The following is a 228,242-nucleotide window of genomic DNA, read 5'->3' as shown; positions in this document are numbered from 1 at the left end:
GCCGTGGTCCATGACCTGGGCCGGTTCAAGCAGCAGGCTGACGTGATCATCGCAAACCGCCTGACCGACGAACTCCAGGATGTGAGCGCCAAGGTCTACACCCGCGATCTGTTCGGATCAAACTGAGTCGCCAGCGATGACCGACACTTCATACACATTCCCCGTGGTAACCGTCGGCGGCCTTCCCACTGCATCGGTATCACGGCAGGCGCTCGCAGACTGCATGGTCCGCGATTGCCTGCAGGCACGCAGCGAACCCGAGACCTGGACACCCCGCGTCGTGCTGTCCTCCAATGGGCAGGGCATTGCACTCGCCGGTCGGGACAGGTCGTTTGCCGCTGCGATGGCGCAGGCGGACATCATCCACGCCGATGGCATGCCCGTGGTTTTTGCCAGCCGCATGACCGCGCACCCATTGCCGGAGCGCATCGCGACGACCGATTTCTTCCATGACGCCGCTCGTGCAGCCGAAGCCCATGGGCTGAAGTTTTTCATCCTCGGCGCCAAGGATGGCCAGAACAAGGCAGCGGTGGCCGCGATCCAGAAGATGTATCCGAAAGCCGAGATCGTGGGCCGGCGTGATGGTTACTTCTCCGCTGAAGCGGATGACGAGGTCTGCGCAGAGATTCGTGCGAGCGGGGCGGACGTCCTGTGGGTCGCGCTTGGCAAGCCACGACAGGAGCACTGGGCGCTGCGTAACAAGCACAAGCTCAAGGGCGTCGGCTGGATCAAGACCTGCGGTGGCTTGTACGCATTCCTTGCAGGCGATGCACCACGCGCGCCGGAGTGGATGCAGAAGGCGGGCCTTGAGTGGCTGTTCCGGGCTGCAAAAGAGCCGAGGCGCCTTGCCTTCCGATACGTTGTGACCAATCCCTACTCCCTCTTCCGGTTGCTGACCGCAACCACCCGTGGAAGCTGAGCCCATGCCCCTTGCCGCTGCGCCCTTGCCCACCGAAGCTCCCGCGACGAAGATGACCCCGTTCAAGACCAACGTTCGCAAGCACCTCAGCCAGCAGCATGCGACGTTGCTCGCGTTCTGGACGGGGGATGGACAACGCCCCCAGGCATCCATCGAGAACCATTGCGACATGGTCTACTCGTTGTTCCTGCTGGGTGACCTGGACGATGTCAGCCCGTCGGCCGTGGACGCGTTCTGCGAGCTCGCTGCGAAGACCCGTCTGCCAGGATGGAAAACCACAGAGGTGCTCGAGGAAGGAATCTCGGTCCATAACTGTGCTTATCTGTTCGGCACCCTGAACCTGCTCGGCACGCGCTTCCCCGGGCTGTATGCCAAGGTTCTGGCGGGACGAACCTTCCATCTTCCCGAGCTTGCCGACCCGCAGACATTGCGTCCGGTGTTTTCAGCCAAATGGGCCCACCACAATTGGCGGGTAAGCCACTGGATCGGCGGCGTGCCTTCCATCCTGGTTTCTCTGGAAGCCAACGTCCCCCAGCTGCTGCCGCGTACCGGCCTGGCCGCGGGTTGTCGCGATGCCGTAGACGCCCTCATGGACCCGCGTACTGGCCTGCTCCGGGCCTACCGCAGCGACCTTCTGCAGAAACTGTTCCGCATCGCGTACGGCCTGCGTCACGCACCAGACCTGGGCGACATGGGCGGCGTCGCGCATGTTCTTTGGGTCGACCATGTAATGCGGCGCAGATACATGGCCGTGGAAGCCATCCGGGCCGAGGCATCCAGGCTGCTGCTGGGCAACAGTCCTTTCATGGAGAAGGTCCCCTACTGCTTGGACTTCGACATCATCCAGGCACTTCGCACTGCCGCCGAACAGTCGACACCCGCAACCGCGCTGGAGCGCGACCGCGCGCGTGCACTGATGCGCAGCATTGAAGCATTCTTTGAGAATCCCAGCGAAGGCTACACGCTCCACAAGATTCCGGGGGCCCTGGCAACGCATCATGAGTGTGCGCTGCTGGTCGAAACCTCAAACTCACCGGCCTCTGGCGGTGAGCCGCTTGATGTCATCAAGGCAGCGAACTGGCTCTAAGGTCGATCAAATTGGAGAGCAAAGCTGGTTCAGCGGCAGACCTCATGTCGCGTACGAAGGTTGCGGTCCTGTGGAACGCGGGCGGTCGAGCCGCGCGTGTCGCGCTGCAGATGCTTTTCATCCTTCTCATGGGCCGGGTGCTGGGCCCAACGGAATTCGGAATCGTCACGCTCGCACTGATTCCCTTCCAGATTGCCACTACGCTCGGAACACGGACATTCACGCAAGCGCTAATCCAGAATCAATCCTGGATGGATGGACTCCATCGTGAAACTGCCCGGGCAAGCGTTGTTTCAGGACTGGTCGTCTTCATCCTGATTGCTGCGTGTGGTCTCGCATTCGGGTACGCCAACCAATCGTGGGATTACTTCATCATCATCGCCGCAATGGGACTGAGCGCCCCGATTTCATCAATGGCGGTGGTTGCTCAGGCGCGCCTCAGCAAGGAGATGGAGTTCGCCAAGATCTCTTTGGCGGAGACCATCGCCAGCATCGCTGCCGTAGCGGCGGGACTGGCATATCTGTACATTTGGCGCGACGTGTACGCGGTCGCTGTTTATGCACTAACCCAACGGAGTGTTGAGACTCTCCTCATCTACATCACAGCACGGCACCGGGGCTTCCCAGCGCCGGCCGAGAAGGCCACCCTGCGAAGCACACCTGGCGACATCAAGCCGGTCGTGCGATTTACCGCGCCCCTTTTCGGAATGAACCTGCTGACGGCTGCGATCCAGTCGATCGACCAGATTTTCGTCGCACTCCTCATCGGCACGGAGGCGCTCGGTCTATACGGCATGGCAAGGCGGATTACAGAACAGCCAGCTCGCCTCATCGTACAGGCCCTTGAACGTGCACTGTTCCCCGCCGCCGTCCACTCGCTCGACAGTAGATCATCCGCGGGCCAGATCTATGAACGCGCCATCGTAACGATCTGCTTTGTCTCAGGTGCAGCGTTCTTCGTTCTTGCCGCAGTCGCCCCGACACTGGTCCCTCTTCTCTTGGGTGACCACTGGCGAACCGCCGTTCCGTTCGTCCAGGTATTCGCGATCCAATCGGCGGTGCTTCCGGTTGGAGCAGTTTTTCTATCTTTCATTACTGCAGCAGGCGCGACCGGCAAGCAGTTTGCATTCACGCTCAGTCGTTTCGCGACGCTTCTCATTTCTACGGTGTTCCTTGCATGGCTGCTCGACTGGAGTGCCATGGAGTTGGCCATTGCTACGACTGTTGCCAATCTTCTGCTTGTGTACCCCAACATGCTACTGGCGGAGAGAACGGCAGGAGTGAGTAGTCGCGCCGGCGGCATTTCCATTCTTCGAGGTCTTGCGCCAGGCGCCATTGCAGGCCTGGCCGCCTACAGTGTCAGCGGCCTTGATTTCACACCAGCTCTCCAAGTCGCTATCGCACTTACTGTCGCCCTAGCGGCACTTGTGCTGTCCGCCATGATAATTGTGAAACCGGCATATCGAAAGACCAGGAACAGAGATTGAGTCAATGACCTCCGAACACCCACTCGTAACCGTCGTGATCCCGGCTTACAACCGAGCGCATAGCATCGGGGCGGCAGTGCAGTCAGCGATCTCTCAGGATTACCCCAATTTGGAGGTCATTGTCATCGACGATGGTTCCACCGATGGTACTTCCGAAGTCGTCGCCGCTATCGCGAACCCGGCAGTGCGTTGCATCCGCCAAGCCAACTCAGGCGCAAATGTTGCTCGAAACCGTGGCATATCTGAAGCTCAGGGAGAGTACATCGCTCTGCTTGACTCCGATGACACATTCCTTCCAGGCCACATCAGCCGCTCGATCCGGCACCTCGAGAAAGACCCGGGGAGTGCGGTGTTCTCGCGAATCGTTGTTGATCGCGGCAGCGATCGGAAATTTCTGAAGCCGCCACGAGCACCTAAGGAGGGCGAACCCATTTCCGAGTACCTTTCATGCGCTGCCGGCTTCGTGCAGACAAGCACGGTAGTCGTCCGAACGGAGACCGCCCGGACGGCCAGATATCTTGAATGGCTGCCCTACGGTCAGGACGTCGACTTCGCCATCCGCGTGGAGCGTGCTGGCTACCGGTGGCATATGATCAACGATCCGGGCGCAGTCTGGAACGATGTGAAGAGTGGAAGCAGGATTTCGGCAAGGACAGATCCTGCGGTTCGGCTGCGCTGGGCGGAGGAGGCGCAGCAGCTTCTTACCAAGAAAGCGCTGAGGGGATTCAAGGGTTGGCGCGTGGCGAAGGCTTACGCCGAGCACGGCCAGACGCTGAAGGGGCTGACTCTCTGGTTAGAAGCGGCGGTGACGGGCACCTATGCACCCAAGCACGCCGCTATCGTGTTCCTCCAGGTTGCACTTGCCAACGGTTGGTATCGCAAAGTCGCGGATGTTGGTGTTGGACTTCGCTCATCGAAAAAATGAAGTAGACGCATGAAGATCCTGATATATCGCTCTCGGCTGCTCGCAGGCTCAGAGACATTCATCGCCGACCACTACGATGCCTTGGAAAGGTCAGGAATTGAGTGCTCGTTCGCCTGCGAGGAGGCTGTTGGCGATAGCATTGATCGATTCCGGCACGTAAAGAACCGCGATGCGCATGGCGGAAAGTTTGCGCGGCTGATGCAAAAGACACTCTTCAATCTGGCACCGAATTGGTCTCGGCTTGCAGCAGAAGTACGTGCACTTGCCCCTGACGTAATTCACGCGCACTTCGCTACCGATGCTGCGGAGATCCTCCCTATCGCAGAGAGGCTGGGAATTCCACTGATCGTCACTCTCCACGGATTTGACGTAACATCGAAGGCGAGCTACTTCGCAAAGAAGCTCCCCTTCAAATGGCCGTACGTGCTTCGTGCAGGCCGGCTGCGCCAAAGAGCTGCGGCATTCCTGCCGGTTTCGGACTTCCTGCGTGACACTGCAATCAGCAAAGGATATCCGACGGAACGGACACATACGCACTACCTCGGAACGGACCTGGATCGTGCACCAGCGGTCAGCTCAGAGCCGCGGAAGAACATCCTTTTTGTCGGTCGCTTGGTAGAGAAAAAGGGATGCCACTATCTCATCGCGGCATTCAGAAAGATGGTGGCCAATGGCTTTGAAGGAAAGCTTCTGATCATCGGCTCCGGCCCCCAGATGGAACCATTGATGCGCAGTTCTGAGGATCTCCAGGACCGCATTGAGTTCTTGGGAGCTCAGGATCGGGAGACCGTACTCAAGCACATGAGCTCAGCGAGCGCATTCTGCATGCCATCGATGCCAGCCAAAAGCGGGGACAATGAGGGACTGGGGATGGTATACCTCGAAGCTCAGCTTACTGGCTGCCCCGTTGTGGCATTCGATCAAGGGCCTGTCCGCGAGGCCGTCTGGGAGGGAGACTGGGATCTTCTAGCCGAACAGGGAGACATTCATTCACTGGCGGAGAAGCTTTACCTCGCTATTCGCGATGATAAAGCCTCTCATGATCTTCAAGTAATGAGGCGTGACGCGGTCATTCGAACGTTTGACCTTTCCACAAGAACCAGAGCTCTCGGACAAATTTACGCGAGCATCGGCACAGAAAAATGAAATTGAAGAACAGCCACTCACGACTATCCGCCCCAATCATTATTTTTACGATTGCCCTAGTCTACTTGTTTATCCAAGACATTCCATTTCAAGATCGTGGAACAAGAATAGACCTGGATGAGGGTGGCTCTGGGTCAATTATTCGGCAAATATTCTTCATTGCTGTTGCAGCATATTTTTTTCTGAAGGGCATTGTTTCGAGAAAGATCTCAAGACACTTCTTCCCTTGGTCGATTGTTGCACTTCTTCTGTGGTGGTCGATTACGGTCACATGGGCAACATCGCCAGAAATTTCCTTTAGGCGACTAGCCTTTAACGCGATAATTTTTATCTGGATCTATTCTGCAACAGCAGTTATCGGCCCGAAAAGATCTCTTCAAACCCTCAAAAATGTATCGTTCGCCCTAGTATTCGCAAGCCTGATTAGCGGCCTTTTGATACCTAATGCTATCCATCAAGCAGGAGAAATGGATTCCGGGCTTGTGGGTGCATGGAGAGGTGTGTTCTATCATAAAAATCAAGCAGGCCAAGTCGCCGCAATCGCATTAATACTCGGCGTCTTCTCCGCGTTTCCAGGCTTCAGCTTTAAATCGATTCGGCTACGTAAAATTTTCCTGCCATTGCTCGGCACCTTGGGCGGATTTGCATTACTCATACTATCAAACTCAAAGACATCGATTGGCATGCTTCTGCCGGCTCTGCTAATCGGGTACGTGTGCACTCATATTGCGATGTCTCGCTCACGACTACTGGGATACGCAGCCCTCATTCTGACAGGTACCGCGGCAGCATCTGCCGCTATTGCGATATTTTTCCCACAGATTTCATCAATCCTTACAACGCCTGAGTCCTTCACCGGTCGCGCGGGAATGTGGGCAATTCTAGTCACAATGATCATTGACCGACCAATTTCCGGCTTTGGTTTTGGGTCAGTTTTTCAAGCGGGCGCGGAATCGGCCATTTCCGGATATGCCAACTGGTCGTACCTAACCTTTGCTCACGGGCATAACGGCTATCTTGACCTAATCGTGGCAACCGGCTTTATTGGATTCGCACTGTTTTTGATTTCAATGTTCTTATCCCCGACACGCTGGACGCTGAGGCTGCAAGACAATGACTCGGACCTGCGAGGAGGAATGATCGGTCTTATCACCTTCATTGCTCTGCACAGCCTTCTCGAGACTACGTTCATGAATCCACAGCAACCTCTCTGTGTCGTACTGGTAATGATTGCCGCTTCGTCCTACCAAATGGCCTCTACAAGCAGGCATCAGCCTGTAGCGAGGCTAAGCCGCCGTCAGCCTGTAACGAGACCAAGCCTGTGACTAGAACACTGTACAGCCTCCAATATTTGAGGGCGACCGCCGCTGCACTTGTTGTGATACACCACGCACGGGAACAGTTTCCCGGAATAAAACAGCTATTCCAGAGTCCGTTCGGGTCCGCTGGCGTCGACGTGTTCTTCGTTATTAGTGGATTCATAATGATGTACGTTTCGCATGGTCGCAACAATGATCCACTACCCTTTTTCATCCACCGACTGGCTCGAGTCGCGCCACTCTATTGGGCATTTACCTTGCTCTTAGCAAGCCTACTCATTATTGCACCTTCCACGTTTAGATCGACCGAGTACAGTACATCAGCCCTGATTAACTCACTTGCATTCATTCCATATGAATGGGACGACGGCAGGGTCCGGCCACTACTCTCCATTGGCTGGACGCTTAACTATGAAATGTTCTTTTACGCACTTTTCTCGATTTCCCTGTTCTTTAAGGAATCAAAAAGTAGAATTGCCTTTATCTCAATCACACTATTGACCTTGATAGTCTCATCCGAGATTTTTTCATCAGGACTTGGAGAGAAATCAACCTATCTATCCCATTATGGATCGACGATTACTCTGGAATTTGTGGCCGGCATGGTTACGGCGAAGATGTTCTTAAACGGAACATTTGGCAATCGCACGCGGGGAGTGACGCTATTATCAGTTGGAATTGCCTTATTCATCCTCACAGCCATATGGATGCCTGAGGATGGTCGACTTCGATTCCTATACTTTGGTATTCCGGCTGTATTGGTCGTCCTCGGCTGCCTAGACATCGAGAGCTCATCGAAAAGAGAGAAAGGTAACAGGCTATTGTTGGCGCTGGGCGAATCCTCTTATTCTCTTTATGTCTCACACATTTTCACACTGGGCATTCTGCGCGCCTTGTTCGGCGCACTGGGTCTTAAAGTGAATGACTGGCCATCAGCTATAGGCTTCATCGCCATCGGCCTCATTGCATGCGAGCTCGTCGGATATCTTGTGTACGCACTGTTTGAGCGCCCGGTGTCCAAGGCATCCAAGAAGTTGGTTTCCAACGCCATTCTTCGGCAAGCCTAGCCTTTTACACTTAACTCCGAGGCAACCAATTGAACAGGCGAAATTTCCTCATCTCAAGTTCGCTACTGGTCCCTGCACTTTCTGCTCATGCGCTACCTTTACAGGTTGCAGGTGGCGACAGAAAATCTGGCCTGAATGATATTGCCAGGAGAAAGGGGTTGTTCTTCGGGTCTGCCGTCAACGTCAGCGAGCTGACCAATGACGCGCAAGCAAAGGCAATCATTGACGACTGTGGAATCATCACTGCTCAACGCGCGCAGAAATGGCCGATCATGTGGCAATACCAGGATCATGAGACGCCAGAGGAAGCCGATCTAGTTGCTCAATTTTCTTTCCAGCACGGCCTGCTACTTAGAGGGCACGCGCTCATCTATGATGCCTTCATGCCCGACTGGGTAAAAGCGCTTGATAAAACGGCGATGCGAAGGGCTTTTGATCGAAGGATCAGTTACGCAGCTAGCCGTTGGAAGGGTAAAGTCCATTCTTGGGACGTCGTAAATGAAGCCATTGAGCCGAACGACCATCTAGCCAATGGACTTAGAAACTCCCTGTTCATGAAGGCACTCGGCCCCTCTTACATTTCCGATGCATTCTTCAGAGCAAAGGAGTGCGATTCAAGTGCATTGCTTTGCTACAACGATTACAATCTAGATTCGACCGCAAGTTTTGCGGATAGACGTCGACGGACAGTATTGAAACTTCTGGAGTCATTGAAAAAGCGCGGCGCGCCCGTCGAGGCTCTCGGAGTTCAGTCACATCTCAAATCTCAGCTCAAGTACGATGATCGAATCTGGCGTGACTTCCTCAAGGAAGTAGCTGATATGGGTCTCAAGATCATAGTTTCAGAGCTTGACGTTAATGATCGATACTTTAGTGAGGACATTGCTAGGCGGGATGCTCAGGTTGCGAGCATGACTTCTCGATACCTCAACGTGACTCTGGATGAGCCTAAGGTCATAGGCATAGTCAGCTGGGGCCTTAATGATGGCCAATCCTGGATGGCAGCCCGTCAGCGAAAGGGCGATCCAGGATTCATTCGTGCTGACGGAGCAGTCCCGCGCCCCCACCCGCTGAGCTCTTCACTGGAGAAGAAGCCGATGTGGTATGCAATCGCTGACGCGCTCAGGGCGGCACCCGACCGGTCTTAAAGCTCAGAATGGTAGCCACGCCATGCCCGAAATGGTTACAATCACCGGCCCCTAGTGGGGAGGAAGTGACCGACGATGATTGCCATAGCGGTCAATTCAGTTTATTTCACCACAACGCGCCCGTAGCTCAGCCGGATAGAGTAGTGGCTTCCGAAGCCATTGGTCGGGGGTTCGAATCCCTCCGGGCGCGCCATCTTTCCCTGCCCTCATCAGCGCAGGAGCCCCAGCCCCACACGCACCATGGCCTGCAGCATCGGCCGTGCGACGCCGTGTCCGGCCGAAGCAGCACGCGTCGAGGGGCGCCTTCCCACCTCACTCGACGATGTCGGCGCGCCCCGGTTGCCCGAACACGGCATCGTGCCAGTAGCTCTGGCGTCGTCTGAACCAGCGTGCGAAGCGCCGCTCGTCAAACACCCGCAACTGCCGCATGTCCACCTGATAGCGATGGAACAGCGCCAGGAGCTCCGTCAGCGCCTCGTCATCCACCCGCTGGCGATCCACCAGGATATGGAGAATCCGCCCCTTCCCTGCAACGTCGACCACGCAGGGCAGCTGCTGCAGCCGCGCGAAGAAGCTCGCCTCATCCTGTCTGGAGTAGAACACCACTCTGTCGGACTGGAGTTCCACCACGTTCCTTCCTTCCACCATCGGGCCTCCTCTCCTGTCTTTCAGGGTGCTGCGGCAAACCCAAACCGCGCCCGCACCCCAGCGTCCTTCTCAACCAGATGCAGGGTGAACAACTGCGTCGCATCCCGCGACCAGCTCCCCTCCAGCCAGCGCCACGTAGCCGCATCCACCCGCGGCAGCTTCCGCTCCAGGTAGTAGACCCGGCTGCCATCACCCGAAAAGCACCCATCCAGCAGCTGCCAGCGCTCGCGATCCACCCCGGGCAGCGGCTTCCCGTCGCAGTAGACGTTGCTGTCATCAACGGCGTACAGCGGGTCCTCTGGCACCCCTTGCAGCTGGTCGCCACGCAGGCAGTGCTTCATCCGCCGGCCGCAGTACCAGCCGCCATGGTCATCGGCCCCGTAGCCGCCACCGAGATCGCGGAACGTCGTGCAATCCGCCCCGGCCAGCGCCTTCAGCGAGGTCTCGTACTCGAAGTAGACGGCATGGTTGTCCAGCCAGTAGGCGCCGCACTGCCGGAAGCTGTCGCGGTCGATGGAGGTCTGCCGGGTCCACGCGTGATAGACCGCGTGCGCATCGCGAGCGATGAAGAAGTGCGCCGGAATGAACTCGAAGCTCGCTGCATCGGCCTTGCGCAGCAGTCGGCCCTGGTGGAACACCCGGCCATCGTGGATGCGCCAGAATTCGATGCCGTAGGGGCCGACGAATCGCTGGTCAGGAAGTTCGCCGATCTTCTGCCATGGCATGGTCTGGGGCTCCGCCAGTGGTGGGGCCGCTAGTTCAATGCGGTCGGCAGGAAAAGCAGCCGAGCGTTGGCTCGGCTCTACAGGTGCCAATGCACCGATGCAGACGGCAACGCCGGGCATGCGCGGCGTTGCCGTTGATGTGCAGATCAGTACTTCCCGTCGAACGCAAAAATCGGCTTGCGCTGCTTCCACGCGCCAGCGGTGAAGTCCGGGAACTCCAGCGTCTGGAAACTATTGGCGATCGACTGCTCGCTCAGCGGCGTGATCGCACTCCAGGTCACCGCGTCGTAGATGTCGATCGGCATCGGCGCCTTGGCCTTCAGCGCTTCCACAAACGCGTGGATGACGAACCAGTCCATGCCACCGTGGCCAGCGCTGGCGGCGGTGTCGGCATTCTGCTTCCACAGCGGATGCTCGTATTCGTCCTGGTACTTCTTGAACTCTTCCCACTGGTGCGGCGGGCTGCGGCCTTCGATGTGGATCGAATGGTTCACGTCCATCCACAGGCCCTTGGTGCCCTGCACGCGGAAGCCCATCGAGTACGGGCGCGGCAACGACGTGTCGTGCTGCAGCAGGATGGTCTCGCCGTTCTCGCAGGCCAGCGTGGTGGTGACGATATCGCCGAGCTTGAACTTGACCTTGGTGCTGGGGTGGGTGGTGCCACCACTCTTGGCCACGGTGTATTCGTGCAGGCCGCGTGCCTTGGTCGCGAACGCGTTGATGTGAGTGAAGCGGTTGCCACGGTTGATGCCGGTGTACATCGCGCACGGGCCGATGCCGTGGCTGGGGTACAGCTCGCCGTTGCGCTCCACCGAATGCTCGGTGCGCCAGCGTGCTTCGCTCCAGCCCTTGGGGCCGAATTCCACGCCACTGTCATAGGGCTGGTTCGGGTCGCCGGAATTGAACTTCACGCCGCGCAGGTCATGCTGGTAACCGGCCTGCAGGTGCACCAGTTCGCCAAACAGGCCCTGGCGCACCATCTGCAGCGCGGCCATCACGTCGCGGCGGTAGCAGACATTCTCCAGCAGCATGTACGGGGTGCCGGTACTCAGCTGGGTCTTCAGCACGTCCCAGTGGTCCTGCAGGGTGATGCCGGCCACCACTTCGCAGCCCACGGCCACGCCGGCCTGCATCGCGGCAATCGCCATCGGCGCGTGGTATTCCCACGGCGTGGCGATGATCACGCCATCGATGCCCTTCTGTTCCAGCAGGCGCTTCCAGGCGTTGCTGTCACGGTCCTGGCCGTAGGTCTTCGGGGCCGGCTTGCCGGCCTTGGCCACCATGTCCATGGCGCGGCCGAGCATGATCGGCTCGATGTCGCACAGCGCGACCACCTCGACGTCGTCGCGACGCACCAGCTCCTTCAGCAGCACCAGCCCGCGCATGCCGGTACCGATCATGGCCAGGCGCACCTTGCGCCCGCGTGCCCATGCCGGGGTCTGCGGCAGCAGGCTGCTGGCGGCGACAGCGGCACTGGCCGCGATGAATTCCCTACGCTTCATGGCAAACATCTCTCCTCTTGGCAGCGAGCCGGCCGTAGCCGGCTCGCCGGGTCACGCAAACGGAATTACTTGAAACGGTAGCCGATGGTCACACTGTAACCACGGCCGAAGATGGTCGCGTAGTCACTGGAGTCACCCAGGAAGCTGTTCGGATCGTAGAACGGCAGGCGGTTGAACAGGTTCTTGACGGTGAAGCTCAGGTTCCAGGCATCATCCGGGCGCCAGGTGACGCTCATGTTGGCGGTCCACCACGACGGCGCACCGTCGCATTTGCTCTTCTGCAGGGCCAGGTAGCCGCCGGTGCAGGTCTCCTTGTTGTTGCTCACCTCATCAACCTGGTCGGTGGCCCACTTGGTGCCGCCCACGTAGTTGACGAACATGCTGGTGGTGACCTGCTTGTAGGTCCAGTCGGCATTGAGCGTGGCACGCAGGCGCGGGTTGTTGTAGTAGCCCACCACGTCGCCGTAGTACCAGCCGTTGGCTTCATCCATGTAGAAGCGGTTGCGGTTGGCGATGGTGGCAGCCAGGCCGATGTTCAGGTTGCCCCAGTCACCCAGCGAGAAGCGGCTGCGTGCATCGATGTCGAAGCCGTCGATCAGCGTCTTGCCACGGTTCTTGTACTGGCCCACCACGCTGGCCACGTTGCCGGCGGAGTAGCCCGGCAGCACCGACGGGCAGCTCACGCCACTGGCCGGGTCGGCACACATCGCCGCCAGCTGCGCCAGGTTGGCGCGGTCACTGTCGGTGATCGGCGAGCGCGACGAGGAGATGATGTCTTCCATGCGGCGGTAGTCCGGCGCGACGATTTCATTGTCGCGATAGATGAACCAGTAGTCGGCCGACACCGACAGCCAGGTCGCCGGCTCGTAGACGAAGCCGAGGGTGGCGATCTTGGCCTTCTCCGGCTTCAGGTTCTTGTTCGGCTGGGTCATGCGGGCCACGGTGCGGCTGCAATCGACGTTCAGCAGGTTCTTGCCCAGGTCGACATCGCCCGGACGCTGCGAGCGCAGCAGCAGGTTGGCGATGGCGTTGGTCTCGTTGCAGCGCAGCTCGTCGCGGTAGCCACCCAGCTGCGCGAACACGCCGCCGTTGCCGGATTCGGCCAGGCTCGGTGCACGGAAACCGGTCGAGTAGGTACCGCGCAGCATCAGCTGGTCGAACGCCTGGTACTTGAAGCCGATCTTCGGCGCGACGTTGGCGCTGAAGTTCGGGTACTTGTCCACGCGCACCGCCGCATCCAGTTCCAGCTTGTCGGTGATCGGTGCCACGGTCTCGGCAAACAGCGCGTAGGTGTTGCGCTTGCCGTCGAACCAGGAACCACCCTGCTGGGAGATCAGGCCGTTGGCTGCATCCGCGTTGCCCGGGGTGTAGAAGGTTTCGCGGCTGGCGTTGAAGCCGAACGCGGCGCGCATTTCACCGGCCGGCAGCTGGAACAGCGGGCCTTCGATCTTGCCGTCCAAGGTGTGCAGACGGGTCCACGACTGGATGTCGAAGGTCGGGAACGCTTCACGGATCAATGCGGCGTTGGCTTCGCTGATCTCACCGAACTTGTATGCCGGGTGGTCGGAGATGATCACGCGGCCGGTGGTCGGATCGACCGAGTACGGGCCGAACGCCTTCTCGAAGCCCTTGATGTTGACGTTGATCGTCTGGTACGTGGTGGAGTGGGTACCGGCGCTGGCAAACGCGGTCTCCCAGTTCCAGTCACCCCGGTTGCCACGCGCACCGGCCAGCACGCGGTAGCTCTTGTCGGTATTGCGCTGGCCGAAGTAGTTCGGGCCGGCATCCTGCAGCAGGTAGTTCAGGCCGACCACGCCGCCCATCATGGCCTTCATCTGCGGGCTGGCGTGGTTGTACTCGTTGTTCGGGCCCAGGAACGGGTACAGGAACTGGTTGACGGTGTTGCCGGTATTGCGCGAGAACCAGCTGGTCGGGTTGCCGGTGGTGGTGCCGTAGGTGCGCGGCGTACCGCCGTTGGCGCGCAGGTCGATGTCGGTGTAGGTCGCCTCGGCGAAGATCTCGGTGCTGTCACCCACCAGGAAAGTGCCGTTGAGGTAGGCGGTATTGCGCTCGGACTTGGCGCCGGCATCGATCTCGTTGTTCATCCAGGTTTCCCAGACGCAACGCGGACCGGCCGCTTCACTGGTCAGCACGTTCTTGCAGCCCGGCGCGGCTTCCTGCACGCGGCGGCCGGTGACCGGATCGAAGGCGAAGTAAGTGCCCGGATTGAATTCACCCGGCTTGCTGCCCACGCCCAGGCGCAGGTTGTTGAGGTAGTTCGGATTGTTGACGTAGTACTGGTCGGGCCGCTTATCGTAGAAATCGCTCAGCGGAATCGCGTCGCGGCGGTACATGTTGACCGCACCGTAGATGTTGAAGCGGTTCTCGGTCAGGTCACCGAAGCCGGCGGTGATGCTGGCCTGGCGCTCGCCGTAGGAGTCGATGCGCGAGGAGGTGTCGTTGGTGAAGCTGACCTCGGCGCCCTGGAAGTTGCGCTTGGTGATCACGTTGATCACGCCGGCCACCGCGTCGGTGCCGTACACCGCCGAAGCGCCGTCGGTCAGCACTTCCATGCGTTCGATGGCCGCAGCCGGGATCGCGTCGATGTTGACGAACTGGGTCTGGAAGCCGGCCGGTGCACCGTAGTACGACAGGCGACGACCATTCAGCAGCACCAGCGTTCCCTGGGCACCGAGGCCGCGCAGGTTGGCCTGCGAGGCACCGTCGGAACCGGTGAACAACGAACGCGCATCCTGCTGCGCCGGACGTGCGGCAGGCAGGTTGTCGAGCACCTGCAACAGCGTGCGCGCACCCATGTTCTGGATGTCCTGCTTGCTGATCACCTGCACCGGCGACGCGGTTTCAACGTCGGTGCGGCGGATGTTGGAGCCAGTGACCTCGATGCGGGCCAGGTCGGTGGCCTTGTCCTTGCTCTCCTGGGCGAAGGCAGGAACGGCGACCGACAGCAGCACGCCGGCAATGGCCAGCGACAGCGGAGCGATCGAACGACAGGGGGGGCGGTGGTGGCGGGCGGGCAACATCGGGGTTCTCTCCTGGCAGGGGTGCGGCGCGAATGGTGAGCGCGTGGGCGTTCGGCGGGCAAAACGCTCCCGGGCCACGGCCATGAGGGCCGTAGTCGGAATGGGCGGGGGGAGGAGCGGTGTTACGAGGGGGTCATGGGGCGACGATGCTGGCGGAGTCGCCCTCCTGGCCGATCAGCACGGCGTTGGCCCAGTTGGCACAGACCTGGGCGGGTTGGCTGCCCTGCGCACCCAGCGTGCGCAGGCTCAGGCTGGAAAGGCCACGGATGTCCAGCTCCGGCTTGACCACGCCGGGTGCCTTCACCAGGCCGCTGTCGTACAGCAGGCGGTTGTCACCCCAGACCTGGAACTGCAGGCCACCGGCGTTGCGGCAGGCGTCGTCGATGCCGAGGTCGGCACGCAGCAGGTGCCAGCCGCCCTGCAGGCGCAGGTCGATGCGGCTGTTGGCGCCGACGCCCAGGCCACGGCGGAACTGCAGGCCGTTCATGCGCATGCCGGCATCGCCACGGAACGACTGGTCGGCGCGCACCTGGCTGGCCAGCGCGGCCGGCACCGGCAGCTCGGAGAGATAGCGCTGCCGGGCCGGTCGCTCCGGTTCCTGGTGTTCGAGAATGTGGAAGGTGGACAGTGCGATCGGGCCGACGTCGCGCGGCTGGAGCGCATCAAAGGCGCGGGCACTGCCCTGTGCGGCGGTGACCATCGGGTCGGTGCTGCTGGCACCGTCGCCTTCGGGGTTCTGCACGCTCAGCACGCGGAAGCGCAGCAGGCGGCCGGCGTGGGCCGGGAAGTCGATGCGCTGCACGCCTTCCTTCAGCTGCAGGCGGCCACGGGCGATCGGCTCGCCCCACTCGCCATTGCTGTCGCCCAGGTAGACCTCGTAGTCGCGTACCTGGCCGTGCTTCCAGTTCTTGTCGTTGCGTGGCGCGATGTCGATGCCATCGATCATCTTCCGCTCGCCGAAGCCCACCACCCATTCGTGGGCACCGGTGCGCACGGCCTGGTTGCGCACACTGCGGAACCAGGTAGCCGGATCGTCGTCGAAGGCATTTTCCAGCGCATGGCCAGGCTCTTCGGCCGGGCGGTTGACCACCAGCAGGCTGTCGGCCGGCAGTTCGCGGCCGAGTACGGGTGCTGCCGGATAGGTATCGTCGGCGACCGCCGCAGCCACCGCGAAGTCCAGCTGTAGTTGCAGCGGCTGGCGGATGTCCTGGCTGGCGGTGCGCACATGCAGCGTGCCGCGTCGTTCGGCGGCATCGAAGTACCAGCCTTCAGCAGCAGCGTTGAACGCAGCGGCATCAGCCAGCGCCGGCAGCGCGCGGCCAGCGGCCTGCACCGCACGCGGCGCCTGTCGGCTGAGCACGCGCAGGCCGTAGCGGCGCTGCGGCAGCTGGCCGTTGTACTGGCCCTGCACCGGATCGATCTGTACCTGCACCGGGCCACTGCCCTGCGCCGGCGCCTGCACGCGGATCACCTGCGTGCTCGACTCGCCCTGCTGGTAGCGGCGCGTGTTGCCATCGTCTTCGTACAGCGTGTACTGCGACTCGCCCTGCGGATAGAGGTCGAACGTCACTTCATCCAGCGGCTTCTCGCCGTCGAACAGCATCGACGGGTACATCGGCAGGATCGCACCGGCACGCACGAATACCGGCAGCGTGGCCAGATCCACCTGGCGGTCGAGCTGGCGGCCGTCGGCGCCAGCCTGCACGCGGCGGCCATCCCAGTAGTCGATCCAGCCGCCGGCCGGCAGGTGAATGTCGCGGCGCCAGCCACGGCTGGCGGCCTGGCTGCGGTACACCGGCGCCACCAGCAGATCGCGGCCGAGCAGGAACTGGTACTTGTAGGTTTCATCCTGCGCATGCGGATCGCGCGGGTTGTCCCACATCAGGCCACGCACCGGCGGCGCGCCGGTCTGCGCGGCCTCGTGCACCAGGCCGTACATGTACGGGGTCAGGCGCATCTTCAACTTCAGGTAATCGCGGTTGATGCTGCGGTAGGGCTCGTCGTACCACCACGGATGCTTGCGTGCGTTCGACGACCAGCCGCTCATGCCCATCAGTACCGGCGTGAACGCCTTCCACTGCAGGTCGCGGGTGAAGGTCTCGGCGCTGCCGCCGAAGATCGCATCCACGTCGCCGCTGGCGTAGGCCATGCCGGACAGGCCCGACCCGACCAGGGTCGGCACGTGCCAGCGGATGTAATCCCAGCTGCTGCTCTGGTCGCCGGTCCACGCGACGGCGTAGCGCTGGATGCCGGCCCAGCCCATCACCGTCCACAGGAACGGGCGCGAATCGGAATTGTCGAGGATGCCGTTGAACGCCTGGCGGTTGGCGTCCATCGCGAACTGGTAGCCCTTGCCGGTCCAGGCCACGTCCAGCTTCTGCACGCGGCTGCCGGCCTTGCCCACTTCCCAGGCGATCTTGTCGACGCCGTTCTCGGTCCACAGTCCGGTGCGGAAGCCGTAGCCGGCCAGCCCCTTCACGGTTTCCGGCAACTGCTTGTAACCGCAGCCGTAGCCGTCGTTGGGCAGGATCCAGCCACCGGGCATGTCGTGGGCGCGGTACTGCTTGGCCACGCTGTCGATCACATCGGGGGTGGTGCCGGTCGGGCCGTCGCTCCAGCCTTCGGGCACGGTGCCGGGCTTCTTGCTGTTGTCGCCATCGTTGTAGCAATCGGCGTCGCCGTAGGACAGCGCCCAGCGCGCGACCATGTTCGGGCGGCCGGTCAGCTGGGTGTAGCGCTCGATCAGTTTCGGCAGGTCGGCGCCGACGAAGTAATAGGCATCGAAGCGGTCTTCGCGATGCAGCAGCGTGGCCTGGTCGCTCTGGCGCAGATCGTAGCTGCCATCGCTCCAGGTATTGCGCAGCATGCCCCAGCCACGGCTGCTCAGCAGCATCGGTGCTGGGCTGGGGCGGTCGCCCTCTTCCCAACCGCCGGAATAGGACACCTCCAGCTCGCGGCCCTTGAACTGGTAGCGGCCGTTCTGCTGGCCGCCACCGAAATAGCCTTCATCGGCCTGCGAGGACAGCACCTGCACGCTCTGCGCAGCATCCAGGTCCAGCGGCTGCAGTTCCTGCCACAGCGCGGTGGGCTGGCCGTTGTCCAGCCGTTCCAGGCGCATGCGCAGCGGCTGCCGCTGTACATGCAGCACCAGTGCATCAGTGCGCACGCGGATTTCCTGCGCGTCTTCTTCCAGCTGCGCCTGCACGTTCGCCTTGGGCTGCGGCAGCACGATCGGTGCAGCCTTGTCGCCGGCACCGGTCAGCGTGCCGTTGCGGCCAGCCTGCACGCGGATGATGTCGGTGGCCGGCAGTTCGATGCGGATGCGCGCGCCCTTGTCGGTCTGCAGGTCCCAGCCCTGCACGCCGTCGCGGCTGGCGCTGGCGGCAACCGAACGCAGGTTGCCGACCGACTCGGCCTGGGCCGGCATGGACGCCAACATCAATGCCGGCAACAGAGCCAGCATCAGCGGCGAGCGACGAACGCAGATTTCCACACGGACTCCCAACCCGTTCACCGGGCGTTTCGAAAGCGGTTGGGCCGACTCTAGGGCAGCGATTCGAAAGATGTCAACAAATTGAAAGGAAAAAGGAAGATATATTCCGTTGAAACGAAAGTTGTTGCGTCGCAATACTTTGTGTAATCGATTGCAGCTACCTGTTAAGCATTGTGCGATACGGCATTCGCCCCGTTCTTTCGTTTTCCCGAGCGCCCGGCAGCGGGAAAAGTCATCGCGTCATTTTCTTTCTTTTTACTTTCGATGTTTGACATTTCGAAAGAAAACGCAGATGGTGCGCTGGCCCAACTGGAACCTCCGAATGGACGTCACCCTGCTTTCCGATGTGTCCGCCTGGCAGCGCCTTGGCGGAGCCGATACCGCTACCGAAATCGCCCAGCAGCCAGCGCTGTGGGAAGCCCTCGCCCAGGATCTGTCGCGTGCCCGCGACCGCCTGCAGGCCTTCCTCGGCGGCAGCCTCAACGATCCCAACCAGCGCGTGCTGTTCACCGGCGCCGGCAGCTCCGGCTTCATCGCCGAGATGGTGGCCGATGCGATCAACGCGCAGTGGCCGGCCGAGGTGCGCGTGGTGCACACCACCAGCCTGCTGACCCATCCGGCGCTGTACCTGCAGCGCGACCGCCCGACCCTGCTGGTCTCGTTCGGCCGCAGCGGCTCCAGCCCGGAGAGCGTGGCGGCGGTGGACCGCGTGCGCAGCGACGTGGATGACGCGCGCTTCCTCGACATCACCTGCAACGCCGATGGCGAACTGGCCCGTCGTGGCGCCGGCCGTGCCGATACCTGCACGCTGCTGATGCCGTCGGCCAGCTGCGACCGCGCCTTCGCCATGACCAGCAGCCTGACCTGCATGCTGCTGGCCGCACTGACCGTGTTCGATCGTTCGCCGTGGGATGCGCGCGTGGCGCGCCTGAAGCAGATCGCCGCGCTGGCCCGCGAAGGCCAGGCGCAGTGGGATGCACCGGTGGCGGTGCTGGCGCAGCGCCCGTTCAACCGCATCATCTACCTCGGCAGCGGCCCGCTGGAAGCGCTGGCGCGCGAGTGCGCGCTGAAGGTGCTGGAGCTGACCGCCGGCCGCGTGCTGGCGCTGGCCAACACACCGCTGGGCTTCCGCCATGGCCCGAAGTCGACGCTGGACGGCAACACCCTGGTGGTGGTGCTGCGCAGCGTGCAGCCGCTGGCGCGCCGCTACGAACAGGACCTGCTGGAAGAACTGCGCCGCGATGGCGTGGCCGGCCAGGTACTGGCGATCGGCCCGCATTCGGACATCGGCGCCGATGACGAATACACCCTCACCGTGCCGGCACTGGACGATCCGTGGCTGGCACCGGTGTGGCTGGGCTTCGCGCAGTTGTTCGCGCTGCAGCGCTCGGCCGCGCTGGGCCTGACCCCGGACAACCCGTTCCCGGACGGCACCGTCAACCGCGTCGTCAAGGGCGTCACCATCCACCATGGCTGAGCTGATCGCCCACGCCTGCTACGGCATCGACATCGGCGGCACCAAGATCGAGCTGGTGGCGTGCGATGCGGCGATGCAGGTCACCTGGCGCCGCCGCGTGGCCACCCCACAGGGTGACTACGACGGCTTCCTGGAGGCGGTGGTGGCGCTGGTGGCCGAGGCCGATGCGGCGCTGGGCCGCGGTGATGCCGCCATCGGCATCGCCCTGCCCGGCGTGCGCGACCGCCGCAGCGGCCGCCAGCTCAGCGCGAACGTGCCGGCACTGACCGGCCACAGCGTGGCGGCGGATCTGCAGGCACGCCTGCTACGCCCGCTGCACTTCGGCAACGACCTGCAGTGCTTTGCCCTGTCTGAAGCGCACGGCGGCGCGGCTGACGGCTACCCCAGCATGTTCGGCGCCATTCTCGGCACCGGTGCCGGCGGCGGCTTCTGCCTGCACGGCCGGCTGCTGTCCGGCTTCAACGGCCTGGCCGGCGAATGGGGCCACTGGAGCGTGCCCGGCCACCTGCTGCAGCGCCATGGCCTGCCACTCATCGACTGCGCCTGCGGCCTGCAGGGCTGCGTGGAGCGCTACGTGTCCGGCAGCGGGCTGGCAATGATCGAGCGCCACCTCGGTGGCAGTGCCGCGGACGCCAGCGCCGTGATCGCCCTGGCCGAAGCCGGCGATGCACGTGCGCGCCAGGCGCTGGACATCCACCGCGATCTGCTTGGCCACAGCCTGGCCGCGCTGGTGCTGGCGCTGGACCCGCACGTGATCGTGCTCGGCGGTGGCCTCTCGCAGTACGCGCCGCTGTACCAGCAGCTGCCGGCGGCCATCGCCGCACATCTGTTCAACGGCGTGCAGGTTCCGCCGATCGTGCCGCCGCGCTTCGGTGATGCCGGTGGCGCACGTGGTGCCGCCCTGCTCGCCTGCCAACCCTCGTTTTCCTGATTGACCGGAGCCTGACCATGTCCCCGTTGCAGACCCTGCTTGCCTCCCACCGCGCCGGTGCCAACGTCGGCCTGTACAGCGTCTGCTGCAGCAACGAGCAGGTGCTGCGTGCGGCCATGCACGTGGCGCTGGCGCACGGCACCGTGCTGCTGATCGAGGCCACCTCCAACCAGGTCGACCAGTTCGGCGGCTACACCGGGATGACTCCGCCGCAGTACCGCGATTACGTCAGCACGCTGGCCGATGAAGAAGGTTTCCCGCGCGAGCGGCTGATCCTGGGTGGCGACCACCTCGGCCCGAATGCCTGGCAGAAGCGCCCGGCTGCCGAAGCGATGACCCACGCGCGCGTGCAGATCGAAGCCTACGTCGCCGCCGGTTTCCACAAGATCCACCTCGATTGCAGCATGTCCTGCGCCGATGACCCGGTGCCGCTGCCCGACGCCATCGTCGCCGCGCGCTCGGCCGAGCTGGCCGAGATCGCCGAACGCACCGCCGCCGATCATGGCCTGCCGCCGCCGGTCTACGTGATCGGTACCGAAGTGCCGATTCCCGGTGGCGAAGCCTCGCTGGCCGAAGGCCTGCAGGTGACCACGCCCGCTGCTGCCGCGCAGACCCTGGCGATTCATCAGCAGGCGTTCGATACGCCGCAGCTGCGCGATGCGTGGCAGCGCGTGATCGCCATGGTGGTGCAACCGGGCGTGGACTTCGACCACAGCAGTGTGCACGAGTACGACCCGGCCGCCGCCAGCACGCTGGCCGACTTCCTCGAACAGCAGCCGCGCATCGTGTTCGAAGCGCATTCCACCGATTACCAGCGCGAAAGCGGGCTGCACGCGCTGGTGCGCGACCACTTCGCCATCCTCAAGGTCGGCCCGGCGGCGACCTTCGCCTACCGCGAAGCGCTGTTCGCGCTGGCCGCGATCGAGGCTGAACTGTTGCCGGCCGCACTGTGCTCGCGCCTGCCGCAGGTGTTGGAAGAAGTGATGGTTGCGCAGCCGAAGTACTGGCAGTCCTACTACCAGGGCGATGAGGCAGCGCTGCGCCTGCTGCGCAGCTATTCCTTCAGCGACCGCTGCCGCTACTACTGGGGCGAGCCCGCGCTGGTGCAGGCGGTGCAGACCCTGTTCGCCAACCTGGAACAGCACGCGCCGCCGCTGGTACTGCTCAGCCAGTACCTGCCGGAGCAGTACCGCGCCGTGCGCGAGGGCACCCTGGCCAATACGCCTACCGCGCTGGCACGGCATCGCGTCGGCCTGTGCCTGGGCGAGTACGCCCGTGCGAGCAGCGCCAACCAGGCCGGAACCCGCACGCATCACGCAGACGCGGCTGCCGCCGTTGCTGCGAACGGCTAATCTCTACCTTTCCCCGCGACACCGAGAATGGCCATGCGCAACACCCGCTCCCGCCGGCAACAGATCCTGCAGCTGCTGATCGAGCACGGCTCGGTGCAGGTGGCCGATCTGGTCGAGCGCTTCGGCGTGTCGGCGGTGACCATCCGTGCCGACCTGACCCACTTCGAATCGCAAGGCCTGGCCAACCGTACCCACGGTGGCGCCACGCTGGTACGCACGCCGCCGCAGGAACAGGACATCCACGAAAAGGACGCACTGAACCTGCCGCTGAAGGAATCGATCGGCGCGTGTGCCGCGCGCCTGGTGCGGCCCGGTGACAACATCATCATCGACTCCGGCTCGACCACGATGACCCTGGCCCGCCACCTGCGTAGCCAGCGCGACGTGACGGTGATGACCAATGGGTTGAACATCGCCTGGGAACTGGCCAACGCGCCCGGCATCAACGTGCTGCTGACCGGTGGACTGCTGCGCCAGCAGTCGTTGTCGCTGCAGGGCAGCCAGGCCGAAGCCAGCCTCAACTCCTACAGCTTCGACACCCTGTTCCTGGGCGTGGACGGCCTGGACCTGCAGTTCGGCCTGACCACCCACGATGAAGCCGAAGCCCGCCTCAACCACCGCATGGTCGAGCGCGCGCGCCGCATCGTGGTACTGACCGACGCCTCCAAGTTCGGCCGCGTCAGCCTGCACCGCATCGCCCTGCTGGATCAGATCCACACCATCATCACCGATGCCGGCATCGACGACGCCTCCCGCGAGGGCCTGCAGCGGCTGGGCATCGAAGTGATCATCGCCGAGCCTGCCGCATGACCGACACCCGCTCCCTGCATGGCCGCATCCTCACGCCGCTGGGTTGGCGGCGTGGCCACGTCCACTTCGATTCGCACATCCGCCAGCTGCAGGTGGACGACCACAGCGGCGCTGACGACCTGCAGCTGCCGGTGATCCTGCCCGGCTTCATCGACCTGCACGTGCATGGTGCGGCCGGCGTCGACCTGATGCAGGGCGGCGACGTGGCCCGCACCATTGCCCGCACCCACTTGCGCTTCGGTACCACCACACTGCTGGCGACCACCATGACCGCCGGCCTGGATGAGATCGAGCACGCGCTGCACGGCGTGGCCGCAACCATCGCAGCGCCCGATGCCGATGCCGCCTGCATTGCCGGCGTACATCTGGAAGGGCCGTTCATCAGCCCGCAGCGGCTGGGCGCGCAACCCAACCGCACCATCGAGGCGACGCTGGCGCTGGTGCAGCAACTGCATGCACTTGCACCGATCCGGGTGATGACACTGGCGCCGGAAATCGGCGAGCACACCGCGCTGATTCCCGCGCTTTCGGCAATGGGCATCCGTGTGCAGCTTGGCCACAGCGCCGGCACGTACGAAGAGGGTGTTGCTGCCCTGCAGGCGGGTGCCTCCGGCTTCACTCACCTGTTCAATGGCATGTCCGGTGTCGATCACTATCGCCCGGGCATCGCCGCGGCTGCCCTGGCGCATGCACAGTACGCCGAGATCATTCCCGACCTGCAGCACATCCACCCCGGCGTGATCCGCCTGGCCACACGGGCGATTCCGCGCCTGTACGCGGTGACCGACGCCACGGCGGCCACCGGCATGCCCGATGGTGAGTACGCGCTGGGCGAACAGCGCGTGCACAAGTGTGGAGGCTGCGTGCGCCTGGCAACCGGTTCGCTGGCGGGTAGCGCACTGACCATGGACCAGGCGCTGCGCAACCTTGTGCGTGTGGGATTGGAACTGGCCGATGCCTCGCAGCGCGTGTCCACCTTCCCCGCCGATTACCTGGGCTTGAGCGATCGCGGCCGCATCGCGCCCGACGCCCGTGCCGACCTGGTGGTGCTGGACGCCGAACTGCGCCTGCAGCGGGTGGTCATTGGCGGGCGGGTGGTCGATCTGAACTGACGCACGCCATGCGGCCCGGACGCCGCGCAGGCTCCCTGTAGAGCCGAGCCATGCTCGGCTCACCGCGCGAAGCGCGGCATGGGGGACCTCGATATCGGAACGGAAAGCAGCCGAGCATGGCTCGGCTCTACAGAAAGCACTCTGCGACGAACCGCCGCCGGGCGTGGCCCGGCGCTACCACAGGAACTGCCGATGACCGCAAGCACCGCCCCGCGCTGGCCCGTACGTTACCTGCTCTTCATCGGCGGCCTCGGTGGCCTGTTGTACGGCATCGACATCGGCATCATCGCCGGTGCCCTGCCCTATCTTGAAGCGACCGCCAGCCACGCCTGGCAGCTCAGCAGCCAGCAGCTCGGCTTCGTGGTGGCAGCGGTGCTGCTGGGCAGCGTGTTGTCCTCGCTGTTCGCCGGCATGATCGCCGACCTGATTGGCCGCCGCGGCGCGATGCTGCTGGCCGGCCTGCTGTTCACCGCCTCGATTCCGATCATGGCACTGGCCTCCGGCTACACGCCGCTGCTGCTGGGACGCCTGCTGCAGGGCATCAGTGGCGGTCTGATCGGCGTCGTGATTCCGCTGTACCTGGCCGAAGTGCTCAGCCCCGAACGGCGCGGGCGCGGCGCGGCCATGTTCCAGCTGCTGCTGACCGTTGGCCTGGTGCTGGCAGCCCTGATCGGCCTGTACCACGCCCATGCCGTGGATGCCGCCGCCGAGGCCGTGCGCTCGCTGCCGGTCGCGCAGCAGGCGCAGGAACTGTTCACGGTGAAGGACCACGCCTGGCGCACCATCTTCTGGACCTGCCTGGCGCCCGGCCTGCTGTTCTGCGCCGGTATCTTCTGGCTGTCCGAATCACCACGCTGGCTGGTGCGCCGCGGCCGCATCGATGAAGCCCGCCGCAGCCTTCAGCGCGTCCTCCCCGCCGCAGACGTCGAGCCCACGCTGGCCCAGATCCAGGCGCCGGAATCGAGCAGCAGCGACGGCAAGCGCGACCCGCTGCTCAGCCGCCGCTACGTGGTGCCGTTCGTGCTCGCGTGCGTGGTGCTGGCCTGCACCCAGGCCACCGGCATCAACTCGGTGCTGGCCTACGCGGTCAACATCCTCAACCAGGCCGGCCTGTCCGGTTCGGTGGCCAACGGTGCCGACGTGGCGATCAAGCTGCTCAACGCGGTGATGACCGTGGTCGCGCTGCTGCTGGTCGACCGCAAGGGCCGCAAGTTCCTGCTGATGCTGGGCAGCGGTGGCATCTGCGTGGCCCTGCTGGCGGCGGCCACGCTGTTCTTCCAGGCCGAGCGCGGACGCGCCGATGTGCAGCCTCAGCTGCAGGCGGCGGTCAGCGGCGACGGCCTGCAGCTGGTGCTGGATGACGCGCAGTGGCAACGCCTGAGCAATGGCATCGACAGCCAGGGCCGACCGATGCAGCTGACCGTGTCGTACGCCTATGGTGATTTCACCAATGTGCGCGCCCTGCGCAGCGACAACCTGATTGATCGCGAACTGCGCATCGAGCGCACCGGCACCGTGCAGCCGGACAGCGTGATCGGTGCGTTCTTCCGCAAACTCCACCTGAATCCATTTGCCGACCCGGCCAGTGCCAGCCAGGCGCCATTGCGCATCGAGCAGGCCCGCATTGGCCCGGTGCCGCCACCGGCACACGGCTGGGCGGTGGCCACCTGCATCCTGGTGTTCGTCGCGTTCTTCGCGGTGGGCCCCGGCGTCTGCGTGTGGCTGGCACTGTCGGAGCTGATGCCGAACCGCATCCGCTCCAACGGCATGAGCATCGCGCTGCTGATCAACCAGTTCGTGTCGACCACCATCGCCGCCCTCTTCCTGCCCACGGTGGGGCACTACGGCTACGCCAGCATGTTCGTGTTCTGGGCGGCGTGCACCTTCGTGTTCTTCCTGGTGGCCGCATTCTGGCTGCCGGAGACCAAGGGCAAGTCACTGGAGGAGATCGAGGCACGGTTCGCCCGGTAGCAGTCGACCTTGGTCGACCTCCGCGCGCAACGCGTTGGTGTTGGCGCGCCCGTCACTGACCGGTGATGTGCTTCGCCAACGCCTGCGCCTCGGCGATGCTCGGCAACCCGCTCAGCATCATCGATTCACCGAACGGGCCTTTCACCGTCGCCACCATCAGCACGCGGCCGTCCACGCTGAGCGCCGCGCGCTGGCCCACCAGTGCTTCCGTACCATCGTGGATGCGCTGGTGCGCTTCGTGTCGAAACCGGATCTGCAGGCCCGGCTGCTTGGCCTCGTCCAGCACGTAGCGCACATCGGCGATGTCGGCGCTGCCAGCGATCGGCGGCTCGCGCAGGGCGAGCGTTTCGCCCTGCCACTGCGCCTGCCTGCCCTTGCCGTCCGCATCGACCGCGCTCAGGCGTACATCCACACCCGCGCGCGGCGCATGATCCTTGCCTGCCAGCGCACCGGGCGTGGCACCCGGCATGCATCCGGCCAGCACCAGCGCTGCGCCCAGCAGGAACGGAAACGCGCCCCTCACTTCAGCTTCCGCAGCTTGAAGGCCACCAGTACCTGCAGCAGCCCATACAGCAAGCTGCCGATACCGATCCACAGCGTGGTCACCGCCACGCCCGCATAGGGATTTGCGGCAAACAGCAGGCCCAGCACCACCGCCAGCACGCCACTGAGGATCAGCAGCCACTCGCCCTGGATCTGCTTGCGCACGCGGATCGCGAACACGATGCGATAGATGCCGGCCACCAGCAGCCACGCGGCCAGGAACAGCACCAGCACGCTGGCGGTGGCCAGCGGGTTGATCACCGCAAGGATGCCGAAGCCCAGCGAAGCGATGGCATACAGCGCCAACCAGCCACGCGAGGCACCACTGCCGCCGCTGACCAGTGCGAACAGGCTGATGACGCCTTCAACGATGGCCATCACGCCCAGTGTCCACGCCAGTGCCATCGCTGCGGACAGCGGCCAGCCAATGGCAACGATGCCAAAACCCAGTGCGACGAGCCCGTACAGCAGCAGGATCCACCAGCTGCGCCCAACCGCCGACAACAAGGGAGACAAGGGGGAATTCATGACCACTCCTTCGATCCGGAACCGGCCTCATCCTAGCCCCTGTGGATGAAGAGGGCGATCACGGCGCCCGCGCACAGACCCACACGCGCACCTCCCCAGCGCCGACCAGGCGCAGCGTCTCGGCGACCTCCATCACCGTGCTGCCGGTGGTCATCACGTCATCGACCATGGTCAGCCGCGTGGGCACCGGACCACGGACAGCAAACGCATCGAACAGATTTTCCCGGCGTTGTTCGGCCGTGCGCTCGGACTGCGGTGCGGTATGCCGCCGCCGGTACAGCCCCTGCCAGACCGGCATCGGCAGCAGGCGACACAGCTCTGCGGCCTGGTTGTAGCCGCGCTGGCGCAGGCGTCGCCTGTGCAGCGGCACCGGCACCAGCGGCGGACACCACCACGGCGGCGGCGCGCGCTGCATCAGCTGCGCCAGCAGGCGCCCCGCCGCCAGATCCTGATGGAACTTGTAGCGGACCAGCAACTGGTCGACCGGCGGCAGGTACAGCAGGCTCGCATGCGTGGCGGCCTGTGGCGGTACCTCCTCGCGGCAGGTGCCGCAGACGATCAATGCGGTGTCCGGCAACGGCAGCGCGCAGCGCAGGCAGGCCCGGCCGGCCCAGGGCAGTCCGGCCAGGCAGGCATCGCAGAGATCGAGTCCATCGTGGCCCGGGTCACCGCAGACCAGGCAACGGAGCGGTAGCAGCACACGAAGTGCGGCCTGCACGTGGCGGCCCACGTCGAAGAAGGCAGACATGCGCTTCAGCATGTCGCCGCCGTCAGCGCGTTGCCATCGGGGGGGCCCTCAACGACCCGTAGGCATTTTCATCTCCCACCTTTTGCCCCGATCACCTCACCGCGTCGGCGCAGGCTTCGCATCCACCCGGGTGCGATACATCATGTACGGCGTCTGCCGGCGATCAACGCCGCCATTGAATCCGGCCTGCCGATGCAGCTGGTTGGCAGTGAAGTACAGGTAGCCATCCGGCCCCATCGACAAGGTATCCGGCCACAGGATGCGCGGATCGTGCACCACGGTCGTCCAGCGCCCCTGCGCATCGCGGGCATGAATGGCGTTGTGCTCGTAGTCGCTGGCGTACAGCCGCCCGTTGGCGTCCATCTCCATGCCATCGGAGGCGCCCTTCTCGCCCAGGTCAACGACCGCAGCAGCCAGCGCCGCCTCGCTCACCTTCGGATCGCGCAACAGTGCGGTGGGCACGCTGTACAGATGGCGGCTGGACAGTGGCGTGTAGAACAGCGTACTTCCATCCGGCGAAAGCGCGATGCCATCGGCGGCAACGGTGAACGGTGCCGACGAACCGTCGGCCTTGCGCAACCGCATCTGCCGGCCCTCCACGATCGGCACGAACGCGGGATCGGCCGAGGTGGATACATGACCGATCAGACGCTTGGATGCCGCCCCCGTAGCGAGGTCGATGACGATGATGCCGCCAATGCCGCTCAGTGACGAGTCGGTCACGTAGGCCACGCCCTCGCGGCCGACACGGAAATCGAAGCGCACATCGTTGACGTAGGTACGCGCGTCGATGACGTTTGCCGGGAACACCAGGGTCTTGGCCACGGTATTGGTGGCCAGATCGATTGCCACCAGCTTGGCGCCACCGGCCTGCGGGGCAGAGAACCCGGGCGCGGCGGTGTCCAGCACCCACAACCGGCCCCGGCCATCGGCCACCACACTCTGCACGCTGATGAAGTGGGCCGCCGGATCGGGACCGTCCTTGCGGTTGATGCGCGCATCCGGATAGGGCACGGCGCGGCCATCACGCCACTCGGCCACGCTGTAGGGCACCTCATCGCCCCAGCGCGGGAAGTTGACGAAGATCCGCCCGGTCTCGGACACCGCCACGCTGGTGGGCATCGCACCTTCGAAACGCGCCACCGGCTCGATGACACCGATGCTGCGTTCGCTGGGAAGCACAGGCGTGCCTGCCAGCGCCAGCGCGGGGGAACTGGCCAGGGCCAGGACGGCAGCCGCCAGGCTGCGGATACGGCAGTTGATCATGGTTGCTCTCGATGCAGGTCCGGGTGCAGCCCCGGCGTGGGTGCATCTTCAGCGGCGCACCTGACATCGGGTAGACGGTGCAACGGGGAATCAGCTTCACTGCAGGAGTGAAGATACGAAATGATTGATCCTGATTATCCGAGCAATGGAACGTGCCTATCGGCAGATCGTGCAGACCGCTGTCGCCCCACAGTTGTGGCGCGCGCCCTACAGGAGCAGAGCAGCCCGTTTTGCCGTCCGCCAAGCCAACAGTGCGGCGACCAGCAGGACGCCGGCGCTGGCCATGAAGTTGATGGCATAGCCGAGACTGTCGAACAACAGTCCCCCCAGGGTGGAGCCCAGCGCGATCGAGCACTGCACTACCGCGACCATCAATCCGCCACCGGCCTCGGCATTGCCGGTGAAGGTCCGCGCGACCCAGCTCCACCAGCCCACCGGCGCCGCGGTGGCGAGGAAGCCCCAGATGGCAAGCAGCGTCACCACCGGCCATGCGCATGCGCCCAGTGGCACCAGCGCTACAGCCACAGCTGCCATCAGTACGGGGATTGCGATCAGGGTCCTGTACAGACCACGCGCGAGAAAGACACCAATGACGAGCGTCCCGACAACGCCGCTCGCGCCAATGGCAAGCAGCATCAACGGCAATGCGGTGCTGCCAGCATGGGTCACGGCTTCCAGGAACGGCCGGATATAAGTGAACAGTGCGAACTGCCCCATGAAGAATGCGCCGCAGGCCCCCATGCCGAGGAGCACGACGCGGTGCTTGAGCAAGCCCAGCACACTGTCGGTCGCGGCGACGGGCGATGCCGGCATGCGGGGCAGGCTCAGCCATTGCCACACCAGTGCGACGGCCGCTATGGGCAACAGGCACAGGAAGGCACCCCGCCAACCGATCACACCGCCCAGCCAGCTCCCCAGCGGCGCGGCAATCACCGTTGCCAATGCGTTGCCCCCGTTGAAGATCGCCAGTGCGCGTGGCACCTGTGCCGCAGGTACCAGTCGCATGGCGGTGGCGGCGGACATCGACCAGAAGCCACCGATGACGATGCCGATCAGCGCGCGGCCCGCCATGTACATCGCATAGCCGTTGGCCCATGCCACCACCGCGCCGGAGACCGCCATCAGCGAGGTCAACGAAAGCAGTAGTGTCCTGCGGTCCACGCGAGCCGCCACGCGGCTGATCGACAGGCTGGTCAGCACCGCGAACACACCTGAGATGGCGATGCCGTAGCCGGCCATGCCTTCGCTTACGCGCAGATCGGCGGCCATGAGCGTGAGCAGGCTGACTGGCATGAACTCCGAAGCGATGAGAGCGAACACGCATAGCGTCATCGCCAGCACACCGCCCCAATGCGCACGCGCAGGAGTGCTTTCCGCCGTTGCGTTGGATGCGATCGCAGCACTCATCTCAGCGTTCTTCCAGGTTCTGCCTGAAGAAGCTGCCCAGCTTCGCAAACGGAATCAGATCGGTGCGGTCGTACAGATCCACGTGGCCGGCTCCCGGCACGATATACAACTCCTTGGGTTGACCCGCCAGTCGGTAGGCGTCTTCGCTGAATTCCCGGGAGTGCGCTTCGCTGCCGGCGATGAACAACATGGGACGTGGCGAGATCGTTTCGATGTCGTTGAACGGATAGAAATTCATGAAGCGTACTTCGCTGGTCAGCATGCGGTTCTGGGTCTGTTCCAGCGTGTAGCCCCTGGGAAGGGCGGCGCCGCGCGTGGTGCGATAGAAATCCCAGAATTCACGGGTGACCGGGTCTGCATCGGGCGGTAGCGTGGCCGGCAGATAATCGAGGAATATGCCCTTGCCACTATCGAACTCGGTGTAGCGCTGCTCGGCGGCTTTTTCGAGCAGTGCCTTGCGCTGGTCTGCGCTCTGCGAATGCTTCAGGCCATTGCGTGTAACCGCGCCCATGTCGTACATGCTGACGGTGGCGATGGCCTTCAGCCGTGGGTCCAGCTTGGCGGCGGCGATGGAAAAGCTGCCGCTGCCGCAGATACCGAGCACGCCGATGCGCTCCCGGTCGATGAACTCGCGCGTCCCCAGGTAGTCGACCGAAGCGCTGAAGGCTTCCACATAGATCTCCGGGGCCACCAGATTGCGCGGCTCACCCTGGCTTTCGCCCCAGAACGGCAGGTCGATCGCCAGCGTCACAAAGCCCTGCTCGGCCAGCTTCTGCGCGTACAGCTGCGCGCTCTGCTCTTTCACCGCGCCCATTGGGTGGCCGACGATGATCGCCGGGGCGTGCTCATTCCCGCGCCGGGTTTTCGGGCGGTACAACGTACCCACTATGCTCATCTGGTACTGGTTGCGGAACGTCACACGCTCGCCGGATACATCGACGCTTCTGTAGAAGTTGTCCGCGCCCGCCGGCGTTACCGCAACAGGAACATCGGCGGCCATCACGGTCAACGGGGCGAATGCACTGGTGATCAACGCCAGCAGCAGGGGGGGGCGCTTCATGGTCGTGGCCTTGGAGGAGGATGCAGGGCGCCACGATAGGCGGGCGGGCATGCCGTGATAATCCACCTGCCGATTGATGGATTACTGAACTGTGCTCACAAGTCCGTGCTAGGGTTCGGCCATGCCTCCGAACGATGCAGCGCCATGGCCTTCGTGAAATCCAATGATCTCCAGGCTTTCCTGGTTGTCGCGCAGGAACAGAGCTTTACCAAGGCAGCTGCGCGCCTCGGCGTCACTCCTTCGGCGTTGAGCCATTCGATGCGCCTGCTGGAAGAGCGACTGGGCATCCGCCTGTTGGCCCGCACCACCCGCAATGTGTCGCCCACCCAGGCCGGTGAGCGTTTGATGCACTCCATCGGCCCTCACTTCGCGGCCATCGGCGCCAGCATCGAGGCACTGGGCGAACTGCGCGACACCCCGACCGGAACACTGCGGATTTCCTGTACCGACGATTCGATCGAGATGATCATCCGCCCGCGTCTCGCTGGCTTCCTGGCCGCGTACCCGGACATCACGCTGGAGTTCTACGTGGACTACGGGTTCACCAACGTGGTCGAGCAGCGTTTCGACGCCGGCATCCGCCTGGGTGAGGCGCTGAGCAAGGACATGATCGCAGTTCGTGTCGGTCCGGACTGGAGGCTGGTCGTAGTGGCCTCACCTGCATACTTCGACGCGCACCCGAAGCCGAAGAAGCCGGCCGACATCACCCGCCACCGCTGCATCAACATCCGCCACCGTCCCAACGGATCGATCTACGCCTGGGAATTCGAGGACAAGGGCAAGGAGTTCAGCGTGCGCGGGGAGGGACCGCTGGTGTTCAACAGCATGACTCACGTCATCAACGCCGCGCTTGACGGTCTGGGGCTGGCCTATGTTCCCGAACCACTGGTCACCGAGCATCTGGCGGCTGGGCGCTTGGTGGCCGTGCTGGACAAATGGTGCGTGCCCTTCGCCGGTTACCACCTGTACTACCCGAACCGACGCCAGCCATCGCCCGCGTTCTCGGCACTGGTGGCCTGGCTGCGGCAGCGCACATGAGCCTGCCTCAGGTCCGCGCTCCAGGATCGGTGCCCCCCGCGACGTCTGGCGCACGGGGCACCATCAACAACTCCGCCAACCCACGGTAGATCGGCACCCGGCAGACCAGCCCGGACACGCCACGCGCGATCAGCACCGTGGCCAGGATCGGCAGCAGCAGATCACCACTGTCGGTCAGCTCCAGCGAGATCACCGCGGAGGTCAGTGGCGCCTGAGTGACGCCGGTGAGGTACGCACACATGCCCAGCAGCACGAACGCGCGCGGGTCCACGCCCGGCATCAGCACCGCCAGGTTGTGGCCCAGTCCCGCGCCGACCGCCAGCGCCGGCGAGAACAGGCCGCCGGGAATACCGGCCACGTACGATGCGAGGTTGGCCAGCAGCTTCATCAACCCGAACTCGTGGCCGACCATCGCCTGCCCCTGCACCAGGCTGCGCGCCTGCTCGTAGCCGGTGCCGAACGCGCCTTCACCGAAGACCAGGGCGAGCAGTACCACCACCAGGCCGCAGCCTGCGGCCAACAGAACCGGATGCCGCTGCCGCAGTTGCCCGAGCCAGCGCGGGCGGCCCGCCGCACTGGCCAGCACCGCACGCGCGAACAGGCCTCCCAGCAGGCCCGCCACCACGCCGCACAGCAGGATTGCCAGCCAGCCCTGGCCGAGCGGCAGGCGTGCGCTCACATGGCCGAAGTAGGTGTAGTTGCCCAACAGGCCCAGCGACACCACGCCACCGACGATCACCGCGGTCAGCAGGGTGCCTGAGAAGCGATGCTCGAAACGACCGCTGAGCTCCTCGATGGCGAAGACGATGCCGGCCAGCGGCGTGTTGAACGCCGCCGCGATACCCGCCGCACCACCGGCCAGCAGGAAGTGCGAGAGCTCGCGGGGATCCTTGAAGCCGAACCAGCGGCCGAACAGGTACATCAGGCTGGCGCCCACATGCACCGTGGGACCTTCGCGCCCGACCGACGCGCCACCAAGCAGCGACAACGACGTCAGCAACAGCTTGCCCGCCGAGACTGCTGGCGAAAGATTGGATCTGCGGAACGAGTCGTCCGGCTTGTCCAGTGCGGCGATGACCTGCGGAATGCCGCTGCCACGGGTGGGCTTCAGCACGCCGGAGGTCAACCAGGCCAGCAGCGCGAAGATGCCGGGCGTGAGCAGCAGGGCCCACCACGGCGAGAGCGAGGTGATGCGCTGGAACAGATGGAAGGCCGCGTCGCTGGCCTTGGCGAACAGGATGGCCACCAGCGCCACGGCCACAGCGCCACCCCAGAGCGCGGCACGGCGGCGCCAGGCTTCGCTGAGAACCAGCGCGGTGATGCGGCCGCGGAGGCGATGGAGATCGGTCATGGGAAAGAGTCTGCGCGCCAGCGCTTCCGTTGGGCAGCGGCCACTTTGGCCGCAGCCCTTGCAGGATGCGGTGAAATGCGGCGTTTCCGCCAGGCTTGATGGGAGCGGCCAACCGTAAACCACAATAACAACATTGAGGTTGACAGCGTTCATCAACCCACCCACACTGCCGCCCTCGCTCCACTCGTACCCAAGGTCCCGCCATGGCTGCTGCCATCCGCCACGACTGGCAACACGACGAACTGCAGGCGCTGTTCGATCTGCCGTTCCCCGAGCTGCTGTTCCGCGCCGCAGCGGTCCATCGCGAGCACTTCGACCCGTCGCAGGTGCAGGTGTCCACGCTGCTGTCGGTGAAGACCGGCGGCTGCCCGGAAGACTGCGCGTACTGCCCGCAGGCGCAGCGCTACAGCACCGGGGTGAACGCGCAGAAGCTGATGGAGACCGACGCGGTGCTGGCCAAGGCACGCCAGGCCAAGGCCGCCGGTGCATCGCGCTTCTGCATGGGTGCCGCATGGCGTTCGCCGAAGGATCGAGACATTCCGAAGGTCGCGGCGATGATCGCCGGGGTGAAGGCACTGGGTCTGGAGACCTGCGCCACGCTGGGCATGCTCAGCGGCGAGCAGGCGCGTGCGCTGAAGGACGCCGGCCTGGACTACTACAACCACAACCTCGACACCGCGCCGGACTACTACGATTCGATCATCCACACGCGCCAGTACCAGGACCGCCTGGATACGCTGGAACACGTGCGCGATGCCGGCCTGAAGACCTGCTGCGGCGGCATCGTCGGCATGGGCGAGACGCGCGCGCAGCGCGTCGGCCTGCTGCTGGCGCTGGCCACGCTGCCGGCGCATCCGGATTCGGTGCCGATCAACAAGCTGGTGCAGGTGGCGGGTACGCCGCTGCATGGCAGCGCCGAACTGGACCCATTCGAGTTCGTGCGCATGATCGCGGTGGCCCGCATCGCCATGCCGCGCTCGATGGTGCGGCTGTCGGCCGGGCGCGAGGCGATGAGTGACGAACTGCAGGCGCTGTGTTTCCTGGCCGGCGCCAACTCCATCTTCTACGGCGACAAGCTGCTGACCACCGGCAACCCGGAAAGCGAGCGCGACCTGGCCCTGTTCGCTCGGCTGGGGTTGCAGCCGATGGCGGTGCAGGTGGATGCCGAAGGCCACGACCACGGCGGTACCGTGCACGCCGATATCAGTGCCGATACGCCCGGCTGTGGCTGCGCTCACGCGGCCTGAGACGGGCCGCAAGCAGGCGCCGCGGCAACGCGCTACCCTAGCCGCCCCGTCGACGCATTCAGCCACCATGGCCCGCCCCGACCTGACCGCCCGCCTCCACGCCCAGCGCGCTCTGCGCGATGCCCAAGGCCGTCGCCGCCCGCGACGCACGGTCACCCGTCGTGATGGCGTGCGCCTGGAAGTGGACGGCCAGTGGCTGACCGGCTTCTGCAGCAACGACTACCTGGGCCTGGCCCAGCAGTTCAGCGTGGTCAACGCGCTTCAGGATGCCGCCGCACGCGAAGGCGCTGGCGCCGGTGCCTCGCACCTGGTCTGCGGCCATCATGCCTTGCATGAGGCGCTGGAACGCGAGGTGGCCGAGTGGCTTGGCTATCCACGTGCGCTGCTGTTCGGCAGTGGCTTCGCCGCCAATCTGGCGGTGCAGCAGGCACTGCTGAGCGAAGAGAACGACGTGTGCGTGCAGGACAAGCTCAACCACGCCAGCCTGCTCGATGCGACCCGGTTGGCCGGTGCACGTCTGCGCCGCTATCCGCACCTGGATCCGGAAGGCGCAATGCGTCAGCTCAAGCACGCGCCCGATGGCGCGGCCATGCTGGCCACCGATGGTGTCTTCAGCATGGATGGCGACATCGCACCGCTGCGTGCATTGTCGCTTGTGGCACGCCTGCAGCAGGCGCTGTTCTATGTGGATGATGCGCACGGTGTCGGCGTGGTCGGTGATGGCCGTGGTGCCGTGGCCGCCGCCGGGCTGGGCGTGGACGACGTACCGCTGCAGCTGGTCACACTGGGCAAGGCACTGGGCGGTTCCGGTGCGCTGGTGCTGGGCCGCGACGACCTGATCGAGCATCTGGCCGAAACCGCGCGCCCGTACATCTACACCACCGCCGTGCCACCGGCGATGGCCGCTGCTGCGCTTGAAGCAGTGCGCCTGGCGCGCCGCGACCACTGGCGTCGCACAAAGCTGACCGACCTGATCGCGCTGTTCCGCACTGAAGCGCGTCGCCATGGCCTGGACCTGATGGCTTCGGAAACACCGATCCAGCCGCTGCTGTTCGGCGATGACCGCACCGCCGTGGCGATGTCCACGGCGCTGGAACAGGCCGGCTGGCTGGTCGGTGCAATCCGCCCGCCGACGGTGCCGGAAGGCAAGGCACGCCTGCGCGTGACACTGTCCGCGCTGCATACGCCGGAACAGGTGCGTGGCCTGGTGGAGGCCATCGCCAGCGCGCGCGATCGCGTGACCCTGGCCGTGCGTGAAGCCGCGCCACCGCCGCTGCCCGCTTTTGCCTGAGTTCCGTGTCGTTGCCCATGCATATTGACGTCACCGGCCGTGGGCCGGACCTGGTACTGATCCACGGCTGGGCCCTGCAGGGCGGTGTATTCGCGCCGCTGGTGCAGCGCCTGGCAGACCAGTTCACCCTGCACCTGGTCGACCTGCCCGGCCATGGCCACAGCCGCGACGACACCACGCCGCTGCGCCTGCCGTTCGTGGTCAGTGCCATTGCCGCGGCCACACCGCCGGCGGTGTGGTGCGGCTGGTCGCTGGGTGGCCTGTTCGCATTGCACGCGGCGGCTACGCTGCCGAAGGTCCGCGGCCTCGCGATGATCGCCGCCACGCCGCGCTTCGTGCGTGGCGAGGATTGGCCGCACGCGGTCGAACCGGCAGTATTCGAGCAGTTCGGGCGTGAGCTGGCGACCGACTTCGGCGGCACGCTGGAACGCTTCCTCGCGCTGGACGTGATGGGCTCGGCGCATGCCCGCGAGGAACCGCGCACCCTGCGCCAGCGCCTGGTCGAGCGCGGTGCGCCCACCGAACGCGCCCTGCTGGAAGGCCTGCGCCTGCTGGAGAGCACCGACCTGCGCGGGGCACTGCCGACGCTGGGCAAGCCCAGCCTGTGGATCGCCGGCCAGCGCGACCGCCTGGTGTCACCGGTCGCCATGGAGGCCGCTGCGGCGCTGGCCCCGGGTGCGCAGGCGCTGACCATCGCCCACGGCGGCCATGCGCCCTTCCTCGGCCATGCCGACGAAGTGGCTGCCGCCCTGCAACACTTCGTTGCCGGCCTGTCACCGGCCGATGGCGGACAATGAGCCCCCTCCGAATTCCGCAGGATTGACGCATGGATCTGGGTATCAACGGCCGCTGGGCACTGGTCTGCGGCGCAAGCAAGGGGCTGGGCCTGGGCTGCGCGCGTGCGCTCATACGCGAGGGCGTGAACGTGGTGATCGTGGCGCGTGGCGAGGCTGCACTGAAGGTCGCCGCCGACGAACTGCGTGCACTGCCCGGTGCCGGTGAGGTGCGCGCCGTCGCCGCCGACGTCACCACCGAGGCCGGCCGCACTGCGGCGCTGGCCGCCTGCCCGCAGGTGGACATCCTGGTCAACAATGCCGGTGGTCCGCCGCCCGGTGATTTCCGCAATTTCGAACGCGACGACTGGATTGCCGCGCTGGACGCCAACATGCTGGCGCCGATCGCGCTGATCCGCGCCACCGTCGACGCGATGATCGAGCGCGGCTTCGGCCGCATCGTCAACATCACCTCGTCGGCGGTGAAAGCCCCGATCGACATCCTGGCGTTGTCCAACGGCGCGCGCAGTGGCCTGACCGGTTTCGTCGCCGGCCTGGCCCGCCGCACGGTGGCCCACAACGTCACCATCAACAACCTGCTGCCCGGCCAGTTCGACACCGACCGCCTGCGCGCCAACTTCGCCCACAGTGCGGGCAAGGACGGCGATGCCGGCGAAGTCGCCGAACGCCGCCGCCAGCAGATTCCCGCCGGCCGCTTCGGCACGCCTGACGAATTCGGCGCCGCCTGCGCCTTCCTGTGCAGTGCACAGGCCAGTTACCTCACCGGACAGAACCTGCTGATCGACGGCGGCGCCTACCCCGGTACGTTCTAAGAGACTTTCGCAATGCCGTCCCACTTCGATGCCCGCCATGTCCGCCGCGCGTTCGCGCGTGCCGCCAGCAGCTATGACGCCGCCGCCGCCCTGCAGCGCGAGGTGCAGTCGCGGCTGATCGAATCGCTGGACTACCTGGAGGCACGCAAGCCCGAGGTGGTGCTGGACATCGGTGCCGGCACCGGCCACGCCAGCGCGTTGATGAAGAAGCGCTGGCCGAAGGCGCAGGTGATCGCGCTGGACGTGGCGCTGCCGATGCTGGACCAGGCCAAGCGCCAGGCCGGCTGGTGGAAGCCGTTCCAGCGCCTGTGCGGCGACGCCGCCGCATTGCCGTTGGCGGACAACAGCGTGGATGTGATCTTCAGCAACCTGTGCCTGCAGTGGGTGGACGACCTGCCGGCGGTGTTCGCAGGCTTCCGTCGCGTGCTCAAGCCCGGTGGCCTGCTGCTGTGTTCCACCTTCGGCCCGGAAACCCTGATCGAACTCAACGAAGCCTTCGCGGCCGCCGATGACCGCCCGCACGTGAGCCGCTTCGCGCAGATCGCCCAGTTCGGCGATGCGTTGATGATGGCGGGCTTCCGCGACCCGGTGCTGGACCGCGATCTGTTCACCCTGACCTACGACGACCTGCCCTCGTTGATGCGCGAACTGCGCGCGATGGGCGCGACCAACGCGCGGGTGGACCGCCGCCACACACTGACCGGGCGTAGCCGTTTCGCGGCGGCGGCAGCGGCGTATGAACCGATGCGGGGCGCCGACGGCAAGCTGCCCAGCAGCTGGGAAGTGATCTATGCCCATGCCTGGGCACCGGACCCCGGCGCACCAATCCGCGAAGGCGGGCATGACGTGGCCTCGGTGCCGGTGTCGGCGATTCCGATCCGGCGCAAGCAGACCTGATCGAGCGACCGCAGGTCATGCGCCAACCACGGTCGGCGACTACCGATTCATGCACGGAACCCGCTCCGGTAGGTGCCGACCTTGGTCGGCACAGTGCCGGCGGCATCGCGATCTGACAGATTGTGCCGACCAAGGTCGGCACCCACCCAATGCAGGCTTCCGCCTCAGGTATTGGCCGGCGAACTCAGCGGCGGGCGCACCAGGTCGCGGTGGAAGAAGTAGATCTCCTGCACCAGGAAACGCCAGCTGGTGTGGAAGCTGCGGAAGCGCGTGCTGGGCGTGGACGAGGCCAGCGCATCGATGCCCAGTGCCTTGCTCAGTCGCAGCGCGCGCGCCATGTGCAGCGGGTCGCTGACGATGATCACCCGGTGCAGGTCGCGCTGGTCCATCAGTCGCTTGGCTTCGACCAGGTTCTGCACGGTGTTGCGCGAAGCGGTCTCGATCAGGATCGCATCGTCCGGCACGCCATGCTTGAGCGCGTAGCGGCGCGCCACCTGCGATTCGGAGAAGCGCGCACCGGTGCCGCCATAGCCGCCGGTGAAGATCAGCAGCGGCGCGTACTGGGCCTCGTACAGGTCCAGTCCATGCCGGATACGTTCTTCGAACACCGGCGATGGCTTGGCGTCATAGGCGGCCGCACCCAGCACGATGATGGCATCGGCCTTGGCGGCCTGGTCGCGCTCGCCGACCCAGACGATCCAGGCAGTCACACCCAGCAGCCAGATCACCAGCAGGACAAACAGCCGCCACAGCCAGCCCAGCAGGCCGGTGCGAGGCCGATGGCGGTCGCGGCTCATGGCGCCCCCCAGCGCAACGCGGGCAGGTCGACGTTGCCGCCGGACAGCACCAGGCCCACGCGCAGGCCGGCAAAACGTTGCGGCTGTGCCAGCACCGCGGCCAGTACGGTGGCCGAGGATGGCTCGACCACCTGCTTGAGCACCTCCCACAGCAGGCGCATTGCGGCCATGGTCGCAGTGTCATCGACCACGATCACCTCGGCACCGGCCGCGCGCAGCAGTTCGAAATTCGGCGCGCCGATCAGGGTACGCAGTCCATCGCAGATCGTGTCCGGGGTGAACGCGCCCTGGCGCACGCCAGCGGCCAGCGAGCGCGCGGTGTCATCGGCACCGGCCGGCTCGGCCAGCACCAGCCGCGTGTGCGGACTGGCGTGCTGCAGGGCCAGCGCGGTACCGCTGGCCAGGCCACCGCCGCCCACCGGCACCACCAGCACATCGAACGGACCGTCGCTGTGCAGCAGTTCCAAGGCCGCCGTGCCCTGCCCGGCCATCACCGCCGGGTCCGCATACGGATGGACCAGGGTCGCGCCGGTATCGGCCTGCACCCTGGCGCAGGTGGCCTCACGGTCGGCGATGGTCGGCGGGCAGCGCCAGAGCGTGGCGCCGTGGCGGGCGATGTTGGCCAGCTTGGCCGCCACCGCCCCTTCCGGCACCACCACATGGCAGGGAATGCCACGGGTGCGCGCGGCCAGGGCCAGCGCGGCACCGTGGTTGCCGGAGGAATGGGTCACCACACCGGCACTGGCGCGATCGGCATCGAGCGACCACACCGCATTGCAGGCACCACGGAACTTGAATGCGCCACCGCGCTGCAGGTGCTCGGCCTTGAACGCCAGCTGCGCGCCGGCCAGCGCATCGAGCGTGCGCGAGCGCAGCACCGGCGTCACGCTGGCGTGCGGGGCGATCCTCGCCGCAGCAAGCAGGACGTCATCGGCGCGGGGCAACAGTGAATCGCTCATGACGCAAGATTAACGTATGGCTTCGCGCTGGCGACCGGGACACAGGTCATGCCAGCATGCAGCCCTACGCCTCCATTCATCCTGGCCGGCGGAATTAAGGGCCGATTCAATGCTGGCGCCCGAAGCTGACTGCACACCCGTCCTCTGGGGGGACCCACCATGAAAATGCGCCTGATGCTTGCCGGTGGCCTGCTGCTGGCCCTGACCGGCTGCACCACCTACGACTATGTCGGCGGCGGCCGCAGCGGCAGCTACTACCACGGTGCGCCGTCGGTGGAGTACCGCTACCCAGCCGGCTATCCCTACAACTACGGCCCCTACTACGGTGGCTATGGCGGCTACTACGGCGGCTACGGCAATCCGTATTACTCGCGCCCGATCTACCGCCCGCCGCACAACCATCGCCCGCCGCCGCGCCCGGGCAATGGTGGCGAGCACCGTCCGCCGCCGTCGCGACCGTCGTACAACGGTGGTTCGCCGTGGCGGAACATGGACTCGATGCGCCGTCCGCCGCAGTCGAACGCGCAGCCGTCGGCGCCCCCGCCGCAGGCCCGTCCGGCACCGGCACCGAGTGCGCCGAGGATGAACGGTTCCCCCTGGCGCAACATGGATCGTGCGACGCAGCGCACAGTTGAGCGCTGAACCGTCTTGCATTTCACACGGTCTAAGCCGCAATCTACGCGGACAGTGACGGCCCGCGTCACAAAGTGACAAAAACGACACGGGCCGCCGCAAAAAGCTCTACGTCGATATCCGACAGGAACATCTGGATCCCCCCTGTTCCGGCCCTGTCGGATGTCGGCACCTCTGAAGGCAGACGGCCCCGCAATGCGGGGCCGTCTGTTTTGTCGGGTCGCCGACCGGCGAAGGCCCCAGCTTCAGTAGATCCATGCCATGCGTGGATGGCGCCTTCCCGACAGCCCAAAAAAACAGGGCCGGACAGTCCCCCGACTGCCGGCCCTCTGCTCCCCCACCGTGCGCCTGTACCGGCCCCTGTTCCAATTCCGGTCACGGGCGCCTACGGCGCCAGCCACGGTGGGTGCTATTGGGTTATCTGCAAAAATCCTGCCAACTTTAGGGCTGATTTCGACGCCGGCCAGTGGACGCCGACGCCCCGGCCCCGAATGGCGCTAAAATCGCCACCCCGGCGCCGCCCCAGCCGCGCCCGCCCCCAGCTGAACAACCCCCATGAACCCGTCCTTCCATCGTTACGACGTCATCGTCATCGGCGGTGGCCACGCCGGCACCGAAGCCGCGCTGGCCGCGGCCCGCACCGGCGTGCGCACCCTGCTGCTGACCCACAACATCGAAACGGTGGGCGCGATGAGCTGCAACCCGGCCATCGGCGGCATCGGCAAGGGCCACCTGGTCAAGGAAATCGATGCCCTCGGCGGTGCGATGGCGCATGCCGCCGACCGCGCCGGCATCCAGTGGCGCACGCTCAATGCCTCCAAGGGCCCGGCCGTGCGCGCCACCCGCTGCCAGGCCGACCGCAACCTGTACCGCATGGCGATCCGCGCCATCGTTGAAGGCCAGGCCAACCTGACCGTGTTCCAGGCCGCCGTCGATGACCTGGTCATCGAAGGCGACGCCGTGCGCGGGGTCATCACCCAGACCGGCCTGCGCTTCGACGCGGAAGCCGTGGTGCTGACCGCCGGCACCTTCCTGGCCGGCAAGATCCATGTCGGCCCGACCCAGTATGCCGCCGGCCGCATGGGCGACCCGCCGGCCACCACGCTGGCCGCGCGCCTGCGCGAGCGCCCGTTCCAGGTCGACCGCCTGAAGACCGGCACGCCGCCGCGCATCGATGGCCGCTCGCTGGACTACAGCGTGATGGACGAGCAGCCGGGCGACACGCCGCGCCCGGTGATGTCCTTCCTCGGCTCGGTGGACGAGCATCCGCAGCAGGTCAGCTGCTGGATCACCCACACCACCGAACAGACCCACCAGATCATCCGCGACGCGCTGCACCGCTCGCCGCTGTACAGCGGCCAGATCGAGGGCATCGGCCCGCGCTACTGCCCGTCCATCGAAGACAAGGTGGTGCGCTTCGCCGAGAAGGCCAGCCACCAGATCTTCGTCGAGCCGGAAGGCCTGGGCATCGTCGAGATCTATCCCAACGGTATTTCCACCTCGCTGCCGTTCGACGTGCAGCTGGAGATGGTGCGCAGCATCCGCGGTTTCGCCAACGCGCACATCACCCGCCCCGGTTATGCCATCGAATACGACTTCTTCGATCCGCGCGGGCTGAAGGCCTCGCTGGAAACCAAGCTGGTCAACGGCCTGTTCTTCGCCGGCCAGATCAACGGCACCACCGGCTATGAAGAAGCCGCCGCGCAGGGCCTGCTGGCCGGCCTCAACGCTGCACGCCAGGTGCGCGGGCTGGACGGTTGGTGCCCGCGTCGCGACGAGGCGTACCTGGGCGTGCTGGTGGATGACCTGATCACCCACGGCACCAACGAGCCGTACCGCATGTTCACCAGCCGCGCCGAGTACCGCCTGCAGTTGCGCGAGGACAATGCCGACCAGCGCCTGACCCCGGCCGGCCGCGAAATGGGCCTGGTGGATGACCGCCGCTGGAACGCGTTCGAGACCAAGCAGGCCGCCGTCGCCGCCGAGCGCGCACGCCTGGGTGCACTGTGGGCAACCCCGGCCAATGCGCTGGGCCGCGAAGTGCAGGACACGCTGGGCGTGGCGGTCAGCCGCGAAACCAACGTGCTGGACCTGATCAAGCGCCCGGAGCTGGACTACGCGCAGCTGATGCAGGTGCCGTCGCTGGGCCCGGCGGTAGCCGACGCCAAAGTGGCCGAACAGGTGGGGATCGGCGTGAAGTACGCCGGCTACCTGGACCGCCAGCGCGAGGAAATCGAGCGCCAGCAGCGGCACGAAGCCACGCCGATCGCTGAAGCCTTCGATTACGCGACGGTGCGCGGGCTGTCGGCCGAAGCCCTGCAGAAACTGGAGCGCGTACGCCCGCAGACCATCGGCCAGGCGCAGCGTATTCCGGGCATGACGCCGGCAGCGATCTCACTGCTGCTGGTGCATCTGGAGCGCGCACGCCGGGGCCGCGTGGCGTAACGCGGGACCGTCCGCTTCTGGTGGGTGCCGACCTTGGTCGGCACATGAATCTGCCCTGGTGGGTGCCGACCTTGGTCGGCACGGAAGCATGGAGTGTCGCGATCTGATGATTCGTGCCGACCAAGGTCGGCACCTACCAGAGCAGATCGCGTTACCGTGCGTCGGCGCCGCCGCCCAGCACCTTGAACAAGGTCACCCGGTTGCCCGCTTCCTGCTGCTGCAGCGCGATCAGGTCCTGCTGCGCGGCATACAGGCTGCGCTGTGCATCCAGCGACTGCAGGTAGCCATCCAGCCCGGTGCGGTAACGCGCGTCGGCCAGCGTGTAGCTGCGCTGGCTGGCGGCCACCAGCGCGCGCTGCGCGTCCATCTGTGCGGTCAGGTGGTCACGCGTGGCCAGCGCATCGGCCACTTCACTGAAGGCCTGCTGGATCGCCTTCTCGTACTGCGCGATGCCGATGTCCTTGCCGATCTTCGAGGCATCCAGCGACGCCTTCAGTGCGCCGGCATGGAAGATCGGAGTAGTGATACTGGGCGCGAACGACCAGCCACGGGTACCAGCCGAGAACAGCGTCGACAACGCGGTGGAGCTGTGGCCGTAGTTGGCAGTCAATGTCAGCGTCGGGAAGAACGCGGCGCGCGCGGCGCCTATATCGGCATTGGCCGCCTGCAGCGCGTGTTCGGCGGACAACACGTCCGGGCGCTGCAGCAGCACGCTTGAGGGCAGGTCGGCCGGCAACGGCGCCAGTGCCACGCTGCCCTCCAGCGCCTGCGCGGTCGGCAGCAGGGCCGGATCCAGCGGCGCCCCCACCAACAGCTGCAATGCATCGCGATCCTGCGCCTGCTGCGTCTGCAGCTTGGCCAGCGCGCCGCGCGCGGCTTCCACGCTGGTCTGCACCTGCGACAGGTCCAGCCCCGAGGCCAGCCCCTGCGCATGGCGGGCCTCGGTGCGCTGCAGGGTCTGCTGCTGGCTGTCCAGGGTCTGTTGCGTGAATGCCAGCGACTGCCCATCGGCCGCCAGCGCCAGCCACGCCGTCGCCACTTCGGCGACCAGGCTGGTGCGCGCCGCACGCTGGTTCTCGGCACTGGCCAACCAGTTCTGCAGGGCCTCGTTCTTCAGGCTGCGGATGCGCCCGAACAGGTCCAGCTCCCAGCTGCTGATGCCGACCTGCACCGCGTCGGATTCGGTCACCTGGGTGGCACCGGTTTCACTGTTCGCATCGCTGACCCGCGAACGGGTGACGCTGCCGCTGGCATCCACCGGCGGCAGCAGCGCCGCACGCTGGATGCGGTACTGCGCGCGTTCCTTCTCCACCTGCAGCACCGCTACGCGCAGGTCGCGGTTGTTCTGCAGCGCCAGCGCGATCACCTGCTGCAGGCGCGGTTCGAGGAACACCTCACGCCATGCCGGCATCGCCAGCGCAGGATCAGCCTCGCCAGTGGCGGCATTGCCGAACTGCACCGGCACCGGCGCCTCGGGGCGCTGGTAACGCGGCGCCATGCTCACGCAGCCACCGAGCACAGCGGTCATCGTCGCGGCCGCCAGGACGCGCAGCAGCATCGGCTTCATGGACTTGCCTCCTGGGCAGTGGCGTGAGTCGCTGCGCGCCCCGGGAACAGGCGGCGCACCAGCAGGTAGAACAACGGCACGAAGAACATGCCCAGCACCATCGAGGCAACCGTGCCGCCGGCCACGCCGGTACCCAGCGAACGGCGCGCGGCCGAACCGGCGCCGGTGGCGAACACCAGCGGCAGCACGCCCATCAGGAAGGCCAGCGAGGTCATCACGATCGGCCGCAACCGCAGGTAGACCGCCTGCAGGATCGCCTCGCGGGTGCTCTTGCCCTGCTGTTCGAGGATGCGCGCGAACTCGACGATCAGGATGCCGTTCTTGGCCGCCAGGCCAATCGTGGTCAACAGGCCGACCTGGAAGTACACGTCGTTGTTGAGGCCGCGCTGGTTCATCATCAGCACCGCACCGAACACGCCTACCGGCACCGCCAGCATCACCGCGAACGGCACCGCCCAGCTTTCATACAGCGCGGCCAGGCACAGGAACACGAACAGCAGCGAGATGGCGTACAGCATCGGCGCCTGGTTGCCCGACAGCTGTTCCTGGTAGGCCATGTCCGACCACGCGTGGCTGAAGCCTTCCGGCAGCGTATCGGCCAGGCGCGCGATCTCGGCCATCGCCTCGCCGGAGCTGACGCCTGGCGCCGGCTGGCCGGTGATCTCCATCGCCGAGATGCCGTTGTAGCGCTGCAGCGCGGCCGGTGCGCTGGACCAGTGCGCGCTGACCAGCGATGACAGCGGCACCATCTGCCCAGCCTGGTTGCGCACGCTCCAGCGCTCGATGTCCTGCGGCTGCATGCGCGCTTCGGCCGTGCCTTGGATGAACACCTTCTTGATGCGGCCCTTGTAGATGAAGTTGTTGACGAAGTCGCCGCCCAGCGCCGCGTTCAAGGTGTCATTGATGTCCTGCGGATTCACGCCCATCGCCTGCGCCTTGGCGTCGTCCACCTTCACCGCATACACCGGTGCATCTTCCAGGCTGGCATAGCGCACGTTGACCAGCTTCGGATCCTTGGCAGCTTCCTTCAGCAGGGTGTTGCGCGCGGCCACGGCGGCGGCATGGCCGGCACCGCCTTCGTCCTGCAGTTCCAGGGTGAATCCGCCCGCATCACCCAGGCCGAGGATGGCCGGCGGCGAGGTGATGAACACCTGCGCATCGGGCACGCTGGCCATGGCCTTGGTCAACCGCGCGGCGATGGTATCGGCGTCATCCTTGCGGTCATCCCAGTCCTTCAGGCGGATGAAGGCCTGGCCGACGTTCTGGCCACTGCCGGTCACGCTGAAACCGGCGGTGGCCTGGATCGACAGCACGCTGTCGTCTTTTACTGCGGCGGCACTGAGGCGATCCATCACAGCACGGGTCTGTTCCAGCGTGGCGCCGGCCGGCAGCTTCACCAGCGCGTTGAGCATGCCCTGGTCCTCGTCGGGCAGGAACGCGCCGGGCAGGTGCCACAGCAGCAGGCCGGTGACCACGCTCAGCACCAGGTAGAACACTACGCCGAGCGTGCGCCGACCGAGGAAGCCATCCACCCGACGACGCAGGCCGTTGGAGGTGCGCTCGAAACGGTGGTTGAACCAGATGAAGAACTTGCCCAGCAGGCTCGGTTCGCCGCCGTGGCCGCCGTGCGGATGGCCGCCCTTGGGAATCTGGTGCAGGATGCTGCCGCACAGCGCCGGGGTGATGGTCATCGCCACCAGCACCGACAGGATCATCGCTGCCGCAATCGTCACCGAGAACTGGCGGTAGATCACGCCGGTGACACCGCTGAAGAACGCCATCGGCAGGAACACTGCGGTCAGCACCAGCACGATACCGACCAGCGCGCCGGTGATCTGGCCCATCGCCTTCAGCGTCGCCGGCTTCGGCGCCAGCCCTTCGAAGGTCATCACCCGTTCCACGTTCTCCACCACCACGATGGCATCGTCCACCAGCAGGCCGATGGCCAATACCAGCGCGAACATGGTCAGCGTGTTGATCGAACAACCGAACGCGGCCAGCACGCCGAACGTGCCCAGCAGCACCACCGGCACCGCGATGGTCGGGATCAGGGTGGCGCGCCAGTTCTGCAGGAACAGGTACATCACCAGCACCACCAGGATGATCGCCTCGATCAGGGTGATCACCACTTCCTTCAGCGAGATGGTCACGAACGGCGTGGTGGTGAACGCCACGTGGGCGGTGTAGCCATGCGGCCAGTACTTCTGCAGCTGTTGAAGCCGTGCATCGATGGCCTTTGACACGGCGATGGCGTTGGCACCGGCATTGAGTTCGATACCCAGCGACGCAGACGGCTTGCCGTTGAAGGTGCTGATGCTGTCGTAGCTCTCCGGCCCCAGGCCGATCTTCGCCACGTCGCCCAGGTGCACCACGCTGCCGTTGGCGTCGGCCTTCAGCACCACCTGCGCGAACTGTTCGGGCGTGTGCAGGCGGCTGCGCGCGGTCACCGTGGCGTCGAGCTGCTGGCCCTTCAGCGCCGGCTGGCCGCCGAGTTCACCGGCCGAGACGTCGGTGTTCTGCGCCTGCAGCGCGGTCTCGATGTCCGACGGCATCAGCGCGTACTGGCGCATCTTCTCCGGGTCCAGCCAGATGCGCATGGCGTACTCCTGGCCGATCGGCTGGATGTTGCCGACACCGCTGACGCGGCTGATCTGGTCATCGATGCGCGCTTCCATGAAGTTGGCGACATCGAAGTTGTCCATGCTGCCGTCTTCGCTGGTGAACGACAGCACCTCGAAGATCGAACCACTGGACTTGGTGATGGTCAGGCCGTTCTGCTGCACCGCCTGCGGCAGCGTGGCCATGGCCGCCTGCAGCTGGTTCTGCACCTGCACCTGCGCGGTGTCCGGATTGGTGCCGGTGGCGAACACCAGGTTGACCTGCGCCGAGCCGTCGGAGGCACTGGTCGAGGTCATGTACATCAGGTGATCGAGGCTCTGCTGCGACTGCTCGATGACCTGGGTGACCGCATTTTCCACGGTCTGCGACGAGGCACCGGTGTAGGTGGCACGGATGGTGATGGTGGGCGGGGCGATCTGCGGGTAGCGGTCCACCGGCAGGATCAGGATCGCAAGCAGGCCGAGCAGGCTGACCGCAATGGCGATCACCCAGGCGAAGATCGGCCGGTCGATGAAGAAACGAACCATGCGCGGCAGGCCTCAGTGCGACTTTTCGTCGGTGTTGCCGTTCGGGTCGATCGCCGGCATCGCCGCCAGCTGCGCCGTGGTGGCCGCCACCGCCTTCACCTGCTGGCCCAGTGATACCGCACTGCCGTTGCTGACGATCACCCGTTCGCCGGTCTTGAGACCATCGGTGATCTGCCACTGGTTGCCGACCACCTGGCCGGTGCTGACCCGGCGCTCGACCACATGATCCTTGGCGTCGAGCAGGCGCAGCAGCGGCTCGCCGCGTTCGTTGCGCGTCACCGCCTTCTGCGGCACCAGCAGCGCGCGCGCGTCGGTGGCCATCGGCAGCACCGCCTTCAGGTACATGCCGGGCAGCAACAGGCCGTCCGGGTTCGGAATGACCGCGCGCAGCACCACATTGCCGGTACCCGGATCGACCGCGCTGCCGATGAACTCCAGCGTGCCTTCGTGCGCATAGGTGCTGCCGTCCTCCAGCAGCACCTTCACCTGTGCCTTGCCATCGATGGCCTTCACCAGGCCGGCATCGAGCTGCTTGCGCAGCGCCAGCATCTGCGTGCTGGACTGGGTGACATCCAGGTACACCGGGTCCAGCCGCTGGATGGTGGTCAGCGCGGCGTCCTGCCCGGCCGCGACCAGCGCACCAGCGGTCACGCTGGAGGTGCCGATGCGACCGTCGATGGGCGCGGTCACCCGGGTGTAGTCGAGATTGATGCGGGCGGCCTGCAATGCAGCGCGCGCGGCAATCACGTTGGCCTGCGCCTGCTTCAGCGCCGAGGTGGCGTCGTCGGCATCCTGCTTGCTGGCCGCATCCATGCTCACCAGCGCGCGGGTGCGCTCGGCCTTCGGCTGTGCCGACAACACGGTGGCCTCGGCCTGCGCCAGCTGCCCGCGGGCGGTATCGAAGGCCGCCTGGTATGGCGCCGGATCGACCTGGTACAGCAGCTGCCCCGCCTTGACCTGCTGGCCTTCGGTGAACAACCGCTGGCGGATCAGGCCGCCGATCTGCGGCCGTACCTCGGAGATCTCGAACGGCACGGCGCGGCCGGGCAGCGTCTGCTGTAGTGCCAGCGGCTGCGCGCTGGCCGTGATGACGCCCACTTCGGGCATGGCCGGTGCTTCAGTCCTGCCCGCCGAACAGGCCGCCAGGGCCAACAGCAGGGGCAGCAGCAGGGGACGCGGGGAACAGGACAGCGGGCACAGGAGTGACATGGGGGGCGTGGGGGCCTTGCGTTGACCCGTGCACGCTGCCGTGGAACTGTGCAGAGAATATGGAGATTGTGCGACCGGCTCAGCTGGCGCTTGCTTTCGGCGCCGCATGCGCCGCTAATGGCCTCCGCGATGGCGAAGATTCGACTCAAATTCGGCCTGACCGCGAAGACCTTCCTCGCGATCTTCACCGCCTGCCTGCTGGTGCTGGCAGTGAACGGTATTGCCAGCCGCGTGGCCTTCCAGACCGGCTTCCTGGACTACCTCAACGACCAGGGCGACCTGCGCATGCAGCGGCTGATGCCCCACCTGCAACGCGAGTACCGCGAGCACGGTGGCTGGGGACATCTGCATGGTGATGGCGACCGCTGGGCGCGGTTGCTGCGCCCGGATCTGGCCCATCGGCACGAAGGACCGGTGCCGCCGCTGTCCGACCAGACCGGCGTGCCGTCGCGTCTGGGCCTGTTCGATGCGCAGCACCACTTCGTGGCCGGCAACCCCGACGCCACCAGCGATGACGAGCCGCATGCGGTGCAGGTGGACGGGCAGACCGTAGGTTGGCTGGGCATGGTGCCGTTCCAGACCGTCATCGCCACCAACGACCTGAATTTCTACAACACCCAGGTGCGCGCCTGGTGGGTGATCGGCATCGCCCTACTGCTGGTGACGGTACTGCTGGCCTGGCTGGTATCGCAGGCGCTGCGCCAGCGCCTGGCCAAGCTGGCCGCGGCCACGCACCGGCTGGCGGCCGGTGACTACGCTACCCGCATCGAGCGCACCAGCGACGATGAGCTGGACGCACTGGTCAACGACTTCAACCGGATGGCGCAGGCGCTGGACGATACCGAGCGCAACCGCCGCGCCTTCATCGCCGACATCTCGCACGAGCTGCGTACGCCGCTGGCGGTGGTGCGCGCCGAACTGGAGGCGATCGAAGATGGCATCCGTCCGCTGGATCGCGCCAACCTGGTGGGCCTGCAGGGCGAGATCCGCCAGCTGGGCAAGCTGATCGACGACCTGCACGACCTGTCGATGACCCAGTCCGGTGGCCTGGCTTACCGCTTCGCACCGCTGGACCTGGTGGCGCTGCTGCGCAGCGAGCTCAACGGCATGCGCGTGCGCTTCGCCAATGCAGGCCTGGCGCTGGAAGAAGACCTGCCGGCCACACCGTTGCAGGTGTCCGGTGACGAACGACGCCTGCAGCAGGTGCTGGCCAACCTGCTGGAAAACGCGCTGCGCTACACCCACGCCGGGGGCCGCGTGCACGTGCAGGCCGCGCGCGTGCCCGCCGGCGTGCAGCTGATCGTGGAAGACACCGCGCCGGGCGTGCCGGCCGACAAATGCGGACTGCTGTTCGAACGCTTCTACCGGGTGGAAAGTTCGCGCAACCGCGCCAGCGGCGGCAGTGGCCTGGGCCTGGCCATCAGCCACAACATCATCCTCGCCCACCACGGCCACATCCACGCCGAGCCCTCGCCACTGGGCGGGCTGCGCGTGGTCATCACCCTGCCGGAGCGTGCATGAGCATGTCGCCCGCTACGTCCGCGAAGATCCTGATCGTCGAGGACGAGCCACGCCTGGCCTCGGTGCTGCGCGACTACCTGGCCGCCGCCGGCATGGCCAGTGAGTGGGTGGATGACGGTGGCCAGGTGATCGACGCGTTCGCGCGCTACCAGCCCGATCTGGTGCTGCTGGACCTGATGCTGCCGCAGCGCGACGGCGTGGACCTGTGCCGCGAACTGCGCGCCAGCAGCAATGTGCCGGTCATCATGGTCACCGCGCGGGTGGAAGAGATCGATCGCCTGCTGGGCCTGGAGATCGGCGCCGACGACTACATCTGCAAGCCGTTCAGCCCGCGCGAAGTGGTCGCGCGGGTAATGGCGGTGCTGCGCCGCTATCGCCCGGACCCGGGTGCACGCGCCAACAGCGGGCTGCACATCGACGAACCCACCGCGCGTGCCACCTGGAACGGCAAGGGCCTGGACCTGACCCCGGTGGAATACCGCCTGCTGCGCACGCTGCTGGCCACGCCGGGGCGGATCTGGGCACGCGATGAACTGCTCGACCGCTTGTACCTGGACCATCGCGTGGTGGTCGACCGCACCGTCGACAGCCATGTGCGCAACCTGCGCCGCAAGCTGGCCGACGCCGGCATGGAAGGCGAGCCGATCCGTTCGGTGTATGGCATGGGCTACAGCTACGAACCCTGAGCTCCCTGTAGAGCCGAGCCCATGCTCGGCTGTGCTGGGAGCCGAGCATGGGCTCGGCTCTACAACGCACCACGCAGGTATCATCGTCGCGAACGCCCTGATTTCCGGAGACTTCGATGAACCCGCTGCGCCCCTTCCGCGACAAGATGCCCGTCCTCGGCGAGCGCGTGTACATCGACCCGGCCTGCACCGTCATCGGTGACGTGGAGCTGGCCGACGACGTGTCGGTGTGGCCGGGCACGGTCATCCGCGGCGATGTCAACTACGTGCGCATCGGTGCGCGCACCAACGTGCAGGACGGCACCATCATCCATGTCAGCCACCACAGCCCGTACAACAAGGCCGGCTACCCGACCCTGATCGGCGAAGGCGTGACCGTCGGCCACGGCTGCATCATCCACGCCTGCACGATCGGCGATTACAGCCTGATCGGCATGGGCGCCTGCATCCTCGACGGCGCCCGCGTGGAGCGCCATGGCTTCGTCGGCGCCGGTGCGGTGGTCGGCCCGGGCAAGGTGGTGGGCGAAGGCGAGCTGTGGGTCGGCAACCCCGCCCGGCCGGCACGCACGCTGAGTGACAAGGAGATCGAGGCGCTGCATTACTCGGCCGACCACTACGTGCGGCTGAAGGACGAATACCGGGGCTGAGCCCCGACGCTGCCATGCGGCTCTGCTAAAGTCTGGGCCCGACCAGGACCTGTCGAGACCCCCATGCCTGTGGCTGCCTGCCGGAGAGGACTCCGGCGCCCACAACGAAGGCCATCGCGCTGATGGCCGCACCGATGCTCGATACCTACCGCGAGGTGGTGACGCCAGAGGGTGTGCCGCTGCAGTTGCCTGCCGCCGGCCCGGTACCGCGGGCGATGGCCTGGCTGGTCGATCTCGGCGTGCGCATCGCGGCACTGGTGCTGGTGTCCATTCCGCTGGCGCTGCTGGACAAGTTCGGCTCCGGCCTCTACCTGGTGCTGATGTTCCTGGTCTACTGGGCCTACCCGATCGTCTGCGAAGCAGTGTGGGGACGCACCCTGGGCAAGCGTGCGCTGGGGCTGCGCGTGCTGTCCCGCGATGGCGCGCCGGTAGGCTGGATGGCGGCGATCACCCGCAACCTGCTGCGCACGGTGGACATGCTGCCCTTCGGCTATGCGCTGGGCCTGATCAGCAGCCTGTTCGATCCGCATGGCCGCCGCCTGGGCGACCTGGTGGCCGGCACCGTGGTGGTGCATGCACCCGCGCTGTATCTGCCACCGCCGCCGACCATCGACAGCGTGCTGGCCCCGCCGCAGCCCCTGCGACCAGAGGAACAGGCCGCGCTGATGGCCTTCGCCGAGCGCGCGCCACGCTTGTCGGCGGCGCGCCAGCAGGAGCTGGCCGGTATTGCCGAGCCACTGACCGGCACCCACGGCCAGGTCGGCGTTCTGCGCCTGTATGCGATGGCCAACTGGCTGCTGGGGCGGCGATGAAACAGGAGCAGTTCGTCGCCCGCTACCAGCAGGAATGGCAGGACCTGGAGCAGTGGCTGCTGCTGCGTGCCGGCGCCTCACGCCGCACGCGCCGCAAGGCCAGCGGCCTGGCACTGGACGACACTACCTTCCCGCAGCGCTACCGGCGGCTGTGCCAGCAGCTGGCGCTGGCCCGCGAGCGCGGCTACAGCCCGCAGCTGGTGCAGCGCCTGCAGCAGCTGATGCAGCAGGGCCACAGCGTGCTGTACCGCACGCCGCCGACACGTTGGCGGGGTGCCCTGGAGTTCCTGGTGGCCGACTTCCCGCTGCTGGTGCGCAGCCAGGCGCGCAGCATGTGGGTAGCGCTGGCGATGTTCGCGCTGCCGGCGGTGGCCTGCTTCGTGCTGGTGCAGGTCTATCCGGACCTGATCCACATGCTGATGGACAACCGCCAGATCGCAGAGATGGAGCGCATGTACGATCCCGCCGCCGAGCGCCTGGGGCGTGACAGCGGCACCGACTGGATGATGTTCGGCCACTACATCATGAACAACATCAGCATCGCCCTGCGCACCTTCGCCAGCGGACTGCTGGCCGGGCTGGGCACGCTGCTGGTGCTGCTGTTCAACGGCGTGATCATCGGTTCAGTGGCAGGCCACCTGCAGCACATCGGCCATGGCGACCCGTTCTGGCGCTTCGTGGTCGGCCACGGCGCCTTCGAGCTGACTGCGATCGTGATCGCTGGCGGTGCCGGCCTGCAGCTGGGCATGAAGCTGCTGGCGCCGGGCCGGCGCAGCCGCCTGGATGCACTGGTCGACGGCGGCCGCATCGGCGCGCGGCTGTGCCTCGGCGTCGCCTTCATGCTGTTGGTGGCCGCCTTCATCGAAGCCTTCTGGTCATCGATCGCCGAAGTACCTGCATGGGGCAAGTTCAGCGTGGCCGGTGTGTTGTGGGCCGGCGTGCTGCTGTGGCTGTGGCGCGGCGGACGTGGAGCTGGCCATGCGCATTGACCACCTGGACGTGGCGCTGCGTGCCCGCAGTGGCTGGGAAGCGATGGAGCTGGGCACCGCGCTGTCCCGCCGTCACGCGCGCGCGCTGTGGGGCAGCTGGCTGCTGGCCAGTGCACCGCTGTTCGTGATCTTCAACGCGCTGGGCTGGTGGCTGGATGCCTTCGGCTGGGCCTGGCTGGCGATGTGGTGGTGCAAACCGCTGTTCGAACGTGCGCCGCTGTATGTGCTGTCGCGCGGCATCTTCGGTGAACCAGTCGGCACGCTGGCCGCGCTGCGTGCGCAACGTCACTGGGGCAACAGCGGCTTCTGGGGCTACCTGGGTTGGCGTCGTTTCAGCGTGCTGCGCAGCCTGTGCCTGCCGGTGAACCTGCTGGAAGGCAACACACCGGGCCAGCGCGGCCCACGTCGTCGTGCAGTGGCAGCCGGCGCAGCGGGCGCGGCACTGGTACTGACCGTGACCTGCATGGCGTTCGAAGCCGTGCTGGTGTCCGGCGCGATCGGTGCGGTGTTCATGTTCATGCCACTGGAGCTGATGTCCGAATCATGGCGCGCCGCATGGGACATGATCGGCCAGGACACACCCGCATGGGCACGGCTGGGCTTCAACCTGGCGTGCTGGCTGGCCTCGGTGCTGATCGGCCCGTTCTTCGTCGGTGCGGGCTTTGGCCTGTACTTGAACCGGCGCACGCAGATGGAAGCCTGGGATGTGGAGATCGCCCTGCGCCGCCTGCGCGAGCGGCTGCTGCCGGCGGCATCGACGCTGGCCCTGCTGCTGTGCCTGGCACTGCCGCTGGTCTCCGCACCGGTGCATGCGCAGGACACAGACGCCGAGCCCGAACGCGCCATGGGCAAGCCCAACGACCGTGGCATCGACGCCGAGGAAGGCGACGAAGCACCGACCATCGACCCGGCCAACACCCCGGCAATGATCTTCGGCGGTACGCCGGTGGATACCGCCGGCTTCCGTCAGGCAGTGAACCGCGCCTATGAAGACCCGCTGCAGCGCCCGACCCGCCAGGTCACCCGCTGGAAGCCGATCGAACAGGCCGCGGAAGAGAAGAAGGAAGACAAGCAGCTGCGGAGTGACACCAACAGCAACGGTGAACGCAAAGCGCGCAAGGACGGCATCGCCTGGCTGGCGCGGCTGGCCGAATGGGGCCTGTGGGGGCTGCTCGGCGTCCTGCTGCTGGTGCTGCTGCTGACCGCACGGCTGTGGCTGCCGTGGCTGCGGGGCAGTGGCCGACGCAAGGCCGAGGCCGCACCGCCGGTGGTGGAGGAACAGGTGGAGTTGCCGGTGGTGCTGCCGCCGGACGTGGCCACCCAGGCCGGCCTGCTCTGGGACCAGGGCCGGCCGCGGCAGGCGCTGGCCCTTCTGTACCGCGCCAGCGTGCGCACGGTGGGCGAGCGCAGCGGTATCGCGCTTCCACCCGGTGCCACCGAAGCGCAATGCCTGCGCGCGTCGCGGCGCATGCCCGAGGCCAGCGACCGTGACCTGTTCGCGCGCATCGTGCGCATGTGGCAGTACGCCGCCTACGGTGGCCGCCTGCCCAGCCGCGCCGATTTCGATGCATTGGCCGATACGCTGCGCCAGCAGTACCGGTGGCAGGCATGAGCCCGCGCCTGTTCTGGTCGCTGCTGCTCGGTGCATTGGTGCTGTTCGGTGTACCGCTGACGATCCTTTACCTGCGCACGCATGAGCGGGTGACCGAGACCGTGCAGCTGCCGCCGCAGGGCGAAGCTGGCTACAACCCGCTGTACGTGCTCGGCCAGGCCCTGCGCGCCGACGGCATTGACGTGCACTCGCGGCCACGGCTGGAACTGCGGCAAATGACGCTGGGGCCGCACGACACGGTGGTGCTGCTGCAGGACAGCAGCGAACTGCCGCCGCCCGTCGCCAGCGCGCTGCTGGACTGGGTCGATGGGGGCGGCCACCTGCTGGTGCGGACGCCGCCACCGGCCGAGGACGATGCCGGCAGCACGCAGGGGCCCCTGCTGGATCAGCTGGGCGTGGACAGCCTGTTCCAGCGCAGCGACTGCCAGCCGTTCCATGTCGACGACGATCCTGGTCACGTTGAGTTCTGTGGAGGCCGCCGCTTCACCCTGGGTTTTGCCGCCAGTGCACAGGCCGAACGTCGCTGGGGCACGGATCGCGACCTGGTGTTTGCGCGCCTGCGCCATGGCCAGGGCAAGGTGAGCGTGCTGGCCGACATGGAGTTCATGCGCAGCGAGGTGGACTCACCGGCAGCGCGCCTGGCATCGGCAGGGGGCAAGGCCAGCGACGGCCTGCACGACGCGTCGCACCGCGACCTGACCCGCTATCTGCTCGATCCGAACTACGGCAAGGGTGCGGTCTGGCTGATCTACGCCAGCCGCCCGCCGTCGCTGTGGTCGCGCATGTTCTACCAGGGCTGGCCACTGTGGGCGCCACTGCTGCTGGCCCTGCTGGGCTGGTTGTGGGGCCGCTCGCAGCGCTTCGGCAGCCTGCTGCCGTCACCGGTACTGGAACGCCGTTCGCTGCTGGAACACGTGCGTGCCAGTGGTGAACTGCTGCTGCGTTTCGGCCACGGTACGCGCCTGTACGAGGCCGTACTCGCCCTGTTCCTGCACCGCCTGCGCCTGCGCGCACCGGTTGCGGCCGCACTGGATGGTGCGCCACGCGATCAGGCCATCGCCGAGCTGCTGAAGTGGCCTCAAGGCCGCGTTGCCAGCGCGCTCACGCCCCCTCCGCCGCACGATTCCTCCGCCCTGCGCGAGCGCATCCGCTTGCTGCTCCAGATGAGATCCCTGCTATGACCGAAGTCCCCGAGCTGCCGGCGGCCGCCAACGCCCGCCTGATCGAACGCGTCGATGCCATCCGCACCGCCGTCGGACACGCCTTCATCGGCCAGGCCGATGTGCTGGACCAGATTCTGGTGGCCCTGCTGGCCGGCGGCCACGTGCTGATCGAAGGCGTGCCCGGGCTGGGCAAGACGCTGCTGGTGCGCGCGCTGGCCCAGGCCCTGGAGCTGGACTACGGTCGCGTGCAGTTCACCCCCGACCTGATGCCCAGCGATGTCAGCGGCCACGCGGTGTACGACCCGAAGAGCGAGAGCTTCAAGATCCGCCGCGGCCCGGTGTTCACCAATCTGCTGCTGGCCGATGAGATCAACCGTGCACCGGCCAAGACCCAGTCGGCGCTGCTGGAAGTGATGCAGGAAGGCCAAGTGACCATCGAGGGCAAGGCCTTCACCCTGGCACCGCCTTTCATGGCGCTGGCCACGCAGAACCCGCTGGAGCAGGAAGGCACCTACCCGCTGCCGGAAGCACAGCTGGACCGTTTCCTGCTGAAGGTGCTGATCGATTACCCGCAGCTGGAGGACGAGAAGCGCATGGTGACCGCGATCACCAGTGGTCGTGCCGCCAGCGATTTCGACCTGAGCCAGGTGCCGCGCGTGCTCGGTGCCGGTGAGCTGCTGGAGCTGCAGCGCGCCACCGCGGCGATCACCGTCGATGACGAAGTGATCGACTACGCGGTACGCATCGTTGCCGCCACCCGGCAGTGGCCGGGCATCGCGGTCGGTGCCGGTCCGCGCGGCAGCATCGCGCTGGTGCGTGCCTCGCGCGCGCAGGCGGTGCTGGCCGGCCGCGACTTCGTCACGCCGGACGACGTGCGCGACATTGCGCGCCCGGCGCTGCGCCACCGCATCGCGCTGGCCCCGGAACTGCAGATCGAAGGCCAGGACGCCGACGACGTGCTGGGCGCGCTGCTGGCCAAGGTGGAAGCACCGCGCCGATGAGGCCGGCCCCGCTGCTGCTGGCGCTGCTGCTGGCCTGGGCCGCCTTGGGTGGCCTGGTGCTGGGCGGGTTGCTGCCGCGCTGGAGCTGGGCGCTGGCGGCACTGGCGATTGCCGTGCCGGCGTTGATGGATCTGTGGCGGCAGTCGCGGCGTCCGTCGCCGCAGGTGCAACGCGAACTGCCCGAAGCGCTGGCACTGGGCGTGCGCCGCGAGGCCGCGCTGCGGCTGCAGGCAGACACGTCGATGACGGTGCAGGTGTTCGACCTGGTGCCGGGCGGCTGGCCGCTGGAATCGCTGCCGCAGCGCGTGCGCCTGCAGGCCGGCAGCGCCTCCACCCTGCACTATCACCTGCACCCGCTGCAGCGTGGGCACTTCCGCTTTGAAGGCGTGCACCTACGCATGCGCTCGCCGTGGCGCCTGTGGTGGCAGCAACGCACGCTGCCTCCCGCGCTGGACGTGCGGGTCTATCCGAACTTCGTGCCGCTCACCCGCTTCGCATTGTTCAGTGCCGACCAGGCCTCGCGGCTGGTCGGTGCGCACGTGAAGCGCCGCCGCGGTGAAGGCACCGACTTCCACCAGATGCGCGAGTACCGCATCGGCGACAGCCTGCGCCAGCTCGACTGGAAGGCCACCGCGCGTGCACGCAAGCTGATCTCGCGCGAGTACCAGGACGAGAAGAACCAGCAGCTGCTGCTGATGCTCGACAGTGGCCGGCGCATGCTGGCCAGCGAAGGCGGGCTCTCGCATTTCGACCACGCCTTGAACGCTTCGCTGGTGGTGGCGTACCTGGCGCTGCGCCAGGGTGACGCCGCCGGCCTGTTCGCTGCCGGTGGTGAACGCCGCTGGGTGGCACCGCAGCGTGGCATGGGCACGGTCGAGCACCTGCTGCGTGCCAGCTACGACCTGCAGCCGCGCGCGGTGGCCACCGACTACCTGGCTGCGGCCACCGAGGTATCGCTGCGCCAGCGCCGGCGCGCGCTGGTGATGCTGGTCAGCAACGTGCGCGACGAGGACATCGAAGACCTGCTGGCGGCAGTGCGCCTGCTGCAGCGGCGCCACCTGGTATGCGTGGCCAGCCTGCGCGAGCGCGAGCTGGACGGCGTGCTGGACAGCGAAGTGCAGACACTGGAAGACGCCACCCAGGCCGGTGCCGCCGCACTCTACCTGCAGCAGCGCGCGAAGGCGCACGAGGCACTGCGCAGCGAGAAGGTGATGGTGCTGGACGTGACCGCCGATGCCCTGCCCGCAGCGCTGGTGGAGCGCTACCTGGCAGTGAAGCGCGAAGGATTGCTCTGATACCAACGATCGCGCTGGTGGGTGCCAACCTTGGTTGGCACGAAACCCACAGCGCCGGCCAGCGGCCGGCACTACCCCTGCAGCAATCGCCGCTGCAACCGCTCCACCGCATGCTGCAGCAACACCCGGTTGCGGGCCAGCTTCATCCACTGCGGCAGGCGCGAGAACATGGATCGGTGATGGCCGCGGCTTTCCCGCAACGTCGCGCTCGCATACTCGTGCAGTGCCTGCAGATGTTCAGTGTTATAGGCCCAGAGCAGGCCCGCGCGGGTCGGTTCGACCAGGCGCAGCGGCAATCCGAAGTGCGGATCGGCAGGCTCGGCGTCACGCAACGGACGCACCACGACCGAAACATCGGTACTGCGATCACATTGCGCACATCGAGCAGCGAAGGACGCCGGTGCAGGCACGCCAGCGGGAACCCGGCGGCGCACATGCAGCCACTGATGCCCACAGAATCCACAAGGTTGGCGGCCCAGGATGTAGACCGCACCGACCCAGTCACCACTGTCCAGCGCTGAACTGCAGCCTGTGCAGCGGAATCGCGCCGTCCACCGGTAGGGTTTCCAGCTGGCGATCACCCAACCGGGGGTGTCGCAGCGATGGCAACGCACAGCGACGCGGTCCGCGAAGGCCTGCAGGCTGCGCCCGTCATCGAAATGCCGGCCCGGCACGGGCGTGGGACGCCCATGCCGGCCAGGCCAACGCCGCACCGTCATCAGACGTAGATCCGCGTCGGCGCCTCATCAACGATTGCGTGCGGCACGAAGCGCGCACTGTCGCGGGTGATCGCGCTGTCGTCCTCGCGGATACCGATGCCGCAGGCGTGGTCACCGATCACCCAGCTGCCGATCAGCGGGTAGCCGCCTTCGAAGCGGGTCAGCGGATGCGCGCGCTGGATGATCGCCGGGCCGTCGTAGGGACCGTCGCTGCGCTGGGTGCTGCCATCGGCCAGGTGCATCTCGATGTTCGCGCCTTCGCGCGAGAACAGCGGCTTGCGCACCCAGCCCGAGGCCAGTGCACTGCCGTCATCGAAATGCGCTTCCAGCAGATTCGGATGGCCCACGTTGCGTTGCCACAACAGCGGCAGGATGCCCTTGTTGCTCAATACTGCCTTCCAGGCCGGTTCCAGCAGCTGCACGCCCGAACCGGGCAGCGCGCGACCGAATTCCTCGGCCATCAGGTCTTCCAGCGGGTACAGCTTGAACAGCGTGCCGATCACCGAATCGTCCAGCGCGGTGAAGCGGCCGTCCTCGGACAGACCGATGTCCTCGACGGCGATGGCCTGGCCATGCAGGCCGGCCTGCGAAGCGCAGTCGCGCAGGTACTCGACCGTGCCACGGTCTTCCTCCGAACTGCCCACCGCGCTGAAGTACAGCGGCGGCGGCAGCTGTGAAGCCAGTTCGCCGAAACGCTCGACCAGCGCCTCGTGGATCGCATTGAACTGGTCGGCGTGCTGCGGCAGGCGACCGGCGTTGCGCTGGTCTTCCAGCCACTGCCACTGGAAGAAGCTGGCCTCGAACAGCGAGGTCGGCGTGTCGTAGTTCAGTTCGTACAGCTTGGCCGGGCCGGTACCGTCGTAGGCCAGGTCCAGGCGCCCGTACAGGTGTGGCTGGCGCTGGCGCCAGCTGTCGGCGATCCAGTCGCGGTAGTGCGACGGAATCGCCAGCTGGTCCATCAACCGTTCACTGGCGATGACATCGCCCACCAGGTCCAGCGCCATCTGGTGCAGCTCGGCGCTGGGGTCTTCGATGTCCTGTTCGATCTGGCGCAGGGTGAAGGCGTAGTACGCGCTTTCATCCCAGTACGGCTGGCCGTCGATGGTGTGGAAGCGGAAACCCGCCTCTTCCGCGCGTACCCGCCACTGGGCACGCTCGGCAATCCGGATGCGCTGCATGGGTCGATCAGCCGCCGTAGCTGCCGCTGGTGCTGCGGCGTGCGCTGGTGTTGCCGAAGCCACCACGGCTGGCAGTGACCGCACGGTTCGGCTCGCTGGTGACCGGCGCCAGGCCAGCCTTGCCGGCACCGATGCCGCTGGCGGTGTTGAGGCCACCGGTGCCGCCCGGTGCCGGGCGCGCCCAGCCAGCGTTCTTGTCCTGGTAAGCCGGTGCCGACGCCGGCGCCTGCGGGGCGAGGCCGCCGCGGTTGCTCAGCATCTGCGACATGAAGAAGCCCATCATCATCGGGCCGATGAACGAGGTACCCGCCGAAGTGTGCTGCTGCACGCACTGCTCCGGCTTGTAGTCCTTCTCGCAGGCTTCCTTGCTGGCGTACTTCGGCGCCGCATCGGCGGCCTGCTTCTGCGCTTCGGCGAAGGCATTGCGGCACGACGACGGATCGCCGGTGGCCTCGGTGCAGGCTTCCACCGAGGTGTACAGGCCTTCCTGCACCTTCACCTCCGGCTCCTTCTGGCAGGCGGTGAACAGCAGCGGCGCGGCGCTCATCAGCAGCAGCGCGGTGGTGCGGGAACGTTTCATGGCCTCATGCCCTGTCGACGGATCAATGCCCCAATGATGCCAAATCCGGGCCAGCAACCGGAATCGGCAAAGTGGGAAAGATGAACGGCCTTTCATTTTCGTCGTTCCCCATCGTCCACGCATGGCGTGGATCCATCGTGTCGACCAAGGTCGACACCTACCAAGAGCAACGCAGAGCGCCGGCCCCGACAGATCGCGGGAAACTGTCGAAGGCGGGGTGGGTCCGCTGGCGGGGGTGTCCGCGGCATGGATGCCGCGGCCAAGCCCCCAAGGAAGGGTTTACGGCGTCCCCCGCCAGCGGACCCACCCCGCCTCCCGCAGGAAGCCCGCTGTTGCTTCGGCTGTTGCTTCGGCTGTTGCTTCGGCGGGTGCTTCGGCGGGTGCCGGGCGCAGCCCGGCCGGACCACCTCCGGTGGTTGCAGCAGCAACCGAAAAAATTGGCCATGATCGGCTGACTCCCACGTCGTACGGCCCGCCCGTTCCGCCAGCCATGCCCGAATACCGTTCCCGCACCTCCACCGCCGGCCGCAACATGGCCGGCGCCCGCGCCCTGTGGCGTGCCACCGGCATGAAGGACGGCGACTTCCACAAGCCGATCATCGCCATCGCCAACTCCTTCACCCAGTTCGTGCCCGGCCACGTGCACCTGAAGGACCTCGGCCAGCTGGTCGCGCGCGAGATCGAACAGGTCGGCGGCGTCGCCAAGGAATTCAACACCATCGCCGTGGACGACGGCATCGCGATGGGTCACGACGGCATGCTGTATTCGCTGCCCAGCCGCGAGATCATCGCCGACGCCGTGGAGTACATGGTCAACGCGCATTGCGCCGACGCACTGGTGTGCATCAGCAACTGCGACAAGATCACCCCCGGCATGCTGATGGCCGCGCTGCGCCTGAACATCCCGGTGGTGTTCGTGTCCGGCGGGCCGATGGAAGCGGGCAAGACCAAGCTGTCCGAGCACAAGCTGGACCTGGTCGATGCGATGGTGGTGGCCGCCGATGACAGCGCCTCCGACGAGAAGGTCGCGGCGTTCGAGCGCAGCGCCTGCCCCACCTGTGGTTCGTGCTCGGGCATGTTCACCGCCAACTCGATGAACTGCCTGACCGAAGCGCTGGGCCTGTCGCTGCCCGGCAACGGCACCACGCTGGCCACCCACGCCGACCGCGAGGCGCTGTTCCGCCGTGCCGGCCGCCTGATCGTCGAACTCTGCCATCGCTGGTATGGCGGCGAAGACCCGAGCGCGCTGCCGCGCGGCATCGCCACCCAGGCCGCGTTCGCCAATGCAATGACCCTGGATATCGCCATGGGCGGTTCCACCAACACCATCCTGCACCTGCTGGCCGCCGCGCAGGAAGCGGAGGTCGACTTCGACCTGACCCATATCGACGCGCTGTCGCGGCGCGTACCGCAGCTGTGCAAGGTGGCGCCGAATACGCCGAAGTACCACATCGAGGACGTGCATCGCGCCGGCGGCGTGTTCGGCATCCTGGGTGAGCTGGACCGCGCCGGCCTGCTCGAAACCACGGTGCCGACCGTACACAGCGCCAGCCTGGCCGAAGCGCTGGAACGCTGGGACGTGGTGCGCAGTGACAACGACACTCTGCACACCTTCTTCAAGGCAGGCCCGGCCGGCATTCCCACCCAGGAGGCCTTCAGCCAGGCCACGCGCTGGCCGACGCTGGACATCGACCGCGCTGAAGGCTGCATCCGCTCGCTGCAGCACGCGTACTCACTGGAAGGCGGCCTCGCCGTGCTGCGCGGCAACCTGGCCGTGGATGGCTGCGTGGTGAAGACCGCCGGCGTGGACGAGTCGATCCACGTGTTCGAAGGCCCTGCGCGCGTCTATGAAAGCCAGGACGCGGCCGTCGCCGGCATCCTCGCGGACGAAGTGCAACCCGGCGAGGTGGTGGTGATCCGCTACGAAGGCCCGAAGGGTGGCCCGGGCATGCAGGAAATGCTGTACCCGACCAGCTATCTGAAGTCGAAGGGGCTGGGCAAACAGTGCGCGCTGCTCACGGATGGCCGCTTCTCCGGCGGCACCTCGGGCCTGTCGATCGGCCACGTCTCGCCGGAAGCGGCCAGCGGCGGCGCGATCGGCCTGGTGGAAGATGGCGACCGCATCCGCATCGACATTCCGGCCCGCCGCATTGATCTGCTGCTGGATGAGGCCACCCTGGCGCAACGCCGCGCCGACGCCGATGCCCGCGGCTGGAAGCCGCGTGCGGCGCGCCCGCGCAAGGTCACCAGCGCCCTGAAGGCCTACGCCCTGCTTGCCACCAGCGCAGACAAGGGCGCCGTGCGCAACGCCGCGCTTCTGGGCGATTGACCGCCATACGGTAGTGCCGGCCGCTGGCCGGCATCTGTACTGCGACGCCCCACATCAATGAGGTTGCCGGCCAGCGGCCGGCGCTCCCCATCCTGATCCGTTATGGTGGTCCAGGAAGTCACCAACACGGAGGTTGAGATGATGTTGCTTTCCTTTGCGCTGGCCGCTGCCATGGGTGCAGCAGCCGAACCGCCAAAAGCACCCGACTGCAGCTACGACCGTGCAGCGATGCTGGCGATGGAACCTGGCCGGTTCGATCAGGACCTGGCAGGTGGCTGGCGCCCGTTGGCCGACCGTGGCTGTACCCGCGAAGCGGCCGACCTGCTGTCCGCCTACGGCGCACTGCCCAAGGCAGAAGGCAATGTCATCATCACGTGGCACGAGGGCCAGCTGCGCGCGGAGCTGGGGCAGACCGCGCAGGCGATTGCGCTGATGGAACGCAGCCACAAGCCAGTAAACGGGAGCGACCCGGGTTACTGGAATGCCTACGTGGACGGCATGGTCGCGTTCCTGCGCCAGGACCGCAGCGCCCTGGAGAAGGCTCGTGCGAGGCTGGTCGCGATACCGACGCCCACCGCGATGGCGGAGAACATCAAGGACGGCCGCTACCACTTCACCACCGAGGGCGGGCAGCAGGTGCAGATGCCGTGGCCGCCGAACCTGGACGTGCTTGATGGACTGCTGCGCTGCTTCGGCAAACCCTACGTGAAGGCCTATGGGCCAGGCTGCCGGAAGCCGGAAGGCCGTTGAGGCCCTCCGCCGGGCATGGCCCGGCGCTACCAGCACCCGTCAACCAATCACGCGCTTGAACGGCGGCAGGGCGTCGATGATGCGCTTGCCGTAGCGGCGGGTCAGCAGCCGCGAATCAAGAATGACCACGCGGCCGGTGTCGGTGGAGGTGCGGATCAGGCGGCCGGCGAACTGGGTCAACGTGCGCAGCGCATGCGGAATGGCGATCAGGTTGAACGCATTGAGCCCGCGCCCTTCAAACCATTCGCTGAGCGTGGCGGTCTGCGGATCGGTCGGCACCGCGAACGGCACCTGGGTGATCACCACCGTGGTGCAGGCTTCACCGGGCAGGTCGAGGCCTTCGCCGAACGAATTCAGCCCGAACAGCACCGAGCCCTCACCCGCCGCGACACGGCGCAGGTGCTCGTCGATCAGGCGGGTCTTGGACATCTCGCCCTGCACCAGCACCTGCTTGCGGCGCGCGGCCGACATCAGGCCAGCCACCTTCTCCATCTTCCAGCGCGAGGTGAACAGCACCATCGAGCCCTTGGCCCAATCCAGCTCGGTGTCGAGGTAGCGTGCCACTTCGCGCGGATGGCCTTCGCGGTCATCCGGCGTGACCGGGAACTTCGGCACGATCAGCTCGGCCTGGTTGGGCAGGTCGAACGGCGACGACAGCGAAACCATCTCGGCCTCTTCGGGAATGCCGTTGTCGATCGCCAGCGATTGGAAATCGCCACCGCCGGTCAGCGTCGCCGAGGTCATCACCACCGAATCCACTTCATCCCACAGCAGCTTGCGCAGCACGTGCGCGGCCGACACCGGCGAGCCGTGCAGCACCAGGTCGCCGTCGCGGGTGGCGGTGACCCAGCGCGCCATCGGCGGCGCGCCGTCCTTGTCCTCGCGGCGCCAGGCCTGCCACAGGTTGTACTGCTGCTCGATCATTTCCAGCGCCATGCCCAGGTTGCGCTGCAGGCGCTCGCGCGCGGCATCGTCCGGCTTGCCCTTGGCGACCTGCGCGGTGGCGGCATGCGCCCAGTTGTAGAGGCTGCGGGTATCGTCAGCCAGCGCCTCGATCGGCTCGCGCCAGGCCTCGGGCAGTCGCCCATTGGCCGCGCGCCACATCGGCTCTTCGTCCGCCGGCGCCGGCATCCACACGCGCTCGATATGATCGCGGAACGCGCGCAACTGCTTGGCCACGTTGCTGGCCACTTCGATCGCTTCGTTCGGCAGCAGGTTGCCGAGGCGCTCCTTGTCGACCGCGCGGTAGGCACCGGCGATCAGGATCTGCAGGCGGCCGGTGCGCTTGGCCATTTCATCCAGCGCCAGGCTGGCCGCGCCCTGGTCGATCGCCACGTTGCCGATGTGATGGCCTTCGTCCAGCACCAGCAGCATGTCCGACGGCGGTGCGATCAACGGCTGGCCGTTGTCGCTGTCGCCGATCGACAGTGCCGACAGCAGCAGCGCGTGGTTGGTAACGACGATCTGCGCATCACGCACGGTGTTGCGCGAACGCAGCACCGCACACTGCGCCGAATAGGCACAGCGGCGCCCGGCGCAGCCCGAGGCCGGCGTGGTGATGCGGCTGCGCAGGCCGGGGCTGATGGTCTCCGGTGCGTTGTCGATGTCGCCATCCCAGCTGCCGCTGGTGAAGGCGTCGGTCAGGCGCTTGGCGATGTCCATTTCGATCGGCGCCAGCGGCCGATCGAACAGCGGCGCGTCATCCTCGAACATGCCGCCCTGCGAGCCCTCGCCCTGCGCCTCGGCGGCATTGCGCGTGCACAGGTAGCGGGTGCGGCCCTTGGCCAGCGCCACGGTCGCTTCCAGGCCGGTGGCTTTGAGAAAATTCGGGATATCGCGCTCGACCAGCTGCGACTGCAGCGCCACGGTGCCGGTGCTGATCACCAGCTTCTTCTTGGTGGCCAGCGCGATCGGTACGCCTGCGGTGAGGTAGCCCAGGCTCTTGCCGACACCGGTGGGCGCCTCGACCACGCCGACGCCACCGCTTTTCGACAGCGCGCGCGACACCACGCCGATCATCTGGCTCTGCGAGCGGCGGGTGGAGAAGCCGGGGGTATTGGCCTGTAGCGTGGTGTACGCCTTGCGGATCGCGTCCTTCAAGGCGTCATCAAGCGTGCGCGGAGCGGCGACGGTTTCGGTCACGCCGGGAAGTACCGTGGCTGGATCAGGCCGGTCATTGTCGCATGGCCGGCCACGTTCACCGCCGCTGGCACCCTGAACGGGCCAGCGACGACGCCTGGCGGCGGTCACGGTCCGGTGGCCGGACCGCTCAGGGGCCAGATACGCCGGGCATGGCCCGGCGCGACCGGTCAGGCCGCCGGGATCGTACGGCTACGCAGCAGGCGCACCAGTGCCCACACCAGCAGCACCACGCCGATGGCCTCGACCATCGCCAACGCGAAATGCAGCACGCCGAGGATGGCACCCATGCCCGAGATGGCGCTGAAGTTGCCACTGCTGACCAGCCACATGGGCAGGATGCCCGCCGCCAGGCCACCCAGGCTGGACAGCAGCAACAGCCCCAGGCCGACCAGGGCGCCGGTGCGGGTGGCATCGCGCGGTGCGCCGATCACCCAGACCAGGCCGATGCACAGCGCGATCAGTACCGGCAGGCGCACGCCGACCATGCTCAGCACGGTCACCATCAACGTTGTGCTGTCCATCGATCAGTCCTCGCCGGCCAGCACGGCCGAGCCCTGGCGCAGCGACTGGTAGACCTCGTCGGTCTGCGGGCGCACGCCATGCCACTGCAGGAAGCTCTCGGCTGCCTGTTCGACCAGCATGCCCAGGCCATCCACGGTATTGCGGCAGTTCGCCGCACGCGCCCAGGCCAGGAAGGCGATGGCGGCCTCGCCGTAGTTCAGGTCGACGGCGGTGGTCATCGAATTGACCAGCGCCAGCGGCAGCTTGAACTCGACGTCGCGGTCGCGGCCGGCCGAGGTGGCATTGACGATCAGTTCGAAGTCGCCCAGATCACGCAGGTCTTCCCAGTAGCGGCTGATCGCGCGGCCCGGTTCGCCCATCGCGTCGATCAGTTCATCGGCGCGTTCCGGCGTGCGGTTGACCACCACCAGCTCGGTGATGCCGGCATCGAGGAAGGCCGGGGCGACGCTGCGCGCGGAGCCACCGGCACCGATCAGCAGCATGCGGCGGCCACGCAGGTCCAGGCCATGACGGTCGGTCAGGTCACGCACCAGGCCGATGCCATCGGTGGTGTCGCCATGCCAGCGGTCGCCCTTGCGCAGCAGCGTGTTCACCGAGCCGGCGCGGCGCGCACGTGCGGTCAGGGTGGAGCACACCGAGAACGCAGCCTCCTTGTGCGGCGAGGTGACGTTGGCGCCGACACCGCCTTCGGCGGCGAAGGCTTCCAGGCCGGCCAGGAACGCATCCGGCGCCAGGTCGATCGCGCGGTAATCCACCGCGATGCCTTCCTGGCGACCGAACGTCGCGTGGATCTGCGGCGACTTCGAGTGGGCAACGGGGTGTCCGAAGACGGCGTAACGGTCGGTCATGGAATCCTCAAGCTGGCTAGACTGATGCTCTTTCGTGCACGGACCCGGATGATGCGCATCACCCCGCCCCTGCTGGTGCTTGCCGCCAGTCTACTCTCTGCCCCCGTGGCGAGGGCGTTGAACGAGTACGGCATCGAAGGCATGGGCGTGGTCTCCACCCGTGCCGACGAGGGCCGCGCCACGATCAGCGCCGATGGCCAGCGCATCGTGTTCGCACGCCGCGGCGAGGCGGGCTGGGGCCTGTGGCAGGCGCGCGTGGTCGAGGGCCGCTGGCAGCAGGCGCAGGCGCTGCCGGTGGGCGTGGCCGGCGAGGCCCGCGATCCCTACTTCAGCCGTGATGGCCGCTGGCTGCTGTTCGCGGCCGGCCGCGAGGGCGCGCTGGCGCTGTACCGGGCCACGGTGGAAGCCGACGGCCAGCTCGGGAAGGCGCAGCCCTTGGCGGGCGATGGCGGGCGCCGGGAAGAGCGCGGGCCGGCCCTGAGCGCGGATGGCCAGCGGCTGTTGTTTGCTCGCCAGCAGGGCGGTGGCACCGGCTGGGACCTGTTCGTCGCGACGTTGGATGCGCAGGGCCTGCGTGGTCCGGCCACCGCACTGACCGCATTGAACAGCGCCGCCGACGAGACCGACGGTGACTGGCTGGGCCATGACGGCGCCGTGGTGTTCAGTCGTGGCAGCGGCGCGACCGCGCAGGTGTGGAGCAGCGGCTGTGCGTGGGCCGGCGCGGCGCTGCAGCCATTGGGGTTGTCATTCAACCAGGCCGGCGGCTGGACCGGCGCGCCGGTGATCGACAACGCCAAGCCGGGCGAGATGATGGTTGCCAGCAGTGCGGCGAAGGCACCACGTGCCGGTGGCGTGGATGTGTACCGGTTGGCGGTGCCGAAGGTGGCGGCGGTTGCGGGGTGCGTGCCTGCCGCCCGGTAGATGCCAACCTTGGTTGGCATGCGGGAAAGTGCCAACCAAGGTTGGCACTTTCCCGTCAGCGCGCCAACACCTTCGCGCGCTGCTGCTCGTACTCGACTTCGCTCAACTGGCCGTTGTCCTTGCGCTGGTTCAGCGCGGCCAGCTCGGCCTGCACGCTCTCCGGCAGGGCCTGCTCACGGGCCACGTGGCGGGCGGCGGAGAGCTGCTCCGGCGGGCGTTTGCCGGCCCGCCAGGCGGCGATGAAGACACCGACGATGATGGCGCCGAACACCAGCGTACCGATGCCCCAGATCAGCCATTGCATCCATCCCAGTTCGGGTCCCATCGCGCAGTCCTCCGTCTATCGTGGCGCTATTGTCAGCGCTCGCGCAGCCATCGCGCCACCTGCGGCGCGAAATAGGTCAGCACGCCGTCGGCACCGGCCCGCTTGAAGCCCAGCAGCGACTCCAGCACGCAGGCGCGCTCGTCCAGCCAGCCGTTGGCGAAGGCGGCCTTCATCATCGCGTACTCGCCACTCACCTGATAGGCGAAGGTCGGCACGCCGAACGTCTCCTTCACCCGGCGCACCAGGTCCAGGTACGGCATGCCCGGCTTGACCATCACCATGTCGGCACCCTCTTCCAGGTCCAGCGCGATCTCGCGCAGGGCCTCGTCGCCGTTGGCCGGGTCCATCTGGTAGGTCTTCTTGTCGGCCTTGCCGAGGCTGGCCGCGCTGCCCACTGCATCACGGAACGGACCGTAGAACGCCGAGGCGTACTTGGCCGAGTACGCCATGATGCGCACGTTGATGTGGTTGCCGGCATCCAGCGCACGGCGGATCGCGCCGATGCGGCCGTCCATCATGTCCGACGGCGAGACGATGTCCACACCGGCCTCGGCATGCGACACCGACTGCTTGACCAGCGCTTCAACCGTGATGTCGTTCAGCACATAGCCCTTGTCATCGATGATGCCGTCCTGGCCGTGGGTGGTGTATGGGTCCAGCGCCACGTCGGTCATCACCCCCAGCTCCGGGAAGCGCGACTTCAGCGCGCGGATCGCACGCTGCGCCAGGCCGTCCTCGGCCCACGCCGCCGATGCATCCAGCGACTTCAGCGACGGGTCGATCACCGGGAACAGGTCGATCACCGGAATGCCCAGCTCCAGCGCTTCTTCGGCCACCTTCAGCAGTTCTTCGATCGACAGCCGCTCCACGCCCGGCATCGACGGCACCGCGGTGCGGCCGGCCAGTTCGTGCACGAACACCGGGTAGATCAGGTCGTCGGTGGTCAGCGTGTTCTCGCGCATCAGGCGGCGCGAGAACTCGTCATGGCGCATGCGGCGCGGGCGGTAAAGCGGGTGGGACATGGCAGGCTCCGAGGAGTGGCTATTGCAACAGGTAACCCTGCGGCAGCAGGGGTTCGGGCAATGGGCGTTCGCCGAGCGCGTCGAGCTGGTCGATCTCGATGGTGCGCACCAGCGCGTCCAGCGGCAGGTCGTTCGGCTCCAGGCCGAACGGGTCTTCCATTTCTTCGCCCAGCTGGTCCAGGCCGAAGAAGGCATAGGCCAGCACCGCCGACAGCACCGGCGTGCCCCAGCCCAGCGAACTGGCCAGGCCGAACGGCAGCAGCACGCAGAACATCCACGCGCAGCGGTGCAGCAGCAGGGTGTAGGCGAACGGCAGCGGGGTGGTGAGGATGCGCTCGCAGCCGGCCTGGATCGACGACATCGCGTGCAGGCGCTCTTCCAGCTGGGTGTAGAGGATCGGGTCGAGGTCACCGGCGCGCAGGGCCTGGGCCAGCTCGGCCGCGATCATCGACAGCAGCGCGTCGGGCACGTTCTCACGCTGCCCGAGTTGTTCGCGCTGGCGCTTGTCCAGCCACGGCAGGGCCATCAGCGCCACGATGCGCCCGCGCAGGCGACCGGCCAATGCATGGGCGAAGGCGGTGGTGAGGTAGGCGATGCGGCGGCGACGGCCGGTGTCATCGGCCAGCAGCAGGTTCACCTGGCGGGCCAGCGAGCGCGATTCGTAGACCAGCTGGCCCCACAGCTTGCGGCCTTCCCACCAGCGCTCGTAGCAGGCGCTGTTGCGGAAGCTGAGGAAGATCGACAGCACCAGGCCAAGCAGGGTGAACGGCGTGACCGACACGCGTTCGATGCCGGTGGGCGGCGCCAGCTCGGCCACCGCGGCCACGGCGATGGACAGGATCAGGATGGCCAGCACCTTGGGCGCGATCGCTTTGACGATCGAACCGCGCAGGATGTACAGCAGTTGCCAGCCGTGGGGACGGGGTCGGATGATCATGGGGCAGCCGCGCCGGGCGCGGATTCACAGGCACGCGTGGGGCTCGCGCAGCCATTCATTGTACGCCCCTGCCCGGCCACCGGCCGTGCGCCTGCGACGCCCTGTCGCACCCGGGCGCGGGCTCAGATCACGCCGCCACCCAGGCCGAGGCGGAGGATGCCCACCACCACCACGATGCCGTTCAGGACCAGGCCGGCCCAGGCCCGGCCACGCTTGCTCGGGTGGGTGAACAGGATGCCCAGCGCTGCGATGACCGCGCCCACCGCAGCGAACGGGATCAGGAACCAGTTGCCCCAGCCGAGCAGTGGAATCAGCGCCAGGATCATCCACAACAGCGCCAGTACGCCCCACAACAGACTGATCACACCCATGCCGCTCTCCCGCAGTTGGTTCCTGCCCCAACCATAGACGTTCCCGCTGCCGCCGCCTACTGCCATTGGCGGGGCTGTCACCCGCACCGTGCTAGCGTGCTGCCGTGCGTGCCCTGGCCCGGGTGTTGGCGCCGATTCAGAGTGGCCCGCCGATGATCGCAACCAGTCCTACAGGGGTCGTGCCATGAACATCCGTTGGGCCGCGTTGGCGGCCATCCTGCTGGTCGCCGCTGGCTGTGCCAGCACCTCCAAGGTGATGCTGGGCCGCGCCCGCGCACCGATCGATCCGGCGCTGGTGCAGATCTACTCGACGCCACCGGCCGGTTCCCAGGAAATCGCCCAGCTGGAATCGGCGTCCGCCGTCGGCTTCGGCACCCAGGGCCAGACCGATGCCGCTGTGGCACGCCTGAAGCGTGAGGCCGCCGCGCTCGGCGCCAATGGCGTGGTGCTGATGGGCGTGGGCAGCAGCGGCTCGCCGGTGGGCATGTCGGTGGGCGCCGGCACGTTCGGTTCGCACGTCGGTGGCGGCGTCGGCATCGGTATTCCGACGACGCAGAAGCGCGCCGCCGGCGTCGCCATCTGGGTGCCGAATCCGGCACCGCCAGCGCGGTTGCCGACACAGGTGATCACCCCGCAGCGGTGACGCGGCAGCGTCACCGCGGGCAGTGCCGGCCAGCGGCCGGCACTACCCGTAATGCTCAGCGCTTGTACTTCGGCACGAACACCTTGTTCACCGCATCGGCGAGCTGGTCCGGCGGCAGCAGGCCCTGGTCGAGCAGGAAGTTGTTGAACGCCAGGCGGTCAAACTTCGCGCCCAGTGCCAGCTCGGTCTGCATGCGCAGCTCCAGGATGCGGGTGTAGCCGTAGAAGTAGCTGCCGGCCTGGCCCGGCATGCGCACCATGTAGCGGTCCAGCTCCTGGGTGGCCATCGCCTTGGACAGGCCGACCTGCTCCATCAGCACGCGCTCGCCGTTGGCGCGATCGGTCAGGCCGAGGTTGAGCATCGGGTCCAGCATCGCGCGCGCGGCACGCAGCAGGCGGAACTGCAGGGCGATCATCTGACCGTCCAGCGGTTCGTAGGGCACCATCTCGGCCTCGGCATACAGTGCCCAGCCTTCCACGTTCACCGAATTGAACGCGAACATGGTGCGTGCCAGCGACACGCCACGCTCGACCATCGCGGTGAACTGCAGCTCGTGACCGGGGCGGCCTTCATGCGCGCTCAGCGTCCATGCCGCCGCACCGAAGTTGAAGTCGTCGTACTGCGCGCCCGGGCCCGCTGCCGGGTTGCCCAGCGGCAGCACGAAGGTGCCCTGCTGCCCGGTGTTGTTGACCAGCGGTGCCGGCAGGAAGTGCGGCGCCGGGCTGGCCGCGCTCTCGGCGGCCGAACCCAGGCGCATCTGCATGGCACGCTTGGGTACGTCGACGATGGCGTGTTCACGGATCAGCGGGTCGATCGCATCGATCACCTTGCGATAGTGGCCTTCCAGATGGTCGTCGGCGATCTTGTCGGCCTTCAGTGCGCGGATCACCGCCACCGGGTCGCTCGGGTCGGCCACCTTCAGGCCCTTGTCCTTCGCCACCAGCGGCGCCAGCTGCTGCATCGCCGAGCGGGTTTCCATGAATTCCAGCTGCGCGCGCTGCATCAGCAGCTTCGGGTCGATATCGATACCGACCTGCTTGAGCTGGTAGGCGTACAACGGTGCCGGCAGGCGCGCGTCGGTACGCGCCTTCGGCAGCACCTCCTTGCGGGTCCAGGCGGCGTAGTCCTTCATCTGCCCGGCCAGCGCCTTCATCGCTTCATCGGCGCCGGCAATCTGGTACTTCTTCAGCAGCGACTCGATGCCGGTGATGTAGGTCTCGACGTTGTCCAGCGACTGCTGCACTTCGATCTTGGTCGGCTGCAGCAGGCTGCTGTCCTTCAGGCGTTCTTCGTAGCGCTGGCGGGCCAGCGTGGTGAACGCGGTGCCGCCCGGCTGCAGGCCGGCATAGGCCTTGAGGCGGTCAAGCGCCTTGGCCCGGCGCTCGGCCGGCACCTGATCGGACAGCAGCAGGTTGAGGCCGCTGAACACGGTCTGCGGCGCATCACTCCACGGCAGCAGGTATTTCTCGTTGAGCTCGCTGCCTTCGATGTTCTGGCTGGCGGCGTGGATCATGATCTCCAGGTCCTGGCGGACGTTGGGATCCTTCTCGGTGGCCAGCGTTGCCTTGAGTTCATCGCGGGCTTTGGCCATCGCGGCGCGATAGCGCTTGCCGTTGTCCGGGCCAAGGTCTGCGACCTTGTCGTCGTAGCCGGGAACGCCGAAGAAGCCGGTTTCCTCCGGCTGGAACGGGCCTTGTGCATCAAGCAGGATCTGCGCCAGTGCATTGCTGCGGGCAACCCAGGCCGGGCTGGCCGGAGGAGTGGCCTTGGCAGCCGGCGCGGCCAGGGCCGGCGGTGCGGACAGCAACGGGGCGGCGGTCAGGGCCAGGGCAACGGCCAATGCAATCGGCTTCATGGTGCACTCCAGGACAGGGTTGCCCGCACCCTACGCGCTCACGGCGATGGCGACAATCGGCTGGAGGTCATGGGGGAAGGGGGGCGCAGGATGCATGTGCTTCGTCGGTGATCCGACCATCTGCAGAATTCACAGCCTCTCCAACGGGGTAACAGCCTGCCTGGCACCCCGATCTTCCGTCTTATGGCCAAGGATAGACGTCGGCAATCATCTGGCGGGTTTCGTTCAAGACCCTGACATTGTGGTGGGTCTTTTCCGTGCCGGCAGGCAATCCGTTGTGACTGAGGTCAGGCGAAGACCACAGATTCACTCGGTGACATGGCACGCCAGAGCACTCGTAGGACATCACAGTCCTCCAGCGATCAGGCACATTCTCCGGCGCCTGATAGCCATGCCCGTAAGCAAATCGCGGCGGACTGATCGATGCATTTGCAGGCTCATGATCGGCGCCGAACAGGTGTCCAATTTCGTGGGCGAGGCTGCTGGTACTGGCCCCCAAGGCAGTTCCGCTCTACAACCGCGAAGGCCGTTTCCTTCGTGGCCAGCAGCCGTTGCGCCTGTCCGCAGGACGACAGTGACGACCCTGTGTCGATAATCATCAGCACGATGTCCGCCTTGGCAACATCGCGGACCTGATGCATGAAGCCCAGTGCACCCTTTCTTCCGGCCATGAGATCATCCAGCGTCTGGGTCACACCGGTTTCCGCGTACCGGTGCCTCTCGTGGAAGCCTGCGCAGATCCTTGCGGATCAGCACGCTGCCTTGGAGTTCGTACCGGAAGCTGCCGATGTTGAAGATGGCCTGCAATCGCCCGTCAGAAGCCTCGGAAACACGCACCGTCCCTTCCACATCTGTACACGGCGAGGAGGACGATGCGGTTGTGCCAGCCCAACGGAGCCGGCTGGGCATGGTTCCGGATGATGTTCCGCCATTCTGGACGGCCAGAACGTGGACCGGATCCGGCGCGTCACCTGCAGGGTAGCCTACGCGTTCCAGCCGTACTGTCACGTCGAAAAGATCGACTTCGATCGAATCGCCGGAAAGGGCATCTGGATGAACGTCAACGCGACGCACCCAGTCGACGATGCTGCCCTCGTACTGCCTGCGCAGCTCTGGTCCAGGATCCCACCCCCCAGCAGGTATCTGGACGAACCGGGTACCGGTCTTCGCAACTGACGGAAAGATGCCGAGCAGAACCAGCACCAGACAGAAAAGCGCACGTTTCATGATCCACCCGCAATGTCGCCGCCACATGGCACGATGAAAGCTACGTGTTGACTTCACTTCAGCAGGAGGCTCCCATCACATAGACTATGGGCGGCGTGGGATTTGGGCTGCACACGACAAATTTTCGCCACGATTCTCCAGATTATGGTGCGCTGCCCTTCCCTGAGTTTCCGTCCGGATACCTCAGCGATCTCCAGCCAGATGGCAATCCCGACACCTATCCGTTCGCACGCATCTGCTCTTCCTGTGCCGCATCAGACTGCGCTTCACAGTCGCCGATTCTTCACTGCGCCTCACGGCGGTGGCGACAATCGGTAGGAAGTCGTGGCGGAATTGATAGGCGACCGGGCCCAGAGGAGACCTGCCAGTCGACCCACGCGCGCAACGCGGGGCCTTCAGGCGCCTTGTGAAGAGCAATCGGCCAATAGGCGGCATTACCAGCCGCCTTTACCCGGCCGCGCGACCTGAGGTCACAACGCCTCGGTCAGCGGGCATTCGCCGCGATCACGGCAGGCCTGCAACTCGCACTCTCCCGCAGCCTCGTCGTCATCCAGCGCGGTCAGATCGAAGGTCTGCTTGTCTTCGGCCAGTACATACATCACCGGGTAATCCCAGACTTCATCGCGACGGCTGCCCTGCACGAACAACCGCCCGTGCGCATGCGGTCCTTCCAGCGCAACGGTCAGGCCGACATCGCGCTGGCCGTTGATCGCGGTCTGCATGCTGCCCAGCGGCATCGATTCGATATGCAGCGGCTCGCCGAAGGCTTCCACCAGTTCGATGCTGCAGCCCGCGCGACGCAGCGCTTCGCGCATCGGCGGGCTCTCGCGTGCCGCCTCGCTCCAGCGCAGCACGCTCCAGGTCACCACGCCACCTGCGCCGCCCAGCACCAGCACCACCGTCAGCGGCATTGCCCAGCGCCAATGGCGGCACCACCAACCGGCGGACGTCTGTCGATGGGCGGGAATCGGTGGTGGCAGGGTCATCGGCGGGCTCCTTCCCGGCTGCGGATCAGGGCTTCAGGCAACGTCCCAGGAAGGCTTCGGCCACGCGGTAGCGATGCAGGGCATCGGCGCCGGACAGGCCATGCTTGGCACCCGGGTAGGTCATCAGCTCGAACGGCTGTGCACGCTTCTGCAACGCGCTCATCAGGCTGGTCGAATTGGTGAACAGCACGTTGTCGTCAGCCATGCCGTGGATCAGCAGCAGCGGCGAGCGCAGGCCGTCGATATGGGTCAGCACGCGCGCTTCGCGGTAACCCGCTTCATTGCGCGCCGGCAGATCCATGTAGCGTTCGGTGTAATGGCTGTCATACAGGCCCCAGTCGGTCACCGGCGCACCGGCCACGCCACAGGCGTACTGGTTCGAGGCCTTGGCCAGCAGCATCAGGGTCATGTAGCCACCGTTGGACCAGCCCTGCACGCCGATGCGCGCCGGGTCCACCCACGGTTGCTGCTTCAGCCAGGTCACGCCGCGCAGCTGGTCGGTCACTTCCACCGTGCCCTGCTTGCCATACAGCGCACCACCGAAGTCACGGCCACGTCGCGGGGTGCCACGGTTGTCCAGCGAGAACACCACGTAGCCCTGCTGGGCCAGATACTGGTTGAACAGGTGGTCGCCACGGCCGGGCCAGCTGTCGGTGACGGTCTGGCTGGCCGGGCCGCCGTAGACGTACACCGCCACCGGGTAGCGCTTGGACGGATCGAAGCCGGCCGGCTTGATCAGGCTGTAGTTCAGCGGGGTCTTGCCATCGGCAGCCGTCAACGTGCCGAACTCGACCGGGCGCTGCGCATCGCGGTAGCGCGCATACGGGTGCTTGGGATCGGCCAGGTCGTTCTCCACCAGCGTAGCGATCTTCTCGCCGTTGGCGCGGAACAGTTCAATCTGCGGCGGCGTAGTGCTGTTGGACCAGCTGTCAACGTAGACGCTGGCATTGCGGGCGAACGTGGCGCTGTGCATGCCCGGTGCCTTCGACAGGCGCTGCGGCTCGCCGCCCTGCAGCGACACCGCGTAGATCTGGCTTTCGCGCGAGGTCTCGATGCCGGCACGGAAGTAGGCCTTGCCGGCCTTTTCATCGACCGCCAGCAGTTCGTCCACCGGCCAGTTGCCGTGGGTCAGCGCGGTGGCCTTGCCCTTGCCGTCGATGCGGTACAGGTGCTGGAAACCACTGCGCTCGGACGACCACAGCACGCTGCCGTCGTCGAGGAAGCGCAGGCTGTTGTGCAGCGGCACCCAGGTCGGGCTGGTCTCGTGGGCGAGCACGCGCTGGCGGTTGGAATCGAGCGCCACTTCCACCAGGTCCAGCTGCCTCTGGTCACGCGACTGGCGCTGGAAGCTCAGGTGCCGCGCATCGCGCCAATCGACGCGGGCCAGGTAGATGTCCTGCTCCTTGCCCAGGTCGACCCAGCGCGGCTGCGCGTCGGCGGCCGGTGCGATCACGCCCAGCTGCACGCGCACGTTGGCATCGCCGGCGGCCGGATAACGCTGCTCGATCACGTCGGTGCGGTCGGCGTAGACCTCGTAGCGCTTCTGCACCGGCACCGGTGCCTCGTCGATGCGGGCAAAGGCAATGGCCGAATCATCCGGCGCCCACCAGTAACCCGTGTGGCGGTCCATCTCCTCATCGGCGACGAACTCGGCCACGCCGTTGCCGATGGTGGTGCTGCCATCACGGGTCAGCTGCAGCTGCTTGCCACTGGCCAGGTCGATCACCCACAGGTTGCGGCCGCGGATGAAGCTGACGAAGCCGCCCTCGGGCGACAGCTTGGCGTCGGTGGCGAAGCCTTCACCGTGGGTCAGCTGGCGTACCGCGGCCTGGCCCTGCTGCTTGAGGTCGTACAGGTACAGCTCGCCGCCCAACGGGAACAGCAGGCGCTGCGCGTCCGGCGACCACTGGTAATCGACGATGCCGGTCATCGCGGCGATGCGCTGGCGTTCGCGGCGTGCCTTTTCCTCATCGCTGAGGGTTTCGGTGCCGGGCAGCACCACCTTGGAATCGACCAGCAGCCGGGTCTGGCCGCTGCTGATGTCGTAGGTCCACAGGTCCAGCTGGTTGCGGTCGCTGTCCTTGCCGCGCAGGAAACTGACCTGCGAACCGTCCGGCGCCACCTTCGGCTTCATCAGGGTCGGGCCGGACAACGGCAACGGGCCGGTGATGGCTTCCAGGGTCAGCTTTTCAGCGTGGGCGGCGGTTGTGGTGGCGAGCATGAGGGCGAGCGAAGCGAACAGGTGGCGCATGGAGGATCCCGGCAAACGGCAGGTCCACCCCGGCTCGGAGCACGGGGCGGTCGTTCCCCATCCTAACCAAGCCCGTGCAGGAAGGCAGCATGACCTTTTGCCCATAAGGAATGCTGACGAGTGCCGACCAACGGCCGGCACCCACCGTCCTGGGTCAACGCTGGCCGAACAGGTGCTTGCGCTCTTCGTCGCTGAGCGGCTTGCCGGCGTTGGGGTTCACCTGCTGGCGCAGGGCATAGGCGCGCTGGGTGGCCGGGCGTGCGGCGATGGCGTCGTGCCAGCGCTTGAGGTTCGGGAACGCGGCGAAATCCACCGGCAGCTTGTCGTAGGCGCCGATCCACGGATAGCTGGCCATGTCGGCGATGCTGTACGCGTCGCCGGCAAGGAAGGCGTGCTGGGCCAGGCGCTTGTCCATCACCCCGTGCAGTCGGCGCACCTCGTTGTCGTAGCGCTCGATGGCATACGGGATCTTGTCCGGCGCATACACGTTGAAGTGGCCCATCTGGCCGCTCATCGGGCCCAGGCCGGCCATCTGCCAGAACAGCCATTCCAGGGTGGTGACGCGGCCGCGCGGGTCGCTGGGCAGGAACTGGCCGGTCTTTTCGGCCAGGTACAGCAGGATCGCGCCGGACTCGAACACGCTCAGCGGGGCGCCGCCATCGGCCGGGGCGTGGTCGACAATCGCCGGCATCTTGTTGTTCGGCGAGATCGCGAGGAATTCCGGCTTGAACTGGTCGCCCGAGCCGATGTTGACCGGGTGGATGCGGTACTCCAGGCCGGCTTCTTCCAGCAGCAGGGTCACTTTGTGGCCGTTCGGGGTGGGCCAGTAATACAGGTCGATCATGGCGGCGGCTCGGGGTGCGGAAAGGAACCTGAAGTCTAGTGCGTGAGTTGGGTTGGCACCGTCATGGCGGGCCGGTAACCTCGCGGCTCCCCCGAAACGCACTGTCCTGCATGAGCCACAGTCCTCGCCCCCTGTCCCCGTTGTCCTCGCTGATCTTCGCCTCGCGCTGGCTGCAGCTGCCGCTGTACCTGGGCCTGATCCTTGCCCAGTGCGTCTACGTGTTCCTGTTCGGCAAGGAACTCTGGCACCTGCTATCCCACTCGGTCTCGATGGGCGAACAGCAGATCATGCTGATCGTGCTGGGCCTGATCGACGTGGTGATGATCTCCAACCTGCTGGTGATGGTGATCGTCGGCGGCTACGAGACCTTCGTCTCGCGCCTGCGCCTGGAAGGCCACCCGGACCAGCCGGAATGGCTGAGCCACGTCAACGCCAGCGTGCTGAAAGTGAAGCTGGCGATGGCGATCATCGGCATCTCCTCGATCCACCTGCTGAAGACCTTCATCGCCACCAGCGCGCTGAAGGGACTGCCGCTGTGCAAACCGGAACAATGGGCCGCTGCAGTGTCGTCGGCTTCGACCAGCTTCTACAACGCTGGCGTCGATACCTGCACGACCATGACCCAGGAAGGCGTGCTGTGGCAGACCATCATCCACTGCGTGTTCATCCTGTCGGCGATCGGCATCGCCTGGACCGACAAGCTGATGTCCAACAGCCACAGCAAGTCCCACGACAAGTCGCACGACCACTGAGGTCGTTGCCAGCAGCGGCATGACGCCGTTGCCCGTCCCGGCCACCACCCCTTGTACGCGGCGGTGGCCGGGATGCTAGATTGCACCCTCGCCGTTGCCGGCGGTGGCGTCGGGAAACGTCACCCTGCCGCGCCCGGACCCCAGGTCCCGGCCATGCGTATCAATGATTTACGTCACGTCGTCTTCTAGAGGGGAGCAGGATGTCGCACGTCTCAACGATCACCGCCGCGCGCCGGTGGCTGCCGGTTGCCCTGGCACTGGCACTGGCCGCCTGCTCGGGCAAGGAAGAATCCGCAGCGCCTGCTGCCGCCACGGCGCCTGCCGCTGCTGCACCCGCCGCACCGGTGGTCGCTGCCAAGGTGCAGTCGATGGGTACCGAGCAGCTGCGTGAGTCGGCCAGCCAGGCGTTGCGCGAGAACCGCATGTATGCACCGGCCGGCGACAACGCCATCGAGTACTACCTCGCCCTGCGTGACAAGACGCCGGACGACGCCTCGGTGAAGAGCGCGCTGACCGATCTGCTGCCCTACACCCTGATCGCCGCCGAGCAGCACCTGGGCCGCGAGGACTACACCGAGGCGCAGCGCCTGGTGGCACTGATCGAGAAGGTGGATGCCTCCGCCCCCGCACTTCCGCGCCTGAAGGAAGGCCTGGCCAAGGGCGTGGAAAACGCCGCCAAGCGCACCGAGACCGAAGCCGAGAAGGCAAAGAAGGACGCCGAGGACCGCAGCAAGCAGCAGATCGAACAGCAGCGCCTGGCCGAACAGCGCACCAAGGAAGCCGACGCGGCCAAGCAGATCGCCGCGCAGCAGGATGCCGCACGCCGCGACAACGAGCGCCAGGAGGCCGAGCGCCAGGCCGCGGCCCGTCGCGATGCCGAACAGAAGCAGCAGCAGGCCGCCGCCCAGCAGGCCAGCGCCGCGCGCCAGGCAGCCGCCGCCGCAGCTCCCACCCTGCGCCCGGTCAGTACGCCAGCGCCGCGCTATCCGGCCGAAGCCCTGCGTTCGGGAACGTCGGGGGAAGTACTGGTGGAGATCACCGTGGGCACCGACGGCTCAGTGGTCAGCGCCCGCGTGCTGCGCGCAACGTCCGGACGGACCTTCGACCGCGAAGCCCTGAACGCGGTCAAGCGCTGGCGCTTCGAGCCGGTCAACGCGCCGGTCACCACCCGCCGCACCCTGGTGTTCGCGCCGGGCGGCTGACCGCAGAAAAGGGGACGGACGGGATCAAGTCGTTTCTGCCGCCTCCATGACGCCAAGGCCCGGTCCGTCCGGGCCTTGTCCGTTTCAGGCCGCGCCATCAATCAGGTGCTGCAGGGCAGGATCGCGCGCGACCAGCACCTGGAACAGACCCAGCGCATGCAGGCCAGGCAGCAACGCACGCAGGTCAGCTTCGGCAGTGGCGCGGAAGGCGGGATCGCTGGACGGATCCTGCCAGTCACGAACGCTGGCCAGGAAAGCACCTACGCTGCCCTTGCGCACGGTGACGCCGTTCACCTGCACGTCGTTCTGATGGTCGGGAAGAATGTCCTGTGGCTGCATGGGGAAGCGCTCCGTTGAAGTAGGCTCCAGTGTCGGGACGCGGACGCGACGTTTCTGCCGTATAACTGCCAATTGATATGGCAGATCAGACAACCACCGGATTACTCGACCCCACGTTGGCCGATACCGCCGACGGACCGGTGGTGCTGGCGGCCGGGCTGCACCAACGCGGTATGCGTCGCACAGCGCGCCACCGGCATGCCCGTGGGCAGCTGCTGGGTGCACACCAAGGGCTGCTGCGGATCGCCGCCGACGACCTGCACTGGCTGCTGCCCGCAGGTCACGTCGCCTGGATACCGCCCTTGCTGCCCCACGCGCTGCTGAGCGCAGACGGGTTCGATGGCTGGAGCCTGTACTTCAACGCCGAGGCCTGCCTGGGCCTGCCCGCCACACCGCGCATTTTCCAGCCCAATGCACTGCTGCGGGCGGCGACAACACGTGCGCTGCGATGGCCCCACCAGCCACTGGATGCTGCGCAGGCACGACTGGCCGGTGTGATCGCCGATGAGATCGCCGCCAGCACGCCTCTGCCGCTTGCCCTGCCACAACCGCGTGACCGGCGACTGCAGAAGATCGCCGCCGCACTGGCGCGCGCACCCGAAGACGGCCGCAGCATTGAGGACTGGGCCGCCAGCAGCGGCCTGTCCGGCCGCAGCCTTGCCCGCCGTTGGCAGGCCGAAACAGGTATGACCTTGAGCCAGTGGCGGCAGCGCCTGCGCGTGCTGCTGTCGCTGCCACGCCTGCTGGCGGGCGAACCGGTGATCGGTGTTGCGCTGTCGATGGGCTACGACACGCCCAGTGCGTTCATCGCCGTGTTCAAGCGCGAGATGGGCGTGACGCCTGCTCGGTACGGGGAGGACTGACGTATCCAGCACTCCCTCTATCCTTCCTTGCGACCTAAGCTGCTTGCTGATTTCAGGAGCGCAACAGATGAAGTACGACGACGCCAGCTGGCATTCCGGGGGTGACTTCCCTTCGGATCTTCCTGCAGAGGCCGGTGCCACTCACATCGGTATGTACCTGGCATGGCTGCTGCTACAGGGCATGGCAAGCGAAGAGCTCGCCGAGGACGCAGAAGAAGACCTGCAGGCGCTGCTGGAACGCAGAACGACGCCAGGCCTGTTCCTGCTGGAGTGCAGCGACGGCAAATTCGTCGACGATCTGATCAGTGATGAAGCCAACACGTTCACCGCTGCGTACTACGACCTCGAGAATGGCCAGTACCTGGACGACTATGAGGGACAGCTGGGCGCCAATGTCCCGGATCTGTACCACGTCGCCGATACCTGGGAGAACTTCGATCGACTGGCACCGGTGATTGCCCAGCGTTTCGCCATTTGGCAGGCAACGCAGTCCTGAAATCAACGAGGCCCGGAATGACCGGGCCTCGTTTCAGATCCGCCGGGCATGGCCCGGCGCTACCACCCGCACTTAGCCGGAGATCGCCAGACGCTCATTGTGGTAACGCCGCACCGCGGCGAACCACAGCAGTGCGGCCAGGCCGAGGCTGGCGCCCAGGTAGATGGCCCAGACCGCCGGCGTGATCGTCTCGTGGCGGATCACCTTCAGCAGCATCTGGTTCTGCGACAGGAACGGCACGGCGTACTGCCACAGCTCGCTCTTCAGCGGGTAGGCCACCAGCGCGTAGCCGGGCATCATCGGCAGCAGCATCAGCCAGGTCATGTGGCTCTGCGCCTCCTTCATGCTCTTGGCCGCGGCCGACAGGAAGGTCAACAGCGAGGTGCCGATCATCAGCATCGGCAACATCACCAGCAGCATCTGCAGCATCGAACCGACATTCATGTTGAACTGGCGGCCGATGTTACCGGGCGCGATCTGTGCGCTCACCTTGAACGCGACCAGGGTCAGCAGCAGCGACACGAACCCGACCACGCAGGCGGCGGCGATCTTGCCGCTGACGATCGCGCTGCGCGAACCCGGCGTGGCCAGCAGCGGCTCCAGCGACTGCCGCTCGCGCTCACCAGCGGTAGCGTCCATCACCAGGTAGGCGCCACCGATGAACGAGGTGAGCGTGAGCAGCACCGGCAGCAGCATCGACAGGATCATGCCGCGCTTGGCTTCGGCACTGGCCAGGTCCTGGCGCGCCACGTCCAGCGGCCGCGCGACCTGTGCGTCGATGCCACGCGCCATCAGGCGCAGCGCACCGACCTGGCCATTGTAGGTCGCCAGTGCCGCCTCCAGCCGCGCGCTGGGCACTTCTGCGGCGCGACGGGTACTGTCCTTGATCACCTCCACCAGCGCCGGCTTGCCATCGGCCCAGTCCTTGCCGAAGTCATCGCTGATGCGCAGTGCCACGTCGATCTGCTGGCTGCGGATGGCCTCGGCCAGGTCCTTCGGTGCCGGTGCGGTGTTCAGTCCCTGCGCGGCAAGGAAACGCACCAGATTAGGGGCGTTGTCCGCACCGATGGTCGGAATCTGCAGCGGTTGTTCAATCTGGGTGCGTACCCGGCTCTCGGCCAGCTTGCCCATGCCCAGCAGCAGCACCGGGTACAGCAGCGGCCCGAACAGCAGGGTCAGCAGCAGCGTGCGGCGATCACGGGAAAGATCGCGCAGTTCCTTGCGCATCACCGTCATCAGGGTCGACATCATGCTCATGCGTGCAGGCCCTCTTCGCTGCCGATCAGTTTCACGAACGCATCTTCCAGGTTGGATTCGCCGGCCTGCGCGCGCAGTTCATCGGCGCTGCCGGCAGCCATCACCGTGCCCTTGGCAATGATCACGATGTGATCGCACAGCGCGGCCACCTCCTGCATGATGTGGCTGGACAGGATCACGCAGCGGCCCTCTTCGCGCAGACCCAGCAGGAAGCGGCGCAGTGCGCGCGTGGTCATCACGTCCAGGCCATTGGTCGGCTCATCGAGAATGACGTTGCGTGGGTCGTGCACCAGCGCGCGGGCAATCGCGGTCTTGGTGCGCTGGCCCTGCGAGAAGCCATCGGTCTGGCGGTCGAGGATGTCACCCATGTCCAGCGCGTGCGACAGCACCTCGATGCGCTCGCGGATGCGCTCGGCCGAGAGACCATGCAGTTCGCCGAAGTAGGCGATGTTCTCGCGCGCGGTCAGGCGCTTGTAGACACCGCGCGCGTCGGGCAGCACGCCAAGGTGGCGGCGTACGTCCACCGGATTGCGCGCAGCATCGACACCATCGACGCTGATGCTGCCCTGGTCGGGGGTCATCAGCGTGTACAGCATGCGCATGGTGGTGGTCTTGCCGGCACCATTGGGGCCGAGCAGGCCGGTGATGCGGCCATCCTCGGCGCGGAAGCCGACGTTGGAGACCGCCTGGATGCGGCCCGTGCGGGTGTCGAAAGCCTTGTGCAGGTTGTCGGCGACGATCATGGTTCCCATCCGTTGAACGAGGTGAACGCCGGCACGTAGCTCAGCGTGTCCAGGCAGCCGGCATCCAGCGCCTTGGCATCGGTCTTGTCGATGAACTGGCCGAGCAGGCGCGGCATGCAGCCGGCGGTCAGCGTGCCGTGGCCCTGGCCACGGGCGACCAGCGCACGGCCATTGGGCAGGCCCTTGAGCACCTGCTCGGCATAGCGCGGCGGCGTCACCGGGTCCAGCTCACCGGACAGCAGCAGCGCCGGTACGTCACTGCGCAGCGGCACGGCATTGGCTGCCGGTGCCGGCCGGTGCGGCCATACCGGGCAGGCGGCGAAGAAGGCACTGGCCACGTCGTTGCCGAACAGGCGCTCGGGATCCTCGGCCGGTGCGTGGTAGCGCGGCGCATCTTCGCTGCAGATCACCGACCACTGCATGCCACGATTGATCTGGAAATCCATGCTGCGGTTCGCACCGCGTGCCAGCGACGCCAGCGGTGCGTAGCGGCCGTGCGCGGCTTCATCAAGAACCAGCGGCAGCAGCGAGGAATACTGCGGCACATAGGAGAAGGCGAACGCCAGCCCGATCACGCTGTCCGGACTCAGTACATCCTGCCGGGTCTGGTTGGTGCCGGGGTCGCGATACTCCACCGAGACCGGCGCACGGCGCAGGGTCTCGACCACGCTGCGCAGCTGCGCGCGGGTGTCGGTCGGGAAGCGCTTGCTGCAGGCGGCATCCTTGCGGCACTGCGCCGACTGCAGGGCGATCGCATCCTCAAACGTCGTGGCGAAATCGCCGCCCACCACCAGTTCATTCGGCACCACGCCATCGATGACGATGCTGCGCGTGTGCTGTGGATAGGCACCGGCATAGCGCTGGGCCACGCGGGTACCGTAGGAGCCACCGACCAGGTTGATGCGCTCGACGCCCAGCGCCTGACGCACCGCATCCAGATCAGCAATCGCCTCGGTGGTGGTGTAGAAGCGCGCATCGGCGCGCCCCTGCAGCGAAGCGGCGCAGCGCTCGGCGTAGTCGCGCAGCGACGCTTCAGTGGGTGCGGCATCCTCGTCCATGGCCAGTTCCTTGCCATCCGCGTCACGGCAGTTGAGCGGGTTGGAGCCGCCGGTACCGCGCTGGTCGACGAGGAAGATGTCGCGCTGCTTGCGCACCTGGCGCAGCGCGGTATCGACAATGACGGCCACCTCGCTGGCGGCCTGGCCAGGACCACCGGCCAGGAAGAACACCGGATCGGGCTGGCTGCTGCCGCCATCGCCCGATTCCAGCCAGGCGATGCGCAGGCCGATGCGTCGGCCATCAGGCCGGGCCCGGTCCTCCGGCACCTGCAGGGTGGCGCACTGCGCTTCCACGTTGGCGCTGGCGCCTTCGGTGGACAGCGTGCAGGGCTGGAAATCGATGCTGCCGAAGCGGCGGCTGGGTGCATCGCTGGCGCCTTCGGCGCCAGGTGACGGTGACTGGCTGCAACCGGCAAGCATCAGGCTGGCCAACGCTGCGGCCAGCGCGAGGTGGTGTCTTTGCATCGTGCTCGTTTCCCCTGGAGGACGTTCCTGGCAACCACGACGGGCTGCCGCGGAAGATGTGACTCAACTTACACGGGCACGGCGTCGTCGGCGATGGGCAGACGCGAAATCTCCGCCGGCGTGGCGCAGGCCAGGCGATCGCGGCCCGCGGCCTTGGCCCGGTACAGCGCCGCGTCTGCCGCTGCCAGCAGCGTGGACAGGTCGCCGTGGCCGTCGTCCATGGCCAGGCCGATGCTGGCGGTGACCGTCACCGGCCCGGTGGTCAGCCGCGCCGGCGTCTGCTGCAGAGCGGTACGGAACGCCGCAGCCCACGCCATCGCGTCGTCCTGCGTGCTACCGGCCAGCACCAGCACGAACTCCTCGCCCCCGTAGCGGCCCAGCAGCGTGTCGTGGCCCTGCAAACCGTGCTGCAGCAGCGCAGCGAAGTGGCGCAGTACCTGGTCTCCGGCCAGATGGCCCCAGCGGTCGTTGATCTGCTTGAAGTGATCGACGTCGACCAGCAACAGGGCCAGTGGCCGGCCCTGCCGACGCAGCCGCTGCAACTGTGCCTGGCCATCGGCCAGCACCGCGCTGCGGTTGAGCAGCCCGGTCAGCCCATCGGTGCGCGCCGCACGCCGCAGATCGACCAGCATGCGCTCGACCAGCAGCAGCACCATCGCAAAGCACCGCGCCAGTTCCAGCATCACCCCGGCAAGGTAGGTGACGAACATCGGTGTACCGGTGCGCATGATGTCCTCGCCGGCATCGGGTGCCACCGGCAGGAACAGGCGCACCGCGTACAGGGCCGCCTCGGCCAGGAACACCGCCGCCGCCAGGCGGCAGCTGGTGCGCTGTAGCACGGGGGCATGCCGCAGCAGCAACCACGCGATCCAGCCATCGACCAGCAGCGTGAACACACTGAACACCTGCAGGCGCACCCGCAGGTCCGGCCACAGCACCAGGAAGGCGAAGATGCAGGCCATGAAGGCGGCCGCCATCAACAATGGACGCCACAGCGGCAGCGGCTGTTCCAGATGCAGCGCCACGCCGCGCAGCATCAGCACCGCGCAGCCGGCCATCGCCGCATTTCCGGCCAGTATGGCCGGCGCCAATGGCAGGTAGGGTCGCAGCGCCAGCAGGGTCACACCCAGGGTAAGCAGCCACAGGCTGGCGGTCCACAGGCGCAGCACCGGCTGCCCGCGCAGCACCACCAGCAGCAATGAGAACCCCACGGCAATGCCGATGCAGAGCAGGAAGCCAAGCACGGTAATGGTCGGGAAATCCAGGGACATGCGGCGCTCATCGGCCGGGGCGGCGCGCGCATCTTAGCGCCTTGTGGTGCCATCCCCCCGGCGCTTCCCGCCCCGATGCCGATGCGGGGTCTGAAAACGGCGAGCACGGCGGCCGGCGCATGCGCAGAATCCGCGGAAATCCAAGGAGACGCTCATGCATGCGTGGTACCTCGGTGGCATCGACCACCGCCCGTTCCTGCACCTGTTCGAGAAGAGCGACACCGCGCTGGCTGCGCTGGGCATCCAGCGTCGCTGGGCCGGTGAAACAGGAGGACACCCCTGCCGGATCAGCCTGAGCGATCCACCCGGTGGCAGCGAGCTGCTGCTGTTGTCCCATGTGCACCTGCCCCTGCACTCGCCCTATCACGCCTCGGGCCCGATCTTCGTGCAGCGTGGCGTGACCCGCTGCGTGCTGCCGCCGGGTGAAGTACCGCCGTATGTACAACGCAGGATGATCTCGTTGCGCGCCTATGACCAGGCTGCATGGATGCTGGCCGCAGAGATCAGCGCGGGCACGGACGTCTCCGCTCGGCTGGACGCGCTGTTTGCCGATCCTGCCGTGGCCTTCGTGCAGCTGCACAACGCGGCCCACGGCTGCTTCTCATGCCAGGCGGATCGCGTGGGTATGACGCCGACGTAGCACGATCTCCACGACGTGATCGTTGCCACGCCGAAGACGTGATCGCCAGCGCATCCGTTCAGTCCCGCGTGAAGCCTGCGGGAAGGGCTTCACACCCACAGTCACGGATCGGCATTTCCATGGTTCCGCACCCTGCGCTGCGACTCGATACTCGCCGTGGTGCCGCCGAAAGTCCGCCGTGCAGCGCAGCTCCTGCGGTCACCGCTCTCATTCGACGACCACAAGGAAGCGCCATGTCATTCCGATCCACACCGCTGTTGCTGGCCACTTCACTGGCCGCCGCTGGACTGCTGCTGACCGGCGATACATTTGCCCATGGCACCATGACCACGCCGATCAGCCGCGTCTATGCCTGCTTCCAGGGCAATCCCGAGAACCCGACCAACCCGGCCTGTGCCGCGGCCAAGGCCATCGGCGGCTCACAGGCGTTCTACGACTGGAACGGCATCAACCAGGCCAACGCCAACGGCAACCACCAGGCCGTGGTGCCCGACGGCAAGCTGTGCAGCGGCAACAATCCCACCTTCCGCGGCCTGGACGTGAACCGCAGCGACTGGCAGACCACGCCCATCCACGCCGATGCCAATGGCAAGTTCACCTTCGTGTTCAAGGCGACCGCGCCACATGCCACGCGTGACTGGCGCTTCTACGTCACCCGCGAAGGCTGGCAGCCGGGCAGCCCGCTGGGCTGGGCCGATCTGCAGGAGTTCTGCACCCTGGGCAATACGCCGCTCTCCGCCGATGGCACCTACAAGCTGCAGTGCACGCTGCCGCAGCGCACCGGCCAGCATGTGATCTACAACACCTGGCAGCGCTCGGATTCGACCGAAGCGTTCTACACCTGCATGGACGTGCGCTTTGAAGGCGGTGGTGGTACGACACCGGCACCGCAATGGCAGGATGCTGGCCCGGTCACCGCACGCGGCGAGCTGCCGGTGGGAACGACGCTCGCACTGCGCGTATTCAACGCCAACGGCAACGATGTCGAACGTGTGGAAACGACCTTGGGCAGCGGCCAGACGTCTGCCACGCAATGGCCATTGATTCTGGCGCGCAAGGTCAATGGCAGTGCACAGCATGCGCGTGTGGGCGTGCTTGCCAATGGCGTGATCACGCCGTCGGCGTCGGCCACCGACAATCGCGTGTACCTGAAGGACGGCAACCGCTTCCAGCTCGATACCAGGGTGCCGGACCCGGGTACGCCGTCGCCGGGCGGTGATTTCGACCACGTGTACCCGGCGGGCATCGGCAGCTATGTACCGGGCCAGACGGTGGTGAAGAGCAGCGACGGCAAGCTGTATGCCTGCCGTCCGTTCCCGGAAGGCGCGTGGTGCAACGTCAACGCCGAGGCGTACCGGCCGGGCGTGGGTGCGGCTTGGCGCGATGCGTGGATCGCGTACTGACGCAGGCGACCGGGGGCGGCGTGATGCCGCCTCCGGTTCAGGGAATGCCGGCCAGCGGCCGGCACGCCCCGCCTACTTGCTGCTGACGTACTTCTCGCGGCGGATCTGCGGGTTGCCCAGGCCGGCGGCCTTCAGCAGCTCGGCGCAGGCATCGACCATGTCCGGGTTGCCGCACAGGTAGGCGATGTCGGTGGCCGGGTCCGGCGTGAAGGCGGCCAACGCCTGCTGCACGTAGCCATGCTGCACGTCCTGGTGAGCATCGGCCGGCAGTTCCCGCGACAGGCACGGAACATAACGGAAGTTCGGGTGCTTTTCGGCGAAGCTGTAGAAGTCTTCGCTGTACAGCAGCTCACCCGGGCTGCGCGCGCCCTGCAGCAGCACGATCTGCACGCCCCGTTCGGCCATCGCCGTTTCCAGCAGCGGCAGCATCGAGCGATACGGGGTAACGCCGGTACCGGTCGCGATCAGCAGGTAGCGGGCGTTGTGGTCGCCGGGGTTCAGGCAGAACCGGCCATAGGGACCGGACGCACTGATCTGGCCGCCCTGCTCCAGCGCCTCGAACAGGGCCGTGGCGGCGCCACCGGGCACGAAACTGACCGCGATATCCACCGCCTCGCCCGGGCCCAGCGCGTGGTCGTGGATGGTCGCCAGCGAGTAGCTGCGCTTGGTTTCGGTGCCGTCGGCGTAGCTGAAATGGACCTGGATGAACTGGCCGGGCTGGAAATCCAGCGGCTGTCCATCGTCACGCACGAACTGGTAGTGGCCGACGGTCGGGGCCAGCATGCGGCAGCCGACCAGCTTGAGGGGGAATTGAACAGGCACGACTTTTCGGGACAGTGTGTAGCCGGGGCAAGCCCTCGGGGTCTTCTATAATAGCCCCTCCCCGCCCCTCTCCAGCGCCAGCCCATGGGCGCGAAGGCTTCGAGCTTGGCATCCCAGAACGATATGGCGCCCGCCCTGCGCGTGCGCGACCTGCGCAAGACCTACGACAATGGCACCCAGGCCCTGAAGGGGGTTTCCCTGGAAGTGGCCCCGGGCGATTTCTTCGCCCTGCTCGGCCCCAACGGCGCCGGCAAGTCGACCCTGATCGGCATCATCAGCTCCCTGGTCAACCTCAGCGAGGGCCAGGTGGAAGTGTTCGGCAGCGACCTGGTGCGCAACCGCAGCGCCACCATGCGCCTGATCGGGCTGGTGCCGCAGGAAATCAACTTCAACCTGTTCGAGAAGCCCTTCGACATCCTGGTGAACTACGCCGGCTTCTACGGCGTGCCGCGCGAGGAAGCGGAACAGCGCGCCGAAGAGGAGCTGAAGCGCGCGCACCTGTGGGAAAAGGCCCAGGTGATGAGCCGCACGCTGTCCGGCGGCATGAAGCGCCGGCTGATGATCGCCCGCGCGATGATGACCCGCCCGCGCCTGCTGATCCTGGACGAACCGACCGCCGGCGTGGACATCGAGATCCGCCGCGACATGTGGCGCGTGCTGAAGGAGATCAATGCCGCCGGCACCACGATCATCCTCACCACGCACTACCTGGAAGAGGCCGAGTACCTGTGCCGGCACCTGGCGATCATCAACCACGGCCAGATCGTCGAGCAGGGCCCGATGCGCGCCCTGCTGGCCAAGCTGGACGTGGAAGGCTTCCTGCTGGACATCGACGGTGAGCTGCCGGCGCAGCTGCCGGTGATCGAAGGCGCGACGCTGACCGCGCCGGACCCGCACACGCTGGACATCGACATGCCACGCGCAATGGACCTCAACCGCGTGTTCGCCACGCTCAACGAGGCCGGCATCCGCGTGCGTTCGATGCGTACCAAGAGCAACCGCCTGGAGGAGCTGTTCGTGCGCCTCACCGGCAACCTGGAGAAGCCTGCATGAGCACCACCGAGCTGACCGACGGCCAGCGCAACCGCGTCGCACTGATGACCATCGTGCGCCGCGAAGTCGCCCGCATCATGCGCATCTGGGGCCAGACCCTGGTGCCGCCGGCGATCACCATGACCCTGTACTTCCTGATCTTCGGCAACCTGATCGGGTCGCGCGTGGGTGACATGGGTGGCTACACCTACATGCAGTTCATCGTGCCGGGCCTGGTGATGATGAGCGTGATCCAGAACAGCTACGGCAACATCAGCTCCTCGTTCTTCGGCGCCAAGTTCGGTCGTCACGTGGAAGAACTGCTGGTCAGCCCGATGCCGAACTGGGTGATCCTGTGGGGCTACGTGGCCGGCGCGGTGCTGCGCGGCCTGATGGTGGGCGTGATCGTGCTGATCATCGCGATGTTCTTCACCCCGGTGCGCATCCCGCACCCGCTGGTGATGCTGACCACGGTGATCCTGGGCGCGACGATCTTCTCGCTGGCCGGCTTCATCAACGCGGTGTATGCGAAGAAATTCGACGACGTGGCGATCGTGCCGACCTTCATCCTGACCCCGCTGACCTACCTGGGTGGCGTGTTCTATTCGGTGAAGCTGCTGCCGGGCTGGGCCGAAGCAGCCACGCATGCGAACCCGATCTTCTACATGGTCAATGCGTTCCGCTATGGCCTGCTGGGCAGCAGCGATGTGCCGCTGCCGGTGGCCTACGGCCTGATGATCGGTTTCGTGGTGGTGCTGACGGCGCTGGCGCTGTGGCTGCTGCGCCGTGGCGTGGGCATGCGCAGCTGAGTTTTGCGTGCAGGGCCTGCGGCCCTGCACCCGCCGAATCAACGTCAACTTCTACGGCAACATCAAAAGCTGGCATTCCGTGGGTTGGCGGGGTGGGTCCGGTTGCGGGGGACGCCGTAAACCCATCCCTGGGGGCTTGGCCGCGGCATCCATGCCGCGGACACCCCCGCAATCGGACCCACCCCGCCTTGGACAGATTGCCGCTGCTGTGGGTAGGTGTCGACCTTGGTCGACACGATGGATCCACGCCATGCGTGGATGAAGCGTTCCAAGCCGATGCTCGGCGCTTTTCGTCTGGGATTGCGGCTAGGCTGTGGCGATGAAGATCACTTCCATTCCGTTGGACAAGGCCGTGTCGGACGGCCCCATCGATGCCTTCAGCCATGTGGTGCTGGGCGATTCGCCCACCCTGGATGAGGTACTGGATTGCCTGGCGTCGCTGCACGTGGCCAATCCCCGCCATCGCTATCTGTGCACGCTCGACGATGTCGGTCAGTGCCGTTACACCAGCATGCACGCGTCCGACGACGCGCGCATCGCACTGTACGAGGACGAAGACCCGGCGACCCCCGAAGATGCGTTGGCGGCACGCGAGCGGTTGCTGGCGCATGTCATCGCGCAGCTGGAGCACTCCTTCCATCGGCTGGAATGGACCACCCTGCCGGGTACCTTGCTGTGCAATGACGCAGACATCGAGACGCTGGTCACGGCCAATGCCGCACCCGACCTCATCGTCGACGAAGCGGTCTGCGTACAGCAGGTGCCGGTGGACCGCGATGACCTGCTGATCGCCGCCCTGCCCAACGGCTACTTCAGCGCGGACTGGGACATCTTCCAGAACCACGCCCTGATACGGCACCTGCAGGAGCGCTACGACTACCGCCTGTTCGGACTCGGCGCATCGTGGCTCGGCTTCCAGCGTAACCGGGCGCCACCGCCAGCAGAGGCAAACGCGTTGGTCGCTGACCTGCAGCGTGTCTACGCTGCCGGAACACACGAAACCTGGTCACAACTGGCTGCAACGCTGGCCACCCGAACCACGCTTCTATTGGGATACACCGAAGACTTCAGCCAACAGCTGTCCTGAGCAGAGCCGCCGAGCGTGGGTCATGCGGGCCGTCCTGACCGGTATCCTTCGGACCGTCGGATGCGACGTTGGCAGAGGCGCGTACTTCTTCCACCACGAGGGGCACCGCCGTTGGCCGCAATCTCCGGCACAATCGGACTCATGATTCCCCCAGAACACGGTGAACCTGCAATGCGCATCCTGATCCTTGGCGCCGGCGGTACCGGCGGTTACTTCGGTGGTCGCCTGGCTCAGGCCGGCGTGGACGTGACCTTCCTCGTACGCCCCGCGCGCGCCGCACAGCTGGACCGCGATGGCCTGGTCATCCGCAGCCCACTCGGCGATGCCAGCTTCCCGGTGCAGCACGTCACCGCCGATGCGCTGCCCGCATTGGCCGCGCGAAAGCCGTTCGATCTGGTCATCCTCAGCTGCAAGGCCTACGACCTGGACAGCTCGATCGACGCCATTGCTCCGGCCGTGGGCGCGAACACCACCGTGCTGCCGATCCTCAACGGCCTGCACCACTACAACGCGCTGGACCTGCGCTTCGGCCGCGACGCCGTGCTCGGCGGCCTGTGCTTCATCAGCGCCACCAAGGCCCCGGACGGCGCCGTGCTGCATCTGGGCAAGCCGGCCAAGCTCACCTTCGGCGAGCGCGATGGCGGCGCGATCTCCGCACGCGTGCGCGCCTTCGCCGCTGCCTGCGCACAGGCCAACCTCGACCACCTGGCCAGCGAGCGCATCGGCCAGGAGCAATGGATCAAGTACACCTTCCTGACCGCGCTGGCCGCAGCCACCTGCCTGCTGCGTGCGGACATCGGCACCATTGTCGCCACCGATGATGGCCAGGCCATCGTGCGCGGCCTGTATGACGAATGCCTGGCCGTGGCCGAAGCCGCTGGTGAACCGATTCCCGACGCCGCGCAGGACACCGCGCGCGGCACCTTGACCCAGGCCGGATCTGCGCTGAAGGCGTCGATGCTGCGCGATCTGGAAGCCGGTCAGCAGGTGGAAGCCGAGCAGATCGTCGGCGACATGCTGGCGCGTGCGCGCAAGGCCGACCAGGAAGGCCTGTTGCTGCAGGTCGCCTACAGCAGCCTGCAGGCCTACCAGGCCCAGCGCGTCGCGTGAGCCTCCCGTTGCAGGCCAGTGCGCTGCCTACGCGGGTGCTGATCCTTGGCATGGGCTGGAGTGGGTGCGTGCTGGCTGCGCAGCTGCAGGCGCGGGGCGTGCAGGTTGCGGGGACGGTGCGCGACCCCTCGTCGGCACCGGACGATGGCCGGCTGCGGCATCAGCTGCGCGCCGACGCGCCACCGTCGTCAGCCCTGCTCGAGGAGATCGCACACGCCGAGGCCGTGCTGTGCAGCGTGCCGCCAGATGCCGAGGGCGACCCGGCACTGCGCCTGCTGCTGCCGGCACTGCAGGCCAGCCCGGCACTGCGCTGGGTGGGCTACCTGTCGTCCACGTCGGTGTATGCCGACCGGGCCGGCGGTTGGGTTGACGAGCGCAGCGCAGCCGATGCCACTGAAGCAGCCGGCGTGCAGCGCCTGCGTGCCGAAGTGCAATGGCGTGCACTTGCAGAAGAACGTGGCATCGCCTCGGCGGTGTTCCGCCTGCCTGGCCTGTACGGGCCCGGACGCAACGCAGTGCTGCAGTTGGCCGAGGGCCGTGCCCGCCATGTGATTCGGCCGGGCTTGGTGTTCAATCGCCTGCACGTAGAGGATCTTGCGGCAGTGATCATCGCGGCGATGAAGCGACCGACACACCAGGGCCTGTACCTGCCCAGCGACGACGAACCGGCACCACCACAGGATGTGCTGGCCTTCGCCGCGCAGCTGGGCGGGTTTGCGATGCCGCCGGCCGTGGCCTGGGACGATCCAGCGCTGAGCCCGACGCTGCAGCGCTTCTACCAGAGCAACAAGCGCATCGACAGCCGTGGCACGCGTGCGGCGCTGGGGTGGGCACCACGGTTTCCGACGTATCGGGAAGGACTGCAGGCGCTGGCCGCTTCGCTCGCCGGGCATGGCCCGGCGCTACCGGACAGCGCTTTGTAGAGCCGAGCCCATGCTCGGCTGCTCTTTGCGTCTTTCGCGCTGCGCGCGATAAGCCGAGCATGGGCTCGGCTCTACGGATCAACCCGCGTCGGGCAGCCGGAAGAAAGTGCGCGTGGCCGCCGTGGCATTGGCCGCCGTCACCGCCACGTCCTCGCCACGGTCGCGCGCCAGCTCTTCCACGATGTGCGAGAGGAACATCGGCTCGTTGCGGCGATCCTTCGGCATCGGCTTCAGCGTGCGCGGCAGCAGGTACGGTGCATCGGTCTCGATCATCAGGCGGTTGGCCGGGATGTTCTTCACCAGTTCGCGCAGGTGCGCGCCGCGGCGCTCGTCACACAGCCAGCCGGTGATGCCGATGTACCAGTCCTGGTCCAGGTAATCGAACAGCTCATCGCGTTCGCCGGTGAAGCAATGCACCACCGCCGGGCCGATGCGGCCCTCGAAGTTCTTCATCTGTGCCATGAAATCGGCATGCGCGTCGCGCTGGTGCAGGAACAGCGGCTTTCCATTCTCAGCGGCCAGCTGCAGCTGGCGCTCGAAGGCACGGTGCTGGGCCGGGCGCGGCGAGAAGTCACGGAAGTAGTCCAGCCCGCACTCACCCACCGCCACCACTTCCGGGTGGGCGTGCAGCGCGCGCATCTCGGCATCGCATTCGTCGGTGTATTCCACCGCATGATGCGGGTGCACGCCGGCGGTGGCATACAGGAAGCCCGGATGCTGCTGCGCCAGCTGCAGGGCCAGCGGTGAGTGCTCGCGGCTAGCACCGGTGATGACCATCTGCACCACGCCGGCCTGGCGCGCGCGGTCCAGCACGGCGTCACGGTCGCGGTCGAAGGAATCGTGGGTCAGGTTGGCGCCGATATCGATCAGGTGCATGGTCATCGCGGGGGAAAAGTGCCCGCGCATTGTACCTGCGCCCGCCGTGGCCCCTTATCCTTTGCACATGAACGCCCCGCTCTTCCCGATTTCCCCGCTGCTGCCACAGATCCAGCAGCACCTGGCCGCGCAGCCGCGGCTGGTGCTGGAAGCCCCACCTGGCGCCGGCAAGACCACCCAGGTGCCGCTGGCGCTGCTGGATGCGCCGTGGCTGCAGGGCCGGAAGATCATCCTGCTGGAGCCGCGCCGGGTGGCCGCACGCAGCGCCGCGCTGTTCATGGCGCGGCAGCTCGGTGAAGAGGTCGGCGGTACGGTCGGCTACCGCATCCGCTTCGAGAACAAGATCTCGGCGCGCACACGCATTGAAGTCGTCACCGAAGGCATCCTGACCCGCATGCTGCAGGACGACCCGATGCTGGAAGAAGTCGGCGCGATCCTGTTCGACGAGTTCCACGAGCGCCATCTCAGTGGCGATCTGGGCCTGGCGCTGGCACTGGACGTTCAGGCCCAGCTGCGCGATGACCTGCGTCTGGTGGTGATGTCGGCAACACTGGATGGCGAGCGCCTGGCACGCTTCCTCGACGCGCCGCGGCTGAGCAGCGAGGGCCGCAGCTACCCGGTCGCGATCAGCCATTTCCCGGCGCGCCGCGATGAGGCGCTGGAACTGCAGGTGCGCCGCTCGGTGCAGCAGGCCTTGGCCGAACACCCCGGTGACCTGCTGGTGTTCCTGCCCGGCCAGCGCGAAATCGCGCGCGTGCAGGCCGGGCTGCAGGAATCGCTGGACGGCAACGTCGAAGTGCTGGCCCTGCACGGTGAACTGCCGGTGGAGCAGCAGGCGCGCGTGCTGCAGGTGGCCAGCGATGGTCGCCGCCGCGTGGTGCTGGCCACCAATGTCGCCGAATCCTCGGTGACCCTGCCCGGCGTGCGCGTGGTGATCGACAGCGGCCAGGCGCGCGAGCCGCGCTACGACCCCAACAGCGGCTTCACCCGGCTGGACGTGGTGGCCATCGCGCAGGCGTCGGCCGACCAGCGCGCGGGCCGCGCCGGTCGCGTGGCCGAGGGCGTGGCCTGGCGGCTGTGGCCGCAGTCGCAGCGGCTGGAGCCGCAGCGCCGCGCCGAGATCGACCAGGTGGAACTGGCCGGACTGGCGCTGGAACTGGCGGCCTGGGGCAGCAGCGACCTGCGCTTCCTAGACCCGCCACCGGCCGGCCCGATGGGCGCGGCACGCGAACTGCTGCAGCGATTGGGCGCGCTGTCCAGCAGTGGCGCGATCACCGCACTTGGCCGGCGCGTGCTGGCGTTGGGCACGCATCCGCGGATGGCGGCGATGTTGCTGGCGGCGTCCGATGCACGTGCGCAGGCGCTCGCCGCTGATCTGGCCGCCCTGCTGGAGGCGCGCGACCCATTGCGCCAGGGCGGTGACGCGCTGGCGGCACGCTGGCGCGCACTGGCCGCGTTCCGCAATGGCCGCGCACCGGGTGACGCCAACCGCAGCGGTCTGGCCGCCATCGATGCGGCCGCCAAGCAGTGGCGACGTCGCCTGCGCTGTGATGCCGCGCCGCCCGCCAGCATCGAGGCCCACGAACTGGGTGACCTGCTCGCACATGCCTTCCCCGACCGGATCGGTTTCCAGCATCCCAGCGATCCATTGCGCTACCTGCTGGCCAATGGTCGCAGCGCGCGCCTGCACGAACTGAGCGACCTGCGTGGCGAACCGTGGCTGGTGGCCAGCGAGCTTCGCTTCGAGGCACGCGATGCGCTGCTGCTGCGTGCCGCACCGGTGGACGAAGGCCAGCTGCGCAAGGCGTGGCCGGAGCGCTTCGTCACCGAAGATGTGGTCCGCTGGGACAGCGAGCGCCGCGCCCTGGTGGCCCTGCGCGAGACCCGTTTCGACCGCATCGTACTGGACAGCCGCTCGGCCGGCCGGGTCGATCCGCAGCACGCCGCGCAGGCGCTGACCGACGCGGTGGCCGAGCTCGGCCTGCAGGCGCTGCCATGGACCGAAGGCCTGCGCCAGTGGCAGGCACGGGTGGAATCACTGCGGCGCTGGATGCCGGAGTTGGATCTGCCCGACTGCAGCGACGCGGCCCTGCTGGCCAACCGTGCGCAGTGGCTGCAGCCCGCGTTCGCCGGCAAGAGCCGTCTGGATGCGCTGGACGAGTCCAGCTTCGGCGAGGCGCTGAAGTCGCCGCTGGAGTGGTCACAGCGGCAGCTGGTCGAACGCCATGCACCGACCCGCATCACCGTGCCGTCCGGACTGGAGCGGCCGATCACCTACGAGTTGGACAGCGAAAGTGGCGAGCCGTTGCCACCGGTGCTGGCGGTGAAGCTGCAGGAACTGTTCGGCCTGGCTGATACGCCGCGCATCGCCGATGGGCGCGTGCCGCTGACCCTGCACCTGCTGTCGCCCGGTGGCCGGCCGCTGCAGGTCACCCAGGACCTGCGCAACTTCTGGGAAAACACCTACGCCGAAGTGAAAAAGGAGATGAAGGGCCGCTACCCGCGCCATCCGTGGCCGGATGACCCGTGGACGGCCACGGCCACGCACCGGGCCAAGCCACGCGGGACCTGACCGGCCCTGCCGGCACGACCGGTTGCGGACCCTGCCTGATCCTGAATGGCTGCGGTAAAGTCACGCCACGTGCGGCCTCGACTGACATACCGTTTACGGGCAACACGCGACACTGGACTTCGACCCGAGGCAAAGGACCCCCGCATGAGCAAGCTGACCGTAATCACCGACCGCGCTCTGGAGCGCGCCCTGGAGCTGGCCCACACCGCCGGCGATGGCCTGAAGAGCGCCGGTGGCAGCCTGCGCAATGCGGACTGGATCAAGACCGGCGCCGCCATCGGCGCAGTGAAGACCGGCGGCAAGGCCGCGACCAAGTTCGTGCGCCGCAATCCGGCAGTAGCCGTGGCCGCAGCTGCGGTCGGTGTGGGCCTGCTCGGCTATGCGCTGTACCGCAAGCAGCAGAAGAAGAAGGCCGCCAATGGCCACGTGGTGAATGGGCAGGCGCAGCGCATCAATGCGCGTGACCGCCGCAACGACACCGTGGTGGATGAGCACAGCGATATCGGCAGCGACGCCTGAGATCGTCGGCCGCTGCCAGGGCCGGGGTCCTTCCGCAGGAAGGGCTCCGGCCTTTTCATTTCAACCGATCTGCCGCCACTGGCCCGGCTGCAGGTCGTCCAGCCGGTAGGGTCCCATCGACACGCGGACCAGCCGCAGCGTCGGCAGGTTCACCGCCGCGGTCATCCGCCGCACCTGGCGGTTGCGGCCCTCGCGGATCGTGATCGCCAGCCAGGCATCGGGCACGGTCTTGCGGAAGCGTACCGGCGGATCCCGCGTCCACAGCGACGGCGCCGGATCGAGGCGCTCGATCTTCGCCGGCAGGGTCGGCCCGTCGTTCAGCTCAACGCCGTCGCGCAGCCGCTGCAGCTGCTCGTCGCTGGGGGTGCCTTCCACCTGCACCCAGTAGGTCTTGTCGGCCTTGTGTCTGGGGTCGGTCAGCTTGTGCGCCAGCGTACCGTTGTCGGTCAGCAGCAGCAGGCCCTCGCTGTCATGGTCGAGCCGGCCGGCGGCGTACACACGCGGCGGCAGGCCAAACCCGGCCAGGGTCGGCCGCGGCGGCACGCTGCGGTCGGTGAACTGGCAGAGCACGTTGAAGGGCTTGTTGAAGGCAATCAGCATTGCGGGCACGGCGGGTGGCAGATGGCGCATTGTCCCACGCCGCGCTGCTCGCTCGCCGGGCACCGCTTTGGCCGAGGCTACGGCGGGCTCAGCCGAAGACCTTCCACTCCAGCAGGAACGAGCCCAGCACCAGTGCGATGCCGCACGCCGCGATGACATTGGCCCGGCGCCGCAGGCGGACCGGTGGCGGATTCATGGCACGCGCGCGTTCCTCCAGCAGCGCACCGGCGAACAGCACGGCAAACCCCACCGTCGCCACCAGGTCGTAGGCATGGCCACCGTAGAACACGAAATCAATCAGCCGCGCCAGCACCAGCACGGCCACGGCGATGTAGAACACTTTCTTCAACAGTCCACTCCATGGATGGTAGCGCCGGGCCATGCCCGGCGGATGCACATTGCGTCGATTGCCACGCCGCTGCGCTCGCCGGGCGTGGCCCGGCCCTGCCGATTTACGGCTTGATGAAGCGCAGGGTCATGCGATCGCTCTCGCCGATCGCCTGGTACTTCGCATCGTCGGCCTTGTCGTGCTGGTTGGTCGGCGGCAGCGTCCACACGCCGTTCGGGTGGTCCTTGGTGTCGCGCGGGTTGGCGTTGACCTCGCTGCGCGCATCCAGCTTGAAACCAGCCGCCTCGGCCATCGCGATCACCTGCTGCTGGCCGACATAGCCGGTGTCATCGTCGTCGGCTACATCGGCCTTGGCGCGATGCTCGACCACGCCCAGCACGCCGCCCGGCTTGAGCACGTTGAAGAAGCCCTGGAACATGCCCTGCGCCTGGCCGGCCTTGCGCCAGTTGTGCACGTTGCGGAAGGTCAGCACCACGTCGGCTGAATTGGCCGGGCCGAACACCGGCTTGGCCGGATCGTAGGCGACCACGGCAGTCTTGCCGAACTGCGCCGGTGCGCCGGCGTACTTCTTTTCCAGGCTGTCGCGGCTGCGCTGCTGGTAGTCACGGCCGCGGCCTTCGGGCACGGCCATCGGGTCGACCACGGCGGCGACGTAATGACCCCTGTCATGCAGCAGCGGCGCCAGGATCTCCGAGTACCAGCCGTTGCCGGGGGTGATCTCGATGACGGTCTTTTCCGGAGCCACCCTGAAGAACGACAGCGTCTGCGCCGGATGACGGAAGCCATCGCGCTTGACGTTGTTGGCATCGCGGGTGGGCGCCTTCACCGCCGCGTCGATGGCCGGCGAGACCTCGATCTTTGCCGGCGCGACCGTGGCCGGTGCGGCGAACGCGGGAACAGCAGCAAGCAGGGCCGAAGCAAGCAGCAGTCGGCAACCACGCAGGGACGAAGCAGGCATCATCGGGACGACTCCAGCGGAAGATGCGGCGAGACTAGCAGTCACAGCGTCCCAGGTGTTCACAAAACGTTAGCTGCGTGCGCGCCGCGGAACACTGTTTTGTGGTCGTCGCCGCAGCACGGTCACACATCGCGTTCTATTCTGGAGCACTTCCCCCAAGGAGTCCGTGCCCATGACGGCAACCCGCGAACTGGGCCGTTCCGGCCTGCATGTACGTCCGCTCGCCTTCGGTGGCAACGTGTTCGGCTGGAGCGCCGATGAAAAGGCCAGCTTCGCCCTGCTCGATGCCTTCGTCGACGCCGGTTTCAATCTGGTCGACACCGCCGATGTGTACTCGGCCTGGGTGCCCGGCAATGCCGGCGGCGAATCGGAGACGCTGATCGGCAAATGGTTCGCGCGCAGCGGCAAGCGCGACAAGGTGGTGCTGGCGACCAAGGTGGCCAAGTGGGCCGAACGCCCCGGCCTGACCCCGGACAACATCAATGCGGCGGTCGAGGATTCGTTGCGCCGCCTGCAGACCGACGTGATCGACCTGTACCAGGCGCACGAGGACGATGAGTCGACGCCACTGGAGGCGACGCTTGCGGCATTCGGCCGCCTGATCGAGGCCGGCAAGGTGCGTGCGATCGGCGCCTCCAACTACAGCGCCACGCGCCTGGCCGACGCGCTGAAGGTCTCCACCGACTACAAGCTGCCGCGTTACGAAACCCTGCAGCCGGAGTACAACCTGTATGACCGCGCCGGCTACGAAAAGGAACTGGAACCGCTGGTGCAGCGCGAACAGATCGGCGTGATCGGCTACTACGCGCTGGCCAGTGGCTTCCTCAGCGGCAAGTACCGCACGCCGGCCGATGCAGCCAAGAGCCCGGCGCGTGGAGAGACCGTGGTGAAGCGCTATCTGAACCCGCGTGGCCTGCGCATCCTGCAGGCGCTGGATGACGTGGCCAGCAAGCACGGCGCCAGCGCTGCGCAGATCGCGCTGGCGTGGCAGATCGCGCGGCCGTCGATCACTGCGCCGATCGTCAGCGCCACCACCGTCGAACAGCTGCACGATCTGCTGGCAGCGGCCAACCTGTCGTTGAGCGTGCAGGACGTCGCGCAGCTGGATGCCGCCAGCGCGGAAGCCTGAGTTGTAGTGCCGGCCGCTGGCCGGCATTGCACAACAGCGAAGAAAATAATTGAACAAAATAGTTGCGCGCGACTAAATCGTGGTTTATCGTGCGCACCTCGTTTCAACGACCACTGGAAAACTCCCTTGAACGCGCATTCCGTCGCCACCGCCAAACTACTGCCATGCCTGCGCATGGACGTGCTGGCGCGCGCGTTCGGCAAGGAAGACCAGCTGACAACGGCCTGATACCCGCCCTGCGGAGATCGGCCACCCCGATCTCCGAGGCCTGACGACGCCCTCGGAACGCAAGTCCCGGGGGCGTTTTCGTTTGCGTCGGCACAAGGACCCGCGATGCCAGAACTGCACCCCGCGCGGCAACCCGCCGCTCACTGACCCAGGTTTTTCCTGCCCCACCGGGGGAGTTTCTCCGCGTGCATGGCAACGCCTGGACATTATCTGCATCGCACCCAAACATTATCGTTCGCCGATAATGTCGGTGGCCTGCACCCTCGACTACCAACGGTCCCGTTTCCACCACGGGCTGGTGCGCGCGGCGTTGCCGTGGCGTATGCCGGAGGTCGCGGACATGCCATCGCCTGGATCGCCTGCTGGAGGCAGGCACCGGTTCGCCGGTACGCGGTTCGATTCCGCGCGGTCCCCAACTGGATAGCTCAGCTTGGTCAGAGCAACGGATCCGTAATCCGTCTGTCGTGGGTTCGATTCCCACTCCAACCACATGACCTGTCACGTCATGACTTGAAGCAACACCCGGGGCGCAAGCCCCAGCGGCCATCGTCGCCGTCCATCGTCATTGCCTTCGGGCAGGAACGTGGAAGGCAACGGACCGCACGCCGGGCCTCGGCCTGTCACCACTACCTGCCCCACTCTGCTCCGGTGCTGTCTGCCGGCAGCGATGGCCGCAAGGGTGATGACGCACCGAAGGCTCCGCGCGCGGACCGTCCGCCGATGGCCGCCCTCTTCCGCCGCCTGCACGTGGTGTGCAGGCGGCCTCGCCACGACCTGATCGACCCGGGCCATGGTGATTCATCCGCATCGGGTCGAACCACCAGAGCCATACAAGGAGAGACTCCCATGTTCTGGACCATCAAGGTCGTGATCGGCGACGGCGAGCGCGGCCTGGTGTATCGCAACCGTCGTTTCCAGCAGATCCTGCTGCCGGGCGTGCACCGCCTGTCGCCGTTCGGCGGCCGGCCGCACGTGGACATCCACAACGCATCGAAGGGCGCGGCCTACACCGGCAGCGACCAGGACAGCCTGATCGAAGCGCTGGGCGCACAGCTGGATACGCACTTCGTACTGGCCAACGTCGGCGCCGGCGAGGTCGGCCTGTTGCTGCGCAACGGCCGCATCGACGAGGTCCTGCCGCCGGGCAGCCGCCGTCTGTACTGGCGCGGTTCGGTCGACACCCAGGTCCGCGTGAAGGCGCTGGGTGACGAGCCGCGCATCCCGCTGGACGTGCAGCAGCGCCTGGGGCAGTTGGGCGTGCTGCCGCGTGTCGCGGTGATCAGCACCGTGCCGAGCGAGTCGGTCGGCCTGCTGTTCATCGATGGCACGCTGCGGCAGACGCTGGATGCCGGTCTGCACGCGTTCTGGAACTTCAACGGCAACGTGTCGGTGGAGCGTGTGGAACTGCGTGCACGTTCACTGGACGTGTCCGGCCAGGAGCTGCTCAGCCGCGACAAGGTGACCCTGCGGGTGAACCTGGCCGCGACCGTGCAGGTGGTCGACCCGGTGCGTGCACACCGCACGCTCAGCAATGCCGATGAGTTCATCTATCGGCAGCTGCAGTTCGGCCTGCGCCAGGCGATCGCCGCACGCAGCCTGGACGAGCTGCTCGGTGACAAGGCGGCGCTGGACGGCGAGATCGCTGCCCATGTGCAGGCGGCGATCGAGGGCCATGGCGTGCGGCTGCTCGGCGTGGGCATCAAGGACGTGATCCTGCCGGGCGAGATGAAGGAGATCCTCAACGGCGTGGTGCTGGCCGAGAAGCAGGCCCAGGCCAGCGTGATCCGCCGCCGCGAGGAGGCCAACGCCACGCGTTCGCAGCTCAACACCGCAAAGCTGATCGAGGACAACCCGGTGCTGATGCGCTTGAAGGAGCTGGAGGCGCTGGAGAAGGTCACCGAGAAGATCGACAAGCTCACCGTGTTCGGCGGCCTGGATGGCGTGCTGAAGCAGCTGGTGACGATCAGGTAGGGGGTCGCGGCGGCGCAGGGACGCGCCGCCGGCCCATCAAGGACATTCAACAAGACAATGGACACGCAACAGAACTATCAATGGCTGCACGCCGAGGGCACCACGCCGATCAAGGGCTGGGTCAACGGTGTACCGCTGGAGGCACAGGCCCACGAGCAGCTGCGCAACATCGCCGCGATCCCGTTCGTCGGGCCGTGGGTGGCGGTGATGCCGGACGTGCACCTGGGCAAGGGCGCGACCGTGGGCTCGGTGATTCCGACCCGTGGCGCGATCATTCCGGCCGCGGTCGGCGTCGACATCGGCTGCGGCATGGCGGCGGTGCGTACCACGCTGCGCGCCAACGACCTGCCCGATGACCTGCGGCAACTGCGCAACAGCATCGAGCGCAGCATCCCGGTCGGCAACGGGCGCGGCGGCGAGCATCACCGCATGCCCGACAGCATCCACACCCGGTTGGTGCAGTCCGGGCTGGCCGACGGCCTGGAGAAGATCAAGGACAAGCACCGCAGGATCCGCACCGATAAGCTGGACCGCCAGCTGGGTACGCTGGGCGGCGGCAACCACTTCATCGAACTGTGCCTGGACGAGACGGATACGGTGTGGGTGATGCTGCACAGCGGCTCGCGCGGCACCGGCAACCTGATCGGCACCTACTTCATCGAGAAGGCGCGCGAGGAGCTGGCACGGCGCGTGCTGGGCTTCCACCTGCCGGACAAGGACCTGGCGTTCTTCATGGAAGGCGAGCCGCTGTTCGATGACTACGTTGAAGCGGTGTCGTGGGCGCAGGACTACGCGCGGCAGAACCGCGAGGCGATGATGTCGCGCGTGCTGGCCGAGATGCGCCACCGCTTGCCGAAGTTCCAGCTGGCGGCGATGGCGGTGAACTGCCACCACAACTACGTGCAGAAGGAAACGCATCACGGCCAGGAGCTGCTGGTGACACGCAAGGGCGCCGTCAGCGCGCGCGAGGGCGAACTGGGCATCATTCCCGGCAGCATGGGCACGCGCAGCTACATCGTGCGCGGCAAGGGCAGCGCGGACAGCTTCCACAGCTGCAGCCACGGTGCCGGCCGGGCGATGAGCCGTGGCACGGCGCGCCAGCAGATCACGCTGGCCCAGCACCGCGAGGCCACCGCACACGTTGAGTGCCGCAAGGACAGCGGCGTGCTGGACGAGTCACCGGCGGCGTACAAGTCGATCGATGATGTCATGGCCGCCCAGCTGGACCTGGTGGACGTGGTGCACACACTGCGGCAGGTGCTGTGCGTGAAAGGGTAATGGAACGGTGCCGGCCAAGGCCGGCACCCACCGGAACACGTTCAGCGCGCCACGCTGTCTTCAGTCACCAGCGCGTGGTGCACGCCGATGCCCGCACGCACGCCCTCGGCAGCAGCCAGGGTGATGTTGCCAACTGTGGTTGCATCGCCGGCGGCGTACACGTTCGGCAGCGAGGTCTGCTTCATCGCATCGACCTCGATCAGCACGCCCAGCGGGCTTTCCACCAGGGTGCAGCCCAGCTGCTGCACCAGCGGCGTCGCCATCGTCTGCGTGGCCGGCACGAACAGCGCGCGTTGCGCGATGCGGCGGCCATCAGCCAACTCCACTTCCAGCCAGGTCGGCTGGTCGCCCTGCACGCCCACCACCGGCGCGGTCTCGATCTGCACGCCGCGCTGCTGCATGGCGGCCCGCTCCTCCTCGGTGATCGGCAGGCCCTGGCTGAAGAAGGTGACATTTCCCCAATCGGCGAACAGCGGCGCCTTGCTGGCGGACATCGGGTGCCCACCAAGCAGACCGATTGCGCCACCACCCACTTCATAGCCATGGCAGTACGGGCAATGCAGCACGGTGCTGCCCCAGCGCTCGGCCAGGCCCGGCAACGCCGGCAACTGGTCGGCAATACCGCTGGCCAGCAGCAGCTTGCGCGCGGCCAGGACCTGGCCATCGGCGGTACGCACTTCCACGCCTTCGGCGCGGGCGGTGGCCTGCACGGCTTCGGCATGCACCCAACGCACTGTGGGGTAGTCCAGCAGCTGCTGTCGCGCGGTCTTCAGCAGCTCGGCGCCACTGGTGCCATCCATCCCCAGCACGCCATGCGAATGGCTGGCGAAGCGGTTGCGCGGCAATCCGGCGTCGATGACCGTGACCGGGCGGCGGGCGCGGGCGAGGATCAGGCCGGCGGCAATGCCGGCATAGCTGCCGCCAACGATGAGCACATCAGGATTCATGATGACCTTCCAGGGAACGGTGATGGGCGAGATGGCGGGCGAAGTCGGCGCCGAGCTGGTCCAGCGTGGTCGCCTGCAGCCGCTGTTCGAGAAGGCGCTGTGCTTCGCGCGCCCCTTCAAGCAGGGCGCTGTTGACCAGCTGCTGGATAGGGCAGCCGCCGCCGGAATCGCGGGCGCCGACCTGCACCAGCGGTGGTGCGCCCACGGCCAGATAGATGTCATGCAGGGTGATCGTTGCGGGATCGCGTGCCAGCAGGCTGCCACCGCCGTGGCCACGGGTGCTGCGCACCAGGCCGGCCTTGTGCAGCTGTGCCAGCAGGCGACGGATCACCACCGGATGCGTCGGCAGGCACGACGCCAGCTGCTCGGACGTACGCGGGGCAGCGTGGCCCACCAGATGTGCCATCACGTGCAAGGCGTCGGAAAGCGGGCTTGCTGATTTCATGTAACAACAATAGTTACATTTAAACCATCTGTCGAGAGTCCGTATTCGTTCCATATGGACACATTTGTCCTATGAAACATCTCCTTCACATCGCTAAACGGAACGCGAATGTGATCGTTGTCGCACTTCAGACGTGCAGGGCACGGGTCGATACCGCATTGCCCCTTCCCGAGAGTCCCTTCCATGAAAGCGTCTGTCCGTGCTCCGCGCCTGCAGTCCAAGCTGCTCGGCGCGGTTTCTGTTGGTCTGGCCGTGGTCCTGCTGTGCGCACTGGCGGGCCTGGCCTCCGCTTGGTTGAAGCTGTCCACCGAAGTTCCACCCGAAGTCGCGCACAGCCGCGATGCAGAACGCCTGCAACGCGAGTTCCGCGGCCAGGTGCAGGAATGGAAGAACGTATTGCTGCGCGGCCGCGACGATGCGCTGCGCCAGCGCCATCTGGATGCCTTCGACAGCGAGGGCCGCCTGGTCGAGCAGCTGGCCAAGGGCCTGCTGGCCAGCCCGGACGCGCGCACGCGTGAACTGGCGCAGGCCTTCATCGGCCTGCACGCGCAGCTGCAGAAGGACTATCACGCCGCCCTGCAGGCATTTGCGGAGGCCGGCTACGATCCCGCTGCCGGCGACAACCTCGTGCACGGCAAGGATCGCCCGGTGGCGAGCGCACTGGATACGTTGAGCGCGCACGCCACACAGGTGGCAGAAGCGGCGGTGGCCGCGCGTTCCCAGCAGGCGCGGCAGACGTTGTTGGTGTGCGCGGCGTTGACCGTGCTGGCCGCCGTGCTGTTGCTGATGGGCCTGGCGTGGTGGCTGCGGCGTGCCGTGGTGCAGCCGGTACTGGCGGTGGAAGCCGCTGCACGTGCAGTGGCTGCCGGCGACCTGCAACACGTGGTGCAGGTGCGCAGCCGCGACGAGATCGGCCGCCTCGCGCAGGCCATGCAGGCGGTGCAGTCCACGCTGCGCGGCGTGCTGGATGCACAGGCCACGATGGCGCAGGCGCATGAGGCCGGCACCATCAGCCACCGCATGGACGCCAGCGCCTTCCCCGGCGCGTTCGGCACCATGGTGGCCGACAGCAACACGCTGGTGGATGCGCACATCCAGGTGAAGATGCGCGCGATCGCGATCATGGGGCGTTACGCCGTCGGCGACCTCAGCCAGGACATGGAACGCCTGCCCGGCGAAAAGGCCGTGATCACCAACGCGTTGGATACCGCCAAGGCCAATCTCGGCATGATCAACGGCGAGATCCGCCGCCTGGCCGAAGCCGCCGCCGCCGGCGACTTCAGCCAGCGTGGCGACAGCGCGCGCTTCGAGCATGACTTCCGCGTGATGGTCGACGGCCTGAACCGCCTGATGCAGGCCACCGAGCTGAACCTGGGCGAGGTTTCCAGCATGCTGCGCGCGATTGCCGACGGCCGCCTCGGCGCGCGCATGCACGGTGATTTCCAGGGCGTGTTCGCGCGCATCGCCGGTGACGCCAACACCACCGCCGCGCAGCTGGCGACCATCGTCACCGACATCAAGCACGCCTCCGGCAACATCCACACCGCCGCCGCGGAGATCGCCGCCGGCAACAATGACCTGTCGCGCCGCACCGAGCAGCAGGCGGCCAACCTGGAGGAGACGGCGGCATCGATGGAGGAGCTGACCTCCACCGTGCGCCAGAACGCCGAACATGCGCGCCAGGCCAACCAGCTCGCGATCGGCGCGCACGCGGTCGCCTCGCAGGGCGGCAGCGTGGTCGGCCAGGTGGTGGCGACGATGGGCGCGATCGAAACCTCGTCACGGCAGATCGCCGAGATCATCAGCGTGATCGATGGCATCGCCTTCCAGACCAACATCCTGGCATTGAACGCTGCGGTGGAAGCCGCGCGTGCCGGCGAGCAGGGCCGTGGCTTCGCGGTGGTTGCCAGCGAGGTCCGCACGCTGGCGCAGCGTTCGGCGGCGGCGGCGAAGGAGATCAAGTCGCTGATCGAAGCCTCGGTGGAACAGGTGGGGCACGGTGCACAGCGCGTGCGTGAGGCCGGTGACACCATGGCCGAGATCGTGGCCTCGGTGCAGCGCGTGACCGACATCATGGCCGAGATTTCCGCCGCCTCGCAGGAACAGAGCGCGGGCATCGAGCAGGTCAGCCAGACCGTGATCCAGATGGACGGCACCACCCAGCAGAACGCTGCGCTGGTGGAGGAAGCCAGCGCCGCGGCACGCAGCCTGGAACAGCAGGCGAACCGGTTGATCGAGGCGGTGGATGTGTTCGATCTGTCGACCACGGCGGATGCGAAGGGCGGGTTGGCGCGCGCAGCCTGATTGGTCCGGTTGCCGGCCAGCGTCAGATGGGTAGCGCCCGACCGTTGGTCGGGCGATGGCAGGTGCAGTGCGGACCAACGGTCCGCACCCACCCGAATCCGATCAGCGCAGGTAACCGCTCTGCGCCATTGCTTCACCCAGGTAATCCAGGAACGAGCTGATCCGCGCCGACACCGCCGTGTTGCGGTAGTACACCGCGTGGATCGGCTGGTACACATCCAGCGTCTGCGCCGCCAGCACCGGCACCAGGGTGCCAGCAGCGCGGTCGCTATCGGTGACGAAGTCGGACAGGCAGGTGATGCCGACACCTTCCACCGCCAGACGGCGCAGTGTCTCGCCACTGGACACGGCGATGTCCGGCCGCACCAGCAGCAGCCCATCCGACTCTCCGGGCAACGGCCAGCGGTTGAGTGACTCCGGCTCGTTGAAGCTGAGCAGTGTGTGCTGGCCCAGTGCGGCGACGCTGGCCGGTTCGCCGTGTGCAGCCAGGTAGGCCGGGCTTGCCACCAGCCGCAGCTGGCACCGCCCCAGCGGCCGCGCATGCAACGTGGAGTCGGCCAGTGGCCCGATCCGGATCGCCAGATCGGTGCGCCGCTCCAGCAGGTCGATGTAGCGGTCGGAGCTGTTCAACTCCAGCTGCACTTCCGGGTAGCGCGCACGATAGCCGCTCACCAGCGGCGCGATCACGTGCAGCACGAACGGCATCGCCGCATCCACGCGCAGGCGCCCTGCCGGGCGCTCGCGGCGTACCGCCATCTGTTCCTCGGCCGATTCCACCGCATCGATGATCGCCCGTGCATGGCGCAGGAACGCCTCGCCCTCGGCAGTCAGGTGCAGGCGGCGGGTGGTGCGGGTCAGCAGGGTGATCCCCAGCTTGTCCTCCAGCCGCCCCAGCGCACGGCTCACGCCCGAGGGCGTCTGCCCCAGCTGCTCGGCAGCGGCACTGATCGACCCGCTGTCGATCACCGCGAGGAAGGCCTGCATTTCATCGAGAGTGGTCTTCATCCCGCCATTATTGACTGAGCGGCAATAGTGATTGGCGTGAAGACTGGTTTTTCGGCAAAGGTGCACCGCGCACACTGCGCGCCTTCCTTCCCTCCGGAGCCGGCCATGATTCGTGGCATTCCCCTCGCCCTGCTGGCGTTGACCCTCGGTGCCTTCGCCATCGGCACCACCGAGTTCGTCATCGTCGGCCTGATTCCCACCATTGCCGCCGATCTGCAGGTCAGCCTGCCCTCCGCAGGCCTGCTGGTCTCGCTGTATGCCCTCGGGGTGGCCATCGGTGCGCCGGTGCTGACCGCGCTCACCGGCCGCGTGCCGCGCAAGTCGCTGCTGGTAGCCCTGATGGTGCTGTTCACCCTCGGCAACGTCATCGCCTTCCTGGCGCCGGGCTATACCTCGCTGATCATCGCCCGCATCCTCACCGGCCTGGCCCACGGCGTGTTCTTCTCGATCGGTTCGATCATCGCCACTGCGGTGGTGCCGAAGGAGAAGGCCGCCAGTGCCATCGCCATCATGTTCACCGGCCTGACCGTGGCGCTGGTGACCGGTGTGCCGCTGGGCACCTTCATCGGCCAGCACCTGGGCTGGCGCGCCACCTTCCTGGCCGTGGCCGGGCTCGGCGTGATCGCACTGCTGGGCGCGCTGCTGTTCGTGCCGCGCAGCGTGCCGCAGAGCGCCCCGTCCAGCTTCCGCCAGCAGATGGCGGTGCTGGCCCAGCCGCGCCTGCTGCTCGTCTATGCGATGACCACGCTGGGTTATGGCGGCACCTTCCTGGCCTTCACCTACCTGGCGCCGATCCTGCAGGACGTCACCGGTTTCTCGGCCAATGCGGTCAGCCTGGTGCTGCTGGTGTACGGCGTGTCAGTGGCGATCGGCAACCTGTGGGGCGGGCGCATGGCGGACCGCATGGGCCCGGTGCCCGCGCTGAAGCGCATCTTCGCGCTGCTGGCCATCGTGCTGTTCGCGCTCACCTTCACCGCCTGGAACGCCTGGCTGATGCTGCTGACCGTGCTGGCGCTGGGCGCCGTGGCCTTCGGCAACGTGCCCGGCCTGCAGGTCTATGTGGTCAAGCAGGCGCAGCGCTATGCACCGCAGGCCACCGACGTGGCCTCGGGCCTGAACATCGCCGCCTTCAACATCGGCATCGCACTGGGCGCTTCGCTGGGTGGCCTGGTGGTGGAGCACGTCGGCCTGATGCACACGCCGTGGCTCGGCGCGCTGGTGGTACTGGGCGCCTATGCGCTGACCGTGCTCAGCGGGCGCCTGGACCGTCGTGATGGCATCGATGATCGTGCCGACGGCATCGCCGTGGCCGCGCATTGAGACAGGTCATGCCGTGCCGGCACCCTGCCGGTACGGTGGTGCAATGCACCGTTGCCGGCACGTATGCGGCCACTGGCCTACCCTTTGCCGGATATTCGCATCCCTCCCCTCTGCTGGAGCTCCCCATGACTGTCCCCGCCTTCGGTCTCGGCACCTTCCGCCTCAAAGACCAGACCGTGATCGACTCCGTGCGCAACGCGCTGGATGTCGGCTACCGCGCCATCGATACCGCACAGATCTACGGCAATGAAGCCGAGGTCGGCCAGGCCATTGCCGACTCCGGTGTGCCGCGCGATGAGATCTACCTGACCACCAAGGTCTGGATCACCGAGTTCAAGCGCGAAGCGCTGCTGGCCAGCCTGCGCACCAGCCTGGAGAAGCTGCGCACCGACCATGTCGACCTGGCACTGATCCACTGGCCGTCGCCGAACGACAAGGTCGACGTGCCGATGGAGGAGTACCTGACCGCACTGGCCGAGGCCAAGGCACAGGGCCTGACGAAGGCGATCGGCATCTCCAACTTCACCATCGCACAGACCCGCAAGGCGATCGAGATCCTCGGCGCCGATGCGATCACCACCAACCAGATCGAGATCCATCCGTACCTGCAGAACCGCCTGCTGGTGACGTTCCTGCAGGACAACGGCATCCACATTACCGCCTACATGAGCCTGGCCTATGGCGAGGTGATCAAGGACCCGGTGATCCAGGCCATTGCCGGCCGTCACCAGGCCACGCCCGCGCAGATCGCACTGGCCTGGGCACTGCAGCAGGGTTACTCGGTCATTCCGTCTTCGACCAAGCGCGGGAACCTGTCGGGCAACCTGGAAGCGGCCGCGATCCGCCTCACCGACGAAGACATGGCGCAGATCGCCAAGCTGGATCGTGGGCACCGCCTGGCCAACCCGGAAGGCATTGCGCCGGCCTGGGATTGAGGCCCCGTTGTTGTAGAGCCGAGCCCACGCTCGGCTGCCGTCTCCCTGGAGCTGAGCATGGCTCGGCTCTACAGACTGGATCCCCGGGGCGCCACCTCGTGCAGCATCCGCAGCACCTCGTGCACATCCAACGGTTTGCACAGGAAGCCGGCGGCGCCCATTGAACGCGCCCTCTCGATGACCTGCAGACGCGTGTCCGCGCTCATCACCAGGATGGGCGGACCGTCCGTTCTGGAGCCGACCGCTTCAAGCACGTCCCAACCGCTGCAACCCGGCATATGAAGGTCCAGCAGCACCACGTCCGGCGCAAGCGACGCCACCGCAGCCTGCGCATCGCGCCCGTCGTGCCGGCAACTCAGTCGATGACCTGCACATTCCATCAGCCGCTCGACCACCTGCCGGTTGGTTTCCACATCCTCGAACAGCAGGCAATGCAGGGATCGTACCGACGCCGCATGTGCCTTGAACACCGCCTCAAGCGAAGGTGATGCTGCCTCGCCGATCACGGCAGGAGCGGTGAAGCACCACTGGAACGAGGCGCCACCCAACGTGCTGCGGCCCACCTCGATCGTCGCGCCCATGGCATCGGAAATCAGTCGCACGATGTAGAGCCCAAGCCCAACCCCCTGCTCGCAACGGGCATCACCCTCGCTCACCTGGACGAAGGGGGAGAAGATCGCCTCCTGGTCGCTCTCGTCGATACCGCACCCGGAGTCGGAAACGGTCACCCGCACCTGCCATTGCTCACCGATGCGGGAGGCGTCAATGGACACGCGGGTCTCGCCCCCCACCGGGCTGAACTTGATCCCGTTGCAGACAAGATTGCTGATCACCTGTTCGACCCGGCCTGCGTCAACCAGCATCCACACTGCGGGATCGCAGTCCTCCACCGTCAGCAGTACACCTTTCTCCGCAGCAGCCGGTGCGCAGCTTTCCTGCATCGCATCGAGCGCGGACGCCAATGAACAGGGTTGAGGACGAAGCCGCAGCGTTCCACCCTCGATGCTGGCCACATCGAGGACATCATCAATGCGATGCCGCAGCGCTCTTGCCTGCCGGGCCACCATCGCAAACGAACTGCGCTGCGCCGGCGTCGCGGCGTCCATGTCCAGCAACTGGATGCCATTGATGATGGCGTTCAACGGCGTCCTCAGCTCATGGCTCATCGTTCCGATGAACCGCCCCTGGGCCTCGCGCGACGCGACGGCACGGAGCGCAATATCGCGCATGGCCGCAACCATGGAGGCAACCACGGCCGGCAGCAGGATCGTCAGCGCCAGGGCATAGGCCAGGTAGGCAGGTCGCGAGATCCAATAGCCCTCCGGCGCGGCCCACAGCAGGCCCAGCGCCGTTGCGGCGATGGTCGGTGCGATCGCCCTCCGCCCGTAGGCAGCCGTCGCGGCGATCACCAGGAAGGGCAGCGTTGCATTGAGCGTCATCAGAAGAATGAAGGCTGCATCGACCTGCACCGTCACCATCACCAGGCTGAGGAGCAGGCCCACCGCGTCGCGCCATGCCACACCGCGATCCTTATGGAGGTTCACCCATGCGGCCCATGCCACGGACGCAACAAGCAGCGCAATCGACGCAGGCAGCACCTTCGCCGCCTCGTTGGCCAGCACGGGTTGTGGTCCATCCATCCAGAGCCAGCACCACAGCACGGTCAGTGCCTGCAATACCACTCTGGACAGGCTGGCACGCGGCTCCTGCAGCCAGGACAGCAACAGCGCAAGTCGTTTCATTTCCAGTGAGCGGGCCGCCTGAAGCAGTGCGTCGGGGCCAGGATCGAGCAGAGCAGAGGGTGCATGGGGCATGGCCGGACTCCTTCACCTGTGAGAAACGATGGAACGTTGCAGAAGGCGCTGCGCCGCTACCGCCAAGGCTTGGGAGCGGCGTCGTATGTGGTCTGCCGCCGCGCCCGATCGAAGGCACTCACCCAGGTCGTCGCACGCGCTGGCGATCAGCCTGCTGCCCAGCGCCGACGTGATGCTCTTGAGCGCGTGCAGGCGCGCCAGTTCTGCATCCAGATCGCTGCTGGGCGTACTCGCAGACTCCACCCTCCACCGTGCTATCGCTTCGTCCAACGCAGCAACAAAGGACGGCAGCTCGCATGGTGACACCGCGGCAATCACCTTCAGCATTGAATGCTCGCCAAGCTCAGGGCGATCGGCGCCTGCCGCCTGCGTTCCCGCCATGCCACGTCGATCGATTGCGTGCATCTGTCTCCGCCATATGTCGCATGCGACCTGTTCGTGCATGTCGCTCCCGGCCAAATACGATTTCGTGCAGGGCCATTCGCGACAACGCATCTTCCCGATTCGCTACTGCATCCGCTCATGAATGAGAGCGAACAAACCCGGAAACCGCTCGGAAAACACGTATCCCAGCCCTAATCCAAGCAATACGCCGCCGAGAATGACGCCCGCTCTTGCGGAGGGTGACAGTCGCTTCAGATCCATGGCATCCAGCATCCACACAACGAAGGCCCCGCGCCATCGGAATTCATTCAAACTTTCCTGAGGTGCACTGTGCTGGCGTTTACCCTTCTTCTTCTGCTGGCATGTGCTGCACTGATCGCCACACGCCGATTCCGCACCGCGGCACTCCTGTCGGTGCTGCCCCTGATGGCCTTGTCCAGCGCAACGGGCCCGATAACGCAATGGATGCTCGACCGGGCCCAGGCCAGCGCTGCATTCACGACACCTGCAGATCGGCCGAAGACAACGATCGTGCTGCTGGGCGGTGGCATCGAGCACCATGCCGAGGGCTCCAGCCCGGGTCTGGTGGGGTACAGCCGATTGCTGGTTACGGCGCAGCGCTATCTGCTCTGCCAGCAGAAGCACGAGACCTGCAGGGTGATCGTGAGCGGAGGTGCCTCACGAAACCGTAAGACCAGCGAGGCCAACGTCTACGCGCGCGAGCTGGCCCGTCTGGGTGTGCCGATGGATCGCATCGAGCAGGAGGATGCCAGCGCCAACACCTGGGAGAACGCCCGGAACAGCAGCGCGATGCTCCGCCACGATCCATCGCGCGTGGTAATCGTGACCTCGGGTCTTCACCTCAGGCGAAGCCTGCTCTATTTCCAGCATTTCGGCGTGATTGCCGAAGGCCTGCCCAGCGACCGGCTACGCGCTACGCCCGGATGGCTCCCCTCGGCCTTCAACCTGCTGCTGGCTGAGGTGATGTTGCACGAACGTATCGGCGTGCTTCGTTACCACGCCTACAACAGACTGGGGTGGAACGAACCACCGATGCCACCGATCCCCTTCAATCCACAGACAGCCACCCACGCATCGCCGCACTGACCTCGTCCGGCTTTTCCATCGGGGCCAGGTGCCCGCAATCGGGCACCACCACCAGCTGCGAGTGCGGCACCAGGTCGTGCATTTCCTCGCTCACTGCCAGCGGCGTGATGCGGTCGTTGGCCCCGCAGACGATCAACAGCGGATCTTGGTAACCCGCCAGCACGTCATGGCCATCGCGACGTTCCAGCGCACTCTGGCGCAGGAAAACTTCCGCCCCGAGGCGCGCTGTCATGTCGCGCACACGCTGCACCAGCACGTAGTCGTCCAGCCGCGAGGCGTCGATGTAGCTACGCATCAGCACATCGCCGAAACCATGGAACTTGCCGGGCAGTCGTACGCTGGCGCGCTGGCTGCGGCGCTGTTCGGCACGTTCCGGTGAATCGGCGTGGATCGAGGTATCGATCAGCGCCAGCTGCAGCACGCGTTCCGGCGCGATACGCAGGATCTGCTGGGCCACGAAGCCACCCAGCGAGAAACCGGCCAGGGCGAAGCTCTCCGGTGCCTGTGCCAGCACATCCTCGGCCACTGCCTGCAGGGTCTCACCACGGGTCTGGTCACCTACGGTGCAATCGGCAATGTCGGCCAGGTCGGCCAACTGCGCGCGCCACAGCTCGGCATCGTTGAGCAGGCCGGGCAGCAGCAACAGGGGGATACGGTCGGTCATGGGGATATTGTCGCGCCGGCGGGGTGACGGCACCATGCCGCAACGGGTGATTGCACTGTAGAGTCGAGCAAGCTCGACTCTACGACACGGACGCGACCATGGCAGACCCCTACAACAGCAGCCCCACGTCCCCGCCCGCGCTGCGTTTCGACGATGCGCTGGTCACCACCGCCTTCGAGCTGCCCGGCCATCGCGTGGTGCGCAACCTCGGCGTGGTACGCGGCATCACCGTGCGCTCGCGCTCGATCGTCGGCAATTTCCTCGGCGGCATCCAGACCCTGTTCGGCGGCAACATCACCATCTACACCGAACTGTGCGAACAGGCCCGCGAGGAAACCTACCGCGACATGGTCAAGCACGCGCGGCAGCTGGGCGCCAACGCGATCATCGGCATGCGCTACGACGCCACCGATGTGATGACCGGGCTGACCGAGGTGCTGTGCTATGGCACGGCAGTGGTGGTGGAGCCGGTGCTTTGATACTGTAGAGCCGAGTCCATGCTCGGCTCAGGCGCGCCCGTGCGATGCAAGGCAGCCGAGCGTGGGCTCGGCTCTACAACGGGGTTTCGGGCACCTCAACCTGCTGCACCGGCAGGGTCACCATCATCACCGTCGGGTCGTCCGGGTCGAGTTTCGTCTTGAACCCCAGGCTCTGGCACATCGCCAGCATGGTGCTGTTCTCGCGCAGCACCTGGCCTTCCACCATGTCCAGGCCCAGCCACTTGGCGTACTCGATCATGATCGCCATCAGCCGCCAGCCGATGCCGTGGCCCTTCAGGTCCGAGCGGATCAGGATGCCGTACTCGCCGCGGTGGTAATCGGCATCGGCGTGCAGGCGTACCGCACCGAGCATTTCGCCACTGCGCGGTTCGATCGCCACCAGCGCGATCGAGCGTGCGTAATCGAGCTGGGTCAGGCGCGCGATGAATTCGTGGCTGAAGTGCTTCACCGACTGGAAGAAACGCAGCCGCAGGTCCTCGTCGCTGACACGGGCGAAGAACGCACGGAACAGCGCGTCGTCTTCCGGACGCACCGGACGCACGAAGGCGCGGCCGCCATCGGACAGTTCGATGGTGCGCTCCCACTCCTTCGGGTACGGGAACACCGAGAAGCGCGGATGACCGCGGCCCTTGTGCAGAATGCGCGACGGCGCCACCGCCACGCGTGCGTCGAGGGCAAGAATGCCCTTGCTGTCGACCAGCAGCGGGTTGATGTCCAGCGTACGCACTTCGGGAATGTCCGCGGCCAGCTGTGCCAGCTTGACCAGCGCCAGCGCCAGTGCGCGCTCGTCGGCGGCGGGCACATCGCCATAGGCCTTGAGGATGCGCGAGGCACGGGTCTGGCCAATCAGCTCGTGGGCCAGGCGTAGATCCAGCGGAGGCAGCGCCAGCGCCTTGTCGTTGATCACTTCGACCGCGGTGCCGCCGCGGCCGACCACGATCACCGGGCCGAACGTCGCGTCATCGGCAATACCGACAATGATCTCGCGTGCCTTCGGGCGGACGATGGTCGGCTGTACCAGCAGGCCATCGATGCGGGCATCCGGCCGCAGCTGGCGTGCGCGCGACAGGATCGCGTTGGCCGCGCTCTGCACCGCCGGCAACGTGGACAGGTTCAGGCGCACGCCGTCCACTTCCGACTTGTGCGGGATGTCCGGTGACAGGATCTTCAGTGCGACCGTGGCACCGCGCTCGAGCAGCGGCTGCGCCAGGTCCATCGCCTCGTGCGCATCGCGCGCATGCATCACCGGTGCGGACGGAATGCCGTAGGCCTTGAGCAGTTCATGGGTGGCCAGCGGGTCCAGCCACTGCTGGCCGTTGGCCAGCGCGGCATCGACCAGCGCGCGTGCGGCCGCTGCATCGACACTGAAGTCCTGCGGCAGGCTGGGTGGCGTTTCCATCAGGGCGTTCTGCGCTTCACGGTAACGCACCAGATGCTGGAAGCCGCGTACTGCCTCCGCCTCGGTCGGATAGGTCGGCACCCGCGCCGCGTTGAGCGTGGCGGTGGCCTGGTCATCGTTGCCCAGCCACACCGCGAACACCGGCTTGTCGCGATGATGGCGCGGACGCAGGCCGAGCGTGCGGGTGAGCGCCTGCGCAGCGTCTGCGGACGAGGTGAATGCGGTGGGCACGTTGACCACCATCACCGCGTCGTTCTCGTTGTCGGCCAGCAGCGCTTCGATGGCCGCGGCATAGCGGTCACCATCGGCGTCGACCACGATGTCGACCGGATTGCTGCGCGACCAGCCCTGCGGCAGCACGGCGTCCAGCTTTTCGACCGTGGTGTCGGACAGGTTGGCCAGGGTGCCACGCAATGCGATCAGCTGGTCCACGGCGAGGCGACCGACGCCGCCGCCGTTGCTGAGAATCGCCAGGCGACGGCCCGGGAAGGTGCCCAACCGCCCCAGGGATTCGGCAGCAGTGAACAGTTCGTCCAGCGCGCCCACGCGCAGCAGGCCGGCACGGTTGAACGCGGCGCCGTACACGTCGTCGGCGCGGGCCAGTGCCTGCACATGGGTATCGCGGCTGCCCGACTGCACGCGCTCGGCGCGGCCGGACTTCACCACCACCACCGGCTTGGCGCGGGCGGCGGCACGCGCAGCCGACATGAACTTGCGCGCGTCCTTGATCTGCTCGACATAGAGCAGGATGGCGCGGGTGCGGTAGTCGGTGGCGAAGTAGTCGAGCAGGTCGCCGAAGTCGACGTCCATCGTGTCGCCCAGCGAGACCACCGCGGAGAAGCCGACCGAGCGCGCTACGCCCCACTCCACCAGCGCGGCGGCGATGGCCGAGGATTCGGAGATCAACGCAAGATCACCGGCCTGCGGGAAGTGCGCGGCGATGCTGGCGTTGAGTCGCGCGTGCGGCGCGATCACGCCCAGGCAGTGCGGCCCGAGGATGCGCAGGCCATGCTTGCGCGCCACCGCCTCTACCTGTGCGGACAACGAACCCGGGCCTTCGCCCAGGTGCGCGGTGAGGATGATCGCCGCCTGCACGCCGCGCTCGGCGGCGGTACGCACCACCTGCGGCACGATCGCCGCCGGTGCGGTGATGACCACCAGGTCCGGTACCCAGTCCAGATCCTTCAAGCGCTTGACCGTGCGGATGCCATCGATCTCGGCATGCCGCGGGTTGATCCACGCCACCTTGCCGGGGAAGCCGGTGCCGCGCAGATTGCGCATCACCGCGCGGCCGGCCGAACGCTCACGCGGGCTGCCGCCGATCACCGCGACCGACTGCGGACGGAACACAGACTGCAGGTGGTAGGTGCTCATGCGCCTACGGTAACCAAATTCCAGAGCGATGGGGTCAGATCCCCTTCCTCGGGAAAGGGATCTGACCCCCGAGTGACCGTGGCGCGTGCCCACCAAGGTGGGCACCTACCAGAGCAGTTACAGCAGAGTGCCGTGCAGGATCATCGCGGCGATGCTGAAGTAGATCACCAGCCCGGTCACGTCCACCAGGGTGGCGACGAACGGGGCAGAGGCGCTGGCGGGGTCGAAGCCGAGGCGCTTGAGGATGAAGGGCAGCATCGAGCCGGACAGCGAACCGAAGGTGACGATGCCCACCAGAGCGGCACCGATGGTGATCGCCAGCAGGATCCAGTGCTCGCCGTAGTCATGCAGGCCGCCCAGCTGCCAGATCACGATGCGCACGATCGCCAGGCAGCCGAGGATGGCACCCAGCACCATGCCGGTCGGGATCTCGCGGATGGCCACCTTCCACCAGTCGCGCAGGCGCAGTTCACGCAGCGCCAGGCTGCGGATCAGCAGCGAGGTGGCCTGCGAACCGGAATTGCCGCCCGAACTCATGATCAGTGGGATGAACAGGGTCAGCACCACCGCGCGCGCCAGTTCGTCCTCGTAGTGCTGCATCGCGCTGGCGGTCAGCATCTCGCCCAGAAACAGCACGCTCAGCCATCCGGCGCGCTTGCGCAGCATCTCGAAGAAGCCGATCTGCATGTACGGCTTGTCCAGCGCTTCCATGCCACCGAACTTGTGCGCGTCTTCGGTGGATTCCTCGATCAGTGCATCGAGCACGTCGTCCACGGTGACGATGCCGAGCATCTGCAGCTGCGCATCGACCACCGGAATCGCCAGCAGGTCGTGGCGGCGGATCAGCCGCGCCACTTCTTCCTGGTCCATCAGCGCATCCACCGTCACCGGCGGATTGACCTGGGCCACGTCCAGGATCGACTCCTCCGGCAGGCCGGTGATCAGCCGGCGCATGGTCACCACCTGCTGCAGCTGCTGGCTGGCCGGGTCGAGCACGTAGATGGCGTACACGGTCTCGCGGGTGCGCTCGACCTGGCGGATGTGCTGCAGGGTCTGCGCCACGGTCCAGCTGGCGGGTACCGCCACGTACTCGGTGGTCATCAGCGCGCCGGCGGTGTTGGGCGGGTAGCTGAGCAGCTTCTGGATGGCCTGGCGGGCGTCGGTGCCCAGCAGCGGGATCAGCCGCGCGCGTTCTTCCTCGTCCAGCTCGTGGACGATGTCGGTGGCACGGTCATCGGCCATCAGCCCAAGCAGGGCGGCGGCGCGGGCCGGCGGCAGCGCGGCCACCAGTTCGCCGCTGCGGTGCAGTTCCGGTGCCTCCAGCATCTTCACCGCACGCGGCAACGGCAGCGCGGCCAGCGTTTCCGCAGCGCGCACGAGTTCCAGCGTGTTGAGGAATTCCACCGCATCGGCGGTGTTGTAGTTCGCCAATGGCGCGGCCAGTGCGGCGGCATCGGCCACCGGGCGCAGCAATTGCTTCTGGTTCATCGGGTTTGCCTTGTGGGGGTGCGACCTCGCGCAACGCCAACGCAGGCAAACCGTCCCGATGTCAGGCGGTGGCCATCGCTGGCGTCGAACGAGGTCGACTTCTACTGTCGCTGGACATGGGTTGGGGACTCCGGGATGCGTGTGCGGGCGGACGCGCCGCCAGCGGCGGGCAGTCTGGACCCGTGGGCCATGCAGGTCAACCCGGCCGCTGTGCGCAGGGCGCCTGCCCGGCAGGTTGTTCTCGTGCATACACAGGCCGGCGCGCATAATGACGCGGTGGTACTCGCCACCCCTTCCCCCACCCGAATGGACGCACAGCGGGCTCCGCCGATGACCAGGTATTCCCATGCATAGCGGTGGTCTGGAACTGGCCCTGGTGCTGCTGCTGGCGGCGGTCATCGCCGTGCCGGTGTTCAAGAAATTCGGCTTCGGCGCGGTGCTGGGCTACCTGGCCGCCGGTGTGGTGCTGGGCCCGGACGGGCTTGGCTTCGTGCAGGACGCGGACCGCATCCTCGGTGCCGCCGAGATCGGCGTGGTGATGCTGCTGTTCGTGATCGGCCTGGAGCTGTCGCCGGCACGCCTGAAGGTGATGCGGCGCTCGGTGTTCGGCGCCGGCGCGGCACAGGTGGCGCTGTCCGGGCTGGTGCTGGGCGGCCTGCTGCTGCTTGACCATTTCCAATGGAAAAGCGCGCTGGTGGTGGGCGTGGCGCTGGCGTTGTCATCCACCGCGGTGGGCCTGCAGCTGCTGTCCGAGCACAAGGCGATCAACAGCGACCATGGCCGGCTCGGGTTCGCCATCCTGCTGTTCCAGGACCTGATCGCGATTCCGCTGCTGGCGGCCATCCCGCTGCTGGGCGGGGTGAAGAACGAGACCCTTCGCTGGGAAGACGCTGCCGTGGCTCTCGGGGCGCTGGCCGTGGTGATCCTGTGCGGGCGACCGGTGCTGCGCAAGGTGTTCAGCATCATCGCGCGCACCCGCAGCCCGGAAGTATTCACCGCCACTGCACTGCTGGTGGTGCTGGGGACCGCCTGGTTCATGCAGGAAGCCGGCCTCAGCCCCAGCCTGGGCGCGTTCCTGGCCGGCGTGCTGCTGTCCGATTCGGAGTTCCGGCACGAGTTGGAAGCGCAGATCGAGCCGTTCAAGGGGCTGCTGCTGGGCCTGTTCTTCATCGCGGTGGGGATGGGCATCGATCTGGACCGCATCGCGGCCGAGCCGTGGCTGATCGCTGCCGGCGTGGCGATCCTGCTGGTGGTCAAGTTCAGCCTGCTCTACGTGATCGGGCGTATCGCCAAACTCAGTTCGCGACAGTCGCTGCTGCTGGGCAGCGTGCTGTGGCTGGGCGGCGAGTTCGCCTTCGTGGTGTTCAACGAAGCGCAGCGCGCACACCTGCTGGGCAACGCCAACCATGACCGGCTGGTGGCCATCGTCGGCCTGTCGATGGCGATCACGCCACTGCTGATGATTGCGCTGCTCAAGCTGCTCGGCCAGGAGAAGGCCGCACCGCGTCAGGCCGCCGAGGCCGACAAGGTGGCGCCGGACAATCGGCCCAAGGTGCTGATCGCTGGCATGGGCCGTTTCGGCCAGGTGATCGCGCGCCTGCTGACCGCGCAGAAGGTGCCGTTCGTGGCGCTGGAAGCGAACCCGGACACAGTGGCCGACCTGCGCCGCTTCGGCAACCAGCTGTACTACGGCGACCCGACCCGGCCGGAGATGCTGCGTGCGGCGGGCGGCGAACACATCGATGTGTTCGTGATCACCGTGGACGACCCGGAGACCAACCTGCGCGCGGTGCGTATGGTGCGCCGGCTGTACCCGGACGCGACGGTGCTGGCGCGTGCACGCAACCGCCAGCATGCGTGGCGCCTGATGGACATGTCGGCCGAGCCGTTCCGCGAAGTGTTCGGCACCAGCCTGGAGATGAGCGGCCGCGTGCTGACCGCGCTGGGCGTGGCACCGGACGTTGCCGAACGCCATGTGCAGCGCTTCCGCGAGCACGACGAACAGCTGCTGCGCGACCAGTATCTGGTGTACGACGACGAGGCGGCGGTGATCCAGACCTCGCGCGATGCACGCAACGACCTGATGCATCTGTTCGAGGCCGACGCGGAAAGCGACGGCAAGTAGGCGTGCCGACCAACGGTCGGCACCCACCACAGATTGCGGTTGCCGGCCAGCGGCCGGCACGACCCTTTTCCAGGAATCAGCCGTTGTCGCGCAGGAACCGCGCCATCGACGAAACGCCCGGCACGCGCGGTTCGAACTCACCGGCCACGTCTATGAAGCCACGCATCACCGCGATCTCGCGCGGGCTGCGGTTGAGGCTGTCGCGCACTTCCGGATCGGCACCGGCACGCAGCAGGCGCTGCACCAGCAGCGGCAGGCCATGCAGCGCGGCCAGGTGCAGCGGGCCGAAACCGCGCGGATCGCGCACGTCCAGGCTGACGTCCTCATCCAGCAGGCGCTCCACCGCCGCCATCACCACCTGCTCGTCGCAGGCGGTACCCGGCTCGGCACGCGCGCCCAGCAACAGCAGCAGCGGCGTCACCGAACCGGCAGCGGCCTGGTCCGGTTCGGCACCGGCCAGCAGCAGGGTGTCGAGCAGGGCCAGCAGGCGCGAGCGGTCGCGGGCACTGAAACCGTACAGCGCGGCGCAGTGCAGCGGGCCCAGCTGTTGCGCATCACCGGCATGCACGTCGGCACCGGCAGTGAGCAGGCGCGCGACGATGTCCGGCAGGCCCAGCGCCGAGGCCAGCATCAGCACGGTCACGCCGCCCGGCAGGCGGTGTTCCAGCTTGGCGCCGGCGTCGAGCAGGGCCGAGACGATATCCACCTGGCGCATGCTGACCGCCGCCGACAGCGGCGTGGCACCACTGGCCGCAGCGTGCTGCGGATCGGCGCCACGCGCCAGCAGCAGGTCGGTCACCGCCAGATGGCCACCACCGGCGGCGCGCAGCAGCGCGGTGCAACCCTGCGCATCGACCGCGTCGACGGCGAAGCCCAGATCGATCAGGCGGCGCACCGCATCCACGTCACCAGCCATCGCGGCGGCCGGCAGATCGGCCTCGCGCAGGGTGCGGCGCGGCAACGGCCATACCCGCCAGTCCAGCCAGTCGGCCAGATCGCGGCGACCAATCGACAGCGCCACGCCCAGCGGCGTCTGGCCGTCGGCGGCACGGGCTTCCGGCGAGGCACCGTGCTGCACCAGCAGCTTCAGCGCGCCTTCGCGGGCCAATGCGGTGGCCAGATGCAATGCGGTCATGCCATGGCTGTCGCGCGCTTCGCGATCGACACCGGCCTTGAGCAGGGCCTGCTGCAGGCGCAGCCAGCCCAGGCGCACCGCCAGCGACAGCGGCGGATCACCGGCCGGCGAGGCGGCGAACGGATCGGCGCCACGTTCCAGCAGTTCCAGTGCCAGCTGTTCCAGGCCACGGGCGGCCTGGTCGTGCTGCGCACACGCGGCGAGGAAGCGTGCCAGGCCACCGCGTCCGGCCGGCGACAGGCCACGCTGCAGCATGACCTGCAGCGCCGGCACCGCGTCGATGCCGCGCGACAACAGCGCGAACATCGGCGTGTCGGAACAGGCGTCACGCACGTAGGGATCGGCACCGTGGGCCAGCAGCCAATCGACCGCACGCGGCTCCAGCGCCAGTTCCGGATCGAGCAGCAGGCCACCCAGTTCTTCCGGCTGGCACAGCTTGGCCAGCGCGGCCATGCCTTCGGTGTTGCCGAAGCCCAGCGCTTCACGCAGCAGGGTCAACGGCGGACGGTCCGGCAGCAGGCCACTGGCACTGGCGGCTTCGCCGCGCTCGGCCAGGCCATCACTGACCGCGGCCGGCAACGGATAGGACGGGTCCAGCAGGGCCACGATCGCCCAGCGGCCGGCTTCGGCAGCGTAGTCCACCGCACGGCGACCGAGCGGATCGGCGGTATCGGCGGCGATGCCCAGTTCGACCAGGCGCTTGATCAGCAGCGGTGAGACATCCTCGGCCATCGCCGCCAGCTGCACCGCGTTGCGGCCTTCGCCGTCCACCGCGACCAGGTCCGGCTTGTGCGGCAGCAGATGCTCGACCACGGCGGCACGACCGGCACGGGCCGCTTCCAGCCATGGCGTACGGCCCAGCGCATCGCGCGCTTCCAGATTGGCACCGGCGCCGAGCAGCACGCCGATGATCTCCACGTGGCCGGCCAGCGCCGCCTCATGCAATGCACTGCGGCGCTGGCGATCGCGGGCGTCGGCGCGCGCCTTGTGCTTGAGCAGCAGCTGCACCCCGGCCGGATCGTCATCTTCGGTGGCAGCGGCGGCCAGCAGCACCGGCGTGCCCTCGGCCGGTTCGCTGCGCGCACCGCGTTCGAGCAGGAAGCGGGCCAGGCGCCAGTTGCCGACCTGGCAGGCCACCGCCAGCGGCGACCAGCCCTCGTTGTTCAACGCATCGACTTCGGCGGCGGCATCGCGCAGCAGCGCGGCCACGCCCGGGTCGGAACTGCGCGCGGCATGGTGCAGCGGGGTGTTGCCATCGCTGTCGATGGCACGCGAGTCGGCGCCATTGGCGAGCAGGGTCATCACCGCTTCGGGGCGGCCGTGCCAGCTGTCGCGGGTGGCGGCCAGCAGCGGGGTCATGCCCCGGTGCGGCGCATTCACATCGACGCCGCGGGCGATCAGTTCGCGCAGCAGGCGCAGGTCCGGCAGCACCGCCGCCAGCACCGCCAGGCTGCGCTGGTCGCGCCAGTTCGGGTCCGGCAGCGCATACGGATCGGCACCGGCCTGCAGCAGCTGCAGGCCCCGGTCGATGCGGCCATGGCGGGCGGCTTCATACAGTGCCGGGGTCAGTTCCTGCGGTGCCATCGCCTCCAGCGGCGCGGTTTCGGCCGCGGTGGCGAACATCGGTTCGTGCTCGTTGCTGGCGGTGGCCAACGGGCTCGCGCGCAGCGACACCAGCGGTGCCGGCGCGACCCGCTGCAGCAGCAGGTGCAGCACTGGAGACAACAGCATCACCGCCAGTGCGGCAGGCCAGCGTGCGCTTTCCGGCAGCAGGCCCGGCCAGGCCGGCAGCACCACCAGCGCGGCCAGCGCGATCACCAGCGCGGCCACGCCGAGGCCACGCCAGGCGGTCAGGTCGCGCCCGGCCAGCGCCTGCCAGTGCTGGGCCAGGCTGCCATCGAGGCGTTCGACATCGTTCCACAGCGGCCAGGTGCGCCAGGCCGCCAGCAGGCCGGCACTGACCAGCACGCTCAGGCCCAGCACCGCCGCAAGGCTGCCGCTGTCACGCAGTGCGGCCAGCGGCCAGGCCAGCAGCAGCGCCAGCAACAACGGCGCTGCCGTCCACAACGCCAGCAGCGCCGGCAGGTCCTGGCGCGCGACCACCTTCAGCGGCAGCAGCGCGCGGCTGCGCCGCCACCACGAGACACCCAGCGCGAACGCAGGCTGCGCCAGGGCGGCAAGGATGGCACCCGGAACGCCGCCCACGGCGGCGCCCAGCGCCAGTACGGCACCCACGGCGAAGGCGATCGACAGGGCGCGCGGACGGGACGTGTCAGTCATAGTGGCGCGGCATCAGGCTGGCCACCGACGGCGGCACCTGCAGGTAGAACCCGCGCTCGCTCATTTCGCTGCGGACCTTTTCCGGATCGGCCTGGGCCAGGCGGCGCTGGGCATCCAGGGCCACGTCCAGGACGAAGGCGAGCGTCCCCAGCGAGGTGAGCAGCGGCGCAGGCAGCGCGCTGAAATCATCGCGACGGGGAACGTAGACGTAGGTGTCCGGCTTGAGTTGGCTTTTATAGACGTAGGCGTGCATGTCCGCGGGACGATAACCCGGGAAGAGCCATGATTGTGTCGGAAAGCCGACACCGGGGAAAGCCGTCAGCCGACGATGACGGCGTGATCGACGGCGTTTCCCCGGCGGGGTTCAGCAATGTGGCGGCGGCGTTCAGCCACGGCCGCCACCACGCAGGCGCTTACTTGACCTTGGCGTAGGTACCCTTCAGCGCGACGCCGGCGAGGATCGCACCGGCGTAGCATTCGTAGTTGGTGCTGCTCTTGAACTCGTTCTTCTTGTAGTAGCTGACGATGTCGACCACGGCGTTGGCGCCGCGCGACTTGGCGCCGTCCTGCAGCGCGCGCAGCGCCGACAGTGCGACCCAGCGGCAGGCCTCGGCATCGCTCTTGTTGGCGGCGTTGGTCTTCTTGTTGGTCACGTCTTCGCCCAGGCGCTGCTGCACGCTGACCGGCTGGCCGGCCAGGTAGAAGCGGACGCTGCCGTCGATGCCGGCGTCCTTGGCAGCCTGCGAACTGACCAGTTCCTGCAGGGACTGCTCCACGCGGGTATCGCGGGCAGAAGCGGTGGAGGCCAGGGCCAGCAGTGCGGTGGCCGTGGCGATCATCAGGGTGCGGCGCATCGGAACATCTCCTTGTCGAGGGTGCGGGTAGGTTGCGGGAACAACGGCGGTGGGGCGGTGGATCACTCGCGCCAGCGGCGGAACACCAGCGAGGTGTTGATGCCGCCGAAGGCGAAGTTGTTGCTCATCACGTACTCGGCCTGCAGTTCGCGGCCTTGGCCGGTGATGAAGTCGAGCTGGCCACAGCGCGGGTCGACCTCGGCCAGGTTCAGGGTCGGCGCGAACCAGCCAGCACGCATCATCTCGATGCTCATCCAGGCCTCGAACGCACCACAGGCGCCGAGCATGTGGCCGACATAGCTCTTCAGCGAGCTGATCGGCATGCGGCTGCCGAACACCTGCGCGGTGGCCTGGGTCTCGGCGATGTCGCCGTGATCGGTGGCGGTGCCGTGGGCGTTGACGTAGTCGATCTGCGCCGGCTCCAGGCCCGCATCCTCCAGCGCCAGGCGCATGGCCTGGGCCATGGTGTCGGCGCTGGGCTGGGTGACGTGCTGGCCGTCGCTGTTGGTGCCGTAGCCGACCACCTCGGCAAGAATGGTGGCACCGCGCGCCTGCGCGTGCTCCAGGTCTTCCAGGATCAGCGTACAGGCACCCTCGCCCAGCACCAGGCCATCACGGCCAGCATCGAACGGGCGCGGCGTGGTCTGCGGCGCATCGTTGCGCACGCTGGTGGCGAACAGGGTGTCGAATACCGCCGCAGCGGTGGCATCGAGCTGCTCGGCACCGCCGGCCACCATCACCGTCTGCTTGCCGCTGCGGATCGCTTCATAGGCCGCGCCCACGCCCTGGCTGCCCGAGGTGCAGGCGCTGGAGGTGGTGTAGACGCGCCCGGACAAACCGAAGAACACGCCGATGTTGACCGGCGCGGTGTGGCTCATCATCTTCAGGTAGGTGGTGGCACTGATGCCTTCGGTGGTGAATTCGTTGAGCATGCGCCCGAATTCGCCGGTGGCCTCATGGCTGCCCGAGGACGAGCCGTAGGCCACGCCGGTACGGCCGCTGCGCAGTACCGGATGCTCGTGCAGGCCGGCTTCGCGCAGCGCCACCTCGGTGGCGCGCACCGACATGACCGCGACCTTGCCCATCGAGCGGGTGGTCTTGCGGTTGTAGTTCGGCGGCAGCTCGAAGTCCTGCGCCGGCGCGGCCAGCTTGGTGTTCAGGCCGGCATAGACATCCCATTCGGGCATCGTGCGCACGGCATTGCGGCAGCTGCGCAGATGCGCTTCGATGGTGGGCCAGTCGTGGCCAAGCGGACTGATGGCCGCAGCACCGGTAACCACCACGCGACGATCGGCGGCCATCAGAGCATGCCCCCGTTCACCGAGATCACCTGGCGGGTGATGTAGCCGGCCGGCTCGGACAGCAGGAACGCCACCGTCGCCGCCACTTCGTCGGGGCGGCCGACACGGCCAGCGGGAATCAGCTTGAGCGCGTGTTCGATCACTTCATCGTTGAGCATTTCGGTCTCGATCAGGCCCGGAGCCACGCAGTTGACGGTGATCTGGCGGCTGGCCAGTTCGAGCGCCAGGGCCTTGGTGGCACCGATGATGCCGGCCTTGGCGGCACTGTAGTTGACCTGGCCGCGGTTGCCGGCCAGTCCGGACACCGACGACAGGGTGACGATGCGGCCGGGCTTGCGCCGCCGCACCATCGGCATGATCAGCGGATGCAGCACGTTGTAGAAGCCATCCAGGTTGGTGTGGATGACCTGGTCCCAATCCTCGGCCGACAGTGCCGGGAAAGCACCATCACGGGCGATGCCGGCGTTGCAGACCACGCCGTAGTACGCGCCATGCGCCTCGACATCGGCCTCCAGCGCGGCGCGTGCGGCCTCGCGGTCAGCCACGTCGAACGCCAGCACGCGGGCCTGCTGGCCCAGTGCATGGATCTCGGCCACCACGGCCTGTGCCTCTTCCAGGCGGCTGCGGCAATGCACCACCACGTCGAAGCCATCACGCGCGATGCGCAGCGCGATGGCCCGGCCGATGCCCCGGCTGGCGCCGGTCACCAGCACGCTTCGATTCCCTGTCATGCCTGTCCACTCTCCAGATAGGCCATCGCGTCGGCCGGTTCGAACACCGACACGTTGGCTGTCGCCCATTCGTCCTCACCTGCCAGGATGCGGCAGGCGAACATCCCCAATCCATTGTCACCCAACAGCTCGCAGCGCGCCTGTACGCGCAGCCGCGAACCGGCGGGGAAGCTGCTGCGCGCGCTGCTGTAGCGGCGGCTGCCGAGCAGGAAGCCCAGCTGCGGCGGCTTGCCGGCCGCCCGCGCGCGGCAGCCGGCCCAGGCCGCGATGGCCTGCGCCATGTATTCGATGCCGACCCACGCCGGCACTTCGCCGTTCTCCACGAACAGGCCGGCCTCGGGCACCACCAGTTCGGCCTCGAGGGTGTCCTGGTCCCAATGCGTGATGCGCTGCAGCAGGCACATGTCCTGGCGGTGCGGCACCACCTCTTCGATTGCATACAGCGTGTTCATCGACGCTCCAGTGCCAGCACGGCGTTGCTGCCGCCGAAAGCGAACGAATTGCTCAGCACCCGTCGCGGCGGCTGCGCCAGGCGGGTGGCCGGTGCGACCAGCGGCAACACCGGCAGCGCTGGGTCGGCCACGCCGTCCCACCAGTGCGGCGGCAGCTGCTGCTGCGGGTTCTCGGCCAGCAGGATCCAGCACAGCGCGGCCTCGATCGCGCCCGAGGCACCCAGCGTGTGCCCGGTCAGCGGCTTGGTCGAACTGGCTGGCACGCTGTTGCCCAGCACCTGCGAGACCGCCAGGCTTTCCATCGCATCGTTGTGGCCGGTGGCGGTGCCATGCAGGTTCACGTAATCCACTTCGTCGGCGCCCCAGCCTGCGCGCAGCAGTGCCTGCTGCAGCGCGTCGATGGCACCCAGCCCCTGCGGGTCGGGAGCGGACATGTGGTGCGCGTCGGCCGATTCGCCCCACCCCGCCAGGCACACCGGGCCGGGCTCGCGGGTGAGCAGGAACAGCGCGGCGCCTTCGCCGATGTTGATGCCGGCGCGGTGCTGCGAGAACGGGTTGCAGCGTGCCGCCGACACCGATTCCAGCGCGCTGAAGCCAGCCACGGTGAAGCGGCACAGCGAATCGGCGCCACCGGCGATCACCGCATCGACGATGCCGGCGCGCAGCATGCGCGCGGCTGACATCAGTGCCTTGGCACTGGACGAACACGCCGTGGACAGGGTCCACGCCGGTCCCTGTGCGCCGCTGCGCTGGCGGACGAACTGCGCAGCGGTGCCCATTTCCTGCTGGGCGTAATCGAAGCCCTGCGGCCACTGGCCCTGTTCGGCGTGGCTGCGCAGGGCCTGCTCGGATTCACCGATGCCCGAGGTGCTGGTGCCCAGCACCACCGCCACGCGCTCGGCACCATGGCGGGCAATCGCCGCGGCCACCGCCGGTGCGATCTGCGCCAGCGCCACGTCCAGCAGGGCGTTGTTGCGCCCGCGCAGGGCCACCGGCAGGTCTTCCAGCGCCGGCAGCGGCGTGCGGACCTCTCCCAGCGCCAGGGTGCGCCCCGGCAGCAGGCTGTCGTTGTCGCTGAGCCCGCCCGGCACATCGGCGAACATCGCCGACGCGACCGCAGTGCGGCCATCGCCGAGCGCGCAGACCACGCCCAGGTCGTTCAGGTAGATCGGTGCACTCATCGGTCCTGTCCGGCCATATCGATCGATTCGATGCGCAGCGCATAGCCTTCGGCACGGTTGTCCAGCTGCACGCTGCCATCGTCCAGGCGCTGCAGCAGCAGCCACACCGTGCCATCGCGCGACAGGCTGCGCTGCTGGCCGTCGTCGCTGACCTGCCAGTCGGCCGGCAGCGCGGCGGCGATGGCCGCGGTCGGCCACAGCGCGAACTGCAGGTCATCCAGCACACGCTCGGCACGTACCTGCGGCGGCAGCCACGGCGCACGCTGCTGGGTCAGCTGCTGGCCGTCCCACTGCAGGCGCACGCCGGTCTGGCCCATCGCCTGCACCGCCAGCTGCACCTGCTGCGCGTCGGCCTCCAGCAGCGCGTCGAGGTCGCGCTCATGGCTGCCGAAGCGGAAATGCAGCTGCTGCTGCAGGGCCAGCGGCGCCGGCAGGCTGGCCGGCGACAGGCGCAGCGGCGGCAGTTCCACCTGTGGCTTGGGCATGCGCCCGGCACAGGCGGCCAGCAGCAGGCACAGCAGCAGGGCCGCAGTACGGAAGATCAGGCGCTGCACAGTTCCTCCAGCACGCGCATGCGACGGCCGCTTTCGTCGGCCACATACGGGTTGTTGGTGTCCCAGGCGTAGCCGGCCAGGATGGAGCTGATCATGTCGCGCACTTCGGGCTGCTGCTGCGGGTGGTAGATGATCTTCTGGAAGCCGCCTTCGTACCAGCTTTCGACGAAGCGGCGGAAGGTCTTCACGCCGGCGCGCAGCGGGATCGAGAATTCAGCTTCCCAGTCGACGGTTTCACCGGCATAGCGGCGCGCCAGGCATTCGCTGGCCAGCTGCGCGGACTTGAAGGCAATGGTCACACCGGACGAGAACACCGGGTCGAGGAACTCGCCGGCGTTGCCCAGCAGGGCATAGCCGGGCCCCCACAGCGAACGGACGTTGGCCGAGTAGCCGGTGATGCGGCGCACCGGCAGCACCGCCCATTCGGCGTTGGCCAGCAGGCGGGTCAGGTTGGGGTCCTCGCCGACGATGGCCTGCAGCTTCTGCAGGTCGTCACCCTCGTAGCGCTCGAAGAACGACGGCTCGGCGACCACGCCCAGCGAGCAGCAGCCGTTGGAGAACGGGATCGTCCAGTACCAGACGTCGACGTGCTCGGGGTGGGTGGTGATCAGGATCTTGTTGCGATCGAAGTCCGCTTCGGCCGGAATGTTGTCGCGCACGTGGCAGAAGATCGCGCCGCGCACCGGGAAGTTGGATGGCGATTCCAGCTGCAGCAGGCGCGGCAGCAGGCGTGCGAAGCCGGAGGCATCGAGGATGAAGTCGGCTTCGATGCGGTATTCGCTGCCATCCGGGCGGCGCACGTTCACCGTGGGCTGTTCACCGGGTTCGACCGACAGCACTTCATCACCAAAACGCAGCGTGGTGCCCATGCGCTCGGCACCGCGTGCCAGCACGTTGTCGAAGTCGGCGCGCTGCACCTGGTAGGTGGTGCCCCAGCCTGGCGAGAACTTCTTCCGGAAGTCGAAGGCGGTACGCGCTTCGCCGTGCACGAAAGCGGCGCCGTTCTTGTACTGGAAGCCGGCCTCGACCACATCCTGCAGCAGCCCGGCGGCTTCAATGTATTCCATGCTCTGGGGCAGCAGGCTTTCGCCGATGGAGAAGCGCGGGAACTGCTGACGCTCCAGCATCAGCACCTGGCGGCCCTGCTGGCGCAGCATCGCCGCAGCCACGGAGCCGGCCGGGCCGGCACCGATGATCAGGATCTCAGTACGTTCGACAGCATCCACAGCAGTATTCATCGGTGCGTCCTTGTTGCTCGATCAGGTGGAAAGAAGGAAGTCGGAAGACACGTTCAGGCTGGCGGCAGCTCATGCGGCGGCGGCCGGAACAACGGCGAGATCAACCAGACCAGGCCGATGCCGAACAGCAGGGTCAGGCCGAACGCGCGCAGCGCCGGGGTCTGCGACAGGCCCAGCAGACCGAACGACAGCCAGGTACTGGCCGCACCCACGCACACCGCCAGCCAGGCGCTGGCATCGCCACGGTGCTCGATCAGGAAGATGCCGTAGTCGATGCCCATGCCCAGCAGCAGCATCAACGCCAGCACGTTGAACAGCTGCAGCGGCTGGCCGAACAGGCCCAGCAGGCCCAGGGTCAGCGCGCCGGCGATCAGGGTCGGGGCGAACACGCGCCAGGCCTGGCGGCGGTAGCGCAGCCACAGCGCACCGAACACCAGTGCAATGCCGACCAGCAGCAGCCCACCCATCAGCTTGCGATAGTGGCCGAGCAGCTGCGAGAAATCGGCGGTGCGGTCGACCCAGCGCACGCCCGGCAGGCCCTCGGCCGCGCCACGCAGGGTCGTCAGTGCATCGGCGCGTGACAGGTCATCGACCATCACCACGCTGATCATCTGCCCACCCACCGCACCCACCCAAAGATGGCGGAACGGCTGCGACGCCGGCGAAGCGAGGAAGGCCTCGGCGGTAAGCGGTGCAGCCGCGAACTGCGGTCGCTGCAGCGGTTCACCCACGGCCTCGGACACGGCCGACAGCACGCCGGGTTCCACCTTCGCGGTAAGCGCGGCATCGGCTTGCTGGCGCGCCGGCGACGGCAGCCAATCGCTGATCGCGCGATAGCCACCAATGCGCTTGTCGTTGGCCAGTACACGCAGGCGCTCGGTCAATGCTTCCTCGCGCTGCAGCAGCTGCGCGGCATCCGCGCCCTGCACCAGGTAGAACTGCGCCGGGCTGGGCATGCCCAGCAGCTGGCTCAGGCGGATCTGCTGCGCCATCAACGCTGGCGGTGATGACTGCAGGCTGCGCAGGTCGTCGTTGCTCTGCAGGCGTGCGATGCCGATTGCAGACAGTGCCAGCGTGATCACCACGAACATCGTCACCGCGCGACGGCCATGCAGGCGCGGGAAGCGCTCCAGCGTGTTGCCCAGCCACTGCGAGAAGCGGGTCTGGCGGATCTCGCCACCATCCAGCCACGGGAACCAGAAGATCACCGTGAGGAACGCAGCGGCCAGGCCCACCACCGAGAACAGCGCCATCTGGCGCAGGCCGGGGAACGGCGCCAGGCCCAACGCGAGGTAGGCCAGCGCACTGGTCAGCAGGGCCAGCCACAGGCCCGGCAGCAGATGCCGCAGCAGCTTCCAGCGGCGATCGGCCGGTTCAGCCTGGCGCGAGGCGAACCAGTGAATGCCGTAATCCTCGGCCACACCCACCAGCGACGCACCAAATACCAGGGTCAGCACGTGTACCTTGCCGAACACCAGCACGGTCACCGCCAGCGCCACACCACAACCGATCAGCAGCGAGGCGGCGACCAGCAGGATCGGCCGCAGCGAGCGGAATGCCAGCCACACCAGCAGCAGCACCGCCGCCAGCGAACCCCAACCGATGGTGTTGATTTCCTGATTGGCCTGCACCGCGGCGGCCTCGGCATGCAGCGGCACGCCGGCATGCAGGATTTCCAGCTCCGGCGCTGCGGTCTTGGCCGCCTTTCCGGCCCGCTCCAGCAGGCCATCAAGATGGCGCTCGCCATCGAGCTGGAACGCCGAACCCGGCGTATCGAACTGCAGCGCCGCCCAATGCTTGCCTTCTGCTTCCAGCAGGCCATCATCGCCCAACCGCAGGCCCGAACCCTGCGCCTGCTGCTGCCACCACTGCGGCCACAGCGACAGCGGGTCCTGTCGCCAGCCGGTCAGGCGCGGCGCGCCCATCGGGCCGTACAGTGCAGCCAGCGCCTGCTCGGCCAACGCGCCCGGTTCACTGCCCTGCAGCTGCTCGCGCTGGGCCGGGGTCAGCAGGCGGTCGCGGTACGGCGCGTAGAACGCGCGCGCCTCATCGAACCAGCCTTCGATCGAACCACTGGGCACCAACAAGGCGTGGTCGGCGTCCTTGGCCATGGCCGCCGCAAAGGCCGCCTGCGCGCGCTTGGCGGCCGCGCTGTCCTTGCTGCCGAGCAGCACCACGACCTGCCGCGAACTGCCATCGGCGATGCGCCGGGTGACGTCGCTCAACAGGCGGTCATGCGCATCCTGCGGCAGCAACGCGAGGATGTCGGTGTCGATCCGCGATTGCTGGCTCCACAAATGCCACTGCTGTGCGCCCAGCGCCAGCAGCAGCACCAGCCAGGCGATGCCCAGCCAGTGCCACCAGCGCCGCAGGCGGTCCGGTGCGTTGGATGCCACGGCCTCACTCAAAACGGCGGGCCTCGTCGGCGTTGAGCGTGGCCGGCGTCTCGCTCAACGCGCTGAACTGGATCTGCGTGCGGTCCTTGTTGGCCTCGACGATCTCGACCTGGCGCACGTAGCGATCGCCCTGCAGGGTCAGCGATTCGAAAGCCTTGGCCAGCATCGCCGACTTCGGCGTCAGGCGCAGCCGCCAGCCCTGTCCTTCACGGCTGGCCGCCACGTTGAACTGGCTGGACAGCGCCTGCACGTCGCCACTCATCAGCGCGAACATGATGGCGTTGACCGAACGCATCGCTGGCTGCTGCCGCGCATCGAGCTCAACGCGGGTGCTGCCATCGCGCTGGCGGCTGAGGATGCGGTCGGCGGTGACCACCACCTCGGAGGGGAACGGCTTGAGCGTGGTCCAGATCACGCCGTGCTGGCGTGCGACCACGAACCGGCCCTGCGAACGCAGCGGGTTCTTGAAGCCGCTGACCTGCTTTTCCTGGCTGAACTGGCCACGCAGCACCTCCGGCCGCGCCACCGCCTGGGTAATCGCATCGACAGCGGGGTCGGCAGCCTGCACCCGCGGTGCGGCCACCAGCAGCAGCGTGCACAGCAGCACGCTCGAAAGACGGGCAAGCATGGTCACGGCGCAGGCACTCCCAGGCGTTCCCACAGTACCGGCGGGCACTGGTACAGCATTTCCCTGCTGGTCGCGTCCACCGCGACCTGGATGGTCATCGCGCGGGTCAGCACCTGGCCGCTTTCCGCATCGAGGATCTCGTACTCGATCTTCAGCCGGTTCTCCCATTCCACGATGCGCGCGATCACGCGCAGGGCCTGGTTGAACAGCAGCGGGCGCACATATTTCACCCGTGCATCGACCACCGGCCACAGGTAGCCCGATTCGAGCATCTGCGGGTAGTCGTAGTCGTAGCGCCCGAGCAACGCGCAGCGCGCGATCTCGAAGTACTTGAAGTAGTTTCCATGCCAGACCACGTTCATCGGGTCGCAGTCATGGAAGGCGGGGGTCAACGCAATCTCGCCAACCCGTTCAATGGCCTCATTCACCGGCATACAGCTCCCAACGTTGCGCGCGGATCTCCACCAGCAGTTCCCGCAGTTCGCGATCCAGCGCGCGGTCTTCTTCAACCAGGGCGATGCGCTGCCCCAGGTCGGCGTACATGTCGGCCAGACTGCCATGCAGCTGCGCGTTCAGGCCAACCCGTTCGCGCAGCGCCAGGCCCTGGCGGGCGGCGATCAGCATCGCCGCCACCACCTGTTCGGTCAGTTCGATCACCCGCAGGCAGTCGCGCGCGGCGATGGTGCCCATGCTGACCTTGTCCTGGTTGTGGCATTCGGTGGAACGCGAGAACACGCTGGCCGGCATGGTCTGCTTCAGCGCTTCGGCGGTCCACGCCGAAACGCTGATCTGCAGCGCCTTCAGGCCATGGTTGATGGCCGCGCGCGGGCCGGTGGCCGCCGACAGGTTGGCCGGCAGGCCATGGTTGTAGCGGGCATCGACCACCAGTGCCAGCTGCCGGTCGAGCAGATCGGCAACATTGGCCACGGTGTTCTTCAGGGTGTCCATCGCCAGCGCGATGTGGCCGCCGTAGAAGTGGCCGCCATGCAGGATGCGCTCGCCGTCGGCGTCGATCAGCGGGTTGTCGTTGGCACTGTTCAGTTCGGTTTCGATCAGCTGGCGCAGGAACGGCAGGCTGTCTTCCAGCACGCCGATCACATGCGGCGCGCAGCGCAGCGAATAGCGGTCCTGCAGGCGCTGCTCATTGCGCGGCGGGCGCTCGCTGTGCAGGTCGCTGCGCAAGCGCGCGGCGATGCGGCCCTGGCCCGGGTGCGGCTTGGCCGCGAACAGGGTCTCGTCGAAGTGGTGCGCGTTGCCGTCGCTGGCCAGCACGTTGAACGCGGTCAGGCGCGTGGCCATGCGGGCCAGGTAATCGGCGCGCTGCCAGGCCAGGCAGGCCAGGCCGGTCATCACCGCGGTGCCGTTCATGATCGCCAGGCCTTCCTTCGGCCGCAGCTTCAGCGGGGTCATGCCGATCTTCGCCAGCACCTCGGCCGCCGGCTGCACGCGGCCGTCGAACAGTACCTCGCGCTCGCCGCACAGCACCGCCGCCACGTAGGACAGCGGGGTCAGGTCGCCACTGGCACCGACCGAGCCTTCGGCCGGAATCATCGGCAGCACGTCGTGCTGCAGCAGCGTGGCCAGGCCTTCCAGCAGCGGCACGCTGACACCGGACATGCCGCGCACCAGCGACGCCAGGCGCGCAGCCAACACCGCACGGGTCTCGACCGGGTCCAGGTAACGACCCAGGCCACAACCATGGTAGGTGTAGAGGTGGTGCGGCAGCTCGGCCACCAGCGCCGGCGGGATGTTCACCGTGCACGAGTCGCCATAGCCGGTGGTCACACCGTAGATCACGCCGTCCTCGCGCAGCAGGCGGTCGAGGAAGTCGGCACCACGCTGGATGTGCGCACGGAATGCCGGCGCGTCGCTCAGTGCGGCCTCGCACTGGCGCTGGGCCAGGGCAACCACGTCTTCGATGGTCAACGGTGCATCGCCAAAGCGGCACACGGGTACGGCGTCAGTCGTCATGCGGAGCCTGATCCCAGAAGGGGAAGAAATTGAACCAGTCCAACGGGGACTGGATGAGCTGGAGTTCCAGCCAGCGCGCGAAGCGCTGTGCCTGTTCGGCCAGCGCGGCGTCGCGCGAGCCACGCGGCAGCACGATGCGTTCGGCGAACTGTTCAAACGCCACGCGATAGCCCTCGCCCTGGTGCAGGCAGGCCATGGTGTAGACCGGGCAGCCCAGCGCGGCGGCGAGCACGTAGGCGCCGATCGGGAACGGCGCCCGGTGGCCGAGAAAATCGGCGGTGACGCTGCGACCGCCCTGCACCGGCGTGCGGTCGCCGACGATGGCGACAAAGCCACCGGCGGCCACGCGCTCGGCCAGCATCACCGCCGTGGCCGGGCCCATCTCGGTGACCTGCACCAGTTCCACCGCCGCCAGCGGGTCCAAGCGCTGCAGCAGGCGGTTGAAGCGCTGCGCATGCGCGGTGTGCACCAGCACGGTGATGCGGAACCCCGGCACCTGTTCGGCCAGCACCTGGCACAGTTCCAGGCAGCCGATGTGCGCGGTAAGGATCAGCCCACCTTCGCGGCGCGCGATCTTCTCCAGCACCAGGTCACGATGCAGGTGGATGCGTTCGGCCGGATAGCGCCCGCCCAGGCCGAGGATCTTGTCCAGCATCGTGTCGGCGAAGGCGAAGAAATGGCGCAGGCTGTCACGCCGCGTTGGCGTGCGGCCGAGCACGCCGCTGTGCGCCTGCAGCCGCTGCAGGTACTGCATCGAGGCCTGGCGCCCTACACGGTTGCCCAGCCAGTGGCAGGCCACCACTGGCCACACGCACAGGCGGAACGGCCAGCGCCCGAACCAGCGGTGCACCCAGCACAGGAACAGCACGCCGGCCACCGACGTTGATTCGCCGATGTCGGCCCAGTGCGGGGCACCCTGCGCGGTCGCCATCTCAGTGCTGCCCCCGCAGGCGGCGCCACAGCAGGCGTGGTGCGCGCCAGAGCATGCCGAAGAACAGGCGGGTATGCATGCGGCTGATGCGCACGTTGTCGCGCCACACATCGAAGTGCGACACGCCATCGGCGGGATAGGTCACGCGCGTGGCCAGGTGCTCGACCGGCAGCTGCCGCCAGTACAGGCGCACCATCACCTCGGTATCGAAATCCATGCGGCGGCCGATGGTCTCTTCATCGATCAGGCGCAGCACCGCCGGCAGCGGATACACGCGGAAGCCGCACATGGTGTCGCGCAGGTGCAGCGAAAGCGTGTTGATCCAGACCCAGATGTGGGTCGCGTAGCGCCCGTACAGGCGCGCCTTCGGAACACTGGCGTCGTAGGCCGGAATGCCGCAGATCACCGCCTCGGGATGGGCGCGCGCCGCTTCGAAGAAGCGTGGCAGGTCAGCGGTGTCGTGCTGGCCATCGGCATCGATCTGCAGCACGTGGCTGTAGCCACGCGCACCGGCTTCGGCGAAACCGGCCAGCATTGCCCCGCCCTTGCCCTGGTTGATGTCCAGGCGCAGCAGGTCGACGCCCTGGCGCTGTGCCAGCGAGCGCAGTGCATTCGCGCACGCCTCATGCGAGCCATCATCGACCAGCAGGCACGGCAGGCCGGCGGCCTGCACGCCGTCGACCACCGCCGCGATGGCGTGCTCGTGGTCGTAGACGGGGATCACCACCAGTGGCGCGAACGCGGCACTGGCAACGGCCGGATCAGTCCGCATCGGCGAAGACCACCTTGCCGCTGGCATGCACACCGTGGCTGGAGGTGTAGCGGAAGGCCAGCACGTTGCGTGCGGCATCCCAGTCCAGCTGCAGGGTCAGCTCATCGCCCGGGCGGGCCACATGCTGGAACTTCACCGCATCCATGCGCAGGAACGCTGCCGGCATCGCGAACATCTGGCGGCCAAAACGCACTGCCCAGTCCAGCTGCGCCACGCCGGGCAGGATCGCCGCCTGCGGGAAGTGGCCCTGGAACGGCCGCAGCGCCGGGTCGAGGGTCATGCGCAGGGTGGCGCTGGCGGCGTCGCGGCGGTCCCAGACCGGCACCGGCATCAGTGGCTGGAACAGCGCTGCCAGCGCCGCCTGGGTGACCTTGCCCTGTGCGTTGATCGGCAGCGTCGGCACCAGCCGCCAGCGGCGCGGCCGGGTGACCGCGTCATGTGCCTGTGCCAGGCGCGCGCCCAGGCGCTGGCCCAGCGCGCGGCGCGCGGCGTCACCGCCCTCCAGCAGCGCCAGGTCGGCCGGCACCACCACGGCCGCCAGCTGCTCGCGCTGGCCGGGCAGGACCAGCACGCGCACGTCGTCCACTTCGGCGTCTTCGCGCAGCGCGCGTTCGAGCGCATCCAGCGAAACGCGGCGCTCTTCGATCTTGACGATGCGGTCGGCACGGCCCAGCAGGCGGAAGCGGCCGTCGGCCAAGGCTTCCACGCGGTCCTGGGTGCGCCACCAGTCGAGGGTTTCCAGATGCGCCGAGGCGACGGCCAGGCAGCCATCCTCGATGCGCCACTGCACGCCCGGCAGCGGCTGCCACGGCGGCAGGTCGGCGTCCCAGCGGCGCCAGGCGATACCACCGGTCTCGCTGCTGCCATAGACCTCGGTCGGCGCCACGCCCAGCCACTGCCGCACCTGCCGCGCCGCGTCTTCCGGCAGCGGGCCACCGGAGGAGAACACTGCACGCAGGCGGCCATGCAGGCTGGCCCAGTCGAGTTGCTCGGGCAGGCGCTTGAGGTGAGCCGGGGTCGCCACCAGCACCGTGTCGGCACCGGCCAGCGCGCCCACCAGGTCTTCATGGAAGAACCGGCGTGGATGGATCAGGCGGCCGGCGGCCAGTGGCCACAGCACGCGGAACAGCAGGCCGTAGATGTGCTGGTGGGACACCGTGCCATGTACCTGCACGCCTTCCAGCTGCGCGCCGAACGCGGCCTGCAGCGCATCCACCTCGCGCGCCAGCTGGTCCATGCGCTTGCTGATCGCGCTCGGCTGGCCGGTGCTGCCGGAGGTGAACACGCACAGTTCGCAGGCGCGCTCGTCCAGCGCCTGCAGTTCGTCGTCCAGCGCGGCGTCCAGCGCCGCCAGCGGGCGGTAATCGGCGGACACGTCGCCTGCGAAACCGCTCACCTGCGGCTGCAGCGCCTGCAGCGTGGCCGGCAGGTTGTCGGCGGCCAGGAACACCCGCTTGCCGGCATGCCAGGCGCCGAACAGCGCCGCAGCAAAGGCCACGGCATCGTCGAAATACAGGGCCCAGTCACGGCCTTCGGCGGCCGCAAAAGCCGCGCGCCAGGCCAGCACGCGCTGGCGGAAGCGAGCGTGGTCGATCACCTCGCCATCGCAGACGCCAACATTGCGCTGCGGGCGCGCCTCCAGCAGCAGCCGGTCCAGGGCAATCCACTCAGCCATGCGCGTGCGCCGCCTTCACCCGCCGCCGCACCAGCCACTCACCTGCGAACAACACGCCCATCATCACGTACGCCAACAATCCGTTGTAGAGCATCCAGACCCGGTCCGACGCGTACAGCGCGGTCAGCAGGGCCAGGCTGCCGTTGAGAACGAAGAAGCCACACCACACCTGGGTGACGCGGCGGGTATAGGCCACTGCGAACGCTGGCAGGTCCGGTTCCTGCAGCCGTGCCAGGCGTTCCACCAGCGGCGGGCCGAAACGCAGGCTGGTGCCAAACACCGCCAGCATCACTGCATTGACCAGCGCGGGGTACAGCTTCAGCGGCAGGGCCTGGTTGAGTACCGTGGCCAGCACCGCCAGCAGGCCGGTGCCCGCGGCCGCGGCCCACCACAGCGGCTGGCGCGTACTCAGCGCGCGCAGCAGGGCCAGGGTGAACAGCAGCAGCGACAGCCAGCGTGGCTCGAAACGGCCCATCGCCAGGTACACCAGTACCGGGTAGGCCAGCGAGATCGCAGCCACCACGACCGTGCGTGCGCGTGCCATGGTGGAGCCGTCGGCGCTGCGGTCAGGCTGCTGCCTGGTCCGGCAGCAGCCTGTGCACCACATCAACGATGTCCTGCACGGTACGCACGGCCTTGAACGCTTCCGGCTGCAGATTGCGGCCGAGCAGCGGCTTGAGCTGCACGATCAGGTCCACCGCATCGATGCTGTCGATGTCCAGGTCGTCGTACAGGCGGGCCTCGGGCGTGATCCGGGCGGTTTCGATCTCGAAGCTGTCGGTCAGGATGCTGACGATGCGTTCGAACAGTTCATTCTTGGTCATGGCAGGTCCTGGCACCGTTACGACTGGCGGGCGGCGACGAACTCGCCGAGCGCGCGCACGCTGGAGAAATGGCGACGGGTTTCTTCCGAATCGGCCGAGAGGCTCACACCGTACTTCTTCTGCAGCGCCAGGCCCAGCTCCAGCGCGTCGATCGAATCCAGGCCAAGGCCCTCGACGAACAGCGGCGCGGTCGGATCGATGTCCTCCGGCGTGATGTCCTCCAGCGAAAGGGAGGAAATGATCAATTCCTTGATCTCGTGCTCAAGTGCTTGCACGGTTCGGATCTCCAGACAGGTCGAAATAACGAGAAAGGTGCTCGGTGACGCGACGGGCTGCCAAGGCATCCCCCCTTGGCGAGTCGTCTTCGGCCAGAAATGGCGCGATCGGGATATCTTCGCCGATCTGCAGCCGAACGTGAAAGCGACGTGAGGGGACACGATACCACTTCTGCCCCTTGGTCAGCGTTGGCGGGCTGCAGGTGATCCGCACCGGGGTGATGTCCAGGCGGCCGCGCACGGCGATGTTGGCCGCGCCCCGCTGCAGCCGCGGCGGCTGTCCGGGCACGCTGCGGGTGCCCTCCGGGAAGATGACCAGGGTGCCTCCAGCGCGCACTGCGGCCACACAGTCATCGACCAGGCCGGCACCATCGTCATTGGCGATGTAGCCGGCGGCCCGTACCGGACCGCGCATGAACGGGTTGCAGGCCACGGCCCGCTTGACCACGCAGTCGGCGTTGGGAAGCAGCGAGATCAGGCAGACCACGTCGATCAGGGTCGGGTGGTTGGCCAGCACCAGCAGGCCGTCGCGCTGCAGGCGCTCACCGCCCTCGATCTCGTAGGTCATCACCCCCAGCCCGCGCATCAGCCGCAGGTGGCTGGCGAACGCGACCTGGACCACGCGCCGGGCGCGGCGGCGGCGCGCCACCGGGTCACGCATCAGCAGCAGTACCGGCATCACCAGAACGCCGAGCAGCAGCCCGCCCAGGCCAAACGCGACGAAGCTGAGGCCGGTGCCAAACACACGCCAGGCATGGTCGAGGCGGCGCAGCAGCTCAGCCACGGCGGCTCCAGCACCAGCGCTGGCCGTGGGCCACGTGTTCCAGTGCCGGCGCGCCGGACAACAGGAACCGGTGCAGGTCCAGCGCATGCGGCAGCAGGCCGGGCGCAGTGCTGGCCTGGCCGTCGGCCGGCTGCCACTGCAGCGACAGCGTCGGCCGGCCCTCTGCCGGAGCGGTCAAACGCCAGCACCACGCAAAGAACGGATCGGGTTCGTCGGCGAACGTCGCGTAAATTTCAGGAAGTGGCGACTCGTAGACCACTACCCGTACCTCGCGGGCGCCATCGGCCAGCAGGCCGACGGCCTCCAGGCACGCCGTCTCCACCGTGGCCTGGCCCGCCGCCAGCGCCAGGTAGTTGCCGCGGTGACCGCGGGCGATCGAATACAGCGCGGCGATCGCGTTGTGCACGGACAGGCCGAATCCGGTCGGCGACAACGGCTGGTCGCCGACCAGCGCGCCCAGCAGGTCCATCGAACGGGCCACGTCGCCGTGGCGGCTGGCGAACACCAGCGGGACGTCACTGTCGGCGCCCTGCCCGTCCTCGCACCAGCACGCGGCCTGGATCGCCATACGACCCAGCCGCTCGATGCGACGGCGCTGCATCGCCGGCACTTCGGCCAGCGCCGGCGTGTCCCCGCCATGCGGCAGGTACGGCGTATCGGCCCAGCCCAGCCACTGGCTGCGCTCACTCAGGCCGGGCGCCCAGGCGGCCCAGTCGACGATGGAAAATTCGATCATTTGGCGATGGTGCTTCAACGGGAGAACGATAGGCACGAGCCATTACGGCGACGCGCGGCGGCCCCCCGTTCCTGCAGCCGTGCGTCCGTCCAGGACGTCGCCGGCTGCCCCCCTGGCCGCCGGAAAGGAGCGCACGCTAGCACGTCCCGCGCGGGGTGTGCAGGTTTCACATTCCCCAACACGGGGCCCGGCAAGCGCAGGCCCCGTCTTCAATCGATCAGTGGTAACCGGTGTCGGCGTGCACCTTGCCGCGGAATACCCGGTACGACCATGCCGTGTAGCCGAGGATGACCGGCAGCAGAATGACCAGCCCGACCAGGGTGAAGCCCAGCGAGGAGGCCGGCGCGGCGGCCTGCCACAGCGTCATCGACGGCGGCAGAAGGTAGGGCCACATGCCCAGCACCAGGCCGAGGAAGCCGAGCACGAACAGGGCCAGGCTGAGCAGGAACGGCGGCAGGTCACGGCGCGGGTGGGTGGCACTGCGCCACAGCGCGGCAGCCACCGCCAGGGTCAGCAAAGGCACCGGCGACAGCCACCAGAAGTTGCCGTCGCTGAACCAGCGATCCATCAACCGCGAATCGAGGAACGGCAGCCAGCTGCTGACCAGGCCCATCGCCGCGATCACCGCCACCACCAGCGGCCGGGTCATCTGCCGCGCCAGCGCCTGCACGCGCCCTTCGGTCTTCAGGATCAGCCAGGTGCTGCCCAGCAGCGCGTAGCCGGCGACCAGCGCAGCGCCGGTCAGCATCGCGAACGGGCTGAACCAGGCGAACGGCCCGCCCTGATAGACACCGTCCACCAGCGGGATGCCCTGCACCAGGGTGCCGAGGATCACGCCCTGGGCGAAGGTCGCCAGCAGCGAACCGAGGCCGAACGCCACGCTCCACAGCCGGCGCGAACGATGCGCCTTGAAGCGGAACTCGAACGCCACGCCGCGGAACACCAGCGCCACCACCAGCAGCAGCACCGGCAGGTACAGCGCCGACAGCAGCACCGCATACGCCTTCGGGAACGCCGCCAGCAGGCCGGCGCCACCGAGCACCAGCCAGGTCTCGTTGCCGTCCCAGATCGGCGCGGCAGTGTTCATCATCAGGTCCAACTGTTCCTCGTCTTCGGCGAACGGGGCGAGGATGCCGATGCCGAGCACGAAGCCGTCCAGCACCACGTACATCAGCACGCCGAAGCCGATCACCGCGAACCATGCCACCGGCAGCCAGGTCATCAGGTCCATGTCAGCGTTCCTCCAGCGGTTCGTCGGCGGCCGACAGCGGGCGTGCCGGGGTATGGCTGCCGTGGTCCAGCGACGGCCCCTCGGCGTACGGCTGCGGCCCATGGCGCAGGATCTTCACCAGGTACCAGATGCCCCAGCCAAACACGAAGGCATAGCCAACAACGTAGACGCCCAGCGACAGCGCGGTCATCCACGCGCTCTGCGGGCCCACTGCATCAGCGGTGCGCAGCACGCCATACACCACCCACGGCTGGCGCCCCATCTCGGTAACGAACCAACCCGACAGCAGCGCGATGAAGCCACTGGGCAGCATCCAGTTCCAGCCGCGCAGCAGCCACGGCGAATCCAGCAGCTTCTTCCGCCACAACTGGAAGGCCGACACCCAGGCCAGCAACAGCATCAGCGTGCCCAGCCCGACCATGATGCGGAAGGCGAAGAACACCGGCGTCACCGGAGGCCGCTCGCTGGCGGGTACCGAGGTGAGAGGATCGAAGGTGCCGTCCAGGCTGTGGGTGAGGATCACGCTGCCCAGCTTCGGGATGGTCACTTCGAAATCGTTGCGCTCTTCCTTCTCGTTCGGCAGCGCGAAGACCACCAGCGGCACGCCCTCGCCTTCCTTGGTTTCATGCCAGTGCGCTTCCATCGCCGCGATCTTCATCGGCTGATGCTTGAGCGTGTTCAGGCCATGCATGTCGCCGACGAAGATCTGCACCGGCACGGTCAGTGCTGCGAACCCCACCGCCGCGATCAGCATGCGTCGGCCCGCTTCCACGTGCGTTCCCTTTCGCAGGTACCACGCACCCACGCCACCGATCACGAAACAGGTGGTGATGAACGAGCCCAGCGCCATGTGCGCCAGGCGATAGGGGAACGAGGGGTTGAACACCACTTGCCACCAATCGACTGGATGCACGATGCCGTTGACCATCTCGTAGCCGGCCGGTGTATGCAGCCAGCTGTTGGACGACAGGATCCAGAACGTGGAGAACAGCGTGCCCAGCGCGACCATGCAGGTGGACAGGAAATGCAGGCGCGGCGAGACCCGGCCCCAGCCGAACATCATCACGCCGAGGAAGCTGGCTTCCAGGAAGAACGCGGTCAGCACCTCGTAGGTCAGCAGCGGGCCGATGACCGTGCCAGCTACCTCGCTCAGCCGCGGCCAGTTGGTACCGAACTGGAAGGCCATGACGATGCCGCTGACCACGCCCATGCCGAACGACACCGCGAAGATCTTCTGCCAGAAGAAATACAGCTCGCGCCACACGGGCAACTTCGTGCGCAGCCAGCGCCATTCGATGAAGGCCAGCCAGCTGGCCGTACCGATGGTGAAGGCGGGGAACAGCACGTGGAAACTGATGACGAATCCGAACTGGATCCGGGACAACAACAACGCGTCCAAGGGACGCCTCCTGCCAGCTGCCGGTGGGATACCGCACCACTTTAGGGGGATATTGTTAAAGCGGGATGCGACCGGGTGACGCGCTGCTTCACTTTGTCGCAGGTGGAGCTGGGCTCACGGGCGAACGAATCAGAACGGCTTCAACAACGCCAATGGCTCCTCCCGCACCGTTCGCCATGCACGGGGCAGCAGGGCAGCAAGACTCGCCACCATCACCAACATGAACGCCATCAACCCTGTCAGCCACGACGATATCGAGCTTCGGTCCTCGGGCGACCAGAACAGGTACAGCGAACACGCGCCCAGCACGGCGCCAGAAATGGTGAAAATGCTGACTTCGAAGATGATCTCCGTGAAGATCACCGATGCGCGCGCACCCAACGTTCGACGGATACCGATGGAGCGCCGCCTACGCTCCAGCCATGCGCCTACCACGCCGGACACGCCGGCCATCAGCACACCCAGGACCACCGCTGCCATGAAAGCGAGCATGGCCGTCGTGAAGCGGTCTGCACGAAGGTAGGCATCGCGATATCCGGCCAACGTGTCAACGCCTGTCGGATTCACGACGCGATAGGGCTGCCGCAGCGCCTCAACGGTGCGGTCAAGCAACACGCGATCCACCTCCGCGTGGGATCCGATCAGGTAATAGCGGCTCGCACCGGTTGGAAAACCGGGAAACAGCGCCCACTGCGAGTCCCGATCGTTTCCACTTGGCGCAGGCCCGACGATGGACGAGAACACACCCACGATCACCCTGCTGCTTCCCGGCCCGAAGTACAGCTGACGACCCACGGCGCTCTCCGAGCCAAACAGATGGACGGCCAATGCCTCGCTGATCAGCACGACCGGCGCGCCGTCGGTCGCCTCATGGTCTGCCGGCAAACGCCCCTTCACCACCTGTGCCCCCAGCATCGTCAACAGGCCTGGGCTGGCGGTTATCACGGGAATGCGATCACAGCCTGCCACGTCGCTGCTGCCAGCCGCCATGGCGTGTGCCATGGCTGCATCACTGGTGCATGCACCGTAATGATGAGCCCTGCCTCCGAACGGAACCGAATCGCTGGCGACCGCCTGCCGGACGCCAGGGAGCTGGATGGCGGAGAGGTCCGATCGCACCAACGAAGGCGCCACCCTCTCTTCGATATCGGAGACCCGGATGACACCGATCGCCTGTGCTCCCTCGATGCCCCGCGTGTTCAATCGTGAGAAACCATCTGCGGCAGACTGCAGGGCAAAGGCGCAGGCCAGGCTGGCCAGTGCGGCCTGTACAAACAGCAGCGACGCGCGGCCCAGGTGGTTGCGGACTTCCTGCATTGAATCCAGCATTTCACGCCGCTCCCTTTGCAAACAACCGCGACAGCGATCCGCTCCGGCAGACTTCCAGCGCGGGGATGAACGCGCACAACAGCGCTGTCGCGAACCCAACCCCGGCTGCCATCAGTACGGACGCGGGGTCCAGCGTAGTGATGGCCGACGGAAGCACCTCCCCTGTCGCCACCAGCCGCATGCCCACCGCATACGCAATGGCCGCCAATGCAGCACTGGCCAATCCCGACGATGCGCATTCCCACATGAGCTGGGCAAAAACATCCCCCCGCCGGGCACCCAGCGCGCGACGTATCGCAAGCTCGCGACGGCGCGCGCCCAGGCTGAATCCCAGCAGCGCGGCTGCATTGACGATGCAGACCACCAGCAGAAGCAGTGCCAGATGAAGCTGGGTCCGGGTGCGCTCAGGGACCAGGCCCTGTCGGTCCAGCCACGCCATCAGCGGCCAGAGCCCGACCTGATCGCTATCCGGGTCAACCTGCAGATCCCGGGCTTGCGCGTACGCGTTCAGCATCGCGCGGTATCCAGACACGTCATCCACTGTCGGTAGCCATGCCCACAGTTGCAGCCAGGACGCCTGCGGGCCAGCAAGTTCCACTCCCTCCCCACCGCCCCAGACCGCCACGCCGTCGACCACGGTCAATCCGTCCGCAATGGCAGTTTCAACCGGTAGATAGATCTGATCGGGTTCCACGAAAGGACGACGGGTCACGTCTCCCTGGAACATCGGCACCGGATGCCAGTCCTCCGCCACGCCGACAACCGTGTATGTGCGCCCGCTCAGCTCCAGCGGATGACCGATGCATCCGGCCGGGCACTCGACCGCTGCGAGTGCCCGTGACAGCACAGCGATCCGACTTCCAGCCTGCCCTTCCTCCGCCGTCCACGATCGCCCTTGCACCAGAGTGATCCCGAGCACGCCGAACACTCCTGACGTTGCGTATCTGGCACGCAGCCGGGCGCTTGATTGCCCGGGTTTCAGCAGGGTCACGGCACCACCGGCCATGGCCGCCTGATTCCAGGCATACCCTTGGTCCAGCAGGGCTTTGGCATCAGGCCAGGTCAACCCCTGCCCAGGATCAGGTGCCGCCGCGTGCTGTGCTCCCGGGCGCACGTCCAGGTGTGGACGGAAGAGCGACCCGCTGCGTCCCGGGACCGGATCGGAGGATGCCTGCAGCACAATGGACAGCATCACCATGGCGGTTCCCACTCCCGCACCGAGCATGAGAGCGACGGCAATGTGCGTCCGTAGGCGTTGCCGAAAGCGCTTAAGCGACAGAGAAACGTAATAGAAGATCACACACCCTCCATGGAGTTGACCCTGTGCCTAGACAGACGCGATCGGCATCCCACGCAGAAGCAGATCCCTGCTTCTCACTGGATCGCCAAGGGTGGCCAGATACGGGCTGAATGCACGGGCAGCACAGACTTGTCGATCTTCGACATGACGCATCTCCGTTGAAGTTGATGGAACGCGAACAGGTCCAAGCCTCCCCGGCTATGACCTGCGTCAGCGATTGCCGACGACCGAGAGTTCCCCAGGACGCACATGAACCTCAATAGCGGAATGGAACTCTGCAACTATCCTCAAGATGGTTGAGAGCTCAGAATCATTGTCGGCAACATCAGCCTACGATTGGCGGCGCGATCACGACTCGTCATGGCGCTAATCACCACATATTGATGAAGCTCGCGAGTTTCACGAGTCCTCATTCCAGGTCATTGGGCCTGCAGACCACGCAGAATGCGTCTAACGCATCACCACGTCCTGTCAGCGCCAGAAGTACCAGACAGCCCCTGCCACCAACGCCCCCAGCAACACCACCTGCACCACCACATAGCCCACGCCACTGTCGCGCGACTCAGCGGCGATGCGCTTCTGCAGCGCCTCGCTCACATCCGGTGTCTGTTCCTGCTGCGCCTGCTCACGCAACGCCTGCGCCAGCGCGCGCTCTTCCGCATCGCGAGGGTCGGTCGGTGGATTCACAGCAGTTCTCCGGCGGTGGCATGCCGCGTCAGTTCCTGCTTCAGGACCTGGCGCGCACGGTGAAGGTGGCTCTTGATGGTACCGCGTGCCAGTCCAGTCACCTGCTCGATCTCGGCCAGATCGAAATCCTCCAGGTAATGCAGGCCGACGATCAGCCGCTGCGGTGCACTCAGCCGTTCCAGCGCCGCGCCAAGATGGCGACCAGCCTGCAGCGCCTCGCTCAGTTCAGCCGGCCCCGGCCCTTCATCGCCAATACCCAGTTCCTCGGGTACTTCCACCGCCACCATCCATTGCGCCTCCAGCCGTCGCCGGCGCAGGTGTTGCAATGCCGTGGTGTAAGCCACCCGTGAAACCCAGGTGCGCAGCGAGGATTCAAAGCGGAACCGGTGCAGCTGGCGGAACACGGCCAGGAAGGTTTCCTGCAGCAGGTCGGCCACCTGATCACGGTCGCCCACCATGCGCCCGATCACATGCGCGCAGGTGCGCTGGTGGGTCTCCACCAGCTTCGCGAAGGCCGCCTGCGAGCCGTCGATGATGGCCCGCACCAAGGCTTGGTCCGCATCCAGCGGTTCGATGGGTGCCGCCGTCGCCGCCGTATCGTGGCGGCGATGGCCCCGCAGTGCCGACAATGCTTCGCCGAGCAGGCTCATCTATGGAGCGCCCCCTGTGCCCATGGCATGGGCCGGCTCAGCCCTTGCGTGCGGCAGGACGGGTGAAGTGCCAGGCCAGCAGCTGGCCGAGGCCGGCACTGCCGACCATCGCGGCGGCGGCGCCGAAGGTCAGTTCGCGTGCACCGATCGCCTCCAGCAGGCCCATTGCCACGGCCAGGCTGACCAGGCTGATGCCCCAGCGCAGCGCGCCCTGGCGGCGGCGTTCTTCTTCCAGTACCGCCAGCGAGCGGATCACTTCCTCCGGCACGTGCGGAGCCACCAGCTTGCTGCGGGCGCGGGCATCGGCAATGGCATGGATCGCGTAGGCGATGCAGATGAAGAGGGTGATCGGGATCAGTTCCTGCATGGTCGGGCTCCTGTTCGGTGGATGATGCGGGTTCAGGAGAATGGATGCGCGACCACGGCAACCGGTTGCACCACTTTGCCAATCCCGCTGCCATGACCTGTGGCCCCTGCCCCGGGCCGGGGCGGCTGGTACCCTTGGCCGGTTTCCTCTTCTGGTGCCGTCCGCCCATGTCCCGAGTGCTGCCCCTGTCCCTCCTGCTGTCGGCCGTGCTGGCCGCACCGGCTGCGCATGCCGCGCATGCCGCGCCGACGCCGATCACCATCGAACAGGCCATGGCCGACCCGGACTGGATCGGTCCGCCGGTCGAGAAGGCCTGGTGGTCGTGGAACAGCCAGCAGGTGGAATACCAGCTCAAGCGTAGCGGCAGCCCGGTGCGCGATACCTTCCGCCAGCCGCTGGCCGGTGGCGTGGCCGCGCAGGTCGCCGATGACCAGCGCGGCACCCTGGACGTGGCCGAGCCGGTCTACGACCGCAGCCGCAGCCGCAGCGCCTTCGTGCGCAATGGCGACGTGTTCGTGCGCGACCTGCGCAGCGGCGCGCTGACCCAGCTGACCCGCAGTAACGAGCGCGCGGGCAACGTGAACTTCGCCGCCGACAACGGCGTGATCTGGCGCGTCGGCCAGAACTGGTTCCACTGGACCGCCGCCAGCGGCGTGCAGCAGGTGGCCAGCCTGAAGGCCGAGAAGGATCCGCGCACGGCACCGAAGGCCGACGTGCTGCGCGACCAGCAGCTGCGCACGCTGGAAACCCTGCGCCGCGACCGTGACCAGCGCGAAGCACTGAAGGACCAGGACCAGCGCTGGCGCCAGGCCGACCCGACCCGCGCGCCGGGCCCGGTGTACCTGGGCGCCGACGTGGAGATCGCCGACAGCGTGCTGTCGCCGGACCTGACCCACCTGATCGTGGTGACCAAGCCGAAGGACTTCGATGACGGCCGTGGCGGCAAGATGCCGCTGTACGTGACCGAATCGGGCTACGAGGAAACCGAAGACACCCGCACCCGCGTCGGCCGCAACGGCTTCGAACCGCATACCCTGTGGTACGTGGACGTGCGCACCGGCAAGGCCGAGAAGGTTCCGCTGGCTGGCCTGCCGGGCATCAGCACCGATCCGCTGGCCGAGCTGCGCCGCAAGGCCGGCAAGGACGCGCTGAAGGGCGAGCGCAGCCTGCAGGTGATGAGCGACTTCATGGGCGGTGGCATCCGCTGGAGCGCCGACGGCCAGCAAGCTGCGGTGATGCTGCGTGCCAACGACAACAAGGACCGCTGGATCATCAGCGTCAACGCTGCCGACGGCCGCGTGCAGAACCGCCACCGCCTGACCGACAACGCCTGGATCAACTGGGGCTTCAACGATTTCGGCTGGATGGCCGATGGCCGCACGCTGTGGCTGCTGTCGGAGGAATCGGGCTTCTCGCACCTGTACACCCAGGCCGGTACCGCAAAGCCGCAGGCGCTGACCAGCGGCAAGTGGGAAACCTCGGCGCCGGTGCCGTCGGCCGATGGCAAGGGCTTCTACTTCCTGTGCAACCAGCAGGCGCCACATGACTACGAAGTCTGCGCGGTCGACACCGGCAGCCGCCAGGTGCGCGAGCTGACCAGCCTCAACGGCGTGGAAGACTTCTCGCTGTCGCCGGACGGCCAGCAGCTGCTGGTGCGCTACTCCGGCGCCTACCTGCCGCCGCAGCTGGCCGTGCTGCCCAGTGCCGGTGGCCAGACACGCGTGCTGACCGACACCCGCACCGCCGACTACAAGGCGCGCCAGTGGATCCAGCCGAAGCTGGTGGCAGTGCCGTCCAAGCACGGTGCCGGCGTGGTCTGGGCCAAGTACTACGAACCGGAAAACAAGGAACCGGGGAAGAAGTACCCGATCGTGATGTTCGTGCACGGCGCCGGCTACCTGCAGAACGTGCACCAGCGCTACCCGGCCTACTTCCGCGAGCAGATGTTCCACAACCTGCTGGTGCAGAAGGGCTACATCGTGCTGGACATGGATTACCGCGGCAGCGAGGGCTACGGCCGCGACTGGCGCACGGCGATCTACCGCAACATGGGCCACCCGGAACTGGAAGACTACAAGGACGGCCTGGACTGGCTGGTCGACACCCAGCAGGGTGACCGCGACCACGCCGGCATCTACGGTGGTTCCTATGGCGGCTTCATGACCTTCATGGCGCTGTTCCGCTCGCCGGGCACCTTCAAGGCCGGCGCCGCGCTGCGCCCGGTGGTGGACTGGCACCAGTACAACCACGGCTACACCAGCAACATCCTCAACACCCCGGACATCGATCCGGAGGCGTACCGCGTGTCCTCGCCGATCGAGTACGCGCAGAACCTGCAGGACAACCTGCTGATCGCCCACGGCATGATGGATGACAACGTGTTCTTCCAGGACTCGGTGAACCTGACCCAGCGCCTGATCGAACTGCACAAGGACAACTGGTCGATCGCACCGTACCCGCTGGAACGCCACGGCTACACCCGTGCCGATTCCTGGCTGGACCAGTACAAGCGCATCCTTAAGCTGTTCGAGCAGAACCTGAAGTGAGCAACGCCGCGGCCACGATCCACATCGTGGCCGCGGTCATCCTGGATGACCGCGGCCAGGCGCTGGTGGTGCGCAAGCAGGGCGCCAGCCGCTTCATCCAGCCGGGCGGCAAGCCCGAACCCGGCGAGGCGCCTCTGCAGGCGCTGGCCCGCGAGCTGGACGAGGAGCTGGGCGTGCAGTTGCGTACGGCTTCAGCGGCTGCGCTGGGCACGTTCGAGGACTGGGCGGTGAATGAGCCTGGCCAGCGCGTACAGGCACAGGCCTGGTGGGTGCAGGTGCACGGCACGCCGCAGGCGCGCGCCGAGATCGCCGAACTGGCCTGGGTGCCGCTGCAACCACCGCATGGCCTGCCCTTGGCACCCTTGAGCGAACACCATATCCTGCCGGCGGTCGCCACCCGGGTGACGGCCCGCTGACCGCGCGGGCACCGATTGCAAGGACACCGGATGTCAATGTCGATCCCGCCGATTCCTTCGCTGGTCCAGCCGGCCTATCACGCCTGGGTGCGCCCGATCGCACAGGCCTCGTTCTGGCTGTCACTGCTGCTCACGGTCTACTTCGTGATGCAGGGACTACTGCTGTGGCCGCTGCACAACCTTCCGATCTGGCATCTGGTTGAGAGGGAAGTGCAAGACCAGCACCTGCACAGCCTGATCTGGCTTTTGGCGCATCCGGTGGCCGCGTCGTTGATCGTCGCGCTGCTGTGCCTGGCCTCGACCCTGGCCAGCTGGGGCCTGCTGCGCGAGCGCAGCTGGGGCCTGTGGAGCTTTGTGGTGATCCTGCTGCTGAGCGCAGTGACCAACTTTGCGATCGCCGGCTGGTTGGATGTGTTCATGCGTGACGTCATCCCGTTTCTCTCCGACGACGCCCTCCTGCAGCAGGAACTCCATCTGAAACGCTGGTTGATCACGCTGACCGTGGTGGCCATGTCATTTGTGTTCCTCGGCCTGCAGGGCTGGCTGGCCTGGCGCCTGCTGCGGCCGGACATCCGCTCACGTTTCCACTGAGCCCCCCTTTTCCGCACGACAAGGACCGTCGCATGCGCTTGCAGGCTCTTCTCCCCGCACTGCTGCTGTTCGCCGCGCTGCCAGCCGGCGCCGACGCGTTGCAGTGTGGCGAATACCGCAGCGCCGATGGCGGCATGGCGCTGGTGTTCACCACCCCCAGCAGCGGCTACCACCACGCTGACGGCAGCGAGCCGCAGCCGCTGTGGGTTGATCGCAGTGCGGCGCAGACGCGCCTGGTCATGCTCGACGATGGCGTGGCGGAGCCGATCCGGATCAGTGCCGATGGCCAGCGCATCGAGGACGACGGGGTGGTGACCTACACGCTGCGCCAGTCCCGTGCCTGCACCGTCGAGCCCAGCACGATGGACGGCAGCTGTCGCGCCGCCGGCAGCCACTGCATTGCGCAGCTGCCCACGGCCTCTCCCGGCCAGGCCCAGCGCGCGTGCGGCGAAGGCGTTGGCGCGGGCTGCTCGGCGCTGTTGCGACAACTGCGCGATGGCAACGCCGCAGCCGCTGGTGACACCGGCGCCGCCCTCTTCGAGCGCCCGTCCGCCTGCCGCGAACACACGCCCGAGCATGACCCGCAGGCCTGCGAGGCGCTGACCGGTGATGCGCTGGCCACCGCGATGCAGCGGGTGGGTGAACGCCTGCAACAGGAAGACGAAGACGCACTGGATTCACCGCTTCCGGCCGCTGCACGCGATCGTCTGCAGCAGCTGTGTCTGCAGCACCGCAGTGGTCGCTTCTGCGTCGAAGTGGCCGAACAGCAGTTGATCGCGCTGGAACCCGCGTGGGCGGTGCAGGCCCTGCAGGTGGTCTGCGATGCAGGCCGCATCAGTGCCTGCGAACGCATCGCACCGCTGCGCGATCTCGGCGCGGACCTGCGCCTCGTCCCGGCCCAGCAGGTGCCGTGCGGCCGCTATCAGGCCGACAGTGGCGTGATCGACAGGCTCGACTTCGGCGATGGCGCGCGTGGCCGTCTGCATGACGGCGCGATCCACCTGCAGCAGAACGGCGAAAACCTTGTGCTGCGTCAGCTCGGCAATGGCGACCTGCTTGGTATGGATGCGCAGACGGGATATCAGCGTTACCAGCCGGTGCCCGGCACGGCACAATGCACGCCCCCGCGCGAGGGCCGTGGTTCGCCGTAGCGCTTGGAGTTTTCCGTTCGATCGTCAAGGAGACGACATGCATTCACCCGCACCGCGCCGCCGCTGGCTGGCCTGGGCACTGCTGCTGGCCGCGCCGATGGCCGCCGCACAGTCACCGCAATGCGGCATGTTCAAGGCCGACGAAGGCAGCGGTACGCTGCGCATCAGCTCGCCAAACCGCGGCGAGCAGAAACACTTCGGCAGTGCGCCCTCTCCGGTCGCGTTCCAGCAGATCGACGGAAAGCTGCAACTGGTGAACCTGGAGTACGGCCTGCCCAGCGCGCTGCAGGTGCGCGATCGTGGCCGGACGGTCGAGGTGGATGGCACGGTCTACATCCTGCAGGCCCCTGCACAGTGCGCCGCAGCCGCCGCGCCGGCTGAAGGCAGCTGCCTGGCCGATGCGGCGGCGTGCCTGGACAACCGTCGCGAAGCCACCCCGACCGCGCTGGAATCAGGGTGCCGGGAAGGCGTGCCCGGCATGTGCCTGCAACTGGCTGATCGTTGGCACGAGGAGGCCAAACCCACGGTCGCGGCCGATCCTGCCCTGGCAAAGGCAGCGCTCGACGCCGCCCTGTCCGGCATCAAGCTCCCCGCCGCCTGTGACGACGGTGGCTTCGAACAGGGAACCGCGGCGTGTGCCGCCGCACTCGAGGCCGACCCCGCAGTGCAGGAGCAGCTGGTCAAGGCGGCGATGACGGCAGCCATGACCGAAGCCATGGTGACGATGACGGCGCCGACCGTGCCGGTGATCATTCCGGCCGAGCGGCGGCAACAGTTGTTGCGGCTGTGCCGCGAGGTATCCCATGGCGGCTTCTGCACCCGCGTGGCTGAACTTTCCTGGGAAGCAGGAGACCACTTGCAGGCGGTGCAGGCCCTGGCTGCGGCCTGCACACCCGGCAACGATACCGCCACCTGCGAGCGCCTGCCGGCGTTGCAGGCGGTGGGTGCATCGTTGCAGCCGCAGCCGGCAACGGTCCTGCCCTGCGGCAGTTACCGGTCCGACGGCGGCCTGATGGACACGCTGGATTTCGGCGATGCCGGCCTGGTCGGTGTGGGCTGGAGCAGCCATCTTCGCGCGCGCGTCGAAGCGGGCGACATCCGCATCCACCACGACCGGGACGGCGACTTCGTGCTGCGCCCGCTGCCCGGCGGGCAGCTGCTGGGCCTGGATAACTGGACCCGCTTCCAGGTGTTCGTCCCCACCGGGGAGGGCCCGACCCGGTGCAGTGCGCCGAAGCAGTTCAGGGTGCTGCCACTGCCACAGGATTGCCCGCTGGCACTGACCAACGAGGACGGTGCCGACGCCTGCTGCGCGCAGGGCAAGCTGCAGGGCTGCAACATTCTCGGCAACCGTCTTGCGCTGTCCGGGCACTGGCTGCAGGCCGTCGAGCACTACACCACGGTCTGCCGTGCCGGTGTCCGCGAGGGTTGCGAGAATCTGGTCACCGCACAAGGCAACGGTGCGGAGGTGGACGCGCGTCGAATCCTGGAACAGCTGTGCAAGGCCGACCGCAGCGGCCTGCATGTGGCCTGCGACGTGCTCGAAACGCAGAACTGGGAGCTGATCACGCTGGGCGGTGCCCTGCAGAAGGCGGTTGACGAGGCGGCGGTGGACGACACTCCGGTACCGCGCAACCCCAACCGCAAGCGCTGAGCCGGTCAGGGCCTGTCCGCAGCTTCGGGCGGGCCCTGCGGTAAAGTACGCGCCATGAACGAATTCGAGCGCGTGCGCGCCTACCTCACCGACCTGCAGGACCGCATCTGTGCGGCGATCGAGGCCGTCGATGGCCAGGCCCGCTTCCAGGAAGACCTGTGGCAGCGGGCCGAGGGCGGTGGCGGGCGCACCCGTGTGCTGCGTGACGGTGCGGTGTTCGAGCAGGCCGGCATCGGCTTCTCCGACGTGGCCGGCAGCCGCCTGCCGCCATCGGCCTCGGCCAACCGCCCGGAACTGGCCGGCGCCTCCTGGCGCGCCACCGGCGTGTCGCTGGTGTTCCACCCGCTCAACCCCTACGTGCCGACCACCCACGCGAATGTGCGCTTCTTCCAGGCGCAACGCGACGGTGAAGTGGTGGCCAGCTGGTTCGGCGGCGGCTTCGACCTGACGCCGTTCTATCCGTTCGACGAAGACGTGCAGCACTGGCACCGGGTCGCACGCGACCTGTGTGCGCCGTTCGGCGAGGAACGCTATGCCGCGCACAAGCGCTGGTGCGACGAGTATTTCTTCCTGCGCCACCGCAATGAAACGCGTGGCGTTGGCGGCCTGTTCTTCGACGACCTGCACGGCGACTTCGAGCGCGATTTCGATTACCTGCGTGCGGTCGGCGATGGCTTCCTTCAGGCCTACCTGCCGATCGTGCAGCAGCGCAAGGACACCGCGCATGGCGAACGCGAGCGCGAGTTCCAGCTGTACCGTCGCGGCCGCTATGTGGAATTCAACCTGGTCTATGACCGCGGCACGCTGTTCGGTCTGCAGAGCGGTGGCCGCAGCGAGAGCATCCTGATGAGCCTGCCGCCGCGGGTGCGCTGGGAATACGGCTTCAGCCCGGAGGCCGGCAGCGCCGAGGCGCGCCTGGCCGACTACCTGGTGCCGCGCGACTGGCTCTGATCTTCCGGCGCCACGCCTGACGCGTGGCGCCTTCCCCGCCTGCGGTGCGCCCCGCACCGGACAGGCCCTGCCCCACTTCTTTCAAGGATGACCCCATGCCTGCTGCTGTTTCCCTTCGCCCCCGCGCTGCGGGCTGGCGCTCCCTGCTGTTGCTTGCATTGGCCTCGGCCAGCCTGCCGGCCGCCGCGCAGTCGATGGCCTGCGGCACATACAAGGACAGCAGCGGCAACACCACGCTGACCCTCGAGAGCGAAGGCCACGGCTTCCTGTCCGGCCCCTACCAGGCCACCGAGGAGCTGCGCATCGCCCGCCAGGAGGACGTGCTGGGTACCGGCAACCTGTCCACGGGCCAGCTGGAAAATTGGTACTTCTCGGACAACGACCGCACGATCAGCACGCCCTATCGCGAGTTCACCCGTGAGCACGCCGCCGCCTGCAAGACGATGCCGGAGCCCATCGAAGACGGTTGCGTGATGAACACCTCCGAGTGCCTGGAGGCGCTGCCGGAGGCCGCACCCGTGAAACTGCACGCTTGGTGTGCCGAGGGCGTGGGCGCAGCCTGCATGCGGTTGCTGGAGACCTACCAGCAGCGGGCCAAGGACGCAGCCCCCGCGCCTGCACGAGCCGAGCCGCCGAAACCGGAGATCTGCAAGGAGGATTCCGCATCCTTCAACGCCGAGGGCTGCCGGGCGATCGCCGAGGTGATCGGGCTGGAGATGATCGGCAAGTCCCTGCTCGGGCTGCAGCATGCGGTCGACCCTGCGTTGCCGTCGGCGCAGCTCGATGAGCTGGCCGCACTGTGCCGGCAGCAGCACGGCGAGACCTTCTGCGCCGACGTTGCCGAGGTGCTGTGGAGTGGTGGACGCCTTTCACAGGCCCACGAAGCACTGCAGCTGTCGTGCGCGCAGCGCGCGGACGGCGTGGCCTGCGGCCGCGCCAAGGCACTTGCCAGCCTGGCCACCGCACCAGCCGCTGCACTGGCCCCGGTGCCGGCCACCGCACTGCCCTGTGGCAGCTTTGAAGCCGAATACGGCGTGCTCTCGCAGCTGCGCTTCCTCGATGGCGGCCTGGTTGAGGCCGAGGGTCGCGACCAGCGCATGCGCGCGCGCCTGCATGACGGCCGCATTTTCATCCGTCGCGATGTCGGCAGCGACTTCGTACTGCAGCCGCTGAAGAACGGAAACCTGGCCAGCGTCGACGGCGGCAACCGCTTCGCCTATTACGAGCGCAAGCCGACCACAGGCAGCGCCAGCTGCAAGCCGCCTGTGGCCTTCGTGGAAATTCCGCTGCCGCTGGATTGCCCGACCCTGGCACGCAAGGACGGCGCAAAGGCCTGCTGCACCGATGGCAAGCTGCTCGGCTGCAAGGTGGCCGGCGAAGCGCTGTTCGAGTCCGAAAAATGGGCCGCGTCGCTGCCCTACTTCGAGACGCTGTGCGGCGCGGGCGTGCGCGAAGGGTGCCTGGCATTGGCAGCGGTGTATTCGCACACCGCAGACCCGAAGATCCCGCAAGCCATGGCTGCGATCTGCGCGAAGGATGGCAAAGGCACGCACGTGGCCTGTGATGTGGACGCCACCCGCAACTGGCCGGCACTGAAGGCCGAAGCCGCGCCCTGAGGCTCATGCACCTGTAGAGCCGAGCCCATGCTCGGCTCCGGACGCAAGGCAGCCGAGCATGGGCTCGGCTCTACAAGGTCAGGTGCTCTTCCTCGGAATGATGGTGATGTGCCCGTTGATCTCCAGCAGGGCCAGCTCGACATCCTTCACGCCCAGGCCGCCCTGCTGGCGCATGGCGGCCTCGAAATCGGCACGCGTGACCTGCTCGCGACGCAGAACGGCGTCGAACAGGCGCCCATCACGCGCGATCACCACGGGTTCTCCTTCAACCAGGCGCTCGATCCGCCGGCTGCGGGTACTCACCCAGCCTACCCCATAGTTGAGCAGGATCAGGGTTGCGGCCAGCAGCAGGCCACCGCCCAGCGAGGTATCGGTGCCCAGCAGCGCGTTCTGCACCGCATTGCCCAGCAGCACGATCAACAGCACGTCGAACGGCGTGATCTGCCCTAGAGCCCGCTTGCCGCCAAGCCGGACCATGCCCAGCACCACGACATAGACCACCACCGCGCGCAGGATGAACTCCCACCACGGCATTGCCAGTGCGAACAGGTCGGGCATTGCGGGTTCCCCTGCTGGACAGTGGCCCAGCCTAGCACCTGGGGTCAGATCCCTTTGCCCGGTGGGCAAAGGCGACCCCATCTGCGATTCCGGCGGCACAAATAAAAAGCCCCGCTGACCAGGGGGAGGTCAACGGGGCCGGGGAACGGGCACTTGGGGAGGAGTCCCCGTTCCGAGATCTGCTCCAGGGGATGGGAGAGATCCACAACAGGCGTTGCGCCTGTCGAGAGTTATAGAAGCACTCCGAACACTAACGGTTCGTGAAGGGGCCCAATTTAATGAACCTCGATCAGGGCAACATTCATGATCGAGTCAGAAACCTCTGACGAATGAACGAATTCACGTCGTTTTCGGCCTGAAACACCCTAGTGTGCTTCGTCCCAGTTGTTGCCGATGCCGGTATCGACCACCAGCGGCACGCGCAGTTTGGCCGCTTGCGACATGCGCTCCACCACCTGCAAACGCAAGTCTTCAACGAAACTACTTTCGGTTTCGAAGACCAGTTCATCGTGCACCTGCAGGATCATCCGTGCCGGTGCGCGGCTGTCACGCAGCCACCGGTCCACGTCCACCATCGCGCGCTTGATGATGTCGGCGGCGGTGCCCTGCATCGGCGCGTTGATCGCAGCACGCTCGGCACCGGCGCGCAGGCCCTGGTTACGTGCATGAATGTCGTTCAGGTACAGGCGGCGGCCGAACAGGGTCTCCACATAGCCCTGGTCACGGGCCTGCTGGCGCATCCGCTCCATGAAGTCACGCACGCCCGGGTAGCGGCTGAAGTACAGCGCCACGTAGTCCTGCGCCTGGCCGCGGTCGATGCCCAGGTTGCGGGCCAGGCCGAAGGCGCTCATGCCGTACATCAAGCCGAAGTTGATCGCCTTGGCAGCGCGGCGCTCGTTCGGGGTCACCTCTTCCAGCGTACGCCCGAACACCTCGGCGGCGGTGGCACGGTGCACGTCGGCGCCCTGCTCGAAGGCACGCACCAGACCCGGGTCCTCGGACAGGTGGGCCATGATCCGCAGCTCGATCTGCGAGTAGTCGGCGGCCAGCAGCTGGAAGCCCGCCGGGGCGATGAACGCGCGGCGGATGCGGCGGCCATCTTCGGTGCGGATCGGGATGTTCTGCAGGTTGGGGTCCGACGAGGACAGGCGGCCGGTGGCGGCGCCGGACTGGTGGTAGCTGGTATGCACGCGGCCGGTGTCCGGGTTGACCATCTCCGGCAGCTTGTCGGTGTAGGTGCTGCGCAGCTTGGCCAGCCCGCGGTACTCCAGGATCACGCGTGGCAGCTCGTGCTGGTCGGCAATCGCCTCCAGTGCCTCTTCATTGGTGCTGGGCTGGCCTTTCGGGGTCTTCACCACCGCCGGCAGCTTCAGCTCGTCGAACAGCACCGCCTGCAGCTGCTTGGGCGAATCCAGGTTGAAGCTGCGCCCAGCCAGTTCGGTGGCCTTCTGCTGCGCCGCCAGCATGCGCGAGGACAGGTCCTGGCTCTGCCGGCGCAGTTCGTCGGTGTCGACCCGCACGCCGTTGGCTTCGATGCTGGTCAGCACCGGCACCAGCGGCATCTCGATGTCGCGGTACACGCTGTCCAGTGCCGGTTCGGCCAGCAGCTGCGGCTGCAGCGCGCGGTGCAGGCGCAAGGTGATGTCGGCGTCCTCGGCCGCATAGCGGCTGGCTTCGTCGATGCCCACCTGCGAGAACGGAATCTGCTTGGCGCCCTTGCCGGCCACGTCCTCGAACTTGATGGTGTTGTAGCCCAGATAGCGCAGGGCCAGCGAATCCATGTCGTGGCGGGTGGCGGTGGAATTGAGCACGAAGCTCTCGAGCATGGTGTCGTCGTGGTAGCCCTGCACGTCCACGCCGTGACGGCGCAGCACGTGCAGGTCGTACTTGCCGTGCTGGCCCAGCTTCTTCTTCGCCGGGTCCTGCAGCATCGGGCGCAGCGCATCCAGCACCTGCTGCATCGGCAGCTGGGCCGGCGCACCCGGGTAATCGTGGCCGACCGGAATGTAGGCGGCCTTGCCCGGCTCGACCGCCAGACTGACGCCGACCAGGCGCGCACGCATCGCGTCCAGCGCATCGGTTTCGGTATCGAAGCTGATCAGGTCCGCCTGCTGCAGGCGCTCGACCCAGGCCTGCAGCTGCTCGGCGGTCAGCACGGTCTCGTATTCACCTGGCGCGGCCAGCGCCGGATCCAGCGTGCCCGCTGCCGGTGCCTCGGCGCTGCCGCGGGCAAAGCCTGCTGCCGTACCGCGCAGGCTCGGCGTTGCTTCGCTGGCGGCCGTCGGCGCCGGCAGCGGTGCACCCAGCTCCTTCAGCGCCTGGGTGAAGCCGTAGCGCGCATACAGCTCGGTCAACTCCGGCACGTCCTGCTCGCGCAGGGCCAGCATGGTCGGGCTGGCGTCCAGCTCCACGTCGGTGCGGATGGTCACCAGCTCGCGGTTCAGCGGCAGCCGCTCCAGCGCCGCCCGCAGGTTCTCGCCGATCTTGCCCTTCATGGTCGGCGCGGCCGCCATCACCCCATCCAGGTGCTGATACTCGGCCAGCCACTTGGCGGCGGTCTTCGGCCCGCACTTCTCTACGCCCGGCACGTTGTCGACGGTATCGCCCATCAGCGCCAGCAGGTCGATGATCTGGTCGGCGCGCACGCCGAACTTCTCCATCACCGCCGCGTCCGAATCCATGCGGCTGCCGGTCATGGTGTTGACCAGCTCGATGCCCGGGCGCACCAGCTGGGCGAAGTCCTTGTCGCCGGTGGAGATGGTCACCTTCAGGTCCTGCGCCACGCCCTGCAGGGCCAGCGTGCCGATCACATCGTCGGCTTCCACGCCGGGGATGCGCAGGATGCTGATGCCCAGCGCCTCGACGATGCGGCACATCGGCTCGACCTGGCTGCGCAGCTCATCGGGCATCGGCGGGCGGTTGGCCTTGTACTGGTCGTACAGGTCATCGCGGAAGGTCTTGCCGGGCGCATCGACCACGAACGCCACGTAGGCTGGGCGCTCCTTCAGTGTCGAGCGCAGCATGTTGACCACGCCGAACAGCGCACCGGTGGGTTCGCCCTGTGCATTGGACAGGGGCGGCAGCGCGTGGAACGCGCGGTACAGGTAACTGGACCCGTCGATCAGGACTAATCTGCTCATGGGTCGATTCTACGCGCCCGTGCCTGCATCGCGGCGACACGGCAGGCGCCCGGCGATGGGGCATAATCAAGGCTCTTTCCAGGCAAAGGCCCCCGCCGATGAAGACCCTGATGCTGGCTTCCCTGCTCCTGCTCGCTGGCTGCGCCAGCATGGGTGGCGCAGGCGCTCCCCCGGTGGACGTCAAGGGCGCGGACGTGTCCAAGCGCACCATGGACAACGGCGATGTCATCGAGGAATACCGCGTGTCCGGCCAGCTGCGCATGGTCAAGGTGACTCCGTCGCGCGGTGCTCCGTTCTACATGTACGACAAGAACGGCGACGGCCGTTTCGACAACGACAAGGATGGCGTGTCGCCGGTGTACTGGAAGCTGTACAGCTGGTGAGGTGCCCGGGGTCGGATCCCTGCGATCCAGTGGATCCACGCCATGCGTGGATTCACCCCCGGCCCCACAAAAAACAACGCCGGCGCGCATCCTGCGGCCGGCGTCGGGTCCCCTCCCCGGGAACGCTTGAATCAGCGGATGACCAGCACCGGCAACGTGCTGCGTGCCAGCACCTCAGCGGTCTGGCTGCCCAGCAGCACGCGGGTCACGCCACGGCGGCCATGCGAGGTCATCACGATCAAATCACTGTTGCGCTCGCCCGCCGTCTCGATGATGCCGTCGGCCGCGTAGCGGTCCAGCACATGCACCGGATTGGCGGTAATGCCCTGCTCGGCGGCCTTGGCCAGCGCCGGCTGCAGCACCTTCTGCGCGCCTTCCTCGCGGTCGGCCTTGTACTCCGGGCTGTTCATGTAGCCCACGCTCCAGCCCATGGCGTCGTACATGCCGACGGCCCACGGCTCGGACACAGTCACGATATCGACCTCGGCATTGAGGTCCTTGGCCAGCTCCAGGCCCTTGGCCAGGCCCTTGTCGGCCAGCTCGGACCCGTCGGTGGCAATCAGGATGCGCTTGTACATGGTGGGGCTCCGTGGCGATCTGCCAGATGGGAACGACACCATTACACACCGGATGTGCAGGCTGCGCCTTGAGCAGGATCAATCCGGCGCCGCGCAGCGGCGTGTGCGCACCGCCGGCTTGCACGCACCGGTCGGGCGGCGCATGCTCGGCGGGCGGCGCACTGCCGCGCCCAAGGACGACCGACATGCAGGACAACAAGCCGCCCGTCTGGAGTTCCCAGAAATCCATCATGGTCGCCGCGATCATCACCTTGGCGGTGCTGTTCGGCGGCTACCAGATCAGCAAGGACATGGCGCTGCGCGACAACGCCCTTCAGGCAGCGGGCGAGTAACCTGCTTCTGTAGAGCCGAGCCCATGCTCGGCTCTACATCAGGCCCGCCTTCAGGCGATCTGCACCACGCGTGCGTTCTGGCACAGCGGATAGCTGGCCACGAATTCGGCAATCGCATCACGCATCGCCTCGAACGATTCGCCATACATGTACAGCGCGGTTTCGGTCGGGCCCTGCCACCAGCTGCAGATCTCGCCCAGGCCGTCGATGTTCTCCGACAGTTGTTCGAACACGTGGTTGGAATCGCACTGTTCGTAGACTTCGTCTGGCAGGTTCAGGCCATCCAGGTAGATGCCGAGGCCCTCGGTCACGCCGAAGCTGCGATCAGCCTCGCCAGCCCCCTGCAGCTGCGAACCCTTCGGCGCGCCCAGCTGTTCCAGCAGGTCGATCAGCTTCGGCACGCCATCCGCACCGACCAGTGCCACTTCGATGTCGCCGTATTCGACCTCACCCAGATCCGACATCGCGGTGCCGCCGCCGGTGAGCTCGCCCACCTGGGCCGCCTGCAGCAGCGCGTCGAGCGGATCTTCGAACAGCTCGTGGCGATGCTCGGGCTGCAGCCGGGCGTTCAACTTCACGGTGACGTGCAGCGTGGGTTCGGTCATGGGGGCGTTCCTGGAAGAAGTGCCGCCTATTGTAGAGCCAGGCCCATGCTCGGCTGCTTTTCGCGCCAGAAGCAGCCGAGCATGGGCTCGGCTCTACAACAGCCCGTCAGCGCAGGAACGGCGTCACCTTGCGCTTCAGCAACTCCACCAGCACCGGGGCCATGTACTCGTAGTCATCGGGAATATCCAGGCAGATCACCCGCTTGCCGTTCATCCACGCCTTGTAGCGGCTGGACAGCCGGTTGCGGTGGGCGCGTTCCATCACGAACACCAGGTCGGCCCACTGCAGCAGCTCGGGGCTGAGCACTTCCTCGGCGTCGGCCAGCAGCCCGGCCGAGGCGGTCTCGATGCCCGGCCAATCGGCGAATACCTGCTCGGCCGTCGGGCTGCGCAGGCGGTTCTGGCTGCAGAGGAAGAGCACGTTGCGGGTCATGCGTACTCACCTTGGTAGAGCCGAGCGATGCTCGGCTGGTTTTCTCCGCCAAAAGCAGCCGAGCATGGGCTCGGCTCTACAGGAATTCCTGCCCCCCCGACGGTGATCAGATCACCGTCAGGTTGGCGTAGGCCATCACCAGCCACTTGCTGCCGGCGTCGGCGAACTCGACCTGCACGCGGGCGTGAGCGCCGTTGCCTTCGTAGTCGGTCACCATGCCTTCGCCGAACTTGGGATGGGTGACCAGCGCGCCGAGCTTGATCGGCGGTGCTTCGATCGAGGCATGGCCCATCACCCGGCTGGCGCCCATCGAGGCCGGCCGCGAGACCTGCACCTTCGGGCGCACCTCGTGCAGCAGCTCGCGCGGAATCTCGCGCAGGAAGCGCGACGGCAGGCTGTAGTTGTCCTGGCCGTGGATGCGACGCGATTCGGCATAGCTCAGCACCAGCTTCTGGCGCGCGCGGGTGATGCCGACGTAGGCCAGGCGGCGCTCTTCCTCCAGCCGCCCGCTTTCTTCCAGCGAACGTGCGCTGGGGAACAGGCCGTCTTCCATGCCCGCCAGGAACACCAGCGGGAATTCCAGGCCCTTGGCCGAGTGCAGGGTCATCAACTGCACACCGTCCTCGCCGGCCTGCGCCTGGCCTTCGCCGGCCTCCAGCGCGGCATAGGCCAGGAACGCGACCAGCTCGTCCATGTCCTCGCCCACTTCCTCGACGTCGTCGGCGCGGCGCACGAAGCGCGACGCCACCGAGACCAGTTCGTCGAGGTTGTCGGTACGCGATTCCGAATCCAGCGAATTGCGGCTTTCCTTGCTCCAGTGCTCGCGCAGCTGCGAGCGGGCCAGCACGTGGTCCACCCGCTCGGCCAGGGTCATGTGCAGGGTCTGCGCCTGCAGCTCGTTGACCAGCCCCAGGAAGCCGGCCAGCGCATTGCGCGCACGTGCGGCCAGCGCGCTGCCCTGAGTGACCAGCATGGTCGCTTCCCACAGCGAGATGCCCTGCGCACGCGCTTCGCGGCGCACTTCGTCCAGTGTGCGGTCGCCGATGCCCCGGGTGGGCGTGTTGACAGCGCGCTCGAACGCCGCGTCATCGTTGCGGTTGGACAGCAGGCGCAGGTAAGCCAGCGCATCCTTGATTTCGGCACGCTCGAAGAAGCGCATGCCGCCATACACCCGGTACGGCACCTGTTCACTCAGCAGCGCTTCTTCCAGGGCGCGCGACTGCGCGTTGCTGCGGTAGAGCACGGCCACTTCGGTGTAACTGCCACCGTCGCGCACCCATTGGCGGGCACGCTCAACGATGTAGCGCGCCTCGTCCATCTCGTTGTACGCCGCGTACAGATCGATCGGCTCGCCGTCACCGCTGTCGGTCCACAGCTGCTTGCCGATGCGGTCGGGATTGTGCGCGATCACCGCGTTGGCGGCACCGAGGATGTTGGCGGTGGAGCGGTAGTTCTGCTCCAGGCGGATGGTCTGCGCACCCGGGAAGTCGCGCAGGAAGCCCTGCACGTTCTCGACCTTGGCACCGCGCCAGCCATAGATGGCCTGGTCATCGTCGCCGACCACGAACACGTGGCCGGAATCGCCGGCCAGCACGCGCACGAAGGCGTACTGGATGGCGTTGGTGTCCTGGAACTCGTCCACCAGGATCTCGCGGAAGCGGGCGCGGTAATGCGACAGCAGCGCGGGGTTGTCGCGCAGCAGTTCGTGCGCACGCAGCAGCAGCTCGGCGAAGTCGACCAGGCCGGCGCGGTCGCAGCGCGCCTGGTATTCGATGTAGGCCTGGCGCATGGTTTCCAGCCACGCATCGTGCGGCTCGGGCTGGATGTGCTGCGGGCGGCGGCCTTCGTCCTTCTGTGCGTTGATCCACCACGCGATCTGCTTGGCCGGGTACTTGCCGTCGTCCAGTTCCAGCGCCTGCACCACGCGCTTGACCAGCCGCAGCTGGTCGTCCGAGTCCATCACCTGGAAGCCTTCGGGCAGCTTGGCGTCCTGCCAGTGCAGGCGCAGCAGGCGGTTGGCCAGGCCGTGGAAGGTGCCGATCCACATGCCACGACTGCCGTTGGGCAGCTGGGCATCGATGCGGTGGCGCATTTCGCCGGCCGCCTTGTTGGTGAAGGTCACCGCGAAAATGCCGTGGGTCGGCACGCCATTGACTTCATGCAGCCAGGCGATGCGGTGGGTGAGTACGCGGGTCTTGCCGGAACCGGCACCGGCCAGCACCAGGTGGTGGCCGGGAGGAGCGGAGACGGCTTCGCGCTGGGCCGGGTTCAGGCCATCAAGCAGGTGGGAGACATCCATGCCCCCCATTTTACGGCATCGCCGTCGCGGCTCCTGCGACCACCTGGGTGGCCAGTGCCTGGGCCTGCTGGCGCAGTTCAGGCACCGCCAGGCTTTCCCACAGGTTGCCGATGCGCAGGCTGCCGAGCACACCCAGCCGTGCCTGCGGCTGGCCACCGGCAGCACGCAGGCGGTCGCCCGGCACGGTGCTGTCCAGGCCCAGCCCATGCGGACCCGGACGGGCCAGTCCATCGGCCTGCAGCTGCTGCAGCAACGGATTGCGCAACGCGTTGGCGCGGGTCTCCACGCCGGTGGCGTTGATCACCCCGCCAATCATCGTCCACTGCTGTTCATTGCCGGTGGCATCGCGGCCAGACAACCGCAGGGCATCGCCTTCGCGGCAGACGCGCTGCAGGCGCGACCGATGGATGCGCAGTTGGCCACTGTCCTGCAGAGACTGCAGCTGCGCATCCACCTCTTCGGCGATGCGGTGGCGATGTACGTCCCAGTAGCGCACCACATGGCGCAGGAAGCGGCGCTGGTCGGCCTCGTCGAGGCTGCACCACAGCGCCTGCCCGTGCGGACGGATGCGGTCCATCACGCCCTGCCACGGCAGGCCATCGGCCTGCGCTTGGCGGGCGAAGCCACGCAGCGCACGCAGGCGCTGGCGCAGGTTCATCGGCAGCAGCGTGGCCGGGTCGAACGTGGGCAGGCCGCCGTGTGCGTGCGGCAGCGGCAGCAGGCCGTGACGCGAGATCACATGCAGCGGGCCGGTGTGACCGGCAGCAACCAGCGCCAGCACGGTGTCGGCCATGCTCAGGCCGGAGCCGACAATGGCCACGGCCTGTTCGCCGGCCAGGGTACGCACACCGTCGTAGTCCCAGGCCTCGATCACATCATCGGCAGGCAGCGCGTCGGCACCGGCCACGGGCAACGGGCGCATGCTGTTGCCGGTGGCCAGCACCGCCTGCGCAGCATGCAGCGTGCTGCCATCGCCGAGTGTCAGCTGGTAGCCATGGTCATCCGGCTGCAGGCCCAGTACCGGCTGCGCGATCACCTGCAGCTGTGCGGGGCTGGCGGCCACGGCCTCCTGCAGGCGCTGCTGCAGGTAGGCAGCAAAGTAATGGCGACACACGTAACGCTCGCCCAGCACCTCGCGCGCCTCGCCCGGGTAGGCGTTGGCAGCCACCAGATAGTCGAGGAAATCGCCGGGCTGGTCGGCAAACGCACTCATCTTTGCCGCCGGTACGTTCAGCAGGTGCTCCGGCCATGGCGTGGCATAGGCGATACCCTGGGCCAGCTGCGAGGCGGGTTCGAAGATGGCCAGCGCCAGCGGCGCGTGGGCCTGGCGCAGTACCTGGATCGCCACCAGCACCCCGGCTGCACCACCACCGATGATCGCCAGGTCCAGTTCGCCATTACGCGGTGAATCAGTCATGTGCCGATTGTAGGCCATCGGCGATGACAGGCCGGATTGCCGGAATGGGCGGCCGGCATTGCCTTACATCAACGCATCGGCCAAGCGTGCGATGCCCTCGCGGCTGCGCCGCCAGGCAGGACGCTTGCGCCATTGCTGCAGATCCAGCTGCCGCGATTCACGCAGGTAGCCGTCCTCGATCCCGCACAACTGCTTCACCAGCGCGTGGTCGTAGCAGATCAGGCCGATCTCGGCATTCAGCGCGAACGAACGGATATCCATGTTGATCGAGCCGAGTACGGCGATGTCCTCGTCCACGCTCATGTGCTTGGCGTGCAGGAACTGCGGTTCGTACAGCGCGATGCGCACGCCACAACGCAGCAGCTCGTCGTAGTAGGCCTCCTGCGCCCACGAGGTCAGCCGCTGGTTGTTGCTGGCCGACAGGATCAGCTGCACCTGCACGCCGGACAATGCGGCGATACGCAGCGCGCTCAACGTGGCCTCGTCGGGCACGAAATATGGGGTCACCATCACCAGCCGGCGCCGCGCCAGATGAATCAGCGCCGCAACCGCATCGCGCGCGTTGCTGTACGGGTAGGCCGGGCCGCTGGGCAGCAGCTGGGTGGCGATGTCGTCGCCGCATTCGGGAACATCGGTGATCACATCCAGGCGCTGGCCGGTCTCCATGTACCAGTCGCTGGCGAACACCGCTTCCAGATGCGCCACCGCCGGGCCGCGCACGCGCGCCACCAGCTCGCGGTTCGGGTGGCCAGGCACGAACTGCGGGCCGGCCAGATTCTGCGAACCGACATAGGCCACTTCGTTGTCGATCACCGCGATCTTGCGGTGGTTGCGCAGGTCCATGCGGCCGCTGCGGCGCCAGCGCAGGCCACCGGGCAGCATCGCACGCACTTCGATATCGCGAGCTTCCAGGCGTTTGCGATAGGCGCGCAGGCCACGCTTGGCACCCACCGCGTCGAGCAGCACACGGCACTGCACGCCCCGTGCAGCCGCACGCTGCAGTGCCTCGACGATAGCCTCGCCCACCGCGTCGTCGAACATCAGGTAGTACAGCAGGTGCACCCGGTCTTCGGCCTGGTCGATGTCGGCGATCAGCGTGTGCAGCGATTCGTCGTAGTCGGTCAGCAGATCGACGGCGTTGCCGTGCACCGGCATGAAGTCGCCCTGGCGCTGCACCAGCGGCACGATCTCGGCGCTGGCGGTGTCCGGCTGCGGGGTCCAGTGCAGGCGATGCTGCAGCGCCTGTTCCTCGCGGATGACCTGCGAGGCCTCGGCCTGGCGGCGGATGCGCTCACGCGAAAGCCACGGGTGGCCGAACAGCAGGTACAGCGGCAGGCCCAGCAGCGGCACGAAGCCGACCAGCAGCAGCCAGCTGCGCGCCGCACCCGGCGTGGTGCGGGTGGGAATCCAGCACAGCGCGACCAGCCGGATCAGCCAGTCGATCAGCAGCAGATACGAACCCAGCAACCACTCGAACAGCATCGCGTCGCCCGTCGGGAGGTGATGGGCCATTCTGCCCAGCAGGGTGTGTAGAGTCGAGCCGCGCTCGACTGCTTTGAACCAGCGTGTTGACCAAGGTCGACACCTACCAGGCGCGGGGACAGTGCGCCGGCCAAGGTTGGCGGCCGCCGGGTATGGGAACAGCGTGCCGACCAACGGTCGGCACCCACCATGGGAACACCGGGCGTGGATACCGGGCATGAAAAAACCCGCCACAAGGGCGGGCTTCTTCGCGGGGATCAGCAATCCTTGCGGATTACTTGATCTTGCCTTCCTTGTACAGGACGTGCTTGCGCACGACCGGATCGTACTTCAGGAATTCCATCTTCCCCGGGGTGTTCTTCTTGTTCTTGTCGGTCGTGTAGAAGTGGCCGGTACCGGCCGAGGAAATCATACGGACCTTATCGCGCTTGCCTGCCATGATGCTTTACTCCTCAGACCTTTTCGCCGCGCGCACGCAGCTCAGCCAGAACGGAATCAATGCCGTTCTTGTCGATGGTGCGCAGTGCATGCGCGGAAACACGAAGCTTGACCCAGCGGTTCTCGCTGGCCACCCAGAAACGGCGCTCGTGCAGATTCGGCAGGAAACGACGACGGGTCTTGTTGTTGGCGTGCGAGACGTTGTTACCCGTCTGCACTCGCTTGCCGGAAACCTGGCATACGCGGGACATTGCGCACCTCGATAGTAGTAGTTGTCAGCCCGTAGCCCGGGAGACGGCGGCCTCGATGGTTGCCCACCACACGTCAAGAGAATCAAAGGGTTACGCTGGCGTTGGGCGGCCGGGGACGTGCTCCCGGAGGCGCCGCCCGGTAGAAAACCGGACACAGCGAGCCGCGCATTATGCACGGGTTCAAGCACTTGCGCAAGTTACCCACAGGCCGGGGCTGAACACGACGGCCCCCTGTAGAGCCGGGCCGGCTTAACGCAGGTGCGGAATCACCTGGGCCAGCAGATGGGCGTCCTTCAGTGCGCCATGCAGGCCACGCGTCCCTGGAATGCGCAGGCGCTGCAGCACGTCGTCCAGCTTGTTGCCCTGACCGGGCCAGCGCCCCCGCGCCAGCTTCAGGCTGCAGGTGATGCGGCAATGCTGGGCCAGCATGCCGGGGATGCCAGCCAGGCGCAGCTCGTTGTCCAGGAAGCCCACGTCGAAGGTGGCGTTGTGCGCGACCATCTCGCTGCCGCGCAGGAAGTCCAGCAGTTCGGCGGCCTTGCTGGAAAACAGTGGCTTGCCCACCAGCATCGCATCGCTGATGCCATGCACGCGCTGTGCGCCCCAATCGACCCTGCGCTGCGGCTGCAGGTAGGTGTGGAACTGGCGGCCGGTGAGCTGGCCATCGATCAGTTCGACGGCACCGATTTCGATCACCCGGTGCCCCAGGCGGTGGGAGATGCCGGTGGTTTCGGTATCCAGTGCGACGATGCGACTCATGCGTGAGGCTGTTTCCTGTTGCGTGCTGTGGTGATTTTCGCACGCCCGGTGTGTGTCACCCCAACGCTTCCACCACCCAATCGATGAACACCCGCAGCCGCTGGCTCATGTGCCGGTTCGGCGGGAACATCACGTGCATCGGCATCGGTGGCAGCTGCCAGTCCTGCAGCAGCGGCAGCAGCTCGCCACGCGCCACGTGCGGCGCGGCCATGTAGCTGGGCAACGCGACCACGCCAAGCCCCGCCAACGCAGCGGCCAGATAGGCATTGCCGTCATCGAAGCCAACCGTATAGCGGCCCTGCACTTCTACGCGCTCCTCGCCGCGCTGCGCGCTGAACACTCTCGCCCGGCCACTACGCGGGCTGAGGAAGCCGACCATGTGATGATCAGGCCCTTCCAGCGCGCGCGGGTCGGTCGGCAGGCCGAAGCGCTGCACATAGCCTGGACTGGCGTGGAAGCCGATCGGCAGTGCAGCCAACGGCCGCGCCACCAGCGCCGGGTCGGCCGGCGTGCCACCACGGATCACGCAGTCGACGTTGTCGGCAATGACATCGACTTCGCGGTCACTGACGCCGATATCCAGCTTGATCTCCGGGTAGCGCGCCTGGAACTCCGGCAGCGCCGGTACCAGCCGCAGCCGTGCGTAGGGCCCAGGCACATCCACGCGCAGGCGCCCGCGCGGCTGGGTAGCCGCGTCGCCCAGCCCGCCTTCGACCTCGTCCAGTTCGGCCAGCAGGCGGGCGATGCGCGGGTAGTAGGCCGCACCGTCGGCGGTGACGCTGACCCGGCGGGTGGTGCGGTTGAGCAGACGCAGCCGCAGGTGCGCCTCCAGCTGCTGCACCAGCTGGGTAACCGTGGTGCGGCTGATCCGCAGGGTGTGCGCGGCGCGGGTGAAGCTGCCGGTTTCCACTACCCGGGCAAAGGCCCGCATCGCCTCGAAACGGTCCATGGCCGGCCGTGATTATTTGGGATTGGCAATCAATCTAAGCCGATCATCGCGGTTTATCCAGACAGCGCTCGCGAGGAGGATGGCGTTCTCTCCCACGGGATCTTCCCCATGTCACAGCGTGATGTCGTTTTCCCCGCCGGGCGCCAGGCCCTGTACGAGCGCAACCGCTACTCGCCGGCGATCCGGTCCGATGGCTTCCTGTTCGTTTCCGGCCAGGTCGGCAGCCGCGAGGACGGTTCGCCCGAGCCGGACTTCGAAACCCAGGTGCGCCGCGCCTTCGAGAATCTCAATGCGGTGTTGGCTGCTGCGGGCTGCACGTTCGATGACGTGATCGACGTGACCGTGTTCCTGGTCGATCCGGAAACCAACTTCGAGAAGGCCTGGGCGATCGTGCCCGAGTACTGGGGCGAGGCGCCGCACCCGACCCTGACCGGTATCGGCGTGACCTGGCTGTATGGGTTCCAGTTCGAGATCAAGGTGATCGCGAAGCTGCCGTGACCGAGCCCATGCTCGGCTGGTCGTGCGAAAGCAGCCGAGCGTAGGCTCGGCTCTACAGACGCGCAGCCCGGTGTCCGACCCCACGGGCCGAAAAGCGTGTCGACCAAGGTCGGCACACACCAGGGCAGGTTGCCCCCGGGCCGTCCAGCTGAACGGGAGATTCCGACGTATTCCCGAAGCGGCCATTGATATTGTATCCGGCGAAAACCGCTTGCTAGCCTCCCCTTCATGCGCTGGATCACCCGCCACCTCCGTTCGACCCTGCTGATGCTGCTGATGGCGGCATTCGTGGTCGTGCCGGTGGCCGATGCCCTGGCGTGCACGGTGGAACCGCATGCCAGCACGGTGCATGTGGAATCCGCACCGGATGCCGATGGCGATACCGACGGCAAGCATGTCGGTGCCTGTGGCCACAACCACTGCCACCACTCCAACCTGAGCCTGCCGGCGCACACGATCGCCGCCTTCGGGGCGCCACTGCCGGCGCGCTGGATGAGTGCGGGCGATGCGGCGGCCTATACGGTCGCCCAGGATGAATTGACGCGTCCACCCCGGGCGTGAGTTGAGCGCGTCCCGCGATTGCGGGCTCCCGTTTCACTCACAACCGGAATCCCCCTATGTCGATCCTGACACCTCGGTCGCCGCGTGCGGCCGGGCTGGTCGTCGCCGTGTTGCTGGGCCTGGCCCCGGCGGCATCGGTGATGGCGCAAGCCGCCCCCTCCTACGACACCCTGCTTGAACGCCTGGACCAGCTGCCCGGCACTCGTGTGGGCACGGCACTGGCCGAGGCCGCCGATGCGCGCGCCGACCAGGCCCGTGCGCTACCCAATCCCTCCCTTTCCTGGTCGGCCGAAAACGCCTGGGGCTCCGGCACCTACCGCGGCATGGGCAAGGCCGACACCGTACTCACCCTGTCCCAGCCGCTGGAGGTCTGGGGCCAGCGTGGCGCGCGCGTTCGTGCCGCCCGTGCCGAGGCCCAGGCGGCCAACCTGCGTGGCGCGCAGAGTCGCAGCGACGTGGCCAGCCAGCTGGCGGTGGTCTATGCACAGGCGGAAAGTGCACTGCGCCGCTACACCCTGGCCGAGGAAGCACTGTCACTGACCCGCGATGACGCCAACGCCGTCAACGCCATGGTCAAGCAGGGCCGCGAACCACAGCTGCGCGCGGTGCAAGCGCAGAGCGAAGTAGCCAATGCCATGGCGTCGCTGGATGAAGCACAGGCGTTCCGCGATGCCGCGCTGGCCCGCCTGGCCGGCACCGCGCTGCTGGATGCGCCGGTGCAGTCGATCGACAACAGCCTGCTCGACCGCGCACCGCCGCTGCCGCGCGGTGCCACCGATACCGCACTGGCAGTGCGCATTGCCGAAGCCGAAGCCGATGCGGCGGGCAAGCTGGTCGACGTGGAGCGCAAGCGCGCCCTGCCCGACCTCAGCGTCACCGCCGCACAGACCCGCTTCCGCGAAGGCGGCGAGCGTGCCTACAACCTCGGGCTCAGCCTCAGCATCCCGCTGTTCGACCGTAACCGCGGTGGCATCCGCGCCGCCAATGCCGACCAGCGCGCGGCCGAGGCACGCCTGGACCAGCAGCGCCGCGACAGCGAGGCCGCACGCCTGTCCGCCGTGGCCGGGCTGAAGGCGGCCGGCAGCCGCACCCGTGCCGCCGATGAAAGCGTGGTCGCCGCCGAAGAGGCCTACCGCCTTGCACGCATCGGCTTCGACGCCGGACGCATCTCGCAGCTGGAACTGCGCAGCACGCGCAGCGCCCTCATCGCCGCCCGCGGCGCCGCCGTGGATGCGCGCCTGTCGCGCGTCGGCGCGGAAATCGATCTTGCCCGCCTTGAAGGGCGCGCACCTTTTGTGGAGGCCCCATGACTCTCTCCCGTACCTTCCCGCTGATCGGCGGCGTGCTGCTGACCGTGCTGCTGGCCGGCTGCGCAGGCAATGCGCAGACACCTGCAAATGAAGACCCCGCCGCGGCCAAGGCGGGCACCGACGATGGCCATGGCCACGCGACCGACAGCAAGGAAGCCAAGGCGGAAGCCGCCAAGGCGCCGGCTGACGCCGATGAAGGCGTGGTGCCGCTGACCCCGGAGCAGATCAAGGCGTCCGGTATCGAGGTGGTCGCCATCGGCCGCGGTGGCGGTGGCTCGACGCGCCTGTCCGGCCGCGTCGAGCCGTCGGTGGGCGCACGTGCCTCGGTGGCGTCGACCGTGACCGGCCGCGTCGAACGCGTGCTGGTCGCACCGGGCACCGCAGTGAAGCAGAACCAGGCCCTGGCCATCGTGGTCAGTGGCGAAGCGGCGGTGTTCCGTGCCAATGCGCTGGCCGCCTCGGCCGAAGCCGAGGCTGCGCGCCTGGCCTATGGCCGCGACAAGGCGCTGGTCGACCAGGGCGTGGTCGCCCGCCAGGAAATGGAAGCCTCGCGCGCACGCTCGCTCGCGGCACAGGCCCAGGCCGCCGCCGCGCAAGCGCAGGCCGCCGCCAACGGTGCGCCCGATGCCAGTGGCCGCGTGCGCATCACCAGCCCGGTGGCCGGCATCGTCGGCAACGTGCAGGTCACCCCGGGTGGTGTGGTCGCTGCCGGCAGCGCAGTCGCCGATGTCGCCGACCCGTCGATGAACGAGCTGGTGTTCACCGCACCGCCGGCGCTGGCCGCGCAGGTCACGCCGGGCATGAAGCTGGAAGTGAGTGTGCCGGGGGGCAGCTTCACCGCCACCGTCACCGGCTCGGCCGCCGATGTCCGCCAGCAGGGCGGCGTCGCGGTGATCCGCGCCACGCCGGTGGATGCGTCGCTGCCGCCGGCCGGTTCGCCGGTGTCGGCCGTGGTGGTCACCGAAGGTCAGGACGGCTCGCTCAGCGTGCCCGCCGATGCGGTGCAGAACGTCGATGGCAGCAGTGTGGTGTTCGTCGCCGTCGAAGGCGGCTTCAAGGCGCAGCCGGTACTGGCCGGGCGTCGCGCCGGCGACCGTATCGAGATCCTCGGGGGCCTGACCGGCAACGAACGCATCGTCGGTGCCAACGCCTTCCTGCTCAAGGCCGAACTGGCCAAGGGCGAAGCCGAGCACGGCCACTGAGGAGGCGACCATGTTCAAGCTGATCATTGAAACAGCGGTGCGCCACCGCTGGCTGGTGGTGTTCATGGCCGCGCTGATCGCTGCGGTGGGCCTGTTCCAGCTGGGCAAGCTGCCGATCGACGCGGTGCCGGACATCACCAACCGCCAGGTGCAGATCAACACGGTGGCGCCGGCGCTGACCCCGGAGCAGATCGAGCGGCAGGTGACCTACCCGCTGGAAACCGCGCTGGCCGGCATTCCCGGCCTGACCACCACGCGTTCGCTGTCGCGCAATGGCTTCTCGCAGGTCACCGCGATCTTCACCGATGCCACGGACATCTACTTCGCCCGCCAGCAGGTAGCCGAGCGCATGCGCGAAGCGTCGGAAGACCTGCCCGATGGTGCATCACCGATGCTGTCGCCGGTCACCACCGGCCTCGGTGAAGTGCTGATGTGGACGGTGGACTTCACCACGTTCGACCCAGCCAAGCTGGCCAAGCCCGGTGAAGCCGGCTGGCAGGCCGGTGAGGTCTACCGCACACCGGAAGGCAACCTGCTGCGCACGCCGGAGGAACGCGCGACCTACCTGCGCACCGTGCAGGACTGGATCATCGCGCCGCAGATGCGTTCCAGTCCGGGGCTGGCCGGCGTCGATACGGTTGGCGGCTACGTCAAGGAATATGGCGTGCATCCGGACAGCGCCCGGCTCGCCGCGCATGGCCTCGGCCTGGCCGACCTGGTCACTGCCCTGCAGCGTTCCAACGTGCAGGCCGGTGCCGGTTTCGTGCAGCGCGCCGGCGAAGGACTGGTGGTGCGTGCCGATGGCCTGGCGCTGACCACCGACGACCTGGCGCAGGCGCCGGTGGCCACCCGCAATGGCGTGGTGGTGCGCGTGGCCGATGTGGCCGACGTCGACCTGAGCCGCGCGCCGCGCCTGGGTGCGGCCAGCCGCAATGGCCATGAAGCCGTGCTGGGTACCGCGCTGATGATCGCCGGTGGCAACAGCCGCACCGTGGCGCAGGCAGCTGCGGCGCGCCTGGAACAGGTGAACAAATCGCTGCCGGCCGACATCGTGGCGGCACCGGTGCTGGACCGCAGCGTGCTGGTCAATTCCACCATCAAGACCGTGGCCAGGAACCTCACCGAGGGCGCACTGCTGGTGGTGGTGGTGCTGTTCCTGCTGCTGGGCAACCTGCGTGCGGCGACGATCACCGCGCTGGTGATCCCGCTGTCGTTCCTGTTCGCAGTGATCGGCATGAACCGCTTCGGCATCAGCGGCAACCTGATGAGCCTGGGTGCGCTGGACTTCGGCATCCTGGTGGACGGTGCGGTGATCGTGGTCGAGTCGACCCTGCTGATGCTGGGCCAGCGCCGCGCCGAACTGGGCCGTGCGCTGACCGCGATGGAACGCCTGCGCGTGGCCGCCGATTCGGCGCTGAAGATGGCGCGCCCGGCGGCGTTCGGCCAGCTGATCATCCTGCTGGTGTTCGCGCCGATCCTCACCCTGGAAGGCGTGGAGGGCAAGACGTTCCACCCGATGGCGGCGACCTTCATGCTGGCCCTGGTCGGTGCCTTCCTCTTCTCTTTCACCTTCGTGCCGGCGATGGCCGCACTGCTGGTGCGCGAGCCGAAGCTGAAGGACGGCGAGGCACACAGCGATGATGGCGAGCACGAAACCAGGCTGATCCGTGTACTGCGTGCGCGCATCGAGCCGGTGATCCGCAAGGCCGTGGCGCATCCGCGCACGGTGGTGGCCGGTGCGGTGATGATGGTGGTGGTGGGCATCGGCTCGTTCTCGCTGCTGGGCCGTGAGTTCATGCCGACGCTGGACGAAGGCAACGTGGCGATGCAGGCCCTGCGCGTGCCATCGACGTCGCTGGAGCAGTCACTGGCCATGCAACTGGCGTTGGAGAAGGTGATTGCCAAGCAGCCGGAAGTGGAGACGGTGTTCTCGCGTACCGGTACCGCCGAGGCGGCGATCGATCCGATGCCGACCAATATCTCCGACAGCGTGATCGTGCTGAAGCCGCGCGAGGACTGGCCCGATCCGAAGCTGGACAAGGAAGCACTGGTGGCACGCTTCGAGAAACTGGCCGGGCAGCAGCTGGGCAACAGCTTCGAGTTCAGCCAGCCGATCGAACTGCGCTTCAACGAGCTGATCTCCGGCGTGCGTACCGACCTGGCGGTGATGATCTTCGGCGATGACTTCAGCCAGCTGCAGAAGGTGGCCGACCAGGTGGCGCTGAAGCTGCGTGCGGTGAACGGCGCGGCCGACGTGCGGGTGGAACAGATCTCCGGCCTGCCTACGCTCAACGTGGCGATCGACCACGTGGCGGCGGCTCAGTACGGCCTGACCGCTGCGGACGTGAGTGATGCACTGTCCACCGGCATTGGCGGCACTGCGGCCGGCAAGATCTTCGAAGGTGATCGCCGCTTCAACGTAGTGGTGCGGCTGGACGATGCCTCGCGCAACGATCCGGACCAGCTGGCCTCGCTGCCGATCGCCACGCCGTCAGGGCTGGTGATTCCGCTGTCGTCGGTGGCGCGCATCACGGTGAGCGAAGGGCCGAACCAGATCAGCCGCAACAATGGCAGCCGCCGCGTGGTGGTGCAGGCCAATGTGCGTGGCCGCGACCTGGGCGGCTTCGTCGGCGAGGCACAGGCCGCAGTGGCCGACGTGGCACTGCCGCCGGGTGCCTACCTGACCTGGGGCGGTCAGTTCGAGAACCTGCAGCGCGCGGAGAAGCGGCTGGCGACGGTGGTACCGGTGGTGTTCCTGCTGATCGGCAGTCTGCTGTTCATGGCGCTGCGCAGCGGCAAGGAAGCCATTCTGGTGTTCAGCTGCGTGCCGTTGGCGCTGGTCGGCGGCATCCTCGCGCTGCTGCTGCGTGGCATGCCGTTCTCGGTATCGGCGGCGGTTGGCTTCATCGCCGTCTCCGGCGTGGCGACCTTGAACGGCCTGGTGTTGATGCAGGCGATCCGCGAACGCCTGGATGCCGGCGACCTGCCGCTGCAGGCGGCGATCAACGGTGCCTCCAGCCGCATCCGCGCGGTGTTGACCACGGCGCTGGTGGCGATCGTCGGCTTCATTCCGATGGCGATTGCCAGTGGTTCCGGCGCGGAGGTGCAGAAGCCGCTGGCGACGGTGGTGATCGGTGGCCTGATCACCGCCACCGTGCTGACCCTGCTGGTGCTGCCGACGTTTGCCGCGCGCGTGGCCAAGCCGCGGGCGGTGGGGTGAGGTGAGAGGGGGTCGGAGCCCCGCCCTTCGGGCGGGGCTCCGACCCGATCACACGACGGTCAGGCCTTCTTGCGTTCGGCGATGTAGGCCTGGATCTGCTGTTCCAGCACCGGCAGCGGCACCGAGCCCTGCTTGAGCAGGGTGTCGTGGAAGCCCTTGATGTCGAACTTGTCGCCCAGCTCCTTCTCGGCCTGCGCACGCAGGCGCACGATGGCGATCTCGCCCAGCTTGTAGCTCAGCGCCTGGCCCGGCCAGGAAATGTAGCGGTCCACTTCGGTGGTCACTTCATGCTCGCTCAGCGCGGTGTGGTCACGCAGGTAGGCCAACGCCTGCTCGCGGGTCCAGCCCTTGCTGTGCACGCCGGTGTCGATCACCAGGCGCGCAGCACGCCACATCTCGTAGGTCAGACGGCCGAAATCCTCGTACGGGGTTTCATAGATGCCCATTTCCACGCCCAGCTTCTCGCAGTACAGCGCCCAGCCTTCGCCATAGGCGGAGATGTAGGCGTTGCGGCGGAACTCGGGCAGGTTCTTCTGCTCGGCGGCGATGGCGCCCTGCAACGCGTGGCCCGGATCGGACTCATGCAGGGTCAGTGCCGGCAGGTTGTACAGCGGGCGCGACGGCAGGTTGTAGGTGTTGAGCCAGTAGGTGCCCATGCCACCGCGGCCGGCGGTCCAGAACGGCGCAATGTCCGGCGGCACCGGCACGATGGTGAAGCGGGCGCGCGGCAGCGTCATGTACTTGCCAAGCTGGCCATCGGCGCGCTTGGAGATCCACGCGGCACGCGACAGCAGCTCTTCCGGCGTCTTGGCGTAGAACTGCGGGTCGGTACGCAGGAAGGTCAGGAATTCGGCGAAGCTGCCCTTGAACTTCACCTGCTTGATGATGTCGTTCATTTCCTTCTGGATGCGTGCGACTTCATCCAGGCCGATGCGGTGGATCTCGTCCGGCGACAGGTCCAGCGTGGTGTATTCGTGGATCTGCTGCTTGTAGTACGCCTTGCCGTCGGGCATCGCTTCGGCGGCCAGGGTGGTGCGCGCCTGCGGCACGTACTCGTTGACGAAGAAGGTGCGCAGCTGCTGGAACGCGGGCACCACCTTGCCACTGATCGCTTCACGCGCCTGCGCCTGCAGCCTGGCCTGTTCGGCCGCCGGAACGGTGTTGGGCAGCTTCTTGAACGGCGCGTACAGCGGCGATTCGGTCGGGTCCTTCAATTCGGCGACGGTGGCGATGGAGACCTCGCGGCCATCGAGCACCGCACGCGGCACGCTGAAGCCGCGCTTCAGGCCGGCGCGCATGTTGTCGGTCTGCTGGCCGAAGTAGCGCGGCACATCGTTCAGCCGTGCGATGTAGTTCTGGTAGTCCTGCACGGTCTTCATCTCGCGCCGGGCCATGAAGGACAGGTTGGACCAGAACGAGGAGTCGGCGTTGAACGGCATCTCGTAGCCACGCAGGCGCGTCTCTTCGGCCAGGTTGAACACCTGGTCGTGGTAGATCGCGTAGTTGACCTGGTTGTCGGGCGACAGGGTCTTCGGATCGATCTTCTTCAGCGCGGCGAGGGTCTCGTCCCACACCTTCAGGCGCGCCTGCTGCGCGGCCGGGCCGACGTCGGGCATGCGGGTGGCGTTGGCCGGAGCGTCTTCGTCCTCGCTGGCCTCGCCGCCGCCATCCTGCCGCCATTTCCATTCCTTCTCGTACAGCGCGCGGAAGGCAGCGTCGGCGGGCGATTCGGCGGCCACGCTGGCCGGCGCGGCGGTGGCGGGCGGCGCGGCCAGGGCCACGGCAGGGGCGGACAGGGCGATCAGCAGGGCAACGGCAAGACGGGTTTTCACGAGCACAGGTTCCCGGGAAGGCAGACCTCGATCATGGCACCGCTCACCGTCCGTGGCATGGGACGAAGGTCCTGCCTGCGCCGCAGAACGGGGCCCGGTAGCGGCCAACCTGGGTTGGCCCCCCAAACCCAGCGCCGACCAAGGTCGGCATCTACCGGAGACCTAGTGGCTGGCCCTGTCCCGCTTCCAGCCCCGGTGCTTGATGTCCAGCTGCAGGCTGTACAGCGCGGTGAACGCCGGGAACAGGTTCTGCAGCACGCCCACCGAGTCCTGCTTGGCCGAGAACAGGAAGTAGCTCAGCGTCATCAGGCTGCCGACCACGCTCATGTACCAGAACAGCCGCGGGATCACCGGCTTGCCCGCACGCTTGGACGCGATGAACTGGACCAGCCAGCGGCCACCGAACATCAGCGCGCCGGTATAGCCGATCAGCTTCCAGCCGGTCACATGCAGGCCAGTCCAGTACAGCCAGGTCAGCGGCTGGTCGAGCCAGTGAAGTTCCAGCCCCATCACCGCTCTTCCACCGCAGTGCGCTTGCTGCGGGTGATCAGCCAGGCCACGCCGCGCAGATCACGAATGCCGACCAGCGCGCGGCCCAGATTGTTGTACTTGGACACGCCGGCGGTACGGTGGCGGTGGTTGACCGGCACGCTGGTGGTCTTCCAGCCGGCACGCTGCATCAGCGCCGGCAGGTAGCGGTGCATGTGGTCGAAGTACGGCAGGTCGAGGAACGCGCTGCGTTCGAACAGCTTGATGCCGCAGCCGGTGTCGGGCGTGTCGTCGCGCAGCATGCGCGCGCGGATGGCGTTGGCCCAGCGGCTGGCCCAGCGCTTGCTGCCGCTGTCCTGGCGGTTGACGCGCCAGCCGGCGAACAGCTTCACCTGTGCCTCGGCGGCATCGCGCGCGGCCAGCAGCCTGGGAATATCGGCCGGATCGTTCTGGCCGTCACCATCGAGGGTAGCGATCCAGGGCGCCCGTGCGTGCTTGACGCCGGTGCGCACGGCGGTGCTCTGCCCGCTCTGGTTCACGTGGTGCAGCACCCGCAGTTCCGGCGTGGTCGCCTTCAGGCCCTGCAGCACAGACAGGGTGTCATCGCGCGAGTGATCGTCGATGTAGACGATCTCGAACGGCAGCCGCCCGCGCAGTGCAGCGGTGATTTCGGCAACCAGCGGGGCGACATTGTCGCGCTCGTTGAATACCGGGACGACAACGGAAAGCTCGGGTTGGCTCATAAGGCACTCGGCCAAAGGGGGACAAAGACCGCGCATTCTCCGAAGCCGAGGTTATCCGAAGATGAATCCGGCTGTGTGAGGATCCCTCCTCAGGCGCGATCGCCAAAATACTCGCGGCACCACTGCACGACGGGGGGCAACCCTTCTTCGATCGGGGTCACCGCATCGAAGCCGAATGCGTCATGGGCGCGCCGGGTGTCGGCCATCGTGCGTACCATGTCGCCGGGCTGCATGGGCTTGTAGACCTTCTGCGCGGGGCGGCCGGCCGCCTGCTCGATCACGCTGATGAAGCGCTCCAGCTCGACCGGCGTATGGTTGCCGAGGTTGAACACCCGGTGCGGTACCGGACCATCGGCCGGATGCGCGAGCGCGCCGAGAATACCCGACACGATGTCGGAGACATGTGTGAAATCGCGCTGCATGCGGCCTTCGTTGAACACGTCGATCGGCCGCCCCGCCAGCACCGCGCGCGAGAACAGCAGCGGCGCCATGTCCGGCCGGCCCCACGGGCCATACACGGTGAAGAAGCGCAGGCCGGTGGCATGCAGGCCGTAAAGCTGCGCGTAGGTGTAGGCCATCAGCTCGTTGGCCGCCTTGGTCGCCGCGTACAGCGAGCGCGGCTGGTCCACGCGCTGGTCCTCGGAGAACGGCGGCGTGGCCGAATCGCCGTAGACCGAACTGCTGGAGGCATAGACCAGGTGTTGCACGCCACGGTGGCGACACAGCTCGAGCATGTTGACGAAGCCGACCAGGTTGCTGTCGACGTAGGCATGCGGGTTTTCCAGCGAATAGCGCACGCCGGCCTGCGCGGCCAGATGGATCACCGCGGCCGGCTTCACTTCGTCGAACAGTGCCGCCAAGCCCTGCTGGTCGGTCAGGTCCAGGGTGCGCAGGTCCAGCGCCGGGCACAGCGCTGCCACACGGTCGCGCTTGATCTGCGGGTCGTAGTAGTCGTTGAAGTTGTCCAGGCCGACCACCGGCTGGCCCGCCTCCAGCAGCGCGCGGGCGGTGTAGGCACCGATGAAGCCGGCAGCGCCGGTGAGCAGGATGGTCATGGCAGTTGCCTGGAAATCAATGAGTACAGGTGCAGAGGATACGCTGCGGGCTCAGAACAGCCCGAAACGCTTCTTGGCCACATTGGCGCGGCCGGGTTCGATCACGTCCTGGATCTTCTTCGCATCGAAGCGGTCGAGCAGCGCCTCGGCGCCCTTCTTCAGCTTCAGATCCATCTCTTCCGGATACAGCGGAACCAGGGCCATGAAGCTGATGGTCTTGCCGTCGTCCAGTTCCAGCGTGGCGAAGTCCTCCGGGGTCGTCACCGGCGGCAGCACGATGGCGCCGTCGAAGCCCACGCCCGGCGCGTAGGGCTCGCTGGGATGGCCGTTGGGAATGGTGTGGCCGAAGCCCAGCCAGGTGTCGTACTCGTGCGGCAGCCGTGCCATGCCCTTCAGCAGGCGCACCGGCCAGTAATTGCGTTCGTCCTCGAAGGCATCATGCGAGATCGGCCAGTCAGCCGGCAGGGTCACCATCAGTTCCATGTAGCGGGGCACGTCCGCGTCCACCTCGGCGGGCACGGTCATCGGCAGGTCGCTCATGCCGGAGGTGACCAGTCGCAGGTACGGACACTGGTCAGTGGCCGGTACCACGTGCACGTCGATGTGCACCAGGTCGGAGATGATCTCGTGGAAGACACCGGACACCGGACCCAGATGGCGCTCGATGTGCGCGCCGATCGCCTCGATGTGTTCTTCGCCCTGTGGCGGGGTGAAGTCCTTCTGGCGGCTGTGCACCATGATCGGGCTGCCGCCCGGGCTGACGTCGTCGAATGTGTTGCTCATGTCCTGCTCCCTGGATGAGGCCACGGACCGGAGAGCGATGCATCCCCCGGCGCGCGCGGCGGTGCGTTCCCTGTCACCTGCAGGACGCGGCAGGAACAGGCCGCATCCCCTGGCGCTGCGCCGGGCTCAGCCCTGGCGCGTACGCAGCTTTTCCAGCACGCCGTCCAGGGTATCCAGGTCGGTGTAGTGGATGATCAGCTTGCCCTTGCCACCCCGGCCGTGGCTGATCGCCACCTTGGCGCCCAGCGTTTCGGACAGTTCGGTTTCCAGCGAGGCGATGTCGGCCTGCTGCACCTTCGGCGTGGCGACCGGGCGATTGCTCGGCACCTTGCCGGCGGCGAAGGCCTGCGCACGGCGCTCGACCTCGCGCACCGACCAGCCTTCATCGGCCGCTTCCTGCGCCAGCTTGCCGGCCAGCTCGGGGGCCAGGGTCAGCAGCGCGCGGGCGTGGCCCATTTCCAGGCGGCGGGTTTCCAGCAGCAGGCGGATCGCCACCGGCAGCTCCAGCAGGCGCAACAGATTGGACACCGCCGCGCGCGAGCGGCCGACGGCCTCGGCGGCCTCGGCATGGGTCAGGGTGAATTCGCTGATCAGGCGCTGCAGCGCCTCGGCTTCTTCCAGCGGGTTGAGGTCTTCGCGCTGGATGTTCTCGATCAGCGCCATCGCAATGACGGTGCGGTCTTCCAGCTCGCGCACCACCACCGGCACTTCGTCCAGGCCGGCCAGCTGCGATGCGCGCCAGCGGCGCTCACCGGCGACGATTTCGTAGTTGCCGGCGGGCAGCTGGCGCACCAGGATCGGCTGGATCACGCCCTGCGACTTGATCGAGTCGGCCAGCTCGGACAGCTTGCCCTCGTCCATCTCGCGGCGCGGCTGGTACTTGCCCGGCTGCAACTGGCCCACGGCCAGCTTGCGCAGCACTTCACCCGGCAGCGGCTCGATCACCGCGGTGGTGGCCTGCACCTGACTGACCGCGCCTTTCGGGCCCAGCAGCGCATCCAGGCCACGGCCGAGGCCTCGCTTCTTGGCTGCCGGCTTGCTGCTGGTCATCAGACGGTCTCCACGGCCTTGGTGGCCTTGTTGCGTTCGTTGTTGCGGCGGATGATCTCGCCGGCCAGGCCCAGGTAGGCCACGCCACCGCGCGAGGCGCGGTCGTAGCCGACGATGCTCTGGCCATGGCTGGGCGCCTCGGCCAGGCGCACGTTGCGCGGCACGATGGTGCGGAACACGCGGTCGCCGAAGTGCTCGGTGAGCTCGGCCGAGACCGCGTTGGCCAGATTGTTGCGCACGTCGAACATGGTGCGCAGCACGCCTTCGATCTCCAGCGCCGGGTTAAGGTTGGCACGCAGCGCATCGATGGTTTCCACCAGCGCGCTCAGGCCTTCCAGCGCGTAGTACTCACACTGCATCGGCACGATCACCGAATCGGCGGCGGCCAGCGCGTTGAGCGTCAGCAGCGACAGCGCCGGCGGGCAGTCGATCAGGATGTAGTCGTACTCGTCGCGGATTGGTGCCAGCGCGCGCTTCAGCCGCTGCTCGCGCTCGCTCTGCGCCATCAGCTGGATCTCGGCGGCGGTCAGGTCGATGTTGCCGGGCAGCAGGTCGTAGCCTTCGGCGGTCTGCACGCGCACGTCGGCGGCGCTGGACTCGCCCAGCAGCAGATCGTAGGTGGAAGCGGCCAGCTCACGCTTGTCCACGCCACTGCCCATGGTCGCGTTGCCCTGCGAATCCAGGTCGACCAACAGCACGCGCTTGGGTGCGTTGGCCAGGGAAGCGGCCAGGTTGACGGCGGTCGTGGTCTTGCCGACGCCACCCTTCTGGTTGGCGATGGCGATGATGCGGGCCATGCGGGTGTGCCTCGTCGACGTGTACTGGGACCGGTCATTATGCGTACAACCGGCCCCTTGCGGAAATCGTGAATCGCCAACCCGTTGTTCCACAAAGGGCTGGCGGCGGGAATCAGGGACCTGTAACAGTGACCAGGTGGCGTTCGCCGGCCAGGCCGGGCACGCTCAGCGGGGTCACCTCACGCACCTTCCAGCCAGCCGGCAGGTCCGCGATCTCCTCATGCGGGTAGACGCCCTTCATGGCCAGCAGTACGCCGCCGGGGCGCAGCAGGTGGCCACCAACGCGGACGATGCCGGCCAGGGTGTCCATCGCGCGCGCGGTCAGCTGGTCGTAGCGGCCGGCCTCGTCCAGCGCCTCGGCGCGCGATTCGGCCACGCGGGCATTGTCCAGACCCAGCTGGCGCACGGCCTCGCGCATGAAGCGCGCCTTCTTGCCGTTGCTCTCGACCAGGGTGACCTGCAGGCCCGGGCAGGCGATCGCCAGCGGGATGCCGGGCAGCCCGGGGCCGGTGCCGAGATCAGCCAGGCTGCCATCGGCCACGAACGGCTGCATTGCCAGCGAGTCGAGCAGGTGGCGCGTGACCATCTCCTGCGGGTCGCGGATGGCGGTGAGGTTGTAGGTGCCGTTCCAGCGGTGCAGCAGGGCCAGGTAGCGCAGCAGCGGCGGCGCCAGCGCGGCGTCCAGGCCCATGCTGGCCAGGCCCTGTTCCAGCGTGGCAGCCACGCTGGCGGGAAGTGGGTGTTCGCTCATGCCGGCATTATCGCCGGTTTTGCGCGCTGATTCCCCGCTTCAGTGCGGATACCAGGCCAACGCCGCACAGAACTGGCCGCTGGCCTGCCATTCGTGCAGGTGCCAGCGCGCGGCCTCGCCCAGTTCCGGGTCGCACCAGCGCAGGTGCAGGGCACCATCGGCCCCCGGCGCCAGCTGCAGGCGGTGCAGGCCGAACGAGATGCCCTGGCCGTGCGCCTTCAGGATGGCTTCCTTGGCGCACCACACGCGGAAGAACCAGTGCTCGCGGCCGGCCTGGTCCAGACTTTCCAGCCAGGCCACCTCCTCGGGGTGGAAGAAGCGCTGCACGATCTCCAGCAGGCGGGCCCGCGGCCGCAGCAGTTCCAGATCCACACCCAGCCGCACGCCTTCGCCCAGCGCCACCAGCAGCACCTCGCCACTGTGGCTCCAGCCGGTGCCGTAGTGGGCCAGCGCGCCGCTCAGTTCCGGCCGGCCCTTGTCATCGCGGACCAGCGGCAGCGTCTCCGGGTCGGCACCCAATGCCTGTGCCAGCACCTGCCGCGCCTGCGGTTCACCGCGCTGGCCCGGCACGTGCGGACGCCGCCAGACCGTCACCGGACCGAAGCGCCACGGGCCGTCGAGGGTGGCTGGCAGGCTCATCCGCACGCGCCCATCACGGAATTCCACGACGGGTTCACGGCCGTGCGCGTCAACTGGTCACAGTTCCCCACCGGAGGTTCGATCATGGGCATCATCATCTGGCTGATCGTCGGCGGCATCGTAGGCTGGCTGGCCAGCATCATCATGAAGCGCGATGCCCAGCAGGGCATCATCCTCAACATCGTGGTCGGCATCGTCGGCGCGCTGATTTCCGGCTGGCTGTTCGGCGGCGGCATCAACGAAGCGATCACCATCCGCACCTTCCTGTTCTCGCTGATCGGCGCGGTGATCCTGCTGGCGATCGTCAACCTGTTCACCCGCAAGAGCATACGGTGATCTGAGGGGTAGCGCCGGGCCATGCCCGGCGTCACCCTGCCGCCGCTGCGCTCGCCGGGCATTGCCCGGCGCTACCTCAACTCAACCCAACTGTACCCACGCCGGCGCATGGTCGCTCGGACGTTCCCAGGTGCGCGGCTCGCGGTCGATGCCCGAAGCCACCGCACCGCTCTTCAGCGCATCGGAGACCAGGGTCAGGTCGATGCGCAGGCCCAGGTTGCGACGGAAACCAGCGGCGCGGTAATCCCACCAGCTGAAGGTACCCGCCTCGTCGTTGTGCAGGCGGAAGCCGTCGTGCAGGCCCAGCTGCAGCAGCTTGTTCAATGCGCCGCGCTCGGCGGTGGAGGTCAGGATGTGGTTGTCGTTCCACACCTCCGGGTCGTGCACGTCGCGCGCGTCCGGGGCGATGTTGAAGTCGCCCATCACGATCAGCTTCGGGTGGCGCTGCAGCTCTTCGGCGATCCAGGCATGGACCGCTTCCAGCCAGCGCAGCTTGTAGTCGTACTTGTCGGTACCGATGTCCTGGCCGTTGACCACGTACAGGTTGATCACGCGCAGGTCGCCGAAGGTACCGGCGATGACGCGCTTCTGCTCGTCCTCGAAACCGGGAATGCCGATCTGCACGTCCTGCGCCGGCTCACGCGACAGCAGCGCCACGCCGTTGTAGGTCTTCTGGCCGGCGAACACGCTGCGGTAACCCGCGGCGATCAGCGCCGAATCGGGGAACTTGTGGTCCTCCAGCTTGGTTTCCTGGATACCGACGATGTCCGGGCCGAAATCCTTGAGCCACTGCTCCAGGTGCGGCAGGCGGACATTGAGCGAATTGACGTTCCACGAGGCGATCTTCATGGGCGCATTCTACCCGGGTAGGCCTGGGTTGCCTTGTAGAGCCGAGCCCACGCTCGGCTGCGTCTGCCTGGACCAGCCAAGGGCAGCCGAGCGTGGGCTCGGCTCTACAGAAGAATCGGGCGCTGATTCCGTAGAGCAACGCCATGCGGGGCTTCACCGCAGCAACAGCCTCAACAACCCCGCAATCTTCGAGTACGGCGGGCGCAGCCGGTCACTGGTCGCCCAGCGCGCCTGCCACAGCACGGGCAGGCGCTTGCTCATCGCGTCGAACCCGGCCCGGCCGTGGTATGCACCCATGCCGCTGGCGCCAACCCCGCCAAACGGCAGCCCATCAGCGGCGAAGTGCAGCAGGGTGTCATTCACGGTCACCCCGCCCGCCACCACCTGGCCGAGGATATGCTCCACCGTCGCCGTGTCGTGGCTGAAGGGATACAGCGCCAGCGGCCGGTCACGCGACAGCACGTCGGCCAATGCGGCATCCAGATCCGGATAGGCGCGCACCGGCAGGATCGGCCCGAAGATCTCCTCGCGCATCAGCTCCAGGTCATCCGGCGGGTCCAGCACCACGGTCGGCACCAGCAGGCGCTCGCGGTCGGCGCGCGCCTCATCCACCTGCGCCAGCGGGATGACCGGCACGCCGCGTTCGCGCGCCTGCGCCAAGTAGCCCTGCAGGCGCTGGTACTGGCCCTCGTTGATGATGCGCGTGTAGTCGTCGGCATTGCTGAAGTCGCCATAGCGCTCGCGCACCTGCTGCTGCAGCGCCTGTACGAACTCACGCTGGCGGACCGTATCGATCAGCACATAATCCGGCGCGATGCAGGTCTGGCCCGCGTTGAACCACTTGCCGGTGGCCAGCCGCGCGGCGGCTTTGTCCAGCGGGAAATCGCGACAGACGATGGCCGGCGACTTGCCGCCCAGCTCCAGCGTGACCGGCACCAGATGCTCGGCGGCGGCGGCCATCACCTTGCGGCCCACGGCGGTCGAGCCGGTGAACAGCAGATGGTCCAACGGCAGCGACGACACCGCTGCGGCCACGTCCGCCCCGCCCTGCACCACCGCCACCCGATCGGGCGGGAATACACTGGCCAGCAGATCGGCCAGGAACGCGCTGGTACGCGGCGTATGTTCCGAAGGCTTGAGCAGCACATGGTTGCCTGCGGCGATGGCGGTAGCCAACGGCACCAGTGCCAGCGTGACCGGGTAGTTCCAGGGCGAGATCACCCCGACCACACCCAACGGCGTCGGTCGCAGCTGCGCGCGCGCCGGCCACAGCTTCCAGCCGGCCGATGCGTGCTGCGGCTTCGACCAGCGCCGCAGGTGGCGGCGCAGGTGGTCGATGGCCGACAGCACGCTCATGCCATCGGCCAGCTTCGATTCAACGTGGGCGCGGTGGCCGAAGTCTTCGGCGATGGCCTGGGCCATTTCATCCAGGCGTGGCTTCAGCGCCTCGCGCAGGCGGCGCAGGTCGGCCTCGCGCTGGTCGAGCGTGGGGCGCTGCGACTGCCAGGCGCTGCGCAGGGTGTGCAGGAGGGCGGGGAGCTCGGCCGGCGGAATGGTGGTCATGCCGCGACTATACGGCGTGCGGCACGTCTCGATGGGCACGAGATGGCGTGTGGCTTCGGATGCTTGTCAACCGCGATGATGGCATTGAACGCTGCCTGTTCGCTTCTGCGGAATTTTGTGCCGCGCGTAGCGCGGTCGCCGAGCATCGCTCGGCGCTACAGGGAAACGAAAAGGCCGTGGTCTGCACCACGGCCCCTGAAACCCGGTGGGTGCCGACCGTTGGTCGGCACGCCGGTTATTGGGTGATATCCACGTCCTTGGTTTCGCGCAGGAACAGGCCGCCGATCACCACCGACATCAGCGCGATGATGATGGGGTACCACAGGCCGTAGTACAGGTTGCCGGTACCGGCCACCAGCGCGAACGAGATCGCCGGCAGGAAGCCACCGAACCAGCCGTTGCCGATGTGGTACGGCAGCGACATCGAGGTGTAGCGGATGCGGGTCGGGAACAGTTCCACCAGGTAGGCAGCGATCGGGCCGTAGACCATGGTCACGTACAGCACCAGCAGCCACAGCATGAACACCGTGCCGGCAATGTTGATGCGTGCACCATCGGCCTTGGCCGGGTAGCCGGCGGTGGTCAGGGCGGTCTTCAGTTCCGCACCGAACGCATCGGCCTTGGCCTTGCCGTCTTCCTTGGTCAGGCCGGCGGCCTCATACGAGGTGACGCTGGCGCTGCCCACGTTCACCATCGCCAGCGAACCGGCGGCGGCGGGCTGCACGTCGTACGGCACACCTGCCTTGGTCAGCGCGGCGGTGGCCACGTCGCAGGAGCTGGTGAACTTGCGCAGGCCCACCGGATCGAACTGGAACGAGCAGGTAGCCGGATCGGCCACGACCAGGGCCGGCGAGCTGCTGCGGGCTTCTTCGATGGCCGGGTTGGCGAAGTGGGTCAGGCCCTTGAAGATCGGGATGTAGGTGACGGCGGCCAGCAGGCAGCCGGCCAGGATGATCTTCTTGCGGCCGATACGGTCGGACAGCCAGCCGAAGAAGATGAAGAACGGTACGCCCAACGCCAGCGCGGCCGCGATCAGCAGGTAGGAGGTGGTGGCATCGACCTTCAGCATGCTGCTGAGGAAGAACAGCGCGTAGAACTGGCCGCCATACCAGACCACCGCCTGACCCGCCGCCGCACCGAGCAGGACCAGCAGCATCAGCTTCAGGTTGCCGCCCTTCAGGCTGTCACGGAACGGGGTCTTGGAACCCTTGCCCTCGGACTTCATCTGCTGGAACAGCGGCGACTCGCTCAGCTGCAGGCGGATCCACACTGAGACACCCAGCAGCAGGATCGAGACCAGGAACGGAATGCGCCAGCCCCAGGCTTCGAAGGCTTCATTGCCCAGGAAGTAACGGCAGGCCAGGATGATCAGCAGCGACATGAACAGGCCGAGCGTGGCCGTGCACTGGATGAAGCTGGTGTACAGGCCACGTTTGTCGTCCGGCGCGTGCTCGGCCACGTAGGTGGCGGCACCGCCGTACTCGCCGCCCATCGCCAGGCCCTGGGCCAGGCGCAGGATGATCAGGATCACCGGCGCGGCGAAACCGATCGAGGCGTAGTTGGGCAGCACGCCGACCAGGAAGGTCGAGATGCCCATGATCAGAATGGTGACCAGGAAGGTGTACTTGCGGCCGATGCGGTCGCCGAGGCTGCCGAAGAAGGCCGCGCCGAACGGACGCACGAAGAAGCCGGCGGCAAACGCCAACAGGGCGAAGATCATGCCTGTGGTTTCATTGACGCCACTGAAGAACTGCTTGGCGATGATGGCCGCGAGCGAGCCGTACAGGAAGAAGTCGTACCACTCGAACACCGTGCCGAGGCTCGAGGCGAAGATGACCTTCTTGTGACCCTTGGTCAGGGTGCCCGCTTTGTGTGCGGTACTGGGTGTGCTGGACATGGGGCGTTTTCCCTCGGTAGATGCCGACCTTGGTCGGTACTCAATTCGGTAGGTACCGGCCGCGGGCCGGCACGCAATCTCTATAGGTGCCGACCTTGGTCGGCACTCCTCTAGAAGCTGTACTTGGTGGTGAACTGCAATCGGGTGATGTCACCCTTGTTGCCGTTCTCCACTTCGCGACGGCCGTACATCAGCTCCGCACCGATATCGACCTTAGGCAGCGGCGAATAGAAGATGTTGCCGCGGATGCTCTGCACGCTCTTGGTTACCAGCGGGCCGAGGATGCTGTCGTTGTCGTAGTCGCTGCGCGCGTAGATCAGGTTGGTGCGCAACTTCGGCGAGAACGCATGCCGCCAGCCCACGTAGCCGGCAAGCACGCCGGTCGGGTTGAGTTCGTCGCGGGCCACGTCATAGGCACTGTCGGCGGTAATGCCCAGGCCGATGTAGCGGGCGATGCCTTCGCCGCCGGTCAGCTGGTAGTGCAGCGAATCGCTGTCACCCATCACCCATTTGCCGCCCAGGGTCAGGCCGCCAGCCACCTTGTCGGCCTTGGCGCCGGTGGCCTGGTTGTCGACCTTCAGCTGACGGACGATGCCGCCGACACCGAAGGTGCCCCAATCACCCTTCCAGCCATAGCGCATGGTCAGATCGGGCAGGCTGCCACGGTCGGAGTTGGCGCTGGCGTTGGTCCATGCCCCGGTGACCGGGTTGCGGGTACCGGTGAGGGTGGTGGTTTCCGGGTTTTCCAGCGCGACGCTGAAGCCACCCTGGGTGTAACGCACCTGGGCCTGGCGCACGAAGATCACGCCATCGGTGGGGCCGACGAAGTCGACCGCCTCGGGCAGTGCGGCCGCGTCCATGAAGTTGGACCAGGTCTGGCCGGCCATCCAGTTGTTCCAGTACATGTAGGCGTGGCGCAGGGTCACACCGTAGGTATTGGTGGCGGTCTGGTTGCCCAGTGAATTGCCGAAGAAGTCCATCTCGAAGAACGCACCGGCCTTGTTGCCCGATTCGCTCACGTTGTCGATGCCCAGGTTGAAGCGCGAGAACTTGGCGTGGGCATTGAAGTCGGTGCCCGAACGCTTGCCGCTGCCGCCAGCGCCTTCCACCGGGGTCTGGCCCGGCAGGTACAGCGAGCGGCCGGTGGCGTCGTCGGCCAGCTGGCCATCGCTGGTCTGGGTGGCCAGGAAGTCGGCCTTGATGAAGCCGCCGATCTTGACCGTGGTGCCCGGCGCCGCGCCCGGGGTGATGGTGGTGACCTGGATGGGCTGCTTGCCGGCCGGCACCTGTGCGACCGGCTTCTGCTCGGCCTGCACCGTGCGGACTTCGGTTACGGCCTGCTGGGTCTGGCTGATCTGGGTCTGTTGTTGTTGCTGCGAAGACAGCAGCAGCTGGACCTGGCGTTCCAGTTCGGCAACGCGTGCTTCCAGTGCCTTCTCTTTGGCGGTCTCTGCGAACGCCATGCCCGGTGCGACCAGGGCGACCAACAGGCAGGCCGCCAAAGGTGTGCGCACGGCTTTCAACGTACGGTGGCTCATGTTGCCCTCTCTCCCAAGTGGCAAGGTGATGCCGCGCGTGGGGCACGGTCGAGCCGAGACTGCGGGGCGATTATGTATAGCGGCTATTCGCCATTGGTCGAACCCGGCCCTGCTGGGCGCTCACTTTCGACCATGGTCTAACCAGAGTGGTGACGCGACCGGGGGTGGATGGGGCAAACTGAGGGGGATCGGTCGCTGCGATGCTGCGACCGCACACACAAAGTCAACGTGCAAGTGAGGGTGCCATGGCTGATATCTACCCCGTCGATCCGCAGTTCGCCGCCAAGGCACGCATCGACAAGACGTCGTACGAACAGCAGTACCAGGCTTCGGTGACCGACCCGGATGGTTTCTGGGGCAAGGCGGCAGGGCGCCTGCAGTGGATGCGCAAGCCGACGAAGATCAGGAACGTCAGCTACGACCTGTCCGACTTCCACATCAAGTGGTTCGAAGATGGCGAACTCAATGCCAGCGTGAACTGCCTGGATCGCCAGCTGGAAACGCGCGGCGACAAGACCGCCCTGCTGTTCGAGCCGGACGGCCCGGATGCACCGGCCCAGCACGTCACGTATCGCGAGCTGTACGAGCGCACCTGCCGCCTCGGCAACGCGCTGCGCAACCTCGGCGTCAAGAAGGGCGACCGGGTCACCATCTACCTGCCGATGATCGTCGACGCCGCGGTGGCCATGCTGGCCTGCGCCCGCATCGGTGCGATCCACTCGGTGGTGTTCGGTGGCTTCGCGCCGAACTCGATTGCCGACCGCGTCAGTGACTGCCAGAGCAAGCTGATCATCACCGCCGACGAGGGCCTGCGCGGTGGCCGCAGGATTCCGCTGAAGGCCAACGTCGATGCCGCGCTGAAGCTGCCGGGCACGAACACGGTTGAAACCGTACTGGTGGTGCGCCACACCGGCGGCGCGGTGGACATGCAGGCCCCGCGCGACCGCTGGTTCCACGATGTGGTGGACAGCCAGCCGGCCACCTGCGAACCGGAACGCATGAACGCGGAAGACCCGCTGTTCATCCTCTACACCTCCGGTTCCACCGGCAAGCCGAAGGGCGTGCTGCACACCACCGGCGGTTACCTGCTGTACGCGGCCTACACCCATGAAGCGGTGTTCGACCTGCGCGAGGACGACATCTACTGGTGCACCGCCGACGTCGGCTGGGTCACCGGCCACAGCTACATCGTGTACGGTCCGCTGGCCAACGGCGCGACCTCGCTGATGTTCGAAGGCGTGCCGAACTACCCGGATACCTCCCGCTTCTGGAACGTCATCGACAAGCACAAGGTGAGCATCTTCTACACCGCCCCGACCGCCATCCGTGCACTGATGCGCGAAGGCGAGGAACCGGTGAAGAAGACCTCGCGCGCGTCGCTGCGCCTGCTCGGCAGCGTGGGCGAGCCGATCAACCCGGAGGCCTGGCGCTGGTACTACGAGGTGGTCGGCGACAGCCGCTGCCCGATCGTCGATACCTGGTGGCAGACCGAGACCGGCGGCATCCTGATCTCGCCGCTGGCCGGTGCGATGGATCTGAAGCCGGGTTCGGCCACCCTGCCCTTCTTCGGCGTGCAGCCGGCGCTGGTCAATGCCGATGGCGAGATCCAGGACGGCCCGACCGAGGGCAACCTGATCATCCGTGACTCCTGGCCGGGCCAGATGCGCACGGTGTACGGCGACCACCAGCGTTTCATCGATACGTATTTCCGCACCTACCCGGGCAGCTACTTCACCGGTGACGGGTGCCGCCGCGACGAAGACGGCTATTACTGGATCACCGGCCGCGTTGACGACGTGATCAATGTGTCCGGCCACCGCATCGGCACCGCCGAAGTGGAAAGCGCGCTGGTCTCGCACCCGAAGGTGGCCGAAGCGGCCGTGGTCGGCTTCCCGCACGACGTGAAGGGCCAGGGCATCTATGCCTACGTGACCCTGGTGGCCGAAGAAGCGCCGAGCGACGAACTGCAGAAGGAACTGGTCGCGTGGGTACGCAAGGAAATCGGCCCGATCGCCACGCCGGACCACCTTCAGTGGGCGCCGGGCCTGCCGAAGACCCGCTCGGGCAAGATCATGCGCCGCATCCTGCGCAAGATCGCCGAGAACGCGCCGGACCAGCTCGGCGACACCTCGACCCTGGCCGATCCATCGGTGGTGGCGTCGCTGGTGGACGAGCGCAAGGTGCGCTGATGGCGTGACTGCAGGCGCAGGACGCGCCAGGGACGTGGCCGGGAGGAGGGACCCGGCCGCGTCCGACCCGTCCTGCACCTGCCATCACGTCGCTCTTTTTCCTGATCGATAAGCTCGACCCATGACCACCCTCCTGATTGCCGATGACCACCCGCTGTTCCGCGAAGCCCTGCGTGGGGCCGTGCAGCGGGTCATCCCGGGCGTACAACTGTTCGAGGCCGACAGCGTGGAAGCACTGTACGCGCTGGCCGATCAGCACAACGACGCCGACCTGGTCCTGATGGACCTCAACATGCCGGGTGCGCAGGGCTTCAACGCACTCGTGCACATGCGCTCACTGCATCCGCAGCTGCCGGTGGTGGTGGTGTCCGCGCGCGAAGAAGCCACGGTGATGCGTCGCGCGCTCGACCACGGTGCGCTCGGCTTCATTCCCAAATCGGCCGACTCGGACACCATCGGCCATGCACTCGGCACCATCCTCGATGGCGAGACCTGGGCACCGCCGGAGGCGCACAACGTGCCGCCCACCGGCAGCGAAGAACGCGAAGTCGGCCAGCGCCTGCGCGAGCTGACCCCGCAGCAGTTCCGCGTCCTGCAGATGCTCGGCGCCGGCCGCTTGAACAAGCAGATCGCCTACGACCTCAACGTCTCCGAAGCAACGATCAAGGCCCACGTCACCGCCATCCTGCGCAAGCTCGGCGTGACCAACCGCACCCAGGCCGTGCTGATGGCCGGCAAGCTGGCCATCGACGACGACGCCATCGTGCTGCCGCCGGAAGAAGATTGATTGTGACCGACTATGGAGCCGAGCATGGGCTCGGCTCTACAGACGTCATGATGCCCCTGTAGAGCCGAGCCCACGCTCGGCTGCTCTTTGCCTCAATACCAATCACTCCTCAAGCGGCCATCGACTCCACCCATAGGGGTATTCCCCGATGCGCGTGGCCAGCCCAGCACGCACCGGATTGGCCGCGATATACACCGCCTGCGTGTGCAGGCATTCATCGCTGCGCAGCGCGTGGTCGTAGTATCCCGGCTGCCAGATCGGCGCGTTGGCATCAGCGCGCCTGCCGATGGAACGCCCGCTCCGTGATTTGAGGATCTGCATGCAGCCGGCAAGCGTGCCGGTACGGAGTTCGAACAGCCAATGCAGATGATCCGGCATCACCACCCAGGCGAGGGAGGAGGTCCGCCCCGTTCGCTCTACGGTGCGCAGTGCTTCGATCAGCAGATCGACGTTGGCCTTGTCGTCGAACCAAGGACGGCGTGCGCGTGTCACAGCCGTGATCGCGTAGACATTGCCGGTCTGCGACCAGCGACCAAAGCGGAGTGCGGGACTGGCCACGCGAAGAGGCTATGGCACGCATGACAGCCCTTCCATCAGTGCAACACCGCAATGCTTGTCAGCCAACACCCTGAGGTAGAGCCGAGCCCATGCTCGGCTGGCGCGCGAAGCAGCCGAGCATGGGCTCGGCTCTACAGGAACAGGCGTTACCCCACGCCGTGCAGGTGTTCGTACAGGATCGTCGCGCCGATGATCACCAGGATCACGCCACCGATGATCTCGGCGCGCTTGCCGACCATGCTGCCCAGCACGCGGCCGAGCATGATGCCGACGGTGACCATGGTCAGCGTGCACAGGCCGATGACTGCGGCCATCACACCGATATGCACGTCCATGAAAGCCAGGCCGATACCCACCGCCATCGCATCGATGCTGGTGGCGAAACCGGTCAGCGCCAGCTTCCAGAAGCCGTGGTGCTGCGAAGGATCTTCGTCTTCCTCGGCGCTGTCCGGACGCAGGCCGTTGTAGATCATGTGGATGCCCAGCGCACCGAGCAGGCCGAAGGCGATCCAGTGGTCGAACGCTTCCACGTACTGCAGGGCGGCACGGCCGAGCAACCAGCCGATGATCGGTGTGATCGCCTCGATGACGCCGAAGATGATGCCGGCGCGCAGCGCATCGCGGAACACCGGCTTGCGCATGGCCGCACCCTTGCCGATCGCCGCGGCGAAGGCATCGGTGGACATGGCAAAGCCGATCAGGAGGATCGAAATGGGGGACATTGGCGGCTGCTGAGGTCGGGCAAGGACGGACGCACGGCTCGCGCTCGCGCCCAACCTGACGTTGCGCGCGCGGGCCGCTGGTCTCGCCAACCATCATGGTTGTCCACGCCACGGCGCACTGGCCGAGTGTGTTGACGTGGACGATTCCTGCGAAGGAATCCGGCTACTCCCCAAGGGGACGCGCAGCTTAGCACCGAGATTCGCGCATGGCGCATCTGCGGCGAAACGCGCAGGCAGGGCTGGTTTGTATAGCGATGGCTATATCAGCCCCGCACTGCGTGCCGGAGCCGAGCGTAGGCTCGGCTCTACAGTTGCCCGTCAGGCATCGTTGTTGCCGGCATCGCGCAGCGCGCCCAGGAAGGCGCGCAGCGAGGCCGGCTTGATCGGCTTGGTCAGCACGCGGTAGCCGCGTTCGCGCGCCATCCGCTTCAACTCGTCGCGACCATCGGCGGTCAGCAGCGCGCCGGGCAACGGGTAGCCCGCAGCCTCGCGAAGTGCCACCAGCGCATCCAGGCCATCCATGCGGTCGTGCAGGTGGTAGTCCACCAGCATCACCTGCGGGCGCTCGGCGATCTTCTCCAGCGCCTGGTCGACGGTGGCGGCAGTGATCACCTGCACCTGCCAACGGCCAAGCAATGCACGCATGCCGTCGAGGATCTCCTCATCGTTGTCCACGCACAGCACGCGCAGGCCGGCCAGCGAATCGCTGCGCACCGGTGCGGCCACCGCCTGTACCGGCGTGGCCAGCTCGGCGTAGCCCGGCAACGGCGCCACACGCGGCAGGATGATCGAGAACATCGAGCCGCTGCCGACGCGGCTGCGCGCATTGAGGCGATGGTCAAGCAGGCGCGAGATGCGCTGGCAGATCGACAGGCCCAGCCCCAGACCCTGCTCGCCCCAGTCGAACGGCTGCTGGTAACGGTGGAACTCATCGAAGATCTGCCGCATGTGGTGCTCGGGAATGCCGGGACCGGTATCCCATACCTGCAGCTCCACTTCGTCGCCACGATGGCGCACCGCCAGCACGATGCGCCCCTGGCGGGTGTAGCGCAACGCGTTGGCCAGGAAATTCTGCAGCACGCGGCGCAGCAGGCGGCGATCACTGCGTACCCACGCCGGGCGCGCGAACAGGTCCAGGCGCAGGCCACGACCGGCGGCGACTGGCGTGTACTGCGCCGCCAGTTCGCGCATCAACGCACTCACGTCGAACTCGCCGATCACCGGGTGCAGGCCACCGGCATCCAGCCGCGACACGTCCAGCAGGCCATCCAGCAGCTCTTCGGCCGCGCGCAGCGACGCATCCACGCGTTCGGCCAGGTGCTTCTGCTCATCGCTCACGTGGTCGCTGTCACGCAACGCCGAAGCGAACAGGCGCGCGGCGTTCAGTGGCTGCAGCACGTCATGGCTGATCGCTGCCAGGAAACGCGTCTTCGACTGCTGCGCGACCTCGGCCTCGTGCGAGCGCTCGGCCACGCGCTGTTCCAGCGTCTCGTTGGCTTCCAGCAGTGCTTTTTCCGCGTGCTTGTAGTCGGTGATGTCGTTGTAGCTGGTCACGTAGCCGCCGCCGGGCAGCGCCTGCCCACGCATCTCGATCACCTTGCCGTCGCTGCGGGTGCGCTCGAACACGTGCGGTGAACCGGCGCGCATGTAGCCGATGCGGCGGTTGATCTGCACTTCGATATCGCCCTCGCCCAGTTCGCCGCGCTCGGCGTTGTAACGGATCAGGTCGGCCACCGGGCGGCCCACGTAGAGCATCCCGTCGGGGTAGCCGAACATGTCCTGGTACCGGCGGTTCCATGCGGTCAGGCGCATGTCCGGATCGACCACGCTGACCCCGGCGCTGATGTTCTCCAGCGTGGTCGACAGGATCTCGCGGTTGAAGCGCAGCTCCTGCCCGGCTTCGTCCAGCACTGCCACCACTTCGCCCAGGTCCATGCCCGAGCCACGCAGCAGGCTGGTCAGCAGCAGGCGTGCGGATGCCGCGCCGATCGACGCGGCCAGCAGGCGTTCGGTGAACTGCACCCACGGCCGGTCTGCAGGCGCGGAGGATTGCAGTTCACGGCCCAGCGACTGCGCCTGCTCGAAGAACGAACGCCGCGCATGACGTTCGCCGACCACGCGCGAGGCCAGTGCCAGCAGATCGCCCACATGCACGTGGCCGGGCCAGCCACCGGCCACCGACGGGCGCTCGGCATAGGGGTCGAGGAACGGCGCGGCGCGCAGCCGCTCGTCCACACCGGGGCGCCAGCGCGCGGACACCAGCATCATCGTCGCCGCGTTGACCAGCAGCGACCAGAACGTGCCGTGGGTCAGCGGATCCCAGCCGGTCATGCCGAACAGCTGCTGCGGACGCAGCCACTCGATGCCGAACGGACCGTGCTGCACCCAGGCGGCATCAACCCAGCCGGCCATGGTCATCGCCGGCAGCAGCAGCGTGTACAGCCATGTCGCGAAGCCGAGCAGCATGCCCATCTCGACGCCACGCCGGCTGGCGCCACGCCAGTACAGGCCGCCGATCAGGCCCGGTGCGAACTGCGCCACTGCAGCGAACGCCATCAGGCCGTACGACGCCAGCGTGCTGTCGTTGCTGCTGGTGCGGTAGTAGCTGTAGGCCATCAGCGCCAGCAGCAGGATCGCCAGGCGGCGGATCCACAGCACGCGCGAGGCGACGTCGGCGGCTTCCTGATGGTCGCCACTGCGGCGCAGCAGCACCGGCATCACCAGGTCGTTGCTGACCATGGTGGCCAGCGCGATGGACGACACGATGACCATGCCGGTGGCCGCCGAGAAGCCGCCCACATAGGCGATCAGCGCCAGCGCATTGCGGCCTTCGGCCAGCGGCAGGGCCAGCACCATCGAATCGTCGGCGACGCTGCCGCCGGTGCCGAACAGGGTCACGCCGGCGGTGGCGATTGGCAGCACCATGCCCGAGATCAGCACAAGATAGCCACCGAACATCCAGCGCGCGCGGCGCACATCGCGCACGTCACCACATTCGACCACGGCCACGTGGAACTGGCGCGGCAGGCAGATGATGGCCAGGAAACTCAGCAGCGTCTGCGAGATGAATCCCACCGGCGGCAGGCCGGTGAACAGTGTATGCACCGACTCGACCACCGCGTCGGTGCGGTTGCTCAGCCACAGGTAGGCGAACACGCCCACCGCCACCATCGCCAGCAGCTTGATCACCGATTCGAAGGCGATCGCCAGCATCATGCCGTGGTGGTGCTCGGTGGCATCGACCTGGCGGGTGCCGAACAGGGTGGCGAACAACGCCATCAGCAGCGCCACGTACAGCGCCGGATCGGTGAAGAAGCCGGTCGGGCCGGTGTTGCCGGTCAGTACCTGCAGGCTCATCGCCACTGCTTTGTACTGCAGCGCCAGGTACGGAATGATGCCGATCAGCGCGATGATCGCCACCAACGCCGCCAGCCGCCGCGAACGGCCGAAGCGCGAGGAGATGAAATCGGCGATGGAAACCACGTTCTGGCTGCGCGCGATCAGCGCCAGGCGCTCGATGATGCGCCAGCCGAACAGCAGCAGCAGCAGCGGGCCGATGTAGATGGGCAGGTAGCCCACGCCGTTGCGCACGGCGGTGCCGACCGCGCCGTAGAAGGTCCACGACGAGCAGTACACGGCCAGCGCCAGGCTGTAGACCACCGGCCGCAGCCACGGCCGGTCGGGATACATCGGTCGACGGTCACCCCACCACGCCACGCCGAACAGCAGCGCAGCATAGGCAACCGAGACCAGCAGCAGGATCCAGCTGGAGACCACGCGTGCGTTTCCGTCGGAAGAACCCGCAGTGTAGGCCAGGCGTGGCCGGTGGTGCGGGCTCGTTGGGGCAACCACCCCCACCAGGGTGGGGGCCTACGCGGTGCGGGCCACGACCGTTGGTCGTGGCCGGCTTCTTACTGGGCCGGCACGCCCATTTCCTTCAGCAGCTCGGGCGCCGGGTAGACCTTGGCCAGCAGCCAGCGCAGGTAGCGCATGTCTACGTGCACGGCGCGCTTGTAGCGCGGATCGAACCACCAGCTGGCGCTGACCGACTCCCAGTTGCTGTCGAAATTCAGGCCGATCAGTTCGCCCTTGGCGTTGAGCACCGGCGAGCCGGAGTTGCCGCCGGTGGTATCCAGGTTGGTCAGGAAATTGACCGTCTGGGTCTTCAGCGCCGGGTCGGCGGTGCTGCCGAAGTCGCCCTTGGCGATCGCCGCCAGCAGCGGCTTGGGTGCGTCGAACGGATAGGCGTTGGTGTTCTTCTCGACAATGCCGGCCACGGTGGTCACCGGCGAATAGGTCACGCCATCACGCGGGTGCAGCGCCTCGACCTTGCCGTAGCTGATGCGCAGGGTGCGGTTGGCGTCCGGGTACACCGCACGGCCCTGCTTGGCACGCCAGGCGAACAGCGCCTGCATGTACGCCGGGCGCAGGCGCAGCTGCTCGCCTTCGCGGGTCTTGCTCTCGTTCTCGATGCGCAGCTGCGCGGCCACCAGCGGGCCGGCCACGGCGATCAGCGGATCGGCGGCAAGTGCCTTGCCCTCGCGTGCGGCAGTGAAGCGCGACAGGCGCTGCGCCTCGTCACCCAGCTGGGTGCCGGCATAGAGGGTGTCCAGCGCCTTGGCCAGCTGCTCCGGGGTACGGCCGAAGGCCGCGTCGAACTCGGCCACGCGCTGCGCGTCCGGCAGCTGCTGGTAGCGGGTCAGCAGGGTGGTCAGCAGGGCCTTCTCGACCTCCGGTGCGTAGCGGCGCTGGACCTGCTTGAGCACGCCTTCGATCATCGCCTGGTCGCGCTGCTGGTAACCGCTCTCGCGCTGCGCGTCCGGCTTGGCCGATTCGATGCGCAGGCGCTCCAGCAGCAGTGCCGAGCGCAGCAACTGGCTCTGCGCAGCCATCTGATCCAGCAGCAGGTCACGCTCGCCCACCGCCGCACCCTGCGACAGGTTGGCCAGCAGCGCCTTGATGTCGCCCTGGTACTTGCGGTCGGTGGCAGCCAGCATCGCCGTCTCGTCGGCGGCACGCTGGGCCTTGGCGTCGCTGCGCAGCAGGCCTTCCAACTCACCGGCGGCGCGCTTGCGGTTGTTCTTCAGCGACTGCAGCTGCGAGGCATAACGGGTACGCGCCTGCGCGTCCTTGGCGGTGGCGGCCTCGATGGTGTCGATCATCTGCTGGAACACCGACACGCGGCGCGGCAGCACGGTATCGATCTGGCCGGCGAATTCGGCGGCGGTGCGGTGGCGATAGGTAATGCCCGGGTAACCGGCCAGCATCGCGTAATCGCCTTCCTTCGGGCCTTCCACCGACATCTGCAGGTGTGCCGGTGCCTGGTAGGGCACGTTGTCCTTGCTGTAGGCGGCCGGCTTGCCGTCCTTGCCCACATAGGCGCGCAGCAGGGTGAAGTCGCCGGTGTGGCGCGGCCACATGAAGTTGTCGATCTCGTCGCCATAGTTGCCGATCGCGCGCGGCGGCGCGTAGACCAGGCGCACGTCGCTCAGTTCCAGCTGGGCGATGCGGTAGAAGTCGGTGCCGTAGTACATGTTGGCCACCGAGCAGCGCACGCTGCCGTCCTTCTCGCACTCGGCCACGATCTGCTTGCTGGCCGCATCGACGGCGTCGAAGTAGGCGCGACCGGTCTTGCCACGCGCCTGCGCCAGCACCTGGTCGGTCACCTTGTCGAAGCCGACGGTGACCAGCACGCGGAAGTCCGGGTTGGCCGGACGCTCGTCGGCACGGTCCTTGGCGATGAAGCCACCGTTGATCAGGTCGTGCTCGGGCGAGCTGTTGTACTGGATCACGCCCATCGCCACGTGGTGGTTGGTCAGCAGCAGGCCGTCGGCGGACACGAACGAACCGGTGCCGCCACCGGCACGCACCACCGCGCTCAGCGGCGGCGCAGTGACGTTGGCCAGGTCGGCCGGATTGCCCTTGAAACCGGCTGCCTGCAGCGGCTTGGCCAGTTCCGGCAGCTGGGTCGGCATCCACATGCCTTCGTCGGCGTGGGCACCTGCGGCGAGGGTCAGGCCCAGGGCCAGGGCGGTGGGAAGGGCTTTGCGTGGTGACATGAGGCAATCCGGTACGACAGAACAGCCCGGGACCATAGCCGCTGGGGCCGGATGGGGCAACGGCCGATGGTTGGGGGCACCGATGCTGGCTAGAATCAGGCACGGATACCAGGGAAGGACCGATGATCGCAGGAATCGATCTGGGCACCACGCATTCGACAGGGCGATCTGCCGCCGAGGCGCTTGCCGACCGCATCGTCCGCAACGGTCAGCAACGCGATCCGGCAGACTTCGCAGCCTGGCTGCAGCAGTCCCCGGAACTGCAGCCCCCTGCGGATGCTGGCGCGGTGAACCTGGCAACCTGGCAACGGCTGATGAAGGGCACTACGCCGTTCCCGCAAGCGAACTTCGAGCAGCTGGCCGACCGCTTCCAGTGGTATGACCGGGACAGTATCCGCGAGTGCTACGACATGGCCGCCCTCGGCCACAGCATGCACCTGTGCTGGTTGCTGGTGCCAGGCAACGAGACCGCGCTCGCCCGTTACATGCATCTCGAGAATGCGCCGGTTTCGGTGGTGCAGGCCCGCACCCGTGTCGCCCGGCTCAGTGGCCCCTGGCACCCACTGCGCGCACACATCCAGGCGCTGTCCGCGCGCACGCGGCACGAAATGCGTGAAACGCTGCATTACCTTGTCGGCGTGCCTGTGATGGCGCACGTGGCGCTCCCACCGCCATTGCAGCGCAGGCAGGTCATGTTCTGGGCGGCCGCATGCGAGGCCCTGCACCATTCCGTGCCGTCACGCAGACGCTTCACGCGGCGAACGGTCACTTTGGCACTGCTTCTGACGTGCGCCCTGCTGGCCACCATCGCAATCCTCCGCGGGGTATTTTCCAGCTCCCCCGGCAATGCAGACAGTGATCGTTCAAGCCTGCAGCCCCCACACGAGGCAAACCCATGAGCAACTGGATGGACCTGCTGGAGCGCGCCAAATCCACCGACCCGCAGCCTTTCGCGGTGTACCTGCAGGGCCTGCGCAGCCAGTGGTCCCTGGACGAGCGCGCTGAAGCCAGTGCCAGGGTGCTGCAGGCGCTGCGCGCGCGGCAGGCCCCCATGAACCTGTCCGAAGCCGCGGCGCTTTACCAGGCCTTCGGCTGGGACGACGCGGGCTGCGGCCTGGCACCAGGCGAACTGCGCGAGCTGGCCGAACACGCCTGGCAGGACTGGCTGCAACTGCCCGCGCAGACCGATCTGCTGGCCCAGCAGATGGGGCGCGTGGCGGGCGCTGGACCAGCCACGATGACGCTGCCAGCCGCCTTCAGCAGCTGCGCGAACCGCGTTCGCACCTGCGCAACCTGATGTCCGCGCTGCCGCTGCGCGTGCCGCGCCAGGCCGCAGCGTTGATGGACGTATTGGGCTGCCAGGAGGACCGTCCTCTGCCGCCCGGCATCGATGCGGGCCAAGCCCGTTTCTGGGCCGGCGCCAGCGATGTCACCCGCCTCACCGCGGCACAGTTGTCATTGCTGCGTGCACTGCTGGCAAGCGTGGCGCTGACGTTGATGGCCTTCATCGCGTTGGCCACCACCCAGATCGCCAGCACGCTGCTGCCCTACCAGTCGGAAGAGCAGCGCAGGGCGATCGTGCTGGGCACGGCAGCGCTGGCGCCACTGCTCGGCACGCTGCTGGCCATTGGCCTGCGTCATCTGTTCGTCTGGCAGAGCGCCCCTGAAGACCCGTCCGTGCCGCCTTCCCGGCTGCGTTGGCTGACCCTGCCGGTCGCCTGCGCAGCCATCGCAGCGGTCGGTGCCGCCGTCTACCTGTGGGTGCCCTCGCCTTCGCTGTGGTTGGCACCGCTGTGCTGGCTGCTGGCCTGGACCGTGCTGGCCACGGCATGGATCCGCTACCAGCTGCGCCGGGGCAAGCCCGCCCGCATGGAATTGCCAGTGTCATTCCTGGTGATGCTGTCCGTGCTCAGCGTGCTGCCGGCGCTGCTGGGTGCGCTGCTGCTGTGGAGCATGGACCTGTCCGGGCACCGCCAGCGGCTGCGCCGCAGCTGAAGAAGCCGGGGGTCGGACCCTCTCAACGAAAGGGCACCGCCCCCGACCCGGTCATTTCTCCCGCCGCCAGTTGATCGACCCACGGTTTTCCACCGTGCTCGATTCCACTTCCACGTCGAAGCCGCGACGCAGCAGGTACTTCAGCGTGATCACCGAACCGGCACCGACCAGCGACACGCCGTAGCCGACGTACAGCTTGGGCGAGATGTACTTGCCGACACCGATCACCGAGCCGCCCAGCGCGCGCGACTGGCTCACACCGGCGTCGTCCAGGCCCAGCTTGGCGCCCAGCTGCGAAGCCAGCAGGCCGCTGCCGGCCGAGAGCGCCGCGGAAGCCGCGTTGACCTGCTGGGTCTGGTCGCTGCTGGCACCAGTCAGGCTGCGGCCCAGCACCAGGTAGGCCAGTGCTTCGGACTGCGACATCGCCGGCTCGGACCACACGTCCGCACGCGGCTGCTGCGCACGCCCGGTCACGTCGATGCCGGCGGTGACATCACCGATCCGGCGCTCGGCACGGATGTTGATGCGCGGGTCGGACACCGCGTTGTAGTTCCAGGTGAGGTTGCCACGGGTGATGGTCAGGTCCTGACCGTACGCCTTGTAGCGGCCACTGACTTCCAGCCCGCCATTGGCGGTCATTTCGCGGCCAGGCTTGGCCCAGACCTGCATCTTGCCGGTCAGCGCACCCTTCAGGCCGAAGCCGGTCATCTTCACCTTGTCGCCAAGGCTGACGGTCAGGTCCATGTCCAGCGGCGAGGTGCGCGACTCCTCCGGATCGGCCGGGTCCAGCACCACCACGTCTTCGGACACCGAGGTGCCACGGTCCAGGCGTTCGAGATCGATGTCGGCCTCGGGCACGTGCACGGTGCCACGCAGCTCCATCGCCGCCTTGGCCAGGGTGAAGTCCAGGTTGGGATTGGCGACGATGCGCAGCTCGCTGGTGTTGGACAGCAGCACGTTTTCGCCGTGGATCTTCAGCTGCAGCGGCTGTGCATCGCCAAACCAGGACAGGCCACCATCCACGTACAGCGTGCCCTGACCAGAGTTGGCCTGCGCGGTGATCTTGGCCGAACCGTCGGGCTGCGCCACGAAGCTGCCCTTGCCCTGGTCGAAGGTCAGGCCCAGCGCGGGGAATTCACCCTTGAAGTTGCTCAGCTGCGCGTCGCCACCCAGCGACGGCTGGCCACGCGTACCACGCAGGCTGACGTGGCCCTCGATCAGGCCGGTCGGTCGCACGATGTCCGGCGAGAACAGCTCCAGCCAGTACAGCCGCGACATATTGAGGTAGAGCTCGCCGTTCAGCGGTGCACTGGCTTCCCAGCCGGTCTGCATCCTGGCATCGACGAAGCCGTTGCCCTGGAAGCCCATGCCCAGATAGCCCTTGATGCTGGCCGGAGTCATGTCGAGCTTGAGCGAGAACTGGTCATAGCGCACCAGCTCGCCGCGGGTGGTGTCCCCCACGGTGTTGCGGTTCTCACCCAGGCGCACGCCGCCTTCCTTCGAGCGCACTTCCACATGGCCTTCCCATGCATTGCCGCGCGGGCGGATCTGCGCGTCCAGGCTGACATCGCCACGCAGGTAGATGCGACGGCCGGACTGCGGTGGCAACCACGGCTGCACCAGCGCAAGCGGCAGTGCATCACTGCGCACCACCAGGCCCTCGCGCGGCCAGTTGGCCTGTGCGCACAGCGTGCCGCTGCTGGTCGCGGCCAGGCAGGCTTCGCCCAGGGTGTAGGTGCTGCCGTTGATCGCGAACGCCGCCGGTGCACGCAGCGACCAGGCATCGCCCTTCACCGGTGCGATGCGCAGCGCGGCCAGCTCGCCACGCCACTGCGCGCCCTGCTGGCGGACGCTGCCCTGCAGCTCGATCGCGCCCATCTCGTTGCGGGTCTGCGCGGCCAGGCGCAGGTTGGAGACACTGCCCTGCGCATCCACGTTCAAGCGTTCCAGCAGCATGCCGGCATTGACCTGCTGGCCCTGGATCGCCAGCGTGCCGCTGTCGCCGCGCCACGGCAGGTGGCCCTTGATGCTCACGCTCTCGGCGCCGTAGCCGTCCCAGTTGAGGTTGTTGCCGACCAGGTCGGCGGTGATGTCCGGCGCATCGCGCGGGCCCTTCACCTGTACCTGGCCACGCAGGCCGCCATCGGCGCCCGGCAGCAGATCGCTCAGCTGCAGTGGCTCAAAGCGTGCATCGATGTCGAGGCGATCACCGACCTTGCCCGACGCGGTCACCCGGCTGCTGCCCAGCGACAGCTTCAGGTCACCCTGGCCCTGCGCGCCCTGCAGCGCGAACTTGCCCTGCGCGTCGAGGTTGCGCTGGCGCAACACGCCCTTCAACGACGGCAGATCGACCGTGGCTTCCAGCGTGCCGGCGGTACCCGGCGGTGCGTTTGCCGGCGGCGGCAGCTGGCGGCCCTTGGAGGCCAGGTTGCCGGACAGGCGGCCATTCCAGCCCGGCACGAAATAGCCGGGGTCGAAATCCTTCAGCGTGGCCTTGGCATCCCAGTCCAGCTGCGGTGCCCACGCCACCTGGCCTTCCACCTGCAGCTGGCCACCCGGCGTCTGCGCCTGCAGCTGGTGGATCGACGCGGCCTGATCGTTGCCGCGCACGTCGAAGTGCAGCTGCGCCTTCTGCGCGTCGCGCTCGACCTCGGCGCGGCCGATCGCCGCCCAGGCCTTCAGGGTACCGGCCAGACCGAAGCGTGCTTCCTTCAGGGTGACCGGCACCGGTGCGCTGCCGGCGGTGTTCGGATCGGGCGCCGGTACGTAGGTCAGATCATGGGCGACCACCGAGAAGTTGAGCTTCTGCTGGTCTTCCTGGCTGAAATCGGCGGTGCCTTCCAGGCGCACCTCACCGCCAAGCCCCTTCACCAGCAGCGGTGAGACCTTCAGCACCTGGTCCTTCAGCGACACCACCGACGGTGCCAGTTCCAGTGCCTGATCGCCCTGCTTCACCTTGCCACGCAGGTTGGCGTTGCCGCCCTTGCCGGCAGCGGTGAAGTCCAGTGCCAGTGGTGCGATCGCCGAGCTGGCCAGTGCCGGCGACAGCAGCGCCAGATCCAGCTCGTCGCTGCGGATGCTGGCGCTCCAGCTCGGATCGGTGCGGCCATCGAACACCAGCATCGCGTGCAGCGGCTTCGGCGCGCGCCCAGCTACGGCCACCTCCATGTGCGACAGGTCGCCACGGGCGACCAGGCCGACGGTGGCGGCCGTGCGGCCACGCGGCGCCGGCAGCACGGCGGTGACGGTCACGTCGGTGTCGTAGTCCTTGGCCGGGATATAGCGGCCCTGGGCAGTGAAATTGCCCATGTCGCTGTCCACCACCAGTTTGTGCGCCTGGAACTCGCCGTTGGCGATCTCGATGCCACCACGCACGCGGCTGATGTCGATCACCGGCTCGTTGGCCTGGCTGATGCGGAAGCCATCGATGGCGATGGCATCGGCCTGGATCGCCAACGGCATCTCGATCTGCGGCAGCGAATCCGGCCACGACGGCAGCTTGAACGGCTCGTCACTCTTGGCCAGGTTCAGCGTCGCGTTGGTCAGCTCCAGCTTGTCCAGCAGCAGCTTGCGGCCCAGCAGCGGACGCAGGTCCGGCTCCAGGTGCGCGCGCTCGGCGTGGAAATGGATGTCGTCGTAGCGGAAGTCGACGTTGTACAGGGTCAGCGGGCCGGCCACCGGGCCGTCTACCTTGTCCCAGGTGAAGCTGGCGCCCACCGGCAGCCGCGCCACCACCTGTGCCAGCAGCACGTCACGGCCGGCTACGGTCTGCAGCAGCCAGTAGACCGCCAGCAGGGCCAGCAGTACCAGGCCCAGCACGCCCACACCCGACCAGGCCCAGAAGCGGCGGCGGCGGTAGAAGCGCACGCGCGGCGGCGTGGTCGGGTTCGGAGTGGGTGCGGGCGTACTCACAGGTCCGCTCCGATGTTGAGGTACAGCTGGAACTGCGAATCGGGGTTGTTCAAGCCATGCGCGATATCCACGCGCACCGGGCCCACCGGCGATTTCCAGCGCACGCCGAAGCCGACGCCGGTGTGCAGATCAATGGTGTTGTCGAAGGCGCTGCCGGTATCGACGAACACCGCCGCACCCCAGGGGCCACCATTGAAATAGTGCTCGTACTCGGCCGAGCCGATCACCAGGTTCTTGGCACCCAGCGCGTATTTGTCCGGTGCAGGGGTCCGCGGGCCCACCTCGCGGTAGGCATAGCCGCGGATGCTGCGGTCACCACCGGCGAAGTAGCGCAGGCTCGGCGGCATCGCCACCAGATCGCTGGTCCAGGTGGTGCCACCCTCGCCGCGCAGGATCAGGCGGTTGCTTTCGCCCACCGGGATGTACCAGCGCAGCACGGCGTTGGCCTGCACGAAGCTGGTGTCCGAGCCGGCACCTTCAACGCCGGCACGCATGGTCGCGGTACCGCTGATGCCCTTGCGCGGGAACAGTTCGTCATCGACGTTGACGTAGTCAGCGACCAGCTGCGGGTAGACCAGCGTCGAGGTGTTGTAGACCGCGTCGGTGAATTCGGTGCCGGAGGCATAGCGCCAGCGCTCGCGCAGCGCGTTGATCGAGGCGATCGCGGTCCAGTGTTCGTTGATCTCGCCGCTGCGGCTGGCGATCAGCTTGAAGTTGCGCAGGTCGATGTAGTCGGTCTGCTCGTCGTAGGCGCTGGCAGCGAAGGTGTACCAGCCATCAAGCCAGTTGAAGGCCGGAATGCGGTAGCTGGTGACCAGGCTCTTGCGCTTCTGCGCATAGTCCAGCTGCGTGTTCATCTTGTGGCCGCGGTTGTTCAGCCACCGCCGTTCGATGCCACCGCGCACACCCGGGCCACTCTCGCTGCCGTAGCTCAGACCCGCGGTGTAGATGGTGCGCTTGGCACGGGTCAGCTTCACATCCACTGGCACTTCGCCATTCGCATCGGCCTGGTCGGGCCGCGGCTGGATGTCGATCACGCTGAAATAGTCCAGCTTGGTCAGCGACTCGCGCAGCCGGTCCAGCTTGCCCTCATGGAAATAGCTGCCCTGGTCCCAGTACACCAGCGGGTCGAACAGCTTGTCGACGAAGTAATCCTGCTCGAAACGCACCGGCCCCATGTTGTAGCGGCGACCGCTGTCCCAGGTCAGGTCGATGTCGGCGGCGTTGTCGGCACGGGTGATCTGCACCTGGCGCTGGGTGTAGTCGGCATCGAAATAACCACGCTCCGCCAGGCGACGGGTGACGGTGATCTTGCTGGCTTCGTACTGCGTGTGCTCGAAACGCTGGCCCTTGCGCGGCTTGAACGCGGCCAGGTCGTCCTGCAGGTACTGGTCGTACATCGCCGGTCCGGTGATGTCGATGTGCTCGCGGCGGACGGTCACCGGGGTGCCCTTGTCGACATGGATCAGCACGCGCACGTGCTCGTCCTCGCGCGGCGCCTCGACCTTGATCACCGGGTTGTAGTACCCGAACGGTTCCAGTGCCTGGCGGGTCTGCCGCTCGGCCTGCGACAGCAGGTACTCCAGGCGCGATTCGCCCTGTTCCTTGCCGATCGTGTCGTACAGCGACAGCGATTCCTGGATGTTCTCGATGATTGCGGCGTCGTCGCCCTTGTCCAATCCCTTGATGTCCACCTTGTCGATGGTGCCGCGCGCGTGGACCACAGAGGTGGCGGCCAGCGACAGGACCATCAGCGGCAGGGCGTATTTCTTTGGCTGCATGCGGCACAGCATACCGACCGAAGGTGACGATGCGAAATGCATCACGTCATTGGGGATCGGTTGTTAAGTGGCGGTCAAAATACGCGCCTTTGTGGCGATCATCGTGATCGCAGGCGAGGATGCCGGCATCGTGCGCGATGCCGGCAATGACCCCGATGGACATCCACCGGCACTACCGGTGGGTGCCAAGCATGCTTGGCACTACATCTCAGCTCGACAGATGCTCGATTGCCGCGACCTTGCCCAGGCGCTCGCCCAGCATCGTCAGCAGCGCCAGGCGGTTGCCACGCAGCGCCGGATCTTCCGCGTTGACCATCACGCCATCGAAGAACGCGTCGACCTGCGGGCGCAGGCGCGCCAGGCGCGCCAGCACGGCCACGTAATCCTTCTGGTGGAGGCTGGCGCCGGTGTCGTCGATGGCGGCGGTGACCGCTTCGGCCAGCGCGCGCTCGGCGTCTTCCTGCAGCAGCGCCGGGTCGATCTGGCTGGGAATCTCGCCTTCGGCCTTGCGCAGGATGTTGCGGATGCGCTTGTTGGCCGCGGCCAGCGCTTCGGCTTCCGGCAGCGCGGCGAAGGTGCCGATCGCATCCAGGCGGCGGTCAAAGTCATACAGCGAGGCGGGCTTCAGCTCGGCCACGGCGTTGAAGTGCGTGGCCGGCACGCCCTTGTCAGCGTAGTAGCCCTTCAGGCGGTCAAGGATGAAGTCGTACAGTTCGCCGATGTCGGCCTGCACGTTGCGCGCGGCCAGGCCGGCGTTGGCACTGGCCAGCAGCGCGCGCAGGTCCAGCTCGAAGCCGCTTTCGATGATCGTGCGGGCCAGGCCCAGCGCGTTGCGGCGCAGGGCGAACGGGTCCTTGTTGCCGGTCGGCTTCAGGCCTGCGGCGAAACCACCGGCCAGGGTGTCCACGCGTTCAGCAATCGCCAGCACCTTGCCCAGCGGCGACAGCGCGATGTCGTCACCGCCGAAGCGCGGCTGGTAGGCCTCGTCGATGGCCAGCGCCACCTCGGCCGATTCACCGCCGGCCACGGCGTAGTGGCGGCCGGCGATGCCCTGCAGTTCCGGGAATTCGTTGACCATGCGCGACTGCAGGTCGTTCTTGGCCAGCTGCGCGGCGCGCCTGGCCTGCGCGGCGTCAGCACCGACCTGCGGCGCGATCACTTCGGCCAGGGCGGCCACGCGCGCCACCTTGTCGGCCACGCTGCCCAGCTTGGCCTGGTAGGTCACCGTCTTCAGGCCGTCGCCCATCGATACCAGGCCCTGCTTCAGGTCCTCGTCGAAGAAGAACTTGGCATCGGCGAAACGCGGACGGATCACGCGCTCGTAGCCCTTGGCCACTTCGGCCACGTCCCTCGATTCGATGTTGGCGATGCCGATGAACTTCTCGGTCAGCGTGCCGCTGTCATCCAGCACCGGGAAGAACTTCTGGTTGATCTCCATCGTCTCGATCAGCGCTTCCTGCGGCACCGCCAGGAACGCGCGCTCGAAGCTGCACAGCACCGCCGACGGCCACTCGACCAGGTTCACCACCTGCTCCAGGTTGTCGTCGGTGATGCGGGCGCTGCCACCGGCCTTGGCCGCAGCGGCCTCGACCTCGGCGACGATGCGCGCACGGCGCTCGCTCGGATCGACCAGCACGAACGCAGCGCGCAGGGCTTCAACGTAGTCCTGCGGCTGCGCCAGCGACACGGTCTGGTCGTGGTGGAAGCGGTGGCCACGGCTGACGCGGCCAGCCTGCAGGCCGAACAGTTCGGCCTCGACCACGTTGGCGCCGTGCAACAGCACCAGCCAGTGCGCCGGGCGCGCGAAGCCCCAGGCGTGGTCGCCCCAGCGCATCGGCTTGGGAATCGGCATTGCCGCGATTGCCTCGCGCAGGATCTCCGGCAGCAGGCTGGCAGTGCTCGCGCCCGGGGTCACCGCGCGGTGCACGAAGCGCTCACCCTTGTTGTCGGTGGTCTTTTCCAGCGCGGTCCAGTCGTTCCCGGCCTTGGCGGCGAAACCCTGCAGGGCCTTGGTCGGCTGGCCTTCGGCGTCCAGCGCGATGTTCAGGTACGGGCCCAGCACTTCGCTGTGCTGCTCAGGCTGTTCCAGGCCGACGCCCGGCAGCAGCACGGCCAGTCGGCGCGGGGTCGACAGCGGGCGCGCATCGCCCAGTTCCAGCGCGACGCCGCGCTTGCGCAGGCCTTCGACGACTCCGTCGAAGAACGCCTGGGCCAGGCCCGGAAGCGCCTTGACCGGCAACTCCTCGGTGCCCAGTTCGATCAGCAGGGGGGACAATTGGCTCATCGGTTCGATCCTGTGATGGGGGCGCAGCGCGCAACGCGTCCGGCGCCCCGGAAGTTGAGAGAGGGAGGGAGCGGCCGTCAGGCCTTCTTCGCGCCCGGGAAGCCCAGCTTCTCGCGCTGCTCGTAGTACGCCTTGGCCACCGCCTGGGCCAGCGCGCGCACGCGCAGGATGTAGCGCTGGCGCTCGGTCACGCTGATCGCACGGCGTGCATCGAGCAGGTTGAAGGTATGGCTGGCCTTCATCACCTGCTCATAGGCCGGCAGCGGCAGGTTCACTTCCACCAGCTTCTGCGCTTCGCGCTCGCAGGCGTCGAAGCGGTGGAACAGTTCTTCCACGTCGGCGTATTCGAAGTTGTAGGTGCTCTGCTCCACCTCGTTCTGGTGGTAGACGTCGCCGTAGGTCACCGGCTGGCCGTCCGGGCCGTAGGTCCAGACCAGGTCGTAGACGTTGTCGCAGTTCTGCAGGTACATGCACAGGCGCTCGAGACCGTAGGTGATCTCGCCCAGCACCGGGCGGCACTCCAGGCCACCGGCCTGCTGGAAGTAGGTGAACTGGGTCACCTCCATGCCGTTGAGCCAGACTTCCCAGCCCAAGCCCCAGGCACCCAGCGTCGGCGATTCCCAGTTGTCCTCGACGAAGCGCAGGTCGTGCACCAGCGGATCGATGCCCAGTGCCTTCAGCGAATCCAGGTACAGCTGCTGGATGTTGTCCGGCGCCGGCTTCATCGCCACCTGGTACTGGTAGTAGCGCTGCAGGCGGTTCGGGTTCTCGCCGTAGCGGCCATCGGTCGGGCGGCGCGACGGCTGCACGTAAGCCGCGTTCCAGCTTTCCGGCCCGATCGCACGCAGGAAGGTGGCCGGGTGGAAGGTACCGGCACCCACCTCCAGGTCGAGCGGCTGGATGAGCACGCAGCCCTGCTGGGCCCAGAACTGGTTCAGGGTCTGGATCAGGCCCTGGAAGGTGATCGGAACGGTCGGGGTCGCGGACATGCGTACGAGTCTTGGCCGGCAAGGGGGTGCGCTAGTATAACGGCCGACCTGCGGGGCATTCCGTACCCGGGAGGAGCAGGCAGATGGAACATCGGCTGCCGGCAGGCACGCCCGGCGAGGCGGGCGGCGTCACGCTGCCCTGGGGGCGGCTGCATTTCGAGCAGATTGCCGCAGCCCTGATTGCCGATGACCTGGTGGCCGAGCAGGACCGCGAGCGCATGCGGTTTTCCGCACAGGGCGCGCGCAACGCCAGCGAAGTGCACCCGCTGGTACTGCTGTCCAACCTCAAGCTGGCCGCCACCGGCGGCGGCGAACTGACCCTGGAACGCCTCACCGAGTGGCTGGCGCAGCGCACCGGCAGCCGCTACCTGCGCATCGATCCAACCCGGGTCGACGTCGCTGCGGTGACCGCGCTGGTGTCGCACGCCTACGCGCGCCGCCACCGTTTCCTGCCGTTGGCGGTGGATGCCGAGCGCGTGCTGGTGGCCACCAGCGAGCCGCTGGTGCAGGAATGGCGCCGCGACCTGCAGCACCTGACCCGCCGCCGCATCGAACTGGCGGTGGTCAATCCGCTGGACCTGCACCGCTACACCATGGAGTTCTACGGGGTGACCCGCTCGGTGCGCGGCGCCCGTGGCGACGTGCGCGGCGAGGCCAACACCACCCTGCCCAGCTTCGAGCAGCTGGTGGAGCTGGGCCGCACCGGCGACGTCAATGCCGACGACCAGCACATCGTGCACATCGTCGACTGGCTGCTGCAGTACGCCTACGAACAGCGCGCCTCGGACATCCACCTGGAGCCACGCCGCGAGATGGGGCGCATGCGCTTCCGCATCGACGGCGTGCTGCACAAGGTGTTCGAGGTACCGCCGGCAGTGATGACCGCCGTGGTCAGCCGCATCAAGGTGCTCGGCCGCATGGACCTGGCCGAGCGCCGGCGCCCGCAGGACGGCCGCATCAAGACCCGCTCGCCGGGCGGCCGCGAGGTCGAGATGCGCCTGTCGACCATGCCCACCGCCTTCGGCGAGAAGTGCGTGATGCGCATCTTCGACCCCGATGCCGCCTTCAAGAGCATCGACCAGCTCGGTTTCAGCCCGCAGGAGGCCGCCGGCTGGAATGCGCTGGTCGAGCGCCCGCACGGCATCGTGCTGGTGACCGGCCCGACCGGCTCGGGCAAGACCACCACCCTGTATTCCACGCTGAAGCGGCTGGCGACGCCGGACGTGAACGTCTGCACAGTAGAGGACCCGATCGAGATGATCGCGCCCGAATTCAACCAGATGCAGGTGCAGACCAACATCGATCTGGACTTCGCCAGCGGCGTGCGCACCCTGCTGCGGCAGGACCCGGACATCATCATGATCGGCGAGATCCGCGACCTGGAAACGGCGCAGATGGCGGTGCAGGCCTCGCTGACCGGCCATCTGGTGCTGTCCACCCTGCATACCAACGACGCGCCCTCGGCGGTCACCCGCCTGCTCGACCTGGGCGTGCCGCACTACCTGCTGGCCAGCACCCTCAACGGCATCCTCGCCCAGCGCCTGGTGCGCACGCTGTGCCCGCACTGCAAGCAGCCGCACAGCCTCGGCGCCGCCGACTGGGCGGTGCTGGCTGATAGCCATGCTGCATATCCAGATGCCGCCACGCCCTGTCGGCCGGTCGGTTGCCTGGAGTGCCGGCGCACCGGATTCCTTGGCCGCATCGGGCTGTATGAGTTGCTGCCATTGGGCTCGCGGCTGCGCGGGCAGATCCGTGCCGACATGGATCTGGCCGGTTTCAGCCGGGCCGCACGGGCTGAAGGGCTGCGAACCCTGCGCCAGGCCGGGCTTGAAAAGGTGGCGCAGGGGCTGACTACAATCGAGGAAGTCCTGTCAGTCCTGCCGCCCCCGGATGAACCCAGCCCCGTTCCTGATCCTTGAAACCGGCCGCCCGGTACCGTCGCTGCGACGCTACGGGCGCTTTCCGCACTGGATCCGGGTCGCCGCCGGGCTGGAAGAACACGAGACGGTGGTGGTCGATGTCGAACACGGTGGCGCTCTGCCCGACCCACATGCGTTCGCTGGCGTGCTGGTGACCGGCTCGGCCGCCTTCGTCACCGACCACGCCGAATGGAGTGAGCGCAGCGCCGCATGGCTGCGCCAGACCGCCCACGACGATCTGCCGGTGTTCGGCATCTGCTACGGCCACCAGCTGCTGGCACACGCGCTGGGTGGCGAGGTGGCCTACAACCCGGCCGGGCGGGAATCGGGCACGATCGAGCTGGAACTGCAGCCGCAGGCGGCGCAGGACCCGCTGTTCCAGGGCCTGCCGCAGCATTTCGCCGCCCATGCCACCCATCTGCAGACCGTGCTGCGCGCACCTGATGGCGCCGAAGTGCTGGCACGCTCACCACTGGACGGCTGCCATGCCTTCCGCTGGGGCCGCCAGGCCTGGGGCGTGCAGTTCCATCCGGAATTCGCCACCCACCACATGCGCGGCTACGTGCGCGCCCGTGCCGACTGCATCGGTCGCCACGGCGGTTGTGCCCGCAGCATCGAGCGTGCGGTCAGCGCCGCGCCGCTGGCCCGCCAGCTGTTGCGCCGCTTCGTCCGCCAGGCGCGGCTGTCTTCAGCCCAGCCGGCGGCAAAACAGGGATAATCGGCGGCACGGGCAGCCGCCCGGCCCCTCCTGTCCTTCCCGGATGTCCATGAAAGAGATTCGCAAGCTGCCGGCTTCGGCGGGCGCCCAGTGGTTGCTGGATACGTTCTCGCTGTACCGGCGTGCGCCGCTGCAGCTGGCCCGGATCGGCCTGACCTGGCTGCTGGTGAGCTGGGTGGTGACCTTGCTGTCGACGCTGATTCCCGGCGCCGCCGGCATGGCCGTACAGCTGATGACCCTGGCCATCTCGCCGATCATGTTCGGCGGCATGCTGTATGCCGTGGGCGAGATCGACGAAGGCCGCCCGGGCCTGGCCTCGCACCTGCTGCAGCCGATCCGCGACCACCGCGTCAGCCACCTGCTGGTGCCGCTGGCGATCCAGGTGCTGGCGGTGCTGCTGCTGGGCGCGCTGCTGTTCCTGATGATCGGCCGCGAGGGCTTCACCGCCTTCAGCGAGGTCATGACCAAGATGGAAGAGATCAGCCGCAGTGGCCAGCAGATCAAGCCGGACGATGCAGCGGCGCTGGTCGCCAACCTGCCGGCCAAGCGCATCGCGCTGTGGATGCTGCTGGTGTTCCTGAGCGCGGTGGCGCTGTCGCTGGCGATGTTCACCCAGCCGGCGCTGGTCGTGTTCGACAAGCAGAGCGGCATGCATGCGCTGCGCCTGAGCCTGCAGGGCTGCATCGAGAACATCGGCGCGATGTTCGTGTTCGCCGCACTCGGCCTGATCGCCGCGTTCTGCATGTACATCCTGTTCGTGATCGTGATCCAGATCGCGATGCTGATCGGTGGCCCGCTGGCCGCGGCCTTCATCGCCCAGCTGGTGCTGACCACGGTGCTGATGCCGCTGTATGTCGGCGCGGTCTACGCCGCGTGGAAGCAGATGTTCGTGCACCGCGGCAGCCGCGCGGCGCCGCCGATTCCGACCACGCCGACCTCGAGCGACGTGTTCCACGCCTGACCGGCCCCACCGGTAGCGCCGGGCCATGCCCGGCGGTGGCATCACATCGAACCCGGCACGCCGGGCATGGCCCGGCGCTACCGCATCAGGCGGCGGGTTTCTTCACTACCGACGACGGCACCAGCCAGCGTGCGGCGTGGATGCCCAGCTCGTACAGCAGGCACATCGGGATCGCCAGCATCAGCTGCGACACCACGTCCGGCGGGGTCAGCACCGCCGCCACCACGAAGATGCCAACGATCGCGTAACCGCGGCCTTCCTTGAACTGCTGCGGCGTCACCCAGCCGAGCAGCACCAGGATCACCATCGCCACCGGCAGTTCGAAACTGCCGCCGAAAGCGAAGAAGATCGCCAGCACGAAATCCAGGTAGGCATTCGCATCCGGAGTGATCGCAATCACGTCCGGGCTGAAGGTGGTCAGAAAATGGAACACCGCCGGCAGCACCAGGAAGTAGGCGAAGGCGCAGCCGGTGTAGAACAGCAGTACCGACGACACCAGCAACGGCACCGCCAGGCGCTTCTCACGCGCATACAGGCCCGGGGCAACGAACGCCCACAGCTGGTACAGCAGCCAAGGCACCGCCACGAACAGGGCCACGAAGAAGGTCAGCTTCAACGGTGCGAAGAAGGCACCGGCCGGGTTGGTGGCGATCATCGTCTGCCCGTTCGGCAGCTGCGACACCAGCGGTTCGGCCAGCGCGTTGTACAGCTTCTGGGTAAACGGCAGCAGGGCCAGCAGCACCACGCCCAGGCCCAGCAATGCGCGCACCAGGCGGCCGCGCAGTTCCACCAGATGTTCGACCAGCGAGCTTTCGCCGAAATCCTGTTCACTCATGGCTGGCGCTCCGTGCTCTGCGGCGGCGGCGCACCGGCTTCAGGGGGTGTCGCCGGCGTCGGCTCGGGAGCAACGCTCTCCTGTGCCGGCGCATCGGCATCGGGCGCAGCGCTCATATGCGGCGGCAGATCCGCAGGCGCCGGTGCGCGAACCTCCTGCGCCAGCGTATCGCCCTGCTGCTGGGCCTCCTGCGCTTCGCGACGGATCGCTTCACCGCTGGCGCGCAGCTGGTTCTCGGTGTCCTGCATGCCCTGGCGCACGTCCTGCATCTGCCGCTTGATGTCCTCGGCCTGCAGTTCGCGCTCCAGTTCCTGTTTCACCGAATCCCACTGATTGCGGGCACGACGCACCCACAGGCCGGCGAAGCGGGCCGCCTTGGGCAGGCGCTCGGGACCGAGCACCACCAGGGCGACCACTGCAATCACCAGCAGTTCGCTGAAGCCGATATCGAACACCGCAACCGCTCCGGATCAGCGAGCGTTACGGTCGTGCTCGTCCTGCGCAGTGCGCGAGGCGTCCTGGCTGCGCGACTCATCGCCCAGCTGCGCGTTCGGCTTGTCTTCGTCGCGCATGCCCTTCTTGAATTCCTTGACCGCCGAACCGAGATCCTTGGCGCCGCTGGTCAGGCGCTTGGTGCCGAACACCAGCAGGACGATGGCCAGCACGACCAACCAATGCCAGATGCTGAAACTGCCCATAAAGACGCTCGTTACGTTAGTGATCAGGCTGTCGAGCATAGCGCACCGGGTGTTAGCCGGCGCGCGTGACGAAAGTCAGTTTCCGCCCAGCGTTTCCGTGCGGATTTCGCCGTCGTTGACCGGCTGGAAACCCTGCTGCTGCGGCGGCGGGTTCTGCGGCACGTTCTGCAGCGGCGCGGTGGTGGCCTCGGCTGGGGCGGCCGGCGCTGCCTGAACAGGCGCGGGAGCAACCGCCGGGGCCGCTGCCGGACGCGGGGCGCTGCCGCCGTTGCCGCTGCGGTTGTTGCGCGCGGCGTAGGTGGCCTCTTCCAGGCGATCGCGGAAGGCGACCACATCCATCGACGGCGAACCGGCGGCGCGGCCTTCGAAGATCATGCGCGGTGTGGTGTTGCTGCCGTATGCATCCAGATTGGCGGCATCATCGATCTGCAGCACCGCACCATCCAGCGCGACACCGGCGAACAGGCCGCGTGCGCGCGACCAGGACCAGATCTCGGCCTTCAGCTGGCCGTCGGTGGCAGCGGCGGCATTGCGGCCGACCGGGCCGGCGGCGACACCGGCATCGGCGCCCAGCGTGAACTTGCCGTTGACCAGATTGTCCAGGCTGCGGTCGTTGCGGAACACCAGCACCACATCGGAGGACTGCACACCGGCCTGGAAGCCGATGCTGCCGCCAGTGAGCTTCACGAACACCGGATTGGACCAGGCGCCATTGGGCATGCGCACCGACATCAGGCCGTGGCCACGGCGACCGCCAATGACCAGACCGGCCTTGATCGTGTCGGGAATGACGATGACCGCGCGGCCTTCGTCGAGCAATTTGTCCGGAATGCCCTGTTCAGGGATTTCCTGGATTTCAGCCAGCACGCGCACGGCATTGCGGGCACGCTGGTCTTCCTGCGGTCCGGCCATGGCCTGGCTGGACAGCAGGCTGGCGGCGATCAGCAGGGCTTGGATCGGGCGACGCATGGCAGGCTCCAGAAGTCAGTCCATAGGAAGATATAGCAAGTGACTGAAATTAGTAGTGTTGTCATGAATCTCCAATGAGCGTTCCCTGCTCACATTGACGCGCGCTATCCCTGCAATCCGAACCCTGCATCCCGGCACGGCGCCGGATCGGCGACAATACCGCCCATGCTCGACGCACCCGATACCGCCGTGCTGGCGGTCAACCTAGGCACGCCCGAGACGCCGACGGCCCCCGCCGTACGCCGTTACCTGGCTGAATTCCTGTCCGACCCCCGCGTGGTCTCGATCCCGGCACTGCTGTGGCAGCCGCTGCTGCGCGGGTTGATCCTGCCGCTGCGCAGCGGCCGTTCGGCGGCCAAGTACGCCCAGGTCTGGCTGCCCGACGGCTCACCGTTGATGGTGCACACCCGGCAGCTGGCGCAGGCGATGCAGGCCCTGCTGCCGACCCTGAAGGTTCGCCATGCGATGCGCTATGGCGAACCCGCCCTGGCCAGCGAGCTCGACCGCCTCGCCGCCGAAGGCGCGCGTCGCATCGTGGTGCTGCCGTTGTACCCGCAGTACTCCACCACCACCACCGCCTCGGTCGAAGACCGCGTCGATGCGTGGCAGCGCCGCAACCCGGGCGTAACCGTCAGCCTGGTGCGCGACTACTCGGTCGATCCGGGCTGGGTCGAGGCCGTGGCCGGCTCGATCCGCCGCTACTGGGAACAGCACGGTCGCGGCCAGAAGCTGATGTTCTCCTTCCACGGCATCCCGCAGCGCCTGGCCGATGCAGGCGATCCGTATCCGCAGCGCTGCGAGGCCAGTGCGCAGGCCATCGCCAAGGCGTTGGAACTGGGCAGGGACGAGTGGCAGATGGGTTACCAGTCGCGGTTTGGCCGCGAGCGCTGGCTGCAGCCCTATGCCGAACCCAGCCTGTGGGCGCTGGCCGAATCCGGCGTGAAGCAGATCGACGTTGTCTGCCCGGGCTTTGCCACCGATTGCCTTGAAACGCTGGAGGAAGTGGCGCTGGGGTTCACCGAGACGCTGGCCGAGCGCGGCGCGACGATGCGCTACATCCCGTGCCTCAACGCCGATCCGGAACACGCTCGCGCCCTGGCGCGGTTGGCCGTGGCCTCGCTGGCATGAGTCTGCAGCCGTTTGAACTGGAGGTCGGTGGCGCGCGCGTCGCCGGCCTGCGCAACCACGGCGACGGCCCGCGCGTGTTGGCCCTGCATGGCTGGCTCGACAACGCGGCCAGCTTCGTGCCGCTGGCGCCGCATCTGTCGTCGCTGCAATTGGTAGCGATCGACCTGCCCGGTCACGGCCACAGCGCGCATCTGCCGGCGGGTGCCAGCTACACCACGGCCGCCGCGATCTGCCACGTACTCGATGTCGCCGATGCACTGGGCTGGGACCGCTTCAACCTGCTCGGCCATTCGATGGGCGCCGGCATCGCCAGCCTCACCGCCTCGGTCAGTGATAGGGTCGAACGGCTGGTGGCGATCGAAGCACTCGGCGGCCTGCGTGGTCCCGAGGAAGAAACCGCCAACCGCCTGCGCGAGCATGTGAATGCCACGCGTGGGCTGGCGCGAAAGCAGTTGCGCGTGTTTCCCGACCTCGCCGCGCCGATCCGCGCGCGGATGATGACCAACCAGCTCAGCGAACGCTGTGCACGGCTGCTGGTCGAGCGCGGCGTGGAGCCTGTCGAAGGCGGCTACCGCTGGTGCAGCGACCCGCGCCTGATGCTGCCCACTGCGATCCGCCTCAGCGAAGGCCAGATCGACAACCTGCTGCAGGCCATTGCCTGCCCGACGCAGGTGATCTACGCCACGCCGGCACAGTCCTACTATCCCGAGCCGATGCGCAGTGATCGCCTGCAGCACCTGCGCAATGGCCGTCTGGCGGTGTTTGCCGGCAACCATCACCTGCACATGGAAGATCCGGAACAGATCGCAGATGTGATCCTGCACTTCTTCAACAACGACAACGGCGGCTGAGCGCAGGCACCGGCGCGCTTCACTCTGCGCGTCTGCGGCCGATACATCAGTTGCGGGCCCTTGCGTCCGCAGCACGCAGGTCCGGTCGGGCCTGCGGCGTGTGTCTGGTTCTGCAAGGAAGTCCGCATGCCCGCTCCATTGCACCGCCACCCACAGGATGTGGTCACGGTGTCCCGTCTCCGCGTCGCTGATCGCGTCGCATTCCCCGAATTCCCGGCTCGCGCCCTGGTCACGCACTCCTGCGTGCGCCGCGGCGTGGCCGTTGTCGTTTGCTGATCCAGGAGTCGCCGATGTCCGTTGCATCCTCCCGTCCCCCCGATACCGCCCGACTGCCGCATCTGCAGCAGCTCGCCCGCCGCGCTGACCGCCGCCTGCTGATCGGCAGCGCGGTCCTGGCCCTGGCTGGCCTGGTGCTGGCCCTGCGTGGTCCGCAGCTGCAGGCCGCCGCGTTGGTGGCCGTCGCCGTGCTGCCAGCCGCGTGGTTCGGCGGACCGCAGGCGGGCCGGGCCGTCGCCCGCAACGGCTTGGCATTGCTGTTGTCGCTGCAGCTGGCCGTGTTGTGCGCGATCGCCGGCCTGTCACCGGCGTTGCCGATTGCCCTCCTGCTGGGCGTGCTGCTGGGCCACCGCGATCGCCTTCCGGTGTGGCTGGCCGGTGGCGTCGGCACGCTCGCGCTGCTGGCACCGCTGCAGGCGGGCGCTGCCGCGTGGCCAACGCTGCTGCAGGCCGGCATGTTCGCGGGCCTGACCTTGTTCCTCGGCCAGGTCGCACTGCGCCTTCGGCAGCAGACCGAGGCCCTTGGCCATGGCCCGCATCGGCTTGCCGCGCTGGCACGTGACATCGCCACCGGTGCCGATCTTGGTGCACATGCCGACACCAGCGCCTATGCACCGGGTTCACTCGCCCACGCCCTGGCCGACACCGCACGCCACGTGCAGGCACAGCGTGGACGCGAGGCGGCGGCCCATGCCGAGAACGCGCAGATCCGCCAGGCGCTGGATGCCTCGCGGACCGCGATGATGATCGCTGACAACGACCACGTGATCCGCTATGTGAACCGCTCGGTGGTAGCCCTGCTGCGCAACCAGCAGGCGACGCTGCGACAGGCCTTCCCCGATTTCGATGCCGAACGCCTGGTCGGCAGCAGCATCCATCGTTTCCATGCCAACCCGGAGCGTATCCGCGCCATCCTCAACGGCCTGCAGGTCACGCACAACGGCAAGGTGCAGATCGGACCGGTGCACTTCGCCCAGGTGGTCACCCCGGTGTTCGACGCGCAGGGCATGCGCCTGGGCTTCGCCGTGGAGTGGCATGACCGCACCCATGAGCTCGCGCTGGAGAACGCCGTGGCCGGCATCGTTGCAGCGGCAGCGGCCGGTGACCTCGACCAGCGCCTGCAGGCCACTGAAGGTGCCAGCTTCCTCGATGGCCTGACCGGTGGCATCAACCAGCTGCTCGATACGCTCGGCAGCACCGTCAACGAAGTGCGGCAGATGCTCTCGGCATTGGCCAACGGTGATCTGGATCGGCGCATGCACGGCGAGTATCACGGCGCTTTCGCTGCGATCCAGCGCGATGCCAATGCCACGGCCGGGCAGTTGGCACGCATGGTCGGTCGCATCCAGGAATGTGCGGCGTCGATCAGTACCGCCGCCAGCGAGATTGCCGCCGGCAACGGCGCATTGTCCGAGCGCAGTGAGCGCCAGGCCGCGCACCTGCAGGAGACTGCAGCATCGATGGAGGAACTCACCGCCACCGTGCGCCAGAACGCCGCCCATGCGCGTGAGGCCAGTGCGTTGGCCGCCTCCACGCAGAGCGCTGCCAGTGACGGCAACACGGCCATGCAGCGGGTGGTGGATACCATGCAGGCCATCGAAGGTGCCTCGAAGCGGATCGGCGACATCACCGGCGTCATCGACGGCATTGCCTTCCAGACCAATATCCTGGCGTTGAACGCAGCGGTGGAGGCGGCACGCGCCGGCGAGCAGGGCCGAGGCTTTGCCGTGGTGGCCAGCGAGGTGCGCGTGCTGGCACAGCGTTCGGCGGCGGCCGCACAGGAGATCAAGAAGCTGATCGACGAAGCAGGCCGGCAGGTGGGCGAAGGTGCCCAGCTGGTGGCCGACGCCGGCCAACGCATGCAGGGCATTGTGGGCGGCGTGGAGGATGTCAGCCACCTGATGCGCGAGATTTCCGCAGCGTCGCAGGAGCAGTCGATCGGTATCGAGCAGATCAACCAGACCGTGGTGCAGATGGATCAGGCCACGCAGCAGAACGCGGCGCTGGTGGAAGAAGCCACCGCTGCCGCACGTGAGCTGCAGTCGCAGGCGGGGACGCTGACTGAGGCGGTCTCGGTGTTCCGCCAGCAGGAAGCACATGAGGAGGCTCTGGTCGCCTGATCCCGTTTTTCAGGTGATCCCGATGAAGACGGCGCCCGCGGGGCGCCGTTTTTTTGCGTGTTGTGCGTGATGGGTCACGCCGGTAGCGGCCCGCACTGGTTGGCGCCGTGGTTTCTCGCGGAGAGCATCCACGCGCGGCGTGGACCTATTCGGCAAACGATTGCGGCGCGGGCCTGCTGTGGGTTAGTTGGCAACCTTGGTTGGCGCCTGGGTTCCTCGCGGAGAGCATCCACGCATGGCGTGGATCTACCGCTGATCCCTCTGCCATCGGTAGTCGCCAACCTTGGTTGGCGCCGCCGCTCGCGGCGGTTCCATCAACGCGTCTGCCGGCCAGTGGCCGTGGTTACCCGGTATTTCCTGCGCTCAAAGAAAAACCCCGCTGCGCAAGCAGCGGGGTTTTGGGTGTAAACCCTGGCGATGACCTACTCTCGCATGGCTTGAGCCACACTACCATCGGCGCAGCTGCGTTTCACTTCCGAGTTCGGGATGGGATCGGGTGGTTCCACAGCGC

The 228,242-nt window shown here is 67.0% G+C and carries 201 protein-coding genes, 2 tRNA genes and 1 rRNA gene (1 of these 204 running past the window's edge); 86 read left to right on the top strand and 118 right to left on the bottom strand.

Features of this window, described 5'->3' with window-relative positions; translation table 11 throughout:
- From AC5P8D_RS11880 to AC5P8D_RS11835, 10 genes are all read left to right on the top strand, one after another.
- Window positions 1-126, top strand: the 3' portion of a protein-coding gene (locus AC5P8D_RS11880; RefSeq protein ID WP_241874090.1) for a nucleotide sugar dehydrogenase. It extends 1,041 nt beyond the left edge of the window; the window shows 126 of its 1,167 coding nt (coding positions 1,042-1,167); its start codon lies beyond the left edge, outside the window; it ends in the stop codon at window positions 124-126.
- Window positions 127-136: 10 nt separating this feature from the next.
- Complete coding sequence (locus tag AC5P8D_RS11875) at window positions 137-919, top strand: WecB/TagA/CpsF family glycosyltransferase (protein WP_495203349.1); 783 nt, start codon at window positions 137-139, stop codon at window positions 917-919.
- 4 nt (window positions 920-923) lie between these two features.
- Complete coding sequence (locus AC5P8D_RS11870) at window positions 924-2,006, top strand: hypothetical protein (RefSeq protein ID WP_241874092.1); 1,083 nt, start codon at window positions 924-926, stop codon at window positions 2,004-2,006.
- A 44-nt stretch (window positions 2,007-2,050) separates the two neighbouring features.
- Entirely contained in the window at window positions 2,051-3,493 is a 1,443-nt protein-coding gene (locus AC5P8D_RS11865) for an oligosaccharide flippase family protein (RefSeq protein ID WP_495203348.1), read from the top strand.
- Between the two features lie 4 nt (window positions 3,494-3,497).
- On the top strand, window positions 3,498-4,418 hold the full coding sequence (locus AC5P8D_RS11860; protein WP_495203347.1) for a glycosyltransferase family 2 protein: 921 nt from the start codon (window positions 3,498-3,500) through the stop codon (window positions 4,416-4,418).
- Between the two features lie 9 nt (window positions 4,419-4,427).
- A complete protein-coding gene (locus AC5P8D_RS11855; protein WP_495203346.1) occupies window positions 4,428-5,564 on the top strand; it encodes a glycosyltransferase in 1,137 nt (378 codons plus the stop codon).
- Complete coding sequence (locus AC5P8D_RS11850) at window positions 5,561-6,889, top strand: O-antigen ligase family protein (RefSeq protein WP_241874094.1); 1,329 nt, start codon at window positions 5,561-5,563, stop codon at window positions 6,887-6,889. The genes AC5P8D_RS11855 and AC5P8D_RS11850 overlap by 4 nt, the downstream gene beginning before the upstream one ends.
- The gene (locus AC5P8D_RS11845; RefSeq protein WP_495203345.1) at window positions 6,886-7,950 is read left to right on the top strand and encodes an acyltransferase family protein; all 1,065 of its coding nucleotides are present in this window, start codon (window positions 6,886-6,888) and stop codon (window positions 7,948-7,950) included. Before AC5P8D_RS11850 ends, AC5P8D_RS11845 begins: the two co-directional genes overlap by 4 nt.
- A gap of 29 nt (window positions 7,951-7,979) precedes the next feature.
- A complete protein-coding gene (locus AC5P8D_RS11840; protein WP_134730969.1) occupies window positions 7,980-9,098 on the top strand; it encodes an endo-1,4-beta-xylanase in 1,119 nt (372 codons plus the stop codon).
- 116 nt (window positions 9,099-9,214) lie between these two features.
- Window positions 9,215-9,291, top strand: a tRNA-Arg gene (locus tag AC5P8D_RS11835).
- A gap of 119 nt (window positions 9,292-9,410) precedes the next feature.
- Here the strand turns inward: AC5P8D_RS11835 and AC5P8D_RS11830 are convergent.
- The 5 genes from AC5P8D_RS11830 to AC5P8D_RS11810 form a co-directional block, all read right to left on the bottom strand.
- Complete coding sequence (locus AC5P8D_RS11830; RefSeq protein WP_495203344.1) at window positions 9,411-9,728, bottom strand: hypothetical protein; 318 nt, start codon at window positions 9,726-9,728, stop codon at window positions 9,411-9,413.
- A gap of 38 nt (window positions 9,729-9,766) precedes the next feature.
- Window positions 9,767-10,471, bottom strand: coding sequence for a DKNYY domain-containing protein (locus tag AC5P8D_RS11825; RefSeq protein WP_241874096.1), 705 nt, complete (start codon window positions 10,469-10,471; stop codon window positions 9,767-9,769).
- A 146-nt stretch (window positions 10,472-10,617) separates the two neighbouring features.
- Window positions 10,618-11,973, bottom strand: coding sequence for a Gfo/Idh/MocA family protein (locus tag AC5P8D_RS11820; RefSeq protein ID WP_053443851.1), 1,356 nt, complete (start codon window positions 11,971-11,973; stop codon window positions 10,618-10,620).
- 65 nt (window positions 11,974-12,038) lie between these two features.
- Window positions 12,039-15,014 carry a TonB-dependent receptor domain-containing protein gene (locus tag AC5P8D_RS11815; protein WP_495203343.1) on the bottom strand — a complete coding sequence of 992 codons (2,976 nt, stop codon included), beginning with the start codon at window positions 15,012-15,014 and terminating at the stop codon, window positions 12,039-12,041.
- Between the two features lie 133 nt (window positions 15,015-15,147).
- On the bottom strand, window positions 15,148-18,507 hold the full coding sequence (locus tag AC5P8D_RS11810; RefSeq protein WP_495203342.1) for a TIM-barrel domain-containing protein: 3,360 nt from the start codon (window positions 18,505-18,507) through the stop codon (window positions 15,148-15,150).
- A 322-nt stretch (window positions 18,508-18,829) separates the two neighbouring features.
- Here AC5P8D_RS11810 and AC5P8D_RS11805 point away from each other — a divergent pair, with 322 nt between their 5' ends.
- The 6 genes from AC5P8D_RS11805 to AC5P8D_RS11780 all read left to right on the top strand — a co-directional run bounded on the left by AC5P8D_RS11805 (window position 18,830) and on the right by AC5P8D_RS11780 (window position 26,160).
- Window positions 18,830-19,984, top strand: a complete 1,155-nt coding sequence (locus tag AC5P8D_RS11805; protein WP_043399700.1) for an SIS domain-containing protein — start codon at window positions 18,830-18,832, stop codon at window positions 19,982-19,984.
- The gene (locus AC5P8D_RS11800; protein WP_049454059.1) at window positions 19,977-20,915 is read left to right on the top strand and encodes an ROK family protein; all 939 of its coding nucleotides are present in this window, start codon (window positions 19,977-19,979) and stop codon (window positions 20,913-20,915) included. Before AC5P8D_RS11805 ends, AC5P8D_RS11800 begins: the two co-directional genes overlap by 8 nt.
- 17 nt (window positions 20,916-20,932) lie before the next feature.
- The gene (locus AC5P8D_RS11795) at window positions 20,933-22,267 is read left to right on the top strand and encodes a D-tagatose-bisphosphate aldolase, class II, non-catalytic subunit (protein ID WP_495203341.1); all 1,335 of its coding nucleotides are present in this window, start codon (window positions 20,933-20,935) and stop codon (window positions 22,265-22,267) included.
- 33 nt (window positions 22,268-22,300) lie between these two features.
- Window positions 22,301-23,077, top strand: a complete 777-nt coding sequence (locus AC5P8D_RS11790; protein ID WP_106550030.1) for a DeoR family transcriptional regulator — start codon at window positions 22,301-22,303, stop codon at window positions 23,075-23,077.
- Window positions 23,074-24,189: an N-acetylglucosamine-6-phosphate deacetylase gene (nagA, locus tag AC5P8D_RS11785; protein ID WP_495203340.1), complete on the top strand. Its 1,116-nt coding sequence runs from the start codon at window positions 23,074-23,076 to the stop codon at window positions 24,187-24,189. The genes AC5P8D_RS11790 and nagA overlap by 4 nt, the downstream gene beginning before the upstream one ends.
- A 192-nt stretch (window positions 24,190-24,381) precedes the next feature.
- Window positions 24,382-26,160 (top strand): MFS transporter, encoded by a 1,779-nt coding sequence (locus AC5P8D_RS11780; RefSeq protein WP_049454064.1) that lies wholly within the window; start codon window positions 24,382-24,384, stop codon window positions 26,158-26,160.
- A 52-nt stretch (window positions 26,161-26,212) separates the two neighbouring features.
- Here the strand turns inward: AC5P8D_RS11780 and AC5P8D_RS11775 are convergent, their stop codons facing one another.
- The 6 genes from AC5P8D_RS11775 to AC5P8D_RS11750 form a co-directional block, all read right to left on the bottom strand.
- Window positions 26,213-26,683 carry a SecDF P1 head subdomain-containing protein gene (locus AC5P8D_RS11775; protein ID WP_495203339.1) on the bottom strand — a complete coding sequence of 157 codons (471 nt, stop codon included), beginning with the start codon at window positions 26,681-26,683 and terminating at the stop codon, window positions 26,213-26,215.
- Window positions 26,680-27,231 carry an HdeD family acid-resistance protein gene (locus tag AC5P8D_RS11770; RefSeq protein WP_006399985.1) on the bottom strand — a complete coding sequence of 184 codons (552 nt, stop codon included), beginning with the start codon at window positions 27,229-27,231 and terminating at the stop codon, window positions 26,680-26,682. Before AC5P8D_RS11770 ends, AC5P8D_RS11775 begins: the two co-directional genes overlap by 4 nt.
- A 58-nt stretch (window positions 27,232-27,289) precedes the next feature.
- Window positions 27,290-27,979, bottom strand: a complete 690-nt coding sequence (locus AC5P8D_RS11765; RefSeq protein ID WP_495203338.1) for a ComF family protein — start codon at window positions 27,977-27,979, stop codon at window positions 27,290-27,292.
- A 96-nt stretch (window positions 27,980-28,075) separates the two neighbouring features.
- Entirely contained in the window at window positions 28,076-29,245 is a 1,170-nt protein-coding gene (locus AC5P8D_RS11760; RefSeq protein WP_495203337.1) for an L-dopachrome tautomerase-related protein, read from the bottom strand.
- Window positions 29,246-29,452: 207 nt separating this feature from the next.
- Window positions 29,453-30,652: an MFS transporter gene (locus AC5P8D_RS11755; RefSeq protein ID WP_495203336.1), complete on the bottom strand. Its 1,200-nt coding sequence runs from the start codon at window positions 30,650-30,652 to the stop codon at window positions 29,453-29,455.
- Window position 30,653: 1 nt separating this feature from the next.
- The gene (locus AC5P8D_RS11750; protein WP_495203335.1) at window positions 30,654-31,763 is read right to left on the bottom strand and encodes an alpha/beta hydrolase; all 1,110 of its coding nucleotides are present in this window, start codon (window positions 31,761-31,763) and stop codon (window positions 30,654-30,656) included.
- Window positions 31,764-31,856: 93 nt separating this feature from the next.
- On the opposite strand from AC5P8D_RS11750, the gene AC5P8D_RS11745 reads away from it, so the two are divergent.
- Window positions 31,857-32,750: a LysR family transcriptional regulator gene (locus AC5P8D_RS11745; RefSeq protein WP_217014530.1), complete on the top strand. Its 894-nt coding sequence runs from the start codon at window positions 31,857-31,859 to the stop codon at window positions 32,748-32,750.
- Window positions 32,751-32,757: 7 nt separating this feature from the next.
- On the opposite strand, the gene AC5P8D_RS11740 is transcribed toward AC5P8D_RS11745, so the two are convergent.
- Window positions 32,758-34,101 carry a chloride channel protein gene (locus AC5P8D_RS11740; RefSeq protein ID WP_329923109.1) on the bottom strand — a complete coding sequence of 448 codons (1,344 nt, stop codon included), beginning with the start codon at window positions 34,099-34,101 and terminating at the stop codon, window positions 32,758-32,760.
- Between the two features lie 203 nt (window positions 34,102-34,304).
- On the opposite strand from AC5P8D_RS11740, the gene bioB reads away from it, so the two are divergent.
- From bioB to bioC, 5 genes are all read left to right on the top strand, one after another.
- Window positions 34,305-35,348 carry a biotin synthase BioB gene (gene bioB, locus AC5P8D_RS11735; RefSeq protein ID WP_049412416.1) on the top strand — a complete coding sequence of 348 codons (1,044 nt, stop codon included), beginning with the start codon at window positions 34,305-34,307 and terminating at the stop codon, window positions 35,346-35,348.
- A 67-nt stretch (window positions 35,349-35,415) separates the two neighbouring features.
- Window positions 35,416-36,639 carry an 8-amino-7-oxononanoate synthase gene (gene bioF / locus AC5P8D_RS11730; RefSeq protein WP_049454073.1) on the top strand — a complete coding sequence of 408 codons (1,224 nt, stop codon included), beginning with the start codon at window positions 35,416-35,418 and terminating at the stop codon, window positions 36,637-36,639.
- A 17-nt stretch (window positions 36,640-36,656) separates the two neighbouring features.
- A complete protein-coding gene (gene bioH / locus AC5P8D_RS11725) occupies window positions 36,657-37,436 on the top strand; it encodes a pimeloyl-ACP methyl ester esterase BioH (RefSeq protein ID WP_495203334.1) in 780 nt (259 codons plus the stop codon).
- Window positions 37,437-37,465: 29 nt separating this feature from the next.
- A complete protein-coding gene (locus AC5P8D_RS11720; RefSeq protein ID WP_143994809.1) occupies window positions 37,466-38,245 on the top strand; it encodes an SDR family oxidoreductase in 780 nt (259 codons plus the stop codon).
- Window positions 38,246-38,257: 12 nt separating this feature from the next.
- The gene (gene bioC / locus AC5P8D_RS11715; protein WP_241874704.1) at window positions 38,258-39,142 is read left to right on the top strand and encodes a malonyl-ACP O-methyltransferase BioC; all 885 of its coding nucleotides are present in this window, start codon (window positions 38,258-38,260) and stop codon (window positions 39,140-39,142) included.
- A 164-nt stretch (window positions 39,143-39,306) separates the two neighbouring features.
- On the opposite strand, the gene AC5P8D_RS11710 is transcribed toward bioC, so the two are convergent.
- Both AC5P8D_RS11710 and AC5P8D_RS11705 read right to left on the bottom strand, forming a co-directional pair.
- The gene (locus AC5P8D_RS11710; protein WP_049480113.1) at window positions 39,307-39,951 is read right to left on the bottom strand and encodes a YdcF family protein; all 645 of its coding nucleotides are present in this window, start codon (window positions 39,949-39,951) and stop codon (window positions 39,307-39,309) included.
- Window positions 39,936-40,898: a pyridoxal-phosphate dependent enzyme gene (locus tag AC5P8D_RS11705; protein WP_495203333.1), complete on the bottom strand. Its 963-nt coding sequence runs from the start codon at window positions 40,896-40,898 to the stop codon at window positions 39,936-39,938. Before AC5P8D_RS11705 ends, AC5P8D_RS11710 begins: the two co-directional genes overlap by 16 nt.
- 159 nt (window positions 40,899-41,057) lie before the next feature.
- On the opposite strand from AC5P8D_RS11705, the gene AC5P8D_RS11700 reads away from it, so the two are divergent.
- Window positions 41,058-41,540 (top strand): hypothetical protein, encoded by a 483-nt coding sequence (locus AC5P8D_RS11700; protein WP_049435791.1) that lies wholly within the window; start codon window positions 41,058-41,060, stop codon window positions 41,538-41,540.
- Between the two features lie 546 nt (window positions 41,541-42,086).
- On the top strand, window positions 42,087-43,976 hold the full coding sequence (mnmG, locus tag AC5P8D_RS11695) for a tRNA uridine-5-carboxymethylaminomethyl(34) synthesis enzyme MnmG (RefSeq protein WP_495203332.1): 1,890 nt from the start codon (window positions 42,087-42,089) through the stop codon (window positions 43,974-43,976).
- 151 nt (window positions 43,977-44,127) lie between these two features.
- Here the strand turns inward: mnmG and smeC are convergent, their stop codons facing one another.
- The 3 genes from smeC to smeA are packed head-to-tail and all read right to left on the bottom strand — an operon-like array spanning window position 44,128 to window position 49,898.
- Window positions 44,128-45,543, bottom strand: coding sequence for a multidrug efflux transporter outer membrane subunit SmeC (smeC, locus tag AC5P8D_RS11690; RefSeq protein ID WP_495203331.1), 1,416 nt, complete (start codon window positions 45,541-45,543; stop codon window positions 44,128-44,130).
- Window positions 45,540-48,689 (bottom strand): multidrug efflux RND transporter permease subunit SmeB, encoded by a 3,150-nt coding sequence (smeB, locus tag AC5P8D_RS11685; RefSeq protein WP_495203330.1) that lies wholly within the window; start codon window positions 48,687-48,689, stop codon window positions 45,540-45,542. The genes smeC and smeB overlap by 4 nt, the downstream gene beginning before the upstream one ends.
- A gap of 12 nt (window positions 48,690-48,701) precedes the next feature.
- Window positions 48,702-49,898, bottom strand: coding sequence for a multidrug efflux RND transporter periplasmic adaptor subunit SmeA (smeA, locus tag AC5P8D_RS11680; RefSeq protein WP_495203329.1), 1,197 nt, complete (start codon window positions 49,896-49,898; stop codon window positions 48,702-48,704).
- A 117-nt stretch (window positions 49,899-50,015) separates the two neighbouring features.
- On the opposite strand from smeA, the gene baeS reads away from it, so the two are divergent.
- The 9 genes from baeS (at window position 50,016) to AC5P8D_RS11635 (ending at window position 59,624) form a co-directional block, all read left to right on the top strand.
- Complete coding sequence (baeS, locus tag AC5P8D_RS11675; protein WP_495203328.1) at window positions 50,016-51,419, top strand: sensor histidine kinase efflux regulator BaeS; 1,404 nt, start codon at window positions 50,016-50,018, stop codon at window positions 51,417-51,419.
- A complete protein-coding gene (locus AC5P8D_RS11670; protein ID WP_495203327.1) occupies window positions 51,416-52,105 on the top strand; it encodes a response regulator in 690 nt (229 codons plus the stop codon). Before baeS ends, AC5P8D_RS11670 begins: the two co-directional genes overlap by 4 nt.
- 116 nt (window positions 52,106-52,221) lie before the next feature.
- A complete protein-coding gene (locus AC5P8D_RS11665; protein ID WP_164191639.1) occupies window positions 52,222-52,752 on the top strand; it encodes a gamma carbonic anhydrase family protein in 531 nt (176 codons plus the stop codon).
- A gap of 122 nt (window positions 52,753-52,874) precedes the next feature.
- Window positions 52,875-53,564: an RDD family protein gene (locus tag AC5P8D_RS11660; RefSeq protein ID WP_010482196.1), complete on the top strand. Its 690-nt coding sequence runs from the start codon at window positions 52,875-52,877 to the stop codon at window positions 53,562-53,564.
- A complete protein-coding gene (locus AC5P8D_RS11655; protein WP_019337015.1) occupies window positions 53,561-54,553 on the top strand; it encodes a stage II sporulation protein M in 993 nt (330 codons plus the stop codon). Before AC5P8D_RS11660 ends, AC5P8D_RS11655 begins: the two co-directional genes overlap by 4 nt.
- The gene (locus AC5P8D_RS11650) at window positions 54,543-56,165 is read left to right on the top strand and encodes a DUF4129 domain-containing protein (protein ID WP_495203326.1); all 1,623 of its coding nucleotides are present in this window, start codon (window positions 54,543-54,545) and stop codon (window positions 56,163-56,165) included. Before AC5P8D_RS11655 ends, AC5P8D_RS11650 begins: the two co-directional genes overlap by 11 nt.
- Complete coding sequence (locus tag AC5P8D_RS11645; RefSeq protein WP_099559843.1) at window positions 56,162-57,346, top strand: DUF4350 domain-containing protein; 1,185 nt, start codon at window positions 56,162-56,164, stop codon at window positions 57,344-57,346. Before AC5P8D_RS11650 ends, AC5P8D_RS11645 begins: the two co-directional genes overlap by 4 nt.
- Complete coding sequence (locus AC5P8D_RS11640) at window positions 57,343-58,329, top strand: AAA family ATPase (protein ID WP_014648782.1); 987 nt, start codon at window positions 57,343-57,345, stop codon at window positions 58,327-58,329. The genes AC5P8D_RS11645 and AC5P8D_RS11640 overlap by 4 nt, the downstream gene beginning before the upstream one ends.
- A complete protein-coding gene (locus AC5P8D_RS11635; protein ID WP_329832339.1) occupies window positions 58,326-59,624 on the top strand; it encodes a DUF58 domain-containing protein in 1,299 nt (432 codons plus the stop codon). Before AC5P8D_RS11640 ends, AC5P8D_RS11635 begins: the two co-directional genes overlap by 4 nt.
- Window positions 59,625-59,695: 71 nt before the next feature.
- Here AC5P8D_RS11635 and AC5P8D_RS11630 read toward each other — a convergent pair whose 3' ends face one another.
- From AC5P8D_RS11630 to AC5P8D_RS11620, 3 genes are read right to left on the bottom strand one after another with little or no spacing between them, the layout of a single operon-like run.
- Window positions 59,696-60,343, bottom strand: a complete 648-nt coding sequence (locus tag AC5P8D_RS11630) for a hypothetical protein (RefSeq protein WP_049480081.1) — start codon at window positions 60,341-60,343, stop codon at window positions 59,696-59,698.
- A complete protein-coding gene (locus AC5P8D_RS11625) occupies window positions 60,343-61,521 on the bottom strand; it encodes a glutathionylspermidine synthase family protein (RefSeq protein WP_049412385.1) in 1,179 nt (392 codons plus the stop codon). The genes AC5P8D_RS11630 and AC5P8D_RS11625 overlap by 1 nt, the downstream gene beginning before the upstream one ends.
- A gap of 7 nt (window positions 61,522-61,528) precedes the next feature.
- Window positions 61,529-62,101 (bottom strand): DUF1190 domain-containing protein, encoded by a 573-nt coding sequence (locus AC5P8D_RS11620; RefSeq protein WP_005420172.1) that lies wholly within the window; start codon window positions 62,099-62,101, stop codon window positions 61,529-61,531.
- 490 nt (window positions 62,102-62,591) lie between these two features.
- Between AC5P8D_RS11620 and ilvD the strand changes: the two genes are divergently transcribed.
- Window positions 62,592-64,430: a dihydroxy-acid dehydratase gene (gene ilvD, locus AC5P8D_RS11615; protein WP_495203325.1), complete on the top strand. Its 1,839-nt coding sequence runs from the start codon at window positions 62,592-62,594 to the stop codon at window positions 64,428-64,430.
- 138 nt (window positions 64,431-64,568) lie between these two features.
- Window positions 64,569-65,180 carry a hypothetical protein gene (locus AC5P8D_RS11610; RefSeq protein WP_495203324.1) on the top strand — a complete coding sequence of 204 codons (612 nt, stop codon included), beginning with the start codon at window positions 64,569-64,571 and terminating at the stop codon, window positions 65,178-65,180.
- A gap of 39 nt (window positions 65,181-65,219) precedes the next feature.
- On the opposite strand, the gene dinG is transcribed toward AC5P8D_RS11610, so the two are convergent.
- The 3 genes from dinG to aroE form a co-directional block, all read right to left on the bottom strand.
- Window positions 65,220-67,322 (bottom strand): ATP-dependent DNA helicase DinG, encoded by a 2,103-nt coding sequence (gene dinG, locus AC5P8D_RS11605; protein ID WP_329760702.1) that lies wholly within the window; start codon window positions 67,320-67,322, stop codon window positions 65,220-65,222.
- A gap of 167 nt (window positions 67,323-67,489) precedes the next feature.
- Window positions 67,490-67,843: a hypothetical protein gene (locus tag AC5P8D_RS11600; protein WP_029379808.1), complete on the bottom strand. Its 354-nt coding sequence runs from the start codon at window positions 67,841-67,843 to the stop codon at window positions 67,490-67,492.
- Between the two features lie 3 nt (window positions 67,844-67,846).
- Window positions 67,847-68,692, bottom strand: coding sequence for a shikimate dehydrogenase (gene aroE, locus AC5P8D_RS11595; RefSeq protein WP_197601332.1), 846 nt, complete (start codon window positions 68,690-68,692; stop codon window positions 67,847-67,849).
- Window positions 68,693-68,740: 48 nt separating this feature from the next.
- On the opposite strand from aroE, the gene AC5P8D_RS11590 reads away from it, so the two are divergent.
- The gene (locus AC5P8D_RS11590; protein ID WP_227199882.1) at window positions 68,741-69,613 is read left to right on the top strand and encodes a hypothetical protein; all 873 of its coding nucleotides are present in this window, start codon (window positions 68,741-68,743) and stop codon (window positions 69,611-69,613) included.
- A 55-nt stretch (window positions 69,614-69,668) separates the two neighbouring features.
- Here the strand turns inward: AC5P8D_RS11590 and AC5P8D_RS11585 are convergent, their stop codons facing one another.
- The 4 genes from AC5P8D_RS11585 to AC5P8D_RS11570 all read right to left on the bottom strand — a co-directional run bounded on the left by AC5P8D_RS11585 (window position 69,669) and on the right by AC5P8D_RS11570 (window position 72,268).
- Entirely contained in the window at window positions 69,669-69,938 is a 270-nt protein-coding gene (locus AC5P8D_RS11585) for a DMAP1-binding domain-containing protein (RefSeq protein ID WP_227199873.1), read from the bottom strand.
- A 32-nt stretch (window positions 69,939-69,970) separates the two neighbouring features.
- The gene (gene hemB, locus AC5P8D_RS11580; RefSeq protein ID WP_010482215.1) at window positions 69,971-70,960 is read right to left on the bottom strand and encodes a porphobilinogen synthase; all 990 of its coding nucleotides are present in this window, start codon (window positions 70,958-70,960) and stop codon (window positions 69,971-69,973) included.
- 19 nt (window positions 70,961-70,979) lie between these two features.
- Complete coding sequence (locus AC5P8D_RS11575) at window positions 70,980-71,897, bottom strand: bestrophin family protein (protein WP_495203323.1); 918 nt, start codon at window positions 71,895-71,897, stop codon at window positions 70,980-70,982.
- Window positions 71,898-72,019: 122 nt separating this feature from the next.
- Window positions 72,020-72,268 (bottom strand): hypothetical protein, encoded by a 249-nt coding sequence (locus tag AC5P8D_RS11570; RefSeq protein ID WP_006475755.1) that lies wholly within the window; start codon window positions 72,266-72,268, stop codon window positions 72,020-72,022.
- 184 nt (window positions 72,269-72,452) lie between these two features.
- Between AC5P8D_RS11570 and AC5P8D_RS11565 the strand changes: the two genes are divergently transcribed.
- Window positions 72,453-72,911, top strand: a complete 459-nt coding sequence (locus AC5P8D_RS11565) for a hypothetical protein (protein WP_010482223.1) — start codon at window positions 72,453-72,455, stop codon at window positions 72,909-72,911.
- Window positions 72,912-72,966: 55 nt separating this feature from the next.
- Here AC5P8D_RS11565 and AC5P8D_RS11560 read toward each other — a convergent pair whose 3' ends face one another.
- The 7 genes from AC5P8D_RS11560 to AC5P8D_RS11530 all read right to left on the bottom strand — a co-directional run bounded on the left by AC5P8D_RS11560 (window position 72,967) and on the right by AC5P8D_RS11530 (window position 80,074).
- Complete coding sequence (locus tag AC5P8D_RS11560) at window positions 72,967-74,766, bottom strand: DUF885 domain-containing protein (protein ID WP_414614924.1); 1,800 nt, start codon at window positions 74,764-74,766, stop codon at window positions 72,967-72,969.
- Window positions 74,767-74,947: 181 nt separating this feature from the next.
- Window positions 74,948-75,265: a M12 family metallo-peptidase gene (locus AC5P8D_RS11555; RefSeq protein WP_159360713.1), complete on the bottom strand. Its 318-nt coding sequence runs from the start codon at window positions 75,263-75,265 to the stop codon at window positions 74,948-74,950.
- Window positions 75,204-75,461 (bottom strand): hypothetical protein, encoded by a 258-nt coding sequence (locus tag AC5P8D_RS11550; RefSeq protein ID WP_162564080.1) that lies wholly within the window; start codon window positions 75,459-75,461, stop codon window positions 75,204-75,206. The genes AC5P8D_RS11555 and AC5P8D_RS11550 overlap by 62 nt, the downstream gene beginning before the upstream one ends.
- The gene (locus tag AC5P8D_RS11545; protein WP_159360714.1) at window positions 75,442-75,993 is read right to left on the bottom strand and encodes a hypothetical protein; all 552 of its coding nucleotides are present in this window, start codon (window positions 75,991-75,993) and stop codon (window positions 75,442-75,444) included. The genes AC5P8D_RS11550 and AC5P8D_RS11545 overlap by 20 nt, the downstream gene beginning before the upstream one ends.
- A gap of 470 nt (window positions 75,994-76,463) precedes the next feature.
- A complete protein-coding gene (locus tag AC5P8D_RS11540) occupies window positions 76,464-76,979 on the bottom strand; it encodes a cytochrome c oxidase assembly factor Coa1 family protein (protein WP_414614923.1) in 516 nt (171 codons plus the stop codon).
- A 25-nt stretch (window positions 76,980-77,004) separates the two neighbouring features.
- Window positions 77,005-79,230, bottom strand: coding sequence for a S9 family peptidase (locus AC5P8D_RS11535; RefSeq protein WP_495203322.1), 2,226 nt, complete (start codon window positions 79,228-79,230; stop codon window positions 77,005-77,007).
- A 154-nt stretch (window positions 79,231-79,384) separates the two neighbouring features.
- A complete protein-coding gene (locus AC5P8D_RS11530; RefSeq protein ID WP_010482229.1) occupies window positions 79,385-80,074 on the bottom strand; it encodes a glutathione binding-like protein in 690 nt (229 codons plus the stop codon).
- Window positions 80,075-80,184: 110 nt separating this feature from the next.
- Here AC5P8D_RS11530 and AC5P8D_RS11525 point away from each other — a divergent pair, with 110 nt between their 5' ends.
- Window positions 80,185-80,826 carry a TIGR00645 family protein gene (locus AC5P8D_RS11525; RefSeq protein WP_029379810.1) on the top strand — a complete coding sequence of 214 codons (642 nt, stop codon included), beginning with the start codon at window positions 80,185-80,187 and terminating at the stop codon, window positions 80,824-80,826.
- 200 nt (window positions 80,827-81,026) lie between these two features.
- Complete coding sequence (locus AC5P8D_RS11520) at window positions 81,027-82,028, top strand: energy transducer TonB (protein ID WP_043399467.1); 1,002 nt, start codon at window positions 81,027-81,029, stop codon at window positions 82,026-82,028.
- A gap of 84 nt (window positions 82,029-82,112) precedes the next feature.
- On the opposite strand, the gene AC5P8D_RS11515 is transcribed toward AC5P8D_RS11520, so the two are convergent.
- On the bottom strand, window positions 82,113-82,367 hold the full coding sequence (locus AC5P8D_RS11515; RefSeq protein WP_010482232.1) for a hypothetical protein: 255 nt from the start codon (window positions 82,365-82,367) through the stop codon (window positions 82,113-82,115).
- A 77-nt stretch (window positions 82,368-82,444) separates the two neighbouring features.
- Here AC5P8D_RS11515 and AC5P8D_RS11510 point away from each other — a divergent pair, with 77 nt between their 5' ends.
- Entirely contained in the window at window positions 82,445-83,230 is a 786-nt protein-coding gene (locus tag AC5P8D_RS11510; RefSeq protein ID WP_029379811.1) for an AraC family transcriptional regulator, read from the top strand.
- A gap of 67 nt (window positions 83,231-83,297) precedes the next feature.
- Window positions 83,298-83,726 (top strand): DUF7832 domain-containing protein, encoded by a 429-nt coding sequence (locus AC5P8D_RS11505; protein ID WP_019336743.1) that lies wholly within the window; start codon window positions 83,298-83,300, stop codon window positions 83,724-83,726.
- A 72-nt stretch (window positions 83,727-83,798) separates the two neighbouring features.
- Here AC5P8D_RS11505 and AC5P8D_RS11500 read toward each other — a convergent pair whose 3' ends face one another.
- From AC5P8D_RS11500 to AC5P8D_RS11485, 4 genes are all read right to left on the bottom strand, one after another.
- On the bottom strand, window positions 83,799-84,983 hold the full coding sequence (locus AC5P8D_RS11500) for an ABC transporter permease (protein WP_043399475.1): 1,185 nt from the start codon (window positions 84,981-84,983) through the stop codon (window positions 83,799-83,801).
- The gene (locus AC5P8D_RS11495; RefSeq protein ID WP_057504146.1) at window positions 84,980-85,726 is read right to left on the bottom strand and encodes an ABC transporter ATP-binding protein; all 747 of its coding nucleotides are present in this window, start codon (window positions 85,724-85,726) and stop codon (window positions 84,980-84,982) included. Before AC5P8D_RS11495 ends, AC5P8D_RS11500 begins: the two co-directional genes overlap by 4 nt.
- Window positions 85,723-87,249: an alpha/beta hydrolase gene (locus AC5P8D_RS11490; protein WP_495203321.1), complete on the bottom strand. Its 1,527-nt coding sequence runs from the start codon at window positions 87,247-87,249 to the stop codon at window positions 85,723-85,725. Before AC5P8D_RS11490 ends, AC5P8D_RS11495 begins: the two co-directional genes overlap by 4 nt.
- 68 nt (window positions 87,250-87,317) lie before the next feature.
- Window positions 87,318-88,520 carry a GGDEF domain-containing protein gene (locus tag AC5P8D_RS11485; protein WP_495203320.1) on the bottom strand — a complete coding sequence of 401 codons (1,203 nt, stop codon included), beginning with the start codon at window positions 88,518-88,520 and terminating at the stop codon, window positions 87,318-87,320.
- Between the two features lie 154 nt (window positions 88,521-88,674).
- On the opposite strand from AC5P8D_RS11485, the gene AC5P8D_RS11480 reads away from it, so the two are divergent.
- Both AC5P8D_RS11480 and AC5P8D_RS11475 read left to right on the top strand, forming a co-directional pair.
- A complete protein-coding gene (locus tag AC5P8D_RS11480; protein ID WP_043399484.1) occupies window positions 88,675-89,160 on the top strand; it encodes a DUF1203 domain-containing protein in 486 nt (161 codons plus the stop codon).
- A 233-nt stretch (window positions 89,161-89,393) separates the two neighbouring features.
- The gene (locus tag AC5P8D_RS11475) at window positions 89,394-90,563 is read left to right on the top strand and encodes a lytic polysaccharide monooxygenase (RefSeq protein ID WP_159360721.1); all 1,170 of its coding nucleotides are present in this window, start codon (window positions 89,394-89,396) and stop codon (window positions 90,561-90,563) included.
- Between the two features lie 72 nt (window positions 90,564-90,635).
- On the opposite strand, the gene AC5P8D_RS11470 is transcribed toward AC5P8D_RS11475, so the two are convergent.
- Window positions 90,636-91,385 (bottom strand): ferredoxin--NADP reductase, encoded by a 750-nt coding sequence (locus AC5P8D_RS11470; protein ID WP_100064770.1) that lies wholly within the window; start codon window positions 91,383-91,385, stop codon window positions 90,636-90,638.
- 84 nt (window positions 91,386-91,469) lie between these two features.
- Here AC5P8D_RS11470 and AC5P8D_RS11465 point away from each other — a divergent pair, with 84 nt between their 5' ends.
- The 5 genes from AC5P8D_RS11465 (at window position 91,470) to AC5P8D_RS11445 (ending at window position 96,346) form a co-directional block, all read left to right on the top strand.
- Window positions 91,470-92,438, top strand: a complete 969-nt coding sequence (locus AC5P8D_RS11465) for an ABC transporter ATP-binding protein (RefSeq protein ID WP_043399492.1) — start codon at window positions 91,470-91,472, stop codon at window positions 92,436-92,438.
- The gene (locus tag AC5P8D_RS11460) at window positions 92,435-93,226 is read left to right on the top strand and encodes an ABC transporter permease (RefSeq protein ID WP_010482250.1); all 792 of its coding nucleotides are present in this window, start codon (window positions 92,435-92,437) and stop codon (window positions 93,224-93,226) included. The genes AC5P8D_RS11465 and AC5P8D_RS11460 overlap by 4 nt, the downstream gene beginning before the upstream one ends.
- Before the next feature lie 319 nt (window positions 93,227-93,545).
- Window positions 93,546-94,313: a hypothetical protein gene (locus AC5P8D_RS11455; protein ID WP_414614679.1), complete on the top strand. Its 768-nt coding sequence runs from the start codon at window positions 93,546-93,548 to the stop codon at window positions 94,311-94,313.
- Window positions 94,314-94,484: 171 nt separating this feature from the next.
- Entirely contained in the window at window positions 94,485-95,423 is a 939-nt protein-coding gene (panE, locus tag AC5P8D_RS11450; RefSeq protein ID WP_414614678.1) for a 2-dehydropantoate 2-reductase, read from the top strand.
- A complete protein-coding gene (locus AC5P8D_RS11445) occupies window positions 95,420-96,346 on the top strand; it encodes an NAD-dependent epimerase/dehydratase family protein (protein ID WP_495203319.1) in 927 nt (308 codons plus the stop codon). The genes panE and AC5P8D_RS11445 overlap by 4 nt, the downstream gene beginning before the upstream one ends.
- Window positions 96,347-96,424: 78 nt before the next feature.
- Here the strand turns inward: AC5P8D_RS11445 and AC5P8D_RS11440 are convergent, their stop codons facing one another.
- Complete coding sequence (locus AC5P8D_RS11440; RefSeq protein WP_159360724.1) at window positions 96,425-97,222, bottom strand: TatD family hydrolase; 798 nt, start codon at window positions 97,220-97,222, stop codon at window positions 96,425-96,427.
- 67 nt (window positions 97,223-97,289) lie between these two features.
- On the opposite strand from AC5P8D_RS11440, the gene hrpB reads away from it, so the two are divergent.
- A complete protein-coding gene (gene hrpB / locus AC5P8D_RS11435; protein ID WP_495203318.1) occupies window positions 97,290-99,794 on the top strand; it encodes an ATP-dependent helicase HrpB in 2,505 nt (834 codons plus the stop codon).
- Between the two features lie 144 nt (window positions 99,795-99,938).
- Window positions 99,939-100,313: a hypothetical protein gene (locus AC5P8D_RS11430; protein ID WP_019336760.1), complete on the top strand. Its 375-nt coding sequence runs from the start codon at window positions 99,939-99,941 to the stop codon at window positions 100,311-100,313.
- Window positions 100,314-100,373: 60 nt separating this feature from the next.
- Here the strand turns inward: AC5P8D_RS11430 and AC5P8D_RS11425 are convergent, their stop codons facing one another.
- The 3 genes from AC5P8D_RS11425 to AC5P8D_RS11415 form a co-directional block, all read right to left on the bottom strand.
- Window positions 100,374-100,913, bottom strand: a complete 540-nt coding sequence (locus AC5P8D_RS11425) for a pseudouridine synthase (protein WP_019336761.1) — start codon at window positions 100,911-100,913, stop codon at window positions 100,374-100,376.
- An 88-nt stretch (window positions 100,914-101,001) separates the two neighbouring features.
- Window positions 101,002-101,253: a hypothetical protein gene (locus AC5P8D_RS11420; protein ID WP_224329425.1), complete on the bottom strand. Its 252-nt coding sequence runs from the start codon at window positions 101,251-101,253 to the stop codon at window positions 101,002-101,004.
- Window positions 101,254-101,365: 112 nt separating this feature from the next.
- Window positions 101,366-102,223, bottom strand: coding sequence for a class I SAM-dependent methyltransferase (locus AC5P8D_RS11415; protein WP_043399508.1), 858 nt, complete (start codon window positions 102,221-102,223; stop codon window positions 101,366-101,368).
- Window positions 102,224-102,392: 169 nt separating this feature from the next.
- On the opposite strand from AC5P8D_RS11415, the gene AC5P8D_RS11410 reads away from it, so the two are divergent.
- The 4 genes from AC5P8D_RS11410 to AC5P8D_RS11395 all read left to right on the top strand — a co-directional run bounded on the left by AC5P8D_RS11410 (window position 102,393) and on the right by AC5P8D_RS11395 (window position 106,826).
- Window positions 102,393-103,349 carry an aldo/keto reductase gene (locus AC5P8D_RS11410; RefSeq protein ID WP_414614676.1) on the top strand — a complete coding sequence of 319 codons (957 nt, stop codon included), beginning with the start codon at window positions 102,393-102,395 and terminating at the stop codon, window positions 103,347-103,349.
- Window positions 103,350-103,994: 645 nt separating this feature from the next.
- A tRNA-Thr gene (locus tag AC5P8D_RS11405) sits at window positions 103,995-104,066 on the top strand.
- A 357-nt stretch (window positions 104,067-104,423) separates the two neighbouring features.
- Window positions 104,424-105,548: a slipin family protein gene (locus AC5P8D_RS11400; RefSeq protein WP_414614675.1), complete on the top strand. Its 1,125-nt coding sequence runs from the start codon at window positions 104,424-104,426 to the stop codon at window positions 105,546-105,548.
- Window positions 105,549-105,605: 57 nt separating this feature from the next.
- Entirely contained in the window at window positions 105,606-106,826 is a 1,221-nt protein-coding gene (locus tag AC5P8D_RS11395; RefSeq protein ID WP_049480102.1) for an RtcB family protein, read from the top strand.
- A 41-nt stretch (window positions 106,827-106,867) separates the two neighbouring features.
- Here the strand turns inward: AC5P8D_RS11395 and AC5P8D_RS11390 are convergent, their stop codons facing one another.
- Together AC5P8D_RS11390 and AC5P8D_RS11385 are read right to left on the bottom strand one after the other, a co-directional pair.
- Window positions 106,868-107,773, bottom strand: a complete 906-nt coding sequence (locus AC5P8D_RS11390; RefSeq protein ID WP_329832395.1) for an NAD(P)/FAD-dependent oxidoreductase — start codon at window positions 107,771-107,773, stop codon at window positions 106,868-106,870.
- Window positions 107,763-108,218, bottom strand: a complete 456-nt coding sequence (locus AC5P8D_RS11385; protein ID WP_019336768.1) for an Rrf2 family transcriptional regulator — start codon at window positions 108,216-108,218, stop codon at window positions 107,763-107,765. Before AC5P8D_RS11385 ends, AC5P8D_RS11390 begins: the two co-directional genes overlap by 11 nt.
- 183 nt (window positions 108,219-108,401) lie before the next feature.
- Here AC5P8D_RS11385 and AC5P8D_RS11380 point away from each other — a divergent pair, with 183 nt between their 5' ends.
- The gene (locus AC5P8D_RS11380; protein ID WP_197597593.1) at window positions 108,402-110,522 is read left to right on the top strand and encodes a methyl-accepting chemotaxis protein; all 2,121 of its coding nucleotides are present in this window, start codon (window positions 108,402-108,404) and stop codon (window positions 110,520-110,522) included.
- Between the two features lie 102 nt (window positions 110,523-110,624).
- Here AC5P8D_RS11380 and AC5P8D_RS11375 read toward each other — a convergent pair whose 3' ends face one another.
- The gene (locus AC5P8D_RS11375; RefSeq protein WP_049480105.1) at window positions 110,625-111,527 is read right to left on the bottom strand and encodes a LysR family transcriptional regulator; all 903 of its coding nucleotides are present in this window, start codon (window positions 111,525-111,527) and stop codon (window positions 110,625-110,627) included.
- Window positions 111,528-111,632: 105 nt separating this feature from the next.
- On the opposite strand from AC5P8D_RS11375, the gene AC5P8D_RS11370 reads away from it, so the two are divergent.
- On the top strand, window positions 111,633-112,847 hold the full coding sequence (locus tag AC5P8D_RS11370) for an MFS transporter (protein WP_414614672.1): 1,215 nt from the start codon (window positions 111,633-111,635) through the stop codon (window positions 112,845-112,847).
- A 125-nt stretch (window positions 112,848-112,972) separates the two neighbouring features.
- Window positions 112,973-113,782: a 2,5-didehydrogluconate reductase DkgB gene (gene dkgB / locus AC5P8D_RS11365; RefSeq protein ID WP_191862659.1), complete on the top strand. Its 810-nt coding sequence runs from the start codon at window positions 112,973-112,975 to the stop codon at window positions 113,780-113,782.
- 68 nt (window positions 113,783-113,850) lie between these two features.
- Here the strand turns inward: dkgB and AC5P8D_RS11360 are convergent, their stop codons facing one another.
- The gene (locus tag AC5P8D_RS11360) at window positions 113,851-115,596 is read right to left on the bottom strand and encodes an ATP-binding response regulator (RefSeq protein WP_159360732.1); all 1,746 of its coding nucleotides are present in this window, start codon (window positions 115,594-115,596) and stop codon (window positions 113,851-113,853) included.
- Window positions 115,597-115,608: 12 nt separating this feature from the next.
- Window positions 115,609-116,001 carry a hypothetical protein gene (locus tag AC5P8D_RS11355; protein ID WP_392422270.1) on the bottom strand — a complete coding sequence of 131 codons (393 nt, stop codon included), beginning with the start codon at window positions 115,999-116,001 and terminating at the stop codon, window positions 115,609-115,611.
- A 309-nt stretch (window positions 116,002-116,310) separates the two neighbouring features.
- Between AC5P8D_RS11355 and AC5P8D_RS11350 the strand changes: the two genes are divergently transcribed.
- Window positions 116,311-117,087, top strand: coding sequence for a YdcF family protein (locus AC5P8D_RS11350; protein WP_159360733.1), 777 nt, complete (start codon window positions 116,311-116,313; stop codon window positions 117,085-117,087).
- Here AC5P8D_RS11350 and AC5P8D_RS11345 read toward each other — a convergent pair.
- Window positions 117,050-117,751 carry an alpha/beta fold hydrolase gene (locus tag AC5P8D_RS11345; protein WP_329832403.1) on the bottom strand — a complete coding sequence of 234 codons (702 nt, stop codon included), beginning with the start codon at window positions 117,749-117,751 and terminating at the stop codon, window positions 117,050-117,052. The two genes, AC5P8D_RS11350 and AC5P8D_RS11345, sit on opposite strands and share 38 nt — an antisense overlap.
- Before the next feature lie 98 nt (window positions 117,752-117,849).
- Between AC5P8D_RS11345 and AC5P8D_RS11340 the strand changes: the two genes are divergently transcribed.
- A complete protein-coding gene (locus tag AC5P8D_RS11340; protein WP_053443712.1) occupies window positions 117,850-118,230 on the top strand; it encodes a YbjQ family protein in 381 nt (126 codons plus the stop codon).
- Between the two features lie 73 nt (window positions 118,231-118,303).
- On the opposite strand, the gene AC5P8D_RS11335 is transcribed toward AC5P8D_RS11340, so the two are convergent.
- Both AC5P8D_RS11335 and mgtE read right to left on the bottom strand, forming a co-directional pair.
- Window positions 118,304-121,024, bottom strand: coding sequence for a bifunctional acetate--CoA ligase family protein/GNAT family N-acetyltransferase (locus tag AC5P8D_RS11335; protein ID WP_495203317.1), 2,721 nt, complete (start codon window positions 121,022-121,024; stop codon window positions 118,304-118,306).
- 117 nt (window positions 121,025-121,141) lie between these two features.
- Complete coding sequence (mgtE, locus tag AC5P8D_RS11330) at window positions 121,142-122,512, bottom strand: magnesium transporter (protein ID WP_010482288.1); 1,371 nt, start codon at window positions 122,510-122,512, stop codon at window positions 121,142-121,144.
- A gap of 346 nt (window positions 122,513-122,858) precedes the next feature.
- Between mgtE and AC5P8D_RS11325 the strand changes: the two genes are divergently transcribed.
- Window positions 122,859-124,637, top strand: a complete 1,779-nt coding sequence (locus AC5P8D_RS11325) for a monovalent cation:proton antiporter-2 (CPA2) family protein (RefSeq protein WP_010482289.1) — start codon at window positions 122,859-122,861, stop codon at window positions 124,635-124,637.
- A gap of 76 nt (window positions 124,638-124,713) precedes the next feature.
- Here AC5P8D_RS11325 and AC5P8D_RS11320 read toward each other — a convergent pair whose 3' ends face one another.
- The 28 genes from AC5P8D_RS11320 to AC5P8D_RS11185 all read right to left on the bottom strand — a co-directional run bounded on the left by AC5P8D_RS11320 (window position 124,714) and on the right by AC5P8D_RS11185 (window position 152,318).
- Window positions 124,714-128,052, bottom strand: a complete 3,339-nt coding sequence (locus AC5P8D_RS11320) for an ankyrin repeat domain-containing protein (RefSeq protein ID WP_241888692.1) — start codon at window positions 128,050-128,052, stop codon at window positions 124,714-124,716.
- Window positions 128,045-128,305 carry a YcgL domain-containing protein gene (locus AC5P8D_RS11315; protein WP_010482302.1) on the bottom strand — a complete coding sequence of 87 codons (261 nt, stop codon included), beginning with the start codon at window positions 128,303-128,305 and terminating at the stop codon, window positions 128,045-128,047. The genes AC5P8D_RS11320 and AC5P8D_RS11315 overlap by 8 nt, the downstream gene beginning before the upstream one ends.
- A gap of 160 nt (window positions 128,306-128,465) precedes the next feature.
- Entirely contained in the window at window positions 128,466-128,906 is a 441-nt protein-coding gene (locus tag AC5P8D_RS11310) for a hypothetical protein (protein WP_010482305.1), read from the bottom strand.
- A 62-nt stretch (window positions 128,907-128,968) separates the two neighbouring features.
- The gene (locus AC5P8D_RS11305; RefSeq protein WP_010482307.1) at window positions 128,969-130,207 is read right to left on the bottom strand and encodes a beta-ketoacyl-ACP synthase; all 1,239 of its coding nucleotides are present in this window, start codon (window positions 130,205-130,207) and stop codon (window positions 128,969-128,971) included.
- On the bottom strand, window positions 130,207-130,938 hold the full coding sequence (locus tag AC5P8D_RS11300; RefSeq protein WP_006401885.1) for a 3-ketoacyl-ACP reductase FabG2: 732 nt from the start codon (window positions 130,936-130,938) through the stop codon (window positions 130,207-130,209). The genes AC5P8D_RS11305 and AC5P8D_RS11300 overlap by 1 nt, the downstream gene beginning before the upstream one ends.
- A complete protein-coding gene (locus tag AC5P8D_RS11295; protein ID WP_010482310.1) occupies window positions 130,935-131,390 on the bottom strand; it encodes a hotdog family protein in 456 nt (151 codons plus the stop codon). Before AC5P8D_RS11295 ends, AC5P8D_RS11300 begins: the two co-directional genes overlap by 4 nt.
- Entirely contained in the window at window positions 131,387-132,571 is a 1,185-nt protein-coding gene (locus AC5P8D_RS11290) for a beta-ketoacyl-[acyl-carrier-protein] synthase family protein (RefSeq protein ID WP_019336778.1), read from the bottom strand. Before AC5P8D_RS11290 ends, AC5P8D_RS11295 begins: the two co-directional genes overlap by 4 nt.
- Window positions 132,568-133,125, bottom strand: a complete 558-nt coding sequence (locus AC5P8D_RS11285; RefSeq protein ID WP_043399552.1) for a DUF3261 domain-containing protein — start codon at window positions 133,123-133,125, stop codon at window positions 132,568-132,570. Before AC5P8D_RS11285 ends, AC5P8D_RS11290 begins: the two co-directional genes overlap by 4 nt.
- Complete coding sequence (locus AC5P8D_RS11280) at window positions 133,113-134,363, bottom strand: NAD(P)/FAD-dependent oxidoreductase (RefSeq protein WP_049413136.1); 1,251 nt, start codon at window positions 134,361-134,363, stop codon at window positions 133,113-133,115. Before AC5P8D_RS11280 ends, AC5P8D_RS11285 begins: the two co-directional genes overlap by 13 nt.
- Before the next feature lie 53 nt (window positions 134,364-134,416).
- Window positions 134,417-136,771, bottom strand: a complete 2,355-nt coding sequence (locus AC5P8D_RS11275; RefSeq protein ID WP_478421038.1) for an MMPL family transporter — start codon at window positions 136,769-136,771, stop codon at window positions 134,417-134,419.
- Window positions 136,764-137,387: a LolA family protein gene (locus AC5P8D_RS11270; protein WP_173581534.1), complete on the bottom strand. Its 624-nt coding sequence runs from the start codon at window positions 137,385-137,387 to the stop codon at window positions 136,764-136,766. The genes AC5P8D_RS11275 and AC5P8D_RS11270 overlap by 8 nt, the downstream gene beginning before the upstream one ends.
- A gap of 2 nt (window positions 137,388-137,389) precedes the next feature.
- The gene (locus tag AC5P8D_RS11265; protein WP_010482317.1) at window positions 137,390-137,821 is read right to left on the bottom strand and encodes an acyl-CoA thioesterase; all 432 of its coding nucleotides are present in this window, start codon (window positions 137,819-137,821) and stop codon (window positions 137,390-137,392) included.
- The gene (locus tag AC5P8D_RS11260) at window positions 137,808-139,358 is read right to left on the bottom strand and encodes an HAL/PAL/TAL family ammonia-lyase (RefSeq protein ID WP_010482319.1); all 1,551 of its coding nucleotides are present in this window, start codon (window positions 139,356-139,358) and stop codon (window positions 137,808-137,810) included. The genes AC5P8D_RS11265 and AC5P8D_RS11260 overlap by 14 nt, the downstream gene beginning before the upstream one ends.
- On the bottom strand, window positions 139,348-140,289 hold the full coding sequence (locus AC5P8D_RS11255) for a lysophospholipid acyltransferase family protein (RefSeq protein WP_010482320.1): 942 nt from the start codon (window positions 140,287-140,289) through the stop codon (window positions 139,348-139,350). Before AC5P8D_RS11255 ends, AC5P8D_RS11260 begins: the two co-directional genes overlap by 11 nt.
- Before the next feature lies 1 nt (window position 140,290).
- Window positions 140,291-141,061 carry a glycosyltransferase family 2 protein gene (locus tag AC5P8D_RS11250; protein WP_414614669.1) on the bottom strand — a complete coding sequence of 257 codons (771 nt, stop codon included), beginning with the start codon at window positions 141,059-141,061 and terminating at the stop codon, window positions 140,291-140,293.
- Window positions 141,051-142,736 (bottom strand): ApeI family dehydratase, encoded by a 1,686-nt coding sequence (locus tag AC5P8D_RS11245; protein WP_414614668.1) that lies wholly within the window; start codon window positions 142,734-142,736, stop codon window positions 141,051-141,053. Before AC5P8D_RS11245 ends, AC5P8D_RS11250 begins: the two co-directional genes overlap by 11 nt.
- Window positions 142,729-143,280: a COG4648 family protein gene (locus AC5P8D_RS11240; RefSeq protein WP_010482325.1), complete on the bottom strand. Its 552-nt coding sequence runs from the start codon at window positions 143,278-143,280 to the stop codon at window positions 142,729-142,731. The genes AC5P8D_RS11245 and AC5P8D_RS11240 overlap by 8 nt, the downstream gene beginning before the upstream one ends.
- A 22-nt stretch (window positions 143,281-143,302) precedes the next feature.
- Window positions 143,303-143,560: an acyl carrier protein gene (locus AC5P8D_RS11235; protein ID WP_006402206.1), complete on the bottom strand. Its 258-nt coding sequence runs from the start codon at window positions 143,558-143,560 to the stop codon at window positions 143,303-143,305.
- 17 nt (window positions 143,561-143,577) lie between these two features.
- Window positions 143,578-143,835, bottom strand: a complete 258-nt coding sequence (locus tag AC5P8D_RS11230; protein WP_005411610.1) for a phosphopantetheine-binding protein — start codon at window positions 143,833-143,835, stop codon at window positions 143,578-143,580.
- Window positions 143,822-144,619: a lysophospholipid acyltransferase family protein gene (locus AC5P8D_RS11225; RefSeq protein WP_010482327.1), complete on the bottom strand. Its 798-nt coding sequence runs from the start codon at window positions 144,617-144,619 to the stop codon at window positions 143,822-143,824. The genes AC5P8D_RS11230 and AC5P8D_RS11225 overlap by 14 nt, the downstream gene beginning before the upstream one ends.
- Window positions 144,612-145,355, bottom strand: a complete 744-nt coding sequence (locus tag AC5P8D_RS11220) for a beta-ketoacyl synthase chain length factor (RefSeq protein WP_043399566.1) — start codon at window positions 145,353-145,355, stop codon at window positions 144,612-144,614. Before AC5P8D_RS11220 ends, AC5P8D_RS11225 begins: the two co-directional genes overlap by 8 nt.
- A 217-nt stretch (window positions 145,356-145,572) precedes the next feature.
- Window positions 145,573-146,586: a cytochrome d ubiquinol oxidase subunit II gene (gene cydB / locus AC5P8D_RS11215; protein WP_010482330.1), complete on the bottom strand. Its 1,014-nt coding sequence runs from the start codon at window positions 146,584-146,586 to the stop codon at window positions 145,573-145,575.
- Window position 146,587: 1 nt separating this feature from the next.
- Window positions 146,588-147,985 (bottom strand): cytochrome ubiquinol oxidase subunit I, encoded by a 1,398-nt coding sequence (locus AC5P8D_RS11210; RefSeq protein ID WP_049454170.1) that lies wholly within the window; start codon window positions 147,983-147,985, stop codon window positions 146,588-146,590.
- A 129-nt stretch (window positions 147,986-148,114) separates the two neighbouring features.
- Entirely contained in the window at window positions 148,115-149,314 is a 1,200-nt protein-coding gene (locus AC5P8D_RS11205; RefSeq protein ID WP_049413150.1) for an ABC transporter permease, read from the bottom strand.
- A 1-nt stretch (window position 149,315) separates the two neighbouring features.
- Window positions 149,316-150,614 carry an FtsX-like permease family protein gene (locus AC5P8D_RS11200; RefSeq protein ID WP_171954850.1) on the bottom strand — a complete coding sequence of 433 codons (1,299 nt, stop codon included), beginning with the start codon at window positions 150,612-150,614 and terminating at the stop codon, window positions 149,316-149,318.
- A 471-nt stretch (window positions 150,615-151,085) separates the two neighbouring features.
- Window positions 151,086-151,301, bottom strand: a complete 216-nt coding sequence (locus AC5P8D_RS11195) for a hypothetical protein (RefSeq protein WP_049413155.1) — start codon at window positions 151,299-151,301, stop codon at window positions 151,086-151,088.
- Window positions 151,298-151,951: an RNA polymerase sigma factor gene (locus AC5P8D_RS11190; protein ID WP_248854146.1), complete on the bottom strand. Its 654-nt coding sequence runs from the start codon at window positions 151,949-151,951 to the stop codon at window positions 151,298-151,300. Before AC5P8D_RS11190 ends, AC5P8D_RS11195 begins: the two co-directional genes overlap by 4 nt.
- A gap of 37 nt (window positions 151,952-151,988) precedes the next feature.
- Window positions 151,989-152,318, bottom strand: a complete 330-nt coding sequence (locus AC5P8D_RS11185) for a hypothetical protein (RefSeq protein WP_010482336.1) — start codon at window positions 152,316-152,318, stop codon at window positions 151,989-151,991.
- 167 nt (window positions 152,319-152,485) lie between these two features.
- Here AC5P8D_RS11185 and AC5P8D_RS11180 point away from each other — a divergent pair, with 167 nt between their 5' ends.
- The 7 genes from AC5P8D_RS11180 (at window position 152,486) to AC5P8D_RS11150 (ending at window position 161,243) form a co-directional block, all read left to right on the top strand.
- A complete protein-coding gene (locus AC5P8D_RS11180) occupies window positions 152,486-154,864 on the top strand; it encodes a S9 family peptidase (protein WP_495203316.1) in 2,379 nt (792 codons plus the stop codon).
- The gene (locus AC5P8D_RS11175; protein ID WP_019337913.1) at window positions 154,861-155,280 is read left to right on the top strand and encodes an NUDIX hydrolase; all 420 of its coding nucleotides are present in this window, start codon (window positions 154,861-154,863) and stop codon (window positions 155,278-155,280) included. The genes AC5P8D_RS11180 and AC5P8D_RS11175 overlap by 4 nt, the downstream gene beginning before the upstream one ends.
- A gap of 30 nt (window positions 155,281-155,310) precedes the next feature.
- A complete protein-coding gene (locus AC5P8D_RS11170) occupies window positions 155,311-155,871 on the top strand; it encodes a hypothetical protein (protein WP_019661728.1) in 561 nt (186 codons plus the stop codon).
- Window positions 155,872-155,903: 32 nt separating this feature from the next.
- Window positions 155,904-157,022 carry a hypothetical protein gene (locus tag AC5P8D_RS11165; RefSeq protein WP_197597606.1) on the top strand — a complete coding sequence of 373 codons (1,119 nt, stop codon included), beginning with the start codon at window positions 155,904-155,906 and terminating at the stop codon, window positions 157,020-157,022.
- 37 nt (window positions 157,023-157,059) lie between these two features.
- Window positions 157,060-158,676, top strand: a complete 1,617-nt coding sequence (locus tag AC5P8D_RS11160) for a hypothetical protein (protein WP_049480323.1) — start codon at window positions 157,060-157,062, stop codon at window positions 158,674-158,676.
- A gap of 54 nt (window positions 158,677-158,730) precedes the next feature.
- Window positions 158,731-159,627: an oxygen-dependent coproporphyrinogen oxidase gene (gene hemF, locus AC5P8D_RS11155; protein ID WP_010482345.1), complete on the top strand. Its 897-nt coding sequence runs from the start codon at window positions 158,731-158,733 to the stop codon at window positions 159,625-159,627.
- A gap of 95 nt (window positions 159,628-159,722) precedes the next feature.
- Complete coding sequence (locus tag AC5P8D_RS11150) at window positions 159,723-161,243, top strand: hypothetical protein (RefSeq protein ID WP_414614667.1); 1,521 nt, start codon at window positions 159,723-159,725, stop codon at window positions 161,241-161,243.
- A 78-nt stretch (window positions 161,244-161,321) separates the two neighbouring features.
- Here the strand turns inward: AC5P8D_RS11150 and AC5P8D_RS11145 are convergent, their stop codons facing one another.
- Window positions 161,322-161,801: a DUF421 domain-containing protein gene (locus AC5P8D_RS11145; RefSeq protein ID WP_010482347.1), complete on the bottom strand. Its 480-nt coding sequence runs from the start codon at window positions 161,799-161,801 to the stop codon at window positions 161,322-161,324.
- A gap of 365 nt (window positions 161,802-162,166) precedes the next feature.
- Window positions 162,167-164,941 carry a DNA polymerase I gene (gene polA, locus AC5P8D_RS11140; protein WP_495203315.1) on the bottom strand — a complete coding sequence of 925 codons (2,775 nt, stop codon included), beginning with the start codon at window positions 164,939-164,941 and terminating at the stop codon, window positions 162,167-162,169.
- A gap of 98 nt (window positions 164,942-165,039) precedes the next feature.
- Here polA and AC5P8D_RS11135 point away from each other — a divergent pair, with 98 nt between their 5' ends.
- Entirely contained in the window at window positions 165,040-165,324 is a 285-nt protein-coding gene (locus AC5P8D_RS11135; protein WP_005411628.1) for a DUF2782 domain-containing protein, read from the top strand.
- 131 nt (window positions 165,325-165,455) lie between these two features.
- Here AC5P8D_RS11135 and AC5P8D_RS11130 read toward each other — a convergent pair whose 3' ends face one another.
- On the bottom strand, window positions 165,456-165,902 hold the full coding sequence (locus AC5P8D_RS11130) for a universal stress protein (RefSeq protein WP_005411629.1): 447 nt from the start codon (window positions 165,900-165,902) through the stop codon (window positions 165,456-165,458).
- Window positions 165,903-166,087: 185 nt separating this feature from the next.
- On the opposite strand from AC5P8D_RS11130, the gene AC5P8D_RS11125 reads away from it, so the two are divergent.
- Entirely contained in the window at window positions 166,088-166,234 is a 147-nt protein-coding gene (locus tag AC5P8D_RS11125; RefSeq protein WP_329759462.1) for a hypothetical protein, read from the top strand.
- Between the two features lie 50 nt (window positions 166,235-166,284).
- Here the strand turns inward: AC5P8D_RS11125 and AC5P8D_RS11120 are convergent, their stop codons facing one another.
- The 9 genes from AC5P8D_RS11120 to AC5P8D_RS11080 form a co-directional block, all read right to left on the bottom strand.
- Complete coding sequence (locus AC5P8D_RS11120; RefSeq protein WP_053443736.1) at window positions 166,285-166,839, bottom strand: hypothetical protein; 555 nt, start codon at window positions 166,837-166,839, stop codon at window positions 166,285-166,287.
- 106 nt (window positions 166,840-166,945) lie between these two features.
- A complete protein-coding gene (locus tag AC5P8D_RS11115) occupies window positions 166,946-167,272 on the bottom strand; it encodes a low molecular weight protein tyrosine phosphatase family protein (protein WP_010482357.1) in 327 nt (108 codons plus the stop codon).
- 106 nt (window positions 167,273-167,378) lie between these two features.
- On the bottom strand, window positions 167,379-169,571 hold the full coding sequence (gene uvrD, locus AC5P8D_RS11110) for a DNA helicase II (protein WP_495203314.1): 2,193 nt from the start codon (window positions 169,569-169,571) through the stop codon (window positions 167,379-167,381).
- Between the two features lie 10 nt (window positions 169,572-169,581).
- Window positions 169,582-171,006: an FAD/NAD(P)-binding protein gene (locus AC5P8D_RS11105; RefSeq protein ID WP_495203313.1), complete on the bottom strand. Its 1,425-nt coding sequence runs from the start codon at window positions 171,004-171,006 to the stop codon at window positions 169,582-169,584.
- Between the two features lie 45 nt (window positions 171,007-171,051).
- Window positions 171,052-172,470 carry a cardiolipin synthase gene (gene cls, locus AC5P8D_RS11100; RefSeq protein ID WP_414614713.1) on the bottom strand — a complete coding sequence of 473 codons (1,419 nt, stop codon included), beginning with the start codon at window positions 172,468-172,470 and terminating at the stop codon, window positions 171,052-171,054.
- A 274-nt stretch (window positions 172,471-172,744) separates the two neighbouring features.
- A complete protein-coding gene (gene rpmG, locus AC5P8D_RS11095; protein WP_169411268.1) occupies window positions 172,745-172,912 on the bottom strand; it encodes a 50S ribosomal protein L33 in 168 nt (55 codons plus the stop codon).
- Between the two features lie 10 nt (window positions 172,913-172,922).
- Window positions 172,923-173,159 (bottom strand): 50S ribosomal protein L28, encoded by a 237-nt coding sequence (gene rpmB / locus AC5P8D_RS11090; RefSeq protein ID WP_005411638.1) that lies wholly within the window; start codon window positions 173,157-173,159, stop codon window positions 172,923-172,925.
- 249 nt (window positions 173,160-173,408) lie between these two features.
- On the bottom strand, window positions 173,409-173,918 hold the full coding sequence (gene dnaQ, locus AC5P8D_RS11085; protein WP_053443739.1) for a DNA polymerase III subunit epsilon: 510 nt from the start codon (window positions 173,916-173,918) through the stop codon (window positions 173,409-173,411).
- Window positions 173,919-173,973: 55 nt separating this feature from the next.
- Window positions 173,974-174,867 carry a LysR family transcriptional regulator gene (locus AC5P8D_RS11080; RefSeq protein WP_414614710.1) on the bottom strand — a complete coding sequence of 298 codons (894 nt, stop codon included), beginning with the start codon at window positions 174,865-174,867 and terminating at the stop codon, window positions 173,974-173,976.
- Window positions 174,868-174,975: 108 nt separating this feature from the next.
- On the opposite strand from AC5P8D_RS11080, the gene AC5P8D_RS11075 reads away from it, so the two are divergent.
- From AC5P8D_RS11075 to AC5P8D_RS11055, 5 genes are all read left to right on the top strand, one after another.
- Window positions 174,976-175,365: a RidA family protein gene (locus AC5P8D_RS11075; RefSeq protein WP_010482367.1), complete on the top strand. Its 390-nt coding sequence runs from the start codon at window positions 174,976-174,978 to the stop codon at window positions 175,363-175,365.
- 228 nt (window positions 175,366-175,593) lie between these two features.
- Window positions 175,594-175,926: a hypothetical protein gene (locus tag AC5P8D_RS11070; RefSeq protein WP_010482368.1), complete on the top strand. Its 333-nt coding sequence runs from the start codon at window positions 175,594-175,596 to the stop codon at window positions 175,924-175,926.
- Window positions 175,927-175,982: 56 nt separating this feature from the next.
- On the top strand, window positions 175,983-177,236 hold the full coding sequence (locus AC5P8D_RS11065; protein ID WP_010482369.1) for a TolC family protein: 1,254 nt from the start codon (window positions 175,983-175,985) through the stop codon (window positions 177,234-177,236).
- On the top strand, window positions 177,233-178,438 hold the full coding sequence (locus tag AC5P8D_RS11060; protein ID WP_049454203.1) for an efflux RND transporter periplasmic adaptor subunit: 1,206 nt from the start codon (window positions 177,233-177,235) through the stop codon (window positions 178,436-178,438). The genes AC5P8D_RS11065 and AC5P8D_RS11060 overlap by 4 nt, the downstream gene beginning before the upstream one ends.
- Window positions 178,439-178,448: 10 nt before the next feature.
- Window positions 178,449-181,658: an efflux RND transporter permease subunit gene (locus AC5P8D_RS11055; protein ID WP_414614709.1), complete on the top strand. Its 3,210-nt coding sequence runs from the start codon at window positions 178,449-178,451 to the stop codon at window positions 181,656-181,658.
- Window positions 181,659-181,717: 59 nt separating this feature from the next.
- Here AC5P8D_RS11055 and AC5P8D_RS11050 read toward each other — a convergent pair whose 3' ends face one another.
- From AC5P8D_RS11050 to AC5P8D_RS11010, 9 genes are all read right to left on the bottom strand, one after another.
- Window positions 181,718-183,490, bottom strand: a complete 1,773-nt coding sequence (locus tag AC5P8D_RS11050) for a DUF885 domain-containing protein (RefSeq protein WP_125437857.1) — start codon at window positions 183,488-183,490, stop codon at window positions 181,718-181,720.
- Window positions 183,491-183,652: 162 nt separating this feature from the next.
- Window positions 183,653-184,000, bottom strand: a complete 348-nt coding sequence (locus AC5P8D_RS11045) for a lipid-A-disaccharide synthase N-terminal domain-containing protein (RefSeq protein ID WP_008267433.1) — start codon at window positions 183,998-184,000, stop codon at window positions 183,653-183,655.
- Complete coding sequence (locus AC5P8D_RS11040; protein ID WP_414614708.1) at window positions 184,000-184,722, bottom strand: glycosyltransferase family 2 protein; 723 nt, start codon at window positions 184,720-184,722, stop codon at window positions 184,000-184,002. Before AC5P8D_RS11040 ends, AC5P8D_RS11045 begins: the two co-directional genes overlap by 1 nt.
- Before the next feature lie 89 nt (window positions 184,723-184,811).
- Window positions 184,812-185,777, bottom strand: coding sequence for an NAD-dependent epimerase/dehydratase family protein (locus AC5P8D_RS11035; RefSeq protein WP_414614707.1), 966 nt, complete (start codon window positions 185,775-185,777; stop codon window positions 184,812-184,814).
- Window positions 185,778-185,828: 51 nt separating this feature from the next.
- Window positions 185,829-186,560, bottom strand: coding sequence for a suppressor of fused domain protein (locus tag AC5P8D_RS11030; RefSeq protein ID WP_329765968.1), 732 nt, complete (start codon window positions 186,558-186,560; stop codon window positions 185,829-185,831).
- Window positions 186,561-186,686: 126 nt separating this feature from the next.
- Window positions 186,687-187,610: a ParB/RepB/Spo0J family partition protein gene (locus AC5P8D_RS11025; RefSeq protein WP_049413186.1), complete on the bottom strand. Its 924-nt coding sequence runs from the start codon at window positions 187,608-187,610 to the stop codon at window positions 186,687-186,689.
- On the bottom strand, window positions 187,610-188,407 hold the full coding sequence (locus AC5P8D_RS11020) for a ParA family protein (protein ID WP_010482381.1): 798 nt from the start codon (window positions 188,405-188,407) through the stop codon (window positions 187,610-187,612). Before AC5P8D_RS11020 ends, AC5P8D_RS11025 begins: the two co-directional genes overlap by 1 nt.
- A gap of 112 nt (window positions 188,408-188,519) precedes the next feature.
- Window positions 188,520-189,158, bottom strand: a complete 639-nt coding sequence (gene rsmG / locus AC5P8D_RS11015; RefSeq protein ID WP_010482382.1) for a 16S rRNA (guanine(527)-N(7))-methyltransferase RsmG — start codon at window positions 189,156-189,158, stop codon at window positions 188,520-188,522.
- A 39-nt stretch (window positions 189,159-189,197) separates the two neighbouring features.
- The gene (locus AC5P8D_RS11010) at window positions 189,198-189,797 is read right to left on the bottom strand and encodes a 4'-phosphopantetheinyl transferase family protein (RefSeq protein WP_495203423.1); all 600 of its coding nucleotides are present in this window, start codon (window positions 189,795-189,797) and stop codon (window positions 189,198-189,200) included.
- Window positions 189,798-189,881: 84 nt separating this feature from the next.
- Here AC5P8D_RS11010 and AC5P8D_RS11005 point away from each other — a divergent pair, with 84 nt between their 5' ends.
- The gene (locus tag AC5P8D_RS11005) at window positions 189,882-190,133 is read left to right on the top strand and encodes a GlsB/YeaQ/YmgE family stress response membrane protein (RefSeq protein WP_005411656.1); all 252 of its coding nucleotides are present in this window, start codon (window positions 189,882-189,884) and stop codon (window positions 190,131-190,133) included.
- 81 nt (window positions 190,134-190,214) lie between these two features.
- Here AC5P8D_RS11005 and xth read toward each other — a convergent pair whose 3' ends face one another.
- The 4 genes from xth to AC5P8D_RS10985 form a co-directional block, all read right to left on the bottom strand.
- A complete protein-coding gene (xth, locus tag AC5P8D_RS11000; RefSeq protein WP_049413190.1) occupies window positions 190,215-190,982 on the bottom strand; it encodes an exodeoxyribonuclease III in 768 nt (255 codons plus the stop codon).
- 153 nt (window positions 190,983-191,135) lie between these two features.
- Window positions 191,136-192,545, bottom strand: a complete 1,410-nt coding sequence (locus tag AC5P8D_RS10995) for a coniferyl aldehyde dehydrogenase (RefSeq protein WP_143994943.1) — start codon at window positions 192,543-192,545, stop codon at window positions 191,136-191,138.
- Between the two features lie 235 nt (window positions 192,546-192,780).
- Window positions 192,781-194,442, bottom strand: a complete 1,662-nt coding sequence (locus AC5P8D_RS10990) for an MFS transporter (protein ID WP_019337934.1) — start codon at window positions 194,440-194,442, stop codon at window positions 192,781-192,783.
- A gap of 110 nt (window positions 194,443-194,552) precedes the next feature.
- The gene (locus tag AC5P8D_RS10985) at window positions 194,553-195,980 is read right to left on the bottom strand and encodes a DcaP family trimeric outer membrane transporter (RefSeq protein WP_019337935.1); all 1,428 of its coding nucleotides are present in this window, start codon (window positions 195,978-195,980) and stop codon (window positions 194,553-194,555) included.
- A gap of 245 nt (window positions 195,981-196,225) precedes the next feature.
- Here AC5P8D_RS10985 and acs point away from each other — a divergent pair, with 245 nt between their 5' ends.
- Window positions 196,226-198,169, top strand: coding sequence for an acetate--CoA ligase (acs, locus tag AC5P8D_RS10980; protein ID WP_049480338.1), 1,944 nt, complete (start codon window positions 196,226-196,228; stop codon window positions 198,167-198,169).
- Window positions 198,170-198,290: 121 nt separating this feature from the next.
- Window positions 198,291-198,956 carry a response regulator transcription factor gene (locus AC5P8D_RS10975; RefSeq protein WP_005420420.1) on the top strand — a complete coding sequence of 222 codons (666 nt, stop codon included), beginning with the start codon at window positions 198,291-198,293 and terminating at the stop codon, window positions 198,954-198,956.
- Between the two features lie 102 nt (window positions 198,957-199,058).
- Here AC5P8D_RS10975 and AC5P8D_RS10970 read toward each other — a convergent pair whose 3' ends face one another.
- The 4 genes from AC5P8D_RS10970 to AC5P8D_RS10955 all read right to left on the bottom strand — a co-directional run bounded on the left by AC5P8D_RS10970 (window position 199,059) and on the right by AC5P8D_RS10955 (window position 206,295).
- Window positions 199,059-199,514, bottom strand: coding sequence for an REP-associated tyrosine transposase (locus tag AC5P8D_RS10970; RefSeq protein WP_019337937.1), 456 nt, complete (start codon window positions 199,512-199,514; stop codon window positions 199,059-199,061).
- Between the two features lie 146 nt (window positions 199,515-199,660).
- A complete protein-coding gene (locus AC5P8D_RS10965) occupies window positions 199,661-200,236 on the bottom strand; it encodes a manganese efflux pump MntP (protein ID WP_010482394.1) in 576 nt (191 codons plus the stop codon).
- Window positions 200,237-200,554: 318 nt separating this feature from the next.
- Window positions 200,555-204,013 (bottom strand): hybrid sensor histidine kinase/response regulator, encoded by a 3,459-nt coding sequence (locus AC5P8D_RS10960; RefSeq protein ID WP_049454222.1) that lies wholly within the window; start codon window positions 204,011-204,013, stop codon window positions 200,555-200,557.
- A 134-nt stretch (window positions 204,014-204,147) separates the two neighbouring features.
- Window positions 204,148-206,295: a S46 family peptidase gene (locus AC5P8D_RS10955; protein ID WP_010482398.1), complete on the bottom strand. Its 2,148-nt coding sequence runs from the start codon at window positions 206,293-206,295 to the stop codon at window positions 204,148-204,150.
- Between the two features lie 122 nt (window positions 206,296-206,417).
- On the opposite strand from AC5P8D_RS10955, the gene AC5P8D_RS10950 reads away from it, so the two are divergent.
- The 3 genes from AC5P8D_RS10950 to AC5P8D_RS10940 are packed head-to-tail and all read left to right on the top strand — an operon-like array spanning window position 206,418 to window position 208,290.
- Entirely contained in the window at window positions 206,418-207,194 is a 777-nt protein-coding gene (locus tag AC5P8D_RS10950; protein ID WP_414614706.1) for a hypothetical protein, read from the top strand.
- Window positions 207,191-207,592, top strand: coding sequence for a hypothetical protein (locus AC5P8D_RS10945; RefSeq protein WP_414614705.1), 402 nt, complete (start codon window positions 207,191-207,193; stop codon window positions 207,590-207,592). The genes AC5P8D_RS10950 and AC5P8D_RS10945 overlap by 4 nt, the downstream gene beginning before the upstream one ends.
- Window positions 207,592-208,290, top strand: coding sequence for a hypothetical protein (locus AC5P8D_RS10940; protein WP_414614704.1), 699 nt, complete (start codon window positions 207,592-207,594; stop codon window positions 208,288-208,290). Before AC5P8D_RS10945 ends, AC5P8D_RS10940 begins: the two co-directional genes overlap by 1 nt.
- 51 nt (window positions 208,291-208,341) lie before the next feature.
- Here AC5P8D_RS10940 and AC5P8D_RS10935 read toward each other — a convergent pair whose 3' ends face one another.
- From AC5P8D_RS10935 to glyQ, 4 genes are all read right to left on the bottom strand, one after another.
- Entirely contained in the window at window positions 208,342-212,202 is a 3,861-nt protein-coding gene (locus AC5P8D_RS10935; protein ID WP_049454226.1) for a translocation/assembly module TamB domain-containing protein, read from the bottom strand.
- Entirely contained in the window at window positions 212,199-213,995 is a 1,797-nt protein-coding gene (locus AC5P8D_RS10930) for an autotransporter assembly complex protein TamA (protein ID WP_082587830.1), read from the bottom strand. Before AC5P8D_RS10930 ends, AC5P8D_RS10935 begins: the two co-directional genes overlap by 4 nt.
- Window positions 213,996-214,191: 196 nt before the next feature.
- Complete coding sequence (gene glyS / locus AC5P8D_RS10925; RefSeq protein ID WP_428702312.1) at window positions 214,192-216,267, bottom strand: glycine--tRNA ligase subunit beta; 2,076 nt, start codon at window positions 216,265-216,267, stop codon at window positions 214,192-214,194.
- A gap of 77 nt (window positions 216,268-216,344) precedes the next feature.
- Window positions 216,345-217,256: a glycine--tRNA ligase subunit alpha gene (glyQ, locus tag AC5P8D_RS10920; protein ID WP_019337946.1), complete on the bottom strand. Its 912-nt coding sequence runs from the start codon at window positions 217,254-217,256 to the stop codon at window positions 216,345-216,347.
- An 83-nt stretch (window positions 217,257-217,339) separates the two neighbouring features.
- Here glyQ and AC5P8D_RS10915 point away from each other — a divergent pair, with 83 nt between their 5' ends.
- The 3 genes from AC5P8D_RS10915 to AC5P8D_RS10905 are packed head-to-tail and all read left to right on the top strand — an operon-like array spanning window position 217,340 to window position 220,854.
- Window positions 217,340-219,175 (top strand): GspE/PulE family protein, encoded by a 1,836-nt coding sequence (locus tag AC5P8D_RS10915; protein ID WP_197645998.1) that lies wholly within the window; start codon window positions 217,340-217,342, stop codon window positions 219,173-219,175.
- Complete coding sequence (locus tag AC5P8D_RS10910) at window positions 219,147-219,893, top strand: glutamine amidotransferase (protein ID WP_010482408.1); 747 nt, start codon at window positions 219,147-219,149, stop codon at window positions 219,891-219,893. Before AC5P8D_RS10915 ends, AC5P8D_RS10910 begins: the two co-directional genes overlap by 29 nt.
- 49 nt (window positions 219,894-219,942) lie before the next feature.
- A complete protein-coding gene (locus AC5P8D_RS10905) occupies window positions 219,943-220,854 on the top strand; it encodes a BPSS1780 family membrane protein (RefSeq protein ID WP_010482409.1) in 912 nt (303 codons plus the stop codon).
- Between the two features lie 85 nt (window positions 220,855-220,939).
- Here the strand turns inward: AC5P8D_RS10905 and tatC are convergent, their stop codons facing one another.
- The 4 genes from tatC to AC5P8D_RS10885 form a co-directional block, all read right to left on the bottom strand.
- Window positions 220,940-221,689, bottom strand: a complete 750-nt coding sequence (gene tatC, locus AC5P8D_RS10900) for a twin-arginine translocase subunit TatC (RefSeq protein WP_010482410.1) — start codon at window positions 221,687-221,689, stop codon at window positions 220,940-220,942.
- Complete coding sequence (tatB, locus tag AC5P8D_RS10895; protein ID WP_010482411.1) at window positions 221,686-222,144, bottom strand: Sec-independent protein translocase protein TatB; 459 nt, start codon at window positions 222,142-222,144, stop codon at window positions 221,686-221,688. The genes tatC and tatB overlap by 4 nt, the downstream gene beginning before the upstream one ends.
- A 15-nt stretch (window positions 222,145-222,159) precedes the next feature.
- Complete coding sequence (tatA, locus tag AC5P8D_RS10890) at window positions 222,160-222,387, bottom strand: Sec-independent protein translocase subunit TatA (protein WP_005420453.1); 228 nt, start codon at window positions 222,385-222,387, stop codon at window positions 222,160-222,162.
- Between the two features lie 75 nt (window positions 222,388-222,462).
- The gene (locus AC5P8D_RS10885) at window positions 222,463-223,356 is read right to left on the bottom strand and encodes a lipid-binding SYLF domain-containing protein (RefSeq protein ID WP_010482416.1); all 894 of its coding nucleotides are present in this window, start codon (window positions 223,354-223,356) and stop codon (window positions 222,463-222,465) included.
- Window positions 223,357-223,521: 165 nt separating this feature from the next.
- Between AC5P8D_RS10885 and hemH the strand changes: the two genes are divergently transcribed.
- The 3 genes from hemH to AC5P8D_RS10870 all read left to right on the top strand — a co-directional run bounded on the left by hemH (window position 223,522) and on the right by AC5P8D_RS10870 (window position 227,731).
- On the top strand, window positions 223,522-224,484 hold the full coding sequence (hemH, locus tag AC5P8D_RS10880) for a ferrochelatase (protein ID WP_100447107.1): 963 nt from the start codon (window positions 223,522-223,524) through the stop codon (window positions 224,482-224,484).
- Window positions 224,481-225,335: an alpha/beta fold hydrolase gene (locus tag AC5P8D_RS10875; RefSeq protein WP_010482418.1), complete on the top strand. Its 855-nt coding sequence runs from the start codon at window positions 224,481-224,483 to the stop codon at window positions 225,333-225,335. The genes hemH and AC5P8D_RS10875 overlap by 4 nt, the downstream gene beginning before the upstream one ends.
- 290 nt (window positions 225,336-225,625) lie before the next feature.
- Window positions 225,626-227,731: a methyl-accepting chemotaxis protein gene (locus tag AC5P8D_RS10870; RefSeq protein ID WP_241888678.1), complete on the top strand. Its 2,106-nt coding sequence runs from the start codon at window positions 225,626-225,628 to the stop codon at window positions 227,729-227,731.
- 409 nt (window positions 227,732-228,140) lie between these two features.
- On the opposite strand, the gene rrf is transcribed toward AC5P8D_RS10870, so the two are convergent.
- A 5S ribosomal RNA gene (rrf, locus tag AC5P8D_RS10865) occupies window positions 228,141-228,242 on the bottom strand; the annotation flags it as partial.

The organism is Stenotrophomonas sp. YJH_SMC_101-4 (assembly GCF_059370395.1).
The sequence above is the reverse complement of the archived record's forward strand: the minus strand, read 5'-3'. Positions and strand labels throughout refer to the sequence as shown.

Excerpts from the sequence above, each read along its gene's own strand:
- bioC (WP_241874704.1), top strand. The coding sequence starts at position 38,258 with ATGCCGTCCCACTTCGATGCCCGCCATGTCCGCCGCGCGTTCGCGCGT.
- AC5P8D_RS11525 (WP_029379810.1), top strand. The coding sequence starts at position 80,185 with ATGAGCCACAGTCCTCGCCCCCTGTCCCCGTTGTCCTCGCTGATCTTC.
- AC5P8D_RS11410 (WP_414614676.1), top strand. The coding sequence starts at position 102,393 with ATGACGGCAACCCGCGAACTGGGCCGTTCCGGCCTGCATGTACGTCCG.
- AC5P8D_RS11600 (WP_029379808.1), bottom strand. The coding sequence starts at position 67,843 with ATGGACAGCACAACGTTGATGGTGACCGTGCTGAGCATGGTCGGCGTG.
- AC5P8D_RS11045 (WP_008267433.1), bottom strand. The coding sequence starts at position 184,000 with ATGGGGCTGGAACTTCACTGGCTCGACCAGCCGCTGACCTGGCTGTAC.
- AC5P8D_RS11340 (WP_053443712.1), top strand. The coding sequence starts at position 117,850 with ATGGCAGACCCCTACAACAGCAGCCCCACGTCCCCGCCCGCGCTGCGT.
- AC5P8D_RS11475 (WP_159360721.1), top strand. The coding sequence starts at position 89,394 with ATGTCATTCCGATCCACACCGCTGTTGCTGGCCACTTCACTGGCCGCC.
- AC5P8D_RS11745 (WP_217014530.1), top strand. The coding sequence starts at position 31,857 with ATGGCCTTCGTGAAATCCAATGATCTCCAGGCTTTCCTGGTTGTCGCG.
- AC5P8D_RS11295 (WP_010482310.1), bottom strand. The coding sequence starts at position 131,390 with ATGAACACGCTGTATGCAATCGAAGAGGTGGTGCCGCACCGCCAGGAC.
- AC5P8D_RS11665 (WP_164191639.1), top strand. The coding sequence starts at position 52,222 with ATGAACCCGCTGCGCCCCTTCCGCGACAAGATGCCCGTCCTCGGCGAG.
- AC5P8D_RS11495 (WP_057504146.1), bottom strand. The coding sequence starts at position 85,726 with ATGATCGTCGCCGACAACCTGCACAAGGCTTTCGACACCCGCACGGGC.
- AC5P8D_RS11620 (WP_005420172.1), bottom strand. The coding sequence starts at position 62,101 with ATGAAACGTTCCCGCACCACCGCGCTGCTGCTGATGAGCGCCGCGCCG.
- AC5P8D_RS11755 (WP_495203336.1), bottom strand. The coding sequence starts at position 30,652 with ATGAGTGCTGCGATCGCATCCAACGCAACGGCGGAAAGCACTCCTGCG.
- bioB (WP_049412416.1), top strand. The coding sequence starts at position 34,305 with ATGGCTGCTGCCATCCGCCACGACTGGCAACACGACGAACTGCAGGCG.
- AC5P8D_RS11245 (WP_414614668.1), bottom strand. The coding sequence starts at position 142,736 with ATGGCTGAGTGGATTGCCCTGGACCGGCTGCTGCTGGAGGCGCGCCCG.
- AC5P8D_RS11765 (WP_495203338.1), bottom strand. The coding sequence starts at position 27,979 with ATGTCTGCCTTCTTCGACGTGGGCCGCCACGTGCAGGCCGCACTTCGT.
- AC5P8D_RS11415 (WP_043399508.1), bottom strand. The coding sequence starts at position 102,223 with ATGATGCCTGCTTCGTCCCTGCGTGGTTGCCGACTGCTGCTTGCTTCG.
- AC5P8D_RS11080 (WP_414614710.1), bottom strand. The coding sequence starts at position 174,867 with ATGGACCGTTTCGAGGCGATGCGGGCCTTTGCCCGGGTAGTGGAAACC.
- AC5P8D_RS10945 (WP_414614705.1), top strand. The coding sequence starts at position 207,191 with ATGAGCAACTGGATGGACCTGCTGGAGCGCGCCAAATCCACCGACCCG.
- AC5P8D_RS11055 (WP_414614709.1), top strand. The coding sequence starts at position 178,449 with ATGTTCAAGCTGATCATTGAAACAGCGGTGCGCCACCGCTGGCTGGTG.
- AC5P8D_RS10915 (WP_197645998.1), top strand. The coding sequence starts at position 217,340 with ATGGAACATCGGCTGCCGGCAGGCACGCCCGGCGAGGCGGGCGGCGTC.
- AC5P8D_RS11250 (WP_414614669.1), bottom strand. The coding sequence starts at position 141,061 with ATGCGGACTGATCCGGCCGTTGCCAGTGCCGCGTTCGCGCCACTGGTG.
- AC5P8D_RS11290 (WP_019336778.1), bottom strand. The coding sequence starts at position 132,571 with ATGAGTGCACCGATCTACCTGAACGACCTGGGCGTGGTCTGCGCGCTC.
- panE (WP_414614678.1), top strand. The coding sequence starts at position 94,485 with ATGCGCATCCTGATCCTTGGCGCCGGCGGTACCGGCGGTTACTTCGGT.
- AC5P8D_RS11345 (WP_329832403.1), bottom strand. The coding sequence starts at position 117,751 with ATGACCGACCGTATCCCCCTGTTGCTGCTGCCCGGCCTGCTCAACGAT.
- rsmG (WP_010482382.1), bottom strand. The coding sequence starts at position 189,158 with ATGAGCGAACACCCACTTCCCGCCAGCGTGGCTGCCACGCTGGAACAG.
- AC5P8D_RS11065 (WP_010482369.1), top strand. The coding sequence starts at position 175,983 with ATGTCGATCCTGACACCTCGGTCGCCGCGTGCGGCCGGGCTGGTCGTC.
- AC5P8D_RS11265 (WP_010482317.1), bottom strand. The coding sequence starts at position 137,821 with ATGCCGGTGAATGAGGCCATTGAACGGGTTGGCGAGATTGCGTTGACC.
- polA (WP_495203315.1), bottom strand. The coding sequence starts at position 164,941 with ATGAGCAGATTAGTCCTGATCGACGGGTCCAGTTACCTGTACCGCGCG.
- AC5P8D_RS11280 (WP_049413136.1), bottom strand. The coding sequence starts at position 134,363 with ATGAATACTGCTGTGGATGCTGTCGAACGTACTGAGATCCTGATCATC.
- AC5P8D_RS10995 (WP_143994943.1), bottom strand. The coding sequence starts at position 192,545 with ATGACCACCATTCCGCCGGCCGAGCTCCCCGCCCTCCTGCACACCCTG.
- AC5P8D_RS11515 (WP_010482232.1), bottom strand. The coding sequence starts at position 82,367 with ATGCAGCCACAGGACATTCTTCCCGACCATCAGAACGACGTGCAGGTG.
- AC5P8D_RS11395 (WP_049480102.1), top strand. The coding sequence starts at position 105,606 with ATGGACACGCAACAGAACTATCAATGGCTGCACGCCGAGGGCACCACG.
- AC5P8D_RS11560 (WP_414614924.1), bottom strand. The coding sequence starts at position 74,766 with ATGAAGCCGATTGCATTGGCCGTTGCCCTGGCCCTGACCGCCGCCCCG.
- AC5P8D_RS11815 (WP_495203343.1), bottom strand. The coding sequence starts at position 15,014 with ATGTTGCCCGCCCGCCACCACCGCCCCCCCTGTCGTTCGATCGCTCCG.
- AC5P8D_RS11130 (WP_005411629.1), bottom strand. The coding sequence starts at position 165,902 with ATGTACAAGCGCATCCTGATTGCCACCGACGGGTCCGAGCTGGCCGAC.
- AC5P8D_RS11235 (WP_006402206.1), bottom strand. The coding sequence starts at position 143,560 with ATGACCAAGAATGAACTGTTCGAACGCATCGTCAGCATCCTGACCGAC.
- AC5P8D_RS11635 (WP_329832339.1), top strand. The coding sequence starts at position 58,326 with ATGAGGCCGGCCCCGCTGCTGCTGGCGCTGCTGCTGGCCTGGGCCGCC.
- hemH (WP_100447107.1), top strand. The coding sequence starts at position 223,522 with ATGCTCGACGCACCCGATACCGCCGTGCTGGCGGTCAACCTAGGCACG.
- AC5P8D_RS11870 (WP_241874092.1), top strand. The coding sequence starts at position 924 with ATGCCCCTTGCCGCTGCGCCCTTGCCCACCGAAGCTCCCGCGACGAAG.
- AC5P8D_RS10955 (WP_010482398.1), bottom strand. The coding sequence starts at position 206,295 with ATGTCACCACGCAAAGCCCTTCCCACCGCCCTGGCCCTGGGCCTGACC.
- AC5P8D_RS11270 (WP_173581534.1), bottom strand. The coding sequence starts at position 137,387 with ATGCTTGCCCGTCTTTCGAGCGTGCTGCTGTGCACGCTGCTGCTGGTG.
- AC5P8D_RS11220 (WP_043399566.1), bottom strand. The coding sequence starts at position 145,355 with ATGATCGAATTTTCCATCGTCGACTGGGCCGCCTGGGCGCCCGGCCTG.
- AC5P8D_RS11465 (WP_043399492.1), top strand. The coding sequence starts at position 91,470 with ATGGGCGCGAAGGCTTCGAGCTTGGCATCCCAGAACGATATGGCGCCC.
- AC5P8D_RS11820 (WP_053443851.1), bottom strand. The coding sequence starts at position 11,973 with ATGAAGCGTAGGGAATTCATCGCGGCCAGTGCCGCTGTCGCCGCCAGC.
- AC5P8D_RS11625 (WP_049412385.1), bottom strand. The coding sequence starts at position 61,521 with ATGCAGCGCATCCGGATTGCCGAGCGTGCCCAGTGGCGGGTACGCGCG.
- AC5P8D_RS11655 (WP_019337015.1), top strand. The coding sequence starts at position 53,561 with ATGAAACAGGAGCAGTTCGTCGCCCGCTACCAGCAGGAATGGCAGGAC.
- AC5P8D_RS11170 (WP_019661728.1), top strand. The coding sequence starts at position 155,311 with ATGTCAATGTCGATCCCGCCGATTCCTTCGCTGGTCCAGCCGGCCTAT.
- AC5P8D_RS11240 (WP_010482325.1), bottom strand. The coding sequence starts at position 143,280 with ATGGCACGCGCACGCACGGTCGTGGTGGCTGCGATCTCGCTGGCCTAC.
- AC5P8D_RS11825 (WP_241874096.1), bottom strand. The coding sequence starts at position 10,471 with ATGCCATGGCAGAAGATCGGCGAACTTCCTGACCAGCGATTCGTCGGC.
- AC5P8D_RS11645 (WP_099559843.1), top strand. The coding sequence starts at position 56,162 with ATGAGCCCGCGCCTGTTCTGGTCGCTGCTGCTCGGTGCATTGGTGCTG.
- AC5P8D_RS10965 (WP_010482394.1), bottom strand. The coding sequence starts at position 200,236 with ATGTCCCCCATTTCGATCCTCCTGATCGGCTTTGCCATGTCCACCGAT.
- AC5P8D_RS10950 (WP_414614706.1), top strand. The coding sequence starts at position 206,418 with ATGATCGCAGGAATCGATCTGGGCACCACGCATTCGACAGGGCGATCT.
- AC5P8D_RS11425 (WP_019336761.1), bottom strand. The coding sequence starts at position 100,913 with ATGCTGATTGCCTTCAACAAGCCCTTCAACGTGCTCTGCCAGTTCACC.
- AC5P8D_RS11800 (WP_049454059.1), top strand. The coding sequence starts at position 19,977 with ATGGCTGAGCTGATCGCCCACGCCTGCTACGGCATCGACATCGGCGGC.
- AC5P8D_RS11520 (WP_043399467.1), top strand. The coding sequence starts at position 81,027 with ATGTCGCACGTCTCAACGATCACCGCCGCGCGCCGGTGGCTGCCGGTT.
- AC5P8D_RS11305 (WP_010482307.1), bottom strand. The coding sequence starts at position 130,207 with ATGGCCGCCGATCGTCGCGTGGTGGTTACCGGTGCTGCGGCCATCAGT.
- cls (WP_414614713.1), bottom strand. The coding sequence starts at position 172,470 with ATGCTGTTCGAGTGGTTGCTGGGTTCGTATCTGCTGCTGATCGACTGG.
- bioH (WP_495203334.1), top strand. The coding sequence starts at position 36,657 with ATGCATATTGACGTCACCGGCCGTGGGCCGGACCTGGTACTGATCCAC.
- AC5P8D_RS10870 (WP_241888678.1), top strand. The coding sequence starts at position 225,626 with ATGTCCGTTGCATCCTCCCGTCCCCCCGATACCGCCCGACTGCCGCAT.
- AC5P8D_RS11400 (WP_414614675.1), top strand. The coding sequence starts at position 104,424 with ATGTTCTGGACCATCAAGGTCGTGATCGGCGACGGCGAGCGCGGCCTG.
- AC5P8D_RS10930 (WP_082587830.1), bottom strand. The coding sequence starts at position 213,995 with ATGCTGTGCCGCATGCAGCCAAAGAAATACGCCCTGCCGCTGATGGTC.
- AC5P8D_RS11790 (WP_106550030.1), top strand. The coding sequence starts at position 22,301 with ATGCGCAACACCCGCTCCCGCCGGCAACAGATCCTGCAGCTGCTGATC.
- AC5P8D_RS11760 (WP_495203337.1), bottom strand. The coding sequence starts at position 29,245 with ATGATCAACTGCCGTATCCGCAGCCTGGCGGCTGCCGTCCTGGCCCTG.
- AC5P8D_RS11440 (WP_159360724.1), bottom strand. The coding sequence starts at position 97,222 with ATGCACCTGATCGATATCGGCGCCAACCTGACCCACGATTCCTTCGAC.
- AC5P8D_RS11490 (WP_495203321.1), bottom strand. The coding sequence starts at position 87,249 with ATGCAAAGACACCACCTCGCGCTGGCCGCAGCGTTGGCCAGCCTGATG.
- AC5P8D_RS11460 (WP_010482250.1), top strand. The coding sequence starts at position 92,435 with ATGAGCACCACCGAGCTGACCGACGGCCAGCGCAACCGCGTCGCACTG.
- AC5P8D_RS11310 (WP_010482305.1), bottom strand. The coding sequence starts at position 128,906 with ATGCGCCGCACCCTGATGATCGCCACGGCCACCGCACTGCTGGCCCTG.
- nagA (WP_495203340.1), top strand. The coding sequence starts at position 23,074 with ATGACCGACACCCGCTCCCTGCATGGCCGCATCCTCACGCCGCTGGGT.
- AC5P8D_RS11670 (WP_495203327.1), top strand. The coding sequence starts at position 51,416 with ATGAGCATGTCGCCCGCTACGTCCGCGAAGATCCTGATCGTCGAGGAC.
- AC5P8D_RS11005 (WP_005411656.1), top strand. The coding sequence starts at position 189,882 with ATGGGCATCATCATCTGGCTGATCGTCGGCGGCATCGTAGGCTGGCTG.
- AC5P8D_RS11180 (WP_495203316.1), top strand. The coding sequence starts at position 152,486 with ATGTCCCGAGTGCTGCCCCTGTCCCTCCTGCTGTCGGCCGTGCTGGCC.
- AC5P8D_RS11740 (WP_329923109.1), bottom strand. The coding sequence starts at position 34,101 with ATGACCGATCTCCATCGCCTCCGCGGCCGCATCACCGCGCTGGTTCTC.
- AC5P8D_RS11165 (WP_197597606.1), top strand. The coding sequence starts at position 155,904 with ATGCGCTTGCAGGCTCTTCTCCCCGCACTGCTGCTGTTCGCCGCGCTG.
- AC5P8D_RS11300 (WP_006401885.1), bottom strand. The coding sequence starts at position 130,938 with ATGACAGGGAATCGAAGCGTGCTGGTGACCGGCGCCAGCCGGGGCATC.
- AC5P8D_RS11875 (WP_495203349.1), top strand. The coding sequence starts at position 137 with ATGACCGACACTTCATACACATTCCCCGTGGTAACCGTCGGCGGCCTT.
- AC5P8D_RS11510 (WP_029379811.1), top strand. The coding sequence starts at position 82,445 with ATGGCAGATCAGACAACCACCGGATTACTCGACCCCACGTTGGCCGAT.
- AC5P8D_RS11750 (WP_495203335.1), bottom strand. The coding sequence starts at position 31,763 with ATGCCCGCCCGCCTATCGTGGCGCCCTGCATCCTCCTCCAAGGCCACG.
- AC5P8D_RS11030 (WP_329765968.1), bottom strand. The coding sequence starts at position 186,560 with ATGAGCAACACATTCGACGACGTCAGCCCGGGCGGCAGCCCGATCATG.
- AC5P8D_RS11105 (WP_495203313.1), bottom strand. The coding sequence starts at position 171,006 with ATGGCCTACAATCGGCACATGACTGATTCACCGCGTAATGGCGAACTG.
- uvrD (WP_495203314.1), bottom strand. The coding sequence starts at position 169,571 with ATGGATGTCTCCCACCTGCTTGATGGCCTGAACCCGGCCCAGCGCGAA.
- AC5P8D_RS11010 (WP_495203423.1), bottom strand. The coding sequence starts at position 189,797 with ATGAGCCTGCCAGCCACCCTCGACGGCCCGTGGCGCTTCGGTCCGGTG.
- AC5P8D_RS11505 (WP_019336743.1), top strand. The coding sequence starts at position 83,298 with ATGAAGTACGACGACGCCAGCTGGCATTCCGGGGGTGACTTCCCTTCG.
- AC5P8D_RS11035 (WP_414614707.1), bottom strand. The coding sequence starts at position 185,777 with ATGACCATCCTGCTCACCGGCGCTGCCGGCTTCATCGGTGCCTACACC.
- AC5P8D_RS11120 (WP_053443736.1), bottom strand. The coding sequence starts at position 166,839 with ATGACCGAACCCACGCTGCACGTCACCGTGAAGTTGAACGCCCGGCTG.
- AC5P8D_RS11480 (WP_043399484.1), top strand. The coding sequence starts at position 88,675 with ATGCATGCGTGGTACCTCGGTGGCATCGACCACCGCCCGTTCCTGCAC.
- AC5P8D_RS11060 (WP_049454203.1), top strand. The coding sequence starts at position 177,233 with ATGACTCTCTCCCGTACCTTCCCGCTGATCGGCGGCGTGCTGCTGACC.
- AC5P8D_RS11375 (WP_049480105.1), bottom strand. The coding sequence starts at position 111,527 with ATGAAGACCACTCTCGATGAAATGCAGGCCTTCCTCGCGGTGATCGAC.
- AC5P8D_RS11485 (WP_495203320.1), bottom strand. The coding sequence starts at position 88,520 with ATGTCCCTGGATTTCCCGACCATTACCGTGCTTGGCTTCCTGCTCTGC.
- AC5P8D_RS10990 (WP_019337934.1), bottom strand. The coding sequence starts at position 194,442 with ATGTCCAGCACACCCAGTACCGCACACAAAGCGGGCACCCTGACCAAG.
- AC5P8D_RS11720 (WP_143994809.1), top strand. The coding sequence starts at position 37,466 with ATGGATCTGGGTATCAACGGCCGCTGGGCACTGGTCTGCGGCGCAAGC.
- AC5P8D_RS11190 (WP_248854146.1), bottom strand. The coding sequence starts at position 151,951 with ATGAGCCTGCTCGGCGAAGCATTGTCGGCACTGCGGGGCCATCGCCGC.
- AC5P8D_RS11025 (WP_049413186.1), bottom strand. The coding sequence starts at position 187,610 with ATGACCAGCAGCAAGCCGGCAGCCAAGAAGCGAGGCCTCGGCCGTGGC.
- AC5P8D_RS11255 (WP_010482320.1), bottom strand. The coding sequence starts at position 140,289 with ATGGCGACCGCGCAGGGTGCCCCGCACTGGGCCGACATCGGCGAATCA.
- AC5P8D_RS11855 (WP_495203346.1), top strand. The coding sequence starts at position 4,428 with ATGAAGATCCTGATATATCGCTCTCGGCTGCTCGCAGGCTCAGAGACA.
- baeS (WP_495203328.1), top strand. The coding sequence starts at position 50,016 with ATGGCCTCCGCGATGGCGAAGATTCGACTCAAATTCGGCCTGACCGCG.
- AC5P8D_RS11430 (WP_019336760.1), top strand. The coding sequence starts at position 99,939 with ATGAGCAAGCTGACCGTAATCACCGACCGCGCTCTGGAGCGCGCCCTG.
- AC5P8D_RS11320 (WP_241888692.1), bottom strand. The coding sequence starts at position 128,052 with ATGACTGACACGTCCCGTCCGCGCGCCCTGTCGATCGCCTTCGCCGTG.
- AC5P8D_RS11020 (WP_010482381.1), bottom strand. The coding sequence starts at position 188,407 with ATGGCCCGCATCATCGCCATCGCCAACCAGAAGGGTGGCGTCGGCAAG.
- AC5P8D_RS11860 (WP_495203347.1), top strand. The coding sequence starts at position 3,498 with ATGACCTCCGAACACCCACTCGTAACCGTCGTGATCCCGGCTTACAAC.
- hemF (WP_010482345.1), top strand. The coding sequence starts at position 158,731 with ATGAACGAATTCGAGCGCGTGCGCGCCTACCTCACCGACCTGCAGGAC.
- AC5P8D_RS11865 (WP_495203348.1), top strand. The coding sequence starts at position 2,051 with ATGTCGCGTACGAAGGTTGCGGTCCTGTGGAACGCGGGCGGTCGAGCC.
- AC5P8D_RS11455 (WP_414614679.1), top strand. The coding sequence starts at position 93,546 with ATGAAGATCACTTCCATTCCGTTGGACAAGGCCGTGTCGGACGGCCCC.
- dkgB (WP_191862659.1), top strand. The coding sequence starts at position 112,973 with ATGACTGTCCCCGCCTTCGGTCTCGGCACCTTCCGCCTCAAAGACCAG.
- rpmB (WP_005411638.1), bottom strand. The coding sequence starts at position 173,159 with ATGTCCCGCGTATGCCAGGTTTCCGGCAAGCGAGTGCAGACGGGTAAC.
- AC5P8D_RS11355 (WP_392422270.1), bottom strand. The coding sequence starts at position 116,001 with ATGCACGCAATCGATCGACGTGGCATGGCGGGAACGCAGGCGGCAGGC.
- AC5P8D_RS10885 (WP_010482416.1), bottom strand. The coding sequence starts at position 223,356 with ATGCGTCGCCCGATCCAAGCCCTGCTGATCGCCGCCAGCCTGCTGTCC.
- AC5P8D_RS11585 (WP_227199873.1), bottom strand. The coding sequence starts at position 69,938 with ATGGGACCCGAACTGGGATGGATGCAATGGCTGATCTGGGGCATCGGT.
- AC5P8D_RS10910 (WP_010482408.1), top strand. The coding sequence starts at position 219,147 with ATGAACCCAGCCCCGTTCCTGATCCTTGAAACCGGCCGCCCGGTACCG.
- AC5P8D_RS11660 (WP_010482196.1), top strand. The coding sequence starts at position 52,875 with ATGGCCGCACCGATGCTCGATACCTACCGCGAGGTGGTGACGCCAGAG.
- AC5P8D_RS11370 (WP_414614672.1), top strand. The coding sequence starts at position 111,633 with ATGATTCGTGGCATTCCCCTCGCCCTGCTGGCGTTGACCCTCGGTGCC.
- AC5P8D_RS11805 (WP_043399700.1), top strand. The coding sequence starts at position 18,830 with ATGGACGTCACCCTGCTTTCCGATGTGTCCGCCTGGCAGCGCCTTGGC.
- AC5P8D_RS11610 (WP_495203324.1), top strand. The coding sequence starts at position 64,569 with ATGATGTTGCTTTCCTTTGCGCTGGCCGCTGCCATGGGTGCAGCAGCC.
- AC5P8D_RS11325 (WP_010482289.1), top strand. The coding sequence starts at position 122,859 with ATGCATAGCGGTGGTCTGGAACTGGCCCTGGTGCTGCTGCTGGCGGCG.
- AC5P8D_RS11390 (WP_329832395.1), bottom strand. The coding sequence starts at position 107,773 with ATGAATCCTGATGTGCTCATCGTTGGCGGCAGCTATGCCGGCATTGCC.
- AC5P8D_RS10905 (WP_010482409.1), top strand. The coding sequence starts at position 219,943 with ATGAAAGAGATTCGCAAGCTGCCGGCTTCGGCGGGCGCCCAGTGGTTG.
- AC5P8D_RS11850 (WP_241874094.1), top strand. The coding sequence starts at position 5,561 with ATGAAATTGAAGAACAGCCACTCACGACTATCCGCCCCAATCATTATT.
- AC5P8D_RS11630 (WP_049480081.1), bottom strand. The coding sequence starts at position 60,343 with ATGACGGTGCGGCGTTGGCCTGGCCGGCATGGGCGTCCCACGCCCGTG.
- AC5P8D_RS11160 (WP_049480323.1), top strand. The coding sequence starts at position 157,060 with ATGCATTCACCCGCACCGCGCCGCCGCTGGCTGGCCTGGGCACTGCTG.
- AC5P8D_RS10985 (WP_019337935.1), bottom strand. The coding sequence starts at position 195,980 with ATGAGCCACCGTACGTTGAAAGCCGTGCGCACACCTTTGGCGGCCTGC.
- AC5P8D_RS11570 (WP_006475755.1), bottom strand. The coding sequence starts at position 72,268 with ATGGGTGTGATCAGTCTGTTGTGGGGCGTACTGGCGCTGTTGTGGATG.
- AC5P8D_RS11575 (WP_495203323.1), bottom strand. The coding sequence starts at position 71,897 with ATGATCATCCGACCCCGTCCCCACGGCTGGCAACTGCTGTACATCCTG.
- AC5P8D_RS11795 (WP_495203341.1), top strand. The coding sequence starts at position 20,933 with ATGTCCCCGTTGCAGACCCTGCTTGCCTCCCACCGCGCCGGTGCCAAC.
- AC5P8D_RS11150 (WP_414614667.1), top strand. The coding sequence starts at position 159,723 with ATGCCTGCTGCTGTTTCCCTTCGCCCCCGCGCTGCGGGCTGGCGCTCC.
- mgtE (WP_010482288.1), bottom strand. The coding sequence starts at position 122,512 with ATGAACCAGAAGCAATTGCTGCGCCCGGTGGCCGATGCCGCCGCACTG.
- cydB (WP_010482330.1), bottom strand. The coding sequence starts at position 146,586 with ATGGACCTGATGACCTGGCTGCCGGTGGCATGGTTCGCGGTGATCGGC.
- AC5P8D_RS11770 (WP_006399985.1), bottom strand. The coding sequence starts at position 27,231 with ATGAATTCCCCCTTGTCTCCCTTGTTGTCGGCGGTTGGGCGCAGCTGG.
- mnmG (WP_495203332.1), top strand. The coding sequence starts at position 42,087 with ATGAACCCGTCCTTCCATCGTTACGACGTCATCGTCATCGGCGGTGGC.
- AC5P8D_RS11040 (WP_414614708.1), bottom strand. The coding sequence starts at position 184,722 with ATGAGCCAACCCGAGCTTTCCGTTGTCGTCCCGGTATTCAACGAGCGC.
- AC5P8D_RS11705 (WP_495203333.1), bottom strand. The coding sequence starts at position 40,898 with ATGAGCGATTCACTGTTGCCCCGCGCCGATGACGTCCTGCTTGCTGCG.
- hemB (WP_010482215.1), bottom strand. The coding sequence starts at position 70,960 with ATGTCCCACCCGCTTTACCGCCCGCGCCGCATGCGCCATGACGAGTTC.
- smeC (WP_495203331.1), bottom strand. The coding sequence starts at position 45,543 with ATGAAGCCGATGCTGCTGCGCGTCCTGGCGGCCGCGACGATGACCGCT.
- AC5P8D_RS11385 (WP_019336768.1), bottom strand. The coding sequence starts at position 108,218 with ATGAAATCAGCAAGCCCGCTTTCCGACGCCTTGCACGTGATGGCACAT.
- smeB (WP_495203330.1), bottom strand. The coding sequence starts at position 48,689 with ATGGTTCGTTTCTTCATCGACCGGCCGATCTTCGCCTGGGTGATCGCC.
- AC5P8D_RS11530 (WP_010482229.1), bottom strand. The coding sequence starts at position 80,074 with ATGATCGACCTGTATTACTGGCCCACCCCGAACGGCCACAAAGTGACC.
- AC5P8D_RS10940 (WP_414614704.1), top strand. The coding sequence starts at position 207,592 with ATGTCCGCGCTGCCGCTGCGCGTGCCGCGCCAGGCCGCAGCGTTGATG.
- AC5P8D_RS11315 (WP_010482302.1), bottom strand. The coding sequence starts at position 128,305 with ATGCACGCCTACGTCTATAAAAGCCAACTCAAGCCGGACACCTACGTC.
- AC5P8D_RS11360 (WP_159360732.1), bottom strand. The coding sequence starts at position 115,596 with ATGCCCCATGCACCCTCTGCTCTGCTCGATCCTGGCCCCGACGCACTG.
- AC5P8D_RS11115 (WP_010482357.1), bottom strand. The coding sequence starts at position 167,272 with ATGACCCGCAACGTGCTCTTCCTCTGCAGCCAGAACCGCCTGCGCAGC.
- bioF (WP_049454073.1), top strand. The coding sequence starts at position 35,416 with ATGGCCCGCCCCGACCTGACCGCCCGCCTCCACGCCCAGCGCGCTCTG.
- AC5P8D_RS11205 (WP_049413150.1), bottom strand. The coding sequence starts at position 149,314 with ATGCTGGATTCAATGCAGGAAGTCCGCAACCACCTGGGCCGCGCGTCG.
- tatC (WP_010482410.1), bottom strand. The coding sequence starts at position 221,689 with ATGAGTGAACAGGATTTCGGCGAAAGCTCGCTGGTCGAACATCTGGTG.
- hrpB (WP_495203318.1), top strand. The coding sequence starts at position 97,290 with ATGAACGCCCCGCTCTTCCCGATTTCCCCGCTGCTGCCACAGATCCAG.
- AC5P8D_RS11545 (WP_159360714.1), bottom strand. The coding sequence starts at position 75,993 with ATGAAACGTGCGCTTTTCTGTCTGGTGCTGGTTCTGCTCGGCATCTTT.
- AC5P8D_RS11500 (WP_043399475.1), bottom strand. The coding sequence starts at position 84,983 with ATGAGCATGATGTCGACCCTGATGACGGTGATGCGCAAGGAACTGCGC.
- AC5P8D_RS11640 (WP_014648782.1), top strand. The coding sequence starts at position 57,343 with ATGACCGAAGTCCCCGAGCTGCCGGCGGCCGCCAACGCCCGCCTGATC.
- glyQ (WP_019337946.1), bottom strand. The coding sequence starts at position 217,256 with ATGTCCGCGACCCCGACCGTTCCGATCACCTTCCAGGGCCTGATCCAG.
- AC5P8D_RS11540 (WP_414614923.1), bottom strand. The coding sequence starts at position 76,979 with ATGACCCTGCCACCACCGATTCCCGCCCATCGACAGACGTCCGCCGGT.
- AC5P8D_RS11260 (WP_010482319.1), bottom strand. The coding sequence starts at position 139,358 with ATGACGACTGACGCCGTACCCGTGTGCCGCTTTGGCGATGCACCGTTG.
- dnaQ (WP_053443739.1), bottom strand. The coding sequence starts at position 173,918 with ATGAGTCGCATCGTCGCACTGGATACCGAAACCACCGGCATCTCCCAC.
- AC5P8D_RS11070 (WP_010482368.1), top strand. The coding sequence starts at position 175,594 with ATGCGCTGGATCACCCGCCACCTCCGTTCGACCCTGCTGATGCTGCTG.
- ilvD (WP_495203325.1), top strand. The coding sequence starts at position 62,592 with ATGCCCGAATACCGTTCCCGCACCTCCACCGCCGGCCGCAACATGGCC.
- AC5P8D_RS11135 (WP_005411628.1), top strand. The coding sequence starts at position 165,040 with ATGAAGACCCTGATGCTGGCTTCCCTGCTCCTGCTCGCTGGCTGCGCC.
- xth (WP_049413190.1), bottom strand. The coding sequence starts at position 190,982 with ATGAAGATCGCCTCGTGGAACGTCAATTCGCTCAATGTCCGCCTGCCG.
- AC5P8D_RS11075 (WP_010482367.1), top strand. The coding sequence starts at position 174,976 with ATGTCACAGCGTGATGTCGTTTTCCCCGCCGGGCGCCAGGCCCTGTAC.
- tatA (WP_005420453.1), bottom strand. The coding sequence starts at position 222,387 with ATGGGCAGTTTCAGCATCTGGCATTGGTTGGTCGTGCTGGCCATCGTC.
- AC5P8D_RS11535 (WP_495203322.1), bottom strand. The coding sequence starts at position 79,230 with ATGCGCCACCTGTTCGCTTCGCTCGCCCTCATGCTCGCCACCACAACC.
- AC5P8D_RS11185 (WP_010482336.1), bottom strand. The coding sequence starts at position 152,318 with ATGCAGGAACTGATCCCGATCACCCTCTTCATCTGCATCGCCTACGCG.
- AC5P8D_RS11335 (WP_495203317.1), bottom strand. The coding sequence starts at position 121,024 with ATGAGCACCTACCACCTGCAGTCTGTGTTCCGTCCGCAGTCGGTCGCG.
- AC5P8D_RS11565 (WP_010482223.1), top strand. The coding sequence starts at position 72,453 with ATGAACATCCGTTGGGCCGCGTTGGCGGCCATCCTGCTGGTCGCCGCT.
- AC5P8D_RS10975 (WP_005420420.1), top strand. The coding sequence starts at position 198,291 with ATGACCACCCTCCTGATTGCCGATGACCACCCGCTGTTCCGCGAAGCC.
- AC5P8D_RS11145 (WP_010482347.1), bottom strand. The coding sequence starts at position 161,801 with ATGCCCGACCTGTTCGCACTGGCAATGCCGTGGTGGGAGTTCATCCTG.
- smeA (WP_495203329.1), bottom strand. The coding sequence starts at position 49,898 with ATGTCACTCCTGTGCCCGCTGTCCTGTTCCCCGCGTCCCCTGCTGCTG.
- AC5P8D_RS11650 (WP_495203326.1), top strand. The coding sequence starts at position 54,543 with ATGCGCATTGACCACCTGGACGTGGCGCTGCGTGCCCGCAGTGGCTGG.
- AC5P8D_RS11125 (WP_329759462.1), top strand. The coding sequence starts at position 166,088 with ATGCAGGACAACAAGCCGCCCGTCTGGAGTTCCCAGAAATCCATCATG.
- AC5P8D_RS11780 (WP_049454064.1), top strand. The coding sequence starts at position 24,382 with ATGACCGCAAGCACCGCCCCGCGCTGGCCCGTACGTTACCTGCTCTTC.
- AC5P8D_RS10875 (WP_010482418.1), top strand. The coding sequence starts at position 224,481 with ATGAGTCTGCAGCCGTTTGAACTGGAGGTCGGTGGCGCGCGCGTCGCC.
- glyS (WP_428702312.1), bottom strand. The coding sequence starts at position 216,267 with ATGAGCCAATTGTCCCCCCTGCTGATCGAACTGGGCACCGAGGAGTTG.
- AC5P8D_RS11700 (WP_049435791.1), top strand. The coding sequence starts at position 41,058 with ATGAAAATGCGCCTGATGCTTGCCGGTGGCCTGCTGCTGGCCCTGACC.
- AC5P8D_RS11590 (WP_227199882.1), top strand. The coding sequence starts at position 68,741 with ATGATGCGCATCACCCCGCCCCTGCTGGTGCTTGCCGCCAGTCTACTC.
- acs (WP_049480338.1), top strand. The coding sequence starts at position 196,226 with ATGGCTGATATCTACCCCGTCGATCCGCAGTTCGCCGCCAAGGCACGC.
- AC5P8D_RS11380 (WP_197597593.1), top strand. The coding sequence starts at position 108,402 with ATGAAAGCGTCTGTCCGTGCTCCGCGCCTGCAGTCCAAGCTGCTCGGC.
- aroE (WP_197601332.1), bottom strand. The coding sequence starts at position 68,692 with ATGACCGACCGTTACGCCGTCTTCGGACACCCCGTTGCCCACTCGAAG.